We start from the raw sequence: 192400 nt of genomic DNA on the forward strand, positions 1-192400 counted from the left end.
GTGGAAAGGAGGTTCAATATGAATACAGTGCAAAGAGCTATTGAATTAATACTACATAAAGGGTTACGAAAATATAAATCTAAAAACTCGAAAGCTGGATTAGTATCTATTGCAAATCAAGAGGAATTTGAAAGTAAAGTGTTAAATGGGAAGAAGAATAAAAAAGGATCAATTTTTATTACGCGTAAGAAAGAAGATTTAAGCGCTAAGTTTGGAACTCGTGGCATAGTATTATCATCTGAAGAAGCTATACTGGATCATATTGGACAGGCTTCTCACTGGACACCTAATGTATATAATTTTGGTACGTATAGCAAAAAGGGGCTTCGTACAGTTGTGGGTCATACAGAAAAGAATTTACAGCAAATTAACTGTTTTGTTATTGATATTGATTCAAAGTCATTCCCTATGACTGCAATTAATGATGTGGCACTAAACGCAGGTTTTGGTGTACCTACTATGATTCTTGAAACAACTAAAGGTTATCAAGTATATTATGTGTTAGATCAAGCTGTATATGTAACAAATAATAATAATTATATAGCTATTAAATCAGCAAAACGAGTCTCTCAAAATTTAAGAGAAATGTTCGCTGAGAGCTTACCAAACGTGGATTTAACATGCAATCACTTTGGTTTCTTCAGAATGCCTTCAGTTCAAAATATTGTAATGTTCTTTAAGGAAAATGTGTATACATTCAAGGAATTACAAGAGTGGAGCAAGCGTCAAGACGATAACAAGGGAAATAAACTATTCCAGAATATAATAGAAAGTCCGTTTGCTAAAAATGCTCCTGTAGAGCAACCGAAGCAAATGGATGAATTATGGTTCAAACGAGTGATAAGTTGTACAAATGTATCTCCAAAACAAACGAAAGCAGGGCGAAACAATGCGGTTTTCACCCTTTCTTTAGCATGTTTTCAAAGTCAGTATGCTATTAAAGACACAATTGACTTGATGGATCAGTTTAATAGTAATCTAGAGCAGCCATTGGAACATAGTGAAGTCAGAGGAATTGTAATGTCTGCGTACTCTGGAAAATATCGAGCAGCACATAAAGATTACATAAATCGTTTGGTGCGAATATATGAATTAGATGGAAAAGATTCAGTATTTCGTGCGCCTTCAGCATTTTGGAAGAAACATAAAAAACAACGTAAGGATCGAGTTCGGAGCCACTGGCACGAATGGGAAGCCGATATCATTTCTTTTTTATCTATGAATTCAAATAATAAACCTGTGTTATACTTTACACAGTCAGAACTGTGTGAAGCACTTCATATCCCACGAAGTACCTTAAATACGGTACTAAGAAAGAGTACAAAAATCTATAAAGTGGTTAAGGGAAAAGGAAAAAGTGCAAAAACAGGACTGTCTACAATTGGAATTTTAATTGCGTTTGCTTTAAAAGAAAATGGTAGAAGAAAAGAAAGTTATTTAAACTACTTACAGGGGATATTCCCTCAAATAAGTAACATAATAGAACATGCAAAAACTAGTAGCGCTATGGTGGAAGAAGAAACACTATACAGCATATTGGAAGGGCTACCAGCTGGTTAAATTTAATTGTCCACTCTGCCAATACATATTATATCTATGATACATGTTTTTGTTACTGTGCTATAGCGTTAGAGGTTACTAGTTTAGATTTCTCTTCTTTGTGATTTTTTACTTTTAGACTAACAGGTTTCTATTCTTATTATGGTATGTGAAATTGTTACTGGTTTTCTAGAAAATTGTAATATTGGTGGTGTGTTATTTGAGTAAAAATTATTCTATAGATCGTGATAGTAGAGGACGTTATAGACACTCGTATGTATTTATGAGAGGAGTTAATGTTGAGATTAAGCTACTTAATCATGAAGATTTATTAAAAGGGAAAATTACATCAATAGAAGAGTATTATTGTGTTCTTGATATGGAGGGCCCAAGCGGTTCCTATCAAGTGACAGTTAATTTTTCTGAAGTAAAATATATAAGACATGAAGAGTTTCAAACTGTTGAAGAAAGATCTCCTAAGTTTAGCGAAAGAGACAAGAAAACCTCATTTGTATTTAAAATTGGTGAAAAGATTGGTTGTGTATTTAAAGATGGTAAGGGGATAAAAGGGATTGTATTATCTGAAGGTGCCTATTATCTGTACGTTAAAACTGAAAAAGAGAAATATTATACAATCATGAAGAGTGCTCTATCTTATATTGTACATATGAAGCATGATCCGTTACTTGAAACCAATGATTTCTATACGGAGGAAATGAAATTAGCTAATTATAAAAAGCCTACTGAATATGTATTTTCTGTAGGGGATACAATTATGGTTTATTTTCCTAGCGGTAAAAATGTATCGGGTATTGTTTTGGATGAAAGTAAATATTGGGTGCTGTTACAGACTGAAAAACGTCAGCTAACGGTTTTTAAGGGTAGTTATTCATATTTTAAACATGAGATGTATGATACAAAAGCTTATTTATATGTGGGGAATAAAAAGTTAAGAAAACAATTAAGAAACGATGAGTAGATAGTATATAAGGGGCTTTTCTTTTAGATTTTTATTACTACTTACTTATAACGAAGTTATTGTTTAATGCGTACTTCAAATGTATATTTTGAAGTACGCATTAGCAGGATAAAATTTTAGTTTGGAAAAAGTCATTATCACTCTTTTTGATAATTATTACAACCATATATACTAATATTTTGATTAGATGTTTGTTATAATTAGTAAAGAAGTTTATTAATTATACAGAGAGGATATATTATTATGGGTTATAAGTTTCGTAGAATTATCCAATTTTCGCCTGGAACAAGACTAAATGTTTCATACAATGGCATGGACGTAAGAGCCGTTCCAAATGAATTAAGATTTACAACTTATGTGCCTGGCACTGGAATTTCATATAAACCACGGATAGAAGAATCAAACAACTATTATAAACAACGAGAGTTTCCTAGACAAAACACTTCCTATTTCACTATGAATGAACCAGATTATAATACGGTAAAAGTATTTGATCCGGTAAGAGAAAAAGAAACTTACACTGTAACTGCTTTTCGTAAAAAGGATAGTCAAGTAAACTCATTAGGAAGAAAACTAATGAAGCCACTTTCCATAATTACAGGTGTTTGTGCGGGTCTATTCTTAATTATGATGCTTTTTATTCCTGCTCTAATCCTGGCAGTCATTTCTTTTCTCTGCTATAAAAATATACAAACACCATTTGCAGTTGTATGCCCAGAATGTGATGCTGAAAATCTATTAATTTTTGAAGAAGCGAAGATTGTTTGTCGTAAATGTGCGAGCAATCTTATAATTTTAAAATAAAAGGCATTCAACTGAATGCTTTTTATTTTAAAATTATAACTTTTTTAGAAAATATTTGAAAAATAATGCAAGTAAATGTATTATTATATATGGTTTTATAAATTTTTATAATTATATATAATGCAGGGGGAATAATAATGAAATTAGGAAAATTAGCTCTAGTTGGAGCATTAGCTTTAGGGGGATTAACAGCAGTTGATACAATCAATACACCTACTGCATCAGCAGACACAGTAAAACATGCAGTAGCACCATATGACAGCTGGGGTATTAATAACACATATATCTTAAATGAATTTATTGAAAAAATGCCTGCTGAGTACAAAAAACTTTTAAGTTTCTCTTACAAAACAAAAGACTATTTCACAATCCTTGTAGATGATGCTGGATTAGTAGCTGGTGAAGACCAAGTTAAAATTTTCCGTGTATCAGATAATGGAGATCTATCTCGTTATAAAACAATTAATTTCCATAAAGAAATTGCTATTGCGGGTAAAGTAGTATTTGATACTCAAATTACAGACGCTTACGAGCCAGGTAGATATGTAGCAGTCTCATACATTCATGGCAAACATTTAAAGAGCGATTTCTTCACCATTAATAAGTAATATTAATAACCGGTTCCTTAACATATAGGGAACCGGTTAATTTTTGTCTAACTTATATTTTCGCTTAATTGGAAAGATATTTTGTAATTCCATTTAGATTTATATAAACCTAAATAGAAAAGGTGGTAATTTATTTTATGCTTAATAATTCCAAGGATACAATAATAGACTTAATAAACAATATTATCTATAACGTTGCTTTATATGTTTTAGTATTTATAATTTGCATGTGGTTTTTAGTATGTATTATGCGTTTAATTTTTTGGGGAGCATTTAGAGTTATAGCAGTGACTGATAATAACCACTCACATTCTCTAATGAAATTAGCTAAGGGAGAAAAAATAACATCACGAAAAAGAAGATCCTCCTATAGATTTAAGGCCGTTGGGAAAAAAGCGAAAACAGGTACTGTTTTAGATTCAGACTTGGATGATGATGTAATGGACTATGACAGTAATTATAGCTCTGATAGCTCAACTAGCTATAGTTACTCCTCTTATAGTTCAAGTTCTGATAGTTCACATAGTAGTTCCTGTTATAGCAATTCTTTTAGTTATAAAAATGAAAACTCATCAAGTTATGATAATTCTTCTTATTGTAGTTCTGATGAAAATGAATAATAAGAGGTATTGCTGAGATATGTGAAAAAATAGGTCATAGGACAGGAGTTAAGTCTGAAATTTCTAAACTATATTTTTATTTCCTTTCGACATAATATGACAATAAATAGATTTATAATTTGTTATTATTAATATCTCAATATTACATTTTATATAATTGGAGGAACAAACGTGGGAAAAATATTTAAGTTTGGATGTTTAGGCATTATAGTTTTATTTGTAATCGGAATAATTGCTATGGTTGCTGGTGGCGGAGATTCAACAGAAAAAACTTCTACAGACACGAAAGCAGTATCAAAAGAAGGTGTATCTTCTGATGTTAAAATTGCTGTAGGGTCTATGGAAACAGTAGATTCTGTAGGTAATGAATATACAAAAGAACAAGCGCAAGGTGTCTTTAAAATTTTAGAAGTTACACTTACTAATAATCAAAAAGACGCTATTACTGTGGATGCTAACAGCTTTAAATTGGTAGATAATAAAGGTCGTGAATTTACATATTCAACACAAGGTCAAACATCTTTTGACTTAACTAACGGTGGAAAAACTGACTTCTTCTTAAAACAATTGAATCCTGGTCTAACACAGACAGGTAAAATTGTTTTTGATATACCAAAAGATGCGGAAGGACTTTTCTTAAAAGCTAGTGGCGGTATGACAGGTAAAGAAATTAATTTAAAAGTAGAATAGAAAAAAGGTACTCGAAAGAGTGCCTTTTTGTATGTGTGTTAAAAACCCACCTATTTCCGTAGGTGGGTTTTATCTTTATTACACAATACTAAAGTATACTTTCTTTTTCGCATAAACTTTATGTAATTATACATATTTATGAAAAATACACCAAATAAATATTACATGTAGTAAAATATAAAGAGTGGATACGTTCTATAAAGCAGATTCTATTGAAAGACGTAACATATCAACGGTTAGAGGAGATGTGGCGTCAATCTAATACGGATCGCAAATCTCTTGTATTTTGTAAACTAACAATCTGGTGTATATAGAGGACTCTGTTTTATAGGATGTATTTACGTGTATTACAAGGGGATAATACGGATAAATTTATGTTACATGAGCGTGGTTTAAGTCGGGGGGAGGCATCTTAGGATGCCTCTTTTTATGAAATAATATGAAAAGTTAATTAAGAAATTAGTTCTATCTTAGCATTAAACGTTATTACCTATTTTTATCGTTTTAAAAGACTGAATATTCTGTTTTTTATTTTTCACTTAATCTTTAATCTGCAAAATAATATTTAGTTTGCAGAAATATGGTAATATTTAGACCAATAGAGAGTCAAGAAGAAGGAGGAGAATCAATTGAGCACGAGTATCTTTACGAACCAAAATACGTTTAAAATGTTGAATGACTGGTATCATCTAATGATTTCCCAAAAAGTTAACGAAGCAGCAGCTTTGAAAAAAGAAATTAATGAACGAAAAGATGAAATAAAAGATGATCAAAATCTATTAATGTATTATTCTCTATTGGACTTTCGGTACAAGGTATTAACAAATGGATTAGAGGTTACAAGAAACGGTTTCGAAGAGGTAGAGTCTCTTTTTACGCCTAGGGACAATTTTCTAATGTTTTATTATCATTTTTTTAAAGGAATTCATCTCACATCTATTTCAAGCTTCGTGGAGGCTCGAGAACACTATGAAAAGGCAGAAAGGCTAATAGAGTCTATTCCAAGTGAAATTGAGCTTGCTGAATTTTATTATAGAACAGCAGCATTTTATAATTATACGTATAAGCCACTTGAAGTTATTAAACGCGGAAACCAAGCATTAGAATTATTTAAAAAGCAAATAGGATGCGAAATTAATGTGGGACTGTGTAAAAATTTATTAGGTGGCATTTGTATACATTTAGAGCAGTACGAAGAATCGGAAGAATATTTTACATCTGCAATTGATATCCTTCAAAAACAAGAAGCATCAGAATTGATTTTACGGGTTCGAAATAACATTGGTTGGTTGTATGCAAGCCAAAATCTTTCTTCGTTAGCGATTCGTCATCTTTCTGAAGTTGTAGAAAACATGCCAAATCATTACAAAGCGATTTTGTTATTGGCGCGTGAATATCATAAATTAGGAGAAGAAGAGAAGGTTTCTGAACTTGTTACAAAAGGAATGGAAATCTGTAATCAAAATAATGATGAATTATACAAGCATCATTTTAATATTCTTAATGAAATGAACTTAAATATTTCTACAGAAAGAATCGAAAAAACGATTTTAGAAGGGATTTCATATTTCGACAAAGAAGAACTCTATGAGTATACAAAAGAATATACAGAGAAGCTGGGAGTTTGCTTTTATAAACAAGAAAATCATGTAAAAGCAAGCGAGTATTTTTATTTACATCACCAAGCAAGAGAAAAGAAAATTGAAAAAGGGGCGTTGAAGTAATGAAGAAAATAGTAGCAATTGTATTAGGTTTAGGACTAATTGGCTTTTTATCAGTTGGATTGAATTCAAGTGATAAAGCGTTTGCTTATGGAGATTATCCATCACCATCAATGTTAGTGAATAGTGATTATGACGGCGCACACGGGGAAACAATTTAATACAAATAAAAAGAGGATCTGTTTTAGATCCTCTTTTGTTTGGGGTAATGATTTAGATTTCTTTTATTATAACATATTAATCTATCGTTTTGGTTATTTTTTACCAATATAGTAAAAAGGAGGGGTTATATTGGATAATGGCAATTTTTTTAACTTTATGGAGGACAGAAGGTTAAGGGAGAGAGAGCTGAAATATTTGTAAAGATAGATAAATAACCTTATTTTTAAATAGAGTTGATTACATATAGCTAGTTCTACCATCAATATTTTCTAATTATCTTAACTTAAAAAGTGGCAATCCTTAAAAGATAAGGGTGCCACTTTTTTATATGTCTTTAAACTAAAAAAAATTAGATTCTTGAAACTGTTTATAAAATCTATTTTCTAGTAATTAATGGGTACTACAATTTAACCAGTTTAGGATATTATATGGGTTAAAAATGCATATTTTTCTTATAATTTATATATTATAATTAAATAAAGGTAGGTGCTATATGAAAAAGTTTTTTTTATTTATATTTTTTAGTGTAGTAATTATAGGAGCTGTAATTTTTTTTAGTGGCGATAAGGAGAAAATAATTGCAGAAATTGAAAGTAAAATTCCTGTAAAATTAATGAAAGAGGACAGTAAACAAACAAAATGGGATAAGAATGCAGAGAAGCCAGAAGCAAACGAGGAAGAATCAGTAGAAGATTCTTGGTATCCAGAAAATGATGATGAGATTATTGCTAAGCAAATAGAGGGAAAACAAAATGATTTTGATAATTCAATATCTCATGATCGAAACTCAGAATATAAAGTTATTGAAGATATTATAGATAAGATTGTGCTAAACCATATAAATGGTGATGGTTTGATTCCTTTATTGGAGTCTGCTCAAAGTTCTGAATATGCTGGAAGCACATCTTTACAAAAGGTTAGTTCCAATCGAGTAAAAAGATTAAATCAAAAATACAATGAAAAAATAAGTACATTGAAACATAGTAAGTGGAAGAAAGTACAAGATTTTCAAACAACGCTAGATAGTTTATTTAATACAGTATTAGAAACGACTGAAAATCCAAGTGAGGAAGATTACGAAAAAGCAAAAAAAGAAAGTGATAAATTAATCGAAATTTATAAAGACATGAGAAGAGAAACATTAGAGGAAATTGCTAAAGATTTTGCTAAAGATGGAAAAATAATTTGGAGTCATACAGCTGCTATAGGGGCCGTGAATAGGGCAGATAATATTGTTAGAGATAATATAGCTTTAAATGCAGCTGTAGGCTTAATGGAGTATTCATATCATAACTTAAATGTTAAAACCCCATATCCGCATTTGGATTTGAGAGAACCAAAAGATGTTAAGAACTTACAGAAAATCAAACTAGATAAATATATTAACCCAAAAGAAGACAATGATTATGGAAAAAGATTAATCAGATGGGGTAATTATTTTAGAGATATAGGTATGTTAATTGATAAAGCGGTAAATCAAAGAGATGAGAAAGCTAGATTAGAAGCTATTCAAAAATTTAATTTGGCCTCTATTGAATATATGAATATAGTTGGGAACAATCCTTTCGAAAAAATTGATGAGGGAATCAATTGGAACCCGGAAAATAAAAAATGGCCTTTTTAAAATTTTAGATTGATGGTGATGGAGTATCATAACTAATATAAAAAAGAAAAATGCTATTAGTTGATTACTACATTCTTAGGAATGATTTGATAATACAAGAAAGCCAAAGGGACAGTTTTTTATTGACTGTTTCTTTGGCTTTTAATGCTTTATTTTTTAGGCATCCATGTATGTCCGCAATTCACGCAACCATTGACAGTGTTCTTTCTACCAATAAACCCACTGAATGCCGTTATAGATAATCCTAAAGCTATAATAAAATGGCCAACAAGTATAGCTGGGCCACTCAATATAAGAAACGGAGAATTTGGAGAATGATCAAGAGAAGCAGCAAAGAAAAATAAAGATACAAGAGCAACAACCACAAGGAATAAAATTATAACCTCGCTTATTACCGACTATTTGATCAGATTTACATTTCCTACAAACAACACGCCTTTTGGCTTTTTCTTGTTGTACAGTTTATGTGTAACCGCCTTTACTTGTTTTTTACCCCTAATATAACAGTTATAGGATATTTATAAGTGATAATATCTGGGTAGTAAAGCATTATAAAGATAGTGTAGACTTAAATGTTTATATGTTAATATGTTAATATATTTAACGTGAGTGAAATGGGGTGTAGATAATATGTTTAAAAGAATTAAGTTTTTATTAGCTTTATTTATGTCTGTCATAGTATTACTTGCAGGGTGTGGAACTTCTTCAGTTCCTTATAAAAAGGGTGACACTTATAAGGATAATCAGGACAATTTTGTTAAAATTACAAATGAAAACGAATGGCAAGTTAAAGGATATCGAAATCATGAAGCCCTTTATAAAGTTGAGCCAATGGAATATAAGGGTGGTTCGTATTCAGTAGTATCAATCTCATTAAAAGAAAAAATGACTAAAAAAGATCCATGGCTTATTTTAAATGAGTTTGAGTATTATATTTTGGCACCTACTGAAAAGGGGTTTTCGGCAGTATACATTGGTACATCAAATTCAAATGACACGAAGTGGAAAGAATTCAAAAATGAATTAGAAAATGTAAAAGATAAAGAAGCATTCTTGAAAAAAGAATTTGAGAGTGGCAAAAAAACTTCAAAGAAATTTGAAAAGACAAACTAGAACATATAGATAACTTTAAGAGCAGAATCATATTTAATGACTCTGCTTTTCTTGTAAAGCTAATGGGCGGGAAGAAAAATGTTTTTTGTGAAAATCACTTTATATTTGTCATGCTGATTACAGCACTATAAAAGACAAAAAAATTCTTTTTGAGAAACAATTTAAACTAATAAGCTTAGCTTGCTAGGCATGTGGTGTCACTGTCTTTTTTATGTTACAACTGAAAAAGAGGATTTCTATATAATTATGAAGAGTGCTTTAGCTTATATTGCACATGTAAAGCATGATCCATTACTTTTAACAAACGATTTCTATACAGAAGAAATGAAACTAGCTGATTATAAAAAGCCTACTGAGTATGTATTTTCTGTGGGGGATACAATTACGGTTTATTTTCCTAGCGGTAAGAATGTATCAGGCGTTGTGTTGGATGAAAGTAAATATTGGGTGTTGTTGCAGACTGAGAAGCGCCAAATAACGATATTTAAGGGTAGTTACTCTTACTTTAAGCACGAAACATATGATACGAAAGCCTATTTGTATGTCGGGAACAGGAAGTTAAGAAAGCAATTAAGAAGTGGAGAATGATTGCGAAATTAAATTTTTAAGTAGTTGTGGGGGAAGTTATTCAATGGCAGACAATACAATAAGTTTATTTAGCCTGGTCGTTAGTGCGTTAGGTGTGTTAGTAACGGGAATTTTTAGTTGTTTAATTTGGCAGGCGAATAAACTTGCGGCTAAGGCTGCTAGTGATGCGGCGGCAGCTGCAAAGGATTCTGCTGCTTTAGCAAAGGCAGCTTTAGATGATCAGAAACAACAGGGGGATCATTTAAAGGTAGCCATTAGGGGAGATATTACACATCATATAATTTTAATATTTGTTCAGATTATAGCTGTATCTAGAGAAACTGATACGGAAGAAGATTTAAAAAAACTTCCTAGCAATTTACAACTCCGAGAGGATTGGCAAAAGTATTTTTCTTTGGAGGAATGTACAGCTATTAGCAGGGCAGAACTAGCTTTAAAAAACTATATTAAAAGTTATGTACCAAATGGTATTCCTAATAATCAATTAAATCAGGATTTTAAAGTTGTTACTACAAATTTATACGAGGTATTTCGAGGAGTATCGCATCTACTTATTGAAACAGAGCTAGGAAAAGGAATAAGTGATAAATTAAGAGATAAATAGTTGAATGTTAACGCATTTATTTTTGAGAACCGTCTTTTGCTGACAGGCATTGACGGTTCTTTTTTGCATTATTGGTAAAATCCTAAATACATATTATATAAAAACTGAATATATTATTATTTTGTTGTTATTTGTGAGATAATTTAGTTGATAAATTTTTTGAGAGAAATGGAGCGATTGTTGTGAGTTTATGTTGTGAATATAATTTTGAGCATTATGTTTGTAATGTTTGTGACGAAGTTTTAGCTAAAGACGATTTCATTGTACATAAAATGGTACGAGATTGGCGTTGTCCAAAATGCGGTGGTGTAGTGGAAGTTTATACGGACAATGATGATATGATTTATTTACGGAAGCATGCCCCTGCAATAAAAAAAGGAGATATGATACAAATAAGAGTATTTGATCATTCTGTTGAAGGGCGTCACTTAGTTCTTGGAGTTGAAGAAAAACCAAATGGAAAGTATGGGGTTGCATTAAAAGGTTATCGAAAGGTTACATTAAATGAAGACGATTGGGTAAATTGTGAGTGGGGTTCTTGGTCTGGTAATATTTCTGACCTTAAATAAAAATAACTGAATTCTTGTAGGAGTCACCATATCAAAAAAAGAAAATTGTACGTTTAGACACATTTCAAGTATTTTCTGTACGTCCAGAATGATATGGTGCCCCTAATAGAAAGTAACTTGGTTAATTTCCCCTTATGATAATCCTTAAATATTTATTGCTAATATATTTTTATTGATATATAATAATTTACGTCTTTACTTATATGTGTTTAAGATACATCGGAATTAAAAAGGGATCTTTCGGGATTCCTTTTTTTCTATAAGTATTGAAATTCTATAAAACTCGATATATTATATTTTTGTATTTTCTCAGTTCCCGAGCCGAGAATACATCATCACTTCTGAAAGAACCCGAACTTCAGCGGGTTCTTTTTGCAAAATAAAAAGCATCCACTATGTGAACACTTCATGTTATTATGGTTAAGCTGTTTTAATTCAGATTGATATGTAGGTGAAACTAATGGAGAATAAACAACCTGAACAAAAGTACGATCTAAGCAAGATATACACATACACAGAGCATCCTGACAAAATCAGCGGTCGCTGTGATTATTGCGGAAATACCGCATTCAAAAGTTCCGTTAAAGATTTCATCTATTTAAGAGAATGCCGTAAATGCGGCATGAAGAAAAGTATCTAGCCCCGCATGGGCTTTTTTCTTTATAAAATAAAAAAGCAGAAAAATTCGATTTTCTATACATTAAGGGAATCGACTTTTTGTTTTTAATTGACGGATGTTTCTTAGCTTAATGATTTTCTTTTTAATTAAACAGTTATTTGCGTCATAAACCAATAACCAAAAATTATTATCACCAGCCCCATAGCAGCACCCAATAATATTTGTCCGTCAGTATCAGCCCAAAATTCCCTTAAATCTGTTTTTGCTTGTTTCCTATTTTCGCCTGTTGAAAATAGATAACGAATAGAATATGTAACAAATAAAAAGAATGACGTGGTTATATCTATCATGACTTATGTACCTCCCTAATATGTGCGCTATTAATTTCCTTATACGTTTTAAGCTAAGATATCTGAAATCATAATGTTAATAAATATATCCCCCCGATTAAAAGTGCCGCAGCAAAGACTAATATTATTATTCCATCAGGACTATTAAGAATTTCTTTTATATGTTTTTTTGCTATTTGCTTAGTTTCTCCACTTGAAAAGAGATAAACAATGGAATGGAGAATTAGTAAGAAAAACGCCGTAACTAACTCTATCATGGTTTATGTACCTCCTAATATATATGTACCTTTAATTAACCAATAATTGCCTTATACATTATATCAGCTAGGGTACATGGAAGTATAACAAATTATTTTTATAATTTGTTTTATTAATCGATATGTTAAAAAAAGACACCTAATAATTCCTTAGCGTACGAAATTCGCGTTTTGTTGGTAGAACCCCTTTACGTACTGGATATGCATTATTTCATATTTGAGAAGTCCGATTTATCGACATTTTACGACAAGATTTATAGTATCATTATGCTAAGATACTACATGCTAACATTCAGTTAATTGAATGTTAGTGGGGGGGAATCCTTAAATTAAGGGGCAATTTGTATGAATTTAAAGCAGAATGAAAATGTGGAATCTGAAAAAACACTAAGTAAATTTCTAGGCAGCCTTATAGATACAATTGATTTCCAAAGAAGAAGTCAGGGTGCTCTTGCAAAGGAAATGGGGGTTGCTGGCGGTACACTTTCTAAAAATTTAACAGGAAAAACTCAATTTGGTTTTTGGACTTTAGTTAAGTTACTCAACATTTTGTATGATGATATAAATAAAAGACAAGAAATGTTATATACTTTTTGTTCTGTTACCACAAGCAAGATAAATTTAAGAATTGCGATGGAATACGCCAATGCTAAAGGTGATCTGAGACTATTAAAATTAGTCGTTGATAGTGAGAAAAAGTCATCGTTAGCAATGAATAGGGAATGGGCTTTTGCATATGAACTAGTATGGATGCGTAGTAGTGGTATTCTTCAAGGAAAAGTGTTATTAGACGAACTTGAGGAACGTAAAAAGCGTAAAATTATTAAGACGGAAGAAATTAAGGTCTTATATGGGATATTAACTTTCTATACGATGTATGATTTAGAAAAATTTAATTCTCTTTTTGATTATGCGGAAGTAATGCAACCTAATATTGAACTGATTACGGATGAATTTATTCGTTCAGCTTATAGCGGAAGAATTAAAGAGGGGCTAGCTTATGCGTATTTAATGCAAGATAAAGTAGATAAGGCAAGAGAATTGTGTCATGAAATTTTGAATTTAGAAGATGATAAAGATTGTTTTGCACTTCTAAGAGCTTCAGCCTTGGTGTATCTTGCAGAATCATATACGTTTGAAAGTTATGAAAGAGCAACTTGGTATATAAAAAAGTCTTTAGATATGCTTGATTTATGTCAATCAGAGAGAGCAAACAAAAGAAAAGAATCAGTCTTGACTACCTATGCATTTATTAAGCTAGTTAATCAACAGGAGATCGACAATATTAAAATCTATCACCCTGCTGAGGAAGCTTTTTGTGAAATTGTTAAGGGAAACAGTCAAAGAGCAATTGAAATTCTGATTGAACTAGAAAAAAACAAAGGATTTTTAACTCCGATGCAATATTGTTATTTAGGAATAGCGCAGAATGAAGTTACTCTAATTGAAAATGCTATTGTGCAATTTGAGTGCGAGGGTAACAGGTTCTATAGCAAGTTCCCGAAAAAGATATTGGTTAAATTCACTAAAAATGGTACAATGTGTGAGGGTGGTGCGATATGAAAAAAATTCTATTTGCAATAACAACTATTGCTTTAGTAGCGGGAATTGTTTTTGCTACTACTAGTGATAAAGAACAATCAAACAATATAGTCAAAAAAGATTCAGAACAATTATATGCTAGAATGGGAGACCCTGGTGGCGGAATGGGTTAACCCTTAAATATTAAGAATGCGATTGTCTCAATAGAGGTAATCGCATTCGTTGTTTTACGGGAAATTTCCCAAATATCAAATTCGATACAAGAGAAACATATGTGAAAAATTCACAAACTATCATTCTGAATGCGGAACTATATTTTTATTATTGTTTATTACGTTTTTATGTTTACAAAACAAAAAATAAGCACTAAAATTAGAACTAACGTTCTGTTAGTTTCCAAAATTTGTGATTTTAAAAAATCCAAAAAAAATCCCAGTTATCTAATCCGTTGATAACACTGGGTTTTCCGAAGACTTTTGATATGTAGTTTGGTTAGATATAGCAGTTTTTGAGAAATTATGGATTGACGATAAAACACAATCGTTGTAATCTTAGTTTTGAAAGATGTTTATTAACATCTAAATTGTGAACTACTAACAATTACATAGTTACATGGGCTGAAAATAAAAAGAGCTACCAACTCTAGATATTTTCGACCTTTTAAAACACTGAGACTGTTTTAGAAAGGCTGCCCACTTGATGAAGCATAACGAGATGCAACATCAATAATATTATACTGTTTCGTGTATTTATACAAGGTATGCAAGGGTATACTTACGCGTTATTTTTATTAATATTATTGGTTTTGTGCGGTTATCCTTCTTAAAAGTGGTTCTTCGGATGAGAAGAAAAAGGCGTAGACTAAAACATTAGTTTACGCCTTTTTTGTATTCTGTAAGAAACCCATTGGCTATATGAAAATTTTATAATGCTCGCCTTAATATTTGTGATTGTTTATGTGAATGGGATTGAGTTAGAAACTTGTTAGCAGGTGTCTAGATCGTGAGAAAGTCTAGATACAAATTAAAATTTATAAGATTGGAGAGAAGAACCATGAGAGAAAAAGAGTTTAGCAAAAGTACACACAGGCTTAAAGTAACCAAAGAAATGGATATTGGCACTCTACTAAACAGAGCGCACAAAGTTAGTACCTTTGATGGAAAAAATTTAATCGTTCTCGATAATGGCAATCTGTACGATCAAGCAGGTAGAAGAGAAGTTCCTGTAACAAATATGTTTAGGTATATCAAAAGTGTAAGAAATAGCGATGGAATTGTTATCGCAAAGAAGAATAAACCGTGTAGCAAATTAATGCAGGTTATTTATGAGAGAAAAGCAAAGCAAAAAATGAAATAGTAATACATTTGATCGATTTAATTGTGCAAGAAACATAGCACACTTGGGGTTCATAGCTCAAAGTAATGAATCTTGTGTATGTTCCCCATCCTGTTCTTTGAAAACTTCATATAGTTGCTGGGGGAAGGGCAAATCATCGCATGCCAGTCCATTTCGTGAATCTAGGAGATGCAAGACACGGATAAACCCTTAGGGACAATAAGTCCGCTTGAAAATAGCAATCGATGTTGGTCTATCTGTAGCAAGGACTACAGACTACTTAAAGGGCTGTACAATACACATAAAAGTGATTGGGCATATCGCCATGACGGAGAGATTCCAGAGCGATGCACTTGTACACGCAAGCCTTTAACGAGTAAGCGTAACGAGACTAAACGCTTCTGTTACAAATGGAGATACTCCTTTTCTTGCATTTGTATCCGACCGAATATAGACCGTTTAAATTAGAAAAATCAAGAATATAAAATATTTCTTGTAGAATTAAACAGATCAAATAGGAGTCAAAAATTATGAGTATGGAATACCAAGAAAGGTATATCAGAAAGGTAGCAAATATCCTTACAAGTAAAACGAAGCATACGACAGGCTGCCTAATTGAAGGCGAAAGCGATGTATGTTTAGAATTTCAAATAGAGCTGATAAGCGCATTACGAGATAATCATAGACTTGTTTATCATTTAGATTTCAACGATTATGTAAGCGAAACGGACTGTCTTGCAGCGTTGAAAAAGGCACGTAAACAACTTAGTTCAAATAAGCAAGACGGAAAGACATTATTTCTTTCTCTAGCTTCCTTTGAACGTGTAGAGAAGAAAACAATGGATGCAGTGAAAATATTAATAGGCAGCCGCTCATTAGGTATAAATTTAGTAGTTAGTGCGAATAAGAGATTTGTCCACTTAGTAGGATTAACAGAATACTTGGTTACGATGAACAAATCAGATGTAGTATTTTCAGAGCTGTACCGCTATAGCACTCAAAAGGTACTAGCTTCCCTAAAAAATGAAGATGTATCATGGGGGGAAGCGAATGAGTCATAAAATCGAGAAGATATTAAGAACAAAAAGCATTCATGTAGACTTGTTTGAGCTTGATGAAAAATATGATCTCGGACAAAAGATAGATGTCTGCTGCAAGAAAATGAATGTGATTCATACCTTTAAGGTTTTTAACATCACTTTGCTTAGAGGGAATCATTGGCTCGTTCATTTACAGTAAAAGTAGTGGGGTCTCAAATGTTCATATGTTAATATATTAATGTAGTGAATATAAATGAAATGGAGTGTAGACACCATGTTTAAAAGGTTCAAGTTTTTATCCGTTGTATCGGCTTTATTTTTATCTATAACAGTATTACTGGCAGGGTGTGGAGGTTCTTCAGTCCCTTATAAAAAGGGTGATACTTATAAGGATAGTAGAGATAATTTCATTACGATTAATACAGAAAACGAATGGCGAGTTAAAGGGTCTCAAAATTATGAAGCCCTCTATAAAGTTGAACCAATGGAATACAAGGGTGGTTCGTATTCAGTTGTATCAATTTCATTAAAAGAAAAAATGACTCATACGGATCCTTGGCTTATTTTAAATGATTATGAATATTTCATTCTAACACCTACAGAAGAAGGATTTTCTTCAGTATATCTTGGTACATCACATTCAAATGATACAGAGTGGAAAGATTTCAAAAAAGAATATGAGAAAACTAATGACAAAGAGGGATTCTTGAAAGAAAAGTTTGATAATGGTAAGAAGACTCTAAAAAAATTCAAAAAGACAAACTAAATGTTAAGAGCAGAATCATATTAATGGTTCTGCTCTTTTTTATTGCTAATGATTCAAAATTAATAAGGAGGAAGTAAAATGTTAGGTCAAAATCGTTTGATATTTCCCGCAATGATAATAGTCATGATGGTAGTATTAGTAGTTTTTGATTTGTTGCTTTCTTTCATTATTAGTTTTACAGAAAAATTGGTGTAAAAATGAAAGACTATAAATTGGCTGTAAAAGAAGCTCTTTTGTGGTTTGTGTTTATATCAATTATTACTTTAGTTTGGATGGGAATTGAGAATCTTGTTATACACATTCTTTTAAGTTGATTTTATTTTTACTGCAAACAAACTTTGCAAAATCTATCAAATTTAAATTTTGTACAGGAATGAGAGGATGAAATGACTGAAGTCAAAGCGCCAGTAGACGAATGCCCTCATTGTGACTCTAGTAAAGGATATTATACGAAAGTACAAATATCTGGTTCGTCTATTTGGAGACACAATTTCGATGGTAGCGAAAGTGAGAACGGAGATTTTCATGATTCTCTAAATTATAAGGACAGTAAATTTGCGTATTGTATTGATTGTGATAAAAGAATTTTTAAAATGGCTGATTCATAAACAAATTTGAACTTTATAAAGAAAGGAAGAATGAAGGATGAATACAATCACTATTAAATTTGGAGAAGGTACGGCAGCATGGATGGATATGCAAGAAGTAGTGAAGATTTTGAATGATAAAGGTTATAGCACGCAACCTTATGGAGACATAGGAACAGTAAAGTTAACTAAGGTAATTGAGGAAGAAATGAATGTTAATAATGAAGAAAAAATAACTGAACCTGATCCCGCTGCCATGAATAAAACGAATGAGGGAACTTTTAAGAGAATCCTAGTTGAAGCCAATTACCCGTGGGAATTAATAAAAGATTGGACAGAAGAGGACTGTGAAGCAGAACTTGGAGCAATTGAACGAGCAAACAAATAGTTAAGCTGAAGCCTATCATTTCGATAGGCTTTTTGTTTTGCTCAAAAATTCAAGGGAGGATGCAAATGTTTATAAAAACTAGAAGTCCACCAATCCTTTTTCATTTGTTTTAAGGAAAAGGAGGAATGTGTATTGAATTTTAGAAAGATATTCATCCTAGTATTTGCTGTTATCCTTTTACTTGGGAGTCTTGCTGATTTTGTCTCTCTTGGATATGCAGAAAGCGCAACGAATCAGGAGAAAAAAACAGACGATGTGACTGTGCTGCAAGAAAAATCAGATATGAAAAGCATGGGGCTAACTCCTAATGAGGTAGTTGTGGCAAATGGAAAAAAAGGTAGTGCTTTGTTTGATTTTGAAGCGTTTATCAAGCCTTCAGACATTGTAGACGGGACAGAACCCTTTGACCAGAATAATGAAGCTGGGAATGACTCAAGCCCGAATAACGGCATTGTAAGAACGTTTGATACAGTAACGTATCCATTGAAGGTGACAATTAACCCAAAGAAACAAGATAAGCTGAAAGATATTAAGCTGAAAATCACCGGTACACTGGAAAATGGAATTACAAACAAACGTGTAAATGCAAAATTTGCTCTTGGTGGTAAGGAAGATTTGGAGAAGGGCATTGTTTCGTTTGATATGGAATACACGTTAAAAGAAACAGGTAATTCTTTAATGATTCCCGTTACTGTTGAGGTGCAAGGCGCTGAACATGGCGTAAAGCTGAAGCCCAACATTAAAATTCAAGTCATGAGTGTAGACGGGCAAGATATTGCAAATGAGAATATCGCACAATCTTTTGAAGAGATTCATCCAGTTACGGTTTCGGGGAAAGTGAACGTAAAGGCTCGTTTAACAAATAGCTGGGGTGGTTTATCGAGAGTTGGATATGCTCTGTATAATCCTAATGCCGATAAAAGCGATACTTCTCAAGTTTTCCCTACCGTATTAGACTTTTTCGTTAACAATTTACCGAATCGCAATGATCTACGAGGGGCGACATTTCCGAGAGGAAAGATTAATTATCATTTCGATTTTAGTGGAAAAGTCATTTGGGATAATAAGAATACTCCTGATGATGTATTGAATTTTGAGAGTAAAGATACACCAATTAAAATTTTTAACTATCAAGCTGTCGATGAAGTGGTACAAAAAAAGCCACAACCCAATACAGAGAGTTTTGAATTAGGTTTAACAAGTTATGATGATCCACGCTCCATTTTATCTTATAGTCCTCGTTCCTATATCCCGAAAGAGAAATGGAACGCAAGTGACATTGACAAATATACAATAAATAGTGTGTGGGATAGTGGAATCACACAACTAAACAAGCCCAAATTGAACGAAAATACCATTACTTATCAAGGAAGTGTCAGTAATTATGTAATCGGTTCAACATTCCCGACAATGATTTCATCTTCGCAAACGTATGCGAGTTACAGTAAAAACGAAAAAGGATTCTCTAGTACACGTTTTTTAATTCATGTACCAAATGAATACCGACCATTAGGTGAAAACAATAAAACTAATATGGCAAATAACGTGCATTATGGGATAGATATTATAATTGATTCGTATGAAGATAGTAATGGAAATGAAATTCCGTATACACACAAAGCAAAATTAACATTAACACAAAGGAATACACCGAATGGCTCATATACGGTCAATAATACCTTCTTTACGCCTGAAATGAGAGAACTTGGTACACCTCATTATGGGTATAGTGTTGTATCAAAGGGTGATCCCGCAATTGTTGTGGGACAGGATGTTAAGATGGTTTCGGATTTAGTTATCCGTTCTGTTGCGGAAGGTGGCGCAACCATCGTTTATAAATGGAATACAGATTCCTTCTACTTATCAAAAGAAAATGCGCTAAATGCTGCAAAAGATATACAGGCTCAAGGATATCCAACGCCACTAGGAAAACCGATTTATAAGGGAGAAAAACAAAGTGTTGCTTTTGGTATATCTAAGAAAAAAGATAATTCTTTTGAGGTATTAACGCAAAATAAGGCGGAAGACTACGAATGGTACAACACATATGAGGAAGCTAGAAAACATGGTGAAGTTGGAGCGATTAAAAACGATGTAAATGATGCAATCGGTGATGGAGCAATTATAGTAAGAAATCTTCGTTTACAGGTAAAAACGAAGAAAACGGGTAGTGTAAACGAACAAGGTACGCCGAATATCATTACGACGGCTGCTGATGTTTATCCTACAGCTGATAGAAAAACGAGATATCGTCTTCGGGAAGATGGTAAGTATGATAATTTCACTGAATATGATGAACATGGAGTTATGACGAAACTGCAAGCTCCTGTAGGGGGCGGGGTTGATTTTGAAACGCTAAATAACATAAACGGTGAAGTAAGCAGTGAAATTAAAACGAATAAGAACACGTATTATAGCTCAGATCATGTACAAGTAACAGTTGATAATCTAATGAAAATGCCTGTTCAAACAGACTTTCAGTCGATGGATGAAAAGGTTGAAATGAAAGTGAAGCTACCAAAGGGGCTTGATTATGTTATTGGTTCTGCTAAATATGGTGATACGAATATTGAGCCGAAAATTGAGCAGAAAGATGATGGGACAAGTTACCTAGTTTGGTATGATACGTTAGATCGAAATCATACTGCACTGAAGAAAATCAACTTTGAAGCAAGAGTTAATCCTGTTTTATTACCGATTGGAAATCAAGTAGGATTAAAAATTGAAAATACAATTAGTAGTACAATGGATACCAGGGCAGAAAAGTTTCGAACGAGTTCCAATAGCATTTCAATTGTTAAAATCGGTATGGTTGGTGTGAGTGAAACCATAAAAAAAGTTGTAGGGAAAAAGAATAGCGATTATGAAATTGGGGTGCAGCCATATACGACTGTGAAAGATGAAGCACATGTAAAAGCATTAACGCATGTCCCTAGAAATAAGGATGAAAACGGTTCTGCCTTTCATGGTGTAACATTCTTAAAGCAATTAACAATGGACAACCCGAATCATAAAAACGTTGAAATATGGCTAAATAATAGCTTTGTTGAATCAAATAACCCCAACAAGATTGATTTACAATCAAATGGTTGGTACAGGTATACAGGAGAGCAGGACTTATCAAAAGTGGTCTCTATTTTGTTGTATATAAATGACTCATTAAGCAGCAGTGATGTTGTAAAAATGAACCTCGTTTACGGTACGCATAAGAATGAATTTGGCGATCAATATGTCAGTAAAACAGTGGTTAATACATCTGTTGACTACAAGTTATCACCTATTTCGAATCAAGTACGGTATACCATTGTGGCGAATGCAAATGTTGGTATCAGAAAAATAAGGATAGATACTGCACCAGCTGAAAGTGGACTTCCTGTAACCGTAAGGTTAGATAAGGATATCGTATATGAGGAAACAAGTAAGGATGAGATTACGGTTAACTTGTATGATAAGGCTGATAATCAGCTTGTTGGTAGTAAGGTGTATACGATTGATCAATTGCCTGAAGAAGTAAAATTTAAAGTCGAATCTAAGTTTTTAAAGAAAAATAGTAAGAGAAATTACGAAGTGAGATTCGAAAAGGTAAATAAAGAATCTATTTCCATTGTAGAAGGTAAAAACAAGGTAGATACGGATGGTTATACTTCTTCTGAAGAAACAGTGAAGGCAAATAGTAAAGAATCTACTGAATTGAAATACAAAGGTGTTATCATGACGGAACGTGAAGTCGGAAAAGAGATGGAAATGTTCTATGAAACGCTCACAATGCCATTAAAACAGCTGCCAAAACAAAAAACGGGTTATGGTTTTGAGTTGAAAACAGAAGCTAGTTATTATAATGAATTGGCAGCCGTTTATGATATCAAAGCAAATGCCTTAGTGGATAAGAGATTGATTGACTCGTATTTGAATTATGCGAAGAAAGATGAACATGTCATCGTTCCACTGGATGAAACGAAAAAAAGCGCTAGTTCAGATAAAAAGAACACCAATTTCACCTTTGAGTTACCACATATCAATGTGGAACAAAAAACAGGTGCTTTATTTACGGATCAGCAGGTCAAAGACAAAGATTCTCGTATTAAGAAAGCATTGAAAGATGGGAAGCGTAGATTATATACCCCAATTTGGGCTGACTTAGGAGAGTATAACCTCTTGGTACAGTCGAATTTGCCTATAGGGGTAAATAAAGTGAATTTTGAAGCGACGCAGCCATTAAATATATATGCATTTATGTACGGGACGATTGGCTCTGACACATTAAAAGATGATGAAATACTTGTAGAGCCTGTTGATCCAAGAAATCCTTTCTCAAATGGCAAGCCTTCGGGCTGGTCGGATGAAGATGTTGCTTGGTTAAAGCGATAGGAAAGGAGTTGAGAACAGAGTGAATGTCCTAACATACAGTTCAGCCAAAAAACAAATCATCTTTATGGCGCTATACTTCGTCATTACGGGGATTGTAATTCGTTTAATTGGATATTCGTTGCAAGGCAGCCTTTCCGCTTTTACACAAGCAGGCATCGGAGATTTACTTTCAGGGAACTTCTCAATAAAAGATATGTTCCATTTTGACTTTAGTTTTGATATGAGTCAATTTGATGGATTTAGCTTGAATATGTGGGTTGTCTTTGTAAAAGACAAAATCCACAACTTTATAAACGATTTGATGCCGACTACATTAGGGGCAATTAATATGTTGATGTTAAGTAAGTACCTAACGGTAGAAAGAGCGATCAAATTAGGAATTAAGTTGTATTAGGTAGAAAAAGAGACGTGATTTTTATTACGTCTCTTTTTTATATAAAAAAAACAAAAATCGAGAGGATGTTGAAACATGTTAGATCAAAATACGGATCGTAGTTGGTGGATGATTGGTGCAGTTGTTGTAGGTGCTGCTTTAGTAGGGGTTGTTTCTGTTGCTTTTCCTGACTTAACTAAATCAGTAATCAGTGTATTTACAGAAAAACTTTCCTCGGTTAAATAATTATATCCAACAAGGGGAGAGAGAATTTTCTCTCCTTATTTGTTTGGGAAGGAGTGAAGGAGCTGAAAGAACATCCATTCATCCTCATAATAATCGTTTTAGGGCTTTTCTTAGTTTCCATAGGTGGTTATTACTATAGAGAGAATTTCGCCACGGACTCCATTACACAAGGCGTTACAGAGACAGTTCGAGCGAGTGTAATCTCAAATGCAGATAATAGCTCCCGTGTGCAAAGTGGAGAGCTGTTTATTGTAAAGAGTGAATTTGAAAAGGATTTTAAGAAACGCATTGAATCAAATAAGCTTGTAAAAATCAGCAGCGGTACAACATACGAGTTTAAGTACTTAGATAATAAGAATGGCTCTACTAAGGCAATTCGAGCCATTATCCATGACGGGGATCAAACGTATCAAGCGACTTATAAAGTAAGTATTGCATCATCTTAAAAGAAAGGAGAAACGAATGAAAATACTTGGTGTGAAAAAAGAAAACGGTCATCATACAGACTTCCATGATTTCAATTCCCAAAAGTTAGAAACGATAAGAAATGAATTGAAAAATAGATATGCTGAGTTAGTTATAGATGCACTATTAAAAGAAGAAGCAAGGCAAGAAATAAAGAGGAAAATTAAGCAGGAGTACCCAGCTTACTTTATGGATTATGATGAAGACAGCGTGGATGATGTAATTGAATATGTTGTGTCTGAGATTGTCGGGACGGGCGTTATAGAAAGATTAATTAAAGATCGTCCCGATATTACGGATATATCTTATAACGGTAGTCATTTAATTGTGGAATCAAGTGATTATAAAGAGATTTATAAAGACAATGAACATCAAATTACCGAACAGTATATCACACGATTAATTCAGAAATTTGCTCATGCGGTGGGAAAAGAGTTTACTCCTAAAAACCCTATCTTTGATGGTGTGTATGGTTCAATTCGTATCAATGCAGTACATAGTCAAAATACGAATGGTAACTCTACCATGTCATTGAGGATTGTCCGCCCTAATTTGGTACTGAATGAGGATAATTTTGAAACATTCGCCCCTCAATTCATATATGACTTTTTTAGAGTAGTAATGGAGAGTCGGAATAACATCTTAATTTCAGGCGAAACAGGAACGGGAAAAACGGAAGTTTTAAAACTCTTATTCTCGTTTGTACGATTCGATCATAAGGCAATCATGATTGAAGATGTCCCTGAAACACATGTTAAGTCCTTGTTTCCTGACAAAGATGTATTTAGTTGGTTAACTGGAAACGGGGTTACAGTTACGGACGAAATAGTAGCTGCCTTACGAAATAATCCACGTTGGATTATGATTTCTGAGCTTCGTGGAAAAGAAACATATGAAATGATTCAAGCGGTATTATCAGGACACCATGTAGTGACTTCGCTGCACTCGGTAGATGCAGAAACATCACCGAAAAGGCTTGTGAATATGTCCAAAATTGGATATCAGGTAGATGAAAAATCACTAGAAGAAGATATTATGCGTTATTTCAATTTTGGCTTCCATATTAAGCGTGTAGTAGTGAAAACAACTGATACAAATGGAAATCAAATTAAACGTGTCATTCGCTATTTAGCAAAAATAGTGGAGTATTCAGTTGAGGGATACGAAATGGTATTTGAACAAAAATACCGGAACGGCAAATTTACATTCTCTACGGGCGCATTATCAGAAGAATTTCATGACAAACTGGCAGAAATTGATTTGAGCTATGAACTTCCTAAGTATACGGATGAAGTAGCCTTCAAAAAGGGCTTAATTATTAGTAGGTAAGGAAAGAGTTCTTTGGAAAGGAGGTATGAAGTATGAGAATCTCTACATTTAATGCGAAAACCAAGAAAAAGAAATTTGTGAATGCAGAAGAAATCAATGCTTTCAAGATTGCATATGGGAAGCCCTTAAATAGAAAGGATTATCTTCGATATGCGATTATTCCAGGATTAGTTACAGGGGTATTTTCTTTTCTGTTGCTCTATATATGGTGGTTATCGTTAATTTTAGGATGCATCGGAGCATTATATGGATTGAAAGTGTTAATGCCCAAAGTTATTAAAAGGGCGTATGAGCGTGATTCATTTCGGGAAAGAAATAAGTTTGTTAATAATATGACTTCGCTGTTAACCAATGATAGTCAAACGCTCTTAACTTCTTTACAAAGAGCGAGTGATCGCTCGCAAGGAGAATTGAGAGCGGACTTAAAAATATTATTAGCAAGCGTAATGGGGGCGGATCAGGAGCAGGTACTTCAGGCTTTTAAACAAATGTCGAATAAATATCGTGAAGATATTACTTTCGACCAGTATTTAGAACAGCTTGAAACGTGCGTGTTAGAGGGGAGAACGAATCTGGAAACATTGAAAGATATTAAAACGCATCACAATGAGATGAAAGAGAAAAAGGATGATTACGAGCGTAAAAAAGAAGGGCATCTAAAAGATATGAAAATGCTTTGTGGGGTAATCGTGGTGTTTGTACTTGCGATTACTTTTTCTTTTGGCTTTAAAACGTATATAACGGCATTCGCAAGGCATCCGATTGGCTGGATTACAAGTGGTATTTACATGACATTAATGTGTTTCTTCTTTAAATCCTTTACTACATATCTTTTTGATGACTCAATCATGGAGGTCAAAGCATGAGAGTAGTAACAGCTAAAAGCATTAAAAAGAACCGCTATAATCGAATGTTTGCTGAAGAGGATTTATACAGCATGTTAGAAGAAATGGGGAACAACCAACAAATGATTAACAAGTTTCAAAAGAAACGAATAACTCAAACGATCTTACTGAGCTTTTTCGGATTGTTACTAGGCTTGTTTTTCACAAGTTGGTGTTATCTGTTAGCTTTTGGGTTGCCCTTCTTCTTCTATCGTTCTAAGTATACGCATGTGACCAAAACGTATAACGCTTTTAAGTTTGAAAGACATTTGAACTTCTCTAAGTTTACAAGGCTGCTGATTCCTTATTTAAAAGAATCAGGCGAATCAACGAGTTTGTATCAGGTTTTTCGAAAGATACTGAACCGAATGGACAATCCAGTAGATAAGAATTCATTAGCTAAGTTAATGTCTGAAATGACAGATAAGCCCAATGATATTCAGCCTTTTACGGATTACGCTATGCGTTCCAGTGGAAGCGATATGTCGATTAATATCATGCAAACGATATATGATTTCCAGCAAAACTCTAGTGATACAAATGTAATTAATGAGCTAGGGCAAATGGCAAGTGCAGAATTACAAAGAGCGATAGATGAAATCATAGCTTTTAAGTTAAGAAGATTTAACTTCTTCCCCACTAAGATTGTTATGAGTTCTTTCATATTAGTAGTAGGGTTTGCAGCAGCGGTGCTAGTCCATCACTTATCATCAATTAATCTCTCATAGATCATAAGGGAGGGGAAAGAAAATGAGTAGGTGTGAATTATGCTAGATAGTTCCATTATGTTAATAGTGAAATGGTTTGTAGGGCTAATGTTAATCATGATGATGGTGGCAGTAGCTCTTTTTTGTATTCAATTAAGCGATGTGAACTCGTATAAACAACAAGTTAACTATCAAATTGAGAGACATGGTGGCTTAACAAAAGAAGCGGCAGCCTATCTAAAAGGTTATAGCGAAAAGCAGTATCAAGGAGCTTTAAGCGTTAAAAGTGACCAATTAAACAAGAAAGTAAACTTTGGTGACGTAGTAGATTATCAGGTTGTAGCTAATCTAAAGATTATTCTTTTTAATTTGCCTGACGTAGAAATGAAGTTTCATGGTTCTGCAACTTCACAAGTGCGCTAGAGAGAAGGTGTTAAAGAAATGCTTGAAAACAATGTGTTTCGCTTAATGATTCTTATGGGTGGCGTGATTGCGCTCATAGCGATCATAACAATTTGTTCAAACGGAATTCCTGAAGTTGAGGATGTATTTCAGCATTTTATCTCTCACAAAAATACGAAGTATTAAGTAAAGGAGTTAGAAAATATGGCTAGTACAACAAGAAGAAATAAAGTAGAAAAAGCGCCGTATCAGGATGCGGTAACAGTGATTTTAAAGAAAGAGGGAAAGACATATGAAAGTTGGTCACAAGAGATTGTGAATAGCAACTGTCTGTCCCTGTTACAAGGAGAAAATCCTAAGTGGCGAAACAAAATGCTAGAAGACGCTTCGATGGAGATTATTGCAGATTCAGTTGTTAAACAAGAAGAAAAAAGACAAAATCAATCACAAAATTAAGGATAATTAAGAAAGAGGGAATTAAAATGGATCTATTTACTATTTTTGCGATGAAATTACTAACTTACAATGATTTTTTTGACTCTGTTAGAGGTGCTCTAACGAGTTGGACTGGAAAATTACAAGGAATTGGTTTGGCAGTAATTATCTTCTGTGTATGTATCATTGGTTTCATGTTCATGTTTGGTGAAGGACCAAGTCGTACAGCGAAAAAATGGTTAATGTACATTGTTGTTGGTGGCATTCTTTTATGGGGCGCAGGAGCGCTAGGAAGTACAATTCAAGGTGTTACATCTGGTTTCTAAGAAACACACTGAAAGAGAAGCTTACTAATTGTGGGCTTCTCTTTTATTTTGATAAGAAATGAGGAAAGAGAAATGGAATTTTCAGATGATTTGTTTGATTACCGTCCGAACCTTGAAAACTTAAAGAAAATGGGTAAAGAAAATGATTATATATTTCAAGCGTTAGCATATATGGGGCATGCTTCTAGTTTTATGAGTTGGGCAAACACAGTATTAGAATTCGTAGAGGAAGTTCCAGAAGAAATGAAGGAAGAAATTAAGAAAGTGCATTCAGGTATTTGGGAAATGCAAGAACAATTAAGGAAAGTGAAAAAATAAATTATATACATGAAATGAGGTTAAGGGAATGTATATCGTAGAGTTTTTGCAAAAAGAACAATCTAAAACTTTTAGGAAGTTTTTAAAGAAGAATAAAGCAGGGAATGGACAGCAATTAGGATTAAAGGTAGCTGAAGGGTTGATTCAAAGATATATTGAACAACATCAACAATCAGATCAAGTGTTATTGTTACTGCAAGATATTGAGAATGAAAAGGCATACGAATTTGAATTACCAGTACAAGTAGGAAGTGAATTTTCTTTACTCAATGCTATTTCAAAAGACCTTGAAAAAGGAACAGATTTTGACTTAGGAATGGAAATTAAACAAGGTATATTCGAAAGTTACAGAGCTGAAGAAGGTGGAGCAGCTATAGAACCTGAGGGAGAAGCACCTAAAAAGAAAAAAAGTGGATTGTTCGCTAAATTGTTTGGGAAAAAAGAAGAGGAAATGCCACAAAATAACGAAGTGAAAAAAGAGTTTGCGAGTGTAGGCGAAAATCCTTTTGAAGAAATGCCAATGCATGAATTGAATAGTAAGAGAATACATCATTTTGAGCAAGATGATATACAGGGACTACAGGAACATGCTGCTGCGTTAGATCAAAAAGAAGATGATGATCCATTTGCAATTGAAGAGGAAGAAAAAGATCAATTAGCTACAGGAATAGACTTAGAAAAAACAGCTGAAGAATTACCAACTCCGACAAATGAAGTTGATTCAGTTCAAAGTTTAGAAGAAGAGTTGCTTCATAGTGATTTAGATGTTCAGAAAACAAATAAAGAGTCTGAAATGGAAGTACAAACTCAAGATGTAGTTTTTCCTGATTACGAAGGATACCTGAACATTAGTGAAGTTGAAGCGAAGCAAAAGAGATATGATTCACGATTTACTGTAAAGCACTTATTAAGTCGGTTTGGTATGAGTGAGGAAGCAACTACAGAGCTTGAAAAGAAAAAAATCCAATATGCAAAAAATGTGTTGAGTGGAAAAGACTTTTTATTGATTCAAGACAAGTATTATCAAGAAGTAAATAATTTGAGAGATGAAATTCGTTTGGCTCTTGAAAATGTTTATAAAGAAGTCATGATGCGTGATTATCAAAAAGAAGCAGAAGAAAGGCTGCAAGACATTTTCGAACAAGGTTTTCAAACGAAATTAGCCCAATTAAATGAGTTTGAGAATAAAGAAGTGCAAGAAATGCAGAAAAAATTAACTGCTTTTACTGAAAAACAACGATTAGATTTAGAATCTTTTAAACTGAAGCAAGAAGCTGAATTAACGGCATATCAATCAGAACTAGAAGGGCGTAAAAATACGTTAGTAAGTGCTCGTGAAGAAGAATTACAGAAAGAAAGTGAGATTGAAAAGAGAAAAGCAACTACAGAGAAAGTGTATGAATTGAAAATAGCAGGAAAAAATGAGTTGATTGATAAAAAGAATGAATATCTATCTGACTCTATAGAAATGACAGAACAAATTATGAATGATGCCAATGAACAACAAGAAGTGAGATTTGCAGTTCTAGAGGATAAAATGAAGCAGTTAATTCCTGAATGGAAAGAAGAAATTCAAGCAGAGCATGATAAAGAAATGAAAGAACGTCAATTAAAAATAGAAGAAGAAAAGAACAGGATTGAAATAGAAGCACTAAACTTACAACAAAGAAAAGAGGAAGCGAAAGAGGTAAGAAGCAACGATAGAGAACAGAAGCTATTGAATATCATAGAAGACTTAAAAGAAAAATTATTAAAAGCTCATGCTAACCCAGAACAACAGCCACAACAACAACCTGTGATTATGTATCAACAGCCAGTACAACAACCAATAGTGATGTACCAACAACCAGTACAACAAACTACGATGCAGCAACAGCCAGTACAAGAACCTGCAACACAACAAAAAACTGTGTCTAAAAAAAAACGGAGAACATTTTTAGCTAGATTAATTGATGCTGAATAGGTAGTTAGTAAGGAGGAAATGCGAACATGGCACTATTAAAATTCAAGCGGAATAAGTACCTTCATCATAATTACAAAATTGATGGGGAAGACCTGCCACAAGAAAAGAATAAGATAAACAAAAAAGCACTCGCAATTTCTTCACTTGCGGTGCTTTTTCCTTTAGGTGGATTAAATTTTGTAGCAGGGACGTACCAATCCATTGTGAATGAATTAGCGAAAACGGTTGAGAAGCCAACTATATTCGATGTGTTCGGTGCAGATTGGGAGAAAAGCATATCAATAAAAAATGTATTTCTTCCTGTTCTACCTGCAAATATGTACTTGTTTGGCTTATTAGCTTCTACAGTGATGGGTTTTTTGGTGTATTCAAAGGTTAATTATCGAAGTGACGAAAATGTAGCTTATGGTCAAAAGGGGGATAGCCGTTTTACTACAATTGAAGAAATTCAAGAACAGTATAGAGAAATTCCCGAAAAGACAGACACGTTTGAAGGGTATGGTGGTGTCCCTGTATCACATTATAAGGACAAATATTATGTTGATACAGACACCGTAAATACAGCAATATTAGGGGTTTCTCGCTCAGGTAAAGGGGAAACGATTGTCGTACCAATGATTGATAATTTGAGTAGAGCAAAAAATCAATCAAGTATGGTTGTAAACGATCCAAAGGGAGAGCTGTACAGTGCATCTAAAGAGACATTAGAAAAACGAGGGTATGATGTTCAAGTTTTAAATATCTTAGATCCCTTACAAGGAATGTCGTATAACCCGTTGCAGTTAGTCATTGATGCATGGGTGAATGGTGATGACCAAGAAGCGGCTAAACGAGCCAATACGTTAACATTCTCCCTTTATAACAACCCGAATGCTGGTGATAATGCATTCTTTAATACTTCAGCACAGAATGCGATTAACGGTATTATTCTCGCCATCGTGGACTATTGTGTGAAAAATAATTGTATTGAAAAAGTCACTATGCACAACGTATCTCAAATGCTCAATGAATTAGGAACGTTTTATTACAAAGAAGATCCCAATGATTTTATTGAAAAAAGCGTATTAGATGAATATTTTAAGAGCTTACCGCAAGGAAATGTCGCAAAAATGCAGTATGGATCAACTAGCTTTGCGGGTGAAAAGGCAAAGGGGTCTATCCTAGCAACAGCCAATCAAGGATTACAAACTTTTGCGGATAAAATGTTTGCGAAAATGACATCAAAATCAAGTTTGGATTTAAAACAAGTCGGTTTTCCTAAAAATCTATTTTTCCAATTGGATGAACGATTTTTAAATAAACGTGTAACAGTATCATTTCATAAGAATAATGAAGAAAAAACGGAGGTTGGAAGCTACCAAATTAAGGTGAAAGCTCTAGGTATGTGTAACATAAACTTTGATGAATCGTTGGAAGATGGGGATTTGTTATTAATTCGTTATCAAGATGAAGAGAATCCAAAAAAGAAGTACAGATTATTGTATAGCTTACAGTTTGAAAAACTGCTAGATGAAAAAGGAAGGATTGTCTATCAAAAGAAAGCGGGATGTGAACATAAACCCGATTATCAACGTCAAGTTACGCTCAATTTGAAGGCTAATACTTTTCCTTTACAACCAAAAGCAAAGTTATCGTATTCGGATAAGCCTACAGCCGTGTTTATGATTGTCCCCGATTTTGATAAATCTAATCACGCACTAGCAAGTATTTTTGTTAAGCAGTTGTATACAGAGCTATCTATGAATTGTAATGATACGAAAGGGAAAAAGTGTTACAGGCGTGTTCATTTCTTGCTAGACGAGTTTGGTAATATGCCACCTATTGATGATATGGGCGGGGTATTAACGGTCTGCGCAGGTCGTAATATGTTGTTTAATTTGGTGCTTCAGTCTTATTCGCAGATTGAAAAACTATATGACAAAGAAGCGACAGAAATTAAAGACAACTGCCAAAATCATATTTATATTATGTCTACCAATAAAGACACAATTGAAGAAATATCACATCGAGCGGGGCATAAAACGGTCATTGGTAAATCTTCAAACGAAAGTCACCTAGAAGCAGATAACAAGATAACAAAGAATGCAGATCAGCAGCGCATTATTTCTCCTGAACGATTAGCACAATTTATTGAAGGGGAAACATTGTTGCTTCGTGCCTTACATAGACAGGACTTGAAAAGAAAGAAGGTCAGAGCGTATCCGATTTTAAATACAAGAGAAACAAGCATGCCGTATCGTTGGCAGTTCTTAGGGAAGGATTTTGATACATCCAAAGATTTAAATGAGATTGATATACCGTCGCTGCATACAGGATTAGATTTAACAGATTTATATTTGAATTTCTTGGACTTCATCATCAATCCAGTTGCCAAAAGTGAATATATCAAGAAGCAGCAAGCTAATCCTGTGGTGAAAAAAGAAAACACCACAACTAATGAGGATAAAGTCATTAAATTACTCATTGGTCTTGTGAAAGAAAAAAGAAAAATAAGTGAAGAAAAAGATGTTCAGAAACGTTTTGTACAAATGTTATTAACTTACGCAACGAAAACCATGTTGCCTAAGACAAAAGAAGTGAAATTTTTAATAGAACATTCTTCAGATGATGAAATAAGGGGGTATTTAGAAGAATTATTGGACATGTTGGAAGAATAATTGATTTGAAATTAAGCAGAAAAGTAGAAAGGTAATGGCTACTATGAAAATAAAAGAATGGTTTTTTCAAAGTAAGAAAGCTGTGGTTATAGGATTTTTAGCGGTAATAACACTATTTGTAAGTTTCACATTTACACCAATTGCATATGCTTTTGATTGGTATAAATTTCTTGGTATTGATGGTGTGGATTCAGAAAAGGCGATAGCGTTTTTAAAAAATGATTGGATACAATATGCCGATCTTTTAGGGACTATTTGGCAGACCATTCAAGGAGGGATAATAAAGACATTACTCTATATCGTATCAGCGCTAGAAGGACTAATTCCTGACACTTTTTCTTTTTTCGATGTGCTAAAAGATGCGGGATTAAATGACTTTGCTTCATCTATCATAAAGGGTTTATTCTATGCCTTATTTGTTTTGGTCGTTGTATGGCTAGGGATTAGAACAATCATTCAACATAAGCCACCACGTTTTAAATCCGTTGGTATTAACATCATAGTAATGATTGGCTTACTAGGTGGATTAAATGAGTTAATGGCAGATATGCAGAAAATGTCCACTGATTTCTTCTCTGAAACGACAAATACTAGCAAAACCAAAGAGGGTTTAGCTTGGGATTTAGTCAAACAGAATACAGCTGATTTGATTTATTTAAGTAAAACAGGATTTGATTCAATACAAGGTAAAAAAGAGAATGAACCAGCAATTTCAGCTACAGATAATAAACTAAAAAATGGAATGGGAAAGGATGTTTTTCTTAAAGCGAATTTAGGTGATGTAGTAACATCTGAGACTATAGAGAAATTAGAAAATCAACAGGGAGTTCCTGAAGAAACAAAGTTTTTAAATTATAAAATTACAAATGATGGAGATAAGGAAGTAATAGAAAAAATAAAAGATAGTGTGTTTAATCCGTTTAAATCACAATTCCCAGGGGGCTATGTTCGATACCCAATGAACTTTGGGACTATATTTTGGGGATTATTAGCTCTAGGAGTTGCCTATTTATTTACTGTTTTCGTATTTGTGATGACAATCTTTGAAATTGCAATGAAGAAAGTAATTGCCCCGATTGTATTTGTTACAGATATTGAAACAGGCGAAAAAACAAAAATGGTCATGCAAGATATTTTTAAAGGATTCTTGGTATTTGCTTTCACGGGTTTAAATTTACGAGTCTACACGATTATCGTTAATTATTTAGCAGAAAAAGACATCAATTCATTTTTATATATCGTAGCAATGGTTTGTTTGACTGTTGCATTAATTAACGGTTCGGAATCCATCTTAAAATACTTTGGTGTTGATGTTGGCTTAAAAGAAGGAAAGAATCACTTAATGGGTATGGTCGGCGGAGCTATGGCAGCGAAAGGAGCTATAAAGGGCGCTGGTCGTATGTTTAGCGGTGCGAAGAACTTAATGAGTGGTGGAAGTGGACAAACACGTGAAGACACGCCTAAACGCTCTGAAATGGATTCGAATCATGAGGGCGCTGAATCACAAGGCGAACAAAAGAATAACGCTAAAGGCGGCGGTATGCAGGCGAAGAAATTTGCTAGAAATACGGGGGCTGCCATGAGTTACGCTGCAAATCGTGGAGTCGGTGGCATGATGAACGATGCAGGAAACAAGGTGGCTGAGACTGTTGGTGGGGCAGTTGATAAAGGAAAAGAAAAAGTATCAGGCGTTGCAAAGGGCGTATCGGAAGGTGTGAAAGGTACTGTAAGTGAATTTAAAAGTGGTCAAGCGCAAGGTAAAGAAAAGGCACAAGAAAACGCTGATCGTCAAACACTTAATACAATAGGTAAAGGGATTCAAAATAACGCAAATGCTGGTATAGAGCCATCTGCTAGCCCTAAAATGGCTAATCGTCAGAATGTAGCTTCTATTTCTAATGAACCGCAACAAGGCAATGTGAAAAGCGAAAGACAAACAGCAGAGCGAGAAATCGAATTACAAAGTAAACTAAGAAATACAGGAAGTGCTGAAGGGCAGCAAGGCAATGTGAAAAGCGAAAGACAAACAGCAGAGCGAGAAATCGAATTACAAAGCAAACTAAGAAATACAGGAAGTGCTGAAGCATCGCAAGGCAATGTGAAAAGCGAAAGACAAACAGCAGAGCGAGAAATCGAATTACAAAACAAACTAAGAAATACAGGAAGTACTGAAGCGCAGCAAGGCAATGTAAAAAGCGAAAGGCAAACAGCAGAGCGAGAAATCGAATTACAAAACAAACTAAGAAATGCAGGAAGTACTGAAGGGCAGCAAGGCAATGTAAAAAGTGAAAGACAAACAGCAGAGCGAGAAATCGAATTACAAAATAAATTAAGAAATACGGGAGGTACTGAAGTATCGCAAGGAAATATGAAATCAGGGACACAAACAGTACAGCGTGATGTGAACGTTCAAGATACAGTAAGAAATACAGGTGGAACAGGAACAATCAATAGTGATGCAAAAGCAGGTGTAGCAACGATACAGAGAGACGTAAATGTACAAAACAATGTAAGAGGAAGTGAAGCAGTAGAAAGTAATGTAAGAGCAGGCTCAACAACAGTACAGCGTGATGTGAATGTACAAAATAATGTAAGAGGAAGCGAAGCGGTAGAACAAACCGTAAGAGCAGGCTCAACAACAGTACAGCGTGATGTAAATGTGCAAAACAATGTAAGAGGAAGTGAAGCAGTAAATCATACTGTAAGAGCAGGCTCAACAACAGTACAGCGTGATGTAAATGTGCAAAACAATGTAAGGGGAAGTGAAGCGGTAGAAAGTGCTGTAAGAGCGGGTTCAACAACAGTACAACGAGATGTAAACGTACAAAACAATGTAAGAGGAAGTGAAGCGGTAGAACAAACCGTAAGAGCAGGTTCAACAACAGTACAACGAGATGTGAATGTGCAGAACAATGTAAGAGGAAGTGAAGCAGTAAATCATACTGTAAGAGCAGGCTCAACAACAGTACAAAGGGATGTAAATGTACAAGATAATGTAGTTGAAAGAACAAAATCAGGATTAAGACAAAGAGGAAGTAAACAAAATCGAACAGATCAATTACGTAGAAGATAAGATTAGGAGGGATAAGCATGAAAGTAATTGATATTGCGAATCGAAGAAGAATTTACTTTGAAATGAAGCAACAAGAATTACAGGCTAGCATCTTAATGACGGTAGCGGGGTTTATTGTTGCCGCTGCCATACTGGTTTTTCAAATAAGTTTTGAATTAGGTCACTTATATCATTACATTGTTACTTTTGCCTTTCTAACTTATCTTTCTCTTCATCTGTACTCGAACAACAAGTTAGCAAGAAAAATAGAGAAGAAACAGCAGGGATATTAAAATGAATAACTGGATATTTGCTATCTTGATGTTAGGAGTTGCGATTATGTTAAGCATGATTGCAACTTTTTTTAAACAGATTTTTAGACTGCTAAAAAGAAGAAAGAAAAAAGAGCCTGTTTGGATAACGGTAACAAATGCTGAATATCTAGACAGAGGTTTTGATAAGGTTGAGGGTCAAAAAGCTAAGAAGGAACATGTCTAAACTAGATATGTAGATAACTTATAAAAGTATAAAAGTATACAACGATATTTATGTGAGGGGGGATTAAATATGGAAATGATGCGTAATCCTAAAAATACAAAACAAGAAATTAAGTTAGCCTTCTTCTATATTATAGATGGAGCAATCATAGCTTTAATGCTAGTTCTAGCAAGTTATATGCCGAAGGTAGTTCCAGTTGGTGGGTTTGGAAGGATTATGTTTTATGTGCTGTTTGGGGCGTTTGGATTGTTCCTATGTATTAAACCTCATAACAGCCCTACAAACAGAAATATATTTGTGATTTTGGATATGTTGAAGATGGACAATAAAAATTATCATCCAATCGAAGTAAATACCATCAGCAGCGAAACAAAAAAGAAATAGGAATGAAAGGAGGGTGCAGATATAGCGCTCTCTTTTTTTATATCTCACGAAAGGAAAGATGAAGATGAAAGTTGCGACAGCTGAAGCTAAAAAGGTAAACCGAAAGAGACAAATTGAGTCAGAGAAAAGTAATGGAAAACAAAGTTTTATTTCAACGATCTTTGCTTCTTTTAAAAATACGGATGCATCAATTGTTGATATTGCTCCGTATAAACGACTGGAACAAAAAACAGGAATCTTAGTCGATCATAGAAATAATTTGCAGGTGTATTTAAAAGTGAAAACTACAGACTTACTTTCTATGAACCAAGAGGACTTAAAGCGATTTATGAATCAGTTAACGAGTTTATGTCGTGTATATCATGAGCCGTTCAAGATTTTGTCTCTTACGTACTCTACAGAAACAACAATCCAACAGGTGTACTGGAAGCGCATGGCGCTACGATTTCAAGGGAGAATGAGTCAAGAAGTGTCTGAAAAGAAGGAAGAACACTTATGGTATCAGCGCTATAGTTTAGCGATTGAAAATTTAAATCGGGTGCTTTGGGTAGAAAAGAATTTAAAGGAATTGGCGTTCTTTATTGTCGTGTATGGAAAAAACGAAACAGAGTTAATAAAAAACGTGAAGGATATGAAGCGCTATGGTGGACGTCAATTTAACTTGCAGAATATGAAAGCAAAAGAAGTTGAGAAGCTGATCTTTAAGTTGCAAAACATGAATTCAGAAATGTAAAAGGAGGAAACAAACAATGGTGAAGTTAGGAAAAAAAGAACAACAAAAATATCGTACTGAAGGATATGATTTAGATTTTATTTCGAGGGTGCAGCCGCAAGGTGGCATTAAATTTAATGAGAAGTACATAGCGCAAGGTGACTGCTATGTCGCATGTTTACATGTGTACGCTTTAGCTGAAGACATTCCTCCGCTATGGCTAACGGCACTTATGAACAATAAAGATACGATTTCAAGTGTAGATGTAGCGACTGCAAATAAAGAAGAAGTAGTAAAAGATATTAACCGTTCTATCACGGAATTAAAAGACCGTATGACATCAGAACGTCGTTCTACAGATCGTGATGATGCTCATTGGGAATTGCAAAATTTAACTGACTTCGCTCGTTCTATTACGCAGCAAGGCGAAATTGTAAAACTCGTGAAGCTAAGAATCTATATTTATGATCCAGTATTAGAACAATTAGAGAAGCGAATCGGAGATATTAAGAAAGAAATTGCGGGGCAGAACTATAAAGCGCAAGTATACGTTTTTAAACAAAAAGAAGAGTGGCAAACATTGTTTGCAAGCTATGACGACCAAATAGAATACTTGGGAGTGAAAAGTGGATATCCATTACCTTCAAAAAATATTGGTTTCGGTATTCCCTTTCATCATCAAGATTTAAAAGATCCAAGAGGAATTTACTTAGGACAAACTTCAACAGGTGGAGCGTTTATTTTAGACCCGTTCTTCTCTACAGGTACTCGAACATCATTTAGTGGTTTTATTTTTGGTAAGATGGGCGCTGGTAAATCAACCCTACTTAAACAGCTCGAAGAGGGTCTGGTTGCAAAGGATTGCTTCATTCGTGGGTTTGATAAAGCAAGAGATTATTACACAGTTGTACAGCAGCAAGGCGGTAAAATCATTGATTTAAGCGGGGTTCAGGACTCGGAAGAAGTAGAAACAGGAATGATTAACCCTTTAGAAGTATTCGCAACGAAAATCACCAATACAGGTGCAGTAGACGAAAAGGGGTCTTTCATTCAACACATTTCAAAAGTCACAAATATGATTCGATTCTTGAATACAGAGTTTGATGATACGGTGATACAAGAGTTTCGTAAACACCTATATGCTTTCTATATTGAGTGGGGGCTTGTACCTCAAAAGGGAAGTGATCGCCCGTATAAAGTAACGGGATTCCCTCCTAATCACTATCCAATTCTAGAAGATTTCTATAAATATCTTAGTAATTTAAAACTAGAAGCAGGGGCAACGCCACAACGTCACCGTGATTTAGAAGCAATAAAATTGCAGGTAGAGGACATGATTACGGTGTACGGTGACATGTTTAACGGTCATACAACACTTAAAAACTTTGAAAATGAACAGATTGTTTTCTTTGATATTGATGGCATTTCAAAATATGATAAATCAGTTTTTAACTGTCAGTTGTTTACCGCCTTAACATTGATTTGGAGCCATGCCTTAAAAAACGGGCGTCAAATGAAGTACTTACGAGAAGAGAAAAACTTATCAATAGAAGACGTTAAGTATTTCATGGTCTTCCTCGATGAGTGTCATAACGTTATTAATTCACAAAATGAATTTGCTAACCGTTATGTCCTAGAGTTTGAACGTGAAATGCGAAAATTCTTTGCGGGTATATTTTTTGCGACACAATCACCACAAGAAATGTTACCTCCGCCGGGAAGTACAGTCGATGTATCTACGATGAAAGCGATCTTTGAATTAACTCAATATAAAATATTCTTAAATATGGATAACTCCGTTTTAGAGACTTTGAAAAGCGTTTTAGGTGATAGCTTAACAGAATCTGAGTTTCGTATTTTACCTGAGTTAAAGCGTGGGGAAGCAATTGTACAAGTAAGTTCTACTGAAACATATAATGTCATGTTTGATCCTGACGAGAAACAATTGGAACGCTTTAAAGGTGGTCAGTAACATGGCAGCTACACAAGAAACAGCAATAGATAAGTTTAAGAAAGTAAAAAGAATAAAATGGATTGTTCGCTTGTTAGGTGGTTCTACAGGAGTGATAATTGCGGCAGCCATTACCCTTCTCTTAATTGTTAGCATGGCTATTTTAGGCGGGGAAAGTTCTACAGGTACACCGAATGGTGGTGTAAGTGGGAATGCAACAGTGAAGAATTTACCGCCCGAAGTCATGAGGTGGCAAGCGATGGTGGAACAGGAATGTGCAGCGCAAGGTGTACCAGAACTTGTTCCCTATGTGCTAGCAATCATTATGGTAGAGAGTAATGGTATTTCTGAAAAGCTACCTGATATTATGCAATCTTCCGAATCACAAGGTTGGGCGATGAATACAATTTCTAACCCGAAAGATTCTATTTATTATGGTGTTATGCATTTAAAGGGAGCGTTTGATGATGCAAAAATGCTAGGAATTAATGATTTGTTAGCCATTGTACAAACGTATAACTTTGGTCGTAATTATGTACATTGGTTAGCAGCAAATAATAAAACGCATTCTATACAAACCGCGGATTATTACTCTTTAACGGTTGTTGCACCAGTTGGTGGTAATAAAAACGGAACAACAATTGGATACAGTCAACCTGTAGCAGTTGCTTACAATGGTGGTTATCGCTATATCAATGGCGGTAACTTTTTTTATGCAGAAATGGTGAAGCAGTATTTAAGTTTTGATGGAGCAGGTGGAACTTCAGGGCAAATTCCGGGCGGTTCAGAAACATTTAAAGTCATGATGAATGAAGTGCTGAAGTACAACGGAAATCCTTATGTGTGGGGTGGAAAGAGTGCTTCGCAAGGATTTGATTGCAGCGGTTTAACGTATTGGGCGTATAAAACGGCAGGTATTACAATCCCAATATCGGCAGCAACGCAATACGACTTTACTGTAGAAGTTGATCCGAAGGATGCACAACCGGGCGATTTAGTTTTCTTTAGAGGGACATATGGCGGTCCGAATCATGTCAGTCATGTGGGTATCTATATTGATGCAAATACAATGTATGACTCTAATGGTAGCGGTGTTGGATACCATCAATTCACCTCATCATACTGGCAACAACACTATGCAGGGATTAGAAGAGTTCCAAGATAAAAAAGAGATGGAGTGGAAAATAAATGAATAATGTATCAAAGATTTTAAGTAGAGCGTTGATTTTATCGCTGGCGTTTAATGGGATATGGGCATATAACACAACGAAAGAGTTCGATAAGAAAGATAAAAAATATCGTGTGGCTGTAGCAGAAAAAGAAAAACAAATTGGAGATTTACAAGTGAAGCTGGAGCAGAAAGAAAAAAAGATAGCTGAGAGTGCAGCGGGCGAAAATAAAAAAGAAGGTAATTCAACATTAGATTTACAGAACAAATATAGAGAAGTTGCCAATCAATTTGTACATGCTTACTTAGATTACTCGGTACAAAATAAAGGTGAAAGACGAAACAACTTGTTAAAAATAACAGACAAAAAGGTAGTGGATATAGTAGCACCTAATACAGACGACTTAGGCGATCCAAACTTTAAATCACATGTAAATAAGGCGGCGATATACATTAATTCAGAAGGTGATGTTTCTAAGAAATGTACGGCTTTACTTGATGTAGAGTACACAATTGAGGGGTTAGAAAATAAACAAACAACGATTAACAGTGTTGTAAAGATAACATTAGAAAAGCAAGGAGAAGAAATGAAAGTAGTAGATTATAGTCCGTATCCAGTGAAACGATGAATGGAAATGTTACTTACCGTAATAATGCATTTATTTGGAACATCTTATTAGGAAAGGGCATTATATAGGTTGAAAGTATATAAAAATTATATATGTCTTGGTCTAATTGGAGATTACTGCGGAAACAGTTTGTCTTCAAATGAAGAATGAAATTATAAAAAGCATTCCTTAGGGGGTGCTTTTTATTTGATGAAAAACAAAAAAGAAAGGAGTTACGTCATGCTTTTGAGTGAACTAAAACCCAATCATGATTATGCAAAAGAAGGGAAGTATTTAATTTTAAGTCTTAGGAAAAAGAAGGGGGTTCGAAAAGATAAGTTCATCGAAATTCCGATTACTTGGTTTGATTATAATTTTGGAGAAAAAGTGGAATGGCTCATTGTACGGGAATATCAGCCTAGTGTTAATGGAAAAGAAAAGTATACAAACTGTAAATTGGAAAACATTCACGCACAAGTGAGTGTAGTAAATATAAAAGGAGCAAAAACAAAATGAATATTAGATTTGGGATGAATAGGGAAGGAAGAAGACCAGCAAATACGAAAAGAAAAGCATATTTATTTACCTTAGGAAGTTTCGTCACAATGTTTTTTGTACTTTGTATTTCTCCTGTTTTTAGTGGAGCAACATACAAATTTGAAGAAATGAAGATAGGTGAGTATCAAAGTTTGTCCTCCACGGTGAAGATTTCAGTGGCGAAAAAAGAATACAATCCCGACAATCAAACGCTACGAATTGATTATGAATTAAGGGCAGATAACGACTCGCAAATTCTAAGTAACATGAAATACAAAGTAGAGAATAAGTACATTAAACAAAAAGATAACGATTTGAAAACGAAAGTTTTTCGAGCAAGTGATAACTACATTGTGGTGATTAGTGAAAATGTTCCTGAAGAATTCGGTGTTATATCTTCAGTTGTAAAGCCCGAATATATTCACCCTGAGTTACAAAACGATGTCGATGATCTAAAGGAACGTAGTATAAAAATGTACGTTTTAGAGAATGAAAAACTGATTAACAAAGAGTTGAAAAAGGAATCGAAAGATTTCTATGAAAGAGAGTATCTTGCATTTTCGCAACAGGCATTGAGAAAAGAAATAAAAGAAATAGAGAAGAAAATGGATGATAAAACTTCAGCTATGAAGCAATTAAAAATCAAAAATGAACAACTAACAAAAGAAATGGAGTACCAAACAGAGGGCGAAAAAGTGAAAACAAAAAACACAATCAATTCAAATGAGTCTACTAGTAACAATCATCAAAAGGAAATTGATGTGTTAAAAGAAGACATCAAAATGAAAGAAAAGAAGATTCAATTGTTGAGTGAAAAGAAAAAAACGATATAAAAAGGTGCATTTTAGACGCATACAAAGCGCATACAGGCACATACAAAACGCATACGAAGTGCTAAAAAACGCATACAAAACACATACAAATAGCTTTAAGAAGATATCAATGAAAAATGTATAGAAACCTGATAGGCACAGCCTATCTAAGCACTTTGTTTACAAAGTGATATCAGGTTTCCTTATGCTCTTTTAATCACTGTCTTTAGTTCTTAACTAGAAAGGAGGAAATGCGACTATTCTAGTTAAGCATTTAGCAGAAAGGAAGTAATAACATGGACATCTTGTTAAGAGGTATTGATCCTAAATATATAAAAAATATTGATAAGAGATGTGAATTACTAAGTGTGAAATTGAAGAGAAAGTATACTCGTGCAGAATACTTGAGAAGTCTCATTCAAAATGATGTAGAACATTCTTTGCTTCAGTTTAAACAAGATAAATTTGATGAAGCAGTTGGCAATGTTACCGTTTCATTAGAAAGACAAGAGAACAAGTTACAAGAGTATATAGATGCTACACATGAGCTTGTAGCTGCAATGATAAAGTTAAAAGAAGAGTAGAGGTGTTATAAATGACTTATGTAAAGTTATTTCAATTTAGAGGGAATCAAATACATGTTGATATCGTACAAGATTTTCAAAGACAGTATCCTGAGTATCTGAGAGAAGCAGACGTGTTGCGACATGCCATTGTACTATTAGATGAAAAAATGAGAGAAGGAAAAGGTCAGGATGATGTATCACTTTTGAAAAAAGAAGTGAAAGATTTAAAACAATCCGTTAATACAATGAAACAACAAATGGATATATTGATTAAGTTAAACATGGAACTTATCGCACGATCAGGAAGCGATTTAAATTTAGAAGAATTGGAGCAGGAAGTTAAAAATAAAATTGCTTCTTCTGTTACAAAGAAATCAGAAGGGAAGTTCCCTCGAACTGTTAAAAGCGAACCAATAGTAGAAAACGTGCAAGAGCATCAGCGCATACAGAGTCAGGTTGAAACACCATTATTTGTGAGAAAAACATTACCGATGATTACGGATGATGTGAAAATTGTTATGAAGGAAGGGAAACCATGTAAGGTCATTTCTAAAATAGGACGTGAAATCTATCAAGAAATAGAGTGGGAACAAATTCCCGAACATAGGCGAAAAGAATTAGAATAACTGGAAGGAGAATAAGGTATGGGGAAATCACCAAGTATCATACTAACATCTCAATATACCATCCCAAACAAAAAGAGTTTTACAACGTATGTAGATTATTGCATGAGACAAAAGGCACTTTTAAAAGAGGGACATACCTTAACAAATACAGAATTAACCGAACTGAGTCGATTGCAAAACGCAATTGACTCTTTTGATATGGAGAGGGGAAGTCCTCATTCTAATCAAAAGAAAGTGAGTGTATCTGAAAAAGAAGCTGAAGCAAAAGTACTTTTAACTTCTCCGAACAGCTTTAATACCACGACTGACTTTGAAAAGTATGTTAGCTATATGGGGAGAAAATATGCGCTAGAAAGCAAAAAGAAAATGACCAAAACAGAAGAAGAAGAGGTGTCATTGCTTACTAAACATATAGAAGATTTGTCCCCTGAACAAATGCAGGAGAAGATAGAAGCAGAAGAAATTTTGTCGGGTGTCTTCTCAAAAAACAAAAATGTCATTACCTCCGCTGATTTAAATGAAATAAAAGAGTTGGTGGGAAAAGCACAAAATAAAGGTTCGGTTTATTATCAAGATGTTATTTCATTTGATGCAGAATTTTTAATTGAACAGAAACTATATGATCCTGTAACGGACGTATTAGATGAAAATCGGATACGAAATGCAAGTCATAAGATGATGGAACAACTATTCAAAGATGAACAAATTGAAGAGAATAATGGCTTTTGGTTTGCATCTATTCATCGGAATACAGAACATATTCACATTCATTTTGGAACAGTAGAAAAAGAAAATAGAAGAAAATTGGTTGAAGTGAAAGTGGATGGAGAAGTTTTTTATGAGCCAAAAGGGAAACGAAAACAAAGTACATTAGATCATATGAAAACCACTTTTGCGAATTCCCTCGTAGATCGTACAAGTGAGTTGAGTCGAATCTCGAATCTAAGAAATGACTTAGTACAAGAAGTCAAAAAGGAGTATTTACAATCAAAAGATAAGCAACCAAATAGGGAAGTTACTTTATTACAAGAGATATACAACGGGTTGCCTAGTAACAAAAAAGATTGGACATATGGCAGCAGAAGAATGCCGAATGAAACAAGAAATAACATTGATGAACTGACAGGATTGTTAATGAAAGACAATCCGATTTTTAAGGAGTATCAGGAAGCTGTAGAAAAAGAATCTAGTTTTCAGAAGGGTTTATATGGAGAATCGGAACGGGAAGAAAAGGATTACGCAAAGAATCAAATGAAAGATATACAGAAGCGTATGGGTAATTCCTTACTAAAAGAACTGAAGAAGAAGAAACCATATGAGGATAATCCGTTGTATCAGTTTCAGCAAAAAAATGAACAGATTAAAAAGAAATATGAAAGGGGGCGGTCGAAAAAAAGAAGAGGATACACTACATATTCTCCATACAAACCGCCATTAATTCGAAAAAAGGATGTACGAAATATTGAAGCAGCGTTGAACGATGATTTAACGAAATGGCGAGCAGAACAAGAGTATGAACGAGTACAAGAACGAATTGCAAGACAACAAGAAATGGATTATTAATCTAAAGAAAACCAATAGAACTTATTTTATAGGAGGATTTAAAGTGGAGAAAAAAGTGTATTATTCCATCGTATCAAGTACAAGATTTAGCCGTAACGAAGAAAATAGAACCATTATAGAAGAGAATATAAAGAAAGGAGAAAACCATTTTTTAATTAGAAATGATGATTATGGTGAGTGCTTTGAGGTGAATTTTGAGAAGAATATAACTGAAGCAGAAAATGAAAACTGGATATTGGAAGCGGTTATTGATTTTGCTAAAAAATATAGAATTACAGAATTTGAAATGTGGAAAAAACATGAGGGTGATTCTACATATGATAAAGGATTTGGAATTGTGATAGAAGGTTCGATGGATAATCCAATTCTAAAATTTAAGGAAGTGTATTCAGGCTCTTTAGACGATTGGAATATAACTTGGGGCAAAGGAAAACAAATTTACGAAAAAATATACTTCAAATTAGCTCTGTGATAATGGAAAGGTAGTGTGTAATATGTCTCAAAATAATTTTTATATGGTTGAACATGTAGACCAAGTAAAGAATGAGGTTCATCTAAGTAAGTATTTATTTAATAAACAAGTTATTGTAAAAGTTTCTGAAGAAGAAGCGGCAGCCTATGCCGATTTTATGGATGGAGCAGCGGAACATGATAGTTTACCATTTGTGAAATATGATGAAGAGCGAGGGATAATTTGCGAATGACTTACACTAAAAAGAAATATACACCTAAGACAAAAGAGCAAATTAAAGAAGAAACACAAGAAATCATGGACAAGGTTCTTACCGATATTACGAAGTACTATCAATCCACTGAAGATATGATCGAGTTGGCTGAATTCATGGCGAAGTTTAGTAATTATTCTCCTAAAAACATGCAGTTGATTAGGTCACAATTTGAAAGTGCGTATGCATGTGCGAATTTTAAAGCGTTTAAAGATGCTGGATTCCATGTGAATAAGGGTGAAAAAGCAATGAAGGTTTTTCATCCCTATATAAAGGAATATGTGAGAGATCCAAAGACAAAATTAGCAATTCCGCTAAAAAATTTAACAGAGGAACAAAAGAAACAGGTGAAAAGTGGAGAATTAAAAGTAGAAAAGCAAACAAGTTATTACTTGAAAGCTACAGCGTTTGATATTTCGCAAACAAATGCTACACCTGAGGATTTGCCTAAAATATTCCCGAATCGTCAGTTTGATTTTGAAGCGACAGAGGAAAACAAAGAGCTGTTAAAGTTAGGTATTCAGGCATTAGCTGAAAAAGAAAATATTAAAATTAAAGATATGGGACAAGGTGCATTGATTAAAGAATTAGGAACTATACATGGCGCATATGTTGAAGTAGCAGATTCATCTTTTGCTCAAATTGTAATGAATACAAGGAACACTGAGACGAAAGAGTTGTCAGTTGCAATCCATGAATTAGCTCATGCGAAGTTACATGGTAACAAGACAGGTCAGTTAAATCATGCTCCTACAGAAGAGTTTGAAGCGGAGCTAACATCTTATATTGTGTGTAAGCATTATGGTATGGATACGAGCGAAGCAGCTGTTCCATATATCGCTCAATGGACAAAAAACGGACAGGATATAGAAGAGAAAGATAAATCAATCATGCGTGTTCATGAAACCGCAAGTGGCTTTATAAATACAATTGATAAGAAGATTTCTGAATTGCAAAGAGAAAGAGAAAAGAATAGGGAACAAGATAAAGGAGACATAAAAGGTCAATCTCATTCTGAGGAACAACAGAATAAGGTTGACCATTTTTTATCTAATAAAACGGAAAAAGATGTAGATGCAGCCACTATAAAACAGCAAGAAGCAAGAAAAATGGCACGTATTGCATACATGCAACAAATGGAGAGATAAAAGGACGCCTTAATAGGTGTTCTTTTTTATTTTAAATTTCAACTAATAAGGAGAGAGAAAAAATGATAGATAACCATGAAGTAGTAACAGCCATTCAACAAAAAACAGCTCTAGAAATTGAAGAGAAATTAGGTATTGATTTAGATAAACACTGGGAGAATTACGGAATTCAACTGTCTGAAGACAATCGAGTAATCGAAGAAATTCAACCTGATATGCGTTTGAGTTTAGGGGAATTATTATCTGTTGTAAATAGATGGGGAACGGAAAAAGAAATGGATAGATTCAATCAAATTGCAGATTACCTTGAACCGTATTATGAAGCTGAACTTATTCAAGGAGAATTTTATGATACGCCAATTGCAAAAGTTTCAACAGATAGACAACAAAATATGAAAGTGGAGTGTCTATCTGAATATGTATCAGACAGTGATATTGAGTTCGATTTTAACCACTCTGTATTTGAAGCTGTTAATCATATCAACCAATCAATTGCTAAATCACACAACGAAGTTATGAATGGTGATGTGGAGTATCAAGGGCTTTATCCAGTAAATGAAGATATGGTTATTTATTGCGAATCGACAGGGAAGCCATTGCAGCAGGATGAAGCTGCTTATCACTTTGAAGGATATGGCTATGTGGTGGAAGAAGAGGTGAGTCCTGAAGAGTTAGAGGGCAAGGATGCTTATTATACAACAATTGGTTACGAAGATGTTGAAGAAAAGCGAATTGCTCCTATTCGATATATTGAGGAAAAGAAGATTGAAGATGGAGAGATTCGTTTCAATCCAGTAGAAGAGATTGTAAATGACCATAAAATTGAAGCTGAAGAAGTCTTTCAAATGGAATCCGCTAAAACAGTTAGTTCGGTGATGAAAGGGCATGGCGCTATAGTGGTACAAGAATCAAAAACTACCCCTGAAGTTGCAAAGCGATATGTTGGGAAGGATACAGTCCATGAGGAAGAACAACAGCAAATATTGCAAACAAGAGAACAGGCAAGAAAACATTATATGATGAGACACATGCTTGGTCGTGATTATTAATATAAGAAAGTGGGATAACCAATGAAGTATAAAACGCATCTTACAACAAGTCTAGCGGTCGCCCTGCCTGTCTTGGCATCAACGGGCAACCTTACGGTTGGGAATGTGATAGCGGTTAGTTTTGGGGCTTTGTTGCCTGACATAGATGAACAACATTCATGGATTGGTAGAAGAACCCGTGGAGTATCAGATTTAATGAATACGGTATTTGGTCATAGAGGAATCACTCATTCACTATTTGGTTTAGTGCTTGTGCTGATTCCTATTTTATTTGCAGTCGGAATGACACCATTGTCCTTTACGAATGGGATGTGCATCCTTGCAGGATACTTTCTACATCTAGTAGAAGACAGTTTCTCTAAAAAAGGGATTAAGTGGCTGCTGCCATTATCCAATAGAAATTTTCAAAGCGGATTCCATATTTTTTACTACAGCTATAACGGTATAGCGGAAAAAATGATTCTAATGATTAGTACGATCGTAGTCATTTATGAACTGTATTCGTATGGAATGGCAAGTATTCAACTTGGATCTTCCGGTATTTTAGAATCCTTTAAAGCTTTATTTAGTTAAGGCAGAACAAATACAAATATAAATAAATCGAAAAAGACCATGTGAAAAATGCATGGTCTTTTTTTATGGAGGAATTTTCATGGAACAACAAAAGAAGAATACCAAAAGATATACGGAAGAAGAAATTGAAAAGGCAACATCTCTTGATATTGTGGATTATTGTATGCAAAACGATATCCCCGTAAAGTCTGACAGTGAACGTTATTACCGTTTGGCGGAACACGATAGCTTAATCATTGATAGGAAGAAAAATCAATTCTACTGGAACAGTAGAGGGGTTAACGGGAATATAATTAAGTTTGTACAGGAGGTAGAAGATGCTTCGTTCCCTGGGGCGTTGCAGCGATTACTGGACGGAGAACAGGACTATGAAAAAGCTTCAGAGGTTACATTTGTGAGTGAACCTTATGATTGTGACCATTTTGCAAAAAAAGAAGTACCTCAATTCGATAGAGCAAGGGAATATCTGACTGAGGAAAGAAAGATTGATCCGCAAGTTGTAGATGCATTGCATAAAAAAGGACTGATTAAACAAGATAAGTACAACAATGTATTGTTCCTTTGGAAAGACCGTGAAACGGGAGCGGTAATGGGTGGATCAGAGCAAGGAGTTGTAAAATCGGATAAATACAAACGTGGGGCGTGGAAAAGTATACAAAAAAACTCTACGGCTAACTATGGTTTTAATGTATTAAATGGTGAACCACGAAATCTTAAGTTCTTCGAATCATCAATTGATTTGTTGAGTTATGCATCGCTACATAAACATGATCTTAAAGATACGCATTTGGTTAGTATGGAAGGACTGAAACCGCAGGTTGTATTTAATTATTATATGAAGAGTCAAGAGCGAATTGGTGATGTTCCTGACAGTCTTTCTTTATGTGTAGACAATGACAAAGCAGGTAAAGTGTTTGCGGAACGATTGATACATTTTCGATATGAAAAGAATGATGGAAGCATAGTTGCATTTAAGCCCGAGTATCCGCAAGCACCGTCAGAAGAACAAAAATGGGATTGGAATGATGAGTGTAAACGTGTAGCTAAACAACATGAGCAAGGAAAAGAGACAGAGAAAACTGGATTTCAACAAGAGAACGCTATAGATAATAATCCAAGTGATCGAGATCAATACAGAAGATTAGCTTATATGCAGCAGATGGGCAGAGAAAGATGAGTTTTGATTTAAAAAATCAAAACGGTTGATTTCTTTGAGGGATATGCATATAATAAATGTATATAATAAGGGTAGCCTTACTTTAGTAGGCGCTAAAAAATTGGTGTTATCTCTACCGTAGTGAGTGTAAAAGTAAGTTTATATATTTTTAGCTAAGGCTGAAATTTGGAGAGCCCATACCGTAAGTTGGGACCGATAAATTTGGAGAGTCCATGCCGTAAGTTGGAACCGATAAATTTGGAGAACCCATGCCGTAAGTTGGGACGATAAGTAAAAAAGAACCTATTTGTAATAGGTTCTTTTTTACTTTGTAAGTTAAGGGGAATATTTATGAAGATATATATAGTGAAAGATAAATACATTAACCATTTGCAAAAAAATGAACCGAATAATAAAGTTATGTTTAATAAACCAGAAAAACATCCTAGACCATATGTAGGCGTTGTATTAAATATGAATGAATATAATTACTTTGTTCCAATGAGTTCAGCAAAAGAGGATAGAGGGAGAAATTTAAACAGCCGTGTAAATACAGCAATTAAAGATGGGGATGTTATATTGGCAAATTTAAAGTTTAATAACATGATACCAGTCCCGAAAAGTCAATTGAGTGAACTAGATATTAAAGAAATATTGATTAAAGAACCACAGTATGGTCGGCTTTTAGAAAAGGAAAGACAATTTATAAAAAAGAATGTGGATAATGTACACAAAAAAGCACATTCAGTTTATACAAAGGTAGTTGATAAAAAGCTACCATTTTTCAAAAATCTCTGTATTGACTTTAAAGAAATGGAAAAAAGTCATGACAGTTTTGTTGAGCAAGAAATGCATCGGAAAAGACAAGCTATATTAAAGATGCGACAACAAGAAAGATAATTAAATAGTAGAAATAAAAAGAGCGACATAGCGATATGTTGCTCTTTTTGTTTTTTACAAAAAAATATAAATGAGAGGAAGTAATACATATGACTACATTAATTATTGCAGAGAAACCATCACAAGCAAAAGCATATACAGAAGCATTCCCGAAAGTGGAGAAGAAGGATGGATACTTTTCCATTGCGCCTTGTTCCTTAATGCCGAATGGAGCGAATATCACATGGGGATACGGGCATTTAGTTGAACTGAAAGCACCACAAGATTATAAAGCAGAGTGGGAAAAATGGGATATGTCACAATTGCCAATCTTACCGGAGCGCTACGGATATAAAGTGTCAGCGGATAAAAGAAGGCAGTTCAACGTTGTAAAAAAATTAATGAAGGAAGCAGATTGTATTACAATCGCAACAGATATTGATAGAGAGGGAGAAGCAATCGCACGTTTAATCATTCAAGAAGCAGGCTGTTCTTCTAAAAAAATGAAACGCCTTTGGATCAACAGCTTAGAAGTGGATGAAATTAAAAAGGGATTTCAGAACCTGAAGGAAGGTGCGGAGTTTGAGAGTATGTTTGCTGAAGCACAGGCTCGTCAAATTAGTGACTGGGCAATTGGTATGAATGCAAGCCGATTATATACGCTTTTATTACGTCAAAAAGGCGTACAAGGTGTTTACAGTGTAGGGCGTGTTCAGACTCCTGTTTTATGTCTTATTAATCAACGGCAGCAGGACATTAAACACTTTAAGCCATCCCCTTTCTTTGAACTAGAAGGGCAATTTAAAGGGATGAATGGAACGTATAAAGGAAGATACAAAGAGCGATTCCAAACGAAAAATGAAGTGGCATTGCTACTGAAGAAACATCAGCTGTCTGAAGGAGGGAATCAGCAAGGTGCGGTTAAATCCGTGGAAGTAAAGCCGAAGAAACAAGAAGCGCCAAAGTTGTTCTCTCTTTCTTCCCTACAGGCTTTAGCAAATAAAAAGTACAAGTATTCACCTGCTGATACGCTGAAAATTGTTCAAGAACTATATGAAGCAAAACTCGTAACATATCCACGAACAGATTGTAATTACATTACAGAAAACGAATTTGCTTATTTAGTCCAAAACCTAGAGGGATATCAATCTCTTGTAGGAGTATCTTTTCAAGCTCCAACGCTAGAACCAAATAAACGCTACGTTGATAATCAAAAAGTACAGGAGCACTATGCCGTTATAGCGACTAAAAATGTTCCTTCGAAACAAAAGGTGGATCAATTAACGGACAAGCAGCGCAACTTGTATATGGAAGTGTTAAAAAGTGTGTTAGGCATGTTCTATGCACCTTACGAATATGAAGAAACGATTATTACAACAGATATGAATGGATTGGAGTTTACGACAAAAGGAAAAGCGGAAAAAGCATTAGGATGGAAAGAACTTTATAAAACAGATCAACCAAGCGAAGAAGAGAGCGAAGACAGGGAATCCCTCCTTCCTGTAGTACAAAAAGGCGAACTTGTACAAGGGAAGATACAAACAAAAGAAGGCATTACAACACCACCAAAGCCTTATACAGAGGGACAACTCATTACTTTAATGAAAACATGCGGCGCTTCAGTAGAAGATGAAGAAAGTAAAAGCATCCTAAAAGAAGTAGAAGGACTTGGTACGGAAGCAACACGAGCTGGCATTATTGAAACGCTCAAAAAACAAGAATATATAGAAGTGAAAAAGAATAAGGTCACTGTTACACCGAAAGGTGAAATTCTTTGCGAAGCCGTGGGCGGAACGTTATTAGCGAAGCCTGAAATGACAGCGCAATGGGAAGGGTATTTGCGTAAAATCGGGAAGAAACAAGGCTCTAAAGAGGTGTTTGTTGCGAAGACAGGAGAATTCACGAAGCAGCTGATTGTAAACGCTACGAAGTCAATTGGTGAGCTTCAGATAGATAGCAAAGTACAAGAAATGAAGACAAAGGATTCCGTAGGGAAATGCCCGAAATGTGGCAAAGAGATAGCAAATCGTAAGACTTTTTATGGCTGTACAGGTTATAAGGAAGGGTGCAAGTTCTCTCTTCCAAGTGAATTTTTAACAAAGAAAATAAGCGAAGCAAACGTTAAGAAACTATTAACGGGTAAGAAAACGGGATTGATTAAAGGAATGAAAGGGAAATCAGGAAAAGAATTTGATGCGTATTTGAAGCTGGATTCTAGCGGAAAAATCACATTTGAATTTGCAAGTAAGAAATAAGGGGTGAGAAATAAACAAAAAAACTGCAACAGTAGTTGCAGTTTTTCGTTTATAGTGAGTTAAAGAATGTTTCTACTAGTGTAGATGTTCCAATAATTAGAGAAATGATTTTTTCGAAGTTACATGAAAAATCGATTTCTAAATCATTTTCACTTTTTTTGAGATTAAACTTTATCATGGTATCACCTGCCTGTTGTTAAACAGATAACTAAGCAAGCCTATACTCTATATGTTGTCTCTTGATTTCTAAAATAATTTTACTAAATTAATTTATATTAGTCAATAAAATCTAACATTTATTTCTATATGTAGATTGATTTTGGGCGATATACCTCCGCATATAGATTAAATGTTTTTGAGTTAGGAAGTTTTAATGTATTAAGAAGTGCATTTTTATTTCGAAATATAGAACCGTAATACGTAAGGGGAGAAGAAAGTTGAATGTAAAAAGAGTAGTAGAAAAGGGAAAATGGGTGTTAATGACGACTGGACTAGCTATTGTGTCCAGTCTCTTTTTTTCCTATATAAAGGGCTATTTTGGAATTGATACAGGCAATGCAGAACAGGTAAATGCAAAAGTAGAATTGAATATCTTCTATCTAATTGTCCCGCTATTAATAGCACCTGTGATTGAGGAATGGATTTTTAGAAGGTTTCTGCCTTTAGGAATAGGAACACTATTTGAGCGGATTAATCGTACAACAGCAATTATCATCGCTAATGGTATCTTTGCAGCCGTGCATTTTGATTGGTTCTTCTTCCCTTACTTTGTAAATGGTTGTTTATATGCATGGAGTTATGAAAAAACTAGGGATATAAAAGCACCAATAATAGCACATGTTTTATTTAATTCTTTTGTATTTTTGGCTACAACTTTCTAACTGATTTTACACATGTGTAAATGTGTAAATGTACACATGTGTAATATGGAAGAATATGAAGCGTGCGAAGAATATGAGGGAGGTTATGAAGAACGTTATACATGTGAGTATTGTGGGGAAGGTTTCATGGAAGGGGCATATAACAATCTAATCTGTGATATCTGCGCAATAGAGCAGGGGCATTTAGACTAAATATATAATTTAAAAAGCGCTATAACATAACGTTATAGCGCTTTTTTATTTGGATTTTAATATTTTATTTATCTAAGAAACCAGAAGGTCTACATATTTTTCATATGTAAATAAATACTATTAATAATTACAGTGTTTATGGAGGTAATTTATATGCCATCTATTATTGAAGGTTTAAATTGGCAAAGAATTATGGAAGCTGGTGCTAGTGGTTTTGGTTCTTCAGTTGCTGAAGTAGTAATCAAAGGAATGTTTCCAGATAGTAACAACACGGAAAAGCTCTTGAGTCAAGCAGTTGGGGAAATTTGTGATAGAGTAAAAAAAGTCGTAGATCAAGCCTTTATAAATGAATATGTAGCTGATTGTAATAGTATTGCTAGTCGATTAGCAGCTTATCCTGATTCACGTGATGTAACCATTCTACAATCCGTATTTAATGAAGGTTCTAATTTAATTTATCGCCTGAGAAATTTTGATACCTTTGAGAGTATAGTTACTGAAAATTATATTTGTACCTTACATCTTATGGCTGTAAAGGCTCTTTCTGAATACAAGGATGAGCAACATGATTATTCTGGATATAAAGATACACTAAAACGCTTAGGAAGAGAATATGCCGATTGGTGTGAACCACGTAGTGAGCGGTTAAATGATTTTGCAAGAGTTAGTGTGAGTGGTGTAACTCATTCCCCTTTTTTTGCAAAATCAGATAGCGAACCTTATATGATAAGCCCTAAGCATTCTGATTCAGATATACCAAAACTAAGTTTCGCATATGTTTTTTATGATCTTTGGCATACTGGTGAAGATCAGAGTCTTCATAATTATTCCTTAACATTTGAATTGACTAATCCTAAATGGTATTATTGGGAGCATTTTGGAATGTGGAGTGTTACCCTTAATGAGGAAGGAAAAAAAGCTCCCGAATTTATTCAAGCATCTCAAAAAGCATACAAGGAAGCGACTGACCTTAGAAATGATTTTTTAAATGATAGATTAAATATTACAAATGCCATGAAGGAGAGTGTTTTATCCGCTTGTAAAACATGGAGGAAATTATAAATTAGTAATTATACAAAGAAACTAAATTGTGTATTACTTTATAAAATTTTAAGCTAACAAGAGATTGTATAATTCAATCTCTTGTTTTTCATTTGTTACGATTATAATTATAACAGTAGATTATTTTTTGTTTTTCTCTATTTCAATCATTTGGATTTGGAAAATATCACTATCCGTTATACCTAATACTTGCATTTCAGCTTTTAGTGAGCACCAAGATTCAATTTTAATAGATTTAGTGGTACCATTGTGGATTTGAAATAAAGTTTAATCGTTTATAACAAAGCTTAACTGTTTATAAAAAACATGTACCGTTTTGATTAAAGTTTTTTATAAAAATCTCATATGTAACTAAAAATGATAGGTTCTAGGGATTGAAATAATAGCTTCCATAACTTGTATTTTAGTCCATGAGCCCCTTTTTGTATAGGGATATGCAAGAGCATAGAAAGTTAGAAAAAGAAGTATATGGTATTATTTATAGTGATATTATGATATATAAATTTACTTTATAGAAAGGGAGTGCGTCTGGGTGAGTGTAAAACTTAACTTCGCCTTGTGTGGAACGAATATCGTACATATTGAAGATAGACTATATAAAAATATTAATTATAGGTGTCCACACTGTCATGAAGACGTAATTTTTAAAAAAGGGAATAAAAGAGAACATCACTTTAGTCATAAACCTGGAAGCAATTGTACTATATCTCGTGAAACCCTCTTACATTTCGAAGCGAAGCATTTTCTTGTTAATAAGATAAATAAAGAAGAAGACATAAAGCTTAAAATTGATTTGAGTTATTTTAAAAAGAAATACAAAGTATTTTTAAGGGCCATTAATATAGATTCTTACGAAATATCATTATTAGAAATGTTGAAGTTCTACAAAAAGAGTATTGCAAAAGTTGAGCAATGGGTAGGGGATTCTATAGCTGACATTGTGGTAAAAGACGAATATGACAATTCTCAACCTTTTGTAATAGAGGTTTATGTAACACATGCAAACGAAGATGTGAAAGTTCAATATTTTGATGAAGAAGATATACCGTTTATAGAAGTAATTCCAACCAGAAAGAATAGTGAATTCATATTCGAGGTATCTGATGCTTCTATTTCTAAGTATGTTGATTATATATCTTCAAAAATTTCATCGTCTGCAGCTGATATTAGTTACAACATATTTAAAGATGAATTGATTGATATAGCTAGAGAAGACTTAACAGATGAAATATTGCTTCAATACAAACAACAAGCAATTTCTGAGGTCGAGGAAGCAATAAAGAATATAAATTACCGTTACTATATTAATGGAGAAATTTATAAAAAAATGAATAGTGTTGAAGCTAAATCCTATATGAGTATTGAATCTAGCCGAGAAGAATTAATTGATATATCTTATAAAAGTTCTTCTCAATCTAAAGATAAACATTCTAGAGATAAATACTTGATGGTGAACGACCGTTATTTCTTATCTAACGAACAAAATTTATTATATTCATTAATATATGAAATACAGGACCATTACCAGGTTGAAGCTATTGTAGGTGGTTGGGAACATACCAAAAAGAAAAAAGTAATAGGTTTTAATATATTAATGCCTAATAGTAAAATTGTAGTAGAAGAAATGAATAGAATACTAAATAATATGTTATCTACAATCAAAAGGGGATGGATAAATAATTAATTTTATACATTGGATGTGATTATATATAATAAAGGAAATTCGTCTTATTTAAAGGAGTAGTTCATATGTTAGACGATGATAAATTTGATAATAGTCTTAAAGCTGTTCTAGTAAACAATTCGCTATTACCACTTGAATCAAATCCATACTGGCTCAATTTTGAAATGAATTATAAATATAATGAAAAAGAAAAGCACACCAATGATCTACCTCTTAGAAAGAAGATAGGGAAATTTGTTCCTAAGAATAAACGAGGATTATATATATTTGTTGACCCTATTACTGAAGAAGTTTTATATGTTGGTGAAGGTTGGATACGTGATAGATTGCATGAACATGTTAAAAAGCTTTATGAGGAAAACATAAGGCCTAGAAATATTTTCTTTAAATCAATTCAAGGCGATGTACGAATATATTGGACTGAATGTGTAGACTATCATAGAAGAATCGCAATTGAAGGCGCCCTGCAATGTGTACTCAAACCTCGTTACAGAAGAGATAATTGTTAAATAAAAACTATATTTTATACAAAGGGGAGAAAATGCAGAAATGGAAGAGAGGAAACATCAAATTAATAATGATTTTCTAATCAAGAACAAACATAAGTTTTTTCCGCAAGGGATTAATGCGAATAAACAAATGCAGGAAGCACTCCAGAAAATTGCAGAACTAAGTACGCATTTGTTAGAATCAATTAACGTCTCCTTACGACCTGTAATTGATATAGATTGGGAAGAGTTTGAGAGGAAAGAAAAGAAATCCGCTGAAAGTTTAGGGAGAAGAGGATGGACTCTCCCAATGAACATGACTCCAGGAGAAACTATTGGGATATCAGAAATCGAAGGTCAAGATGAATTAGACTCAACTTTCTTATCGTTTTACTCAAAAGAAGAAGAATTTCAATTTATAAAAACACAAATTCTTGAACATGAATTGACTAAAGAGTGGGAAGTGCTCCTCACACAATGCTTTGAGAGTTATGAAAATGGCAATTATTTAATTGTTATTCCTAATCTATTTATTATTATTGAAAACATCTCCCATATTCTCATTTCACCAAGATATCAAAAATATTTAAATCCAAATCAAAAAAGAAAACCACCTCTAAGAGATCAATATAAAAAAGTAAAGAAAGAAGTCGAAACCGATAGGACATATATAATATGCTACATTTCTGTTGCAGAGTATTTAAATTGTGTATTTAAAAGTGGGAATTTCGATAAAAGACCAGCTCGCTTGCCGATTATAAATCGAGATTGGGTATTGCATGGAAGAGATTATCCATGTAATTGGAAACAAGTAGACGCTTTGAGATTATTTAATGCTCTATCTACAATAATAGAATTAGATTTCTTACTAGAAGATTTAGAAAAAGAAGAAGCTGAAGTCGAAACTATTAAATAAAAGTTTAATTTTAAACAAAGGTTAATAAAATAGTCAAAAAACTAGATAATTAGAAATGTATATAAAAAGATCACTTGTCTTAGAAACAGGTGATCTTTTTATTAGATCAATTGCTACTTGCCAAAAGCAGGTAGTTGTTATCCTATTCATATGTTCAGTAAATATTATAACACAATTCTTTTCGTTAAAGTGACAACATAGCGCTATGTTGCCACTTTTATTATTTAGTAAGGGAGTTAACTGTTATAATGATTCAATTGTTTGGTTTGTTAAGACGACGGCTTTTTAATCAGTTTCTTTTAACAATGGTATTATTTTAGATAACTGTTCTAAAACATATTCTAAATTCTTCTGCTTAGTGTTTAAACCAAAGCTAAATCGAATTGAACCATAATTAGTTGTATCAGAACCTATTGCTTTTAGAACGTGGGATGTTTTGTTTCTTCTAGAACTACAAGCAGAACTAGTTGAAACACTTATACCAAGTTTATTTAAATTTTTTAAAAGAGCTCCACTATCTACTCTATGGAAACCTATATTTAAATTGTTCGGAATTCGTGCGTCTAATGAACCATTTATGATTAATTCAGGATCTATTTGTATAAGATTCTCTAAAAAAAAGTTTCTTAAGCTCGTTATTCTTTTGTTTTCACTTTCCATTTCATCATGAGCTAATTCTGAAGCTTTTGCTAAAGCAAGAATTGAAGTAATGTTTTCCGTTCCTGAACGAAGGCCAAATTCATGTCCACCGCCATGAATTTGTGGTACTAAAGAGAGACCATTTTCAATATAAAGCCCGCCTATGCCTTTTGGTGCATATATTTTATGTCCAGAAAATGAAAGTAATGATATCCCCATTTTTTTAGGATTTAAATATATTTTCCCAAAAGCTTGAACAGCATCAACCATGAAATAAATATTATTTTTTTTGCAAATATAACCAATTTCGCTTATTGAGTTAATTGTCCCTATTTCATTATTAACTGCCATAATAGACACAAGGAATGTGTTCTTATTAATAGCTTTTTCAACTGAGTCTGGGGATATTTTTCCCTCTTTATTAACATCCAAATAGGTTACTTCGAACCCTAAAGTTTCCAAATACTTCATTGTTTCTAATATTGAATTATGCTCAATTTTACTTGTAATTATATGTCCGCCTCTCTTAAGCCTGTTAAATGCTATGCCTTTTAGCGCGAGGTTATTTGACTCAGAACCAGAACTGGTGAAAATAATCTCTTCTGGTTCTACAAATAAATTTGATGCAATTTGCTTTTTTGCTTTCATTATTCGATCAGTTAAATACTTACCTTGTACTGTGTTACTACTTGGATTTTCAAAATCCTCATTTCTATTATATTCTTCTTTTAACAGTTTTTTAACCTCAGGTCTTAAATAGGTTGTTGCGTTATAGTCTAAATAAACCTCTCTAAAATCCTGTGGATCTATATCTAAACAAGAATTACATTTTTTTGACGTAGTGTCATTATTCTCAGTAGTGCTATTTATTTCGGTATATAGATAGTCTTTATATTTTTTTTGGAACTTTCTTTTTTTCTCAAAATAATATCGGTTCTCTTCTATTTTTTTAAGCACTCCATTAGTTTTTTCTAAAAATTCTTCTAAATCGAAAACAATATCTTTTACCTTCAAAGAAGGATTATTGACTAAACAGTTTAGAAGAAATGGAGTATCTTTACTTATAATAAGGTTATTTAAATAGGTATGATCTAAGACGGAAGAAAATAATACATCATTCCCTAACGGTCTTTTAATACCAATTAATTTTTTGAATTTCATTGTGTATGGTTCTAATTCAAATGTAGTACTCTCTCTTAACATTTTTAAATCCACCCTTATTAATCGTATGTATTGTTTAACTTGCTCTGAGTATACTGTAGAGCTATTTTGAAGTAGTAATCCAAAATGGCTCTACAATATCAAATTTTATTTTGCACAATCAGGTTTAGGTTTTAAATCAACGGCAGCATTATAGGTTTCTATTCTGCAAGGACCTGGGGGATGTGCACAAGAAAAACCTGCTTCTTCACCTGGAGTATACGCGACTTTGAAAAATTCACTTAATTGTTCAATAGCTTTTTCCATTATATTTATATAAAATTCTCCAAACCATACACGTCTCATTACATCTCTGGCTCCATAAAAATCAGCTTGTCCTTCACATGAGAGCCCATTAGAAGAAACAGGATCTCCTCCATAATGATGACCTATTTCATGTGCTAAAACCAGTGCAATACCTTCAATTTCTAATTCTTTACTTCTTACAAGTCCACCTTTTAGTTGTACATATCTTTTTCCACTATCTATCCAAGCGAATGCATTAACCACTTCACTATCCCAATCTAAAAGGAAATTGATGTCCGGGTAGTATGCTTCATATTGTTTAATGAGATATTCTGCCCAGGCTCTGGAATTAGGATCAGTGAAACCTCTAAAAGATCCAGTTTTCTTATATCTACTTGCATCGTCATCTGCAAGGAAAGTTGATGCATGAGAAGGCGGTTCTATAATTTGATTTTTATGTGATGGAATAAACAAATCATCATTAATTTTATCTACTGTTCCATATTTATTTTTATACTCTTTTGTACCCACAGTTAGATCATTTGTTTCTACAAAATTATCAGTATTAAGAGCTTCTTGACTCTGATAATAAATCTGTAAATTATAATCTCCACAAACTATGCCATTTGCTAGAATTAAATGACCTTCTAGATTGCTTGAAGGTTTTTCTGTAGCTGTTGCAATATGATGAAACCCTCCATAGAAATCTCCTATATCCACACCATTAATTTTCACCTTATTACCATTTTGATCGATCAAATAATCTTCTGGAGTTAATTTATCTGCTCTTTTTAACTTTTTATTTTCCATTAAAAATAAGGAATCCGGAGTAACAATGAAGTGTTGATTATCTCCATAATCAATATAAACTGTTAATGGTTGCCTGCTTTTACCTATTGTCCCTTGACTAAATACTACTTTTTTTTGATGCCATTTTAAATCCAATCCAGCTGCATAGACGTAATCTCCCTCTTGTATCTCCTGAATAGCTTTAATTTCATTTTCTGAGATGAAGATGGGAGTATTTAAAGCAAAACAAGAACACTTACAAGTACAGATTCCTTGACTATCTCTTGTTAATACGGGATGCCCGATAGCCCAGCCTTCTTGTTTACATACCTCATTGATTTCTGCGTCTGCACCACTACAATGAGCAGATTCACATTCTCTAACCATTTATACATCTCTCCTTTTAAAGAATATAAGGATATTAAATTCCCAAATATTAAGTTGTCTAAAACTATCTCAAAATTTATATTGCTAATAATTTGGGTATCACTTTCTATCCAAATTTATTAATTCCCTTATCCCTTAGTAATATTCATAATTATTTATTGAAGCTTATTTCTTAAACTTTTTTAACTAAATCTATAAGTGTGTATGCTGTGGTCGGTTGGTTTTAATATTTCAGTGTTTCTAAATGGTGAAAACAAACATGATGAAGATATATCAGGACTAGGAAAGGTTAAAGGATTAATGGTAAAGTAGAAATATAAATTATAGACAAAAGGGGATTATTCATGGAGATTGATTGGACAATAATATTCTCAATTGGGGGAGCATTTGGTGCAGCATCAACAGCACAATATGTTTCACATCGTTTAACTGGTAAAAGAGAGGATCAAAAATATAAAAAAGAGAAATATCAAAAGTTTTATTCGCCGTTAGTGTTTAAAATAATTAAGTATATTGAAGCTGAGGGTTCTAAAATTAGTAAGATTAATCGGAGTATTAATCCCGATCCAGATCTGATTTTTGCTAGTATTATTACCTCAGTAGAAGAAAATATTCAGTACGCAAATTCTGATTTTATCAGAATATATGAAGAAACTAAAACGTTAGAGATGATTGCTAATTCAGATGATGATGATGATGACCCAAGAAGAGATTTTTTGGATTATAGGAAATTCGATAGTTATTTAAATGCCTTTGAACAATTTTTTACTGATTATTTAATAATAAGTAAAGATTTAAAGATTTTGTCTAGTAAACTTGAGGAAGAAGTAAAGCAGTCAATAGCAATAATAAAACTTTATAATTTGTTTGATAAGTATAGTTTTCTGGATACAGCTGAAGTGTTATTCGCTTTTGGAAAATTTATTGTTAATCAAGGAAACATAGATATATTTATTAAAAAGTTAAATGATGTGGAGGAGATTACAGATAGTAATTTCAAACCCTATAAACAAACGGGAGATTCAATTCATAACGATTGTTTCGATGAATTATTCGCCTTGTTACAAGAAATAGTGGAATTGGATAATAGATTATTTAAATACACTGAAATTTCTGTTAAAGATGCGTTGCACGAGGACATCGCACTCATGAATTGGAGAATGAAAAGAAGAATTAATATTAGTAGAATAGATAATTTTAACTTCTGATATATATCATGACTTTGTAGTTATATGGGTGGAGTTGTGAAGAAACAATAAGCCCGACAGTGTCGATTATGGGGCATATTCTGTTGGTATTTATTTTTACAAGTATGTGTTGGTGTAATAGAGGGGTAAAACGCTTAAAAGAGCTTCTGTTTGAAGCTCTTTTCTATTTTGTCTATTGTAATCAAATTTGAGTTTTGTCATAAAATCTGTAATATAGCGCTATGTTACTTTTGGTTTGAATCTATTTTTATCATTTGAATTTGAAAGATGTCACTGTCTTTTATACCCAGGATTCGATTTTGATAGATTTAGTAGTCCTATCTCGTAAAGTATATTGATGGATATAATATGATTCCTCATTTTTTTTCATTATTAAACCTTTATTTTCATTTAATTTATCACTTTTTTGTAGATGTGTAAAAATTATATATTAAGTGAAGAGTGTGAGTCTGTATTTACTGTGGCTCGTTTATAAGTAATCGTAATATCTTTTTAAGGATAAATTAGATATAAATCCTATTTGCTGCATGATTTGTTCAGGCGTATTATTGTTTTCAATGTTTCTTAAAATATAGGAATTTCGAAAATGCTGAGCAGAAATCCCTTTTCGAAGATTAGCTCGTTTTACTTCTAAACGAATCATTTTTTGAACAGAGATTTCACTTAAAAATTTTGGTTGATTATCGTCATAGCTCCAATGATATGTCCTACGAGTAAAGTCAAAAGCAACAAATAAGGCATCATTACTGTGATATTTAGGGCGTACAGGTTCAGGAATAGTTTTATAGTAATTGTATAAGTGTAGTTTATCTTCTTCCTTCAAATGGATGGTTCTATTCACTTTTGAGTCTTCAGGAATCGATAAAGTGTTACTTTCGAAATGAACGTGCACCATTCGTAAAGAAGCAAGCTCTTTTAAAGAGAGGCCATAATTCAGGAGTAATGTAATGGTAGAAATATTTCGCTCTAAGATCAATGGGCGTGTTAATCGTTGTTTTTCTGTAAGGCCTTCTAGTGAAGAAATGACTTCTTTTAAGCGCTTCCCTTCCTGGAAAGAAACAAAATCCTCCCTACGTAGCGTTCGATCAGGTGGATCTATCTGAATAACTCCTTCAATGGGGCTTGGTAAATCTAAGTATTCGTACAACCTATTTAAAACAATATATATGCGGTGTATAGTTTTATCAGAGTACTTACGATTGTTTTTTAAATAAGTAAAAAAGCTTCGAAATCTTTTTTGTGTAGTGATTCCCAAACATTATTCTCGTTAACCTTTTTTGATAGATGCAGCCATTGAATAAAACTTTCTACATCATAAATATATCGTTTAATAGTTGAAGGTTTTCTTCCCTTACTTAATAAATAAGAGGAGAAGCCTTGTATTGTGTCTTGGATTTCTTGCATGAATACAGTCTCCCCTACTTTTAATGTTTAGTGCCATTTAAAATCCTTATTTTGAGTGAATTTCAAGCTTGTTTTTCTAGTTCCTTCTATTATAAATGTTATCCACCTTTTTTTCGTTCTCATATCTCTTAACGAGTCGATAAAATGTAGTGGATGGGATATTGGATTTTTCCATGGCGTTTCTAGCTGTGATTTTCCCCTCTTTCCACTCTTTATAAGCATTTTTAAATTCTTGTGTAATTTCTTTCTGTGGTCTACCTAAATGCTTCCCTTGAGCTTTTGCTAAAGTGATTCCTTCAGCTTGTCGTTGTTTGATATCTAGGCGCTCTTTTTCAGCAAAAGCTGATAGGATGGTTGCAGTTGCCTTTCGTACAGCACTTTGAATAATATCATTTGTGGCGTTTCCATTATAAGTTACGTTGATAAATGGTTCTTTTAGAAATTCTAAATTTATCTTATTTTCCTCGTAATATCTAAACTCTTCTAAAATATCATTCATGGTTCTTCCAAGCATTGTTAATGAATCAAAGACAATTGTGTCACCAGTGCGAACCATGTGTTTCATTATTTGGTATTTTTCTCTATGCATATTACTTCCTGTTTCTTTATCGATAAAAATATCCCGTTCGTCAATTCCAATATTTCTCATGTTAACAATTTGGCGTTCCTCATTTTGATCTTTACTTGAAACACGAACATATCCAAATTTCTTGCTAGTCATAATAATTTCAACCTTCCTAAAAAACAATCTTTTTCCAATCTATTTGGCTACAATTATATCAAAAGTGAACCGAAAGGTATATGTTGATTATGGAATGTTCCGAAAGTGTAAATATGATGTTTTGGAACACTGTTTTTATTCGATTTCACACCATTCCAAAAGGTGTACCTTTTAGTACACATAAAAAGAAGAATCTTCAATTCGATTCTTCTTTTATAATACTTATAAAATGTAATATAAAAAAGGAAATCTAAAAAAGATTTCCTTTTTTGTTACTAATTGTATTTGAATAAAAGGTCATTAAAAAAATTAATATGCAACTTGTATTTTAAATTTTCTGTCGAACACTAATTTATATTGTTAATGCACATAATATTAAGTGTATTTTGGAGTTGCCTGACATTAAATTTATTTCACTATTACTGGTGCACTATTCTTCGGTCCATCGACAGGATGAACAGTAAAATAAACTTTATATTGTGCTCCACCACCGGTAAACATTTTTGATTCGAATTTATAAAGTATTCCACGAGCATTTGAATCAATTGCTCGTGCAGCGAGTACAATCATTTGTTTAGCGGTAATTTGTAAAGTTTCATGTCCAAGAACATCATCGTCTGTATCAAGTAACTTATTTATTTCTACTGCGATAAGTGGCACTATTTCTGGTAGTATGAATTCAGCAACATCAGCTATTTCCTCCCCTTTCCCAAATAAATCCCTTTGTCTAATTTCATCGACAAGCTTTTCCATTGCAAGACGGACACCATACTCAACAGCTTGATAGTAAACGTTTGGGTCACCATAATCATGTTCCATCATTAAAGTGCTAATATTCATACCAAGTGGTTTGCCCCTGAATATTTCAACCCAAGGCATACTTTCTATGCTAGAAGATTGGTAGGGATAAGGTAGATTTGTTGCCGTTCTTACTTCTCCATCATCTACATCATCATAAATTATGCTCCTAAACGTTAGATTACTTGATGGTGATACTACTCCTAAAACTACATACGGCTCATCCTCAGTAGATCCTTGATCCCAGTCAGTCTCACCATAACACACTATTCCTGTATAATGAACCTGAACATCATTTAAAGCAATTGCTCCGGTGTCAGGCCACCAATATACATTGCCGAATTCAAAAGTACTTACCCTTCCTTCTTGTGCAAACGGTGCTTCATCTGAAGTTGGGAAACCTAACCATCCATTAGCATTATCGGTTGATTCATAGTATGCATTAATATCTCCATATACCCACGCAGGTTGTTTCCCTCTTTTATAATAGATAGCACCATATTTGTATCTAATTCGATACCCTTCTCCTGATGTATTATTTGGATGTCCAACTTTTTCAATTTTAGAAACTGCTTTACCGGGCGCTCCTTTTAAATTCTTCCAATGCTTGTCGATTTCAATAGCAGCACTGATTGTTTCAATATCAAGATTCGGTAACACTTTAACTATAGAAAAATTAACTGGCATTATCTCCTTAACTATAGAAAATTTTGAAATTGGCATTATTTTTCTCCCTTCCATTTTTCAATTGTTATAAACAATATGCCCACGACTATTCCAATATATACCAAGTTCTAATATGTGAAGCGTTAGTGTTTGAAAATTATGTTGATTTATAAAACAAGGGAGGTATCGGGGTGTGAATCCCTAAAAATCCTAGTTACTTATTGCGCTCAAAATAATTTAAAACAATATATATATCGTAATGAATTATGAAAATTATAAGTAGAGGTTAATAGAGAAGAATGTAGGATTCTTACATATTAAGTATTATTTATATCTAAATATAATTTATTATACTTCGATGAATTTATTGTTATAGCTAACTATAGGGCGTGAAAATCTCTTAAACTATAAAATTCTCATTCAAGAATTTAGATTTTTGAACTGTAATGTATTTTATTGTTTGTAACACCTTTTAATTACATATTTTCCATATTTTTAGTGAAATGCAAGTGCATGGGGAATTAACAAATATAGAATGGATGTTATTTTTCAAACGCCTTTTCTAGAATTTGTTTCTATTATTTTTGACTTGTCATTTGATAGTGCAAGACATAGCAACGTTCTAGTACGAGGTAGATATGATAAGTGCGAATTTCATAGGAATGAACTGCTTATTATATTTTGACATTCAAATAATGTCCAAAAAAATATAAGAGGTGATTCGGATGAAAAAGAAAAAATCTAGTAAAGTAAGTAAGAATTATAACAGAATGAGAGAAATGAAGAGAGGAAGTGAGAAGAGTCATTTCAATAAAACTAAGGTTTCAATCAAATTTGGAAATAAGTTTTCATTTGTACTTGAAAAATGGACAAGGATTGGTCTGAAGGCTGGGTTACATATTACGTTACATGTGGTACGTATTTTAATGAAATATTTTCTATTAAGCTAGGAAAAAAGACCCTAAATAGGGTCTTTTTTTTGTCGTAGGCTCTTGTTTGTTACTTATAAGTGACGTATATTTTTAATGCATGTTACTTATAAGTCACGAAAGGGGCGGTTTGGATGTTATTTATGCTAGATGAAATTATGACACCTAGAGAAGCGTGTGATCGTTGGGGGGTTACACAAGAAGCATTGAGAATGAAGTTGAAGAGGGGGAAAGATAGTAAATTAGTTGATGAATTGATTAGAGAAGGTAAATTAAAATACTACAAACCTGAAGAGAAGCAGCGTGGAGAATGGATTTTAACAGCAGAAGCAATGAATATTCTTTATCCTAAAAATAATAGAAGAGATTAATAATTTATATAATATGTTATTTCTTTTATCCATATTTACTATGCTATAATATTCCAGTGATAATATTTATGGGGGGGTGTTCTTTTGACTAATCAAGTCCTTTTAAAAGATTTATTCATTGGAAGTATAGATGGAGAGACAGAAGCCTCTCGTGGCGACTTTGAGCAATTGTTTTACACAAAAAATAGCAAATTCGATGAAATTATGCGCCCTGAGAAATTTATAATATCTGGTCGTAAAGGAACAGGTAAAACAATATTAGCAAAGTACGTCCATAAAAAGGTTAATGAAAAGCCAGATAGCTATTGTAAAATTTTCACCAAAAATGATTATGTATTAAGGAAATTAATAGATACGCAATTTCGTGAGATGAAGCCAGAAGAACTATCTATTTTTTGGAAATGGACACTGTTATATCAAATTAGCGATACTTTAAATAAAAAAGTAGGACTACGAAAAAAAATACCTTTTACAGCAGAATATAAGTTAGCTCAATTTTTAAAAAATATCTATCCTGACGATATATTTAAAGTTAAGGATGTAAATAAAAGCTTAGGAATAAAAAATTCATTAAAAGGTGATGCGAAAAAGAAAGGGTTAAGCGAGCTTGCCGTAACTGCAGCACACGAAAATACAGCCCAAGTCTCCACTAATTACTTAACGAAGGAATATTTCGAATTAATAAGCCAGTTGGAAGAGTTGCTTTATAACTGTTTGAGAAAAGAAAAAGAAAAAGAAATTGTACTTATTTATGACGATTTGGATGAATTAGATGAGAAGTTTGGCGATGATTCTAAACATTATCAAACCTTAATCTCTATGCTTGAAACTATTAAAGATTTAAACATTATGTTTAAATCTTTAAGTAAAAAAAGTACTAAAATAGTTGTGTTATTGCGTAGTGATATTATTGATGAAATACATAAACACTCAAGTAATTCAAATAAATTAGTGACCGAAAGTGAAGTAAACCTTTATTGGATAGAAAAAAGGTCTAAAAAACGTGAGGAACACCCATTAATGGAAATGATTTTGAATAAAGTTCAAAAATCAGCAGAGCCTTATTCTTCTATGAATAAAGCTCAACTATATAGAATGTTATTCCCAAGAAAAATAAATAATAAAGATACTATTGTGTATCTTTTAGATTATAGTTTAGGTCGCCCCAGGGATATTATCAGGCACTTAAATTTAGTAATAGAAGATAGTCCTGAAGGTACTAACTTTGATCCTGCGGCGTTTAGGAATTGTGCTCAAAAATATTCAAAATGGTTTTATGACGAGCTTCAAAATGAAATTAGTATTCATAAGAATAGAGAAATGCTTCGAGAAGGTTTGCAACTGATAAATGATATGAAAAAGATAACATTTACTTACGATTTAATAGAAGCTCATTTTACACAAAAAAAGGAGCATTATGCTAATATTGAAGACTTGAAAGAAACTATAGGTCATCTGTATAAATTGGGGGTAATAGGTAATTCGTGGAAGCATAAAAACTCTGACAATTACCACTTCTCTTGGGGTTATCGGGATGATGCAAGTAATGATCCGAACTTTTCACAAACCTTTGTTGTTCATTCGGGTTTAAGAAATTATTTCTCTATATAAAAAAAGAAGTACCAAAAATGGTACTTCTTTTTACATGGCTCATATGTCCATAGGCTTAACGGGCTCTTATGTCCCAATATTATTTATAATCAAAATTTGATTAATTTATGCATCACATTAAAAATAAACTATGAGTTTATATTATCTCAAGTTCTTTAAGTTGTCAACTGAATCAAAAAACGCTACACAAATGGATTATTTTTTGATTCCTAGAAAATTTAAAAAATGTTTATGTAGTGAATAATTTTTTGATTAATTTTTCTTAATTACTTTTGAGATAATTAAATGAAGTATTTTTTTATTTGAATTCTACATAAAATTTATTGTCAATGATTCCAAAAGCAACTTTACATGGAAATGGATTTTTTCCTGCTGAAGCAGTTTGTAAACAAGAAAACACCCAATGTTCCAGTTCTAAGGGTAAGCGATACGCTTCAAAGCTACCATCAGTATTTTTAACTTTTACAATGGGTGTATTAACCCTAGTTGTAGCAAAACCGTCTGTTGTTATCATCGTTGCTGCATCATTAACATGAAAACCTACGCTAAAAACCTCGTAAATCATTCCGTCTTTTTCATTAATAATCATAGGTATATTTAGAAAGGGATAGTTATTAATATCATTATGAATAACTGCTCCTGCTGTGTTCTTTCTTATCTGATTCCCTTGCATTTTTACACTCCTTTATATGGTCTAAACTTGATAACATCAATTTATTTTATTTAATATCTATTATATTAGAGAATTGCAGTTTCATCGTATTATAAAAAGCATCCGTACATATAACAGCACTATTTAATGGGTCAATATCAACAACGGTCATATAACCTGAGAGTAAATAACCGTCTTCATAATATGTAATTAGTATTTCTTCTTCAGAAAGCAGCGAACATAATAGCATGTTTTCAATTCGTGCCTTTTCTTCAGTTGTTAGAATTGGACGTGTTACTTTGTTTTGTTCCTTAATAATCTTACGGATTCCGTCAAATTGGGGTGTTAATGCTGCGAACGGTGCCCATTTTATCATTCCGCGCCCTTTTGGCATATTAGCGTTATTCATGATTTATGTCCCCCTATCAGTGTGTTTCGGTATCTAGCTGTAGCGCTATGCGTGTAGGAAATCCCCCGTAAAATGCTGTTCTTCCCAAACCTTGTGCGTATTTCATCCATTACTTTTGTGAGCTTTACTTCTTGTTCTCGTTGCGTGACATTATCGAAAAGAGAAATTTGTTCCTCCCCTTCTCGAATTAAATTCGTTAGAGAAATGTTTATGCTGCGGATCGGTTCGCCAGTATATTGTTGATGCAAAAAGTATGTACAAATCTTATAAATATCCATTGTTAGGTTAGTCGGACGACTTAAAGTATGTGTTTTTCTAATGCCACCGTTATAACTCTTACTATAACCAACAGAGAATTGAACGGTTTGAGCAAGTTTGTTTTGTCTTCTAAGGCGATAACAGACTTCTTCAATGTGTTCAAGTAGAACAATCGGGAATTCTTCTATCGTATAGTCACGCATTAGAATTTGGCTTTTTCCGATTGAAGTTGTAACTGGAACGTATTTCTCCGAAATACGGCTGAAGTCAATGCCGTTGCTATGTAAGTGCAATTCCTCCCCAATCTTGCCAAAACTCTGTTTTAAATATTTAAGAGGATAATTGGCTAAATCTTCGATTGAGTGTATTCCTTTTCGGTTCAACTTTTCTTCTGTTTTGTACGAAATGCCCCAAAACTTATTAAGAGGTCGTATGCTCCATAATTTTGTAGGGACATCTTCATACTTCCAAAAAGCAATCCCGTCTTTGTTTTTCTTTGCTTCAATATCTAAAGCAACCTTACTCATTAAAGGGTTCGGACCAATTCCAATCGTACATTCAATGCGTGTATGTTCATATATTTCACGTTTGAATTTCAAGGCAAATTCGTATGGGGCGTTAGCAAATAAATGAATACTATCGGTAACGTCCATAAAAAATTCATCTATGCTGTATTGGTGAAAATCCTCAATAGGAACGTATTGTAAAGCTAATTTTGTTATGTAGTTGGAGCATTTAATATATGTTCCCATAATCGGATTCACAACAAGAATATCCTTTTGACGAGGGATCTCATATAGCCTCGCCATCTTCTTTACGCCCAGGGCTTTTAAGGGTGGTGTTGCAGCAAGAACGATTGAACCATTTCTATTTACATCGCCGACTACAGCCAACTTTGTATGCATTGGATCAAGTCCCATTTTAATGCAACTTACTGAAGCATAAAAGCTTCGTAAATCAACACATAAGATGATTCTATTCGGTAGGATTGAATAGTCATACATCGTGATTCCTCCTAAAATAAAAGAACGTTTGTTCTTATTATACACGAACCTACGTTCTTTTACGAAGAGGTTTTACAAATAAAATTTGAATATAAATATTTTGTTAAGCAAAGTATTTAATGAAAAGCTCGAATCCCCAAAAACGAATCTCTACATCTAATTTTTTCTTTCTTCCCTTTGTTTTTTTCATAGTTAAACATCCTCCTTTTATATAATTAGCTCAATAGAAGCCTACGTTGCGCATTATAAGAATTCTTTCCCTGTTTTTTAAGAGTAATTTTAAAAAAATATGATTTTTTTTGAGACAAATAATATCACGAAAGATTTCTTATGATTTAAAACCCCTCTATTCCGACAAAACATAGCAAAGACAGTACGAGTCTCGTTGATTTATTATTAGAGGTTTTAGACTGTTCATATTGAATTTTCCTTATAGGAGGTGGGGTAGCGCTATGGCAGGAATGGAGATAGTGTATACCGCAAATGAGGTTTATAGCCGTCTAGGGGTGAGTGGCAGCACACTTAGGAAATACTCTGATGTTCTTGAACGAGAAGGGTATGAGGTACGGAAGAATATTCGGGGAAGAAGAGAATATACAGAGTTTGATGTGGTACTTCTTCAGCACTTAGTAGAGCTTAGTAAAGAGGATGGCATGACCTTAGAAAAGGCTGCTAAATTGATTGTAAAGGAGTATGGCATCGCCAATAAGAAAGAAGAAATGAAAGAAGCAAATCCAATGCCGTATCATTTGCAGTATCAGCTCCATGAACAATATAGCGCTATGGTAGCCGAACTGAATAGGGTGAAGCAAGCAAGTCTATTAGCAATGGAAAAGAGATTGAGTGATCGCATAGATCAGCGGAATACATTAGGGCTATTCAGAGAGCGGTGATGTAAAGATTTTACAAGGTATATATGACGATGGTTCAGAATTAGTACGTTTTGAAACGTTTGAAGGTATAACAACCCTTGTTTACATTTGTACTTTGCATCTAACTGACATAAAAGCTCTTAGTGAAATTAACCTTGGGTATAAAGCTACTTTAAGTTGTTGTGGGGATGAGTATGCTGCTTTATGTAAACCACGTGGTGAAAAACTAGGGATATGGTGCAAAAACTTAAAGACAATTGCAATAAATCTATAAATCTTGGACATACTGATACTACTAATCTAAAGAAGGTGCGTGATTGGTATGGAAAAGGAAAATGTATTCAAGTGGAAGCGCTATCAGCCTGATATTATTTTGTTAACGATAAGATAGTATCTACGGTATAACCTTAGTTTTCGTGATTTAGTGGAAATCATGGGGGAACGGGGCTTATCCATTTCTCATACAACAATTATGCGTTGGGTTCATCAGTACGGTCCTGAGTTGGACAAACGAATCCAACGTCACCTTAAACAAATGAATCCTGGAGAGTGGATGAAACATATATCAAAGTAAAAGGTCAATAGATGTACCTGTATGTGCTGTTGATTCGAAATGAAATACAATCGATTTTCATCTAAGCAAAACAAGAGACCAGAAGGCTGCAAAGTACTTTTTCAAGAAAGCCTTACAGCCTTTTCATGTTTCAAAACCTCGTGTTATAACAGTTGAAAAAGGAAAAAATCAGGTGGTATGCAACTTAGACAACAAAAGTACTTGAATAACATAGTGGAACAAGATCATCGTTTTATCAAGAAGCGAGTTCGTTCTATGTTAGATTGCAGTCATTTCCTACAGCTACTTTAATTTTAAGTGGCATCGAAGCAATGCATATGATGAAAAAAGGACAACTTCACCAAAGGGTGAAATCTGCCCAAAATGAAGTTAAATTTATTCATAAATTATTTGGATAAGTTCTTTAATCTCCTCGTTAACATGATATTTCCGTTCTATATCTCTAGTCAAGTATTTTTGCGCCAGAACCGCTTTGTGTGTCCATAGGCAAAACCGTCTCTAATAATCAGTCCTGACAACCACTCCTTAATTTGTTCGTCTGAAATTCGATGTCGGTCTGTTGGCCAGGAAAAACCATCTGCAAAACGTCTCTCATTTACACATCTTAGGGGGATTTTCCTTGTTCTCTTGATAATTGTATGTCGAACAAGGAATCCCTAGGATTTTAGAGCCAGAACCAATTCGAGAATATGTTATTTTTCTCTGGTTATAATATTCTTGGTGGATTGGTAATAATTATGAGACTTTATCATCTTTTAAGGGAAGAAGACATAAGTACTTATAGACAACTATGCATGTATGCGAGTAATAAAAAGTTTAGACCGTACATATATACCAACCCTGATATAAAACACAGAAAACAAGAGTAACTTGCAAAAGTTGCTTGGAAAAGGAGGAAAATATGCCAAAACTGCTTGTTATTCGCCTTCACCCGGTAGAGCCAATTCAAGCCGTAACTACAATTAATGGAGAAAGTTTTGATCAATACCTAAAAACGTTGTCCATTAAAGCTGTGGAATTGTCGTTCAACGATCCCAATGGCAGTGGAACCAGCATGGGACTGTCTAAAGAATATGGGCCGGCTAAATATATCGAGCCAACGGTACCTTTATTACCGTCTCCCACCGAGGCGGGGGCACGCCCTAACCAAAACAATAGTCAGATTATCCAGCACTTTGAAATCGTTGAAGTACTATCAACAGGTCCAATAAAATATAAACTGAATTTTTTCGCAGTAGCCACGGCGGTCATCGAAATTCCTGATCCTCTGATTGGAGAGGAGTATCTTAATGCCGATGTACGTCTGGTCATTGAGCGTAACAATGGCGATATTGTGCATAAGCAAAAATATTATAACGTACCGCTTCAGTCTGCTAATATACCATCGGATCCAAACGATTTCCAAACACTTGAAACTACTAGTTTATATTTGACCTTGCCTTCTCCTGGGCAGCAACTGAGCCCGACCGTCACGTTACCAGAGGATGGCACAGCACCTAATTTTGAGAACCTGCGAACGGCCGTGGAAAACGTGCTGAAAGCCGAACCAGGCAGCACAGTAGATATTGCTAACCTGACCCGTGACAAGTGCCGTCATATTGCTTATGAAATCATTTGGGGCCCAATGGCCTATCCACTCCCAGTGCCAATGGCCTATCCACTCCCAGTGCCGACACCGCCACTCCCGTCGTTCGTCATACCACCACGAACACCTGAAGTCCGCAAGTTAGAGGAGATGTACACCGATCCTCAGGGCACTAACGACGAAGCCGAGCGCGATCGAAAAATTTTCGAAGGTGAACTGTTGGCCTACTATGCCAAGCACAATAGCGAAGCCGAGCGTTTGGCTAATTTCGTGTTCTCTCTCTCGGCGGCTATATGGTGCGAGGAAGAAAGCAAGAAAGCCACACAAGCAGGATACTACTTCCCGGTGTTCCTCGCCTCGCCTGTCCGGGAGGCAAAAGTAATTCTAAGAGGTGCAGGTACAGTATTGGAACCTGTTTTTTGGGTTCCGGCAGCATACTTTTATGTCTTTACAGCCGTTCTGTCATCACAGGTTAAGCGGGAGCAGCGTTTTAAAATGACCGTACTGATTCCCGAGGAGCAGATTGTAGCCAATATCGAGCAAGCTCTCGATGATCAGGTACTAAAAGAGCCGACAGGAGTCAATCGCTTTCAGGCAGCGCGACGCTTGCGAGCTTTAGGTTCGGTGGGCGATACTGACATACCGATTGGCGAGGTTACTCCAGCAACTCCGTTTTATTGGTTAGTAAGTAATTGGTTAGATTTCACCGGAGCAGATATAAACTCATTTTGGGGGGGCTTATCTCTCAACGATATCGCTGCACATTTCGATTTGGTAGTTTTCACGGTTACCAAAGGGCATGTACCTTTAATGAACGCTATCAATAGCCTTGCTTTTGGAGTAAAAGATGTAAAAGGATTGGCTGCCAAAAACAGCGGTGATTGGGAGACTTTATTGTATCCGGATTCGCTCCCGGCTTCAATTCCGGATCCGCTCCCGGGGTTCACCAATCCCGGCACGAGGCAAGAACGGATACAAGCCTTTATTAACCACTTGCGCAAGTTCTTTGATATTGAATTCAAAGCACCTGCTCCCTTGAAAATGGATTTCGCTCCTACTCTGGACCGTCCCGCGGATAATCCATTAGATAGATTATTGAAAAATTACCCCGGCAAATTTTTGTTCAGCGGGTGGGACCCGATCTTACTGGAACAAACCCTAAGTGGCATTTTTCCCGGTGATCTGGTGGCACAGCAGCAATTTACCGAATGGCTGGAATGCATTCAGGGTGTCATCAACCTGACGAGTGGTATCACTCCTGTAGACATGCAATTCTCTGTCATGGAAGCGCTTTGGGCACGAGGTTTTACTGATGCAAAAAGCATAAAAGGTCTTACTTTTGAAGATTTTAAAGAAGCATTGGTCGGTTCGAAGGCTTACGACTACGCCAAAGAAATTTGGACTAATTCTGGGGCGGTCGAACCCAGCCCTGTACCTGGTCCGTCCGGGTTCAAACCAATCAACCCGGATGGCTCGTTGATCAATTGTATCCCGCCCGCGAACCGGTCACCGTTGGGGCCGATAGCTTATCTGCACGATTTGTTGAAGGTTTCTATCGATTTGACCTGTAAAGACCCGATACCTAAAAACGTCAATAAAACTTTAGCAACGTTCTTGGCAAGCCGTCGGGGGCCATTGGGAAATCTGTTGGCAACACAATCCAATTTGGCAGTGCCTTTACCATTAATAGATATCGTCAATGAATCGTTGGAGTACATAGTTGCCAATAACACTGCATCTGGCATGGTTTACAACACAGCGCAAGATAAAGTGGGGGATCATGAACTGACTACAACTACCAGTCCTACCGGGGCTTTCCAACATGACCCGGTGACGTTGTTCGAAGCATTGCCTGAACATTCTACGCCCGCCGTGCTTACAGATGCGCAAACTGCCTATGATATATTGAAGAACGACTTCACCGCGTGTTGGCTTCCGTATTCACAGCCGTTGGATGTTGTACGAACGTATTTGAAACAGCTAGGAACGAGCCGCTTTGCTACGATGCGTCGCTTCCGAAAAGCGATTACGGAATTCGTCCTCGATCCGGCAAAGGAGCCTGCGAAATTCCAGAGCCATTTATGGCGTTACCCGGTTCGCATCGAAACTGCGATTGAGTATCTTGGCATAACTCCGGAAGAGTATCAATTTTTGTTCCAAAAAAACATCTCAAGTAAGAATCTGTACAAATTGTATGGATTTAAATCAGATAAACCCAATGGGATATTGTGGACGAATGTTATTGTCCACGTGGCTGAATTTCTCAAGCGTACGTGTCTGTCATACTGTGAATTTATCGAGTTATGGAAATCTGAGTTTGTTAAATTTAGCTTGAAAGGGAGTCGGGAAAAGGGATTCCCGGATTGCGAACCTTGTTGTTTGGATGAATACGTGATTGAGTTTGAAGATCCTGCAAATCCAGCGGAAGCTCTAAAACAGCTGGCTGTATTTATCCGGATTTGGCGCAAAATGCAATCAGTGCCGAACGCCCGTTACACGTTCACGGAGTTACGTGACATTTGCAAGGAGTTAGAACTGTTCCAAGGTCCATCTATTAACCCAGACTTTATCCGTCAGCTGGCAGCTTTTCAAATGTTCCGGGACGATTTTCATTTGTCACTCACTGATGGCACAAAACCTCATGCAGGTGAAACCGGGGCAGAAAGACTCCATTTGCTCGCATTCTGGGTGAAAGGGGCAACGAAGTGGAACTGGGCGTTAGAACACCTGCTTCATCAGATACAGCAATATGCCATTCATATTCATAATTGTCGATGCCGTGAGCCGGAGTTTCTCAAATTATTGATTGCCAATCTGAACCCGCTTTCGGTACTGGCCGGTTTCAATCCGAGTAACCCTATCGACAGCTGGCATGCGCACCCAACGCACACGCTGCGTTTTGCTGAAATTCTGGTTAAAATCTATGCATCCGAATTTAAAGTAGGTGAACTGCTTTTTCTTTTCACTAACGAGGAGCATTTGCAGGGCGACGATCCTTTTCCTTTACAAACGGCCAACGAAGCGAAAGATTCCCCGCTGGGCCTGCCGGATGATGAAGACCGGAATTCGCTTTGGACTTTGCGCAAAAAGCTTTTGGCTGTCAATGTGAATGCGGAAGCCTCGAAAAAATGGACTTGGATGCGTATGGAGACCGTCCTTCGGGAGGAATTTGGTTATACGCTACAGCCCGCAAGCAACAAGTGGCTTTCGCTAGGGCAACATTTCTTCCCTTCGGTACTGGAAGATAACGGGATTTCTGTAAGTTCAGCACAAAGACAATATAGGGTTAAGCTTCCTATTTCGACGCCGACTTCCGAGCTAATGTGGAATACACCACCGGACGGTCCTTTCCATTACGATGCGTCTGCGCAGGAACTGTGGACGGAAGTTCCGCTTTCTGATGAAGCGGTTTTGACTAAAATCAGCCGTATCCGCCAACTCAAAAATCCGAAGGAGCAAGGGGCCGTACGTGACCTCTATTTCTTACCCCGTATCGATTTAGCCAATTTTGCTTTCCTTTTCAATAATTTCGGTGAGGCGGAAGAACGCCTAATACAGGAGACGGAAGAGGCTAAACGCTGGGCATGGTTCCAGCAGCAGTTTGCCCTTTTCTACCAACGGTGCCAAATCGTCGCCGAACACTTAGCTCTCCATATAGCTGATGCTACCGGCAATTCCAATCCGGAAGGTAGCCAACTTGCCAAACTGTTATTAAAAAATCTGTGGGCAGATGAGAACAGAGCCACTTCGTCCTGGGAAAATGACAACGGCCAGTCACCCTCGGTAACTTGGCAGTCTCAACCAAAAGGAGGAGCACTTGCTGCTCTGTTAGGTCTTACCGGAACGGGCATGCTAGCGGAGTATTTTGATGCAGAGAAGACGTTGCAGTGGCGCGAAGTGCGCGGCGGCTTAGATGCTTTTGGGACGGAGGAAAACGCCTGGAATGCGCCGATTCCGGTTATCGTGCCTGCCATGGGATTTTCATTTACACCTGAACAACTGCGTTTTGCTGCGGTGCGAAACGGTTTTGCGATGGCGAATGCAGATGGAAAGATGTTAGGCGGAGCGGAACCGTTTACACTTCGTTGGAAGGGACTTTTGTTGATTGAAAATGAAGGTCAATATGAGTTTAGCACTGGCGCACCTACCCCGACGGGACAGATGCCTGATTTTAAAAAAGCCGAGCAATCGCACCGTTGGCGTGTTATTCTCAAACGTGGTCAAAAGACCTGGGTGTTGCTCAGTCATGACTGGCCGAACGAAGAAGCCCCAGAGGCATGTACGAAGCCAATTGCGCTGAAAACAGGTTTTTATGAACTAGACATTGAATTGGAACGAAAGCCTTTGGTCTTTGACGGGCCGGAAGATGTTTGTCCGCAAACCACCGGATTCCAGCTTAAATACAAAGGGACAGATTCGGAAATGGAATGGTTAACTGTGCCGTATGACAAACTGTTCCAAGACAAGAAAGACGCTACATTGCAATTAGGAATTGATGTTATCGGTTCTGCAAAAGATTTTCTTACGATGCATTTCACCAGTACGGTACGAGACATCCGGCGAACTTATCAGCGTGCTTTTAAAGCCATGCTGTTAGCAAGCCGTCTCCGACTTTCGGTACAACGGATTTCTGATGATGGGCAGTCGGAATTGGGCTATATTCTCTCACATCCGGTTAATTTTGCAGGGCAGGCATATTATCGCAGCGGCAGTTCTTTTATAACACATAAAGCTAATTTTGACTTGAATTTTTTACCGGTATTAGATAACTATACAGCACCCTCGTCCGCGCAAGACTTGCGGGTGGCTCCAACCCCCCAACGGATGCAGGCGATGTTCGACTGGTGGGAACGCCTTTTTGATTATACGGTGATGCGGAAAGAAACTCAACGTTCGCCAGAGCAACCAGCCTGGCTGCTATTCCATGAATCCGCTGAATTGCACGAAGACAAGCCGGCCCAATTGGTTCGTCATCTCGGCATCGATTTACGGCACGACACCTTGGTGTTGCAATATTATGCGGCTTATGAAGTCAAATCCGTGGACTTAGAAGACGATCGTTGGGCCGTACGTGTTTGGCAGTCGGAGAAATGGATTCGCTCTCTGCAAAAGCATTTTTCCGAAAAAGAGATATGGGAAGCGCGACCGGACCTATGGGCCTCCGATGATCCCGCAGTTCCTGAGACTGCTTTTAACAAAACTGAATCTGGCAATCTCAACCTAGCTCGATTCTACCGAGAGGGATGCATAGAAAATGGCGAACCGCGCCGCTACGAAGAGATTAAACGCCTAAATGATGGTCTTCGTGAACGAGGGCGGGCGGCGTTGGTGGCCTACCTGACGCATATGGACCGTGTGCTGCTCCCTTGGGGCGGTTTTGCTACGGAAGTGAAGCACTTGAGTGAATTGCTCCTGATGGATGTGGAAGTCGGTATTTGCCAGAAAGCAAGTCGCATTGAGGAAGCAATCAGTGCAGTTCAATTGTTTATTCAACGCGCTCGACTTGGGTTGGAGCCCGCGTTCGTTGTATCACAGGATTTCATACTTGCATGGGATCGGCACTTTGCAACCTATTGCATTTGGGAAACCTGTAAACGACGGGACATTTATCGGGAAAATTGGGTAGAATGGGACGAATGGCAAAAAGCGAAACGAACGGAGGCTTTCCAATTTTTGGAGTCTGAACTACGTAGTGCCACGCTGACTATGCCGGTTCCTGGAGGTCTAACTTATTGGAATGGATTACGCCCACCCGCCCATCCGGGGATAACACCTCTCCAACATCGAGAGCCATCGACGATTCAGTTCCTAGATCCTGTACCGGAAGGATTGGGTTTAATGGGCACGCCAGACCGTCATGCGCGCCCAACCTGGTTGGCGCCCTTGCGTTGTGAAAACAATAATCCAGGAGGTGATGACTCCATTGAAGTAAGGGATGACAATCCAAATCCTTCTATTAATTTGGTCACACTTGCGGGGCAAACATGGAAAGTAACGGACCTGCCGATGTGGCTTCAGGCGACTGTCCGTTTAGGCACGAAATTTTACCGGGTGGCAGCCGCGGGCATACCGCCGGCCACAACCACGTTTGAATCAAAGTGCAATTCATCTGAATCGTCCGCTTGCTGCAACGTATGTGGTAAGACACATCCAGCTCTGATGGACGAATACTATTTTTGGATAGAGGAGTCACGCTACTACAACCAAAAAGAACAGGTTGCCGAATGGGGCGCTAGTCCCAATGACCCGCAAACGGACTGGTACAAACCAGAAAAATTACCAGAGATGTTGCATTGGGTACCAAAGCCAATGGTACATTTACGCTGGTGCCGATTGCATAATGGCGAATTCCAGCAACCGCAGAAATCGTACGAAGGTGTGCAGGTCACTGCGGGCTCAACACCGGAATTGGTTTTCTTAGGTCGTAGAGGCGACTCGCTGCATTTCGAAATAACAGGGGGTGAAGTACCGGCAGGTTATGTTTCACCGCCACCACCACCGCCTGGTTTCCGATATGACATTGCGACCGATGAGGCAATTACGCTGCCGGCTCCGCTGGTAATCCCTATCACGCCCCCAGTAGGCGAATTAGCAGCATTCCCTTTTTTTGCCTGGTTCGATCCCGGCACGCCATTATTGCCGCCTTCGCTGTTTAGTCCAGCCATTGCCGTGGCCGGACATTTGCGGGCACATTGCCGTTTTGAGGCTGCTTTGAAGTGGTATGAATTGGTTTACAACCCATTGGTGAATGATAATACTTGGCTCATCTGTCCGCCAGTACAGCAAGAACCTGGAATATCAATACGTAGTTCAGAGGGTTTTCCGGTTGAAACCGCGGCGCCTCATTCAGAAAAAGCATGTTGCTGCGCCAGTACCCGTGTCTCTGATGCGGAGGTAATAAAAGAGCGTGCAATTCTAATGCACTACTTAGATACCCAACTGCAATGGGGCGATGCTTTGATGCGGAAAAACACGCCGGAGGATTTTCAACAAGCTCGCTTGATTTTTGACACAGCTGCTAAGATTTTGGGAGATACGCCGATTACAGTATTATCGAAAGATGAAGATTCAAAAGCATCTACTGTTACAGACTTCGAGCCCGACTGTGCCCCTATCAATCCGCGACTGATGTGTTTATATACTAGCGTCAACGATCGCCTGTCTTTGATTCATTCCTGTCTGAACGCTAAGCGACTGAAGAACGGCCGTCCGAACCTAGATATGCCGTACTTTGGGAATAGCGGTATTCGCGATTGTTGGAAAAACACGAATGAGGTTTGTACTGACGAAGGCGCCTGGTGCTTATCACAAAGTCCCTATCGCTACATGGTCTTAGTGCAAAAAGCGCAGGAACTAGCGGGCGATGTCCGTGCATTTGGTAGTGCTTTGTTAGCCGGTTATGAAAAAGGCGATGCAGAGTATTTGTCTACCATACGCACCATGCATGAACAACAGTTGCTTAACTTAGTCTTAGAAGTGCGTCAAAATCAGTGGCGCGAGGCGGATTGGCAAGTACAGGCATTGCAAAAAACAAAGCAGATTGCACAGACGCGTCTTCAATATTATCAAAAACTGATTGCAAATGGATTGATTAGCGGGGAAGCACAACATGAACCGCTTACCAAGAGTTCCACCACGTATAGAGCTGAGGGCAACGTTTCAGAAGGGACAGGTTATGCGATGGATTTGATCCCTGACCCGTATGTAGGAATGGTTAATTTTATCCACCTTCCTCCAGGAACTAAAATGAGCAGGATTTTTTCTGCGCTCGGAAGGATTTTCAATACAATAGCGGATATTCGAAATACGGAAGCATCCTTGGGACTAACAAATGCTGGTTGGGAACGCCGTAAACAAGAATGGTCACACCAGGTAGATGTACTCACCATCGAAATCGAACAAATAGAAAGGCAGATCCTGGCTGCCAAGCGCCGCAGCAGTATTGCACTGCGAGAATTGAACAATCACCAGCAGCAAATTGAAAATGCTGCTGAGGTGCACGACTTCCTACGCGATAAGTTCACGAACCACGAACTTTATCTTTGGATGCAACAGGAAACCGCAGCAATGTACTATCAAATGTACGAAATAGCGCTGCATTACGCCCATCAAGCCCAACGTGCCTTCAACTTCGAGCGTGGCCATACTGCTCGGCAGTTCATCCCGGCAGAGATTTGGGATAACCTCCACGAGGGGATCCTAGCTGGTGAAAGGCTACAATTGGCACTACGGCACATGGAAAAAGCCTATTATGATGAAAATGTCCGTGAGTATGAACTGACCAAGCATATTTCCCTGCGCTTGCATTTTCCAATGGCCTTCCTGCAATTACAAACCACCGGCTATTGTGAGATTGACATACCGGAATGGATGTTTGATTTTGATTATCCGGGTCACTATATGCGGCGCATCAAGAACGTGACGATGACGATTCCGTGTATGGTAGGGCCATACACCGGGGTACACTGCCGCCTGACTTTGTTAAGCAGCAAAACTCGCGTAGACCCGCGACTCGTAGATCCGCCACACACCTGTTGTCACGATGAGCGCTGGAAAAACGGCTATCAAGTGATGCCCGAAGACACTCGCATAGTTTCTACTTATGCTGCCACTGAGGCAATTGCAACCTCAAGTGGACAGAATGACTCTGGAATGTTTGAACTTAACTTCCGAGATGAGCGTTACCTGCCATTTGAGTTTTCCGGTGCAGTAAGCCGTTGGCGGATAGAACTCCCGTTAGAGAACAACCAGTTCGACATGGAGACATTGAGCGACGTGATTCTACATCTGAACTTTACCGCTCGCGAGGGTGGAGAGAACCTTCGCAAAGCCGCTAACGAATGTGCGCAGCAAAATCTGCCGGGGGCGGGCGTACGTTTCTTCGATGTCAAGCGCGAATTTCCGGAAGCATGGCATGTGTTTACTGGTGCCATGCCTAATTATCCGGCCACTAAGCAATTAGGCATTCAACTGAGCAGGAGTATGTTCCCGTACCTGACCGGAAACAAAAAGATTGGTGTAACACGAATCGAAATTCTCTTTGAAGCACCCGGAGCTGACCCTAGCGCACACCATATCGTCGAATTTCTGGTCGGACAGCGCGTTGGTCAGATAAAGGAAGAGAAATGTGACTGCAATGTACACAGTATTTCTTGTGTAGCCGATGCAAATTGGCCGGGGCTTTTCCATGGTGTACTGGAAGTTGACTTCGAGGCACTTAGTACGTCCGATTATCAGGAACTAGGTGTGTTCAGATTCCCAATGGATGTTGGTGAAATCACAAATACCTATTTGTTCTGTTCGTACGAAAGGCTGTAATACAGGGTTTTGCTTTAAGTTGAAAGAATAGACCAAGGCGTATTGATATTATTATCCCCTTTAGGTAGACAGTGTAAAAAGACCATGAATACACATGGATGTTACACTTTTACTTGGAGGGGATTTTATCATGGTTAAAAAAGAGGATAAATTTCAAACTTATTCAGATGAATTAAAGATACAAGTTGTAAAAAGTTATTTAAATGGTGAGGGTAGCTAATCAGCTAAAGCGAAGAAATATAAGCTTAGAAGTAGAACGCAGTTAATGAATTGGTTCTGGAAATATCAAGAAACAGGCGATAGTTCAGACTTGCGGGGGAAAAATGATGGTAATAACGGCTAAAAAAACCTTTTGAAAGGTCATTCTCATACGAAGTTCGATAGGTATAGAAGAATGGGAATACTACAAGGCGTAAGTGGCTTACTTAAAAAAGAAGTATCCAAATCTATAGGTGGTGTTCTTGCTCAAACGGCTAAGTACGAGATTATTGAAGAACTACGTTCTCAGTACAAAGTAGCCTTATTTGTCATTATTGCGTAGTTAAATCGCTCTAGCTACTATAAGTGGTGTTCAATATGTAATCAAAGGTAATTACGCCTTTCAAAGGATAATACATTGCGTGAACAGATTCAAGCAATTCACATAAAACACAAGGAATACGGTTATCCTCGCATGACAATCGCCTTACGAGAGAATGGATTTTTCGTGACCCACAAAAAAGTATATAGCCTTATGCGAGAGCTTCACATTCAATCGATCATCCGTAAAAAGTAAAGCTTTTTTAAGGGGAATCCTCAAGGATTTTCCCTAATATAGCAGAGAATGAATTCTGAAAATTCAAAAAGATGTGTTTGTCACAGATATCACTTATTGGCCATTCAAAGATAAATTTCTCTATTTATCGGTCGTTCAAGACCTTTACAATAATGAAATCATTGCTTGGAAACTCTCACATCGAAATGATTTACAACTTGTTCTAAAAACATTAGATTTAGCAACAAAAAAGAGATGTGTATGGAATCATCATCCACTTAGATCAAGGATTCCAATATACATCTCCTGCTTATTATCGTATTCTTCAACAGCTAGGCACCATCGGCAGCCATTCTCGCAAAGGAAACTGCCATGACAATGCTTCTTGCATTGCATCATTCTTCTTTCATTGATTCCAATATCAAATTGAATTAATGAGAAGAATTTTTCTTCAAATCAAACGTTTACTTGAACCAACTTGCAACTTTAGCGATGGCTTCCTGCTCAACTACTGCGGGAATTGCAGCAACTGTAGCAACACCCCCAATTACAAAGCTTGCGTTTTCATTCAAACCTGCGCCTTTCAGTTTCTCGTAAACAGCAACACCCGCTTTTGATGCATATTCACTTACGTTTAAGTTTTTTTCGATCGCTGTTCCTACTAAAGCGCCTACTGCAAAAGCACCGACGACATGTGGCGCTGCAGCGACCACCTCGCCTAATCCCATGGCTCCGACACTAGTTCCCATAAGTGTGCCCGTAGAGGTGGCAGCACCCGTTACCCCTAACGTTTTAGCTCCCATCGCTCCCAAAGCCACACCGGACTCTAAAACACCTGCACCACTGGCGAGAGCAGCACCATAATCTTTCTTAGCCAGATCCTGCTTCACTTCTTTATAGGATATCGCTCCACCAAGAACCGAAAGACCTACTCCTGCAATTCCTTTTAAAATACCAACTTCAGCAAATCCGGACGTTTTTGAACCACCCTTCTCGATGAACCGATTCTTTATCTTTGCTGGTAGCGCTTCTTCAACTGTATGAGCGAGATTATGAGTATTACCTTTACCTGTTACACTTGCATGTCCTTTCAAAACTCCCAAATTTGTAGCGTCAAGTGCTTTCTTCGGCACCTTTGCCAGACCGCCAAAGTAGTGATGGATTTGAACCCCTGTCATGTCGACACCAGCGGCATTCATTAAAATACCAAATTCTCGCCTTACAGCTTTATATGTTTTTCGTGCTTCATAAATTGCAGTCCCTTTTAGACGGTTAGAACCTGGACTGAGACTTCCAATATGCTTCTCAAACGCCTCTATTCCTTCTTTCAGTGTTTTTGTCCTATACTTTTTCGACAGCACCTTCTCAGAAGCTTCGTTCCATCGTGTGCTCCAACCTGGGAAGTCCCCAATTTTATTGCTGCCACCACTATTGATGATTGGCTCGGGTTTAGGAAGACCAGTAGTTCCCGAAGGATCCCACATCCCTACCGGGTTACATCGAACGTATGCATAAAGATTTGTCCCATCTGCAATTCCCAATGGATCGCAGTTCATCCAGCGACCTTTCCATGGAACGTAGTATCTCGCTCCATGATAATAAAATCCGCTCTCTTCATCCCTCTCTTTTCCCGTGTATCGATATCGTTTCGCAGCGCACTTTATATTTATATTTTTAGCCTGATAGGCAGTAGTACCGTAAGGATGGTATTCTTCGTAGCTGATAACCCTCGCCGCCTCATCCAATTCCATCGCGGCCGAGCCGAGATGATTTTGCAACTGATAACGGACCATCTGAACGGGGCTGGTTCTGCCCATCGATCTCCCTAAAATCACCCTGGGTTTTGTTTCAGTATCAATCATCACAAAGTGGTATTCCTTATCTATCAGGCTTAAGCTGGTCCGTTCCAGTCCTGCATTCACTCCACTGTGCTGCTTGTAAAGTTCATACCCATCAATATAAATCCGTTCGTTTTTTTTACCGGGAATATCACCTGCATTAGCCTGTTTCTCAGTTATTTTTCTTATTCGTTGTCCTTGCCCATCATATTGGTAATAAGTCGTTTCCGGTGTACCGCCATCGGTGCGCCTTTGACTAATGGTTTTAACAAGCTCTTCTTTAAAGTTCCATCCTATGTCTTCCAAATGAGGCATGGCTGTCATAAAGCCATGACACGGATGATATTGGTAATGATAAGTGTTTGAACCAATTTGTGTGTTGATCAGACGATTATTCGCAGCATCATAGTGATAATCCCTTGTCCAATTGTTACCTGTTGCCTGATGCCGCATTTGCAGGATATTGCCAACTCCATCATAGATATAGCTTTGAGTGTAATCCCTCATCACCATCGGATCGCCTGGGTTTAATTGCCGCATGAACCCAGCATCGTTCCAATTGTCTTTGTTACCAAAGTTCAGCAGCGTATTGTTCTCTCTGCCGGAAGCTTCCACCAGACGATAAAGAGCATCATAGGTATAGGTATTTATTTTGGAGATTTTCTGGTTATCAAAAAATACAATCGGAATATTTTTGTCTTCAATATGGGTGATATTGCCGACCGGATCATAGTTGTAATGCCAATCTTGAAGCGGATCGTTGTTGTTCCGCACTGTTTCCAAACGATTTAGTCGGAATGTTTCCTTGTCATAATAAAATTGGGTGATCATATTATTTCCATAGATGATTTCATTTCGCTGGCCTTTTTCATTGTAGTCAATGTCTGTGATATAGACAGAGGAAATAGCCGTATCAGTATGGATGACACTCTCTCCGTTCAGCAATCCTGTCTTGTTATACGACAGTGAAATTTTACTGCCATCAGGTGTAGTTTGTGTTGTTACCCTTCTGAGAGCATCTGTTTCTAAAATTATGGTGAAGCTTTCAGATTCTAGGTCTGCGGCCAGATTGGTATCTGTCCAGTTGGCCACGCCTTTATAATCTATGAAAAGCCAACGGTTGGTGGATTTTGGCTGCCCTTTAAAATCATAATCAGGCGTTTCCACAAGTCCGCCAGTGTCATAATGCCTGATTATCTGCCCCCTGAGATTTTTCAGTTCGGGGTTTCCCTCTGTTTCTCCATAAAATCTCCTGTCAAAAATATGGTTAAGAGGGTTATCACCATCACCGCCTATGACCTTGCTGTGGGTAGGACGATGCAGGATATCATAAAAATATTGGAATTCGTGATCTCGCTCATCCCAGGTGCGTAGCGGATTGCCCATGATATTCATCAGAAGCCACCGTTGGCCGGCATCCATGTTGCACTGATAGACCATGTTGCCTAGCATATCGTATTTGTATTCCATTACGGCATTGCCGCGAGCGTCGGTAACTTTACGAAGATTGCCTTCGATATCGAGGGCGGCTCTGGTCAAGTAAAATTCATCCTTATCAGTTTTTAAATGTTTGTTATGGTCAACCGACAATACAGGTCTGCCTAATGTATCAAAGTGTAAGACTTTGGGTGTATTGGCATGCTTGGCAGCTTGATCGGCAGCCGTTTTTTCCCTCTCCGGATCTTTGCCTTCCGCGATGAGTTCGGTATCCATCAAGCGATTTTTGCGTTTGTAATACCAAGACGATTCCAAAACTGTATCGTTTTGGTCATAAACAACTTGTTTCCATGAATCAAATTCTATACGGGACAACGTGCCATCGGGCATATCAGTTTTGATAAGCCGTCCCGGTGGATCGTAATACATGAGGGGTGTAACTCCTGTTTCCACTAATTCCTTTAGGTCTTCGTAGTTATGGGTGACCGAAAAATACGGCTCAAATTGTTTTACGACATTTCCTTTATTGTTGAGCACGGTCCTGCCGCTGCCGATCCACCGCAGCTCCTTGGGATTAAGCCTGGCGGTATCAATCTCGGTGACTTTATAAGTATTATCGGGATTGACCGTCACTTGCTTTGCCGGCCCCGGTTCGGCCTGTGCCTTTTTCATTACCACCTGCCCAAGGCCGTTGGAGTATTCAAAGCTGATTTGAATAGGCGAATCATTGTTTTTCTGAAAATGCTCTTCCCTAACAATCGAAGCAACAGCAACAGGTTTGCCATTATTTTGATAAGCATCAAAGTCATAGACAAATCTTGTTGTTGCATGCTGCAATAAATTTTTCCCATTCGCAATTAATCGATTGGAATTCTGTGCTTGGAAGAAATTATTGACCAGTGTATTTTCAGACAATGACGAAAACTCGTTCAAACCAATCAAATCATCAGCTTCATTGCCTTTGCCGTATACTGCTATGCCCTTCACTAGACCCAGTTCATCTGTGATGGCTTCGGAAAGATTGTTATTTGGGTCCTTCATTCGTTGAGCTGAAAGTGTCCTGAAATTAAAAAGCTCGACGATTGTTTTATTGCCTAATGCGTCTTCAGTTTCCTCTATGTAGTAGTGGTAGACATTGTCATATTTCACCTTTGTTTTGGCGCCATAGGGATCGGTATAGGAAACGGGAAGATAAAAGCGATTTTGTACATCGGCTGTAGCTTCCCCTATGTCGATAAATTGTGAGGTTCCCGAACGAATCCACCAGCTGTCATCCCCTTCCCTATGAGTGAATTTTCCTTCCAGCATCATGTCATTAGTCACCCTTGTACCAAAAATATTGTCAACAAGTATCTGAGTATAGGCTAATTGATAACTTTCAAAAGGAAGTGCCAATGATTCCAATTGATATAACGACAAAGCATCCTTTAGATTGTTGCTGTAATAAATCGTGCGTTTATGTTCAATTAATCTTTTCTGTGGAGTCCCGGGTGCGGGATTTTGATCAACCTGCTGATAATCCACTTTGACGGCAGCCGTAAGGATATTCTCAAAATCATTCACGGAATAGAAAGGGGTGTTTTTCCCAACTCCCTTTAGTTCGTAAGTTTTCGTTTCCGCCGGAAGCCTCAGTCTATATAAACTGTTAGTATCAATATCATTGGTAAAGCTGTTTTGCGTATAAGTAATCAGAATTTTGTTCTGTGCTTCTTGTGTTTCTATTGGCAGAAAGAGGTCTTTTTTTATCCTCGGATAAACCACCGAGGCCGATTCCAACACATTTCCATACTCATCCAGCCGAATATTGAGGGTATGGGCAATGCGTGGATCCTCCGTGTTCCGCTCGTAGCTATAGGTGATGGCCTCGCTCTCTTTGACAACAAATACGGCGTGCTTGTTTTGTCCCTTTGGCTGCAGCAGTTCGATAACGCAATTATGTGTTGCTGCGGAATAGGGCGTGAGCTGTTTTTTGATTTGCTCAGGTGTCGCTCCTGATGATGGAGCATCGTGAGCAAACGTTTCCGAACGTAGTCCCATGCCTTTGCACGCGCGAAAAGCCTCCCTCCATTCCTGGGTGCCGAGATGGTCAATGATGAATGGATTCAATCCTGGCGCAGCAATGACCCGCGCATCAGGCAAAAGAGTTTCATGGTTTACAACAGCAAAACCCTGTTTTGCCATTTCTTCGTACCAGTATTCTCGGGCAAACTGGTTAAGGATGTTTTCTCTGTCAAGGAAAGCTCCGGTATGAAACCAACTTTTAGTAATTACTGGTTCCTGATGCAGTATTTTGTCCACAACATGGCTTAAATTCCCTTTTGCCCAATGCTCAAAATCTTCGGCATCTGTCTGTTCCACCATTCCAAAGCCCCTGAATTCCCTTTCGGCATGGTCGTAATAGCCATGATGGTATCGATAAGAGCTAACGAAGCGATACCCCGAAATTTTATCCCTTGTTTCGATTGTTGAAATGCAATGGACAGGGAAAGGCAGTTTAGTAATCCATGGCCTGCCTGCTAGTTTGTCCTCAATGTAAAACCTGGTGGAAGGAGTATATTCCATCGTAACTTCTTTGCCGAGATTATTTTTGTAAGAAACCATGATGTGAGGTTTCTTGCTGTTCATCAGATCAATGTATTTTAATGGAGCTTGGGAATCCTTGGATAAAGGGCTTGACCAGACGATACAGTTAACACCATTGCCCAGTAAATCGGTAACTGTGACTTTTGTCTGATTATGAATTTCAGGGAAGGGATCTATTTCAAATGGAGCAGCGGTAAATGCGTTTCCGCTTAAATTCATCCAGCAGTTGAATTTGTTTTTGCCCAGATAAATAATATCGGTGGTACCGGATCCGTCTATATCGGCTAAATGCAAGTATGACGGATTGAATGCATCGGGATGATCAAAAACCGGAGCATGATCCATGCCCACCTTAGCTCCAAACCTTCCGTAACCAAGGTTTGGCCAATAACAGATTTCTCCATTTCTTATCCTGACTATATCCGTCAGACCATCTCCTGACATATCCGCCAAGAAAATGGTTTGTTTGGGGTCGGTGAATACGAAATAAGGACCTGCCTCTTCATCAAAGGGCATACATGTTTTATAGGAACTTTCAAATCCTTTTCTGCCCGCTGACTCATACCAGGTGAATACGTGATCTTCTGTAATTAAAACATCTGGTTTGCCATCCCCATTGAGATCAATTATACGGAGGTTTGAATCTCCCATATTGATATTGGGAAGATTGTCAAAAGTCTGGAAAGCCTGCCACTCTTCCTTTTCACTTAATTCAAAATACCCTTTTGGTTCGTTGTTCATATTTACCAACTGTTTACTTCCATCTGCATCTAGATCTATTAATTGTAGCCTTGAACCAAGGCCTACAAAAGAGGGTTTTGGCGAAACCAATTTTGCTTGTTCAAACTTACCGTCGCCTAAATTGCGTTTATAAAACCAGCCTTCTCCTTGTTCGGTCAGGATGCCTGAAAGACCTTCATTGAATAAATCTGTGAATTGATAGAGCGATTCATCTAATCCCACAGGTGCATGAATCAGAGAATCCGATGAAATAGATTTAACATCTTTGTTCCAATCGTGTTTCTGATATTTAAACTCAGTGGGCGGCAGTTTTTTATCTGTGTATGTCCCATCCGATTTCTTAATGTATCCACAAGCGGTGATAGAGTTTAAAAAGGTAAGATCTACTTCGCCTGCATTGCCGTATCCAAAATTAAGGGATTTTACTAAGGCCGATCCGCCGGGAAGTTCAGCGAAATGATGAAACAGCAAAACTCGTTTGCAGAGTCTTGTGGTTCTTATCTCAAAACCAGCCTTGTATTCTGCAATGGCATCTGTTCTGAAATCCCAATCCTTTATTTTGGTATATGGGGCGTTAGTGTCATACTCTCCATAATCAAATACCGTTTGGAACAGGTAATCTGTTTCATTAAGATAGGCGTCATTTAAATTTTTATATGGAATTTTATTGCCATATAGTACCTTCTCTAAATACAGATTGGTGTATGTAACATTTCCGTGTTTCGTACGATTTCTATTGTGCAGCAACGAAGTATTAAATCCTTTGTCGTCTTCTTTCTTATAAATATAGTGAGCGCAATTGCCTTTGTCATCGAAGACAAGTTCAGGCAGCCATTCAAATATTTTATTTGCATTTTTTGGGTCAGAAATTCTTGATCCTTCACTCCATCCAAAAAGTGTTGTTACGTTCTCTTTCGTAATTATCCGCCATTTGATTTCATGTGATGTTTTCCCCGACCATCTCTCGATCCTAGCAAATAAGCCTTCAATACGAGGTTTGTAAAATCTGATTTTGAATAATCCATCTGGGGAGTCTTTTTCTTTGATTATGTAGTTCCCATCCCTATCTTTACTAAAACTGCCATCTGCCTTTTTTTTAAATTCCGGAACAAGGTCTTCAGCCTCAGAAAAAAGGAAAGTATCCGAATCAACATCATCCAAGTATTGTGGTAATTCTTTATCGGTTTTACGTTTTATGGATGGCAGGCTCAAAGTCCACCCTAAGCCGAAAATACCATTTCCGGCGCCAGAATTGTAGTTCAAATTCAAAGCAGGTGAAGCACTTCCCCTGGCTGGTGAGAAAGGAAGTAGTATGGAAAAGGAAGTCGTACCATTTACGGGATTTACAGAAAATTTTTCGTCAATTCCCTTAATGGCCCCTCCACCCTTTGGCAAAGAAATGGAAGGGATTTCAATTGCATTGGACCTGGTTTTGCCCCCATCTGTTTTGAGGAATTGGGAATTTGATTTTGGATTATCAATATTTTCTTTCATTTTTTCACCTCTTCATAACGGTCAATTAACATCACTTCTGATAGGTTTTAATGCCAAATAAAAAACGTGCATCTAGACACTGCATAGACATTTTCCGGTTTATTACTACACAGGAAATCCGTCTTTTTTCAAAGTTTTTAAAAAATAGCATCTTCTTCCAAAAAAGTCACCCGTCTTATAATGTTGCAAAGTAATTTAATTTATTCTAGTAATAACCTTTTCATAAAACAGAAAAAAATCGGTTCTGAGATTATGGTGCAAATACTTCAGAAGAGATATAGAGAGATGAAAAGTTTCCTAGTGGAATCTATTTTATGCTGGAAGGCCGAATAGTTGATGAATGAGGTTCACTTAATTTGGTACAGACTTCTCCCCTTGGAGAGTTTGTCCTTTTTCATCATATGCATCGCCTCTATGCCACTCTGTTATGTAAGTAGCAATACGAAATGATTTCAACCCTAACATAGAACGAACACGCTTCTTGATAAAACGATAATCTTGTTCCACGATATTATTTAAATATTTCTTTTGTCTGATTTGCATGTCTGATGGCATGTTTTTTCCCTTCCTCAATTCTCCAACTGCTATAGGATAAGACGGATTCTTATTAATTGTTATGACACGCGAGTTAGAAACATGAAAAGACCGCAAAGATTTCTTGGAAAAGTGGTATTATCTCTTTTGAGTAGACGGTGTAAAAAGATTGTTTTTGATAAGTAAGTAATACACTCTATTTTGAGGGGATTTTTTTTGGTAAAAAAGGACAAACATTTCAACCGTATACAGTCAAACGTAAGGCAGTCATGATGTATGTAAATGAAGAAAAGAGTTATCAGATTCTGGAACATGAAATAGAGCTTAGAAGCCCCACTCAATTGAAAGATTGGGTAAAGAAGCATAAGCAGGGTGAGCCTTTGGCTGATTAACGAGGGGGAGAATCAAGAGAACTCAATCCCTTTCATCACTTATCTAAAACGACATTTAAAAGTATCGAGGAAGAAAGAGATTATTTAAAAGTACAGGTTGATTACTTAAAAAATGTATTATAGGTAAATAAAGGATAATGCTGGGGGAACGTTTGATTAAGATTTTACGTAAAATTTAGGGGAATAATTTCACTTGATTTTGCGAAGGTATATATATTTAAAGTGAAGATACTGTAATGTCTCGTGATTTCGATGAGATTGACAATATTTTTAAGAAGTGAGTGTATTGAGAAGAAAAACAAATTGAATGTTTGTTTTTTAGAAATATTGTTTTTAAGTTTAATTGGTTCATATTGTTTGCTTACTTGTTAAGTAGTGTGCTATATTTAATTCAATTATAATGATAACAACTGTGTTATCAGTGAATGACAATTACATATAAATAAAATGGAGGTCCGCGCTATGGAGATAGATTACTATACGGATGGTCGCGGGCGTCAAGAAGTTTACGAATGGGTTTTAGAAGCGGCTACTAGAGATGTGAAAACTTTTAATCGTTTTACGATTATGAAGAATTTCTTAAAGGCAAACGGTGAGGAAATTCGCACTCAAAAACTCCCACATCCAGACATTAAATATTTTAAAGGGGAAAAAGTTTGGCAATTAAGGATTCATGACCATAGAGTTATGTTCTTTTATTTCGAAGATGATACTATAGTGTTTTTGAATCATTTCGTTAAAAAACAAGGCCCTACACCAACCGCTGAAAAAAACCGTGCTAAAAAAAATAAAGCTAAACACATTAATCGTAAACCTTGATGCTCGAGGCCGGTTTTTCCGGTCGTAAAATCTAAAGGCGGAGCTCAAGAAAAAAATATATTATATATAGTTCTAATCGCCATTACACAATTGAAGTTGAGTAATGAAATTGATCAGGTTTGATCAAAAAAATATGGAGATATGGAGGTAAAAAATGAAAAAAATGAAAATAATAAATAGGATCTATTGAATTAATGAGGTATTTTGAAAGGAGAATAAATGATGAATTATAATGATCTCCGTGAAGAATTAAAAAGGGAGTTGAATCAAAGCCGTTTTCATGAATTTATGATTTTGGAGATCGTCGGTAAATTAATGGCAGCCAGATATAGAAAACAAATAAGTCAACGTGAATTGTCACGGAGAACTGGAATAGCTCAAAAAACTATATCTAGAATAGAGAATGGAATTGATATACCTGAGTTATCGACTATCTTTAAATTATCTGAAGCTTTAGGTCTTGAAATAAGTTTAGTTGATAAACAAAAAAATGAGTAAAGTGCATAGTTTTTATATTGACGTAAATTTAAATAATATAATTAAAATTAATAAGAAGTTTTATTGGGGAATTTGAATAGTTAAGAGACTTTTATAGAGATTAAATATTGATTCTAAGACAGTAAGAGACTTTTATAGAGGTTAAATATTGATTCTAAGACAGTTAAGAGACTTTTATAGAGATTAAATATTGATTCTAAGACAGTTAAGAGACTTTTATAGAGATTAAATATTGATTCTAAGACAGTTAAGAGACTTTTATAGAGATTAAATATTGATTCTAAGATAGTTAAGAGATTTTTATAGAAACTAAATATTAATTTTTGAATTAGAACATTGAAATATGTATACAAATTTCAATGTAGTATTAGATAATTTTTTTCTGATACTATGTTTAATAGTTATTCGTTTTTATGAATAAAAAGGATCATCTCCTAAACCTAAAAGGAAAGGAGGTGATCTTTTTTATTTTAATTTAGATTATATAAGGTTTTTTGCTTTCTAATTAGTTTCGTAATAGTAAAAGTAAAAGCTTGAATAATAATTATTACTGTCATTATGCTTATAAGAGGTTGTTCTAATATTAAATTTCCGATGCCAGGGAAAAAGTTCAAATCCCCAAAAACGGCACTTTAATTGTGATTATTTCTTTCTTTTTCTTAATTTTAAAAAAGATGTATAATTGATATGTTTGGAATTATAAGGGAATTTAATCGAGAGAAAAAGGGGGAATATAAGTTGGGTAGAAATGATGCGTGCTTTTGTGGGAGTGGTAAAAAGCAAAAGAAGTGCCATTCAAATGTAGAACAGGATAGTTGTGTGGCTAATCTGTATAAGAGGTATTTAAAGATAGATAACATCATTTTAGAATATAGAGAACATCATAAGGAATTTGAAAATCATCCATGTAGAAAAGGATGTTATAATTGTTGTTCCGATGTGTTTGCTATATCAATGTTAGAATTTGAAGTTGTGTTAGAAGAATTACGTAACATTGGATTGGAATTTTCTTTGGAAATATTCGAAAAATCTTTAGCAGACTTAGAGTTATTAAAAACACGGTATCCAGACTTATATAATAGATTAGAAGAGAATGCTAGTTTTCAAGAAGATGTAATGTTGGAAGATAGTAATTTATATTCAAAAACAGCGAGACTTCCATTTCCTTGTCCTTTGTTAGATATTACAGAGGGCAGTTGCATCGTGTATAACAAAAGGCCAATGGTCTGTAGAGTTTTTGGTACTACACACGATTCATATTCTCTCATGCTTGCAAGTGGTGGGGGGGGAATTTGTGAGCATATTCCTAGTGAACATGCTAATGCACTACAAACACCTGAAATAGAGTTCTCTGATACCAGAGTCAATGATATGTTGGAATCGGAACTTTTTGGGAAGAAAATACAACCAAGAGAATATCCGATTATGTATTGGTTTAAAGTCTATCATGATAAAAATAAGAAGAAGGGAAGACCTGTATATTCTTCTTTAGTTCCTTCTTTTTATTATAAGAAGCCAGGGAGTATTACAATGGCAGAATTAATGCCTTAAAACTGATATCGTAATATAAAAAGTTGTTGCTAAGGATGGAGTGAATTGGGATTTCACTCCATCTTTTTTGAAAATATTGTACAAGAAATATATAGTTAAGAGTTTAATCCGATTTTGTATGTAGAGGATTTAACCGCATTTTACTGCTACTTACTAAAGCCGTAAAAGTCACGTGAATTTTCTGTTGTCAATATCTTGTAAACTAGTTGTTGACTAGTTAATTTAAATATAAATGTTTAAATTAATAAGTATGTTTAAAGAAGAATTCAAATCCCAAAAAACAAACCTTTAAGTTTCATTCATTTGTTCTTTTATGTGCCTTTTTCTTTTTCATAGTAATTCCTCCTTTTTATGGCATGTTTGGCATTATACTCATCCCGGCCAAATGTTTTAAGTGAAAATCTAAAGAATTTTTATTTATTTTCAAATTCCTTCATTCCGACAAAACCTAGCAAAGATTGTGCGAGCTTCGTTGATGGATTTGATGAAGAGGTATTAGACATTTGATATGGAATTTTCTTTATAGGAGGTGTCGTAGCGCTATGTCATATATATACCAGCAATGGGGTCTATAGTCGTTTAGGGGGAAGTGGCAGCACACTTAGGGAGTATTCGGATGTCCTTGAACGTGAAGGATATGAAGTAAGAAAGAATAGTTGGGGAGAAGGGAATATACAGGATTTGATGTTGTACTTATTGAACAGTTAGTAGAGTTGAGTAAGCAAAATGGTAGGACTTTAGAAAAAGCTGCGAAAATGATTACAAAGCAGTTTGGAATCGCTAATAAGAAAGAGGAATTCCAGGGTACAAATCCAGTCCCTTATCAAATGCAATATCAAATTCAACAACAATATAGCGCTATGGTAGAAAAAATAATAAGGTGCAGCAAGCAAACTTATTAGAGATGGAAAAGAGATTTGGTGATCGTATAGATTAAAAGAACAAATTAATTGAAGAGGATATAAAAGAAAGAAATTAATAATAGAAGATATAAAAGATTGGAAGGAACGTGAAGAAAGGATAGAAAAGAGGTTGGAGCTAAGGGATGATAATCTTATGAAGATGTTCAGGGAGATTCAAGAAGCAAAACTTACTATTGTATCAGCCCAGGAAGAAATAGTAGCAGCAAAAAGGAAATCCTGGTGGAAGTTTTGGAAATAGTAATGTATATTTCTATGAAATTTGGATAGAATAATAATACGATGAAGATAAAGTGTTTAGTAGTAATAGATAAAATAGGGGGCATACATTTATGGCAATCAATGCAGAAACAGTAGAGCAATACTATCAATCTAATTTACAGGAAGCGCTTAAAAGGGTATCTGATATTCTTAAGAATGAAAAAAAACAACCTAATTTTAACGGTATTATAGGAGGAAAGGGTAAAATTTATGGTGTTGATCCAAAAGAACATGATACACCGGAAAGTTATGTTAAAGCTTGGATGAAGGGACATGAAAGAGAATATACTAAAGATAAAAATAAAAATCAAGAATACACTAAGTATGATAGATCCTCATACAAAATCCAAGCGCTGTTAGAGGAAGAGTTTGTAAAAGGATTTATTGAGTGTTATTTAATGAGAATATATTTTAACAAAAAATAAGAAAGTAAGAATAAGAGCAAAAGTAGAAATTGCTACTTTTGCTCTTAATTTATATAATTTCACATACCGCAAAAGGTAGATAAATGGAATACAAGACTTAAAAAGAGGATTAAAAAAAACAATTTAAAAGAATATTATAAGAAGTTTATTTAAGGGGTCTATTAAGTCGGTTTTGTGATTTTTGCTCTTTTTGGTGCAATTAATTGTATTAATAGAAGTGGTAAATAGCGTTAAAAGCAAAAATAAAGAGCCATTTTTTCAGAAGAGTGCTTAAAAAAATCATTACACAACAATGTATAGTAAATATCTTTATAATTTAGTATTTTTATATTAAAATTTATAGTTTCTGCAATTGACATGCCTATCTTTGGGTGCTACGTTTTAAACTGGCGACAGATTTACGAGGTTTATTACTTAGGGGGCAAAGATTGCTTCTTTTTCTAGGCGATATACAACTAGATAATCTAATGCTATGACCGTACGTAGAGAGGAAGAAAAGAAACATGTTAAAAAAAGTAATGCCTATTGTAGCTGCTGTTTTAGGAGCTAGCTTTTTACTAACAGCGTGTAGTAGTGAAAAGAAAGAAGATACAGCAAAGGCAAATAATAAAGATTTGAAAACACAATCTATTCATTTACCGTATATAGCGGAAATTCCAACGATGGATGTCACAAAGGCAACTGACGGTGAATCCATGAACGTGATGAAAAACGTGTTTGAGGGTTTATATACATTGGGAGAAGGGAACAAGCCAATCCCAGCAGTAGCGAAATCTTATGATGTGAGTGAAGATAAAAAAACATACACATTCCATCTGAGAGATTCAAAATGGTCAAACGGAACTCCTGTAACAGCTGAAGACTTCGTATTTTCTTGGAAAAGAGCTGTGAACCCTGATACAGCGGCAGAATATGCGTTTTTATTCTTTGATATAAAGAATGCAAAGAAAATTAATAGTAAAGAGTTATCTGTAGATCACCTAGGGGTAAAAGCAGTAGATGATAAAACATTAGAAATACAATTAGAACAGCCTGTCCCTTACTTTATAGATTTGACAACGTTTGCAACGTTCTTACCGATTAACGAGAAGTATTTTGAATCAAAAGGGAAGCAATATGGTTTAGAAGCAGATCAATTGGTTTATAACGGAGCATTCACTTTAGATAATTGGAAGCACGAACAAGCTTTTCGGCTGAAAAAGAACCCGAATTATTGGGATGCTAAAACAGTGAAATTAAACGAAATCAACTTTGATATCGTGAAAGATAAATCTACAGAAATAAATCTATACGAATCAGGTCAGCTTGACCGTGTAGGACTAACAGGTGGGTTTGTAGATAAATATAGAAAGAATCCCGACTTCAAGGAACGTTCTGAAGTGACTGTACAGTTTTTACGTATGAATCAGAAGAATGAAGTGCTAAAAAATAAAAATGCTCGTTTGGCAATCAGTCAGGCAATGAATAAGAAAGCCTTTGTAGATACAGTTTTAAATAATGGTTCTCTTCCTGCAGACGGTTTAATACCAGCTGATTTCGCTAAAAGTTCGGACGGAAAAGACTTCCGAAAGGAAAATGGAACATTAGTAAAAGATGATGTGAAGGAAGCGAAAGAACACTGGAAGAATGCAAAGCAAGAACTTGGGAAAGAACAGGTAACACTAGAATTACTTACAAGTGATAATGTATTCGCTAAGAAAAATGCGGAGTATTTAAAAGGGGAACTAGAAAAGAATTTAGAAGGATTAACGGTCAATGTGAAGCCGCAGCCACGCAAACAACAAATTCAATTACTCCTAAATAGTGATTACGAATTAGGGGTTGATGTATGGGGTCCCGATATTCCTGATCCAATTACATTTTTAGATTTGTTCACGACAGATAGTACATATAACTTTGATAAGTATTCAAACAAACAATATGATGAACTAATTTATCAAGTGAAAACGAATTTAGCTGGTGATGAAAAGGCTCGTTGGGAAGCGATGAAACAAGCTGAGATAATCTTATTAGAAGATGGGGCGGTTGCACCGTTCTATCAACAAGGCAGATCGTACTTACAACGTTCTTCAGTCAAAGGCATAGTGACAAATGATTTTGGTGGAGAATTCAACTATAAGTGGGCTGAAGTGAAGAAATAACAAAAGGATACAAAGATACATGTATCTTTGTATCCTAAAATATAAAAGTATAAAAGGTGAAAAATGGAGTCCGATTCGGGACTCCATTTTAGGTTAAATTAGTTACAACGTATGTAATTAAGCAAATCACTAAAATAATACCAATGAAAGTTGCAAATAGTGCAAGAAATCCAAGAGCAATACGATATAAGAAATAAGCACCAAGTACAATTGCTATTATAACTCCGATTATGGCAGCTAATGTCTCAATTGTATTTAAACTTTTTTTATAAAATTATTATACTAATTAATAAACAAAGAAGCCGTTTAGATCAAAAATTTTTCAAAATGGTTTCTTTTTATTTATCATAAATTAAGGGTTTATGAGGTATTTTTAATCAAACTTCATTCGAAATCTACAGCGGGTGCAGATTACAAAAAAGTTTAATCATTTTGAATAAAAAGTAGCTTTATTTCAAAGTTATAACTAATTAGCTTTTCAAAAGCTTTAATATCACTATATAATTAATATAAAGATAAAACGATTTATTGTAAACTTACTATGCTTATAATAATGTAAATATTTTAGAAGGTTACGTTTTTTATCTGTTTTTGAAAGTATTTATGTAAAAGGAGCCATGTTACTTGAGGAATTTATTTTATTTTATTTTAACTTTTATTAGCTTAATTCTACTTACATCTTGTGGTGTAACGGCGGAGGAAAAAAAGGAGACAGAAGCATCATTAGAAAAACAAGTACAGAAATCTATCGAATCACTCAAATCTGATGAGGTACTTACAAAATATTTATCGAATGTTAAATATGAGAAGGATGTAGATTCTGATGATACCAATCTACACTATAATATTCTAGGTACTTTGAATGATTCTTTTGAAGAATTAAAGGAAGCGGAACAATTCGCCTTTATTTCACATTCAATAGATAAAATACATGAAGTTAATAAGGAGAATAATGGTGATCTAAGCTGTGGTAGACTTTTTCTTTGTGATATCTGGTATGTTGAATTCTCTACAAGCAAAGAAAAATATAGGATGTTTTATGAGGATCCGAACATCAATAATATGAATGGAGAGGAACGGACCCTAGTGGTTGGAGATAGATTTGAATTCAATTCTAAGGGGATTTTAGTTATCGATAGAAAAGATAATAGTATTAATTCTAGTACAACTAAAGCAAATTCTTCTACAAAAGACGGTAATGATTGGTTGAAAATGGGTGATTCTCAAAAATATAGTACTGTTACTACTATTCTTACTTCACTAAAAAGTAATGGATATACAGTTTTAGAGAACGCCGATTGGTTTGTTGATGCATTAAACGCTTTTTATGGAGTGGATGCAACAAATGGAACAAAGATAACCGAAGCAATTATACTAGCGGGATTAGCCGGCAAGGTTATCACCAAACCATAATTATAGGTGTATTTTCATTTGTGTAGGTTTAATACAAAGTTGTACTGAACAAAAAAATGTTAATGTTAGGAAGGGGAAATATATGAAATTACATAAGGTGATTGTGACTTTGCTGTGTTCTATTCTTTTCTTGGTCGCATGTTCTTCGCTATCGAAAGAGGACTACTTGAATGGAGCTGCAAAAGAAAGTAGTAATGCAGATGGGGATCTTGAAAAAATAGATGATAACAAACCTTCAGTAGATGATAAAAAGGAATACATTGAAAACCGTGTTTCTATTCTAAAAGAAACAAAAAAACTCAATGCCCCTTCCGAATTTAAGGGAGTACATAAAGAGTATGTTAAGATTTTAGATTTAGAGATTAAAGCACTTGAAAAAGCAAAGGGAAATCTCAGTAGTAAAACCTCCATATTAGAAGTTTTTAGTGAGGAGGAAAGGATGAAATATTATAGTTACCACGATTCATTCAAAGACCTTCTAGATGAAGAGGCACGTGAAATATTTCTAAAAAAAAGAATGGAACTTGTAGATAAATAATAAAATATCCTTCATAACTAATCTTTGATACAAAAGAGTAGGGTAGGTAAAAATGGAGTCCGATTAGGGACTCCATTTTTTATGTTCTTCTATAAGTCTTTTATCATAATCAGTTGCATAATGCCAATGAAAATATTGCAAGAAATCTAAAGGTGGCATGATATAAGAAAACTTAGCAAAATTATACTTTTGCTAAGTTTAGGATTGCTAAAAAAATAATAAACCATTGGTTGGTGATAATGAGTTAAAACACTGATGTAGTAGAGGTACCGCCCCATGCCTATTAAGCTAAGATTTTAAAGTACCCCCTAAATGGAAATTTTGTGTTTGTATAGCATCAAAGTTTATTTTTATCGTTTTGGAGAACAACTTGATAGCAATGGGGTATCGCCAGCATTTTTGAAAAAAACTACGCTAAGCAAAAAATAAAATAAGCTGTCCATATAGACAGCTTATTTACATAATTTTCGTTACAGGAAGTTATTCAATTAAACCAACTATATCAAGAAAAATTATAGTAATTATCATTGCGATAACTGCTATAAGAAATTTAAATCTGAATTTAATCTTAATACCTAGTTTATCTGGAATGAAATATATTCCGAAACCTATACTAATACGTCCTATTAATAAATATAATTGATATAAAAATTCGTTATTTATTTTTGCCTTAATATATATTTTACTGTAATCAAATAACAGGAAATATATTGAAATTATAATTAAGTAAAGAACAAATAATTTCACACAGTTTCTCATTTTAGTTTTTCTCAAAATACTTTATACTCCTTTTAGATGTTCAATCAATTTATAAATTTTGATCTATTATTTCTCCCTTTATCTATGCCCAAAATTGTTTAAATATGTGATGCCCCCCTTATTATGAAGACGTTCTCTATTATAATAGATTTGTGTAAGTAGGAAAGAGTTCCTCTTGTATATCATATACACATCTAATTAACATAACGTCCTATTTTCGGTAGCAAGGAAAAAGGCGGACCCTTACTCTCACAAGGAATCCGTCTTTTTCTTTTTCTATCATTGTATATATCTTTTTATACATTTCTATTGTGGCGCGGGTTTTAGGGTTCTCGTTTGTTACTGGATTAGCCGAAAAACTGTATAAAATCTTGTATGCTCTTAGCGTGGTTTTTTTCCGAAATGCTGACGGTACCCCCTCAAGTGTATGAATGCTTGGGGGTTTCTTATAAAAAAAAGACGCCATAAGGCGCCCCCACAATTGGGTAGATAAGACTTTAGTTTTCCAATCTAAAGAAGTTTTGTATCAGCTCTTTAGGAGTATATCATAATATTCGGTTCATTTATTATGTATTTTTACATACCTATTAAAATTCCTCTATTTTCTATTTGATACAATGCAATCTTTTATTGTGTTATTATATAAGAAAAGAAGAAATCGATTAAGATGTCTTCTTTTACTTGTACCCTTGGTGTTAAGAAGGTATTGTATTGCTTAAAAAACATAAAAAAATATAACAATTATCGAGTAAGTCTATTATAGAATCAATAAATAGAATTTTTTATATGTATTATTGCATATATATGGATTTATTTATATTTAAAGTATATAGTTAAATTGTCTGTTTCTTGTTTTAATTCGTTTATTTATTTTATTTTGAGCGCTCCAGCAATGGAGCCTTTTTTATGCAATAAAATATTTTCTTAGCATTACTTAGTTGATCTATATTAACTTTACCCTCTTAAATTATATCTATATTTTACCAAGTAATTATATAGATAACTAGTTTTTTCTAATAATCTAGTAAATTGATAATTTTAATGTTAGTTGTTAATACTTATAGAAAAATTCATTATGAAATAAAAATTGAGAAATCAGGAATTATAAAAAACTTATAGTATCTTTTGGAAAAGTATATTTATAATTCGTATATCAATATGTTATAATTTAATTTCTAAAACTACCAAAAAAGGACTGCCAGTAATGGTAGTCTTTTTTATATTGGTGAGGTTGTACTAGTATAATAAAATAGGATTAACTGTTTATTGTGAGTGTGATTGGTTATCCCTTCTTTCCATTTGGAAGGAAAGGGGGTGATATACCTATGGAGTTTTTGTTTGAGCTTCTAAAAGAATTTGTGAAAGCCATTGTACGTGAAGTGTCTGCGTATGTTTTTAGGAAACAAATTTTAGAAAAAGATAACAAAAAACCCACTCCTCGTCGCCGTCGGAAGCAAAAGGGTGGGTTTCGTAAAAAATATATGATCACGTTATATCCCTAATTGATTGTAAATTGATTTGAATACGTGAATTCACCACGATATTTAATTGCAGCGACATAAGTACCGCTTGTATAGCTATCTGTGATAGGGGTTTGCCAAATTTCTGTTCCAGGAATAAATTCTGGTTCTATTGTTTGGAATCGTTCTAGGGTACCATTTGTGTGGATTTTAAAAATTTTCATTTGCGCACCAAAATGTTCTCTACCAAAGTGCTGTGTTAAGTAAAATGTATCACCAGTTATTAAATTCCCAATCTTCCAATCTGGTTGATATGTACTTTCCTCTAAATTTTGTAAATCTACAATGGTTTTAAATCCCCAATCATCATTAAGTGGATCTGAGTAAGCTGCAGCTGCTTGTGAGGTAGGTTTACTCATTTCTATTGCAGTAAAACCGCTAAAAGTTAACGCCCCAATTAATGCTAATTTTCCTAACTTCATTATTGTTTCCCCCTATTAACTCTTGTAATTTTTAAAACCAGAAATCCTACAAACATAATAACATAATCGACTGTATAATATTTCAAATTATTTCTAAAAAAATCCATAATAAAAAAAGACACCCTAAGGTGCCTTCCTCCGACTTGAACCACCTCATATTTTGTAAAAGAAATTAATAATTACCTATACATTAAATAGTTATATTTATTTCTCAATTAATATCTGAATGTTTTAATAATGCATTTTTATGCTTGTGTTGCATAAATCATTAATCTAATCCCTAAATTTATTGAATTTAAACAAAGATAGTAAAATAAAACGTTAATAAAAATACAAAATATTAAAAAAATGTAGAATAATGTCTAATTCCGTGTATTTATTCCTCTTTATATCTGGATTAATCTATTAGGTGAGAAGGATAAAACCTTACAAAAGATTACAGGAGGAGAAATTTATGAAGAAAATTTTAATTGGGACATTAACGTTAGGTGTCATGCTAGGATCGGGGAGTAGTTTTGCTTCTGCAGATGAACTTGATAGTATTTCTCAAAATGAAAACACAATACAATCTATATCAGTTTCCACCACAAAATCAATAACTGCGAGCCAATTTAGCAAAGTTTATGCAGAGATGAAAAAATATGAAGGTAAACCATATAAATATGGCGGAAATAGTCCTAAAACTGGATTTGATTGTTCGGGATTAATGCAATGGGGATATGGAACACAAGGGATTAAATTACCACGCACAGCACAAGATCAATATAATAAAACTACCCGTGTCGATAGAAAGGCTCTTCAAAAAGGAGATTTAGTTTTCTTTAAAGGAACGGTTCCAGGCAAATCAGGCATTACTCACGTTGGTATGTATATTGGTGATAACAAGTTTTATAATGCTAGTAATTCCGGGGTTGGTGAAGCTAGCTTAAATAGTTCTTATTGGAGTAAATATATTGCAGGATATGGTCGAGTTAAATAAAAATTATTATAAAGTTCCCCTGTAAAGGAAATTTTTATTAATTTAAATATTGAGAATAATAGGAAATATACTTATCAAACTCCTGATATATATTACAAGATAGATTTGTATTATACAGGAATAAAAGAAATATATAGGAGGTAATGAACAATGAAAAAATTTAGCACATTAGTACTTACAGGAGCTTTAGCATTTGGAGGGTTGACTACAGTAGAAATGATTAAACCTACGAATCAAGTAGCAGCAGCAACAGATTGGGGTTTTCCGGATTATGGATACATTCATCATAATGCAATATATATGCCAGAGTTAGCAGTAAGTGATTTAAGAAATGGACAAACATTTAGTGTGACAATAAGAAATAGCCATATTGATTATGGTATTCTTAGAATTTACCGTATCGATGACAACAATAATTTACAAATTATTGATGAAATCAAGGATACAAATTCTACTAGAGGTATAGGGACATTTACTACAAAAATTAATCCTACGTATACTCCAGGAACGTATACTGCCCTATTAAAAGTAGGTAAAAATTATTATCATGGTGGAACATTCAAGATCAAAGTATTTTAGGCTTAATGCATTCTAAAAACTAGTTCTAATGACAAAGTATATGTAGTTCGATAACTATGGGGGCTATTCTTTTGTATATCAATACAGAATGAATAGTCTTTTTTTATGTATTGAATGAATATCTACCGCTCTTTTTTATGTATATTTTATTATATAGATACTAATATGTTGAATTTGTTAAAAGAAAATTCGAGGGTACAGTGGAGAGATATTGGTAAAGAAATACATATGACTGGGCAAGCTGTAGGGAATAGGGTTAGAAAACTGGAGGAAGAGGGAATTATAAGGGCCTTTACAATTTTATTAGATGAGATGAAATTAGGGAAATCTCATTTAGCCTTTATCACTATTTTTATGAAGACCAACGAACATTCTGGGTTTTTAGATTTTATTGTAACAAAAGACTCTGTTGTAGAGGCTCATAAGATAAGTGGAGAAAGTTGCTATATATTAAAAGTTTTTTTAGAGTCATACTATCAGTATATCCAAGATTAGGAGATTGCTTGCAAGAGTCTTGGAAGTATTGCAAAAGTGCTGTGTTATAATTCTAAAGTACTAACATTTCATGTAGGACTTATAGATGACGGTTTGACATATGAAATGTAAAATCGACCTGTTATTTTGAGGGGGCAGGCTACCATTATTTAAACTAATATTCACACTAAAAGAAGTACAAGGAGGAAGGTATATCTATTAAAATAGTGAGGTATACCAAATTAGAAATGAACATTAAATTTAATAAAAAAGTAGTAGCATTCACGGCAGGATTAACGGTATTATCTTCGCCATTGGTATCGTTTGCAGAGGAACAACAATTAGTAAACAATAAGCAATCTACAAACGTTCAGGAACAAAGTAAAACAACATCAGATGAACAGGCTTTAAAAAGTATTGAAGCTAGTTTTAAAGAGGTAGACGGACGTGGTGGAGGTACTGTCGACAATAAGAAAGTAGATAGTCTTCAACGTTCAGAAGGTATTCATGAAGAAACAGGTACACTAACTGTTCCTAACAATTCAAACAGAACAAAACGTAGTCTGTCTCCCATATCACCTAGCATTTCTAGTACAATAAATGGTGTTCCATTCACTGAATGGATTGTTCCAGCAGGTAACGATAATATTCGTCCTCAAAATTATATGAGTCCAAAGTACATTACAATTCATGAGACTGATAATACAAGTGTAGGGGCAGGTGCTAGAAACCACGCTCAATACCTATATAACCAAGCAGTAGGCAGTACAGACCGAGCTGCATCTTGGCATTTTACAGTAGACGATAAGGAGATTTATCAACACCTACCATTAAACGAGAACGGATGGCACGCAGGAGACGGTGATGGTCCAGGTAATAGAGAATCTATTGCAATTGAAATCGCAGTTAACAGTGATGGAAACTACAGTAAAGCGGTAGATAACGCCAAAAAACTTGTAGCTTATTTAATGAAAGAAACTGGTGTACCGTTAAATAACATTGTAAAACACCAAAAATGGAGCGGTAAAATCTGTCCTGCTAACATGATTAATAATGGGCAATGGGATGTATTCGTAAATAGCGTTGAGGGGTATTATAATAATCTTTATCAACCAAAAGATGACATTACAGGAGGTTGGTATGAAGATGCTATTCGAGAGTTAAATAGAAGGGGTATTATGATAGGGGAAGGAAACGGAGTTTTCGCACCCAATAGAGCGATAACAAGAGCCGAATTTGCTCAATTAATCTCTAACTCTCTAAAACTGCCAGCTGGAGATGCTTCATTTAAAGACCTAAACGATGCAAATTCAACTTTACGAGATGGTATTAAACGTACTGCAAGTGCAGGTATCATTCAAGGTAGAGGAGATGGTTATTTTGACCCAAACACACCTATTACAAGAGAAGAATCAGCAATTATTGTAAACAAGGCTTTACAGTATAAAGGTATATGGGGACCAGTTGTAAACCTACCATTCTCAGACAAAGACCAAATTAGCTATAAAGAAGACGTACAAAGATTGTATGGTCTAGGTATTGTAAGAGGTAAGGGTGACAATCAATACGATCCTAAAGGAACAACAACTCGTGGTGAAACAGCAACATTTATTCTAAATATGCTACAAGTAATTGAAAATGGTAGTGTTGAAAAGGTAATTGGAACGGCTCAAATTAATGGTATTGGGGTAAATGTTCGAAGCGGATCAGGTACAAACTATTCTATTGTTAGAAAGACAAGTAAAGGTGAGAAAGTTACAGTATATGAAGAAAAGAATGGTTGGCTAAGAATTGGAACAGGTCAGTGGATTTATTATGACTCTAGTTATATCGACTATAGCAGATTATAAAAGATTAAATAGTTAAAAGAACAGGTCATATTTGAATATATAACTTAATCTCAGGTTGTGGAGAAAGTCTTCTTCACAACCTGTTTTTGTGTCTGGTCCCTCTTTACCTACCAATACTGATAAAAAGAGGAAAAGGAGAGATTCATTATGATGGGTGTATCGAAAAATTACTGTGATCACCGCACATGCCTATCCAACTCATATTTTGAAATACCTCAAAACGAAAAAATGCGCTTTTTTGTTACAAGTTAGCACAAAATTTCGTTCTGGGGTACTATCAAGTTAAGAAAAGTAAACACCCCAAAGAAGAAAAAGTGAAATGACTTCTCAAAATAACTACATGTAGAGAAAAGAAATTTTTATTTAGGTGATACATTAAAATGTTAAATTGATGAATATGTAAGGTGACCCCTATTAATATTTGATTGCAGTCTCCACATTTAATATGAACGTATGTTTTTGTCGATTGGACGATTACGCCGCATTTAGGGCAAGTCCATTTTCATGTGGTTTTCTTTGTTACAAATACACCCGATGGTTTTAAAATTAAAAAATCTAACAATTTATCTCTAAAAAAACAATTCTCTATAATGGAGAATTGTTTTTTAGAGATAAATCTATTTTAGTTAAAATATGCGCTTAAATTATAAGTAAAATCTGTAGCATTCGGATTAAAATCTGAAGCTCCTACCCTTACTGCAACTGTTGTCCCAGCTCTTACTTGTCCTTTCCCAGGTACGCCTTTAACTACAGGAAGTTCATGTGTAGTAGATCCTGCATTTTTAGATATAGCAACTATTCCAGTATCAGTACGTGAGTTATAATCATTATAAACTGATACCTTATACAAATGGTTTTTATTAAACTTAGGACCAGTTAATTGAACCTTCATAGTTTTAGCATTCGTAGGTACTTCATAGTAATAAACATGATAATCTTTTAATGAAGTTAACTCAGATGATTCTGCTGCAGAAGCACTCATACTAAAAGAAAACATTAAAATAAAGGACATCAAAATGCTTCCAAATAATTTCTTCATAAAATCAATCCCCTTTGTATAATATTTACAAATTGATTATACATTTAACCTGATGAATTTAAAATACAATATATGGGATTTTTTGGTGGATAATATTGAGAAATAAATTTATATGGTCTCACATTAAATGTTGCAAAACAAAGACTGAGAAGAAACTTATTCTGAAAAGTTTACTGGAACAAAAGGAGGTACGTCGCCCTTTCCCATTAACATAAGAGAATAGTAACGTACTTTTAACTTCAAAAATAGTCTAAAACCTTAAGTTGATGGATGTGGGTCTGTCCCCTTTTTAGGGCATTCATAATTCATTTCTCCTTCTAAAGTAATTTAGTTACAGCATATGTAATTAAGCAAATTACTAAAATAACTCCAATAAAAGTTGTAAATAGTGCAAGAATTCTAAGAGCAAAATGATATAAGAAATAATCACCAAGTACAATTGTTATAATAATTCTGATTATGTCAGCTACGGTCTCGATTGTATGTATAGAAATCAAGTTGGAAAATACTAAACCGATGACAACTAAGGCAATTATAATAAGGATTCTCATAGTATATCTTATTCTGTGAATATTCATTTGAAACTACGAACAAGTAGAAAAGTATACTTCTCTACTTTTGCTAAGTTTAGATTCGCTAATAAAATAACAAACCGTTGTTTGGTGATAATGAGTTAAATTACTAATATTGTAAACATTCTTCAGTATATCTTCTAAAATAAAAGGGTGTTACAGGAAATATAACAATTATATTGAATATAATAACTTGTTTTTAATTTTAAGGAGGCGTTGTCGATGAGAAATTATTTATATTTGATTGGGCAAAAAAACAAGGGGATAACGTTTCAATAGCCCATTAACTACGTGGTTCCCCTTTCAATATTAAAGGGAGAGTATAAGATTGAAGAAAATTCATTTAAAGTCTATTAATAAAAGTAATTGGGAAGAAGCAATTAGATTATCTGTTAAAGCGGAACAACGGACATTTATAGCATCAAACCTGTATTCTATCGCAGAAGTTCAATTTCTAGATAATTTTTATGCAAAAGGAATTTATGTTGGTAATAAAATGATAGGATTTACTATGTTTGGAATAGATCCTGATGATAATAATTATTGGATTTATAGACTTATGATTGATGAAAAATTTCAAGGAAAAGGTATAGGGAAACAAGCTATATATCTGGTTATTGAAGAGGTAAGACAAAATAACAATACAAACATTCCTTTAATAATGATCGGATATCATCCTGAAAATCTTACGGCTAAACTTGTATATAAAAAGGCAGGGTTTATTGAGACTGGATTATCATCTTGGGGTGAGCAACTAGCAAAGTATTCTTTGTAAGCACTGGAATTCATCTTTTAAACTTATGAAGTAAAAGGTTAGATTGTGGAGTAACAAAGGTGAAAAGATTAATTTTTTTTGGCTTCTTTTTGTCTTTTATCAGATAATGAATTACAATAGCTGCTGTTTCTCTAACAAATATAATATGGCTAAATAACTAAGAATTTATGTTAATTAAAAAGCTATAGATGTTTGTAATTTTTTAGTTCATTTCAATATAAAAAAACAAAAAGAACTTGTAGGGATTCCTACAAGTTCTTTTTAAGATAATGTAAAAAAGTTGAAACAAACTATCTCATAATTTGAATCGGAGCAAACATGATAACTACGGGTTAATTTTATTATATATCAAATATCAACAATTGGATTGAAAGAGTTTGAAAATTATGTGAATTAATGAAAGAGAAATAAAAATCCTATCTTTCACTTCTAAAAGCTTTGATTAAGTATTTTGTACAGACATTTTAAATCTACGTCTCTATCACTATTTAAGAGGAGATAAATATAAGAAATATAAATAATGCCCAGCTTCTATACCTTCCACTGATTTGCACCATCTTAATTTTAATACTATGTATTAGAATTTCATCCAAGTAGTATTTTTCTCAAGGATACATTGGTATATTTTGGAGTTAATCCTACTGTTTTTATGTTAAGATATTCTGGTTGTTATTTTTCTTTATTTTGGGAGGTTGGGAGTTTTGGTAAGGGCTTTTCATATGGATTTTAATTTCTATACAGAAAGCGTAAAAACTTTAGAATTATTAGGAAATCCTAGTCGCTTATTAATTGTTCGTGAATTGATTGTGCGTGGTTCTTTGTCGGTTTCTGAGTTAAGTAAACTAACGCAGATTTCGGAAGCTGTGATTTTACAGCATTTACGAAAATTAGTTCAGGGGAATATTGTGAAAAGTGAACGTAAAGGTAAACGACTTTATTGTAGATTAGAAGATAATAAAATAGTTGAGATTGTTAGGGTGTTAGGATTGGTGAAGTAATTCCAATTATTTTAAATGTACAATTTTATTTAAACAGTTTGTTATAGTATGATTGTGCACAATTGCAAAATAAAAAAGGTCCGTCTACGGAAATAGGTGGGCTATTTTATATTGGTGAGCATGTACAAGTATGATAGAATGAAAACAACTGTATATTGTGAGGGCGGGAGGTTGCTATCCTTTCTCTGATCTTAGAGAGGAAGGAGGTGACCGAATGGATTCTTTATTTAATTTATTGTACGACGCTGCTAAGGTATTCCTTACAGTATTTGCTACAGCTTATGCGAATGAGCTGGCGAAAAAGATTAACAGTAAACGAAATAAAAGAACCGCCCCAAATGCCGGCAAGCGAAAGGGCGGTTCTAAACGCAAAAAATAAGTTTAAGTAACCGACCACCTTGCGGTAGCAGTTACTAGAAGAGATGTTAGCGCATCTCTTCTTTTATTATATACATAAGATATTCCTGTGATACTATTAATGTAATTATATCAAACGTACATAAAAAATTCAAAGTGTATAAATGTATAAAAAATTGTACACAAAGAAAATTAATTTTAAGGTGCATTCTTCAGATTGGAACCATTTAAATTCTAATAACATGTATTGGTTATCATCTATCTTTATTTTATTATGTTAAACAATATTGGCCGATGAGAAATATAATTCAAATCTATTGTTTTCCTTTTAAATACTTTCGGATTCCTTAGCTTCATCGATATTTTAAAAAATTAAAATTAAAACTTACTTAAAACTAAACATAAAAAGTATGTACTACTGTCTATTGTGAGACAATTTCTTTGATAAATAACAATTGATTCTTATGCAATATTGCATAAGAATCAATTGTTACTCGTGCTATAATTTCAAGAGTAAACTGTTGCATCCAACATTTTATAAACTGCTATATTAATTAATATAGCAACCCTAATTACAGGAGAAAGGGAAGAATATTGGTGGTTCTTCCCTTTTTTCTATTTTTAACAGTCTAATGATTTATTCTATAGTCTAAAATATTTTTATAAAGTATGTTAAAACACTAAATTTTTAGTTAGCAAACTAGAGATAAATGCTTTATTAATGTTTCCACTATATTGAAAAGTTTTTACTCTAGAAACAATAAGAAAAGCAAAAAGAACTTGTAGAAATCACTACAAGTTCTTTTTGGGTTAAAGCGAATACAAGGGACACATAAATTATCTCATTATTCATAACGGGGAAACCATATTGATTACGGCTTAGTTCCATTATATAACAATCGATGAATGCTATAGGTTGATATTTTTGAAAATTATGTGAATTAAACTAAGGAGATAATACATCATTTAATAATCCTATTATTACTCAACTTTATAGAAAGGTATGTTCAAGCGTTGTCATAAGGGTTAGGGGATTTATTAAATAGAAATAATTAGTTGTAATATAAATGCAATTCATTCCTATCATTCTACAGAAAGAATTGCGTGTTTTGATATTTTAGGGGGACATTTTTTAATTAGCCTGATAATGATAGGTGCTACTTCTACTGTAAAATTTAAGTTAAACCATATATAAACTTAATATTCAGAATGTAATTGATAAATATACTAATTTAAACTATGTATTACAATAACTGTGTTAATCTTAATATAGTAAAAAAGAAGAAGAATAAGAAAATTAACAAACCTAGTATATATACTAGGTTTAATTTGTAGAAAAATACATAAGAGAATTTTAATTTATATTATTAATATTACATTTGATTTAATAATATCCTCGCTTATATATACCTTAACATTTTAACCTATAAATTAACAGTATTGTTATAATTTTCTAATTGATGTAACATTTAGGTTGTAAAGAAAAAACATAGGGAGGAAGTTTTATGAAGAATAAAATATTTTTATCTGTGCTGTCTTTCTTGATGGTAATTTCATTTTTAGTGCTACCTTCTAATACTCCAGAAGCAAACTCTTTTAATGGACAAGAAAGTTTAAAAATTGAAGGGCTGGAAAGTATTAGAGATGTAAATGGAAATCAGATTATTAGTGAAGATGACTTTTTTGAGTTTGCTGATGCGTTAGAACCAAAGCAAAATGAGGCGCTAGAAGTAAAATATTTTTATAATAATGGTGATGATAATACTTCAGTTTTAAATTTAAATGTGAAGAAACATGAAGGTGTCATTCAAGTTAATCTAGTAAATAGTATAGAAAAAGACACGCCAATTAGTGATGAAATTACAAATCAAACTATTTTAGAAAAAAATGTTTATCATGCAGCGTTAGCTAAGGGTAAAGGGAAACCAAAGCCAAAACCAAAACCAAAGGGAAGCAAAACAGTACCAACTAAAACGAATGGTGGTTCTAATAAAGGTGACTTCATTAATTCGCATGCATATGATAGACATAAATATGATGCGTCAAGGAAATCTACTAAGAATAGAACTCAATATGGAAAAAATGTTGATGTGAAAAAACTTAGAGAATCAACAATGAATGAACCAGATCAAGCATGGTCTGCTCGTGATAAAGGAGGACCTTGGAGAACATTCTATAGAAAAGAATTCAATAGTAATATAAGTACTGGAGATACTCCTACTGTTCATCATAGGGTTATCATTAATACAGAAGATAGTAGTAAAAGTACTCAATTTCCGCTATATTTAAAATAAAGGGAATGTTGAATTATGATCGAAAAATATACAACAGAAATTGTCATTGATGTTTACCGTAGAAGCGAAAGTGATTTAGAAAGCATGGTTGATGAGATAAAGGCTTATACAAAAACATATGAGCATGATAAAGTTACAGTTGTAGGGTTAAAAAAGGAAGATACATACTTTACAGATAAGGAACAGTATGTATTAACTTTACAGGTTGAAAGAGATATGCTTAATTTAGGTAGAAAGTATGAATACGAAGAAGAAAAGCTATTTGGCTTTTATGAAGATGAAGAAAATTAAATGTAGTTGAATTGTTTTTTTTAATAACATTAAAAAGCTTTCCGCAAAGGGAAGCTTTTTATGTTAAAGAAAAGCCATATTACGAAGTTGCACAAAAAAATTGGGTTAACTATTTACTATATTGATAATCCTATTATTTATATAATATAAATAATATTCTTGGTGCGAATAATAAAAAGATAGGTTGAATTTATACTCGCCACAAGTATTACTGCAGGGGGAACTAAGTTTATTTTTACTATGCATATTGGAGAACATTTCGAATCTTATTTTTTAATAAGGAAGGCATTTAAATTTCCGTAAAGTATTATACTGCGTAGTTGAAAAGGTTATATAATGGTTATGATATAATAAAATTCGATAATAACAAGGGGGATTAATTAAATGATTTTTCAAAGCATGATTACAGCTATTATAGAAAAATTACAAGAGACAGTGAATCCCTATTGGATAATTGTATTTGGATCTATAGCAGAGAACAGAGAACGGGAAGATAGTGATATTGATATAGCATATTTAAGTGACATAAATTTAGGGAATTATGAACGTTTTTTATTAGCACAGGAATTAGCAGATATTGTTCATAGAGATGTTGATTTAGTTGATTTATCAAAGGCTTCAACAGTTTTTCAAGCTCAGATTATACATACAGGAAAGACAATATTTTGTTCTGATGAAGAACGTAAGGTTATTTTTGAAATGAAGACTTTAAAAATGTATTCAAAATTGAATGAGGAACGCCAAATAGTGTTCGATGATATAAAGAAAAGAGGTTCTATATATGAAGAATGAAGTTATCTTGAACAAAATTTCTACAATAGAGCGTTGTATAAAGAGAATACAGGACGTATATGGAAATACTCCTAAAAATTTAGAGGATTATACAAAGCAAGATTCAATAATATTGAATATACAAAGAGCCTGTGAAGCGAGTATTGATTTAGCAATGCATATTGTTGCGGGTAAGAAATTAGGATTACCTCAATCTAGTCGAGAGGCATTTGATTTGTTAGTTGACGCGGATTTACTTAGTAAAGAATTGGCAAGTAAGTTAAAAGCAATGGTTGGGTTTCGAAATATTGCTGTTCATGATTATCAAAGTGTAAATTTAGATATTGTTCGTCAAATTATTGAAAAACATTTAACTGATTTTAAACTATTTACAAAAGAAGTGATGGGAATATTGGAATTATAGAAAGATTACGTCTTAGAATCATCGTTATATAGGTGAGGAGAGAGTGATATGCTCCTTTCTAATTTTAGGGTGAGACAGATAACTATTTAGTTGTTTACTTACTTCATGTAAATATGAAAGAAACAAGTATTATATGGCTGTACTGTAGAAAGATACTCCCCGAAGAGTGTCTTTCTTTAATTTATCCCGTTACATATAAAATATTAATTTTTTTGCTAAACTCTAATTTTTATATATAAACATACCTTAAACTCAAAAATATTCATCATGAAAAATAAGAAAGGTGAAATTAATGAAAAAATATTGGAATAAGCTATCATTGCTTCAAAAAAATGTATTACTAACTGTATTAGTAATTCTGACGCTTGTTGGAAGTATGGGGGCGTTAAGTTTTGATATGTTTCAAAATAGTATGATGTCTATATTTGAGAAGCAGTCTTTTGAAACAGGGGATACACTAATAAATCAATTAGATGTAGAAATAGTGAAAGATGTAGCAAAAGACCCCACAGCACAAAGAGTGAAGAAAGGAAAATTGACAGAGCAATTAGATAAAGCTACAAAAGATTTGAAAAGTGTCGGCCAAACATATGTTATAGGGGCCAAGTTAAATGATAAAGTTGAACTTCAAATAGTAGGTTTGGATACAGAATTAGCAAATGCAGTTTCTGTAAAACCAGGTGACTATTATAAACAGCCTACCCACTGGATGAAATCATACGATAAAGTAATGAAAACGAAACAGGCACAAATGACAGAAGTGTATGAAGATGAATTAGGTTCATGGGTAACAATTTTAGAGCCAATTATAGATGAAAATAAAAATATAATTGCAATTGTTGCAGCGGATTTAGACGCTTCTATCATTCCTATTACAAAGGAAAAATTTATAGTACAAGGTTTACTCTTTATTATAACTTCATTAACAATCGCAATTACGATTCAAATATTAATCTCACGAAATTCCCTATCGCCTTTAAAGGATTTACAAGAAGGCTTACGTAAAGTTGGTGAAGGTGATTTAAGTATTAAATTAAATGAAAGATCTGATGATATAGGGATAACCAATATTTATTTTAATAGCACTATTGAAAAGTTTAATAGGATTATAGATAAAGTAAGGCAGACTGCTGAACAGGTTTCGACATCTTCACAGGAATTATCGGTAAGTACAAAAGAGAATAGCATGTCATTTCAAGAGATTGCAAGCTCTATGACAGGATTAAAATTAGGTGCACATTCTTATGAACATATAGTGCAGAAATGTTTAGGAATTGTTCAAGAATTGGAAAGTAAGATGGTAGAAATTAAAGGATCTGTAAAACAAATTACGACTGCTTCGGAAGTCATGGAACAGCATTCTCTAGAGGGGGAAAATTTGATTAAACAAATTGTGAATCAAATGAAAATAATCCGAGATACAGTTCAAGATACATCTTCTAGTATTTATGCATTTGAATCAAGATCCAAGGAAATTAGTGAAATAGTCACTGTAATTACGACTATTTCGAATCAAACAAATTTATTAGCTTTAAATGCTTCTACAGAACACTCATGTACTGGAGAGTATGATAAAGGATTTTCAGTTGTTGTAGATGAGATACGTAAATTAGCCAAAAAAACCGAGATATCTGCAAGGGATATAGCTAAATTAACTAGTGAAATCCAAGCTGAAGCAGAAGAGTTCAAAGGAAGTGGAATCAGGAATAAAACTTTTTCAAAGTAGTGGTGCTTTCTTTGAAAAAAATTCAAAATCTGCACAATTTGTTACAAATCAAATTAAAGCGACTTCGATTAATTCAAGAGATATTTTAGAAAGTAATCAATCCATTGTTCAGGGTGTAAATGAATTATCATATATTGCAAATACATATGTGAATAGTAGTAGTAATGTTGAGATAAGTATGAAAGAACATCAAATGTATGTACAAGATATTGCAGAGCTAGCAAATTCTTTGAATTGGCTCTCCCAAGAATTACAGGAATTAATAGGGGGATTCAAAAGTAAGTAGGGTAGGAGAAGGCGTAGGTAAGACCCGTACCTTTATTTATTCAAATATATGGGATGAAGCCGAGGTATATAAGTAAAATAGCTAAAGGAATAATTTTTTACATATTTTATTGGAAGTAGAGCATGATATTACCAAGTTAAACGGAAGTGTGTAAGAAATGTAAATTCGTGAAAATAATAATTCAAACGAAATCTTGGTAGCAACTGCAACAAGCGCTATTGAGCGAATGAAATATGAAATCGCTCAGGAATTTGGGGTTAAACTTGGACCGGATTCAACAGCACGAGCAAATGGTTCAGTAGGTGGAGAAATTACGAAACGTTTAGTTCATATGGCGCAAGAACAATTATCAGGTCAATATAAAATTTACTAAAGTTAAAGGTATATCTCATTGAAGAGATATACCTTTTTAATTTGTTTTTAAAGAGGGTAGTTAAATTCTTATATTAGTTAAGTTTAGAAACTGCAAATTTTGCTGTGAAATTCATCTTCTTCATGTAAGAAGAATTTACTCCTGCTTGAAATTGAACAGAAATATTACCATCTTTTTGTGCTTTGAATACACGGCCATATGGTGAATTAGCATTGTATGTGCCAATTACTTCATTATCTGCATCAAAGATCGTATAAGAAATTGGGAATCCAGAATTTTGTACAAAGACTGTAAGTTCTTCCCCTTTATTAAGATCAAATGATTCTTTTTGAGAAACTTCATAGGAACTCATGGAGTAATATTTTGTAAATTCTTGAATTTCCAAATTCGTAGTTGCTGCACTTGCTTTTGATGCCTCTGCTCCTGGTAAGTTCATACCTGATAGTACTGCAATTCCTAGTGCCCCTGCTAAAATTACTTTTTTCATAATTCTAGTTCCTCCTTTAATATATTGTGAGATTTGAAAAGGAAGTGAAAACACACTTCCTGAAACCATTATAGTTACAATGAGAATGATTTTCAACAAGATTTGATATGTAATTTTGCATACATAAGATGTTGATATAAGGTAATAAATAAAATGTTTCAATGTTGATAAAATTCTATTTTTGGGATTATTAAACAAAAATGAGATATTGTGTGTTACGATAAAGAGGCAACAAAGCACACCATCCTGATAATATTATGTATATTTACCCTATGTATGTCGTTTGTATTAGAAATAAGAAGTCTCTTTTTAAGAGACTTCTTATTTTGTATGGAGGGTTATTACAGAAGGTCGATTATAATCAAATTATTTTAATTACCGTGGTAGGTATTGCCACAATTTATTATATACAAAATGCTGAAAAATCAACTAAAAAAGCATTAAATAAGAGTAGGATTTAAAAATGAAGATAAAAACATTTGAAATGCCTGAGAAACGATTTGGAAAACTATTAGAGCACATAATTACTGTGGGATTTGTAGGTGCTGTAACAGGACAGAGTGAGAAGAAGTTAGAGTTTACATCAGGTTTATTAGAATCTGTATTCATAAATGTAAAAGAAGCCATTCAATTTCAAGAGATGAAAGAGAGTATTACAAAAGCCTCTGTAAAAACAGAGGCTAGTATGTTAGAGAAAGATAGTTGATTTATGGAAGCGTATGTAGGAATAATCAATGATATGTTTGTTATTTCTGGATTATTTGTAGGGTTTTTATCTGTTCTAAAAGAATTAAATTGTTTTGTTCAATCATCTTTGCTACTGCTTCAAAATAGGCTTGATTATCCAGAACCTCAATCTGCTTCTCTTTAGGAAGCGATTGTAGTATTTCTTTTATTTCTTTACACTCGTATATGTCATTCTCAGAGTCTTCGATTAATCTATTGCGACGATTTGTGTACTCAAGTGCGCCTAAAGTTGCTAATGCGCGAGTATCTAGTCCTAGGATTTCCATACATTCATCTCCTTTCCTCTACAATAATTCGATGGAGTGAAGGAGATTCCTTTCGTGATTGGATTATATAGCATGTTACTTATTTGTGGTAATGCAATAGAATTAAATTTGAGCTACTCGTTATTTAGCAAAAAAATGAACTGAGCGCGACTTCGTGGTAATCTAAACCTAGATATCCAATGCTTGTACAGATTGTGGGTATTTTAAATGGAGGAGATTTAATCCGATAGTGATAAAGAAAATTGAAGACAATATAAGGTTGATTTCGCATTAAGTCGAGCGATGACACATACTAATAAAATGTTATTGAATTTGAAGAAGTTAAAGTATGAAAGATGTCATTTATAGTCGCTCTAATATCTATTGCAATTTCTGTATATAAAAAAGGTAGCTACACAAAAAGTGTAACTACCTTTTTTCACAAAAACATTATTATTCTAATAAAAACTCTAGCGTAAACTTGCACTTAGAGGCACTTGAGAATAAACAGTGAAATTACTACCATAAGTACCGTGTCTAGAAAATGAGGAAGAAATCGAGCTGTTCCAACTTTTGTAGGAAGATCCAGATGTATCTGCTCTTAGAAGTACGTTTGAAAAGCTAGCTTGGCTAAAAGAATTACGCCCAGCATCTTCAACTCCCTGAACCATTTTTACTGGTTCATATTGAGAAAAAGTACCGTAGACAGGCTGATTTGTGTATCTAGGGCTTCCATTTACATACATAGTAACCGTACCATTTCCGTTATTAACTAATTTAAGGTTGACTCGATCACCATCTTTAATTGATGTATCATACTGTGTGTTCCAATATTTACTGTTTTGACCTGATTCATTATATCCTGAATTAAGAAATACTTTATATCCATTTGGTGTTTTTGAAATACCACCTTCAACTTTAGATGCTCCAATACCTAAATACCAATTCACATATCCATCCTTAACAACTACTGATTTTGGTAGATTTATATCAGCCGCAATCCCAGTATATTTACTATTTGTAACACTCTTTACAGCACCTTCTGTAGCTGCAAAACTTGTAGTTGAAAACATAGATAAAGAAATTAGAAGTGAACCAACTAGATACATCATTTTTTTCTTACTTTTCCTTAATACTTGATTCATTTTAGGTCCCCCTGACTTTTTATTATTAAATTGCATTGAAAGTTGGCCAACTAACTACGACTTACAACGCAAAGATACATCAGGTTTCGTTGTATGTATATATTTTCCTGTTATAAGTCATTAAAATGTCAAATAGATTGAATGTCTGATATTTATCAATATAGGGAATGTTGACAGAATAGAATGGTATTCCAGTTTTAATTTAGTAACGATTTTAAATAATATTATTGAGCCTATAAACATGTTGGGTATAATATGTAATACCCATTCATGTGTGAGAAATAAATATGGCATTAATATAAGTAGAAAAGGATATATTAGAAATTTTTAGGCTAGAATACCTGCAAGTGAAATTTCCTTATAAATTTAGAGAATAAACTAATGGATTTTTTTGTTTAGTAAATATAAAGTTGAGGCAAAAAAAGTGATTTGTAAATTATTTTTATAGTATTAGTTTTCATTATGAGAGCACGTTTAAGCTTATCAATATAGTTTAGTTAAATTTGATTTTAAACAGACCGCTCATATAAAGCGGTCTGTTTTGTGATAAATTTTGTAACTACTATACTATAACTAATCTTATATTGCGTTTAGTTCAAGAATTGAGAGTAAAAGAATAGTAATAGAAAAATTAATGTTTTACCAAATAATTTATAAAATAAACTCAAAGGAATTACAAGTTCTCCTATTGTAAAGCTTTTTAGTTTATTCTTAGTTGATCCTTTTATTAAATTTTTAAATGTTTGGAAGTTTATTCTATTAACAAAAGACCAACTTGGCACAACTTTTTTACCTAAATCTATTTTGAAAATGATATGAATACTATGGGCATTAAAGCCATTTATAATTAAAATAAGCGTAAATCCTAAAATAATGAACCAAGTCATTTTTCAGCACCTCCTTTCGGTATCTAATATTAAGATATTAAAACTGTTGCGAAAGTGTGCTATTGTCCATGAAAAATATTGAGAATTTATTGAGGAAACGTTGAGAATGTAGCAATGCTATTGATTATAGAAGAGTTAAGTATGTGCCTATATAGACGAACAAAAAGAATCTTTGTAATAAGCGCGTTAGTTATGTTTGCTTATCCATTAGCATAAGTGAGAGTATCCCAATAATCTTTAGAGAGATTAGGACAGAATGTTTTATCGTATTTCTTGTTGGGAGATATATTAGAAGGTAAAACACAGAAAACGAAGAGAGAACAGTTGCGTAGACTGTTCTCTTAAGGAGCGGAATTGCTGAATATGTTCAATGACAATGATTCAAGCATTCCATTAGTAGTATGCGCTTAAGTTTAAAATTTATACAAGAAGGTAGTTATAAGAAAAGCTGACTTTCCCTATCGTTTCAATTTAAATATTATTTACGGAGCTAATTTTTCAATGGTAGGCATAACAGCAATTGGTGGTAGAGATTTAGTCCATGCAGCTGCATATATGTTTAATTTTTCCCCTAATTTGTAGTTTTCGTCATTGGAAATAGGAACCCTCAAAATTTTATTATGGGAAACTAGCTCCCACCAATCAGTTTGATAAGCAAGTGCTTCATCTTTTGTAGAAGTGGCAGCAACTACTAAGTAATTGTTATCTACTGAAATGACATATCCAGTAAAAGGTTCTTGTTCTTGGCTCTGAATAGAATGAACAGAAGTATCGTTGAGCGAAATCTTATTAGAATCTGCAAAGGCTGGTGTTAATCCAAAAGTAAATCCACATCCTAATGTTAAAGCTGTTACGGTTGTTACGAATGTTTGTTTTTTGTGAAACATAATATATATCCTCCTCTTATATTTAATCACTACATTATCGACTTTCTAGTTATACATATATAAAGCCTTTTATTATTAAGTTGTTTAACAAATCTGTAACAAATATTCCATAAATGTTAATATTAACTATAAATGGGGTTGTATTTATGTTATAATTCACTAGGTGAACTATTATTGTTCCTTTCATCTCTTGATGAATATATACCCTTCCTTAATTGTAAATATGTTCGATTTTATTGGTGAAGAGGAGAGCGATTCCTCTTCTTTTTTCTTTATTAATATAGGATTTTATATAATGAACAGAAATAGAAACCTATATAGTTCTTTTTCTAGACATATTAACAATAAGGACAGTATTGAAATGCTAATTTCAAGTCTTAAATAGAAGGGGAAATTGGAGACCCTTATTATTCCTGTTTTTTTAATCATCACGAAGTTATAAAAAAGCACTCATTATGAGTGCTTTTTTATTATCTATCATATCTTTCGCCAGTCATATTAACTTTAATTTCACCGTGTTTCTTTTTATAAATTATTGCAGTATTTATTAAGAGCTCAATGCCCACGAACGTTGAATGTACTGATAACCTGTCCGTTATGAGTTACTTTATATTCATTTCCCTCTGTAATCCCCATATTGAAAGATACAGGAGTACGTAATCCTTTTGTAGTAACATTTTTAGAGGAAATTAATTTACCGAATTCATAGCTTTTGATGGTATATGTTACATTTGCATCTCCTACTATGTAAAAAGTACCTGTTGTATAACCTGGGACATTAGATCCGTTATAGTAATCATTGCCTAAAATAGAAACCTTTTGTATTGTGGCGTCACTAATAGCAGCTTCTGCTTTTGTTATTCCTAATTCTGGTGAATCTATCGTTGATACTCCTAAAACTCCCATTAATATCGCACCGGATAAAACAACCTTCTTAAACATGTAAACATCCCCTTTTTTTATAATATTAAGTATAATTGTTACTATATAAATATATAACAATTATATGTATATGTTAATATTTGGGATTTGATAAATATATAACGGAATATTCAGTTATATATTGAGGGTTTTTTATTTTTAATAAAGGTAATCTAAAGATGCTTATTGAAATAAAAAGAGCCTTTTATAATTAAGTTTTTATCAAGGCCTTAATTATAAAAACTCAAAAAATAAATTTAAAATAATCGCGCTCAGTGTTTAATATTTTAATTATAGAAGGTTATTCTTTGGGGATATAATAGTTATTGTGAATTCAGATACTTTAAATCAAATGATTACAAATAATGTTTAAAACTTCATATAGAACACACATTAACTCCATTACTAACACAAACTAAAGGTGTATACTTTTGTTATCATATTTCATAATGAATATTCTAACATACTAATATTATGTAATAAGGAAGTTGCGCTAAAATAGAAGAAAAAAAGGAGAGAAGATACTATGACAAGATTTACAAATCAGTATGTAGATAACACAATTTTAGAAGAGGATGTAGAGCTTTTAAAAGTTATGGCACACCCAATGCGTTTAAAACTAATCAGCGAGCTTTCAAAACATAAGACACTAAATGTGACTCAGATGACTGAAATTTTAAATATTCCACAATCCACAGTTTCTCAACACTTATCTAAAATGAAAGGTAAGGTTTTAAAGGGAAACCGTCAGGGATTAGAAATTTACTATAGTATTCAAAATACAAAAGCTGAAGAAATTATTGATCTATTAGGTCCATTACAATGATTATTTATTTTTTATAAAAAGACGCTCGATATAAAAATGAAGAAACCATTTTGAAAAAGGCTTTTCAAAATGGTTTCTTTCCTGTTAGCGTATTATTTCTTTTTGTGCTTGCCAAATAATTAAAGAACTTGTTTTAAGTACATATGTGAAATCAAGAGTATGAATAATAAAAGGAATAGTGGAAAATCACACCACTCGATTTTAAATTCATGAAGACATGTGTTTAATGGATAGTTAAAACTTCGTATCATTTCTTAACAACAAATAAGGCGCCAACCTAATTACGGCAGCGTTTATAACAATCATTATATACACTTAGTCAAGATTATTTATGATCACATTATTTACGTCCTTGTTTCCATACCCCATTCTTTTTATAATAAGTATTTTTGTCATTCATGAAGTCTGATGTATTACCAAGAATACTATATTTTTTGTTCTTTTTCTTAGTCTTCTTCTTTAGTCTTTTTTCTTCTTGAATAGCTTGCAAATCCGCTTTCCATTGTTTTAATAATCCCTTTTTATCTCGCATCAAATTTGTACCCCTTGGATTAAAATGTGAATTCAATAACTAGATTCCACCTATGTGTATTGCTTACCTTTCAATCCAAAATCCCATTTTGTTTTTCTTTATAAATTTCTTTTCTTAAGTATTCGAGAGTAATTGGAATTCTTCTTTATTCTTACCATTAATCTCTTTTTTTTATTTAATTATTGATTTAATATTTTTTCTGTTTTGAAGAGGCGTAATTTCTCCTCTAATAAAAAATTCTTTTTTTCTCCGTCACCCTTTTTACTCATTTTTTAAGAATTACAGTTTTTTGCATTAGAGTAAAGGATTCAGTTTTTTCTACTTTTACAATTGCTTTAGTTTTTTTGATAATTCTTCTTACTATAATAATTCATTAAGTATATTTTTACCATATATCTCCTGTAATTATCCATTTAACAAAAATATAAGTATAAAAATATTTATTAAATAAAAATACCCTGCCAAGATGAAAGGTCTAAAAGGGATGAGAAACAAAAGAGGGAGGGAGAAGTGAGAAGAGTGACTTAAATAGATCCTAGCTTTCAATCAAGATTCGTAGCTGAGCGTTTGTTGGAGTAGTATGTAAAATGCACATGGTCAAATTAGTGATAATTACGTTAATGAAATGTTTTCTGTTTATGGAGTTAAATAATGAGCAATATAGTTTTTTTAATATTGTTTATTAGAAGTTATTTATAATACTAGTTAGAGAGGGTCCAGAAATTTGAAAATAAATTGAGATAAAGTGAGGACTTATATTAGCATTTAGGGAAAAATGACTGAGTGTACGTATGGGTCATTAGTTTTCTTTGAGGTCACTACATTAAGCTTATCATAATAAATAAATTTATTATAGACTATGAATGAAATTAGTTATTATTTATAATTAAGGAAAATAATTACTTAAAAGGAGAATGTTATATGAAATTTTTATCTAAAAAAATTTTAGCAGGACTAATAGTAGGGGCTATGAGTATATCCGTATTAACTCCTTCAATTAATGCTGAGATTAACGATTCGCAAAAAGAGGCAAATTCTACAGCTCAAATGATTGAGAAAAATACAGGAATTGATGACGTTTTAAATAATTTTAAAATAGAATCAAAGGAAACAAAGGTTATTGAAAATGCATCAGGTACAGTTAATATCCCAACTACATTAAACTCAGAACCTATTACTATCAAGGATAGAACAGAATCTTTACATATTTCTCTCCCGGAGCTAAATTCAAGCGAAGTTATTCAAACAAATAATGGGACTCTTATTTATCAAGATGAAAATCAACCAGCTGATTTAGCGGTACAAACTACTAAAGATGGTGTGCGATCGCTAATTAAAATTAAAAATCAATCTGCGCCAAAAGAATACGAGTTTGCTATTGATATCCCTAATGGTGGTAAACTAGTTTCATCTGCTGAATATTTGGGTCAGGAATTTGATACAGGAGAAGTATTTATAGTTGATGCTGAAAATATTATTCAAAGTGTCTTTATGCCTGCTTGGGCGAAAGATGCAAATGGAAATCCTGTTTCTACACATTATAAGGTTGATGGAAACAAATTGATTCAAGTTGTAGATTTTGATGAAAATACTGCATTTCCAGTGATTGCTGATCCAGATTGGATTAAAATAGGTAAATGTTCTGCTGCTTTAGCTGCTTTTGTTGGTGGAAATTTAATTGCTGTTTCTAAGTTGCTTAAAATTAAAAAATATATTAATGCTTTAGGTGGTTTTGGAGAAGCTGCAAAACTTCTTGTACAAGCATCTACTTGGGAAGAAAGAATGCGTGTAGGTGGACAAGCTCTTGTAGGATTAGCTGGAGAATTAACTGGTGCTACAGGTGTTTGGGCAGCATGTAAATAGGTTTTGTAATGGAATATATACTTACTGGAATTAATGTTTTATTTGGCTTACTTATTTTGATATCTGGATTAGTATACTTTAAAAATACAGTTAGGGCTTACAAAGATGATATTAGGACTAAAAATAGAATTAAAGAATCTAATCTTTCTATCATATTAGATATTGTTTTTATCTGTATTTTTATACTTATGCCAACTTGGCTTACTTATTCAAAAGTTGATTTTTTAGTAGATGTAATATTACCTGGCTGTATTATTGTAGGCGGAGTAAAAAGTATTCAATATCTTTTTCCTAATAAGCTATTAAATAAAAAATATCTAGAATATCTTATATTTATTATTTTAGGTATTTTAAACGGGATACTCATTTAATGATAAGGTAATAAACTAAGAAGTCTAGCTAATTGAATTGAACCTGAATAGTGGTACATGAGAAAAACACCTTGTGAATTCGCATACTAAGTATGCAAGTTCAATAGAGGTGTTTTTTTCTTTAATAATTTTATGTATGGTATTAAATTATTTTGTTAATGTTAAGAATGGGCTTCGTGTTACTATTTCTTTACTTTTTGGAATGTTATAGAGTTGTTCATTCTTATATCTTCCTAAAAGTTTGTTTCTGTACCTAGCTGTGGCGCTATGTGGGTAGGAAATACTACATAAAATGCTGTTCTGTTTAAAATTTGTGCATATTTTATCCATGATTTTTATTAGCATTACCTTTTGAACATTTAGTAGAGTAGTTGAGTCAAGGGAATAAGATTAACTTAGAAAAGGCAACCAAAATGATTATACAGGGCTAAGAAATTGCTAATAAGAAAGAAGAATTAATCTTTTATTACATAAAATCATATAAGTTTCATCAACAACATAGCGTTATGGTAAAAGAAATAAGATATAGTGGGTAAACCAATTATAAATGGATATAATACTAGTTAATTTGATAGGTTAGCGGATTAAATTAATTGAAGGTGTCATGGGGAAAAGTAGAAAAAGAATTCAATCGATCATCACACGTCTTCAGTTACTAGCTACATATCCCCTTTATTCTGTTGCCAGGTTAGAAAGCTATCGATTACGAATGTTTTATTAATTAGAGGTATACATCAATTCATAATTTACTTACATAGTTAGTATAAAAAGGAGACATCTATTAAGATGTCTCCTTTTTATACAATTCATATTAAGAAGGTGTTCAATTGCTTAAAAACTATGAAAAAACAATAATCATCGAGTAAAGTTATTGTAGCATCAATAAATAGGATTTTCATATGAAATGTTGCATATATAGATTTTATGGGTCTTATTTGTATATTTTAATTTTTTATCTATATTATTTTTGATTACTCTAGTAATGTTTTTTTCCATAAGATATCTTTTTATGGCATCTCGTTAATCTATATTGTCTTTTTTAAATATCACATAGAAAACTAGCCTTTTGTAGATTATTAGTTTTTGTATTAAAAGTAGTAGATTGATTATCATACAAGTCAAACATTATGTTAAATTGCATATTCAAAGAAGAACATTTTGTTAACGTTTTCAAAATAAGGAATATTCTTATATATTTCTGTTATCATCGAAGTTGTACTTATATAAAAAGAAGGGGATGTTTATATGTTAAAAAAGGTTGCATTAGGTATATCATCTTTAACAATGGCAGCGGTAGTAGGTTTAGGAATGGCACCTGAGGCATCAGCAGGGCCGGCAGCACCATTAACTTCTTTAAATGTAATTAAGGTTGAATCACAATTAGGTGGGGTAGAAACCATTAACCCTAATAGTTTTAGTACAACTAGAGATCATGGTGGAAGTTATTTATATGTATATACTAGAGAAATTGGTTATGGGCAATTTCCTTTTGCAAAAATGAATGGATTTGATGTGAAAAGTGTTGATTCACAGAGAATTGGTGGAAATCCTATAATTGGTTGGGAGTATAAATGGGATGTATCAAAGTTTAAAGAAGGAACTTTCGAGTATCAAAAAACTTCAATAAACCATCCTAGAAATACATTACGAACTTCTATATATATAAAATAATACCTTAATATATCATAAAAAATCCCTACACAATGTGTGGGGATTTTTTGTAGATAAGAAATTATATTTCAATTTAAAAATGAAAACATAAGAAGAGTTTTAAAGTTTATTCTATTTTTCGTTTAATTTTCATCAATGTAATTACTTATATCGAATAAGTCAGTGATATGAATGTTAAAGTATACTTTAAATATACTTAATGAATCAGATACTTTTATTTACCTTAAATATAGTCGTTTTGTTTCTAGTTCCGTAATTAATCCTATTTTCTGCATTATGTTGTTGTAATAGGTAAATTGTAAGAAATGACATCAAGCATAATGTCATTTCTTACAGACGAATATAGTTTTATTATGAAAGTTATTATGAAATTGAAAAAAGTCCTAGGAAGACCAGGAATTTTTACGAAGAGATATGAATTTCTAAGGACCTCATTAAGATAACATATGAATGTTCCGCAAATGCAACAAAAGTGAACAAGCTAATTATTTGAATGAAAACTGACAGATGAAATGTTAAGGTGGCATTAATTGTTACTAGAATAGATATTAATTTTATTATTAAGCTTTTTAATTGGTACTTTTGTTTTTATTTTTAGAGGGATTGGTTTCGGAGATTGCTCCGATTAAAGTCATAAAAATTGCACTCCATGCTCAAAAGGAGAACATAGCACATCATAATAATAAAGTGAATATACATTACATTATATAAATCAAAAAATATTGAGTTTAGAAGAAGGATAGAAAATTCTTATTTAATTAAAGAATCCCTAGACTTAGGGGTCAAGGGATTCAGGTTTTGGTATATCTCACACGATATTATAAAAAAGAATAGAACTTACTAAAGATAACACATGAATGTTTCATAAATGTATCAAAAAGAGAGGATACTATTAGAAAAATTCCTAATAAGCTATCATCTTTATTTTAATTATTTATAAAGCCTTCAAAAATACTTTTAAAATAAATATCTTATTGGATTTTAGCACGAATGTATTAGTAAAGCCCAGTCAAAAAATGTGAATTAGAAAACAATATTTTAGAGGTTGTTTTTTAAAATGGCAAAGAGTAACTCTTACCGTATTCTTTGTTCACATATTATATGATTATTAGTAAAAATCTAAGGCTCTTGATAATGAAAAATAAAGAAGAAACATTTTAATAGAATTATATTTATTTTTTTTAATTCTACTACCTGTTCATTGTATGACATTATAATGAGAAAAATTTGTTTGTCTTCTTAAAGTATCTTATTTGTCCTTTTAAACTAATTAATTTTGGGGAAGTAAAACTTGAAAAGCAGGAACACAAGATGATAAATGAAACCTCAAAATAATAATTATTTGGTTTCTTTTTTTATGACTATAACAAGAATTTGTTTCTTTAGTTCTTTCTATTATTGTTGTTGTTGTAAAAAATAATTGATAATTTTATAAAACATATATTTTGAATAAAATAATAATTAAATTTATAATTATAAAGGTATGTTGTTTAAGTATTAAAAATGAGGAAAGATAGATGAAGATAACATTTGATGTAATAAAAGAGGGGAATTTTGATTTTACTTTATTAGAAGCGAGATTACTGAAAACTTTTAAATTAGTGGATAGTGAGGCAGTAATTGAAAAAGTTCAAAATAAAATTTTTGAAAAGGATGATATACAAACGCATTTAGCAGAGATTACTATTAATGTTACAGGAAAGAATATTGGCTATAGATCTGTTTCAGCCAGTATATTTATTGTTTTAGAAAGTTTATCAATAAAGCTATTTAATATTAGTATCAGTAGATATTAATTGATTGGAATTGGTGGTTTTTATTATTGTGTAGAATTTACATATTAAGAACGGTTCAAGGTTAATACTTAGTAGATGGATGTACAGTTGAAAAATGTTTACGAAAGAGCATTTTTAATAAGGATAAGCATAAATTAGAGTGTAGGATAAGTTTAGTTTACTAGCCTTTAACCTATTTCAATACTCATTGAGGATTTCTGTCACATATTAGAGCATCTACTGGTGTAGATGCTCTTTCTCTGACGGTAATAGGAAAGTTTGTTTATGGTATAATGTGGATTTACGGACGTAGCGAAAGTTATTCTTAAACAATTCAATATTAATGCAGAATTTATCCATTCAAATTTATATAAATCAAAATAGGCTTCAATTCATAAAAAATGAAAAGACTAGTATGGCGCTATGCTAGTCTTTTATTTATAGGTATTCCTTAATAATAGTTAAACTAGCTATTGTTTTCCATGATTTATCATAAGAGATGCTGTACATACAACGATGAGTAAATGAAAGAAAGCCCTTGTTTTGATAATTTATACTCAAAACAAGGGCTTTTTAAATACAGTGAAATTAAGAGTCGTTTGGTATTTTTGGTGTAACTTTATTGCAAGGTAGCAATGACAAGGAAGTAAATGCTTATAGAAAAGAATAAATAGAAATAGGGAAATATCCCTTTTTAGAAATAGTTATATTTCCCTATTTCTAAAAAATAATTGAATTTTCATGTAGATTTGGTAAAGAGTTCAAAGGAAATGAAGTGAAATTTATAAACTTATGTAAACAAAGATTCTAGTACAAATTTATAATTAATAAAAAATCCACTTATTTCGACAAAACATAGCAAAGACGGCACGAGCTTCGTCGATTGATTCTTAAAGGTATTAGGTCGCTTTCATTGAACTTTCCTTATAGGAGGTGATGTGGCGCTATGGCAGAAATGGAGATATTATATACGGCTAATGAGGTTTATAGTCGCCTAGGAGTGAGCGGTAGTACACTTAGGAAGTATTCAGATGTTCTTGAACGTGAAGGCTATGAGGTGAAAAAAAACAGTCGTGGAAGAAGAGAGTATACAGAGTTTGATGTTGTCCTTATTGAAAAGCTAGTGGAGTTGAGTAAGCAAGATGGAATGACCTTAGAAAAGGCTGCAAAAATGATTGTAAAACAATTTGGTATCGCTAATAAGAAGGAAGAAGCTCAGGAAGAAAATCAACTTCCTTCTCATATTCAGTTTCAATTACAGAAACAATATAGCGCTATGGTAGAAGAAATCAAAAAGGTGCAGCAAGCAAACTTAATAGAAATGGAAAAAAGACTAGGTGATCGCATAGATCAACGGAATAAATTAATTGAAGATGATATGAAGAATCGCAAGGAACGTGAGGAGAGAATAGAAAAAAGATTAGAGCAAAGAGATGAAAATCTTATGCGAGTGATTAGAGAGATTCAGGATGTAAAACGTACACTTGAGGAAGTGGCAGTAGCAAACGCGCCAAAAAATCCTTGGTGGAAATTTTGGAAATCATAGAGTAGTAAAAGATCTCAACTTATTAGGGCTGAGATCTTTTACTACTCTTTTAATATTTTTAAAAATCTGGTGTAGAAATAGCCAAGAACTTATAATTTTAATGTTAATTTTGTTTAATTAATAATTTTATATATCGTATTGGTTTTAAGTATGGGACTAACTATGAACTTTTAGGATAAAAATATAATAATGGACCCGTTTAAGGAAGTCGATGCGAGAAGTATTTAAAATTTTTCAATATAAGATTTTACTGCCTGTAATAAAAACTCTTCTTGCCCCATACCAGCATCTGTGGCCATTTGAACTATTTTTTGTTTAAATTCATAATCCGCATGAAAAGTTAATGGCTCTACATTACTTTTAAAGTAAATGCCTTCTACATGTGGAAGTATTGAACCTGATTTCATATGAGAATGTAAATATTTTATCTCTTCTTGAAATTGCAATGGATTTACTTGTAAAACAAAGGGTTTAATTTCTAATTTGATGGTATCTTGTGTAATAGTTAATCGCATATTTGTGACACCAAGTTCTTTATAAAATAAGTTTATTAGATTGTAAGTGATAGAATCAAATAATTGAGGTTTTTTAAATGAAAAAGATAAATATCCTCGTTTTGTAATCACTGGCTGTTTTTTGAAAGGTTCAAAGGAATAATCATGCTCTTTATAAGTAGATAGTGGGAAAATCTCTTCATCCTCTGTAAGAATCTTTCCATCTGCGCCATTAAGCTCTATTAACCTAGCTGTTTTTCCGGTGCGTTGATGTGTTAATAATTGATATAAACATATCTCTTCATCATAGATCTTGGTAATGAATGTTTTTCGCTCTTTTGTTTTAGTTTTTTCATAATCAAGCATAAAAATTTCTAATTCTTCCTCATCGATAAGATATACTTGTTTTCCTCGTTTTTCTACCATTGTAGCGGGTAATTTTCCGGATTTGATGTATGTAAAGATAGTAGATGGTGCTACATTAAGAATTTCAGCTGCTTCTTTTGTACTTAGTCCATTAACCTCTTCTTTTTCCATTAATCTTTCAATATCTTCTAAATAGAAAATTTTGCTACCGAATTGTTTCCAGTTATCTTTGTATACGCATTCTATTAATCCTTCTTTTTCTTTCTTTAATATGGTCTGTACGGTTACCCCCATTAAATCAGCCGCTTCTTTTGTAGTAACAGTAGGCTTTGTAATAAATAGTAAATCTTGTGTCATAAAATTACACCTCCGAATTTCGACTAATTTATAAACTCTATATAGTATCATATCAGATTTTTATATACATATAAAATTTGATTTTAATTCTAATAAAAATCAAATTTAATAGTAACTTCGGTAATGATAAAACATGATATTTATATGTATATTAATTTTCATTTTAATGTAAAGTCTTTGTTTAAAATAAATGAGTTAAAAAATATATATAATTATACATATAATAATTAAATATTTATAAAAAAATATATGTATGTTTAGATAGAGAAGAATATATTATTCTTATAGAAAGAGTAATGTTTTTATTTTATACAATTGTTACAAAGAAAATGAAAAGTATAGTATATTTAATAAGTAGATATAGTTTAATAATATTTGCAAAAAGTGGTGAATGAAAATTATGGATAGTAAAAGTAAAAATGAAGTTCTACCTATTACAAATTATAAAAAAGGATTTATAGATACATATTTAGAGGATATGAATGGTGTTGTGTTATTCCTACATAACAATCGTTATATGGATGCTGTAGAACAAAAGATGGAGAAAGCAGAAAAAGAGGGTAAAAGAAAATATGATTTTCTAAATGACCTTGAAGTGATCTATCATTTTGTCCATTTACAGAAAGATATGGATGAGAAGAAAAATAGGAAAGAGCATACAAAAAAGAGTTATGTTTCTGAAATTTTGTCATTTTGTCAATGCATGGTGCAGAACGCGGAAGAATTTGAATTAAATGGGGAAGACGTACAGCGCTATGAATCTTTATTGAAGGTATTACAGCCTTGGCATATACGTAAGTATAGTAACTGGTTAAAAAGTGTAAAGAATGGCAGGGGAAATTCAAGCTATAGCGTTGCAACGCTTGCGAAAAAAACAGTATTGATTCGTTCATTTTTAAAACATCTTCACCTATTTGGCTATGTTGATAAGCCACTTCATGAGGAATTACAGCGCGCAAATGTAAATGAAAAAGATAGACCTAATCGTGATTTGTCTTATGATGAGGTAATAAAGATTTTAGATTTTTATAAAGTACGAGGACATTTAGTAAACTATACACTCTTACTTGCATTAGCTAGTACTGGAGCACGTATTCAGGAGTTGTGTCGGACAAGAGTAAAAGATTTATACTATGACGGAAAGTATTGGTTAAAAGTTATAGGAAAAGGTGGAAAGGTACGTGAACTTTTCATTTCAGAACATTTGTATCAGTGTATCTGTGAAGTGAGAAGGAAAAGAGGGTTTCAAACCATATTAGATCAAGGAGATGGGGATCCTTTATTTGTAAATCAAAGAGGGAATTTTTATAACCCTAAAACGCTATCTAATCAGGTAACAGATATGATAAAGAAGACAAACTTAGAGTTTCTACAATATCGTGAAAATCCAGTAACCGCTCATACATTTAGGCATGCATTTGCAATTATGGCTGTGGAACAAGGAAACGCTGATTTATACCATTTAATGCAAACTCTTGGTCATGAAAATATTCAAACAACAAAGATTTATTTAGAGAAGTATATGAAGCGTCAAAATAATGTAGGAATGATTTTTGCTGATATGATTAAATAATAATTTTATTATGATACTACTGTAGACAAAAAGAAGACATCTTATTTTGATGTCTTCTTTTTGTCATATAGTTACTAATGTTAAGAAGGTAATTTATCGATTTATATTTATAAGAAATATAGCGATTCTCGATACAATACATCATAACATAATTAGTAATAATTATGTTATGTAATTTCGCATATATAAATTTAATTATATTTATACATATTCTATCTTTTGTTTCTGTCAGAGATTTTTTTTAGTAGTAAACTATTTTATCCATTGACTGTATATTTGTTATATCTCATTTTAAACATGAGGTTAAAATGAGCCCCCTCACCTAATGCGAAAGGGTGCTTGGTAAATCAGAAGTTAGGTTTCCAATCAAAAAATGAAAATATAAGCAACTATTAAAATGCTATCATAATGTTTTAATGATTTTTCAAGCATTATTACATATAAGTATAAATTCCTTTAATATCCATTTGATAAAATATAATCCAAATATTTACAATAGTTAAATAAATATTTCTACAAATTCAATATATTTACAAAAAATACAAAAATGATACATTTAACTTGTAACAAATATAATTTAAACAAGGGGGAATTTTTATGTTAAAAAAATTAGTAGTTGGAGTATTGGCGACTGGTATTGCTTTAACTGGAGGAATGGGGGCTTCAGCAGCAAGTTTGGAAAAGCCAGAAGGCCCAGTAAGTTCTTTAAAAGCAGCCAAATGTGAGCTGCCTTCTCGCATTAAAAAGCTTTCAAATGGTAAATTTGAACAATACGTTAAACGTACTGATAATTATTATACTGAATCGCTCTGTGGTGGTACAATGCATTGGTACTTCAAAGGTATGGCTCCAGATGGATATTCACGTTATGAAGGGCATCTAATTTTATAGAAGTATTTCTATAGAAGCATTTTAAATAATTATAAGCCATATTTTTGGGGTGGAAAATCTAAATTTAGCCCTTTTTTGTTAGGTGAGCATGTATTACTACATATCACTATATGTTTCTCTAAATTCCATTTGATTAGGTTCTGTCTGATACTACAAGGCATCAGCAGTCATGGACACTGTTAATGGTTTTAAGAATAATAAAATTTGATAGCTTTTCTGTAAAAGCATAAAGATGATATGCCTATGGTAGTAATAAAGAAGGGTATAAAATATTATTAAAAAAAGACTGTTGTAAGAAATGGACAAGTATATGGCTTATATGGACTGAAATTTTGTTAAGAAAGGACACTCAATTGAGTGTCCTTTCTCATTTATTAAATATCATACGCATAATGGAATTTAATCTAAAATTAATGTTTGATGAATTCCTGATAATTTATTAATTTCCCTAATTACTTCTGGAACTAATGGTTTCTCAGTTTCAATTATTAACAAAGATAGTTTTCCGGTTTCTTTTCTTGAAATTCTTACTGTATTAATATTAATTTTAAATCTTGATAAGAGAGCGATTACAGAAGAAATCGTACTAAAATGATTATTATTCATAATAAGAAGAGCAGGGGTTGGATCGCGTAACTTTAGTTCAAAACCATTAACTTCAATAATTTTTACTCTTCCCCCTCCGAGTGAGCAAGCAATCATTTCAATTTTATCTTTACCTTTATATAAACAAATTTTGGCTGTATGGGAATGTAGTGGTTTTGCAACCTCTTCTATACAATTAATTGTAATTCCTCTTTCTTTTGCGATTGTAAGTGCATTAATAATTAGTGAATCATCTATTTTGAAACCTAAGATGCCACCAACAATTGCTACATCTGCACCAAAATGATGATTCCTCTTTTTAAATCCTCCATATAAGGAAATATCAATTCTGTCTGGTTCATGTGAAAATAACTGTCGGATAGTATATCCTATTTTTACGGCGTCCGTTCCAAAAATATTAGGTGTTCCAATTGAAATAGGACCGATGATATCAAATACAGATCTATAGTTCATAATAGTTGGTTCCCCTTAACATTGTTAATGAAAGTTATAGATAATCAGCTTTCTTTTTCAAAGTATTATTAAATAAAAAAAGAATTATTGAGGTATTCAACATATGTTCATAATAGAAGAATTAAGTAGTTTGTATTCCACTTGTTAATTCGAAAACTTCTTTTGAAAAGTTAAGAGAACATACAGTATATGAACTAAAGTTATTAAATACCTCTTTCAAATATGTGTAAAGAATAGATAGACTTTACTATAAATAAAGCCCACAGGAGTTTTTAACTCCCTGGGCTTTCATTTTTCATAGTAATTCGGTTTCTATATGGTAAACGGAATCCTAATGCGATTGCGGCTCCAGCACAACTAAATAAACAACCAAATAATAAGTAGAGTGTAGGTGATGATTCCCCAATTGCAACAGACGCAACGCCCCCAATTGCAGGGAAAAGTGCAACCATGTAACTACTTACTGATGCACCAATACGCTCTACTAACTTAAGGTAGAACATCCATGCACCGAAGGAAGCAAATACAGTTAAAAATGCTAAAGCTCCTAGGTAAGAAACAGATGTTGGTATTGTAAAGGTTTGTTGCTGGAAAACACAAACAGCAAGTAAAAGTATTGAAGCTACAATAAAACCAACACTATTTGAATAAACAGCATTAATCCCACGTCTTGCATTTCGAGCAGAAGCCGCGTCTCCAATTGCTGTAAGGACAGTTCCTAATACTGCAAGTCCTATTCCTTTTAAATCACTTGTATTAGAAGCCCCCGTTGTTAGTAATGGATAAACCAATATAGAAACGCCTGCAATTCCAACTATTCCACCTATTAAAATTCGAGAATGAAGTTGTTCACCTAAAAATATGCGAAGTGCAATCGGTGTCAAAACTGTTTTTAGTGAAAATAGTAGCGTTACTAATGCAGCAGAAATCCAAATCGTAGCATAGTATAAACATAAATAACTAATAGCTAAGTTACATACCCCAAAAGTAATGAGAGGTAAAGCATCTTCACGGGAAGGCTTACCCTTTGGACGTACCACGCAAGCAAGGACAATAAACATGAGTGCAGCTCCCACCAAGCGATAAGTTAATGATAGTTCAAGACTTACGGGTGTACCTTGGATTTTTACTACAATAAAGTTCAAACCCCATACTATCAAGCAAAATATATACATTAAAGCTGTCATGCAAATTCTACCTCAGCAACCTGTGCAAAAGGAATGTCGAAATAATTAAATACTTCTGTTAGTGCTTCAGCTAATTGCAAGATTTGTTCCTCAGTATGATTTGGTGTGACGTTAACTCGGAAACGCTCCGTACCTACAGCAACAGTTGGTGAGTTAATAGGTTGTAAATAGACATGATGCTGTTCAAGTAAACGTTGAGCAGCAGCTTTACATTTTTTAGCATCCCCAATTAGTACAGGAAGAATATGTGTCTCACTTGAATCCATAATAGGAATATTTGCTTGACCAAGTGCATCTCTTAACATACTAGTCTTTTGATGTAGGGCATTTCGTTCACTATCTGAAGATTTTAGGTGTTCAACACTAGCATGACATGCTGCAACAATTGCTGGTGGTAATGAAGTTGTAAAAATGAAACCGGATGCAAAAGAACGTACAGCATCAATTAATAATGCTGAAGCTGCAATGTATCCCCCAATTACTCCAATTCCTTTTGCCATTGTTCCTTGAATAAAGTCTAAACGATCTACAAGCCCTAGTTCGGCAGCTATTCCTGCACCACGGGGGCCATACATTCCGATTGCATGCACTTCATCGATAAACGTTAAAGCATTATATTGTTCAGCAAGTTCTATAATTTTTTCAATTGGTGAAATATCGCCATCCATTGAGTAAACGGATTCAAAAACAATGATTTTAGCTCGATCATGTGGTTGAGCTGCAAGCAATTCTTCCAAATGTTCAACATCGTTATGTCTAAATACCGCTCGTTCAACTTTTGTACTACGTATACCATTAATGATTGAAGCATGATTGCGTTCGTCAGAGAATACGATACAATTTGGAAATAAACGAAGTAAACATTGTAATGTCGCATCATTAGAACCATATCCTGTAGGGAAAACTAAGGCTGCTTCCTTACCATGCCATTCAGCAAGTGAGGATTCAAGTGCAGCATAATGATAATGTGTACCACCTATGTTACGGGATCCACCTGAACCCGCACCAAATGCTCGAATAGCTTCGTGCATTGCTTCGGTAACCACTGGGTGTTGTGACATCCCTAAGTAGTCATTACTGCACCAAACAACAACAGGTTCTGTATCTTGTTGACCATTTAAGTGTGCCAATGGGTATTGACCGCGAATTCGATTAATGGTAACAAATTCACGATATTGTCCACTTTCTTTTAATGATTGGAGCTTATTGCTAATAATTTCTGAATACATAACCTTACCTCCAAGTAAATTTTACGGTTTGAACCGTTTTATTGTTATATTCTTTTTATTAAAAGAATATAAACATGTAAAAAAATTCTAAAAATTGCTTTTTCATTATAGCAATAAATTACAAAAATAGTTAATGATATGTAAATTTACATATTTTTATTTCTATTAGACTGATATCATACAAGAGGTATTGTATATATAAATGATACTAGTGATGTTTAGCTGTAACAGATGGTATGTTAAAGAAGTGTGTGGAAGTATTGTAAACAGAGGGATAATTTGTTAAGAGTGATAAATTAAGTTGAAGCAAAATAAAAAGCTCAATTATACTAATCGATTCAAGTGAAAATATAGAAAAAGAAAAGGGCAATATTATTAAATAAAGGATATATTAATTATGGAGATTGAAATAATTTCGATAATATGTTATTTAATTAGTATATACAAATTTTTATATTTAAAACTTTTAGACTGATATCTGTTCCTTATGTATTAAATTATATTTTATGAATGCATAAAATATCTGTTTTCCTTATAATTAGAAATAGAATATAATTTTTACATAATTATATTACAAAAGAAAAAATAAAAGAATGATAAATAAAGCCAATATTTTTGGAAATGCAAAATGAACTGTAAAAACAAGTGTAGATAGATCGGAATTTTACAGTGTTATTTTCATTTAATTAAAATGTTTTTTAACTTTTAAAGATTTAATAATTAAAGGTATTTGATTTTTCAAGAAAATAGGTCTAGTTTATTGGATATATAGGTGAATGAAAAAACATGCTATCTTTCTCTAGAATTCTATAGAAGTAATAGCATGTTTTAGCAACTTATTTATATATACAGCGTTATCTTTATAATATTCATATTTTAATACTACTTTTTCAGTAAGATTCCTTATTATTAGATAATAAAACTTCAATGATTTTTGGAGCCTTAGAATTACTTAAGTAATAATAAACTTCGGGCCCTTTTTTTTCACTACATAAAATATTTCCCCTCATTCTTGATAAATGTTGTGAAACTGCTGCTTGAGGGATTTGTAGCATATTAACAAATTCTGTGACATTTAATATAGTGTGCTGCATAAGGGCTACTACAATTTGCATACGATCGGGATGGGATAGTATCTTTAGGAGTTCTATATTATTCTTATATGAAGTAATTTTAATATTATTCATTATGTACTACTCCTTTTACATTTATATTTGTTTAAAGTTATAAATACTTATAAACTTCAATACTAAAGGTAATTTTTTAATCTGTTACTGATGTTTGTATTTATAATTTCAAAAACTAGTTTCCTTTTGGGTTTAGCGATAATATTCTTAAAGTAGTTTCTTTCTCGTTGAAAAATAAAAACTATAATTCATCCTATTTCATAAAGTCTGTATTTATCTAGTTAATTGGTTAGTAAAATACACTTTTGCTCTGTATTAAAGTATATTTGTTGCGGCATAGGCAATTAGTGCAATAACTATTATAGCTCCGAAAATAGTGCTGAATAATGCAAGAAATCTGAGAGAAATATAATAAATAAAATAGGCTCCAATTCCAATTGCTATTATAAAGCCAATTATAAGAAGAAGTGAACCAATTGTTTGTAAAGAAATTATATTAAAGAATATTAAGCCAATGACAATTAAACCAATAATAATAAGGGTTCTCATTGTATTGCTCCTTTTATAAAGTATAAACATGTAAAAATCTCTATATTTCGAAATAATCATAACATAGAAGAATAGAGTGAGGAAGGGAATAAACTATCAATAATTAAGTAGTATAGATTATTAGTTCTTTTGAATGTATAATCCCTTTAATTAATATTATTTTTTGAGAAACAGGAGTTTTACGATTTTAATCAAGGAATTTTATATATTAATAATAAAATTCCTTGATTGGTAGAGTTTTTTAATTTTTGTTTGTTTGTCCATCGATTCTTTGTAGTAATGGTAACGTATTTTCAATGTGTTTTTTTATACTATCGTCTAACAGTAATTTTGTCTCGGGATTTTTAAAGTTTGTAATTGCTTTAGCATATTCTTGTGGATAAGGATCAATGCCTAATAGTATATTTGCATCAATATTATATAGAGTAATAATTTTTTTTATAACAAATAATGTAGGAGGTTGTTCATCCTTTTCTAACCGAGAATATGTACTTTTACTTATGTCTAATTTTGTAGCGACTTCTTTTTGAGAATAACCATATAAAGTTCGCAATTTTTTTAAAATATAACCTATCTCCATTCGGTATAATCAGTCCTTTTGATAACTACAAAGTTGAATACTTGATAGGCATTAAAAGATACACAATATAGACCTTTTATGCAATTACGTATATTTTACCATTCGTGTAACTTCCGTTCTATATTTTCGTTAAATGCTCAAAAATACATATTTTTAGATGCTTTATTATTTTACAAATATATACCAAACACCATTTTGTTTAGTCATCATTAATGGATAAGAAGACGGTGTATAATCACTGCTTGACAATCTAGTAGTGAACATTTCAAAGAAAAATTAGTGAGTAAAAAATGATGGGACTTGTCGTTTTAATTCAGGTTGATATAACTTTTTCAATATAATTTTATAGTAGTAATTTTGACGATTAGAACCGGACATTTGATTAAGTCACCTATTAATTTTTGAATAAATATTTTTCTAATTATATAATCTCAAAAAAAGCTTTGGATATTCTTGTAGAGTACATCAATTTAATAAACAGTATTTTATGTAGTTTTATGTTTTTTATTGTATAGGGCATTTAAATAACCTTGTTATACAAAATAATTTAACAAGGTTTAAGATAGTAATGTAGCGCTATGATATAAATAAACCCACAAATAAATGGACAGCCAATAATAGGTTGTCTTTTTTGTGGGAATTGTTTGTGCAGCTAAATTAAACTGGAAAAACAATTATTGAAACAAGCGGAATAAGATTCCGTTTATTTCCTAATCCCGAATTTCGGGATTTTTTTTAGGAATTCTATGTAAATCATTTCAAAAAGTATTAATTTTGGGACTCTATTGTAATATCTAAATGAATTTGTATAATGATTTATAAAGGAGTTCACAAAAAAAATCCCAGTTGCTAGATGACTGATAACAAAGGAATTTTCGAGAATTCTTACATGTGATTTGGATAGATGTTACAATTTTTTATAAATTATGGATTGACTATATGAGGTAAACCATTGTAATCTTGTTTTAAAAGATTGTTTAATAACATCTTAAAAGTGAACTGCTTATAATTATATAGTTACATGGGCAGAAAATAATAAGAGCGCCAACTCCTATTATTTTCGACCTTTTTAAAACAGTTATGGTGTTTTAGAATGGCTGCCCACTTTGCGAAGCATAACTAGTATGCGACATCAATAATTTTATACTGTTTTGTGTAATTTCACAAGACCGTAGGTGCGCGTAATTTTTACAAATTATTATTGATTTTGCTCTAGTTATCCTTCAAAAGGTGGTTCTTCGGTATGAGAAGAAAAAGGCGTAGACTAAAACATGAGTCTATGCCTTTTTTATTTTTCTAACCGATACAATCTTTTTTACTTTAAGAATGCTTATCTTTATAAGGTGTAATAAGTATTAGTTTGATTTAAGTTGAGTTAAACATTGTAGAAGAATTAGTAGCTGATTCTGAGAAAATTAGTTATTAAATTAAGTGGATTGGAGAAAATGAGAGTGCGTACAAAAGATTTTAGTAGAAAAACACATAGCATAAGGGTATTACAAGAAATGGATGTAATGTCATTAGTCAGACAAGCGCATTCAGTTAGTACTTTTCAAGGTAAGGATTATATTGTATTAGATAATGGTAATCTTTATGATTCGGTAGGAAAACGTGAAGTTCCGGTAGCTATGATGTTTAGATATATTAAATGTGCTAGAAATAGTTATGGAGTCGTAATTGCTAAGAAGTCTAATACTTGTAGTAAACTGATGCAAGTTAAATATGTAAAAAAGAATAATAAAGTTAGCAAGTAATAAAACATTTAATCAATTTAATTGTGTATAAAATACACTAGGGATTATCCAAAGTTTTGGAATCGACATGGGTTGTTTTTGTATTTATTAATATATATAAAAAAACAAATTAATTCTCGTGAGTTTAAGGTAATCCCAATTGCTCTTTGAAAAATTTATATAGATGCTGGGGGAGTGCCACGACCACTGTTTGCCACTCTATTTCGTGAAATTAGGAGAATAAAGACACGAATAAACCCTGAGGGTCATATGTACCGCTTGTAAGAAAGCAATGAAGTGGTGGTCTAACTTTGTAGAATTAGAAATAAGGCTGCATATTACTTAAAGGGCTGTACATTTGATTATAGCGCCATAACGGAGTATTCCTGAGCGATTAATCGTACAAGCATGCCTTTAACGAGTGGGTGGAACGAGACTAACCACCCCATTTATAAATGGAGAATCTCCTTCTTGCATTTATAAATGTATAAATATAGACCTATTATTTTTTAGTTTATAATATTAAAAATAGCTTTATATAGAATTAAGTTGATTAAATATTAATTTGTTTGAAAAGAGATTCTGTAAGTAACTGAAGTAAGTTACTTGTAAAGGGAGTAAAAAAGATGAGAAAGGGATGCCGGGAAAGGTATTTAAAACAGATTACTGCTGTCATAACAACAAAGAGAAAATACCCTACGGGATACCTAGTTGTTGGAGAGTATAGATTAAGTTTGGAAATTCAAAAAGATATTCTGGATATATTAGATCATTCAGAGGTGACAAGCAGTCATATAGATTTTAATAATTATAAGGATGAAGATGAATGCCTTATAGTAATGAAAAAAGCAAAAAAGCAATTAAGTGAGGACAGGCAATCAGGAAAATTATTAATTCTTGTTATTACGAATTTTGATCGTTTTAATGCAAAAAAAATGGATGCAGTGAAGCAATTGATTAGTTGCCAAGCCATAGGTATTAATCTATTAGTAAGCGCTAATGTGCCGTTAGTTCATTTAGTTGGATTAACGGAATATATGATTACTATAGATTCGACAGCTAAGGTTTTATCAAAGTTCTATAGATACAATACTCAACAGGTCATTTACTCTTTACATAACGAATCTTTAGTTTAGTAAAAGTTCTAAAAAATAGGGGTGGATAAACTGAATAATAACCTTAAAGCAAAAAAAATTCTTAAAACCAAAAGTATTAGTATAGGTCTATTTGAATTAGACGAACGTTACAGTTTAGGCAATAGAATTGATGTGTTTTGCGATAGATTAAATACTATTTATACATTCGAAATTTTTAATATAACGCTAGTTAGAAAGACGCACTGGGTTGTACATTTAAATTAAAAAATAGGGTGTTATAAAAAATAAGAAATTTATAATGTTTATATAAATTTTTTTTGTGTTTAACGTGAGTAATATAGTTGAATCAACAGAATGTAAGAGTGGAAACATGGAATCCTCCTTTTATAAAAATAATTTGGTAGAAATAATTTTTGCAACTTTAAAATAGCAGAAGATATGAAAATATTTCGAATAAATGTGGGATTTTGAGTAGGATCATTTTAGTGATGCTACTCTTTTTTATCAAAAATTACTAGAAAGTAACTCCGAAAGGAAGAACTAAAGTGTTTGATAATAAATTTTTAATATACCCATCTATGTTTATGGTAATGTGTTTTATGGTATTAATATTTGATTTTCTCCTTTCACTATTTATTAGATTAGTGACATGAGAATGATAAGGGATAATATAAAAGATGCTTTTTTGTGGTTTTGCGTTATCACTTTGGTAACAATAGGTTGGATAGCAGTTGAATATTTTTCTATTAATCTGCTTTTAGATTGAGGGTGTGTAATAGATGAACGGTTTAGTAAAAGCTACAGAACCATATGTTTTTGAAGGCGAAAAAAGAGCATTTGTTAAAGGGTGTTTAAATGCTCTCCTTTTAGTTATACCATTTTGGATTGTTATTTTTACTATATATATTTTAAAAAAATAAGTGGAAAAGATTGTTTGCTGTTTTATTTAAAGTATCCATAGTAAATAAGATAACTAAAGATATTAGATTTTAAAGTAAAGGTTACATTATCTTCCTACCATATCTATTTAAAGGCCTATCTATAAGTTATAGGCCTTTTTTTTATTTAAGGAGAGAGCGAAATGAGGAATAAGGTCAGAAGCCCAACGCCCCCTTTTCTTTAACAGAAGGATCTAAAGAAAGGGGGGCGGTATTATTGTGGATTAGAAGGACATGTAATTTATTGCTTGTTGTTATAATTCTATTAGGAAATCTTGTTGATTTTGTTTCTACTGGGTATGCAGAAAGTGCACCAAGTCAAGAACAGGGACAAGAAAAAAAGACCAAAGATGTGACTGTACTGCAAGGGAAATCAGACATGAATATTATGGGATTATCACCTAATGAGGTAGTCGTTGCTGATGGCAAAAAAGGTAGTAATTTATTTGATTTTGAAGCATTTATCAAACCTTCAGACATTGTAGATGGAACTGCTCCATTTGATTCAAATGATGAGGCGGGTAATGATTCTAACCCCAATAATGGTATTGTAAGGACGTTTGATACTGTTACCTATCCATTAAAAGTAACAATTAATCCGAAAAAACACGATCAGTTGAAGAATATTAAGCTGAAGATTACGGGTACATTGGAAAACGGTATTACAAATAAACGTGTGAATGCAAAATTTGCTGTTGGTGGTAAAGAAGATTTGGAGAAGGAAATTGTTTCTTTTGATATGGAATATATGTTAAAAGAAACAGGTAACTCTTTAATGATTCCTGTTACTGTGGAAGTACAAGGAGCCGAGCAGGGATTGAAATTAAAACCAAATATAAAAATTCAGGTTATAAGTGTGGATGGGGAAGATATTACAAATGAAAATGTATCGCAATCATTTAATGATATTAACCCTGTTACAGCTTCTGGAAAAGTAAATGTGAAGGCGAAATTTTCAACTCATTATTCAGGTATGCCTAGATTGGCTTATTCAGTATTCAATCCAAAAGTAGATAAAGATGATCGTTCTTTTATCTTTCCAGTTGTATTATCATTATTTGTTGATAATCTCCCTAATCGTAGTGATATAAGGGGGGCTACCTTCCCTGTTGGTAAAGTCAATTATCACTTTGATTTTAGTGGACGTGTTGATTGGGATTCACAATCAATGGGAGTAGAAAAATTAGATTTCGAGGGGAAAGATACCCCCTTTAAAATCTTTAATTATCAAGCTATTGATGATGTAAGCCAAAAAGTTCCTCAACCCAATACAGAAAGTTTCGAGTTGGGTTTAGAGAGTTATAAAGACGTACGTACTAATCAATCTGCGAGTGCAAAGTCTTACATTCCGAAAGAAAAATGGAATGCGGCCGATATTGAAAAATATACGATTAATAGTGTTTGGGATAGTGGTATTACTCAAATAAGCAAACCGAAGGTTTCAAAAGAAGTTATAAATTATGAAGGAAATGTGAGTGACTTTACTATTGGATCAACATTTCCAACAATGATTTCGCATGCTGATAATGTAGTTGCTTTCAATAAAAATCAAAAGGCTTTTGCAACAACTAGGTTTTTAATTCATACACCAAATGAATACTATCCTTTAGGGAAAAATAATAAGATTAACAAAGCTAATAATGTTTATTATGATTTGAAATGTATTATTGATTCTTATGAGGATAGCCAAGGGAATGTGGTACCTTATAACACTACTGCTACTGTAACAATTAATGAGAGGAATAATCCTAAAGGTTCATATTCCATACAAACTACATTCCATACGCCTGAGGGAAAAGAGCTTGGAACACCGAATATTGGGTATAGCGCTGTATCTAAAGGTGATCCTACTGTTATAGTAGGTCAAAAGGTAAAAGTAGTTAGCCATTTAAATGTTCGTGCGGTTACTGAAGGTGGAACGACGATGGTTTATAAGTGGAATACAGATTCTTTTTATTTAACAAAGCAATATGCAGAATCGGCAAAAGGAAATATGTTAAATGAAGGGTATCCAACCTCTACAGGGGAAAGAATTAAAAATAGTGATAAGCAAGTTATCTCATTTGGGATTGCAAAGAAAAACGATAACTCATTTGATGCTCTAACTCAAAATAAAGAAGGAGATTATGAGTGGTATAACACGTATGATGAAGCTATAAAGTATGGTGAAGTTGGGGCGATTAAGAATGATATTAATGCAGTTATGGGTGACGGTGAAGTAGTAGCAAGTTTTATTCCTTTTGATGTTAAGACTAAGAAAGTTGGTAGTGTTAATGAAAAAGGAACACCGAATATAACAGTTACAGATTCAGTTATTTATCCAACAGCAGATCGAAAAGTGGGATATCGTATTCGTGAAGATGGTAAATATAACAATTTTACTGAGTATGATGAAAATGGTAATTTAACTAAATTACAGTCACCTGTAGGGAGTACAATAAATTTTGAAACATTGGGCATTATCAATGGTGAAACGAGTAGTGATATAAAAACAAATAAAAATACATATTACAGCTCGGATAATGTAGACGTTACAGTTGATAATCTTGCCAAGTTACCGGCAGAGGTTGATTTTAACTCTTTAGATGAAAAAATTGAAATGAGGGTAAAAATACCTAAAGGACTTGACTACGTAGTTGGATCAGCTAAATATGGTGATCAATATATTGAACCAAAAATTGAGCAGCAAGGTGATGGGAGTAATCATCTAGTTTGGTATGATACATTGACACGTAATAATAAGGCTCTTAAAAAAATAAACTTTGAGGCACGTATTAATCCAGTATTACTTCCTCAGGGAAATCAAGTAGGACTAGAGATTCAAAATGTAATGAGTAGCTCTATGGATACTAGATTAGAAAAGTTTCGAACAAGTTCTAAAAATATTTCCGTTGTGAAAATTGGTATGGTTGGTGTGAGTGAAACCATTAAAAAAGTTACAGGTAAAAAGAATAGTGATTATGAAGTCGGTGTTCAACCCTATACAACCATTAAAGATGAATCACATGTAAAGGCACTTACATATGTGCCGAGAAATAAGGACGAAAATGGTTCCGCCTTTAGTGGTATAACTTTTTTAAAGCAATTGACACTAGATAATCCTAATAATAAGAACGTTGAAATATGGTTGAATAACAGTTCTGTTGAATCAAATAATCCCAACAAGATTGATTTACAATCAAATGGTTGGTACAGGTATACAGGAGAGCAGGATTTATCAAAAGTGGTCTCTATTTTGCTGTATATAAATGATTCATTAAGTAACAGTGATGTTGTAAAAATGAACCTTGTTTATGGGACGTATCAGAATGAGTTTGGTGATCAATATGTAAGTAAAACGGTCGTTAACACTTCAGTTGATTACAAATTATCACCAGTGTCTAACCAGGTAAAGTATACAATTGTAGCGGATGTAAATTTGAGCCTGAGAAAAATAAGAATCGATACTGCACCTGCTGAAAGTGGACTACCAGTAACCATACGGTTAGATAAAGACATTGTATATGAGGATTCTAATAAAGAGAAACTAAATGTTAACTTATATGACAAGACTGATAACAAGGTTGTTGGTAGCAAAATTTATACGATCGAGGAACTACCTGAAGAAGTAAAATTCAAAGTAGATCCTAAGTTCTTAAAGAAAAATAATAAGAGAAATTATGAAGTGAGACTAGAAAAAGTAAATAAAGAATCTATTCTTATTGTAGATCATAAAGGTAAAGTAGATACAGATGGCTATACATCTTCTGAAGAAACAGTTAAGGCAAATGCCAAAGAATCTACGGAGCTAAAATATAAAGGTGTTATTATGACGGAACGTGAAGTTGGAAAGGAAATGGAAGTTTTCTATGAAACACTTACAATCCCATTAAAACAATTACCAAAACAAAAAACCGGTTATGGCTTTGAATTGAAAACGGAAGCTAGTTATAACAATGAATTGGCAATTCCTTATGATCTTAAGGCAAATGCTTTAGTAGATAAGAGGTTAGTCGACTCATATTTAAATTATGAAAAAAAGGGAGAACAGGTTGTTATTCCTTTAGAAGAAACAAAAAAAACGGGTAGTTTGGATAAAAATAAAGCAGACTTTTTGTTTGAATTACCACATATGAATGTAGAACAAAAAACGGGGAATTTATTTACAGATCAGCAAGTGAAAGAGAATGATTCACGTATTAAGAACGCTATAAAGGATGGAAAGAGAAAGTTGTATGTTCCAATTTGGGCAAATCTTGAAGAATATGATGTTTTCGTGGCCTCAGGAGTTCCTATAGGAGCAAATAAGATTAATTTTGAGGTAACGCAGCCGTTACAGTTATATGCATATATGTACGGTACAATTGGGTCAAAAACATTAAAGGATGATGAATTACTAATAGAACCTGTTGATCCAAAAAATCCTTTCTCAAATGGTAAACCCTCTGATTGGTCAGATGAAGATATTGCGTGGCTGAAAAAAAATTAAAGGGCCTCAAAGGAGTTTATATGTAATTAAAGAGGGGGGATATTTAGTGTTGACTCAAAAATGGCTTATCCTATTAATTTCTCTTATCATTTTGATAAATATTTTTTCGGGTTTTGTAACTATAGGATATGCAGATGAAACAATTAGTAAAGAGGTAGTACAAGCAAAAAAAACGGATGATGTAACGGTTTTACAAGAAAAATCAGATTTGGAAAGCATGGGGCTGACTCCCAATGAGGTAGTTGTTGCAGAAGGTAAAAAAGGTAGTGAATTGTTTGATTTTGAAGCTTTTATTAAGCCTTCAGACATTGTAGATGGTACATCACCTTTTGATTCAAATGATGAAGCGGGTAATGATTCTAGCGCGAATAATGGAATTGTAAGAACATTTGATACAGTAACCTACCCATTAAAAGTGACAATCAACCCGAAAAAACACGATCAGCTCAAAAATATTAAGTTGAAAATTACGGGCACACTGGAAAATGGAATTACAAACAAAAGAGTAAATGCCAAATTTGCTGTTGGTGGTAAGGAAGATTTAGAGAAGGGTGTTGTTTCATTTGATATGGAATACACTTTAAAAGAAACGGGTAACTCTTTAATGATTCCTATTACCGTGGAGGTACAAGGGGCAGAACATGGGACTAAGTTAAAACCAAATATTAAGATTCAAGTCATGAGTTTAGAAGATAAGGATATTTCAAACGAAAAAATAGAACAATCATTCGAAAACATTAGTTCAGTGACTACGTCAGGGAAGGTTAATGTTAAAGCGCGTATTACGGATAGTTATGTTGGAACAGGTGTAAGCAAGTTATGGTATTCGGGTTACAATCCCAATGCAGAAAAAGGTGATAAATCTCAAATTTTCCCGGTAACTTTAGACTTCTATATAAATAATTTGCCTAATCATGGAGATTTGCGTGGTGCAACATTTCCTAGTGGTAAAATCAATTACCATTTTGATTTTAGTGGGAAAGTAACTTGGGACACAGAAGGATTAGGAGAAGAAAGTCTAGATTTTGAGGGGAAAGATACACCTATAAAAATATTTAACTATCAATCTGTTGATGATGTAATAAAAAAAATACCTCAAAAAAACACTGAGAGCTTAGACTTAGGTATGACCGACTATCAAGATACGAGATCTCTCCATTCAAGTACAGCAAAATCCTATATTCCTAAGGGAAAGTGGGGTTCTAGTGATATTGATAATTTTACAATTAACAGTGTATGGGATAGTGGTGTAACTCTAATAACAAAACCTGAGATTAAAAAAAATAATGTGACTTATGAGGGAAGTGTTAGTGATTATATCATTGGTTCGACATTTCCAATAATGCGATCAAATTCTAGTACTATAGCTTCTTTTGGGAAAAATGATAGAGCTTTTTCAATTACTCGATTTCTAATTCATACACCAAATGAATATTATCCTTTTAGAAAAAACAATATGATCAATAAACCTAATAATGTTTTTTACTATTTAAATGTTACAGTTGATTCTTATGAAGATAGTAATGGGAATGTAATTTCATATAGTACTAAAGCTACAAAGACATTGAATGAGAGAAATAATCCTGCTGGAAATTATTCTATTCAGACTTCAATTCATTCGGTTGAAGGTAAGGAACTTGGCACACCAAATATTGGGTATAGTGTTGTATCTAAAGGGGATCCAACTATAATTCTTGGACAAGATGTTAAAATAGTAGCAGATTTAAATGTTCGGGCAGTTACTGAAGGTGGAACAACTATAATTTATAAGTGGAATACAGATTCGTTTTTTTTAACAAAAGAGTTTGGTGAGAGTGCAATAAAAGAATTTAGAAATCATGGTTATCCGACACCTACAGGGAAATGGATTCATAATGACTTAAAACATACAGGTGCTTATGGTATTCCAAAGAAGGCTGATAATTCATTTGAAGGTTTGACTCAAAAGCAAGTAGATGAATTTGAATGGTATGAAACATATGACGAAGCCATAAAACATGGTGATATTGGTGCTATTAAGCAAGATGTTGATGATGTACTTGGAGATGGTGAAGTATACTCTCGGTATATTCGTTTAAAAGTGAAAACAAAAAAAATCGGAAGTGTTAATGAAAAAGGTACACCAAATATTGTTGTAACTGCGGCGGATATATATCCAACAGCTGATAGGGAAACAAAGTATCATATTCGTGGAGATGGAAAGTATAACAATTACACTGAATATGATGAAAATGGTTATTTGACAAAGATTCAATCACCTGTAGGGGGGACTGTTAACTTTGAAACCTTGGGAATTATAAATGGTGAAGTTAGTAGTGAAGTGAAAACAAATAAAACTACCTATTACAGCTCGGATAACGTAAATATAACTGTAGATAATCTTATTAAAATACCTGAAACAACGGATTTTAATTCTTTAGATGAAAAAGTAGAAATGAAAGTGAAACTTCCCAAAGGTCTTGATTATGTCATTGGGTCCGCTAAATATGGTGATAAAGATATTGAACCAAAAATTGAAAAGCAAGATGATGGAACAAGCTGTTTAATCTGGTACGATACCCTGACAAGGGGGAATACGTCACTAAAAAAAATAAAATTGGATACAAGTATTAACCCTATTTTGCTACCGCAAGGCAATCAAATTGGCTTAACAATTGATAGCACAATTAGTAGCTCGTTGGATACAAGACATGAAAAATTTCGAACAAGCTCCAAAAATATATCAGTTGTAAAAATCGGTATGGTTGGTGTGAGTCAAACGATTGATAAGGTGATGGGTAAACGAAACAGTGATTATAAAATCGGTGTTCAACCATATACCACTATTAAGGATGAAGCACATGTAAAAGCATTAACCTATGTTCCAAGAAATAAAGACGAAAATGGTTCTGCTTTTAGCGGTGTAACTTTTTTAAAACAATTAACACTAGAAAATCCTACTAACAAGAACGTCGAGATATGGTTGAATAATAGATTTATTGAATCGAATAATCCAAACAAGATTGATTTGCAATCAAATGGTTGGTATAGGTATACAGGAGAGCAAGATATATCAAAAGTGGTCTCTATTTTGCTGTATATAAATGATTCGTTAAGTAATAGTGACGTTGTGAAAATGAATCTCCTATTAGGTACATACAACAATGAATTTGGTGATCAATATGTAAGTAAAACAATAGTTAATACTTCAGTTGATTATAAACTATCGCCAGTGTCTAACCAGGTACGATACACCATTGTTGCAGATGCAAATGTGGGTTTGCGAAAAATTAGAATTGATACTGCTCCTGCTGAGAGTGGACTTCCAGTAACCGTAAGGTTAGATAAAGATATTGTGTATGAAGATTCTAATAAAGAGAAACTGAACGTTAACTTATATGACAAGGCTGATAATAAGCTTGTTGGCAGTAAAGTATATACAATTGAGGAATTGCCTGAAGAGATAAAATTCAAAGTAGATTCTAAGTTCCTAAAGAAAAATAATAAGAGAAATTATGAAGTAAGATTTGAAAAAGTAAATAAAGAATCTATTCTTGTCATGAATGGAAAAGAGAAAGTAGATACAGATGGTTATACGTCTTCTGAGGAAACAATTAAGGTGAATGCTACGGAATCTACTGAACTGAAATACAAAGGTGCTATTATGACTGAACGTGAGGTCGGAAAAGAAATGGAAGTTTTTTATGAAACACTTACAATTCCGTTAAAACGGCTGCCTAAGCAAAAAACTGGTTATGGTTTCGAATTAAAGACGGAAATTAGTTATAACAATGAATTGGCAATTCCTAATGATATAAAGGCTGGTGCTTTCGTTGATAAGAAATTAATTGATTCCCATTTAAATTATGAACAAAAAGGGGATAATATCATTGTCCCACTGGAAGAAGTGAAGAAAAACGTTAGCTCAGATAAAACGAACACTGATTTTATCTTTGAATTACCACACATGAATGTAGAACAAAAAACGGGTAAGTTATTTACGGATCAACAAGTAAAAGATAAAGACTCTCGTATAAAGAATGTGTTAAAAGATGGGAAGCGTAAATTATATGCCCCAATTTGGGCGGATTTAGGAGAGTATAATCTCCTTATACATTCTAATCTGCCTATAGGGGCTAATAAGGTGAATTTTGAGGTAACGCAACCACTACAATTATATGCATATATGTATGGTACCATGGGGTCAAAAACGTTGAAGAATGATGAATTATTAATAGAGCCTGTTGATCCTAAAAATCCTTTCTCAAATGGTAAACCTGCTGGGTGGTCTGATGAGGATGTTGCATGGTTAAAGGGAGATAAAAAATCAGGTCAATAGCATCTTTATCGTAGGTTAAAAAGTACTATAGAAAATAATTTTTATTTAGTAAAATCCTTAAAAAGTCTATCGAATTGTTGATAGGCTTTTTATTTTGTGAAAAACAGTAAAGGAGAGAGTGAATTGCTTATAAGAACAAGAAGTCCAACACGTTCTTGTCACTTTAATTAGAGAGGAAGTGAAGAACATTGAATTTGAAGATGTGCTTTACTTTAGGGATTAGTTTAATAGCATTTCTACTGTTTTTTCAAAATCATGCAAGTGCACAAGACATTACAGAAGTTAGTCAAACGGTTGTAGTTGACGATAATACAAAGGTTTCGTCAAAGCATTCGTCTGTCGCACAATTCAAGAAAAAGAAAACATAGGTTTCAACATTCGGAACTTCAGCAATTGAAACAACTAGTAATACAGGAAATATAAAATTTTATTCTTTTAACCGGCAAATCGGTGCTTCTCTAAAAGGAAAACTCGGTATTAAGTATACCAATGTAGGTCGTTATGGTGATAAAGAAGTTGATCTTAAAATTACGATTCTGGATTGGGAGCAATATATCAATCAAAGCGGGAAAATCTCATTTGGTTAAAAAACAATTGCTTTTAGAACCTGTAAATCCTGAGAGTCCATTCCAAAATGGTCAACCTCCTAAATGGACGGATAAAGACATAGAGTGGTTAAAAAGATAGGAAAGGAGTTGAGAAATATATGAATGTCCTAACTTACAGCTCCGCCAAAAAGCAGATAATTTTTATGGCACTATACTTTGTAATTACTGGCATTGTAATTCGTTTAATTGGGTATTCGTTGCAAGGCAGCCTTTCCACCTTTACACAAGCTGGTTTAGGAAATCTACTTTCAGGGAATTTGTCATTAGGGGATCTATTCAATTTTGATTTCAAATTTGACTTTAGTTTTGATTCTAGTCAATTTGATGGATTTAGCTTTAATATGTGGATTGTCTTTATAAAAGATAAAATTCATAGTTTAATAAATGATGTGATGCCGACTACATTAGGAGCAATTAATATGATGATGTTGAGTAAGTACCTAACAGTAGAGCGCGCTATTAAATTAGGAATTCGATTGTATTAAAAACTAATAGGTAGAAAAAGAGACTTAATTTTATAATTAGGTCTCTTTTTTATATAAAAAACAAAAATCGAGAGGATGTTGTAACATGTTAGATCAAAATACGGATCGTAGTTGGTGGATGATTGGTGCAGTTGTAGTAGGGGCTGCTTTAGTAGGAGTTGTATCTGTCGCTTTTCCTGACTTAACTAACTCAGTAATTGATGTGTTTAAAACAAAGCTGTCTTCTGTTAAATAGTATACAAGTATCAAATAACATCTAACAAGGGGGAGCGAGTATTCACTCCTCCTTTGTTTGAGAAGGAGTGAAGGAGTTGAAAGACCATCCTTTTATCCTAATAATAATAATCTTGGGTTTTTTCCTAATTTCCATAGGTGGTTATTATTATAGAGAGAATTTTGCTAATGATTCCGTCATGCAAGGAATGACTGAGACAGTTCGAACAAGTGCTATTTCAAATGCGGATAATAGCTCACGTATCCAAAGTGGGGAGCTATTTATTATAAAGAGTGAATTTGAAAAAGATTTTAGAAAACGTATTGAAACAAATAAGCTTGTAAAAATCAGTAAAGACGCGAAATATGAATTTAAGTACTTAGATAATTCAAATGGTTCTACAAAGGCAATTAGAGCTATTATTCATGATGGAGAGAATACGTATCAAGCTACATGCAAGCTAAGTATTAGTCCGTCTGTCGAACCACCTTCATAAGAACATTTGAAAAATAAATTGGAAAGGAGAAGAGTATGTTTAGTAAGGGACAAATGACTAATCGTAGGACAAGAGCTAAAGAGATAAACTTCGATTATAAAAAGTTAGAAACTATAAGAAATGACTTGAAAAATAGATATGCTGAGTTAGTTATTGATGCGCTACTAAAAGAAGAAGCAAGGCAAGAAATTAAGAAAAAAATTAAAAATGAGTATCCAGCTTATTTTATGGATTATGATGAAGACGATGTTGATGGAGTTATTGAATATGTTGTGTCTGAGCTTGTTGGGACGGGCGTTATAGAAAGACTAATTAAAGAACGTCCTGATATTACCGATATATCTTATAACGGTAGTCATTTAATTGTAGAATCGAGTGACTATAAGCGAGTTTATGAAGATCATGAACATCAAATTACAGAACAATATATAACAAGGCTAATTCAGAAATTTGCTCATGCAGTAGGAAAAGAGTTTACTCCAAAAAATCCTATTTTCGATGGTGTTTATGGTTCAATTCGTATTAATGCGGTACATAAACAGAATACGACTGGTAATTCTACTATGTCATTGAGGATTGTTCGACCTAATTTAGTGCTAAATGAATCAAACTTTGAGACATTTGCACCTCAATTCATATATGACTTTTTTAAAGTAGTAATGGCAAGTCGGAATAATGTCTTAATTTCAGGTGAAACAGGAACCGGAAAAACAGAGTTATTAAAGTTGTTATTTTCTATGGTTCAATTTGAACACAAGGCAATCATGATTGAAGACGTTCCAGAGACACATGTTAAATCTTTGTTTCCTGACAAGGATGTATTTAGCTGGCTAACTGGAAATGGAGTTACTGTAACAGATGAAATTATAGCTGCTCTTCGTAATAATCCACGTTGGATTATGATTTCTGAGCTTCGTGGGAAAGAAACATATGAAATGATTCAAGCAGTATTATCAGGACACCATGTAGTGACTTCCCTACACTCAGTAGATGCAGAAACATCACCGAAAAGGCTTGTGAATATGTCCAAAATTGGGTATCAGGTAGATGAAAAATCACTTGAAGAGGATATTATGCGTTATTTTAATTTTGGTTTCCATATTAAACGTGTGGTTGTAAAAGCAACCGATAAAAATGGAAATCCAATTAAACGGGTTATCCGTTATTTAGCGAAAATAGTGGAGTATTCAGTTGAGGGATGCCAAATGGTATTTGAACAAAAATACCGACACGGCAAATTCACTTTTTCTACAGGAGCATTATCAGAAGAATTTTATGACAAACTAGCGGAAATAGATTTAAGCTATGAACTTCCTAATTATACAGATGAAATAGCATTTAAGAAAAATTTAGTCATAAGTAGATAAAGGATAAAAAATTGTAGAGAGGAGGTATGAAGTATGAAAATCTCTACTTTTAATGCGAAAACAAAGAAAAAGAAATTTGTAAATGCAGAAGAAATTAATGCGTTTAAGGCGGCATATGGAAAGCCTTTAGCTAAAAAGGATTATGTTAGACATGCTGCAATTCCAGGGCTCGTAGCGGGGGTATTTTCTTTTCTCTTATTGTATATATGGTGGTTGTCCCTGATTTTAGGATGTATTGGGGCACTATATGGATTAAAAGTGTTAATGCCCAAGATTATTAAAAGGGCATATGAACGCGATTCTTTCAGGGAAAGAAATAAGTTTGTAAATAATATGACTTCACTTTTAGCGAATGATAGTCAAACGTTGCTAACCTCCTTAGGAAGAGCGAGTGATCGTTCTCAAGGGGAATTAAGAGAAGACTTAAAAATATTAATAGCAAGCTTAATGGGGGCGGATCAAGAACAGGTCATTCAAGCTTTTAAGCAATTGTCTAATAAATATCGTGAGGATATTATATTTGACCAGTATTTAGAACAACTTGAAACCTGTGTGATAGAGGGGAGAACAAACCTGGATACATTGAAAGACATTAAATCGTACCACAATGAAATAAAAGAAAAAAAGGACGATTATGAACGTAAAAAAGAGGGGCATCTAAAAGATATGAAAATGCTTTGTGGAGTAATAGTTGTATTTGTGTTAGCTATCACTTTTTCTTTTAGTTTTGATACCTATATTACTGCATTTGCAAAACATCCTATTGGTTGGATTACAGGCGGTATTTACATGACATTAATGTTTTTCTTTTTTAAATCCTTTACTACATACCTTTTTGATGATTCGATAATGGAGGTCAAAACATGAGGGTAGTAGCAGCTAAAGATCTTAAAAAAAACCGTTATAATCGAATGTTGGCAGAAGAAGATTTATACAGCATGCTGGAAGAAATGGGGAATACCAAAAGAATGATTGATAAATTTCAAAAAAGGCGGATGATACAAACTGCCTTGGCGGGATTTTTCGGATTGTTATTAGGATTATTTCTTTCAAAATGGTGTTACTTATTGGCAATTGGGTTGCCTTTTTTCCTTTATCGCTCTAAGTATACGCATGTTATTAAAGTATACAATGCATTTAAATTTGAAAGGCATCTAAACTTTTCAAAGTTTACAAGGCTATTGATACCTTATTTAAAAGAGGCAGACGGATCTGTTAGCTTATACCAAGTTTTTCGGAAGATACTTAATCGGATGGAAAATCCGGTGGATAAGAATTCATTAGCTAGGTTAATGTCTGAAATGACAGATAAGCCAAATGACATCCAACCATTCACTGACTATGCTATGCGTTCAAGTGGAAGTGATATGTCAATTAATATCATGCAAACCATATATGATTTCCAGCAAAACTCTAGTGATACCAATGTAATTAATGAGCTAGGGCAAATGGCAAGTACTGAATTACAAAGATCAATTGACGAAATTATTGCTTTTAAGTTGAAACGTTTTAATTTCTTTCCTACCAAAATTGTAATGAGTTCTTTCATACTAGTAGTGGGGTTTGCTGCTGCTGTATTAGTGTATCACTTATCATCAATTAATCTCTCATAAACAATGCAGTAAGGAGGAAAAATGAAAAGTGAGTAGGTGTAAGGCATGTTAGATAGTTCAATTATGTTGATTGTAAAGTGGTTTGTGGGGCTAATGTTGATCATGATGATGGTTGCAGTAGCTCTTTTTTGTATTCAATTAAGTAATGTGAATTCATATAAACAACAAGTCAACTATCAAATTGAAAGACATGGTGGATTAACAAAAGAGGCAACTGCCAATTTAAAAGATTACAGTGAAAAGCAGTATCAAGGGGCTTTAACCGTCAAAAGTGACCAATTAAATAAAAAAGTGAATTTTGGTGACGTAGTGGATTATCAGGTTGTAGCAAACTTGAAAATCATTCTTTTCAACTTGCCCAATGTAGAGATGGAGTTTCACGGATCGGCAATTTCGCAAGTCCGCTAGAGAGAAGGTGGTTGAGAAATGCTTGAAAACAATGTGTTTCGCTTAATGATTCTTATGGGTGGCATAATCGCGCTTATAGCAATCATAACGATTTGTTCAGACGGAATCCCTGAAGTTGAAGATGTATTCCGGCATTTCATCTCTCATAAAAATACAAGATATTAAATGTAGGCTGCAGTGATATAGGATCAGTTTAAATATGAAGTAAAAGAAATACTTTTTGTTGAAATATACTGTGACTATTTTTTTGAAAAAAAGGTTAACAATTATGAAGGATATTCATAATTGCTCATCTATAAGAATTACTTAACGTTACTAACGGGGGGAAAATCCTGTTTAGAATAACCATCTACGACTTCGATCTTGGCTAACGTTATTAAAGAGAAATTTAACAAGCTATTAGCAAGTCGATTAGATGCATAAATTAAATCTAAATTAAAATTAAGAAAGAGGTACTTAATAATGAATTTACCAAAATTAAATCTACTTGAATCAGCAAAAAGCTCTTTGCAAACATTAGTTTATAATGATTTTTTTGAAAAGGTTAGTGGTGCTTTAGCGAATTGGACTGGAAAATTACAAGGAATTGGTTTAGCAGTTATTGTATTCTGTGTATGTATCATTGGTTTCATGTTCATGTTCGGTGAAGGGCCAAGCCGTACAGCAAAGAAATGGCTACTGTACATTGTTGTTGGTGGCGTTCTATTATGGGGAGCAGGAGCACTAGGAAGTACTGTTAAAGACGTTACATCTACATTCTAAGATTAATAAAGGCAGAAAAGGAGCTTACTATTTTGTAAGCTCCTTTTTTATTTTACATAGAAAAAGAATTATATACATGGAATGAGGGTAAAACAATGTATATTGTTGAATTTTTACAGAAGGAACAATCTAAATCTTTTAAAAAATTTCTTAAAAAGAATAAAGTTAGTAACGGTAAGCAATTAGGCTTATTGGAGACTGAAAATTTAATTCAAAGATATGTTGAACAAAATCAACAATCAGATCAAGTACTGTTGTTGCTCCAAGATTTTGAGAATGAAAAAGCTTATGAATTTGAATTACCTATAGGAGTAGGAGAAAAATTTTCTTTACTCACTGCCATTTCAAGAGATTTAGAGAATGGAACCGATTTTGATTTGGGTATGGAAATCAAACAAGGAATTTATGCAAGTTATAAATCGGAGAGGGAGAAAGATTCTGCAGAAAGTGAAAGAGTAGAAGTAAAGAAGCAAAAAGGTGGCCTATTTGCAAAATTATTTAGCAAGAAGGAGAAGGCATCTGCTCCTAATGAGAAAGAAAAAGCTTTATCCAATTATGATTTAGAAGAAAATTTTGAAGAGCAAATAAAGTTTTCTGATATGGATCCATTACAAGATTTCAAAGAAATGTCTTCTGAGGAATTAGATCAAAGTAATGCTAATATGTTTGATTCTGTTGATATTGAGGGATTAGAAAGAGAGGTAATAACTTTAGAAAAAGAGGGAGATCCGTTCGCCATTGATGAGGAGTTTGAAAAAAGTGCTTCTGAAGATATGTTAGCTGATATTTCAACAGAAGATTGGCTGGATCATGCATCGGAAGAAGCTCCTATAGATGATATTGAAAAGGAAATTCTTTATCCAGAATTAGAAAACAGTGTTGTAGCAAAAGAGGAAGAAGCTAACATAATTTTAAATACAAAAGAAGTAATTTTTCCTGAATATGATAGCTTTGTAGATTTAAGTGAAGTTAAGGAAAAACAGGAACGATACCATACACGTTTCTCAATAACTCATTTATTGGGCTTGTTAGGTATTGATGAAGAACCACCTAAGACAGCTTTAGAAATTCGTAAGCTACAATATGCAAAAAATGTATTAAGTGGTAAACAGTTTTTACTGATCCAGGATGGATATTATCAAGATGTAAATAACTTATTAGATGAAATTCGTTTATATTTGGAACAGGATTATAGAACGACGATGTTAAGGGATTACTCTACAGAAGCAGAAATAGCTTTAAGAGATACTTTTGAAGGAAATATGCAAAGCTTATTGGATGAGTACAAAAACTTTGAAAGTAAAGAACAGTATGAGATTGAAGGAAAGTTACAAGCGTTACGTGAAAAACAAGAATTGGAATTAGAAGCTTTTAAAATAGGACAAGAAACAAAATTTAAGGAGTATCAACTAGAATTAGAGGAACGAAAAATGAATCTGGTAAATGCTCATGAAGAAAAATTGATGGAGGAAAATGAAGTAGTCCAAAAACAGAAAATGGAAGAAAAGATACATAACCTAAAATTGGATGCGAAAAAGGAATTGATTGACAAAAAGAATGAAGCATTATCGCACTTCGCTAATACAATAGAAGATTTAATGAATATGGCATTTAAGGAACAGCAAGAAGAATTATCGCGACTTCAAGGGGAGATAGAAAATTTAATTCCTATATGGGCACAAGAAATTGAAGCAGAGCGTAATAGTGAACACGAGAAGCAGCGACAAGAAATTGAAAGAGAAAGACTGGAATTAGAAAAACAAGCTCTACATCTACAAATGAGAAGCCAAGAGGGAGTGGAAAAGAAAGATAAAGAAAGAATTCGTGAACTTCAAAATATAATAGAAGATTTAACAGACAAGTTACAAAAATCATATAATACTGGGATGGGTCAACACCCTCAACCACAAATGTATCAACAGCCGGTATATATGTACCAACAGCCAGTGTATCAACAACCAATGCAACCGATGCAACCACAGTCTGCAGCACAACAACCAATGATGCAACAAACACCGCAACCACAACAGCCAGTTCGTAAAGGTATTCTAAGCTGGTTATTAGGATCTAAATAAAAGGTAGATTGAGTGAGGAATAAGATGATGAAAAAAATTCGAAAATTCTCATTGAAGCGAAAAGGGTATCTTCATCATAATTATAAAATTGATGGTGAAGATCTGCCTACTGAACAAAAAAGAATTAATAAAAAAGCACTAGCGGTTTCGATTGTTGCGGTGCTTTTTCCTTTGTTTTTTGTGAACTTTTTAGTAGGGGCGTATCAGAGAATTATAAATGATATATCAAAAACAGTAGAAAAACCGACTATTTTTGATGTTTGGGGGGCGGATTGGAATAAGAGTATTTCTGCGGAAAATGCTATCTCTTTTGTACTTCCAACAAATATATATGTCTTTTTTGTATTGATTCTTATATTGATTGGTTTTTTGGTGTATTCAAAATTTAATTATCGAAGTGATAAGAATGTAGCTTACGGTCAAAAGGGGGATAGTCGATTTACAACTATTGAAGAAATTCAAGAACAGTATCCAGCAGTTCCTGATAAAAATGAATCCTTTGAAGGCTATGGAGGTGTACCTGTTTCACATTTTAAGGATAAATATTATATCGATACAGATACAGTTAATACAGCCATTTTAGGGGTTTCTCGTTCGGGTAAAGGGGAAACGATTGTCGTTCCAATGATTGATAATTTGAGTAGAGCAAAAAATCAATCAAGTATGGTAATAAATGATCCGAAGGGGGAACTATATAGTGCCTCTAAAGATACGTTAGAAAAGCGTGGGTATGATGTACAGGTACTTAACATTTTAGATCCATTGCAGGGAATGTCTTATAATCCCTTGCAATTAGTCATTGATGCTTGGGTAAATGGGGATGATCAAGAAGCAGCTAAACGTGCAAATACATTGACTTTCTCTTTGTATAACAAACCTGATGCGGGGGAGAATGAATTTTTTAACACTTCTGCACAAAATGCAATTAATGGAATTATTCTAGCTGTCGTGGAGTATTGTGTGAAGAATAATTGCATTGAAAAAATTACAATGCACAATGTATCTCAAATGCTCAATGAATTAGGGACATTTTATTATAAGGAAGATCCTGATGATTTTACAGAAAAAAACGCTTTGGATGAGTACTTTAAAAGCATGCCACAAGGAAATATTGCAAAGATGCAGTACGGTTCAACTAGCTTTGCTGGTGAAAAAGCGAAGGGGTCTATTCTTGCAACCGCCAATCAGGGGTTACAAACTTTTGCTGATAAGATGTTTGCAAAAATGACATCGAAATCTAGCTTAGATTTAAAACAAGTAGGTTTCCCTAAAAATCTATTTTTTCAGTTGGATGAAAAATTTCTAAATAAGCGTGTAACAGTCTCATTTCATAAAAATAATCGAGAAAAGACAGAAATAGGAAGTTACAAAATTAAGGTCAAAGCTTTGGGGATGTGTAATATGAATTTTGATGAATCCTTAGAAGATGGAGATCTATTACTTATTCGTTTTCAAGATGAGGAAGATCCGAAAAAGAGATATAGATTATTGTATAGTTTACAGTTTGAAAAAATGTTAGATGAAAAAGGAAGAGTTGTTTATCAGAAAAAAGAGGGGTGTGAACATAAACCTGAACATCAACGTCAAGTTACGCTGAATTTAAAGGCTAATACTTTTCCTTTAAAGCCAAAAGCAAAATTATCGTATTCCGATAAGCCTACAGCGGTATTTATGATAGTACCTGACTATGACAAGTCAAATCATGCTTTAGCGAGTATTTTTATTAAACAGTTATACACGGAATTATCAACAAATTGTAACGATACAAAAGGTAAAAAATGTTTTAGACGAGTACATTTTCTGTTAGATGAGTTTGGTAATATGCCACCAATTGATGATATGGGTGGCGTATTAACAGTTTGTGCAGGGCGTAATATGTTATTTAATTTAGTGATTCAATCTTATTCACAAATTGAAAAACTATATGATAAACAGGCGAAAGAAATTAAACAAAACTGTCAAAATCATATATATATTATGTCAACTGATCCTGAAACAATAGAAGAAATTTCAAAACGTGCGGGACACAAGACTGTTATCGGGAAGTCTTCTAATGAAAGTTATTTGGATGTAGATAACAAAGTAACTAAAAGTGCAGACCAACAACGTATCATTTTTCCGGATAGGCTATCACAATTTTTGGAGGGAGAAACATTAGTTATCCGCGCACTACACAGACAAGATAAAAATAGAAAAAAAGTAAGACCATACCCCATTTTAAATACAAAAGAAACAGCTATGCCTTATCGTTGGCAATTTTTAGGTGAATTATTTGATACCTCAAATGACCTAAATGAAATTGATATACCTTCCTTACATATAGGACTGGATTTAAAAGATCTGTATTTGAACTTCTTGGATTTTATTGTAAATAATGATGCGAGAAACCAATATGCCAGTAAACAAAAGATAGGGTTTATAGCAGAACCAGAACAAACAATTGATGAAGTGATTAAATCATTAATTGTTTGTGTAAAGGAAAAGAAAAATGTAGAAGATCCAGTAGAAATTCGTAATCGTCTGGTAGTGATGTTATTGAAATATGCAAAAGATAGTGTGGTTCCTAAGAAAGAAGAGGTTCAAATTTTATTAGAAGAATCAGCAAATCAAAACATAAAGAGATATCTAAAAAAATTATTAAAACAGTTATAAATATAAGATTATTTTTATATATGGATGATAAAAATAAAAGGGAAGGTAGAAACGAAATGCCTACTGCGAGAGTAAAAGAGTGGTTTTTAAGAAAAAGAAGAATGATAGTAACGGGAATTATAGTAAGTTGTATCCTATTGTTGAGTGTTATACCTATGTCTGTTATTTATGCTGATGGATGGTGGGATTCAATCGTTTGGACATTCAAGGATATAGATAAAGGGCAAGCTATTGCCTTTTTGAAAAATCCTTGGATTCAATATTCTAATTTTTTAGGTTCCGTTGTTCAATCATTTGAAGGATGGATAATTCAAGGGTTACTTGTGATGATATCTGCATTAGAAGATATAATACCTAAAACATTTTCCTTATTAGGTTTGTTAGAAGATGCTGGCTTAAATAATTTTGCATCTTCTATGATAAAAGGTATGTTTTGGGCTATTTTAGTATTAGTAATTGCCTGGTTAGGAATTAAAACAATTATCTATCATAAGCCACCACATTTTAAAACTGTTGGAGTGAATATAGTCGTTATGGTGGGTTTATTGGCAGGGTTAAATGAATTAATGGCAGATATGCAAAAAATATCTGAGAATTTTTATGAAGGTGTTACTAAAGATGGGAAAATGGAAGATAATAGTTTGGCGTTTAATTTAGTAAAGCATAATACAGCTGATCTAGTGTATTTAAGTCAAACTGGATTTGATCCCATAAAAAATGGTAACAGCAAAGAGGCTGTTTCAAAAGATGATAGTGGTAAAAATAGTTTGAATAAAAAAATGTATTTAAATGCTTCCCTTGGGGATTTGTTAACACCTGATATGGTTGGGAAACTTGAAGGGAAAGCTGTAGAAGAAACTAAATTCTTAGCATACAGGGTTACAAATGATGGGGTTTCAGAAGCTCTTGAGAAGATTGACGGTAGTTTTTTTGATCCTTTTAGTGACATCTTTCCATCAGGATATATTCGTTATCCTATGAATTTCTTTACTATTTTTTGGGGATTAATAGCGCTAGGAATTGCATATCTCTATACTATTTTTGTTTTTGTAATGACGATATTTGAAATTGGAATGAAAAAGATTATTGCACCATTCGTGTTTGTTACTGACCTGGAATCAGGGCAGAAAACAAAAATGGTTTTGCAAGATATTATGAATGGTTTTTTAGTGTTTGCGTTTACAGGACTTAGTTTACGATTTTATATTATAGCAGTTAATTATTTATCAGATGTAGATATTAATGGTTTCTTATATATAGTTTCTATGATTTGTTTGACAACTGCTTTAATTAAAGGATCGGAATCTATTTTAAAGTATTTTGGTATCGATGTTGGTTTGAAAGAAGGAAAAAACAATCTAATGGGTGCATTAGGAACACTATCTTCTGCTAATGCTGCAAGAAAGGGATTAACTAATATGGGGAGAAGTGTGAAAGATAAATTGTCTGGCCAAGGTCGAGCAGATACTCCTAAAAGATCTGAATCTGATGATAAATCTGATAATCCTGAGGGTAATTCGGATGGTAATTCTAGTGGGAATCAAAAAAATAGTGGTCTACAGCCCAAGAAAATTGCTAGAAATACTGGTGCAGCACTAGGTTATATGAAAAATCGTGGAATTGGTGGCATGGTAAATGACGCTGGACATAAGATGGGGGAATCCGTTACTGGTGCAGTTGATAAAGGTAAAGAAGCCGTATCTGGTGTTGCTAAAGGTGTGACAGGTAGTGTGAAAGGAACTATTGATGAATTTAAAGGTGGACAATCTGAAGGGAAACAGAAGGCTCAAGAAAATGCTGATCGTCAAACATTAGGAAAAATAGGGAAAGATGTTCAAAATAATGCAAATGCGGGAAAAGAGAATTCTTCAACTCCAAAAATGGAAGAAAAATCTCAAAGAAATATGCATGTAGCAAATCAGAAAGGTAGTTCAAATCGCCAAGATAATGTTCAACAAGAAAGTACACAAGGTAGCATGAAAGGCGAAAAACAAACAGCGGAACGCGAACTTGAGCTGCAGAACAAATTACGAAATACAGGAAGAGAAGAAGGACAGCAAGGTAGTGTAAAAGGTGAAAAACAAACAGCGGAACGCGAACTTGAGCTGCAGAACAAATTACGAAATACAGGAAGAGAAGAAGGACAGCAAGGCAATGTGAAAGGTGAAAAACAAACAGCGGAACGCGAACTTGAGCTGCAGAACAAATTACGAAATACAGGAAGAGAAGAAGGACAGCAAGGCAATGTGAAAGATGAAAAACAAACAGCGGAACGCGAACTTGAGCTGCAGAACAAATTACGAAATACAGGAAGAGAAGAAGGACAGCAAGGTAGTGTAAAAGGTGAAAAACAAACAGCGGAACGCGAACTTGAGCTGCAGAACAAATTACGAAATACAGGAAGAGAAGAGCCGCAACAAGGTAGTGTAAAAGGCGAAAAACAAACAGCGGAACGTGAAATTGAGTTGCAAAATAAATTGCGAAATACAGGGGGAGTAAATGCATCACAGGCTGATGTGAAGGCAGGATCAGCCACGATAGAACGAGATATAAATATTCAGGATAAAGTGAAAGGAAATAATACAGTAAGTGGTGATGTAAAAGCAGGAGCAGCGACAGTAGAGCGGGATGTAAATATCCAAGATAGAGTGAAAGGGAATAATACAGTAAATGGTGATGTAAAAGCAGGATCGGCAACAGTAGAGCGGGATGTAAATATCCAAGATAGAGTGAAAGGGAATAATACAGTAAGTGGTGATGTGAAAGCGGGAGCAACTACAGTACAAAGAGATGTAAATGTTCAAAATAACGTCCGAGGTAGTGGAGAAGTAACAGCAGATGTAAAAGCGGGAGCAACTACAGTACAAAGAGATGTAAATGTTCAAAATAATGTCCGAGGTAGTAGTGAAGTAACAGCGGATGTAAAAGCGGGAGCAACCACAGTACAAAGAGATGTAAATGTTCAAAATAATGTCCGAGGTAGTAGTGAAGTAACAGCGGATGTTAGAGCGGGAGCAACCACAGTACAAAGAGATGTAAATGTTCAAAATAATGTCCGAGGTAGTAGTGAAGTAACAGCAGATGTTAGAGCGGGAGCAACCACAGTACAAAGAGATGTAAATGTTCAAAATAATGTCCGAGGTAGTAGTGAAGTAACAGCAGATGTTAGAGCGGGAGCAACCACAGTACAAAGGGATGTAAATGTTCAAGATAACGTTAGGGAAGGAAGTGTATCAAGATTTAAAAAACGTGGTAGTACCGATAATCGTACAAATGGCTTACGAGGAAGGTAAAATGAGGAGGCTTCTAAAGTGAGAATAATTGATGTTGCGGATAGAAAAAGAATATACCTTGAAATGAAAAATCGAGAATTGAGATGTAGCTTTCTTATGATGTTAATGGGATTTGTTATTTCAATGGGAATCTTAACTTTTCAAATAAGTTTTGAATTAAATCATTTATATCATTACATTGTTACTTTTGTTTTTCTAATTTATATTTCTTTAAGTATGTATTCAAATAACGAACTCTCAAGAGAGTGTTCTGAAGTTAAAAGAAAGCAGAAGGAATACTGAAATGAATAATTGGCTATTTGCTATCTGCATGTTAGGAGTCGCGATTGTGTTAAGCATGATTACAACTTTTGTAAAACATATTTTTAAATTGTTAAAAAGAAGAAAAAAGGAACCTATTTGGGTAACAGTAACAAGTGCTGAGTATATAGATAAGGATTTTTTAGAGAGAGAAATACGCAAGGAAAAGAAAAATTGTAATTGAATTTTATACACATAGGTGTTCATAGGTTTATAAAAGGTAATTAAACCTATGATTAGATAATAGAAAGGAGAATGATAGTAGTGGAAATGATTCGGAATCCCAAAAATATTAAACAAGAAATAAAACTAGCATTTTTCTATATAATTGATGGGGGCATTATAGCCGTAATGCTAATTTTAGCAGGATATATGCCAAATGTTGTTCCAATCGGTGGATTTGGTAGATTAATGTTCTATGTGTTATTTGGATTATTTGGTTTGTTTTTATGTATTAAACCCTATAATAGTCCGACTAATCGAAATTTAAAAGTTATTTTGGACATGTTGAAAATGGATAATAAAAATTATCATCCGATTGAAGTAAATACAATCAACAGTGAATCTATGAAAAATAGGAAGTTGAAAGAGAGTGCTTAAAGAGCACTCTCTTTTTTAATTTTAGTGAAAGGGATGATGAACATGAGGGTTGCAACAGCTGATGTGAAAAAAATAAAGAAAAATAATAAAGAGCAGGCATCTGAGAAACAAGGATTTATTTCAACTATTTTTGCATCATTTAAAAAAACTGATGCCCTAATGGTAGACATAGCGCCGTATAAAAGCATTGATAAAAAAACAGGGACTCTGGTTGATCGTAGAGATAATTTACAGGTTTATTTAAAGGTAAAAACAACAGATTTACTTTCTATGAACCAAGATGATTTAAAGCGTTTTATGAACCAGTTAACAAGTTTATGTCGTGTGTATCATGAGCCATTTAAAATTTTATCTTTAACGTACTCTACAGAAACATCAGTACAACAAGTTTTTTGGAAACGAATGGCTATACGGTTCCAAAACAGAATGAATCGTGAAGGAGTAGGTAAAGAGGAAGAAGCTTTATGGTACCAACGCTATAGTTTAGCTGTTGAAAACCTTAATCGTGTACTATGGGTAGAAAAAAATTTAAAAGAATTAGCATTTTTTATTGTTGTGTATGCAAAAAATGAAAAAGAGTTAGTGAAGAATGTGAAAGATATGAAGCGCTATGGTGGGCGTCAATTTGATTTGCAGAATATGAAGGCAAAAGAAGTTGAAAAGTTAATCTTTAAATTACAAAACATGAATTCAGAAATGTAGTAGGAAGTGAATGAGGATGGTTAAATTAGGAAGGAAAGAGCAACAAAAATATCTTACTGAAGGTTATGATTTGGAATTTACTCAAAGAGTGCAACCGCAGGGTGGAATTAAATTTAATGAACGATATATTGCTAAGGGAGATTGCTATGTTGCTTGTCTACATGTGTATTCCCTTGCGGAAGAAGTGCCTCCATTATGGTTGACAACTCTTATGAATAACAAAGATACCATTTCAAGTATAGATATAGCAACTGCTAATAAAGAAGAGGTTGTTAAAGATATAAATCGATCCATTGGTGAGTTGAAAGATCGTATGACATCAGAACGTCGGTCTACTGACCGCGATGATGCACATTGGGAGCTCCAAAATCTAACTGATTTTGCACGTTCAATTACGCAGCAAGGGGAAATTGTTAAGCTCATACATTTGCGTATATTCATATATGATCCAGTGTTAGAGCAACTAGAGAAAAGAATTGGAGATATTAAGAAAGAAATTGCGGGACAAGATTATAAAGCTCAGGTATTTATTTTTAAACAAAAAGAAGAATGGCAATCTTTGTTTGCAAGCTATGATGATCAAGTAGAATACTTAGGAGTAAAAAGCGGACGACCACTGCCATCTAGGAATATTGGTTACGGTATACCGTTTCATCATCAAGATTTAAAAGACCCAAGAGGGATTTATCTAGGACAAACTTCAACAGGTGGCGCATTTATTTTAGATCCATTTTTATCTACAGGTACTCGGACATCATTTAGTGGTTTTATTTTTGGTAAGATGGGTGCTGGTAAATCAACATTGCTGAAACAGATAGAGGAAGGATTAGTTGCAAAAGATTGTTTCATCCGTGGCTTTGATAAAGCAAGGGATTATTACACAATTGTGCAGCAGCAAGGTGGTAAGATTATAGATTTAAGTGGGGTACAAGATTCAGAAGAAGTAGAAACAGGGATGATTAATCCGTTAGAAGTATTTGCAACTAAAATTACAAATACAGGTGCGGTAGACGAAAAGGGTTCTTTTATTCAGCATATCTCTAAAGTTACAAATATGATTCGATTCTTGAATTCAGAATTTGATGATACTGTGATTCAAGAGTTTCGTAAACATTTGTATGCTTTTTATATTGAGTGGGGATTAGTTCCTCAAAAGGGAAGTAATCAAGTGTATAAAGTAACAGGTTTTCCACCTGAAAATTATCCGATTTTAGAAGATTTCTATAAGTACTTAAACGATTTAAAATTGGAAACAGGGGCAACACCACAACGTCACCGTGATTTAGAAGCAATAAAATTACAAGTAGAAGATATGATAACAGTATATGGTGATATGTTTAATGGTCATACAACTCTTAAAAACTTTGAAGATGAACAAATTGTTTTCTTTGATATTGATGGGATTTCAAAGTACGATAAATCAGTTTTCAACTGTCAATTATTCACTGCATTAACCTTGATTTGGAGTCATGCACTTAAAAATGGTCGTAAAATGAAGTATTTACGAGAAGAAAAAAATCTTTCAATTGAAGATGTTAAATATTTTATGGTCTTTCTTGATGAGTGTCATAACGTTATCAATTCGCAAAATGAATTTGCCAACCGTTATGTCCTAGAGTTTGAACGTGAGATGCGAAAATTCTTTGCAGGTATATTTTTTGCGACACAATCACCGCAAGAAATGTTACCACCACCAGGAAGTACAGTTGACGTGTCTACAATGAAAGCCATTTTTGAATTAACACAATATAAAATATTTTTGAATATGGATAACTCGGTCCTGGATACATTAAAAAGTGTTTTAGGGGAAAGTTTAACAGAATCAGAGTTTCGTATATTACCTGAATTAAAACGTGGTGAAGCAATTGTACAAGTTAGTTCTACAGAAGCGTATAATGTCATGTTTGATCCTGATGAAAAACAATTAGAACGTTTTAAAGGTGGACAGTAAGATGGCGAATGCTCAGCAAGCGGTTTTAGAAAAATATAAAAAAATAAAAAAGTTTACTGCTCTATTAAGTGGTTCTACAGGAATTCTAATTCTTGTAGTAGCCATCTTTTTTTTAGTTATTCTTACCGGGATGTTAGCCGATGGCGATTCAAAGAGTGGTTCAGGTGGTGGAATGGTTGGTATTGGACAAATAAAAAATTTACCACCAGAAGTAATGAGATGGAAAGATATGGTTGAAAAGGAATGTGCAGCGCAAGGTGTCCCAGAATTTGTGCCATATGTATTAGGAATTATCATGGTAGAGAGCAATGGTATTTCAGAAAAACTACCTGATATTATGCAATCTTCTGAATCACAAGGTTGGAATATGAATACCATTTCTAATCCTAAAGATTCTATTTATTATGGCGTCATGCATTTGAAGGGTGTATTTACTGATGCGAAAGAATTAGGGATTACTGATTTATCAGCAATTGTTCAAGGATATAACTTTGGGCGTTATTATATAAAATGGTTAGCTGCAAATCATAAAACACATTCCTTAGAAACCGCGGATTATTATTCTAAAACGGTGGTTGCACCTGCTGGTGGTAATAAAAATGGTCAAACAATTGGATATAGTGATCCTGTTGCAATTGCTTACAATGGTGGTTATCGCTATAAAAATGGTGGTAACTTTTTTTATGCAGAAAAAGTTAAACAATATTTAAGTTTTGATGGAACTGGTGGAACTGGTGGGACCCCGGGCCAAATTCCAGGTGGTTCTGATACGTTTAAAACAATGATGAATGAAGTGTTAAAGTACAATGGTAATCCTTACGTATGGGGAGGGAAGAGTGCTTCTCAAGGATTTGATTGTAGTGGGTTAACTTTTTGGGCATATAGGGCAGCAGGAATTAAAATACCTGGTTCAGCAGCAGAACAATATGAGTTCACTGTAGAGATTGATCCAAAAGATGCACAACCAGGCGATTTAGTTTTCTTTAGAGGGACATATGGTGGACCGAATCATGTGAGTCACGTGGGAATATATATTGATGCTAATACAATGTATGATTCAAACGGTAGCGGCATTGGCTATCATCAATTTACGTCATCGTATTGGCAGCAACACTATGCAGGAATTCGAAGAGTGAAATAAAAGAATAAAGATGGAGGAAAGATTGTGAATAATTTAACGAAAATTTTAATTGGTGCATTAAGTGTATCTATTATATATAGTGGTGTACTTACATATAACACAAAGAAAGAATTTGATAAGAAAGATAGAGAGAATAAAATTACATTTGATAAAAAAGATAAAACTATTAGCGAACTAAAATCAAAACTAGATCAAGCTAGTACGAAGTCTAATAATGAAGATACTAATGTGCAAGATAAATCTGGGGTTAATCCAGTAATAGATTTACAAAATCAATATAAAGATATATCAAATCAATTTGTTCATGCTTATTTAAATTATTCGGTGAAGAATAAAGGTGAGAGAAGAAACAATTTATTGAAAATCACAGATAAAAAGGTAGTGGACATGGTAGCACCGGATACGGAAGATATAGGAGATCCAAATTTTAAATCAACTGTAAATAATGCTGAATTTTTTATTGGCTCAAGTGAAGATATTTCTAAGAAATGTAGTGTTTTAATTGATGTTGAGTATACGATTGAAGGATTAGAAAATAAACAAACCACGATTAAAAATTTAATAAAAATAACCCTAGAGAAGCAAGGGAATGAAATTAAGGTTGTAGACTATATTACATATCCAACAAAAAGGTAAATAGAAAAATAAGCCCCTGTAAACAAATTGTTATCAGGGGCTTATTTATGAATTTTATAAAAAGTGTAGATTTGTTGATTTTATCATCAAATAGAAAGGGATTATTTATCATGCGCTTGAGTGAGTTGAAAGCAAATCATGATTATGTAAATGAAGGTGTATATTTAATTTTGAGATTACGAAAAAAGAAAGGGATAAGGAAAGATAAGTATGTTGAAATTCCCTGTCGGTGGTTTGATTATAATTCTGGAGATAAGGTGGATTGGTTAATTGTACGTGAATATGAGCCCAATGTTAATGGGAAAGTGAAGTATACAAATTACAAACTTGAAAATATTCATGAACAGGTGAGTATAGTGAATATGAAGGGAGAAGCATTATGCATTTGAAATTTAACAAAAAAAAGGGACAAAGAAAGGCTGCAAATGCTAAAAGAAAGGCTTACCTGCTAACGCTTGGAAGTTTTATAACGATGTTTTTTATACTTTGTATTTCACCGGTATTTAGTGGTGCTACATATAAATTTCCAGAGTTAAAATTAGGCGATTATCAAACGTTATCACCTACAGTTAAAATTTCTGTTGCCAAGAAAGAATACAATCCAGCAAATCAAACCCTACGAATTGATTATCAATTAAAGTCAGAAAATGATACACAAATTTTAAGTAACATGAAATATAAAATAGAGAATAAGTACATTAAGCAGAAACAAGATGATGTGAAAACAAAAGTTTATCGTGCAAGTGATGACTATATTATTGTCATTAGTAAGAACATACCGGAAGATTTTGGTGTTGTATCTTCAATGGTTAAACCTGAATATATCCATCCAGAATTACAAACAGATGCTGAGGACATTAAGGATAGCAGTTTTAAAACGTACATTGTGGAAAAAGATAAATTGAAAAATAATTCATTAAAAGAAGAGTCAAAAGATTTTTATGAGAAAGAGTATCTTACACTTTTACAAAAAGATAGTGAAAAAGAAATTAAAGATTTAGAACAAAAAATTAGAGATAAAAATAGTGCTAATAAGCAGCTAGAAATTAAAAATGATAAATTGAAAAAAGAGATGGAGTATCAAACAGAAGCAGAAAAAGCTAAAACACAAAATATGATTAACTCAAATACAGCAACAGTAAATAATAATAATAAGGAAATCGAGCTAATAAAAAATGACATAAAAATGAAGCATGAAAAAATCAAACTACTTAATGAAAAGAAAAAAACTATATAACAAATAATGGGATTGAGTGTTTGGGAATTCCCCCAAGCGCAAACTGACATATACAAATATAAGTTATCAAAACAAAGTAGATTTAATGTTATTTATTATAGCTGAAACGATATAACGGAAAATAATCGTACTTATAAGTTGGTTTATAATGCTATTTAAATTTTATTTATATGGTCTCCCTAGTTTTTGGGATTTATCTTTATTAGAAATTGTTAATGTTGTGTCTTCATGGATAGAAAAAATTATACCCGTTGATTAATGGTTTTATGGATCGGGTGAATAGATGATTAGAAAATTATATTGGGGGACATAGTACATGAAGTATAAAACGCACCTTACAACGAGCCTAGCGGTTGCTTTGCCTGTTTTAGCATCGTCAGGAAATCTCACCGTCGGAAATGTTATAGCAATTAGTTTTGGAGCTTTATTGCCAGATATAGATGAACAGCACTCATGGATTGGTCGAAGAACACGAGGGGTATCAGACCTAATGAATACAGTATTTGGACATAGGGGAATCACTCATTCACTACTGGGTTTAGTGCTTGTGCTGATTCCTATTTTATTTGCAGTAGGGATGACACCGTTATCATTTACTAATGGTATGTGCATATTAGCTGGTTATTTTCTACATTTAGTAGAAGATAGTTTTTCTAAAAAGGGAATCAAGTGGTTATTACCAATTTCGAATAAAAAATTTCAGAGTGGGTTTTATATTATTTACTATAGTTACGGTGGACTAGCAGAAAAGCTAATTTTAATAATTAGTACGCTTGTAATTGTTTATGAGCTTGCCTCATATGGAATAATAAGCTTTTAGCTTTTTAATTCTATATGATATATGAGTTTATTTTTTGAAAAACCTAAAGGATTTATTCATAAAACTGTTATTAATTTTGTAGGAATAAATATAAAAGTAAAAGAGTTTGATGTATAGGAAAAATCATATTTCTATACAAATCGATAGTGGATGGGAAATTTTTTAAACTCTATTCAAGGGCTAAATAGAGAGAAAAGCTACGTATGTGTTGTAGATAAGAAGACAAAAATGATATGTATAAAAAGAAAAAGTTACCAAAAAAAATATTGATAACCAAGAAATTTTAGTATATAATAGGTATTGTAATTGAGCGGAGTTCTTTTCTGATTCATCTCCGCAATAACATAAATGAAAAGAACAGGGACATATTCAGCGGAGTTTTTACTCGTTCACCTCCGCAACGATATAAATTAAAAGAACGATGATCAAATTTAATGCATTAAATTTAAAAGACAACCATATTGGTTGTCTTTTTTTTTATTGGAGGGGAAAACAAAATGACTAAAAAAATAGATGTTATTCATTTAAATAGAAAATATTTTGAAGAAAATAGTCATTTCAAAAATATGTTGGACGAAAATAACGTTCCAAAACAAGTGAAAAGACCTTATGTATATGTGTCAATTAAGGTAAAAGACAATAACTTTTTATTACCATTGAGATCAAATTTGAATCATCCTAATGGATTTCATGCGCCCTCTAGTAAATCCGCTAATGCGGGGATTGATTATTCTCATGCGTTGATACTTCCTGAGAGTTCTTACATAAAGAATCGCACCGATTTAGATAGAGAACAATATGATTATATCAAAGATAATTATGACACGATTAAAAGTGAATTTGTTTCATATTTAAAGGATTATATCCGTAAAGAAAAGAAAGGAATAGCTCATAAGGTAGGGAAATTTAAAAATTCTACTCTGCTGAATTTTAATAAAGAACTTGGATTAGTGAAAGAACTAGAAAAATCAAAAGAAAAAGATAAAAAAGAAATCCAAGAGAAAATAAAAGTACAAGATAAAGTAGAGATTAAAGAAACAAAAGTGGAACAAAATCATGTAAAGATTCGAGAGAAAGTAGCAATAAAAGATAGTGCAGGGGTTCAAGAAACAATAGGAAAACAAGATGAGATAAAGATTCAAAAGAAAACAGAGGGTCGGGATCAGGAAGAAAGTCGAGATGAACAGAAGAAACGAGCAAGAAGACTAGCCTATATGCGCCAAATGGGGCGCGAGAGATAAGACGTAATGACATAAAGTGATATGTCATTTTTATATATTTTAAATGAGAAATTTAAAATATATTATTTTTATATTAAAATTATTAATTTTAATTAATCCTTATTCTTTCTGCATGGAGGCTACTTTTTTTAGAAATAATTGGAATGAGAATTATTAAAAAGGGCGACATAGCGATATGTTGCTTTTCTTTTATATGATAGTAGGGAGTATAGCGCTGTGTTACTCCTTTTAATATTGTAAAAATTGTAAATGAGAGGAAGTAATACATGTGAATACATTAATTATTGCAGAGAAACCATCACAAGCAAAAGCATACACGGAAGCGTTCCCGAAAGTAGAGAAGAAAGATGGATACTTTTCCATTGCGCCTTGTTCCTTAATGCCAAATGGAGCGAATATTACATGGGGATACGGGCATTTAGTGGAATTAAAATCACCACAAGATTATAAAACAGAGTGGGAAAAATGGGATATGTCACAATTGCCAATTTTACCGGAGCGCTACGGATATAAAGTGTCAGCGGATAAAAGAAAGCAGTTCAACGTTGTAAAAAAATTAATGAAGGAAGCAGATTGTATTACAATCGCAACGGATATTGATAGAGAGGGAGAAGCAATCGCGCGTTTAATCATTCAGGAAGCAGGATGCACAAGTAAAAAGATAAAGCGCTTATGGATCAACAGCTTAGAAGTAGATGAAATTAAAAAGGGATTCCAGAACCTGAAGGAAGGTTCTGAGTTTGAGAGCATGTTTGCTGAAGCGCAGGCCCGTCAAATTAGTGATTGGGCAATTGGTATGAATGCAAGCCGATTATATACGCTGTTATTACGTCAAAAAGGTGTACAAGGTGTTTACAGTGTAGGGCGTGTTCAGACTCCCGTTTTATGTCTCATTAATCAACGGCAGCAGGACATCAAACACTTTAAACCATCCCCTTTCTTTGAACTGGAAGGTCAATTTAAAGGGATGAATGGAACATATAAAGGAAGATACAAAGAGCGATTCCAAACGAAAAATGAAGTGGCATTGCTACTGAAGAAACATCAGCTGTCTGAAGGAGGCAATCAGCAAGGCGCAGTAAAATCCGTGGAAGTAAAACCGAAGAAACAAGAAGCGCCAAAGTTGTTCTCTCTTTCTTCCCTACAGGCTTTAGCGAATAAAAAGTATAAGTATTCACCTGCTGATACGCTGAAAATTGTTCAAGAACTATACGAAGCAAAACTCGTAACATATCCACGAACAGATTGTAATTACATTACAGAAAACGAATTTGCTTATTTAGTCCAAAACCTAGAGGGATATCAATCTCTTGTAGGAGTATCTTTTCACGCTCCAACGCTAGAACCAAATAAACGCTACGTTGATAATCAAAAAGTACAGGAGCACTATGCCGTTATAGCGACTAAAAACGTTCCTTCGAAACACAAGGTGGATCAATTAACGGACAAGCAGCGCAACTTGTATATGGAAGTGTTAAAAAGTGTGTTAGGCATGTTCTATGCACCTTACGAATATGAAGAAACGATTATTACAACAGATATGAATGGATTAGATTTTACGACAAAAGGAAAAGCGGAAAAAGCGTTAGGATGGAAAGAACTTTACAAAGCAGATCAATCAATCGAAGAAGAGAGCGAAGACAGGGAATCCCTCCTTCCTGTTGTACAAAAAGGTGAACTTGTACAAGGGAAGATACAAACGAAAGAGGGGATCACAACACCACCTAATCCCTATACAGAGGGGCAACTCATTACATTAATGAAAACGTGCGGTGCTTCAGTAGAGGATGAAGAAAGTAAAAGCATCCTAAAAGAAGTAGAGGGACTTGGTACGGAAGCAACACGAGCTGGCATCATTGAAACGCTCAAAAAACAAGAATATATAGAAGTGAAAAAGAATAAGGTGACTGTTACACCGAAAGGTGAAATTCTTTGCGAAGCCGTGGGCGGCTCATTATTAGCGAAGCCCGAAATGACAGCGCAATGGGAAGGATATTTACGTAAAATCGGGAAGAAACAAGGCTCTAAAGAGGTGTTTATAGCGAAGACAGGGGAATTTACCAAGCAGCTGATTGGTAACGCTACGAAGTCAATTAGTGAGCTTCAGATAGATAGTAAAGTACAAGAAATGAAAACAAAGGATTCCGTAGGGAAATGTCCGAAATGTAGCAAAGACATAGCGAATCGCAAGACGTTTTACGGGTGTACAGGCTATAAGGAAGGTTGCAAATTCTCTCTTCCAAGCGAATTTTTAACAAAGAAAATAAGCGAAGCAAACGTTAAGAAATTACTAGCCGGTAAGAAAACAGGATTGATTAAAGGAATGAAGGGTAAATCAGGGAAAGAATTTGATGCATATCTGAAGTTAGATTCCAGTGGGAAGATTATATTTGAATTTACTAGAAAAAGTTAAAATAATTCTTTACAGAATAAAAAAATTTTTACTAGGCAGTGAAATCTAATAAAATCTTAAATTTAAAGATGGAAAGCTACTATTGTAAAGTTTAAATGATGTTTAGACTATAGAATCAAAGAGGTACAGTATTAGAATACCGAAATATGAAAGACGTTCACTTAGAATATTTTTAATAATTGTTAAAAATAGAGTCAGTTTTGTATTTTCTTGGTTTTTTATTATAGTTTTTCTAAAAGGCTTTATGACACCTAAACCCACTTACTTAGAATCTTTAGTTGCTCTAGGAATCATGTGCCTATACGCCAATACCTATGTGTTCTTGTTATGATGTATTTTATCATGGGAAAAAATACATCATGCTGGAGTGCAATTATGCGTTTTTCTGAGTCTTTTGTTCGTACATTTTATTTTATGGTTAATATGATAGGTAGGGTTAGGGTACCTTACACCCTTAAATTAGGAATTTGCTAGTAAAGAACTTTTTATATAAAGACAAATAATAAAGAAGAACAGTAGTGGCTAAGGAGGGAGAGAATTGAACATAAAAGGATTATTAGAAAAAGGAAAATGGGTGTTAATGGGGACTGGATTCGCAATTGTATCCAGTTTCTTTTTTTCTTTCCTAAAAGGTTATTTGGGAGGTGATACAAGTAGTACAGAGCAAGTAAATATAAAAATTGAGCTAAATTTTTTCTATTTAGTTGTACCAATTTTGATAGCTCCTATTATTGAAGAATGGATCTTCAGAAAGGTTCTACCTATAGGATTAGGGGTATTATTCGAACGAATTAATCGGAAAGTAGCAATTATTATTGCCAATGGTATTTTTGCAGCTGTTCATTTTGATTGGTTTTTCTTCCCTTACTTTATAAATGGGTGTTTATATGCATGGAGTTATGAAAAGACTAGAGATTTAAAAGTACCAATATTATCGCATATTTTATATAACTTATTTGTATTTTTTGTCACGAGTATTCTGTATTCTTAATAGACACATTAAATATTTTTGTTTTATTGTAATGGCTTGTCATATTTTTTGCAGCTGTCATTTTATTAGTTAAGCCGTAAAGATAGCTCTGTTTCTAATAATATAGGAACTATATGTGACACTATGGTACTATTCGAATGAATTGTTTGTTCATTTTGTATTTACCATGTTTTTCTTAATTTATTTAGGAATCTACAAGTATTTATATTTTCTAAACTTAGTATTAGAGCTTAAGAGAGAAGATGTAGTAGGTACTGTTATTATTTAACGTTCATTTTTTAAGGGTATGACATTGATTTAGTTCATTTTTTAAACAAATAATCCAGAGATATCTACATATGGGTATTGGAGTTAGTGCTCTTATATAGCAGTTATGGTTTACAGGATGAGATATACCTTAGAAGATGATTTTGAATAATCACCTCTAAATTAGTAATAAGATATCGAGACGTATATAGCAGAAAATAGTTTAAAAGGTCCTGGATTGGGGTTCAGGACCTTTTAAACGTAAAAAGAATGACATAATGAGAATTACAACTGAAAGTTACCTTCATGTTATCATTTTTAAAAGTTAAGTTCTATGTGTTGGATGTTGAGAAATAAAGATTTCATTTTTTTATATGAGAGCTAGTCTAAAAAGTTCATCAATAAAAGAGTAGATAGAAAAAGTTAAATACTGCAGTTGTGGAATATGGTTAAGAACTGGGGTGTCTATATTATTGAAATAATATTAAGTTTTATTCAGAGTAGAATTATTTTTTGATTGTAATTTAGATGTTTTTAGATAAGTGAAAATTAATATTCATAGAAATTAAATATGAGGTGCCTATTGGGCTGTATTTAGCGATTTCCACTTTTTTAATGTAATTGTATTAAATGAGTTTATATATAGTGTTAGAATGGAAAATAAAGATCCCTTTTTTCACTCGAAGTACTAAATTTTTACTAAAGGAGAACGTAGGATAATACATTTTGTAAGGAAGTCTGTATAACTGAATTTTATAGTCATAGAATTAGTTTGAGTTGGGAGTTACGTTTTAATAGATAAAAGTGTTACTTAGTCAGATGTTTATAAAAACATAATATTTAAAGTGCATTTAGAAAGGAATATTTATGAAGTAAAGTTTAGAAGTAGGGAAATATTGTACAATTTATTGTAACCTAAATAAAGAAGCGGTTAGAAAGGATTGTTATCTAAAAATTTTAAATATTAATGCGTGATAATGATAGTAAAAAATCCATAGCAAAATTTATTTACAGCGTTTAAAAGAAGCGTATCATATTCATAAACACCCAAAAGAAGAAATATTATAAAAGATAAATTTGTTATATATGCTTAAAAATATAATGTGATGAAAAAGAGTAAAACTTCTAAATCTAACTTGTATAAGGATACACCTTAGCATACATATGCCGCAGGTGTGTTTTTTTATCTATACATTCCTAAAAAGAGCAGAGAATATATTGTGTAGGAGTGAAATGAAAACCACAAAAGTATCTTTTGTGGTTTTGGAGATTAGAAGCAATATAAGATGAGTTAAATGTAAAAATTTTCGAAATGCAGAAAATAATTATTTGAGGATATGTTTCTTAGGATTAAATAAAGAAAAAACTTAATGAAAATATTTATATTGCCTGTAAATTATTATGGGGTGAAATAATCTTATCAAAACCCTAAACCTATAATATGCAAAATCAGCCCGTAGCTAGTCAACATGGAAATAAAAAATATTATATTTATTTTTATAAAAATAAACAGTCAAGTAATTAACTGACATTGTCTGTTATAATTTAACTATAGAAACAAACATATATATCCCTATTCAAATTATTAGGAGTGGTTTTATGGCAAAGGTACCTTTTAAAGTTTCTGCGAGGGCCGCTAGGTTAATCGGAAGAGAAAATGTGAGTAACGCTGAGAGTGCAGTGATTGAACTTGTAAAAAACAGTTATGATGCAGATGGTAATGGTTGCTTTTTATTTATTGTAAATCAATATGAAGGAATTCCTCAAAGTCTTTCTAATGATGAATACGAAACCATTAAGGATTTATATGATTTAACTAATTATTACACAAAAAATAGCGAAGGATATATTCTCAATGAAATTAAAGATGATGAAAAAAAATTAGAGGCCTTTTTTTTAGGCTTCAATACACTATATATCCTAGATGACGGAACTGGAATGTCTAGAAGTACAATTGAAAATGAATGGATGACTATAGGAACAAATAACAAAGAACAGAATTATAAAAGTGAAAAAGGCCGCATCCAAACGGGAGCAAAGGGAATTGGAAGGTTTGCACTAGATCGTTTAGGATCTTCATGCACCATGTACACTATTAAAGAAGAAGAAGATATTGGTCACCGTTGGGATGTAAAATGGGATGAATTCGAAAAAGAAAACGTTGTTCTTAATGATGTTTGTGCGGAGTTAAATGAAATTAATAGTTCTGAATTCAGGAACTTTGTAGAGGAGAATATACTCGTTAAAATTGATTTTTCTAAATACGAAAAGTATCAAATAGATGAATTGAAAAATTTACATTTTAACCATGGTACGGTTTTTGAAATTAAAGGATTAAGAGATATATGGGATCAAAAGAAAATTAAAAAACTTTATAGTAGCTTAGATTCGTTAATTCCTCCAAAAGAAGAGAAAATATTTGACATTTTTTTGTTTACTTTTAATGGGGAAAAATATGGGGCTGTACAAGCCTCAATATGCAATGACTTTGATTATAAAATAGTTACGACGGTTACTACGGATTTAGATGTTGAGATAACTATTTACCGGGATGAAATACAAAAAATAGATGATGAGCTTTTTACTATGGATGGATTTGGGGATTATCCTTACAATAAAGAGGCCTTTGAAAAAGGATATTTTAAGGTGAAATATCCTTTAGGTTACCTTATACCAGATTGTAAACCGGAATATTTAAAAGAATTAAAGAGTTTTACTTTTACACTGTATTTTATGAAAAGACAGTTTAATGCAAGAGATATGAAGAAATTCGGATACAAACACTTTAATCCCGAACTTCGAAAAGATTGGTTAGATAGATATGGTGGTATAAAAATCTTCAGAGATCATTTTAGGGTAAGGCCATATGGAGACATGGCATCCACTGCTTTTGATTGGCTAGACCTTGGAAAAAGAGTGCAACAAAGCCCAGCAGCCATTACCAGTAAAGGTGCTTGGAGGGTCAGGGCTAATCAAGTATCAGGAACAATTGCAATTTCCAGAGAAACTAATGTATTTGAAGACCAAGCTAATCGTGAGGGTTTACAGGAAACGAAACTATTTGAACATTTTCAAGACTTAATGATAAGAATCATTTATGAATTTGAAAAAGATAGAGAAAAAGTAATGAAGGCTATCAAGAAATTAAATGACAAAAAGGATCAAAGAGAAAGTATAAAGGAACAGGGAAAAGATTTAGCAGAGGAAACAATAAAATCAGAAGAAGAGCGTTCCTCTCGACCGGCAGAAGCAAATCGTGAATCTTATACACCTAAAAATAATGAAGAAACAATAAAAATTATTCAGCAGTTAGAAAAAGATAAATTATTACTAGCACAATCTTATAAAATCATAGAAGAAACAGTAGAGGAAAAAGAAAATGAACTAAAACTCCTTAGAGCATTGGCAGGAACCGGTATTACTTTAACATCTCTTGCTCATGAAATAAAAACATTAAGTGCACCACTAGTTACCAAAAATCAACATCTAAAACTATTATTAAATGGAATTTCTAATGATGAAACAAAGCTAGCCGAAATTAACTCATTTATTGATGTAATGTCGGAGAAAGACCGTGTTTTAAAGGGATGGTTAGATGTGGCGTTAAATATTGTTTCTAAAGATAAGAGAAGAAGAATTAAAGTTAATGTCTATGATGTAATTAATAAAATTATTAAAGCATGGGATCCACCTTTAAGAGAAAAAAATATTCAAATTGAGATAGTAAAAGATGAATCCTTATTAATTGAATGGAGGGCTCATATAATAGATATTGAAAGCATAATAAATAATTTAGTCATAAATTCTATTATTTCTCTTCAAAGTAAAAATCATAATGGAGAAAGAAAAATTAAGATTATGTTAAATCCACTAAAAGATAAAAATTCTTTTGAATTGATATTTCAAGATAACGGTCCTGGATTAGCAAAAGAAATAAAGGATAAGGATGATATTTTTCTACCGCTATTTTCGACTCGTTCAGAAGATGGGACAGGTTTAGGTTTGTGGATTGTTAAAACAATAGTAGAAGAATATAAGGGGCAAGTAAATGTATGTGACCCTGAAGAAGGTTTTATGTTAAAATTTAATTTTCCATTAAGAAAAGGTGAGGGTATTAAAAATGCAATATAAGATTGGTATAGTAGAAGATGATGCTTTGATGGGAATTTTAATAAGTGAGAGAATCGGTAGAGGTTATGATGGTAGCAAGGATATACAAGTGACAAATATAAACTTTGAAAATAGTACACTTGAAGAATTAATTGATATAGTATATGAAGAGGGATTTGATGCCTTAATACTAGATCATAAATTGAACTCAGCAAATTCTAAAGTTAATTATGAAGGGTCAGATATAGCGCATTCAATAGAGGAATTATTGTACTTTTTCCCAATATTTATTTTAACATCTTTTGAATTAGATGCAGAATCTAAAAAAAATGTAGATGTTAATATGGTATATGAAAAAGATAAATATGTACAAGATGAAGTAGGGGATTATGTAGAATTTATTAATCGGAAAATATTTAAGCAAATTAAAAATTATAAACAAAGATTGCATGATATACAGTGTGAAGTTTTAGAGTTAAAGCAAAAAGAAGTGTTAAATGAAAAAGAGCAAGAGAGGCTCTTGGTATTAGATCATTATATTGAAATTAGTCTGTGTGGAAGACAAGCAGTACCATTACATTTAAAGAAAGAAGATAGTAATTTGCAGAAATTGATTGATCTTGCCCAAAACATTTTACAACAGGGTGATGATAAATGACTACTAGAATAGATGGAGTACCATTTAGAGCAAATAAACCAACTAAAAGAAAAGTAACTTATGATAAAGATAAAAAGTACCAAGACTATAGATCTTTTTTAAAAGAAGACTTTGGGGGAAGGTGTGGATACTGTAATTCGTATTATGGTATTGTAAAAAAAGACTATCATATTGATCATTTTGTTCCAAAAAAGGTTTTCGAAAAACTAGGTACTCATGACCATTTAATAAATGATTATGAGAACTTAATTTATTCATGTCCTTCTTGTAATAGAAGTAAAAGTGGCAAATGGCCCTCAGGAAACCCTGATGTAATAATATACAATGATGAAGGGTTTGTTAATCCTTGTTCGGATGACTATGATACTTTATTTTATAGAGACAACCAAGGGAAAATAATTGTAAAAGGTCATAATAAGATTGGTGAGTATATTTATAGAGAATTAAAGCTGTTCTTAGGAAGACATCAAACAGTATGGAAAATAGAAACTCTAATGGATCTAATAAAGATTCAAAATCAAGAACAAACTCCAAAACCAGGGAGTGAATTATTAGCTAATGAATTAATGGTGTATTTAAATCAACATTTTGAAATGGATAAATTAAAATAATGAAAAATAAAAAGAGTGAGGGTTCATATTATACTCCATTATATATAGCAGAATACATGATGGAGCAATGTAAAAAAGTATTATATAAAAAAGATAAAATAGAAATTCTAGAACCAAGTTGTGGAGACGGTGTATTTATAAAGGCGTTTTTAAATGTTGGAGGGCTTAATAGTAACAACAAGGCAACATTTTGTAGTGTTGAAAAAGATAAAATAGAATTAAATAAAACAAAAAAATATAAAAAAGAGCTGAGTGATAGAGGCATCTTATCATCATTTTACAATCAGGACTTCTTAGATTTCTGTTTAAATAGACGGAGAAAATTTGACTTAATTATAGGAAATCCTCCCTATATACACAAGAAATATATAAATCCCGAGCAAATGAAGAAAGTTAAAGAAATTTTTTGTGAAAAAAACATTAAAACCAGCACTATCCATAATATTTGGATAGCATTTGTTGTAGGAGCAATAAATTTATTAAAGAATGATGGCATACTTTGTTTTGTTTTACCATTTGAAATGTTACAGGTAAAATATGCTGAACCTATCACAAGTTTATTATATGAAGAATTTGAAGAAATAAAGATTTATTCGTTTAATGAAGCTGTTTTTCATGGAATTGATCAAGATGTAGTTATTATACTATGTATAAAGAAGAGTAATAAAAAACTTATTACACATACCTTGCTGCATAATGAAAATTTATTAACATTAAACATAGTTAGTAATAATAAAAAGCAATTGTTTAAAAAATGGTTTTGGTATACTTTTAACAAAGAAGAAATGGATATGATAACAGAATTAAAATCAAATTTTAAAAGCATTAAAGATTTTTCTTTTAGTGGAGCTGGAATAGTCACAGGTAACAATGATTTCTTTATATTGAAGCCTTCAGAAGTAGAGAAATATAAATTACAGAACTATACATTACCTATATTGAAAAAAAGTGCTTTTATAAAACAAACAATAAATTTTATGCCTTCTGATTTTGAAAATTTGGTTGTAGATGATGTTCCTTGTCAGTTAATAGATTTAAATAATGTAGACGATATTAGCAGGATTCCATCAGTTCAACATTATATTAGAGAAGGAGAGCTTCTATTAATAAATAAAAATTATAAGTGTAGGATTCGTGATAATTGGTATCAAGTCCCTTCAATTTGGAACTCTGAAGCTTTCTTTTTTAAACGATCTCATCTATATCCAAAACTAATTTTAAACTCTTCTTCTGTTTATGTAACAGATACAGCTTATAGAATACAAATGCGAAATGGTTATGATGTTAAAAGCTTGATATTTTGTTTTTACAATTCCTTAACTTTAATTGATTCAGAATTGGTAGGAAGAAGTTATGGTGGTGGAGTTCTGGAAATAACTCCAAATGAATTCAAGGAAATTAAAATACCTTATTTTAAAATTGAAGAAAAGTACTTTGACAAGCTTGATCAAATGCTCAGAATGAATCTTCCTATAGAAGAAATATTGGAATTTACTGATGAAGTAATTTTAATAAATAAATTTGACATTAATCCTGAAGATGTCACTAAGTTAAAAAATATTCGAAATAGAATAGTTAGCAATAGAGTTCTTTAAAGAAATAGGTTATTTTATATAACCTATTTCTTTTAAAAAATCAAGTAGTTGATTTACTGTTATATGCCCACCGCCATTTTCCTTTAAATTCTTTAAAAATTCTACTAGGGGTTCTTTATTTCCTAAATTATTTAAGGCATTAATCTTATTAATTAATTCCAGACTATTTAATTTTTTCACTATAATTCCTCATTTCAACTTAACCTTAAGATTTTAGTAAAATTTTGATATTACATTAGCTTAACCAATAATTTCTTTTACCATTAGTTTTTAGTAAATTGTATATACGAGGTTAACTGATTTTTTAATTCGCTTATTATTCCAATTTTGTGGAATTTTATTTGTAAAAATCCAATAAGTAAATCCGCATTATTTATCATTCAACTGTAATTATTAGTTTTCGTTAGTTTAGAAATATTATATTTTTATTTATGGATTAAACTCCTTTTACCGAATATAATTAAAACATTAAAATATATCGTTTTAATGTTTTAATTTGTGATCATGTGTTGCTACATTTTTACTGGAGAAAAATTTGTAGGATGAGGTTTCAAAAATAAAATAGGGGAATATCCACTTTTAGAAATAGGGATGTATCCCTATTTCTAAGTAGTATGAGTAAAAAGCATTCCATTTGGATTTTTATACCAATTTCAACAGATGAAGCAATTCTATTAATTGGTTTAGGAGTAATTCTATTTTGTTCTTAATTTAAGGCTCCCAAGTATATGACTTCATGCTTGGGGGCTCTTATATTAAATAGAAAAGACACCCTAAGGTGCCTTTCCCTGACTTGAACCATCTTAATTTTAATAATATGCATTGGACTCCCATCCATCCATAATTTTAGCACACTTTCAGGTTAATGAAAACGAATTCATTAACCTACTTAATAATTTTATTTATAACTTCTTTGTATGTATTAAACTCGGGATCTTTCAAGTCAACATTCATTTGTAGAAGGAAATTACCTTTTGCGTATGCGTGAGAGAAGAGCATTTGATTTCCATTTCCTAAATCATTATACTACTTTTTAGCCTAATCAAGATTTTTTTGTTTTTAAATCCGAATAATCTCTCGCCGCTATCCTTTCCTAAAGCTGGTACTAGAATACGTTTTGCATCTTTTCTAGTATTACCCAACTCTTTTTGTGGTAGATCTGTAGGCTCTTTTGCTTCTAATTATGCCACTTTAAATTTTTAAATTACTTTACAACTATAATATCACTTGGCATTGATTTAATGCTATCACAAGCTGTTAAACCAAATAATAGTAGAGTGCCAATAAGAAATCCTGATAAATTTTTAAACATATTAGTTCTGTCCTCCTAATGTAAGTAAATACTAAAATATAGTGTAAAACTATATATTTTTTATTATATTTAAAGGGTTTTTAAAATAGAAATATCCCTATTTAGAAAAGTGGAAATATCCCTTTTTTAAAAATGAACGAGATGTAATAAACAGTTAATGTTAGAAATAAAAATCCTAGGGAAAGTGAAGTAGGAGAATAGAGGATGGAATAAAAAAATAGAAATATCCCTATTTAGAAAAGTAGAAATATCCCTTTTTTAAAAATGAACGAGATGTAATAAACGATTAATGTTAGAAATGAAAATCCTAGGGAAAGTGAAGTAGGAGAATAGAGGATGGAATAAAAAAATAGAAATATCCCTATTTAGAAAAGTAGAAATATCCCTTTTTTAAAAATGAACGAGATGTAATAAACGGTTAATGTTAGAAATGAAAATCCTAGGGAAAGTGAAGTAGCAGAATAGGTTTTAGCAGGAGAATAGAGGATGGAATAAAAAAATAGAAATATCCCTATTTAGAAAAGTGGAAATATCCCTTTTTTAAAAATGAACGAGATGTAATAAACAATTAATGTTAGAAATGAAAATCCTAGGGAAAGTGAAGTAGCAGAATAGGTTTTAGCAGGAGAATAGAGGATGGAATAAAAAAATAGAAATATCCCTATTTAGAAAAGTGGAAATATCCCTTTTTAAAAATGAACGAGATGTAATAAACGATTAATGTTAGAAATGAAAATCCTAGGGAAAGTGAAGTAGTAGAATAAGGTTTTAGCAGGAGAATAGAGGATGGAATAAAAAATAGAAATATCCCTATTTAGAAAAGTGGAAATATCCCTTTTTTAAAAATGAACGAGATGTAATAAACGATTAATGTTAGAAATGAAAATCCTAGGGAAAGTGAAGTAGTAGAATAGGTTTTAGCAGGAGAATAGAGGATGGAATAAAAAATAGAAATATCCCTATTTAGAAAAGTGGATATTTCTAAATAGGGATATCGATAATTAAATTTCTGTTAATAGTTTAAATTTCTTTCTTTGTGCAGGGGTTAATTCTTTTTCGACGTACCAATCAATAAGTAGGTCAATTATTTCATAATTATATTTAGTATTAGTAATTTTCATTAGTGCTTCAAGTTCTTCTTTGGATTGATTTGAAATTTTAATACTTCCTTGTTGGTTCTTAAAAGCTTTTTTTTCTTTTGTCTTTTTTTGTTCTTGCTCTTGTATTTTCACCTTTGTTTTTTCTATTTCTTGTGTTTCCTCTGGTGATTGATAAGATTGTTCAGGAGTAAAATTCTTTCTACTTAATAATCCTATTTTTTTTGGTTCTGCCATGTTATACACCAACCTTTAATTTCTCAAATAATTCAATACGTTCCAGTAATTCATCACTAATTTTTTCATAGAGTTCAATTACATTTAAATCATGTCGATCCCTCTCAGTAATACCGTTAACATCAAATCTTTTAATACGTTCCATTTGTGGGACTATATTTTTAAATAGATTCTCCTCGCCAAAAACTTCACGAGCATTTTCCATAATATATTGGTCTACTTTCCCGTTATTTTTTAACAATACGGGAAGAATGCCTACGACTTCAATATCAAGATTATATTGTTCTTTTAATTTTACAAGTTCATTAACATAGTTTTCAGCGCCTGTAAGAGAACGTTCTTGTGTCTGTAGTGCTATAAGTACATAATCAGAAGCAACTACGGCATTCTTAGTAACTTCAATTGACATTGGTGGAACATCAATAAATATGTAATCATATTTATGTTTAATTTTTTCAAGCAAGTTTTTAAAGTAATAATCCTCTTCTATTTCTGAAGAACAATATTTATATAGAAACTTTGCAAAGTCCTGAAAATCTACATAGGATGGAATTAGGTATAAATTTTTCATGATTTCAACTTCTAAACCTTCTAAAGTGCCCTCTTGAATACCTTTCATTAAAGTTTTTTCAATTGTTACCACTTCATCGGGATTTAAGATGGATTTTGTTAACATGAGTGATTTTGTTGCGTTACTTTGTGGATCAAGGTCAACAAGTAATGTTCGCTTTCCTTTTTTTGCAAACTCATAAGCATTTAGTACGGCATTCGTTGTTTTACCAACGCCACCCTTGTAATTACCGACAGTAATTGTAGTTGTCATTTATACCACTCCATTTAATTTTTAAATTTCTATATTTCCCTATTTCTATAAAATCAATAACAAAAATAGGGAAATATAGAAATAGTTATTTTTAGAAATAGGGATATTTCTATATGTCTAACTAAATTATATCAATGATATTTTGTTGTTGCAATAGAATAATAGAATTATTATAGAACATCCTAAGTGTTGGCATTAAAGGATATTTTGTATTTAATAAATAAGGAAAGATAAGAAATTCTAATGAAATCAAACGATTAAATACAGGCAAGAAAAAATAAAAAAATAGGGAAATATAGAAAAGTATAAAAATAGAAATATCCCTATTTCCCTTTGTCTAAAAATAGAAATAGGGAAATAGGGATATTATTATAAAAAGCTTAGTAATTGCTGTTTACAAACAAAAAAACTTATTGTAACGTTATAGACAACAAGTTTCTCAACACAATACGATTTAGTTTGATAATATACATAAAAAATTCGTAAGAATTTGTAGGATATATACGACACATAAAACATAAAAACACAAATAAAAAAAGAACGGCTGTCTAGTTTGAGATTTCTCAGGTCTCAAACTAGATAGAGGAAGTAGATCTGCTGACTACATTTCTACTTCTTGGTGAATACAATTTGCTGACTACATCTTGTATTCCATTTACGTCACTGCACATCACCAGTGAGTAAACTTCCCAAACCGTTCTAGTTAACTATGCTATTAAGATATAAAATATCTCTTTTTAGTATAGTTAATTAGAGTGGATTTGTAAAGATAGAAACCCTTATTTAAGTGCATTTTTAAGCATATGTAAGTATGGATTTTTCTGCCTTTATATGAAATTTAGGGAAGTGTGTTTATCTAGGTGAGCAGTGATACAACTGCTCACCTTTTTTGTTGTAAAAAATCA

162 protein-coding genes and 9 pseudogenes are annotated in these 192400 nt (G+C 33.3%); 137 read left to right on the plus strand and 34 right to left on the minus strand.

From position 1 onward, the window contains the following. Positions 1-18: 18 nt before the first annotated feature. The 9 genes from repS (at position 19) to DN399_RS27130 (ending at position 8747) form a co-directional block, all read left to right on the plus strand. Positions 19-1560, plus strand: a complete 1542-nt coding sequence (repS, locus tag DN399_RS27090) for a replication initiation protein RepS (RefSeq protein WP_149150131.1) — start codon at positions 19-21, stop codon at positions 1558-1560. Positions 1561-1759: 199 nt separating this feature from the next. After that, entirely contained in the window at positions 1760-2518 is a 759-nt protein-coding gene (locus DN399_RS27095; protein ID WP_149150132.1) for a hypothetical protein, read from the plus strand. 243 nt (positions 2519-2761) lie between these two features. Next, the gene (locus tag DN399_RS27100; protein ID WP_149150133.1) at positions 2762-3322 is read left to right on the plus strand and encodes a DUF4236 domain-containing protein; all 561 of its coding nucleotides are present in this window, start codon (positions 2762-2764) and stop codon (positions 3320-3322) included. 137 nt (positions 3323-3459) lie between these two features. After that, complete coding sequence (locus DN399_RS27105; protein WP_149150134.1) at positions 3460-3930, plus strand: DUF5065 family protein; 471 nt, start codon at positions 3460-3462, stop codon at positions 3928-3930. Between the two features lie 137 nt (positions 3931-4067). Beyond that, on the plus strand, positions 4068-4550 hold the full coding sequence (locus DN399_RS27110; protein WP_149150135.1) for a hypothetical protein: 483 nt from the start codon (positions 4068-4070) through the stop codon (positions 4548-4550). 171 nt (positions 4551-4721) lie between these two features. Next, the gene (locus tag DN399_RS27115) at positions 4722-5240 is read left to right on the plus strand and encodes a DUF4352 domain-containing protein (protein WP_000516010.1); all 519 of its coding nucleotides are present in this window, start codon (positions 4722-4724) and stop codon (positions 5238-5240) included. A gap of 629 nt (positions 5241-5869) precedes the next feature. Further along, positions 5870-6964, plus strand: a complete 1095-nt coding sequence (locus DN399_RS27120) for a response regulator aspartate phosphatase (protein WP_149150136.1) — start codon at positions 5870-5872, stop codon at positions 6962-6964. Then, entirely contained in the window at positions 6964-7122 is a 159-nt protein-coding gene (locus DN399_RS27125; protein ID WP_000724587.1) for a Phr family secreted Rap phosphatase inhibitor, read from the plus strand. The genes DN399_RS27120 and DN399_RS27125 overlap by 1 nt, the downstream gene beginning before the upstream one ends. Positions 7123-7616: 494 nt before the next feature. Further along, positions 7617-8747: a hypothetical protein gene (locus tag DN399_RS27130; protein WP_149150137.1), complete on the plus strand. Its 1131-nt coding sequence runs from the start codon at positions 7617-7619 to the stop codon at positions 8745-8747. Between the two features lie 149 nt (positions 8748-8896). Here DN399_RS27130 and DN399_RS28805 read toward each other — a convergent pair. Continuing rightward, positions 8897-9149 (minus strand): annotated as a pseudogene (locus tag DN399_RS28805) (hypothetical protein). Positions 9150-9377: 228 nt separating this feature from the next. On the opposite strand from DN399_RS28805, the gene DN399_RS27140 reads away from it, so the two are divergent. The 5 genes and pseudogenes from DN399_RS27140 (at position 9378) to DN399_RS28525 (ending at position 12261) form a co-directional block, all read left to right on the plus strand. Continuing rightward, positions 9378-9860, plus strand: coding sequence for a DUF5512 family protein (locus tag DN399_RS27140; protein WP_000476336.1), 483 nt, complete (start codon positions 9378-9380; stop codon positions 9858-9860). A gap of 210 nt (positions 9861-10070) precedes the next feature. Then, positions 10071-10448: pseudogene (locus DN399_RS27145) on the plus strand (hypothetical protein); the annotation flags it as partial. 43 nt (positions 10449-10491) lie between these two features. Then, entirely contained in the window at positions 10492-11052 is a 561-nt protein-coding gene (locus DN399_RS27150) for a hypothetical protein (protein ID WP_149150138.1), read from the plus strand. Positions 11053-11234: 182 nt separating this feature from the next. Continuing rightward, positions 11235-11621 (plus strand): hypothetical protein, encoded by a 387-nt coding sequence (locus DN399_RS28520; protein WP_000050570.1) that lies wholly within the window; start codon positions 11235-11237, stop codon positions 11619-11621. Between the two features lie 460 nt (positions 11622-12081). Further along, entirely contained in the window at positions 12082-12261 is a 180-nt protein-coding gene (locus DN399_RS28525; RefSeq protein WP_079998859.1) for a DUF8096 family protein, read from the plus strand. Between the two features lie 125 nt (positions 12262-12386). On the opposite strand, the gene DN399_RS27165 is transcribed toward DN399_RS28525, so the two are convergent. Next, on the minus strand, positions 12387-12590 hold the full coding sequence (locus DN399_RS27165; protein ID WP_000565583.1) for a hypothetical protein: 204 nt from the start codon (positions 12588-12590) through the stop codon (positions 12387-12389). Between the two features lie 68 nt (positions 12591-12658). Next, the gene (locus DN399_RS27170) at positions 12659-12847 is read right to left on the minus strand and encodes a hypothetical protein (protein ID WP_000571721.1); all 189 of its coding nucleotides are present in this window, start codon (positions 12845-12847) and stop codon (positions 12659-12661) included. A gap of 345 nt (positions 12848-13192) precedes the next feature. Here DN399_RS27170 and DN399_RS27175 point away from each other — a divergent pair, with 345 nt between their 5' ends. The 47 genes from DN399_RS27175 (at position 13193) to DN399_RS27400 (ending at position 58463) form a co-directional block, all read left to right on the plus strand. Then, positions 13193-14410, plus strand: coding sequence for an AimR family lysis-lysogeny pheromone receptor (locus DN399_RS27175; RefSeq protein WP_149150139.1), 1218 nt, complete (start codon positions 13193-13195; stop codon positions 14408-14410). After that, a complete protein-coding gene (locus DN399_RS28205; RefSeq protein ID WP_000721692.1) occupies positions 14407-14562 on the plus strand; it encodes a hypothetical protein in 156 nt (51 codons plus the stop codon). Before DN399_RS27175 ends, DN399_RS28205 begins: the two co-directional genes overlap by 4 nt. Before the next feature lie 880 nt (positions 14563-15442). After that, a complete protein-coding gene (locus DN399_RS27180; RefSeq protein WP_001208169.1) occupies positions 15443-15745 on the plus strand; it encodes a hypothetical protein in 303 nt (100 codons plus the stop codon). Positions 15746-16254: 509 nt separating this feature from the next. Continuing rightward, positions 16255-16785 carry a hypothetical protein gene (locus DN399_RS27185; RefSeq protein WP_000061605.1) on the plus strand — a complete coding sequence of 177 codons (531 nt, stop codon included), beginning with the start codon at positions 16255-16257 and terminating at the stop codon, positions 16783-16785. A gap of 253 nt (positions 16786-17038) precedes the next feature. After that, positions 17039-17530, plus strand: coding sequence for a DUF5512 family protein (locus DN399_RS27195; RefSeq protein WP_000476274.1), 492 nt, complete (start codon positions 17039-17041; stop codon positions 17528-17530). A gap of 386 nt (positions 17531-17916) precedes the next feature. Then, positions 17917-18138 carry a hypothetical protein gene (locus DN399_RS27205; RefSeq protein WP_000141155.1) on the plus strand — a complete coding sequence of 74 codons (222 nt, stop codon included), beginning with the start codon at positions 17917-17919 and terminating at the stop codon, positions 18136-18138. 37 nt (positions 18139-18175) lie between these two features. Further along, complete coding sequence (locus DN399_RS27210; RefSeq protein WP_001092476.1) at positions 18176-18505, plus strand: DUF8088 domain-containing protein; 330 nt, start codon at positions 18176-18178, stop codon at positions 18503-18505. 132 nt (positions 18506-18637) lie between these two features. Next, positions 18638-22873 carry a hypothetical protein gene (locus DN399_RS27215; RefSeq protein WP_001011324.1) on the plus strand — a complete coding sequence of 1412 codons (4236 nt, stop codon included), beginning with the start codon at positions 18638-18640 and terminating at the stop codon, positions 22871-22873. Positions 22874-22892: 19 nt separating this feature from the next. Beyond that, positions 22893-23267, plus strand: a complete 375-nt coding sequence (locus DN399_RS27220; RefSeq protein ID WP_001101888.1) for a hypothetical protein — start codon at positions 22893-22895, stop codon at positions 23265-23267. A gap of 75 nt (positions 23268-23342) precedes the next feature. After that, positions 23343-23492, plus strand: a complete 150-nt coding sequence (locus DN399_RS28210) for a hypothetical protein (protein WP_000886829.1) — start codon at positions 23343-23345, stop codon at positions 23490-23492. Between the two features lie 62 nt (positions 23493-23554). Continuing rightward, on the plus strand, positions 23555-23938 hold the full coding sequence (locus DN399_RS27225; protein WP_033666666.1) for a hypothetical protein: 384 nt from the start codon (positions 23555-23557) through the stop codon (positions 23936-23938). 16 nt (positions 23939-23954) lie between these two features. Continuing rightward, positions 23955-25286, plus strand: a complete 1332-nt coding sequence (locus DN399_RS27230) for a CpaF/VirB11 family protein (protein WP_149150140.1) — start codon at positions 23955-23957, stop codon at positions 25284-25286. Between the two features lie 32 nt (positions 25287-25318). Next, complete coding sequence (locus DN399_RS27235; protein ID WP_149150141.1) at positions 25319-26152, plus strand: hypothetical protein; 834 nt, start codon at positions 25319-25321, stop codon at positions 26150-26152. Next, positions 26149-26898, plus strand: a complete 750-nt coding sequence (locus DN399_RS27240) for a hypothetical protein (protein WP_001266995.1) — start codon at positions 26149-26151, stop codon at positions 26896-26898. Before DN399_RS27235 ends, DN399_RS27240 begins: the two co-directional genes overlap by 4 nt. 39 nt (positions 26899-26937) lie before the next feature. Beyond that, the gene (locus DN399_RS27245; RefSeq protein WP_000887438.1) at positions 26938-27300 is read left to right on the plus strand and encodes a hypothetical protein; all 363 of its coding nucleotides are present in this window, start codon (positions 26938-26940) and stop codon (positions 27298-27300) included. Positions 27301-27318: 18 nt separating this feature from the next. Continuing rightward, positions 27319-27465: a hypothetical protein gene (locus DN399_RS28215; RefSeq protein ID WP_000892402.1), complete on the plus strand. Its 147-nt coding sequence runs from the start codon at positions 27319-27321 to the stop codon at positions 27463-27465. Between the two features lie 18 nt (positions 27466-27483). Next, the gene (locus DN399_RS27250) at positions 27484-27735 is read left to right on the plus strand and encodes a hypothetical protein (protein WP_000168952.1); all 252 of its coding nucleotides are present in this window, start codon (positions 27484-27486) and stop codon (positions 27733-27735) included. Positions 27736-27761: 26 nt separating this feature from the next. Continuing rightward, positions 27762-28040 (plus strand): TrbC/VirB2 family protein, encoded by a 279-nt coding sequence (locus DN399_RS27255; protein WP_000362952.1) that lies wholly within the window; start codon positions 27762-27764, stop codon positions 28038-28040. A 72-nt stretch (positions 28041-28112) separates the two neighbouring features. After that, complete coding sequence (locus tag DN399_RS27260; protein WP_000395806.1) at positions 28113-28358, plus strand: hypothetical protein; 246 nt, start codon at positions 28113-28115, stop codon at positions 28356-28358. A gap of 28 nt (positions 28359-28386) precedes the next feature. Next, entirely contained in the window at positions 28387-30321 is a 1935-nt protein-coding gene (locus DN399_RS27265) for a hypothetical protein (RefSeq protein WP_000276039.1), read from the plus strand. A 26-nt stretch (positions 30322-30347) separates the two neighbouring features. Next, positions 30348-32978 (plus strand): VirD4-like conjugal transfer protein, CD1115 family, encoded by a 2631-nt coding sequence (locus tag DN399_RS27270; RefSeq protein WP_001196308.1) that lies wholly within the window; start codon positions 30348-30350, stop codon positions 32976-32978. 34 nt (positions 32979-33012) lie between these two features. After that, the gene (locus DN399_RS27275) at positions 33013-36051 is read left to right on the plus strand and encodes a pLS20_p028 family conjugation system transmembrane protein (RefSeq protein WP_149150142.1); all 3039 of its coding nucleotides are present in this window, start codon (positions 33013-33015) and stop codon (positions 36049-36051) included. 17 nt (positions 36052-36068) lie between these two features. Continuing rightward, positions 36069-36323 (plus strand): hypothetical protein, encoded by a 255-nt coding sequence (locus DN399_RS27280; protein ID WP_000862945.1) that lies wholly within the window; start codon positions 36069-36071, stop codon positions 36321-36323. 1 nt (position 36324) lies between these two features. Next, complete coding sequence (locus tag DN399_RS27285) at positions 36325-36528, plus strand: hypothetical protein (protein ID WP_033666477.1); 204 nt, start codon at positions 36325-36327, stop codon at positions 36526-36528. Between the two features lie 69 nt (positions 36529-36597). Beyond that, positions 36598-36912 carry a DUF5592 family protein gene (locus tag DN399_RS27290; protein ID WP_000425701.1) on the plus strand — a complete coding sequence of 105 codons (315 nt, stop codon included), beginning with the start codon at positions 36598-36600 and terminating at the stop codon, positions 36910-36912. Positions 36913-36976: 64 nt separating this feature from the next. Beyond that, complete coding sequence (locus DN399_RS27295) at positions 36977-37645, plus strand: TraC-like domain-containing protein (protein WP_149150143.1); 669 nt, start codon at positions 36977-36979, stop codon at positions 37643-37645. 16 nt (positions 37646-37661) lie between these two features. Further along, entirely contained in the window at positions 37662-39596 is a 1935-nt protein-coding gene (locus tag DN399_RS27300; RefSeq protein ID WP_000239776.1) for a VirB4 family type IV secretion system protein, read from the plus strand. Between the two features lies 1 nt (position 39597). Beyond that, positions 39598-40740 (plus strand): bifunctional lytic transglycosylase/C40 family peptidase, encoded by a 1143-nt coding sequence (locus DN399_RS27305; protein WP_149150144.1) that lies wholly within the window; start codon positions 39598-39600, stop codon positions 40738-40740. Positions 40741-40763: 23 nt separating this feature from the next. Then, positions 40764-41372, plus strand: coding sequence for a hypothetical protein (locus DN399_RS27310; protein ID WP_149150145.1), 609 nt, complete (start codon positions 40764-40766; stop codon positions 41370-41372). A gap of 219 nt (positions 41373-41591) precedes the next feature. Next, positions 41592-41867, plus strand: a complete 276-nt coding sequence (locus DN399_RS27315; protein WP_002042203.1) for a DUF5513 family protein — start codon at positions 41592-41594, stop codon at positions 41865-41867. Further along, a complete protein-coding gene (locus DN399_RS27320; protein WP_001026098.1) occupies positions 41864-42721 on the plus strand; it encodes a hypothetical protein in 858 nt (285 codons plus the stop codon). Before DN399_RS27315 ends, DN399_RS27320 begins: the two co-directional genes overlap by 4 nt. A gap of 275 nt (positions 42722-42996) precedes the next feature. Beyond that, positions 42997-43284 (plus strand): hypothetical protein, encoded by a 288-nt coding sequence (locus DN399_RS27325; protein WP_149150146.1) that lies wholly within the window; start codon positions 42997-42999, stop codon positions 43282-43284. An 11-nt stretch (positions 43285-43295) separates the two neighbouring features. Beyond that, complete coding sequence (locus DN399_RS27330) at positions 43296-43892, plus strand: hypothetical protein (RefSeq protein ID WP_149150147.1); 597 nt, start codon at positions 43296-43298, stop codon at positions 43890-43892. 18 nt (positions 43893-43910) lie between these two features. Then, positions 43911-45455: a MobP2 family relaxase gene (gene mobP2 / locus DN399_RS27335; protein WP_149150148.1), complete on the plus strand. Its 1545-nt coding sequence runs from the start codon at positions 43911-43913 to the stop codon at positions 45453-45455. Between the two features lie 43 nt (positions 45456-45498). Then, the gene (locus tag DN399_RS27340; RefSeq protein WP_149150149.1) at positions 45499-45927 is read left to right on the plus strand and encodes a DUF5514 family protein; all 429 of its coding nucleotides are present in this window, start codon (positions 45499-45501) and stop codon (positions 45925-45927) included. Positions 45928-45949: 22 nt separating this feature from the next. Continuing rightward, the gene (locus tag DN399_RS27345) at positions 45950-46159 is read left to right on the plus strand and encodes a DUF5511 family protein (protein WP_149150150.1); all 210 of its coding nucleotides are present in this window, start codon (positions 45950-45952) and stop codon (positions 46157-46159) included. Then, on the plus strand, positions 46156-47328 hold the full coding sequence (locus DN399_RS27350) for an ArdC-like ssDNA-binding domain-containing protein (RefSeq protein WP_149150151.1): 1173 nt from the start codon (positions 46156-46158) through the stop codon (positions 47326-47328). The genes DN399_RS27345 and DN399_RS27350 overlap by 4 nt, the downstream gene beginning before the upstream one ends. A gap of 62 nt (positions 47329-47390) precedes the next feature. Further along, the gene (locus tag DN399_RS27355; RefSeq protein WP_149150152.1) at positions 47391-48377 is read left to right on the plus strand and encodes a hypothetical protein; all 987 of its coding nucleotides are present in this window, start codon (positions 47391-47393) and stop codon (positions 48375-48377) included. Positions 48378-48398: 21 nt separating this feature from the next. Next, positions 48399-48950, plus strand: coding sequence for a metal-dependent hydrolase (locus DN399_RS27360; protein WP_149150153.1), 552 nt, complete (start codon positions 48399-48401; stop codon positions 48948-48950). Positions 48951-49029: 79 nt separating this feature from the next. Continuing rightward, entirely contained in the window at positions 49030-50127 is a 1098-nt protein-coding gene (locus DN399_RS27365) for a DUF3991 and TOPRIM domain-containing protein (protein WP_149150204.1), read from the plus strand. Positions 50128-50457: 330 nt separating this feature from the next. Next, complete coding sequence (locus tag DN399_RS27370) at positions 50458-51006, plus strand: type III toxin-antitoxin system ToxN/AbiQ family toxin (protein WP_089172360.1); 549 nt, start codon at positions 50458-50460, stop codon at positions 51004-51006. Positions 51007-51095: 89 nt separating this feature from the next. Then, positions 51096-53240: a type IA DNA topoisomerase gene (locus DN399_RS27375; protein WP_149150154.1), complete on the plus strand. Its 2145-nt coding sequence runs from the start codon at positions 51096-51098 to the stop codon at positions 53238-53240. 437 nt (positions 53241-53677) lie between these two features. Beyond that, on the plus strand, positions 53678-54121 hold the full coding sequence (locus DN399_RS27380; RefSeq protein WP_149150155.1) for a CPBP family intramembrane glutamic endopeptidase: 444 nt from the start codon (positions 53678-53680) through the stop codon (positions 54119-54121). A gap of 345 nt (positions 54122-54466) precedes the next feature. Further along, positions 54467-55375, plus strand: coding sequence for a hypothetical protein (locus DN399_RS27385; RefSeq protein WP_149150156.1), 909 nt, complete (start codon positions 54467-54469; stop codon positions 55373-55375). 532 nt (positions 55376-55907) lie between these two features. Continuing rightward, complete coding sequence (locus DN399_RS27390) at positions 55908-57059, plus strand: competence protein CoiA family protein (protein WP_149150157.1); 1152 nt, start codon at positions 55908-55910, stop codon at positions 57057-57059. A gap of 65 nt (positions 57060-57124) precedes the next feature. After that, positions 57125-57568, plus strand: coding sequence for a GIY-YIG nuclease family protein (locus DN399_RS27395; RefSeq protein ID WP_149150158.1), 444 nt, complete (start codon positions 57125-57127; stop codon positions 57566-57568). A 40-nt stretch (positions 57569-57608) separates the two neighbouring features. Then, positions 57609-58463 carry a hypothetical protein gene (locus DN399_RS27400; protein ID WP_149150159.1) on the plus strand — a complete coding sequence of 285 codons (855 nt, stop codon included), beginning with the start codon at positions 57609-57611 and terminating at the stop codon, positions 58461-58463. A gap of 285 nt (positions 58464-58748) precedes the next feature. On the opposite strand, the gene DN399_RS27405 is transcribed toward DN399_RS27400, so the two are convergent. Both DN399_RS27405 and DN399_RS27410 read right to left on the minus strand, forming a co-directional pair. Then, positions 58749-60305: a cysteine desulfurase family protein gene (locus DN399_RS27405; protein WP_149150160.1), complete on the minus strand. Its 1557-nt coding sequence runs from the start codon at positions 60303-60305 to the stop codon at positions 58749-58751. A gap of 105 nt (positions 60306-60410) precedes the next feature. Then, the gene (locus DN399_RS27410) at positions 60411-61724 is read right to left on the minus strand and encodes a M48 family metalloprotease (protein WP_149150161.1); all 1314 of its coding nucleotides are present in this window, start codon (positions 61722-61724) and stop codon (positions 60411-60413) included. Between the two features lie 344 nt (positions 61725-62068). Between DN399_RS27410 and DN399_RS27415 the strand changes: the two genes are divergently transcribed. Further along, positions 62069-62932, plus strand: coding sequence for a hypothetical protein (locus DN399_RS27415; RefSeq protein WP_149150162.1), 864 nt, complete (start codon positions 62069-62071; stop codon positions 62930-62932). Between the two features lie 423 nt (positions 62933-63355). On the opposite strand, the pseudogene DN399_RS27420 reads toward DN399_RS27415, so the two are convergent. The 3 genes and pseudogenes from DN399_RS27420 to DN399_RS27430 form a co-directional block, all read right to left on the minus strand. After that, positions 63356-64336 (minus strand): annotated as a pseudogene (locus tag DN399_RS27420) (tyrosine-type recombinase/integrase). A 76-nt stretch (positions 64337-64412) separates the two neighbouring features. After that, the gene (locus DN399_RS27425; RefSeq protein WP_149150163.1) at positions 64413-65057 is read right to left on the minus strand and encodes a recombinase family protein; all 645 of its coding nucleotides are present in this window, start codon (positions 65055-65057) and stop codon (positions 64413-64415) included. Positions 65058-65465: 408 nt separating this feature from the next. After that, positions 65466-66578, minus strand: a complete 1113-nt coding sequence (locus DN399_RS27430; RefSeq protein ID WP_179953542.1) for an LGFP repeat-containing protein — start codon at positions 66576-66578, stop codon at positions 65466-65468. Positions 66579-67246: 668 nt separating this feature from the next. Here DN399_RS27430 and DN399_RS27435 point away from each other — a divergent pair. The 3 genes from DN399_RS27435 (at position 67247) to DN399_RS27445 (ending at position 69432) form a co-directional block, all read left to right on the plus strand. After that, positions 67247-67471, plus strand: coding sequence for a hypothetical protein (locus tag DN399_RS27435; protein WP_149150165.1), 225 nt, complete (start codon positions 67247-67249; stop codon positions 67469-67471). 113 nt (positions 67472-67584) lie between these two features. Continuing rightward, positions 67585-67821, plus strand: coding sequence for a helix-turn-helix domain-containing protein (locus DN399_RS27440; protein ID WP_149150166.1), 237 nt, complete (start codon positions 67585-67587; stop codon positions 67819-67821). Positions 67822-67905: 84 nt separating this feature from the next. Continuing rightward, entirely contained in the window at positions 67906-69432 is a 1527-nt protein-coding gene (locus DN399_RS27445; protein ID WP_149150167.1) for a P-loop ATPase, Sll1717 family, read from the plus strand. 298 nt (positions 69433-69730) lie between these two features. Here DN399_RS27445 and DN399_RS27450 read toward each other — a convergent pair whose 3' ends face one another. Genes DN399_RS27450 through DN399_RS27460 form a run of 3 tightly spaced genes read right to left on the minus strand, consistent with a single transcriptional unit; the run spans position 69731 to position 71755 of the window. Then, positions 69731-70105: a hypothetical protein gene (locus tag DN399_RS27450; protein WP_149150168.1), complete on the minus strand. Its 375-nt coding sequence runs from the start codon at positions 70103-70105 to the stop codon at positions 69731-69733. Between the two features lie 46 nt (positions 70106-70151). Then, positions 70152-70493: a YolD-like family protein gene (locus DN399_RS27455; protein WP_149150169.1), complete on the minus strand. Its 342-nt coding sequence runs from the start codon at positions 70491-70493 to the stop codon at positions 70152-70154. Beyond that, entirely contained in the window at positions 70490-71755 is a 1266-nt protein-coding gene (locus tag DN399_RS27460; protein ID WP_149150170.1) for a Y-family DNA polymerase, read from the minus strand. The genes DN399_RS27455 and DN399_RS27460 overlap by 4 nt, the downstream gene beginning before the upstream one ends. Before the next feature lie 452 nt (positions 71756-72207). Here DN399_RS27460 and DN399_RS27465 point away from each other — a divergent pair. The 6 genes and pseudogenes from DN399_RS27465 to DN399_RS28815 form a co-directional block, all read left to right on the plus strand. Next, positions 72208-72627: pseudogene (locus tag DN399_RS27465) on the plus strand (MerR family transcriptional regulator); the annotation flags it as partial. A 322-nt stretch (positions 72628-72949) separates the two neighbouring features. Further along, positions 72950-73599: pseudogene (locus DN399_RS27475) on the plus strand (IS6 family transposase). Between the two features lie 503 nt (positions 73600-74102). Further along, positions 74103-84104, plus strand: coding sequence for a Tc toxin subunit A-related protein (locus DN399_RS27480; protein WP_149150171.1), 10002 nt, complete (start codon positions 74103-74105; stop codon positions 84102-84104). A gap of 394 nt (positions 84105-84498) precedes the next feature. Further along, complete coding sequence (locus DN399_RS28220; RefSeq protein WP_179953543.1) at positions 84499-84645, plus strand: hypothetical protein; 147 nt, start codon at positions 84499-84501, stop codon at positions 84643-84645. Between the two features lie 75 nt (positions 84646-84720). After that, complete coding sequence (locus DN399_RS28810; RefSeq protein ID WP_149150172.1) at positions 84721-84879, plus strand: IS3 family transposase; 159 nt, start codon at positions 84721-84723, stop codon at positions 84877-84879. A gap of 73 nt (positions 84880-84952) precedes the next feature. After that, entirely contained in the window at positions 84953-85234 is a 282-nt protein-coding gene (locus DN399_RS28815; RefSeq protein ID WP_481747808.1) for a DDE-type integrase/transposase/recombinase, read from the plus strand. An 88-nt stretch (positions 85235-85322) separates the two neighbouring features. Here the strand turns inward: DN399_RS28815 and DN399_RS27490 are convergent, their stop codons facing one another. Together DN399_RS27490 and DN399_RS28540 are read right to left on the minus strand one after the other, a co-directional pair. Continuing rightward, entirely contained in the window at positions 85323-92951 is a 7629-nt protein-coding gene (locus tag DN399_RS27490; RefSeq protein ID WP_149150173.1) for a SpvB/TcaC N-terminal domain-containing protein, read from the minus strand. A gap of 312 nt (positions 92952-93263) precedes the next feature. Further along, positions 93264-93617 (minus strand): annotated as a pseudogene (locus tag DN399_RS28540) (DDE-type integrase/transposase/recombinase); the annotation flags it as partial. 722 nt (positions 93618-94339) lie between these two features. Between DN399_RS28540 and DN399_RS27505 the strand changes: the two are divergent. The 9 genes and pseudogenes from DN399_RS27505 (at position 94340) to DN399_RS28225 (ending at position 104704) form a co-directional block, all read left to right on the plus strand. Then, the gene (locus tag DN399_RS27505; protein ID WP_048563938.1) at positions 94340-94696 is read left to right on the plus strand and encodes a type II toxin-antitoxin system RelE/ParE family toxin; all 357 of its coding nucleotides are present in this window, start codon (positions 94340-94342) and stop codon (positions 94694-94696) included. Positions 94697-94918: 222 nt separating this feature from the next. Then, a complete protein-coding gene (locus DN399_RS27510; RefSeq protein ID WP_098292565.1) occupies positions 94919-95194 on the plus strand; it encodes a helix-turn-helix domain-containing protein in 276 nt (91 codons plus the stop codon). Positions 95195-95932: 738 nt separating this feature from the next. Next, positions 95933-96745, plus strand: a complete 813-nt coding sequence (locus DN399_RS27515) for an SEC-C metal-binding domain-containing protein (protein ID WP_149150174.1) — start codon at positions 95933-95935, stop codon at positions 96743-96745. A gap of 549 nt (positions 96746-97294) precedes the next feature. Beyond that, positions 97295-97906: pseudogene (locus DN399_RS27520) on the plus strand (DUF3967 domain-containing protein). A 91-nt stretch (positions 97907-97997) separates the two neighbouring features. After that, a complete protein-coding gene (locus DN399_RS27525; protein ID WP_048563935.1) occupies positions 97998-98351 on the plus strand; it encodes a hypothetical protein in 354 nt (117 codons plus the stop codon). Between the two features lie 503 nt (positions 98352-98854). After that, positions 98855-100492, plus strand: coding sequence for a peptide ABC transporter substrate-binding protein (locus DN399_RS27530; RefSeq protein WP_149150175.1), 1638 nt, complete (start codon positions 98855-98857; stop codon positions 100490-100492). 624 nt (positions 100493-101116) lie between these two features. Next, positions 101117-101905, plus strand: a complete 789-nt coding sequence (locus tag DN399_RS27535; protein WP_098518489.1) for a hypothetical protein — start codon at positions 101117-101119, stop codon at positions 101903-101905. A 166-nt stretch (positions 101906-102071) separates the two neighbouring features. Beyond that, positions 102072-102443, plus strand: a complete 372-nt coding sequence (locus tag DN399_RS27540) for a hypothetical protein (protein ID WP_149150176.1) — start codon at positions 102072-102074, stop codon at positions 102441-102443. 2084 nt (positions 102444-104527) lie between these two features. Then, positions 104528-104704, plus strand: a complete 177-nt coding sequence (locus DN399_RS28225) for a hypothetical protein (RefSeq protein ID WP_179953539.1) — start codon at positions 104528-104530, stop codon at positions 104702-104704. Here the strand turns inward: DN399_RS28225 and DN399_RS27555 are convergent. Then, positions 104701-105144, minus strand: a complete 444-nt coding sequence (locus tag DN399_RS27555) for a DUF5065 family protein (protein WP_000765887.1) — start codon at positions 105142-105144, stop codon at positions 104701-104703. The genes DN399_RS28225 and DN399_RS27555 overlap by 4 nt on opposite strands. A gap of 454 nt (positions 105145-105598) precedes the next feature. Here DN399_RS27555 and DN399_RS27560 point away from each other — a divergent pair, with 454 nt between their 5' ends. The 4 genes from DN399_RS27560 (at position 105599) to DN399_RS27575 (ending at position 109026) form a co-directional block, all read left to right on the plus strand. Further along, positions 105599-106123: a C40 family peptidase gene (locus tag DN399_RS27560; RefSeq protein ID WP_149150179.1), complete on the plus strand. Its 525-nt coding sequence runs from the start codon at positions 105599-105601 to the stop codon at positions 106121-106123. A gap of 150 nt (positions 106124-106273) precedes the next feature. Beyond that, positions 106274-106702: a DUF5065 family protein gene (locus DN399_RS27565; RefSeq protein ID WP_000714723.1), complete on the plus strand. Its 429-nt coding sequence runs from the start codon at positions 106274-106276 to the stop codon at positions 106700-106702. Positions 106703-106867: 165 nt separating this feature from the next. After that, a complete protein-coding gene (locus tag DN399_RS27570) occupies positions 106868-107197 on the plus strand; it encodes an Lrp/AsnC family transcriptional regulator (protein WP_000933400.1) in 330 nt (109 codons plus the stop codon). Between the two features lie 227 nt (positions 107198-107424). Further along, entirely contained in the window at positions 107425-109026 is a 1602-nt protein-coding gene (locus DN399_RS27575) for an S-layer homology domain-containing protein (RefSeq protein WP_149150180.1), read from the plus strand. A 622-nt stretch (positions 109027-109648) separates the two neighbouring features. Here DN399_RS27575 and DN399_RS27580 read toward each other — a convergent pair. Continuing rightward, positions 109649-110065: a hypothetical protein gene (locus DN399_RS27580; protein ID WP_089172393.1), complete on the minus strand. Its 417-nt coding sequence runs from the start codon at positions 110063-110065 to the stop codon at positions 109649-109651. Positions 110066-110382: 317 nt separating this feature from the next. Beyond that, the gene (locus DN399_RS28545; protein WP_149150181.1) at positions 110383-110616 is read right to left on the minus strand and encodes a hypothetical protein; all 234 of its coding nucleotides are present in this window, start codon (positions 110614-110616) and stop codon (positions 110383-110385) included. 349 nt (positions 110617-110965) lie between these two features. Between DN399_RS28545 and DN399_RS27590 the strand changes: the two genes are divergently transcribed. The 9 genes and pseudogenes from DN399_RS27590 to DN399_RS27625 all read left to right on the plus strand — a co-directional run bounded on the left by DN399_RS27590 (position 110966) and on the right by DN399_RS27625 (position 118932). Continuing rightward, the gene (locus DN399_RS27590) at positions 110966-111412 is read left to right on the plus strand and encodes a GNAT family N-acetyltransferase (RefSeq protein WP_149150182.1); all 447 of its coding nucleotides are present in this window, start codon (positions 110966-110968) and stop codon (positions 111410-111412) included. A gap of 719 nt (positions 111413-112131) precedes the next feature. Further along, entirely contained in the window at positions 112132-112410 is a 279-nt protein-coding gene (locus DN399_RS27595; RefSeq protein WP_002042350.1) for an ArsR/SmtB family transcription factor, read from the plus strand. A 214-nt stretch (positions 112411-112624) separates the two neighbouring features. Further along, positions 112625-112789, plus strand: a complete 165-nt coding sequence (locus tag DN399_RS28230; protein WP_000377655.1) for a hypothetical protein — start codon at positions 112625-112627, stop codon at positions 112787-112789. A 1483-nt stretch (positions 112790-114272) separates the two neighbouring features. Further along, positions 114273-115061 (plus strand): hypothetical protein, encoded by a 789-nt coding sequence (locus DN399_RS27600; protein ID WP_000790907.1) that lies wholly within the window; start codon positions 114273-114275, stop codon positions 115059-115061. 15 nt (positions 115062-115076) lie between these two features. Continuing rightward, on the plus strand, positions 115077-115352 hold the full coding sequence (locus DN399_RS27605; RefSeq protein ID WP_000570854.1) for a hypothetical protein: 276 nt from the start codon (positions 115077-115079) through the stop codon (positions 115350-115352). A gap of 384 nt (positions 115353-115736) precedes the next feature. Further along, positions 115737-116144: a type VII toxin-antitoxin system MntA family adenylyltransferase antitoxin gene (gene mntA, locus DN399_RS27610; RefSeq protein ID WP_000577214.1), complete on the plus strand. Its 408-nt coding sequence runs from the start codon at positions 115737-115739 to the stop codon at positions 116142-116144. Next, on the plus strand, positions 116134-116547 hold the full coding sequence (gene hepT, locus DN399_RS27615; RefSeq protein WP_000787551.1) for a type VII toxin-antitoxin system HepT family RNase toxin: 414 nt from the start codon (positions 116134-116136) through the stop codon (positions 116545-116547). Before mntA ends, hepT begins: the two co-directional genes overlap by 11 nt. Positions 116548-116839: 292 nt before the next feature. After that, a pseudogene (locus DN399_RS27620) lies at positions 116840-118559 on the plus strand (methyl-accepting chemotaxis protein). A 163-nt stretch (positions 118560-118722) separates the two neighbouring features. Further along, positions 118723-118932, plus strand: a complete 210-nt coding sequence (locus DN399_RS27625; protein ID WP_149150183.1) for an alpha/beta-type small acid-soluble spore protein — start codon at positions 118723-118725, stop codon at positions 118930-118932. Between the two features lie 73 nt (positions 118933-119005). On the opposite strand, the gene DN399_RS27630 is transcribed toward DN399_RS27625, so the two are convergent. Next, on the minus strand, positions 119006-119419 hold the full coding sequence (locus tag DN399_RS27630) for a hypothetical protein (protein WP_149150184.1): 414 nt from the start codon (positions 119417-119419) through the stop codon (positions 119006-119008). 463 nt (positions 119420-119882) lie between these two features. Between DN399_RS27630 and DN399_RS27635 the strand changes: the two genes are divergently transcribed. Then, positions 119883-120125, plus strand: coding sequence for a hypothetical protein (locus tag DN399_RS27635; protein ID WP_149150185.1), 243 nt, complete (start codon positions 119883-119885; stop codon positions 120123-120125). 40 nt (positions 120126-120165) lie between these two features. Here the strand turns inward: DN399_RS27635 and DN399_RS27640 are convergent, their stop codons facing one another. The 5 genes from DN399_RS27640 to DN399_RS27660 form a co-directional block, all read right to left on the minus strand. Beyond that, a complete protein-coding gene (locus tag DN399_RS27640; protein WP_000404247.1) occupies positions 120166-120432 on the minus strand; it encodes a hypothetical protein in 267 nt (88 codons plus the stop codon). 449 nt (positions 120433-120881) lie between these two features. Next, on the minus strand, positions 120882-121556 hold the full coding sequence (locus DN399_RS27645; RefSeq protein WP_001077584.1) for a hypothetical protein: 675 nt from the start codon (positions 121554-121556) through the stop codon (positions 120882-120884). Between the two features lie 590 nt (positions 121557-122146). Next, the gene (locus DN399_RS27650) at positions 122147-122443 is read right to left on the minus strand and encodes a hypothetical protein (protein WP_000219746.1); all 297 of its coding nucleotides are present in this window, start codon (positions 122441-122443) and stop codon (positions 122147-122149) included. Between the two features lie 482 nt (positions 122444-122925). Then, positions 122926-123330, minus strand: coding sequence for a DUF3221 domain-containing protein (locus tag DN399_RS27655; protein WP_149150186.1), 405 nt, complete (start codon positions 123328-123330; stop codon positions 122926-122928). A gap of 555 nt (positions 123331-123885) precedes the next feature. Beyond that, a complete protein-coding gene (locus DN399_RS27660) occupies positions 123886-124272 on the minus strand; it encodes a hypothetical protein (protein WP_098364375.1) in 387 nt (128 codons plus the stop codon). A 505-nt stretch (positions 124273-124777) separates the two neighbouring features. On the opposite strand from DN399_RS27660, the gene pagR reads away from it, so the two are divergent. After that, positions 124778-125077, plus strand: a complete 300-nt coding sequence (gene pagR / locus DN399_RS27665; RefSeq protein ID WP_000196662.1) for a transcriptional repressor PagR — start codon at positions 124778-124780, stop codon at positions 125075-125077. A gap of 340 nt (positions 125078-125417) precedes the next feature. On the opposite strand, the gene DN399_RS27670 is transcribed toward pagR, so the two are convergent. Beyond that, positions 125418-125609 (minus strand): hypothetical protein, encoded by a 192-nt coding sequence (locus DN399_RS27670; RefSeq protein ID WP_001205050.1) that lies wholly within the window; start codon positions 125607-125609, stop codon positions 125418-125420. Between the two features lie 921 nt (positions 125610-126530). Between DN399_RS27670 and DN399_RS27675 the strand changes: the two genes are divergently transcribed. The 5 genes from DN399_RS27675 (at position 126531) to DN399_RS27700 (ending at position 132835) form a co-directional block, all read left to right on the plus strand. Further along, the gene (locus DN399_RS27675; protein ID WP_048563929.1) at positions 126531-127472 is read left to right on the plus strand and encodes a hypothetical protein; all 942 of its coding nucleotides are present in this window, start codon (positions 126531-126533) and stop codon (positions 127470-127472) included. A gap of 8 nt (positions 127473-127480) precedes the next feature. After that, positions 127481-127843, plus strand: coding sequence for a hypothetical protein (locus DN399_RS27680; RefSeq protein WP_048563928.1), 363 nt, complete (start codon positions 127481-127483; stop codon positions 127841-127843). Positions 127844-129088: 1245 nt separating this feature from the next. Next, the gene (locus tag DN399_RS27685; protein WP_097822017.1) at positions 129089-129514 is read left to right on the plus strand and encodes a DUF4879 domain-containing protein; all 426 of its coding nucleotides are present in this window, start codon (positions 129089-129091) and stop codon (positions 129512-129514) included. Positions 129515-131031: 1517 nt separating this feature from the next. Next, positions 131032-131310: a hypothetical protein gene (locus DN399_RS27690; RefSeq protein WP_000704697.1), complete on the plus strand. Its 279-nt coding sequence runs from the start codon at positions 131032-131034 to the stop codon at positions 131308-131310. A gap of 925 nt (positions 131311-132235) precedes the next feature. Further along, entirely contained in the window at positions 132236-132835 is a 600-nt protein-coding gene (locus DN399_RS27700; protein ID WP_149150187.1) for a DUF3967 domain-containing protein, read from the plus strand. 224 nt (positions 132836-133059) lie between these two features. Here DN399_RS27700 and DN399_RS27705 read toward each other — a convergent pair whose 3' ends face one another. Further along, positions 133060-134052, minus strand: a complete 993-nt coding sequence (locus DN399_RS27705) for a helix-turn-helix domain-containing protein (RefSeq protein ID WP_000189840.1) — start codon at positions 134050-134052, stop codon at positions 133060-133062. Between the two features lie 400 nt (positions 134053-134452). On the opposite strand from DN399_RS27705, the gene DN399_RS27710 reads away from it, so the two are divergent. Beyond that, a complete protein-coding gene (locus DN399_RS27710) occupies positions 134453-135625 on the plus strand; it encodes a tyrosine-type recombinase/integrase (protein WP_149150188.1) in 1173 nt (390 codons plus the stop codon). Positions 135626-136222: 597 nt separating this feature from the next. Next, the gene (locus DN399_RS27715; RefSeq protein WP_098570233.1) at positions 136223-136516 is read left to right on the plus strand and encodes a hypothetical protein; all 294 of its coding nucleotides are present in this window, start codon (positions 136223-136225) and stop codon (positions 136514-136516) included. Between the two features lie 399 nt (positions 136517-136915). Here DN399_RS27715 and sdaAB read toward each other — a convergent pair whose 3' ends face one another. The 6 genes from sdaAB to DN399_RS27745 form a co-directional block, all read right to left on the minus strand. Continuing rightward, complete coding sequence (gene sdaAB / locus DN399_RS27720; protein WP_149150189.1) at positions 136916-137575, minus strand: L-serine ammonia-lyase, iron-sulfur-dependent subunit beta; 660 nt, start codon at positions 137573-137575, stop codon at positions 136916-136918. Between the two features lie 272 nt (positions 137576-137847). After that, positions 137848-138762: a DMT family transporter gene (locus DN399_RS27725; protein ID WP_000126047.1), complete on the minus strand. Its 915-nt coding sequence runs from the start codon at positions 138760-138762 to the stop codon at positions 137848-137850. Beyond that, entirely contained in the window at positions 138759-139991 is a 1233-nt protein-coding gene (gene hemA, locus DN399_RS27730; protein ID WP_000286715.1) for a 5-aminolevulinate synthase, read from the minus strand. Before hemA ends, DN399_RS27725 begins: the two co-directional genes overlap by 4 nt. Before the next feature lie 890 nt (positions 139992-140881). Beyond that, positions 140882-141178: an ArsR/SmtB family transcription factor gene (locus DN399_RS27735; protein WP_149150190.1), complete on the minus strand. Its 297-nt coding sequence runs from the start codon at positions 141176-141178 to the stop codon at positions 140882-140884. Positions 141179-141433: 255 nt separating this feature from the next. After that, entirely contained in the window at positions 141434-141667 is a 234-nt protein-coding gene (locus DN399_RS27740; RefSeq protein WP_149150191.1) for a hypothetical protein, read from the minus strand. A 241-nt stretch (positions 141668-141908) separates the two neighbouring features. Continuing rightward, complete coding sequence (locus tag DN399_RS27745) at positions 141909-142247, minus strand: helix-turn-helix domain-containing protein (protein WP_000402402.1); 339 nt, start codon at positions 142245-142247, stop codon at positions 141909-141911. A 1451-nt stretch (positions 142248-143698) separates the two neighbouring features. Here DN399_RS27745 and DN399_RS27750 point away from each other — a divergent pair. From DN399_RS27750 to DN399_RS27910, 35 genes are all read left to right on the plus strand, one after another. Further along, positions 143699-144001, plus strand: a complete 303-nt coding sequence (locus DN399_RS27750; RefSeq protein ID WP_001259279.1) for a hypothetical protein — start codon at positions 143699-143701, stop codon at positions 143999-144001. 605 nt (positions 144002-144606) lie between these two features. Beyond that, positions 144607-145116, plus strand: coding sequence for a hypothetical protein (locus DN399_RS27755; RefSeq protein WP_149150192.1), 510 nt, complete (start codon positions 144607-144609; stop codon positions 145114-145116). A 740-nt stretch (positions 145117-145856) separates the two neighbouring features. Continuing rightward, on the plus strand, positions 145857-145997 hold the full coding sequence (locus tag DN399_RS28235; RefSeq protein ID WP_179953540.1) for a hypothetical protein: 141 nt from the start codon (positions 145857-145859) through the stop codon (positions 145995-145997). Between the two features lie 235 nt (positions 145998-146232). After that, positions 146233-150483: a fusion protein (includes pXO2-28-29-30) gene (locus DN399_RS27765; protein ID WP_149150193.1), complete on the plus strand. Its 4251-nt coding sequence runs from the start codon at positions 146233-146235 to the stop codon at positions 150481-150483. A gap of 67 nt (positions 150484-150550) precedes the next feature. Next, complete coding sequence (locus tag DN399_RS27770; protein ID WP_481747810.1) at positions 150551-154801, plus strand: fusion protein (includes pXO2-28-29-30); 4251 nt, start codon at positions 150551-150553, stop codon at positions 154799-154801. Positions 154802-154989: 188 nt separating this feature from the next. Further along, entirely contained in the window at positions 154990-155169 is a 180-nt protein-coding gene (locus tag DN399_RS28560; protein WP_255478136.1) for a hypothetical protein, read from the plus strand. 338 nt (positions 155170-155507) lie between these two features. Further along, positions 155508-155894 (plus strand): hypothetical protein, encoded by a 387-nt coding sequence (locus DN399_RS27780; protein ID WP_001101891.1) that lies wholly within the window; start codon positions 155508-155510, stop codon positions 155892-155894. 85 nt (positions 155895-155979) lie between these two features. Further along, positions 155980-156129: a hypothetical protein gene (locus tag DN399_RS28240; protein WP_000886830.1), complete on the plus strand. Its 150-nt coding sequence runs from the start codon at positions 155980-155982 to the stop codon at positions 156127-156129. 76 nt (positions 156130-156205) lie between these two features. Further along, the gene (locus tag DN399_RS27785) at positions 156206-156604 is read left to right on the plus strand and encodes a hypothetical protein (protein ID WP_000651503.1); all 399 of its coding nucleotides are present in this window, start codon (positions 156206-156208) and stop codon (positions 156602-156604) included. A 35-nt stretch (positions 156605-156639) separates the two neighbouring features. Then, positions 156640-157971, plus strand: coding sequence for an ATPase, T2SS/T4P/T4SS family (locus DN399_RS27790; protein WP_149150195.1), 1332 nt, complete (start codon positions 156640-156642; stop codon positions 157969-157971). A 33-nt stretch (positions 157972-158004) separates the two neighbouring features. Then, positions 158005-158838 carry a hypothetical protein gene (locus DN399_RS27795; RefSeq protein ID WP_000704104.1) on the plus strand — a complete coding sequence of 278 codons (834 nt, stop codon included), beginning with the start codon at positions 158005-158007 and terminating at the stop codon, positions 158836-158838. Continuing rightward, entirely contained in the window at positions 158835-159584 is a 750-nt protein-coding gene (locus tag DN399_RS27800) for a hypothetical protein (protein ID WP_001266822.1), read from the plus strand. The genes DN399_RS27795 and DN399_RS27800 overlap by 4 nt, the downstream gene beginning before the upstream one ends. 45 nt (positions 159585-159629) lie before the next feature. Further along, positions 159630-159992 (plus strand): hypothetical protein, encoded by a 363-nt coding sequence (locus DN399_RS27805; RefSeq protein ID WP_000887441.1) that lies wholly within the window; start codon positions 159630-159632, stop codon positions 159990-159992. A gap of 18 nt (positions 159993-160010) precedes the next feature. Beyond that, entirely contained in the window at positions 160011-160157 is a 147-nt protein-coding gene (locus tag DN399_RS28245) for a hypothetical protein (RefSeq protein WP_000892400.1), read from the plus strand. Between the two features lie 297 nt (positions 160158-160454). Next, positions 160455-160754: a TrbC/VirB2 family protein gene (locus DN399_RS27810; protein ID WP_001052930.1), complete on the plus strand. Its 300-nt coding sequence runs from the start codon at positions 160455-160457 to the stop codon at positions 160752-160754. 95 nt (positions 160755-160849) lie between these two features. Further along, the gene (locus DN399_RS27815) at positions 160850-162829 is read left to right on the plus strand and encodes a hypothetical protein (protein WP_000276034.1); all 1980 of its coding nucleotides are present in this window, start codon (positions 160850-160852) and stop codon (positions 162827-162829) included. Positions 162830-162856: 27 nt separating this feature from the next. Then, positions 162857-165481, plus strand: a complete 2625-nt coding sequence (locus DN399_RS27820; RefSeq protein ID WP_481747811.1) for a VirD4-like conjugal transfer protein, CD1115 family — start codon at positions 162857-162859, stop codon at positions 165479-165481. 56 nt (positions 165482-165537) lie between these two features. Further along, on the plus strand, positions 165538-168774 hold the full coding sequence (locus DN399_RS27825; RefSeq protein WP_179958089.1) for a pLS20_p028 family conjugation system transmembrane protein: 3237 nt from the start codon (positions 165538-165540) through the stop codon (positions 168772-168774). 18 nt (positions 168775-168792) lie between these two features. Continuing rightward, on the plus strand, positions 168793-169056 hold the full coding sequence (locus tag DN399_RS27830) for a hypothetical protein (RefSeq protein WP_001219968.1): 264 nt from the start codon (positions 168793-168795) through the stop codon (positions 169054-169056). 1 nt (position 169057) lies between these two features. After that, positions 169058-169258: a hypothetical protein gene (locus DN399_RS27835; RefSeq protein WP_001067200.1), complete on the plus strand. Its 201-nt coding sequence runs from the start codon at positions 169058-169060 to the stop codon at positions 169256-169258. An 80-nt stretch (positions 169259-169338) separates the two neighbouring features. Continuing rightward, a complete protein-coding gene (locus DN399_RS27840; RefSeq protein ID WP_000425242.1) occupies positions 169339-169674 on the plus strand; it encodes a DUF5592 family protein in 336 nt (111 codons plus the stop codon). 42 nt (positions 169675-169716) lie between these two features. Beyond that, entirely contained in the window at positions 169717-170376 is a 660-nt protein-coding gene (locus tag DN399_RS27845; RefSeq protein ID WP_001261733.1) for a TraC-like domain-containing protein, read from the plus strand. Positions 170377-170392: 16 nt separating this feature from the next. Further along, positions 170393-172327 carry a VirB4 family type IV secretion system protein gene (locus tag DN399_RS27850; protein WP_000239781.1) on the plus strand — a complete coding sequence of 645 codons (1935 nt, stop codon included), beginning with the start codon at positions 170393-170395 and terminating at the stop codon, positions 172325-172327. A 1-nt stretch (position 172328) separates the two neighbouring features. Next, positions 172329-173468, plus strand: coding sequence for a bifunctional lytic transglycosylase/C40 family peptidase (locus DN399_RS27855; RefSeq protein ID WP_001262272.1), 1140 nt, complete (start codon positions 172329-172331; stop codon positions 173466-173468). A 24-nt stretch (positions 173469-173492) separates the two neighbouring features. Next, positions 173493-174104, plus strand: a complete 612-nt coding sequence (locus DN399_RS27860; RefSeq protein WP_001061785.1) for a hypothetical protein — start codon at positions 173493-173495, stop codon at positions 174102-174104. A 110-nt stretch (positions 174105-174214) separates the two neighbouring features. After that, entirely contained in the window at positions 174215-174493 is a 279-nt protein-coding gene (locus tag DN399_RS27865; RefSeq protein WP_033666662.1) for a DUF5513 family protein, read from the plus strand. Continuing rightward, positions 174484-175341 (plus strand): hypothetical protein, encoded by an 858-nt coding sequence (locus DN399_RS27870; protein WP_000550230.1) that lies wholly within the window; start codon positions 174484-174486, stop codon positions 175339-175341. Before DN399_RS27865 ends, DN399_RS27870 begins: the two co-directional genes overlap by 10 nt. Before the next feature lie 316 nt (positions 175342-175657). Beyond that, positions 175658-176161, plus strand: coding sequence for a metal-dependent hydrolase (locus tag DN399_RS27875; RefSeq protein ID WP_000875859.1), 504 nt, complete (start codon positions 175658-175660; stop codon positions 176159-176161). A 497-nt stretch (positions 176162-176658) separates the two neighbouring features. Beyond that, positions 176659-177402 (plus strand): type III toxin-antitoxin system TenpIN family toxin, encoded by a 744-nt coding sequence (gene tenpIN / locus DN399_RS27880; RefSeq protein ID WP_000162210.1) that lies wholly within the window; start codon positions 176659-176661, stop codon positions 177400-177402. 268 nt (positions 177403-177670) lie between these two features. After that, on the plus strand, positions 177671-179815 hold the full coding sequence (locus tag DN399_RS27885) for a type IA DNA topoisomerase (RefSeq protein WP_149150198.1): 2145 nt from the start codon (positions 177671-177673) through the stop codon (positions 179813-179815). A 538-nt stretch (positions 179816-180353) separates the two neighbouring features. Next, complete coding sequence (locus tag DN399_RS27890; RefSeq protein WP_149150199.1) at positions 180354-180806, plus strand: CPBP family intramembrane glutamic endopeptidase; 453 nt, start codon at positions 180354-180356, stop codon at positions 180804-180806. A 1845-nt stretch (positions 180807-182651) separates the two neighbouring features. Next, positions 182652-185183 (plus strand): sensor histidine kinase, encoded by a 2532-nt coding sequence (locus DN399_RS27895; RefSeq protein ID WP_149150200.1) that lies wholly within the window; start codon positions 182652-182654, stop codon positions 185181-185183. Continuing rightward, positions 185173-185820, plus strand: coding sequence for a hypothetical protein (locus DN399_RS27900; RefSeq protein ID WP_149150201.1), 648 nt, complete (start codon positions 185173-185175; stop codon positions 185818-185820). Before DN399_RS27895 ends, DN399_RS27900 begins: the two co-directional genes overlap by 11 nt. Further along, positions 185817-186431 (plus strand): HNH endonuclease, encoded by a 615-nt coding sequence (locus DN399_RS27905; RefSeq protein WP_149150202.1) that lies wholly within the window; start codon positions 185817-185819, stop codon positions 186429-186431. The genes DN399_RS27900 and DN399_RS27905 overlap by 4 nt, the downstream gene beginning before the upstream one ends. Then, the gene (locus tag DN399_RS27910; RefSeq protein WP_149150203.1) at positions 186431-188026 is read left to right on the plus strand and encodes an Eco57I restriction-modification methylase domain-containing protein; all 1596 of its coding nucleotides are present in this window, start codon (positions 186431-186433) and stop codon (positions 188024-188026) included. The genes DN399_RS27905 and DN399_RS27910 overlap by 1 nt, the downstream gene beginning before the upstream one ends. Positions 188027-188035: 9 nt before the next feature. Here DN399_RS27910 and DN399_RS28250 read toward each other — a convergent pair whose 3' ends face one another. The 4 genes and pseudogenes from DN399_RS28250 to DN399_RS27925 form a co-directional block, all read right to left on the minus strand. Next, positions 188036-188206, minus strand: coding sequence for a hypothetical protein (locus DN399_RS28250; protein WP_179953541.1), 171 nt, complete (start codon positions 188204-188206; stop codon positions 188036-188038). 705 nt (positions 188207-188911) lie between these two features. Then, positions 188912-189338, minus strand: a pseudogene (locus DN399_RS28565) (stress protein). 1001 nt (positions 189339-190339) lie between these two features. Next, entirely contained in the window at positions 190340-190672 is a 333-nt protein-coding gene (locus DN399_RS27920) for a DUF5388 domain-containing protein (protein WP_000830096.1), read from the minus strand. Between the two features lies 1 nt (position 190673). Continuing rightward, the gene (locus DN399_RS27925; RefSeq protein WP_000213995.1) at positions 190674-191495 is read right to left on the minus strand and encodes a ParA family protein; all 822 of its coding nucleotides are present in this window, start codon (positions 191493-191495) and stop codon (positions 190674-190676) included. Positions 191496-192400 lie beyond the last annotated feature (905 nt).

This window comes from Bacillus sp. AR4-2, from assembly GCF_008274865.1.
In the GTDB taxonomy this organism is placed as follows: domain Bacteria; phylum Bacillota; class Bacilli; order Bacillales; family Bacillaceae_G; genus Bacillus_A; species Bacillus_A cereus.

What these genes read in the sequence shown, in the direction of transcription:
- DN399_RS27410 (WP_149150161.1), bottom strand. Translation starts at nt 61,724, where the DNA reads ATGGTTAGAGAATGTGAATCTGCTCATTGTAGTGGTGCAGACGCAGAA.
- DN399_RS27400 (WP_149150159.1), top strand. Translation starts at nt 57,609, where the DNA reads ATGGAAGAGAGGAAACATCAAATTAATAATGATTTTCTAATCAAGAAC.
- DN399_RS27490 (WP_149150173.1), bottom strand. Translation starts at nt 92,951, where the DNA reads ATGAAAGAAAATATTGATAATCCAAAATCAAATTCCCAATTCCTCAAA.
- DN399_RS27275 (WP_149150142.1), top strand. Translation starts at nt 33,013, where the DNA reads ATGGCTACTATGAAAATAAAAGAATGGTTTTTTCAAAGTAAGAAAGCT.
- DN399_RS27725 (WP_000126047.1), bottom strand. Translation starts at nt 138,762, where the DNA reads ATGACAGCTTTAATGTATATATTTTGCTTGATAGTATGGGGTTTGAAC.
- DN399_RS27735 (WP_149150190.1), bottom strand. Translation starts at nt 141,178, where the DNA reads ATGAATAATATTAAAATTACTTCATATAAGAATAATATAGAACTCCTA.
- DN399_RS27780 (WP_001101891.1), top strand. Translation starts at nt 155,508, where the DNA reads ATGAATGTCCTAACTTACAGCTCCGCCAAAAAGCAGATAATTTTTATG.
- DN399_RS27855 (WP_001262272.1), top strand. Translation starts at nt 172,329, where the DNA reads ATGGCGAATGCTCAGCAAGCGGTTTTAGAAAAATATAAAAAAATAAAA.
- DN399_RS27425 (WP_149150163.1), bottom strand. Translation starts at nt 65,057, where the DNA reads ATGACTAGCAAGAAATTTGGATATGTTCGTGTTTCAAGTAAAGATCAA.
- pagR (WP_000196662.1), top strand. Translation starts at nt 124,778, where the DNA reads ATGACAAGATTTACAAATCAGTATGTAGATAACACAATTTTAGAAGAG.
- DN399_RS27450 (WP_149150168.1), bottom strand. Translation starts at nt 70,105, where the DNA reads ATGCAAGGGAATCAGATAAGAAAGAACACAGCAGGAGCAGTTATTCAT.
- DN399_RS27795 (WP_000704104.1), top strand. Translation starts at nt 158,005, where the DNA reads ATGAAAATCTCTACTTTTAATGCGAAAACAAAGAAAAAGAAATTTGTA.
- DN399_RS27330 (WP_149150147.1), top strand. Translation starts at nt 43,296, where the DNA reads ATGACTTATGTAAAGTTATTTCAATTTAGAGGGAATCAAATACATGTT.
- DN399_RS27440 (WP_149150166.1), top strand. Translation starts at nt 67,585, where the DNA reads ATGTTATTTATGCTAGATGAAATTATGACACCTAGAGAAGCGTGTGAT.
- DN399_RS28205 (WP_000721692.1), top strand. Translation starts at nt 14,407, where the DNA reads ATGAAAAAAATTCTATTTGCAATAACAACTATTGCTTTAGTAGCGGGA.
- DN399_RS28525 (WP_079998859.1), top strand. Translation starts at nt 12,082, where the DNA reads ATGGAGAATAAACAACCTGAACAAAAGTACGATCTAAGCAAGATATAC.
- DN399_RS27415 (WP_149150162.1), top strand. Translation starts at nt 62,069, where the DNA reads ATGGAGATTGATTGGACAATAATATTCTCAATTGGGGGAGCATTTGGT.
- DN399_RS27560 (WP_149150179.1), top strand. Translation starts at nt 105,599, where the DNA reads ATGAAGAAAATTTTAATTGGGACATTAACGTTAGGTGTCATGCTAGGA.
- DN399_RS27140 (WP_000476336.1), top strand. Translation starts at nt 9,378, where the DNA reads ATGTTTAAAAGAATTAAGTTTTTATTAGCTTTATTTATGTCTGTCATA.
- DN399_RS27655 (WP_149150186.1), bottom strand. Translation starts at nt 123,330, where the DNA reads ATGTTTCACAAAAAACAAACATTCGTAACAACCGTAACAGCTTTAACA.
- DN399_RS27350 (WP_149150151.1), top strand. Translation starts at nt 46,156, where the DNA reads ATGACTTACACTAAAAAGAAATATACACCTAAGACAAAAGAGCAAATT.
- DN399_RS27530 (WP_149150175.1), top strand. Translation starts at nt 98,855, where the DNA reads ATGTTAAAAAAAGTAATGCCTATTGTAGCTGCTGTTTTAGGAGCTAGC.
- repS (WP_149150131.1), top strand. Translation starts at nt 19, where the DNA reads ATGAATACAGTGCAAAGAGCTATTGAATTAATACTACATAAAGGGTTA.
- DN399_RS27320 (WP_001026098.1), top strand. Translation starts at nt 41,864, where the DNA reads ATGAATATTAGATTTGGGATGAATAGGGAAGGAAGAAGACCAGCAAAT.
- DN399_RS27815 (WP_000276034.1), top strand. Translation starts at nt 160,850, where the DNA reads ATGTATATTGTTGAATTTTTACAGAAGGAACAATCTAAATCTTTTAAA.
- DN399_RS27480 (WP_149150171.1), top strand. Translation starts at nt 74,103, where the DNA reads ATGCCAAAACTGCTTGTTATTCGCCTTCACCCGGTAGAGCCAATTCAA.
- DN399_RS27715 (WP_098570233.1), top strand. Translation starts at nt 136,223, where the DNA reads ATGTTAAAAAAATTAGTAGTTGGAGTATTGGCGACTGGTATTGCTTTA.
- DN399_RS27125 (WP_000724587.1), top strand. Translation starts at nt 6,964, where the DNA reads ATGAAGAAAATAGTAGCAATTGTATTAGGTTTAGGACTAATTGGCTTT.
- DN399_RS27850 (WP_000239781.1), top strand. Translation starts at nt 170,393, where the DNA reads ATGGTTAAATTAGGAAGGAAAGAGCAACAAAAATATCTTACTGAAGGT.
- DN399_RS27745 (WP_000402402.1), bottom strand. Translation starts at nt 142,247, where the DNA reads ATGGAGATAGGTTATATTTTAAAAAAATTGCGAACTTTATATGGTTAT.
- DN399_RS27300 (WP_000239776.1), top strand. Translation starts at nt 37,662, where the DNA reads ATGGTGAAGTTAGGAAAAAAAGAACAACAAAAATATCGTACTGAAGGA.
- DN399_RS28220 (WP_179953543.1), top strand. Translation starts at nt 84,499, where the DNA reads ATGGGAATACTACAAGGCGTAAGTGGCTTACTTAAAAAAGAAGTATCC.
- DN399_RS27925 (WP_000213995.1), bottom strand. Translation starts at nt 191,495, where the DNA reads ATGACAACTACAATTACTGTCGGTAATTACAAGGGTGGCGTTGGTAAA.
- DN399_RS27235 (WP_149150141.1), top strand. Translation starts at nt 25,319, where the DNA reads ATGAGAATCTCTACATTTAATGCGAAAACCAAGAAAAAGAAATTTGTG.
- DN399_RS27345 (WP_149150150.1), top strand. Translation starts at nt 45,950, where the DNA reads ATGTCTCAAAATAATTTTTATATGGTTGAACATGTAGACCAAGTAAAG.
- DN399_RS27675 (WP_048563929.1), top strand. Translation starts at nt 126,531, where the DNA reads ATGAAATTTTTATCTAAAAAAATTTTAGCAGGACTAATAGTAGGGGCT.
- DN399_RS27505 (WP_048563938.1), top strand. Translation starts at nt 94,340, where the DNA reads ATGGAGATAGATTACTATACGGATGGTCGCGGGCGTCAAGAAGTTTAC.
- DN399_RS27905 (WP_149150202.1), top strand. Translation starts at nt 185,817, where the DNA reads ATGACTACTAGAATAGATGGAGTACCATTTAGAGCAAATAAACCAACT.
- DN399_RS27650 (WP_000219746.1), bottom strand. Translation starts at nt 122,443, where the DNA reads ATGACTTGGTTCATTATTTTAGGATTTACGCTTATTTTAATTATAAAT.
- DN399_RS27710 (WP_149150188.1), top strand. Translation starts at nt 134,453, where the DNA reads ATGGATAGTAAAAGTAAAAATGAAGTTCTACCTATTACAAATTATAAA.
- DN399_RS27605 (WP_000570854.1), top strand. Translation starts at nt 115,077, where the DNA reads ATGATCGAAAAATATACAACAGAAATTGTCATTGATGTTTACCGTAGA.
- DN399_RS27600 (WP_000790907.1), top strand. Translation starts at nt 114,273, where the DNA reads ATGAAGAATAAAATATTTTTATCTGTGCTGTCTTTCTTGATGGTAATT.
- DN399_RS27230 (WP_149150140.1), top strand. Translation starts at nt 23,955, where the DNA reads ATGAAAATACTTGGTGTGAAAAAAGAAAACGGTCATCATACAGACTTC.
- DN399_RS28215 (WP_000892402.1), top strand. Translation starts at nt 27,319, where the DNA reads ATGCTTGAAAACAATGTGTTTCGCTTAATGATTCTTATGGGTGGCGTG.
- DN399_RS27635 (WP_149150185.1), top strand. Translation starts at nt 119,883, where the DNA reads ATGAAGATAAAAACATTTGAAATGCCTGAGAAACGATTTGGAAAACTA.
- DN399_RS27525 (WP_048563935.1), top strand. Translation starts at nt 97,998, where the DNA reads ATGGCAATCAATGCAGAAACAGTAGAGCAATACTATCAATCTAATTTA.
- DN399_RS27680 (WP_048563928.1), top strand. Translation starts at nt 127,481, where the DNA reads ATGGAATATATACTTACTGGAATTAATGTTTTATTTGGCTTACTTATT.
- DN399_RS28245 (WP_000892400.1), top strand. Translation starts at nt 160,011, where the DNA reads ATGCTTGAAAACAATGTGTTTCGCTTAATGATTCTTATGGGTGGCATA.
- DN399_RS27895 (WP_149150200.1), top strand. Translation starts at nt 182,652, where the DNA reads ATGGCAAAGGTACCTTTTAAAGTTTCTGCGAGGGCCGCTAGGTTAATC.
- DN399_RS27150 (WP_149150138.1), top strand. Translation starts at nt 10,492, where the DNA reads ATGGCAGACAATACAATAAGTTTATTTAGCCTGGTCGTTAGTGCGTTA.
- DN399_RS28545 (WP_149150181.1), bottom strand. Translation starts at nt 110,616, where the DNA reads ATGAGAATCCTTATTATAATTGCCTTAGTTGTCATCGGTTTAGTATTT.
- DN399_RS27865 (WP_033666662.1), top strand. Translation starts at nt 174,215, where the DNA reads ATGCGCTTGAGTGAGTTGAAAGCAAATCATGATTATGTAAATGAAGGT.
- DN399_RS27175 (WP_149150139.1), top strand. Translation starts at nt 13,193, where the DNA reads ATGAATTTAAAGCAGAATGAAAATGTGGAATCTGAAAAAACACTAAGT.
- DN399_RS27100 (WP_149150133.1), top strand. Translation starts at nt 2,762, where the DNA reads ATGGGTTATAAGTTTCGTAGAATTATCCAATTTTCGCCTGGAACAAGA.
- DN399_RS28235 (WP_179953540.1), top strand. Translation starts at nt 145,857, where the DNA reads ATGAACGGTTTAGTAAAAGCTACAGAACCATATGTTTTTGAAGGCGAA.
- DN399_RS27645 (WP_001077584.1), bottom strand. Translation starts at nt 121,556, where the DNA reads ATGAATCAAGTATTAAGGAAAAGTAAGAAAAAAATGATGTATCTAGTT.
- DN399_RS27455 (WP_149150169.1), bottom strand. Translation starts at nt 70,493, where the DNA reads ATGAATAACGCTAATATGCCAAAAGGGCGCGGAATGATAAAATGGGCA.
- DN399_RS27920 (WP_000830096.1), bottom strand. Translation starts at nt 190,672, where the DNA reads ATGGCAGAACCAAAAAAAATAGGATTATTAAGTAGAAAGAATTTTACT.
- sdaAB (WP_149150189.1), bottom strand. Translation starts at nt 137,575, where the DNA reads ATGAACTATAGATCTGTATTTGATATCATCGGTCCTATTTCAATTGGA.
- DN399_RS27870 (WP_000550230.1), top strand. Translation starts at nt 174,484, where the DNA reads ATGCATTTGAAATTTAACAAAAAAAAGGGACAAAGAAAGGCTGCAAAT.
- DN399_RS27690 (WP_000704697.1), top strand. Translation starts at nt 131,032, where the DNA reads ATGAAGATAACATTTGATGTAATAAAAGAGGGGAATTTTGATTTTACT.
- DN399_RS27700 (WP_149150187.1), top strand. Translation starts at nt 132,236, where the DNA reads ATGGCAGAAATGGAGATATTATATACGGCTAATGAGGTTTATAGTCGC.
- DN399_RS27250 (WP_000168952.1), top strand. Translation starts at nt 27,484, where the DNA reads ATGGCTAGTACAACAAGAAGAAATAAAGTAGAAAAAGCGCCGTATCAG.
- DN399_RS27835 (WP_001067200.1), top strand. Translation starts at nt 169,058, where the DNA reads ATGAATAATTGGCTATTTGCTATCTGCATGTTAGGAGTCGCGATTGTG.
- DN399_RS27355 (WP_149150152.1), top strand. Translation starts at nt 47,391, where the DNA reads ATGATAGATAACCATGAAGTAGTAACAGCCATTCAACAAAAAACAGCT.
- DN399_RS27510 (WP_098292565.1), top strand. Translation starts at nt 94,919, where the DNA reads ATGAATTATAATGATCTCCGTGAAGAATTAAAAAGGGAGTTGAATCAA.
- DN399_RS27555 (WP_000765887.1), bottom strand. Translation starts at nt 105,144, where the DNA reads ATGAAGTTAGGAAAATTAGCATTAATTGGGGCGTTAACTTTTAGCGGT.
- tenpIN (WP_000162210.1), top strand. Translation starts at nt 176,659, where the DNA reads ATGACTAAAAAAATAGATGTTATTCATTTAAATAGAAAATATTTTGAA.
- DN399_RS27310 (WP_149150145.1), top strand. Translation starts at nt 40,764, where the DNA reads ATGAATAATGTATCAAAGATTTTAAGTAGAGCGTTGATTTTATCGCTG.
- DN399_RS27130 (WP_149150137.1), top strand. Translation starts at nt 7,617, where the DNA reads ATGAAAAAGTTTTTTTTATTTATATTTTTTAGTGTAGTAATTATAGGA.
- DN399_RS27900 (WP_149150201.1), top strand. Translation starts at nt 185,173, where the DNA reads ATGCAATATAAGATTGGTATAGTAGAAGATGATGCTTTGATGGGAATT.
- DN399_RS27370 (WP_089172360.1), top strand. Translation starts at nt 50,458, where the DNA reads ATGAAGATATATATAGTGAAAGATAAATACATTAACCATTTGCAAAAA.
- DN399_RS27810 (WP_001052930.1), top strand. Translation starts at nt 160,455, where the DNA reads ATGAATTTACCAAAATTAAATCTACTTGAATCAGCAAAAAGCTCTTTG.
- DN399_RS27740 (WP_149150191.1), bottom strand. Translation starts at nt 141,667, where the DNA reads ATGAGAACCCTTATTATTATTGGTTTAATTGTCATTGGCTTAATATTC.
- DN399_RS27405 (WP_149150160.1), bottom strand. Translation starts at nt 60,305, where the DNA reads ATGTTAAGAGAGAGTACTACATTTGAATTAGAACCATACACAATGAAA.
- DN399_RS27365 (WP_149150204.1), top strand. Translation starts at nt 49,030, where the DNA reads ATGGAACAACAAAAGAAGAATACCAAAAGATATACGGAAGAAGAAATT.
- DN399_RS28210 (WP_000886829.1), top strand. Translation starts at nt 23,343, where the DNA reads ATGTTAGATCAAAATACGGATCGTAGTTGGTGGATGATTGGTGCAGTT.
- DN399_RS27460 (WP_149150170.1), bottom strand. Translation starts at nt 71,755, where the DNA reads ATGTATGACTATTCAATCCTACCGAATAGAATCATCTTATGTGTTGAT.
- DN399_RS27385 (WP_149150156.1), top strand. Translation starts at nt 54,467, where the DNA reads ATGCCATCTATTATTGAAGGTTTAAATTGGCAAAGAATTATGGAAGCT.
- DN399_RS27180 (WP_001208169.1), top strand. Translation starts at nt 15,443, where the DNA reads ATGAGAGAAAAAGAGTTTAGCAAAAGTACACACAGGCTTAAAGTAACC.
- DN399_RS27755 (WP_149150192.1), top strand. Translation starts at nt 144,607, where the DNA reads ATGAGAAAGGGATGCCGGGAAAGGTATTTAAAACAGATTACTGCTGTC.
- DN399_RS27845 (WP_001261733.1), top strand. Translation starts at nt 169,717, where the DNA reads ATGAGGGTTGCAACAGCTGATGTGAAAAAAATAAAGAAAAATAATAAA.
- DN399_RS27280 (WP_000862945.1), top strand. Translation starts at nt 36,069, where the DNA reads ATGAAAGTAATTGATATTGCGAATCGAAGAAGAATTTACTTTGAAATG.
- DN399_RS27270 (WP_001196308.1), top strand. Translation starts at nt 30,348, where the DNA reads ATGGCACTATTAAAATTCAAGCGGAATAAGTACCTTCATCATAATTAC.
- DN399_RS27285 (WP_033666477.1), top strand. Translation starts at nt 36,325, where the DNA reads ATGAATAACTGGATATTTGCTATCTTGATGTTAGGAGTTGCGATTATG.
- mntA (WP_000577214.1), top strand. Translation starts at nt 115,737, where the DNA reads ATGATTTTTCAAAGCATGATTACAGCTATTATAGAAAAATTACAAGAG.
- DN399_RS27435 (WP_149150165.1), top strand. Translation starts at nt 67,247, where the DNA reads ATGAAAAAGAAAAAATCTAGTAAAGTAAGTAAGAATTATAACAGAATG.
- DN399_RS27595 (WP_002042350.1), top strand. Translation starts at nt 112,132, where the DNA reads ATGGATTTTAATTTCTATACAGAAAGCGTAAAAACTTTAGAATTATTA.
- DN399_RS27305 (WP_149150144.1), top strand. Translation starts at nt 39,598, where the DNA reads ATGGCAGCTACACAAGAAACAGCAATAGATAAGTTTAAGAAAGTAAAA.
- hemA (WP_000286715.1), bottom strand. Translation starts at nt 139,991, where the DNA reads ATGTATTCAGAAATTATTAGCAATAAGCTCCAATCATTAAAAGAAAGT.
- DN399_RS27195 (WP_000476274.1), top strand. Translation starts at nt 17,039, where the DNA reads ATGTTTAAAAGGTTCAAGTTTTTATCCGTTGTATCGGCTTTATTTTTA.
- DN399_RS27685 (WP_097822017.1), top strand. Translation starts at nt 129,089, where the DNA reads ATGTTAAAAAAGGTTGCATTAGGTATATCATCTTTAACAATGGCAGCG.
- DN399_RS27875 (WP_000875859.1), top strand. Translation starts at nt 175,658, where the DNA reads ATGAAGTATAAAACGCACCTTACAACGAGCCTAGCGGTTGCTTTGCCT.
- DN399_RS27240 (WP_001266995.1), top strand. Translation starts at nt 26,149, where the DNA reads ATGAGAGTAGTAACAGCTAAAAGCATTAAAAAGAACCGCTATAATCGA.
- DN399_RS27640 (WP_000404247.1), bottom strand. Translation starts at nt 120,432, where the DNA reads ATGGAAATCCTAGGACTAGATACTCGCGCATTAGCAACTTTAGGCGCA.
- DN399_RS27170 (WP_000571721.1), bottom strand. Translation starts at nt 12,847, where the DNA reads ATGATAGAGTTAGTTACGGCGTTTTTCTTACTAATTCTCCATTCCATT.
- DN399_RS28225 (WP_179953539.1), top strand. Translation starts at nt 104,528, where the DNA reads ATGGAGTTTTTGTTTGAGCTTCTAAAAGAATTTGTGAAAGCCATTGTA.
- DN399_RS27255 (WP_000362952.1), top strand. Translation starts at nt 27,762, where the DNA reads ATGGATCTATTTACTATTTTTGCGATGAAATTACTAACTTACAATGAT.
- DN399_RS27805 (WP_000887441.1), top strand. Translation starts at nt 159,630, where the DNA reads ATGTTAGATAGTTCAATTATGTTGATTGTAAAGTGGTTTGTGGGGCTA.
- DN399_RS27375 (WP_149150154.1), top strand. Translation starts at nt 51,096, where the DNA reads ATGACTACATTAATTATTGCAGAGAAACCATCACAAGCAAAAGCATAT.
- DN399_RS27315 (WP_002042203.1), top strand. Translation starts at nt 41,592, where the DNA reads ATGCTTTTGAGTGAACTAAAACCCAATCATGATTATGCAAAAGAAGGG.
- DN399_RS27110 (WP_149150135.1), top strand. Translation starts at nt 4,068, where the DNA reads ATGCTTAATAATTCCAAGGATACAATAATAGACTTAATAAACAATATT.
- mobP2 (WP_149150148.1), top strand. Translation starts at nt 43,911, where the DNA reads ATGGGGAAATCACCAAGTATCATACTAACATCTCAATATACCATCCCA.
- DN399_RS27265 (WP_000276039.1), top strand. Translation starts at nt 28,387, where the DNA reads ATGTATATCGTAGAGTTTTTGCAAAAAGAACAATCTAAAACTTTTAGG.
- DN399_RS27105 (WP_149150134.1), top strand. Translation starts at nt 3,460, where the DNA reads ATGAAATTAGGAAAATTAGCTCTAGTTGGAGCATTAGCTTTAGGGGGA.
- DN399_RS27910 (WP_149150203.1), top strand. Translation starts at nt 186,431, where the DNA reads ATGAAAAATAAAAAGAGTGAGGGTTCATATTATACTCCATTATATATA.
- DN399_RS27185 (WP_000061605.1), top strand. Translation starts at nt 16,255, where the DNA reads ATGAGTATGGAATACCAAGAAAGGTATATCAGAAAGGTAGCAAATATC.
- DN399_RS27205 (WP_000141155.1), top strand. Translation starts at nt 17,917, where the DNA reads ATGACTGAAGTCAAAGCGCCAGTAGACGAATGCCCTCATTGTGACTCT.
- DN399_RS27395 (WP_149150158.1), top strand. Translation starts at nt 57,125, where the DNA reads ATGTTAGACGATGATAAATTTGATAATAGTCTTAAAGCTGTTCTAGTA.
- DN399_RS27325 (WP_149150146.1), top strand. Translation starts at nt 42,997, where the DNA reads ATGGACATCTTGTTAAGAGGTATTGATCCTAAATATATAAAAAATATT.
- DN399_RS27210 (WP_001092476.1), top strand. Translation starts at nt 18,176, where the DNA reads ATGAATACAATCACTATTAAATTTGGAGAAGGTACGGCAGCATGGATG.
- DN399_RS27430 (WP_179953542.1), bottom strand. Translation starts at nt 66,578, where the DNA reads ATGCCAATTTCAAAATTTTCTATAGTTAAGGAGATAATGCCAGTTAAT.
- DN399_RS27570 (WP_000933400.1), top strand. Translation starts at nt 106,868, where the DNA reads ATGTTGAATTTGTTAAAAGAAAATTCGAGGGTACAGTGGAGAGATATT.
- DN399_RS27245 (WP_000887438.1), top strand. Translation starts at nt 26,938, where the DNA reads ATGCTAGATAGTTCCATTATGTTAATAGTGAAATGGTTTGTAGGGCTA.
- DN399_RS27670 (WP_001205050.1), bottom strand. Translation starts at nt 125,609, where the DNA reads ATGCGAGATAAAAAGGGATTATTAAAACAATGGAAAGCGGATTTGCAA.
- DN399_RS27800 (WP_001266822.1), top strand. Translation starts at nt 158,835, where the DNA reads ATGAGGGTAGTAGCAGCTAAAGATCTTAAAAAAAACCGTTATAATCGA.
- DN399_RS27790 (WP_149150195.1), top strand. Translation starts at nt 156,640, where the DNA reads ATGTTTAGTAAGGGACAAATGACTAATCGTAGGACAAGAGCTAAAGAG.
- DN399_RS27575 (WP_149150180.1), top strand. Translation starts at nt 107,425, where the DNA reads ATGAACATTAAATTTAATAAAAAAGTAGTAGCATTCACGGCAGGATTA.
- DN399_RS27565 (WP_000714723.1), top strand. Translation starts at nt 106,274, where the DNA reads ATGAAAAAATTTAGCACATTAGTACTTACAGGAGCTTTAGCATTTGGA.
- DN399_RS27630 (WP_149150184.1), bottom strand. Translation starts at nt 119,419, where the DNA reads ATGAAAAAAGTAATTTTAGCAGGGGCACTAGGAATTGCAGTACTATCA.
- DN399_RS27295 (WP_149150143.1), top strand. Translation starts at nt 36,977, where the DNA reads ATGAAAGTTGCGACAGCTGAAGCTAAAAAGGTAAACCGAAAGAGACAA.
- DN399_RS27360 (WP_149150153.1), top strand. Translation starts at nt 48,399, where the DNA reads ATGAAGTATAAAACGCATCTTACAACAAGTCTAGCGGTCGCCCTGCCT.
- DN399_RS27705 (WP_000189840.1), bottom strand. Translation starts at nt 134,052, where the DNA reads ATGACACAAGATTTACTATTTATTACAAAGCCTACTGTTACTACAAAA.
- DN399_RS27290 (WP_000425701.1), top strand. Translation starts at nt 36,598, where the DNA reads ATGGAAATGATGCGTAATCCTAAAAATACAAAACAAGAAATTAAGTTA.
- DN399_RS27825 (WP_179958089.1), top strand. Translation starts at nt 165,538, where the DNA reads ATGCCTACTGCGAGAGTAAAAGAGTGGTTTTTAAGAAAAAGAAGAATG.
- DN399_RS27260 (WP_000395806.1), top strand. Translation starts at nt 28,113, where the DNA reads ATGGAATTTTCAGATGATTTGTTTGATTACCGTCCGAACCTTGAAAAC.
- DN399_RS28230 (WP_000377655.1), top strand. Translation starts at nt 112,625, where the DNA reads ATGGATTCTTTATTTAATTTATTGTACGACGCTGCTAAGGTATTCCTT.
- DN399_RS27580 (WP_089172393.1), bottom strand. Translation starts at nt 110,065, where the DNA reads ATGAAGAAATTATTTGGAAGCATTTTGATGTCCTTTATTTTAATGTTT.
- DN399_RS27165 (WP_000565583.1), bottom strand. Translation starts at nt 12,590, where the DNA reads ATGATAGATATAACCACGTCATTCTTTTTATTTGTTACATATTCTATT.
- DN399_RS27660 (WP_098364375.1), bottom strand. Translation starts at nt 124,272, where the DNA reads ATGTTTAAGAAGGTTGTTTTATCCGGTGCGATATTAATGGGAGTTTTA.
- DN399_RS28240 (WP_000886830.1), top strand. Translation starts at nt 155,980, where the DNA reads ATGTTAGATCAAAATACGGATCGTAGTTGGTGGATGATTGGTGCAGTT.
- DN399_RS27820 (WP_481747811.1), top strand. Translation starts at nt 162,857, where the DNA reads ATGAAAAAAATTCGAAAATTCTCATTGAAGCGAAAAGGGTATCTTCAT.
- hepT (WP_000787551.1), top strand. Translation starts at nt 116,134, where the DNA reads ATGAAGAATGAAGTTATCTTGAACAAAATTTCTACAATAGAGCGTTGT.